The following is a 230,686-nucleotide window of genomic DNA, read 5'->3' as shown; positions in this document are numbered from 1 at the left end:
GCTGCATCAGCTCTGCATGCTGCGGATGCAGCCGGTTGCGGGCAATCCACTCAAGACGCGGATCGCGGCGTACAGGGGTTTCCATCAGATCACCTCCACAGCAATTTGGCGCTCGCGCAGCTTCGCCGGCAGCGGTTTTTTCGGTTCGCTGAGGGCTTCCGCCACCAGTTCAGCGATATCTTTGACCTCCGGACGCGGCCCGACGACACCTTCCAGCATCGCGGTACACTGCTGGCAGCCAACGGCAATCAGCTCTGCGCCGGTCTGTTTTGCATCCTCCATCCGCATGTCAGCGATGCGCCGCTCCCCCGGAATATCCGTAATCGGCGCACCGCCACCGCCGCCGCAGCAGCGTGAGCGGAAACCGGAGCGGTCCATTTCGCTGAGTTTGATCCCCAGCTCCGCCAGCAGTTCACGCGGTGATGCATATTCACCGTTGTAGCGGCCGAGGTAGCAGGGATCGTGCCAGGTCACGCTGCCGCCTTTGTAATCTTTCAGATCCAGCAGCTGCGCCTTAACCAGCTCATTAATAAAGGTGGTGTGATGCAGCACCTCATAGTCAGGCTGAGTGTCTGCCGGGTAGAAATCGGGATACTCATTTTTCAGGCAGTGAAAGGCGTGCGGATCGGTGGTCACGATGCGGTTAAAACGATATTTTTGCAGCGTGGCGATATTGCTGCGCGCCAGCCGCTGAAACGTGGCGTCATCACCCAGGCGTCGCGCCACGTCTCCGCTATCGAGCTCCTCATCGCCCAGCACCGCAAATTTTACGCCGGCGGCCCTGAGCACTTTGACAAACGCGCGCAGAATACGCTGGCTGCGCATATCAAACGCCCCGTCGGAGACCCAGAACAGCACGTCGGCCTGCCCGACATCCCGCATCAGCGGCAGGTTCTGATCGGCTGACCAGTGCGTGCGGCTGCGCGGGTTAAAGCCGCCAGGATTATCTGTCTGGCTGAGGTTATCCAGCACCTCTGCGCCTTTGCCGGGCGTTTGCCCCTTCTCCAGCGTCATAAAGCGGCGCATGTCCACAATCGCGTCAACATGCTCAATCATCATCGGACACTCCTCCACGCAGGCGCGGCAGGTGGTGCAGGACCAGAGCGTCTCTTCTTTGATCAGCCCTCCGACAATCGGCTGATGCGGCGCTCCGCACGCTTCGCCCACCGGCACGCCCGGATAGGGGCTGCCGGCAAAGCGCGCGTCGCTGCCGCCCGCCATCCCGATAACCATATCCTGAATCAGCTTTTTGGGATTGAGCGGCTGACCCGCCGCAAACGCCGGGCACATCGCTTCACACTTGCCGCACTGCACGCAGGCGTCAAAGCCCAGCAGCTGGTTCCATTTGAAATCGGCCGGTTTTTCAACGCCGAGCGTTGGGGCAGCCAGATCCACCGGCTTCAGGCCCACGGATCGGCCGCCGCCAAAGCGGGCGGGACGACGATGAAAGGCAAGATGCAGCGCACCGGCGAATGCGTGTTTCATCGGCCCGCCCCACGCCATGCCAAACAGCATCTCGCCTAGCCCCCAGCAGATGCCTGCCAGCAGCAGTGCCGCCATCACCCAGCGCCCCGCTTCACCAAACAGATCGGAGACCGGCAGCGTGGTGATAAAGAACGTTGCCGCAAACACCAGCAGGCTCTTTGGCAACCGCATCCACGGCCCGCGTGAAAGACGGGCTGGCGGATTGCGACGGCGATACCAGATAAACAGCGCGCCGCTGAACATCACCAGCAGCGCGCCCGCCAGCACGCCATCCACCAGCGTGCCGCTGACGCCCGCCAGATGAACCACGAGGATCAGCAGCATCGACAGCACAAAGCCGCCGGCGGTGGCCACATGGCTGCGCGACATATATTTATCACGCGCCACCACGTGATGCAGGTCAACCAGATAGCGGCGGGGCATCGCCATCAGGCCGCTCAGCAGCGCAACCTGTTCCGGTTGTCCGCGCCGCCAGAGCAGGACGCGCCTGACCATACCCACGATGGCCAGAATCACCGCGCCAAGAAGTAACCAGGGGAGTATCCGATCAAGTACCATGATGTGCCCTTTCCAGACAATTTCTGTTAGATGCGGCGTGCGGTACCGCTTCCGGATACCGCACGCTTTACGTCAGCGACGGCGAAGCTACAGATCCTTGCAGAGACGCAGCGCGTCGTAGATCGCGGCGTGAACGTTACGCTGCGAGACGCAGTCGCCGAGCCGCCACAGGATCATGCCGCTGCCCGCCTGCGCCAGCACCGGCTGCGGACGGATATCAAACAGCGCTTCCACGTCAATCTGCCCCTTGTTGCGCGATTCCGCTTTCAGCGCGTAGTAGAGTTCCTCATTAGGACGGGTACCGTTTTCCACCACAATCTGATCCACCACCCGCTCCTCTTTCTGCCCGGTGTATTCATTTTCCAGCACCGCCACCAGCTTCTCGCCTTCGCGATAGACCTTCTCCAGCGCCAGATCGGAGGTCATCACCACCGCTTTTTCATACAGGCTGCGATAGTAGGTCGGGAAGGTGGTGCCGCCAATGCCCACGCCGGGTTTGATATCACCGGTTACCAGCTCCACCAGCGCACCGCGCGCGGCGAGGAAATCGGAGACGGACATACCGGAGAACTCACAGATAGCGTCATACACCAGTACGTTTTTGCCGGGCTCCACCACGCCGTTCAGCACATCCCAGCTGGAGACCACCAGCCCTTCCGCCGCTCCCCACTCCGGGTTCTGCTCCAGGAAGGGCTCTCCGCCGGTAGCAAGGATGCAGACGTCGGGGGTGAGATCGCGGATCATCGCCATATCCGCCGTGGTATTAGTCAGCACCTTCACGCCGAGACGCTCAGTTTCCATCGCCAGCCAGCGCGTGATACCGGCCATCTGATCGCGCTGCGGCGCTTTTGCCGCAATCGTAACCTGCCCGCCCAGCTCGCTGGCGCGCTCAATCAGCGTGACCTTATGCCCGCGCTCTGCCGCCACGCGCGCTGCCTCCAGCCCGCCCGGACCGCCGCCAATCACTACGACGTTGCGCACCGGCCCTTCGGTTTTGGTGATGATATGCGGCAGCCCCATATATTCGCGCGAGGTGGCCGCGTTCTGAATGCACAGCACATCCAGCCCCATATATTGCCGGTCTATGCAGTAGTTGGCGCCGACGCACTGGCGGATCTGATCGACCTGATTCATTTTGATCTTGGCGATCAGGTGCGGATCGGCGATATGCGCCCGCGTCATCCCGACAAAATCGACGTAGCCCGCTTCGAGGATACGCTGCGCCTGATTGGGATCTTTAATATTCTGCGCGTGGATCACCGGCACCGTGACCACCTCTTTGATACCCGCCGCCAGATGCAGAAACGGCTCGGGCGGATAGCTCATATTCGGAATAACGTTCGCCAGCGTGTTATGGGTGTCGCAGCCGGAGCCGACCACGCCAAAATAATCGACCATGCCGGTTTTATCGTAGTACGCGGCGATCTGCCGCATATCTTCATGGCTGAGGCCGTCGGGATGAAACTCATCACCGGTAATGCGCATGCCGACGACAAAATCGGGGCCGACCGCGTCACGCACCGCTTTCAGCACCTCAATGCCAAAGCGCATCCGCTTTTCAAAACTGCCGCCCCACTCATCGGTACGCTTATTAACGCGCGGTGACCAGAACTGGTCGATCATATGCTGATGCACGGCGGAGAGCTCCACGCCGTCGAGGCCACCCGCTTTGGCGCGCTGCGCCGCTTTGGCGAAGTCGCCGATAACGCGCCAGATCTCCTCTTCCTCAATGGTTTTGCAGGTGGCGCGGTGCACCGGCTCGCGGATGCCGGAGGGTGACATCAGATTGGGCCAGTTCTCGCCATCCCAGCGCGAGCGCCGCCCCATGTGAGAGATCTGGATCATGATCTTGCCGCCGTGCTGGTGCACGGCATCGGCGAGATTCTGAAAGTGCGGAATAATCCGGTCGGTACTCAGGTTAACCGAACTCCACCAGCTCTGGGGGCTGTCGATCGAGACCACGCTTGAGCCGCCGCAGATACAGAGCCCGCAGCCGCCTTTGGCTTTCTCTTCGTAATAGCGCACATAGCGATCGGTGGTCATCCCGCCGTCAGTGGCATACACCTCGGCGTGGGCGGTGCTGACAATACGGTTGCGGATAGTCAGTTTATTTATCTTCAATGGCTCAAACAGCAGATCAAACTGTGACATAGCTTCACCTTAATTCCGTTCTGATATCCGGCCCGCCAGCCTGCGGTTCAGTTGTTGTGCGGGGTACGCAGCCGGCGCTGCGTACCCGGTTTTATACTGGCGAAACGGTAAAAATGCCGTAATCACATCCCTCTTCGGCCGCGCTCTGCGTCTGCACCGCCCGGGTTTTCACGCTGTAGCCGAGGCTCTGCGCAATCTGATCCATCGCGCCGGCAAACCAGCCGGTAAACATGTAGTCCACCTTGCGGTTGACCTTGCCGTACTGATAGACGAACGCAGAGTGATCGAGCCGGATCCGCGCCGTGCCCTGTTTCAGATCGAGCGCTTCGGTGGAAAAGAAGCCCCAGCCGCGCTGAGAAAGACGCTTCATGTAGTGCTCAAATACGGCGTCACCGGAGAGACCGTGCAGCGCAGCCTCTTTTTCGCACCAGTGCCAGGCCGATTTATAGCCCGCTTTGTAGAGAATGGCGGCGTAGCGTTCAGCGCCAATCTCCTCTTCAATGCCCATATGGTTGTTCACGAAGAAGTGCCGGGGCACGTACAACATCGGTAACGCATCGGTGGTCCAGACGCCGGTTTCATCATCGACGCTGATGGGCATTTCAGGCGCATGTGCCATGGTTTACCTCGCTTAGTGGTGTGAACAGGCCAGACGATCACTCATGCCAGACATTTGCCAGCAGGTTGAGCCAGTTCTCGCCCATAAATTTGCGCACCTGCTTCTCGGTAAAGCCGTGGCGCAGCAGTGCAGCCGTTAAGTTCGGGAATTCACCCAGCGTGCGAATGCCTTCCGGGTTGATGATTTTGCCGAAGTCGGTGAGCTGGCGGGCGTAGCCCTTGTCGTGCGTCAGCCACTCGAAAAATGCCTGACCGTGGCCCTGCGTGAAGTCGGTGCCGATGCCGATCTGATCTTCACCCACCAGGTTGAAGATGTAGTCGATCGCTTCCACGTAATCTTCAAGCGTGGAGTGAATGCCATTTTTCAGGAACGGGGTAAACATGGTGACGCCCACAAATCCGCCGTGGTCCGCAATAAATTTCAGCTCTTCATCAGATTTATTACGCGGGTGATCTTTCAGGCCAGAGGGAAGGCAGTGGGAGTAACAGACCGGTTTTTTCGACGCGAGGATCACCTCTTTTGAGGTCTGCGCGCCCACGTGCGAAAGGTCGCACAGCATGCCGACGCGGTTCATCTCCGCCACGACTTCATGACCATAACCGGAGAGGCCGCCATCACGCTCATAGCAGCCGGTGCCGACCAGATTCTGCGTGTTATAGGCCATCTGCACCACGCCCACGCCCAGCTCTTTGAACACCTGAATGTAGCCCAGCTGATCTTCAAACGCGTGCGCGTTCTGGAAGCCCATCAGGATGCCGGTTTTGCCTTCATCTTTGGCGCGCCGGATATCGCGGGTGTTGGTTACTTTGGTGACCAGATCGGCGTTCTGCGCAATCAGGTTATTCATTTCCACGATATTATTAACCGTGCCCTGAAACCCTTCCCAGACGGAGACCGTGCAGTTGGCAGCCGTCAGCCCGCCGCGGCGCATATCCTCAAACAGCTCTCTGTCCCATTTCGCAATTACCAGCCCATCGATGACAATCGCAGAATCGTGCAATTCAGTAGCGTTCATATCTTCCTCTCTGGTTTGATTCATAACCGGGTGCGGCCGAATGAAAACAGAATAGGGTTTACGCTGCGGATGAATTGTTCTGAAAACGTCACTTGCCTGACAGCTGGCGCAGCCCCGGAAAGTGAACGGATGGTTTAAACCGATGAGCGGACATAAAAAAGCTGCCCTGAAGGCAGCGTTTTCAGCCGGCGTGAATTACAGGCGGGATGCGTCAGACATCCGTTGATAAAGCCACTGAGCCAAAGGTTGGCTCAAAACGCGCTTCATTCAGGATGCGCAGAGAAGCCGATACCGTACTCTCCTGCTGCCAGTTGGTCAGACCGGGCAGTTCTGCCATAAAAAATTGCGTCAGCGTTTTGCCGCCTCCCTGGCTGTGTACGCCCCGCCGCTCTTCGCGTGGCGGCACGCCAAGATGTTCGCGATAGCATTTGCTGAAGTGCGGCGTAGAGACAAAGCCGCACGCCAGGGCGATTTCAATAATCGACATGGAGGTCTGCTTCAGCAGCTGGCGGGCGCGGAACAGCCGCAGCTTCAGATAGTAACGTGAGGGCGAGCAGCGCAGGTATTTCTGAAACAGCCGCTCCAGCTGACGGCGCGACAGGCCGACGTAACCTGCCAGCTCGTCAAGATCGATCGCCTCCTCAATATTGGCCTCCATCAGCGAGACCGCTTCAACCAGGCTTGGCTGCGCCGTACCGAGTACGTGGCGCAGCGGAATACGCTGGTAGTCTGATTCATTGCGTACGCGATCGCAGATAAACATCTCTGAGATCCCGGCGGTAAGCTGGTGACCAAAATGGCGCTGGATCATCGTCAGCATCATATCCATGGGCACGGTGCCGCCGCTGCTGGTCATGCGATCGTGCTCAATCACAAACAGCTGGTTGGTACAGATGACTTTGGGATACGCCTCCTGCATGGACGCAATGCACTCCCAGTGCGCGCTGCAGTGATACCCATCCAGCAGCCCGGCTTCCGCCAGCAGATAGGGTCCGGTACAGATGCCGCCAATCAGGATTTTGCGGCGCGCCATGCTCTGCAGCCAGCTCACCTGACGGCTGGTATAACTGCGGGTAATGTTGACACCCCCGACCACGATCAGCACATCCAGTGCTGCCACGTTAGCCATCGAATGATCGGGCGTAATTGAAATACCATCACTTGCCACAACGGGCGCACCCTCTTCACTGACGGTACACCAGCTATACAACTCTTTACCGCTTAGCTGGTTCGCCATGCGTAAAGGTTCAACTGCGGTTGCCAGAGCCATCATGGTGAAATTATTGACCAGTAAAAAGCCTACGCTGCGCTTTTTAATATCAGTAGAGGGACTTTTCAAAATTGCGTCTGTGTCGAACATGTGCGCTGACCTCTATTAGGCTAAACAGAAACATTACCCGGGGGCATCTCCCCCAATCGCTTTCCATCACCTATAGAGTAAGCAACAGACATGCCATTCGTCACCAGGATGGCCCTGCGGAAAATGACACACAGTTAACATAAGCGAAACAAATGTTTGTTCAGCTTCACAGATTTGATCATTGCTGCACGAACTGCTCCCTTTAGCCTCAAAACAGTGCAGACGCTGACCCGTTTTGGTTAAGTCAGCGCATTTTGCACTCTTTTACATCACTGTCCACTGCCTGTCCGTATGGCGATCCGCATAAGCTGTCGTAACCAATTAGTTACACAGAATTAACATTCAATCGCGTTGACTGCCAGACCCCCTTTCGACGTCTCTTTGTATTTATCCTGCATATCGCGGCCGGTATCGCGCATGGTACGGATCACTTTATCCAGCGAAATAAAGTGCTGACCATCGCCGCGCAGCGCCATCTGCGCGGCATTAATCGCTTTCATTGCCGCAATCGCGTTGCGTTCAATACAGGGCACCTGCACCAGCCCGCCCACCGGATCGCAGGTCAGGCCAAGATTGTGTTCCAGCGCAATTTCCGCCGCGTTCTCAACCTGTTCCGGCGTGCCGCCCAGCACGTCCGTGAGGCCAGCCGCCGCCATGGCACAGGCGGAGCCGACCTCGCCCTGACAGCCCACCTCAGCGCCGGATATAGATGCATTCTTTTTGCACAGCGCCCCGACCGCGGCCGCCGCCAGCAGAAAGTCCACCACATCCTCTTCGCGCGCGCGGGGTTCAAACTGCATGTAGTACATCAGCACGGCCGGGACAATGCCGGCGGCGCCGTTGGTCGGTGCCGTCATCATGCGCCCGCCCGCGGCATTCTCTTCATTGACCGCCAGCGCATAGAGATTGATCCAGTCCATAGCGGAGAGCGTCGAGCTGATGACATTCTCCGCTGAGGCGCGGCGCAGAGACTGATAGAGCGCTGGCGCACGGCGGCGCACCTGCAGGCCGCCCGGCAGGATACCCTCCTGGGCCAGCCCGTTAGCGATACACTGCTGCATCACCTGCCAGATCTGCGCCAGCCCGCTGCGGATCGCCGCTTCGTCACGCCATACCTTTTCATTTTCCAGCATCAGCGCGCTGATACGCAGCCCCTTTTCGCGGCAGTGGGCCAGCAGCTCCGCTCCGCTGTTAAAGTCATAGGGCAGCGTGCACTGCGGCACCAGATGTGCAGTGGCCGTGGCCTCCTCTTCATCCAGCACAAAGCCGCCGCCGATGGAGTAATAGACCACCGAGAGGCTGTCGCCGGTGCGGAAATAGGCGTTCAGCCGCATGGCGTTCGGGTGATAAGCGAGCACGTCATCCACAAACAGCAGATCCTGATGCCAGTCAAATTCAATGTTTTCCCCCCACGGCAGCGTCACTGAACCGGTTTCACAGATCGCCTGTACCGTGGCGTCAATGATGTGCGGATCGATGGTATCCGGTGAGGCCCCCATCAGCCCGAGCAGCACCGCTTTGTCCGTGCTGTGCCCGCGTCCGGTTGCGCTCAGCGAGCCAAACAGTTCAATTTTAATGCGGCAGAGCGCCTGCCGCCTGGCACTCTGGCTCAGCTGCTCAACAAAGCGCTGCGCCGCGCGCATGGGCCCGACGGTGTGCGAACTGGAGGGGCCAATTCCGACCTTAAATAAATCGAAGACGCTAATACTCATTCTGCTCTCCCGGGCTCACGGCCATGTAGTGTTTACCTGCCGCATTATCGATGGCGTAAAAAATCGATGGATGCCGGAGAACGACGCATTTCACTGTGAACTCGCCATTTTCCGCCCGGCGTAGCCGCCTTACCCTGCCGCACGGTGGCGGGCAGCGCCCTATGTCGCAAATTGACATAGCCCCGGCGTTACCAAACATCCTGGCCGCAGTGGCGCTGGGTATTATCAACTCACACTCAATTCATCGCTGCCCTGAATGGCTCAGTTCCGGAGCAGGCGCCGCGCGATTATCCGGGCAAGGAGAGAGCATGTTTGCGAAAAGCGACACCATTCAGAGCTTTGACAGTGAACTGTGGCAGGCGATAGAGCAGGAAGCAGTGCGTCAGGAAGAGCACATTGAGCTTATCGCTTCAGAGAACTACACCAGCCCGCGCGTTATGCAGGCGCAGGGCACGGTACTGACCAATAAATATGCGGAGGGCTATCCGGCCAAACGCTACTACGGCGGCTGCGAATATGTCGACATCGTGGAGAAACTGGCGATTGAACGCGCCTGTGCGCTGTTCGGCGCCGATTACGCCAACGTGCAGCCGCACTCCGGCTCGCAGGCTAACGCGGCGGTTTATATGGCACTGTGCCAGCCGGGTGACACTGTGCTGGGCATGAGTCTGGCGCACGGCGGCCATCTGACGCACGGCGCACACGTCAATTTCTCCGGCAAGATCTATCACGCCGTGCAGTATGGCCTGAACGAAGCAACGGGCGAGATCGACTACGACCAGGTGGAAGCGCTGGCGCTGGAGCATAAGCCAAAAATGATTGTGGCTGGCTTCTCCGCCTATTCACGCGTGGTTGACTGGGCACGCTTTCGCGCTATCGCCGATAAAACGGGCGCGTGGCTGTTTGTCGATATGGCACACGTCGCGGGCCTCGTCGCCGCCGGTATCTATCCTAATCCGCTGCCGTTCGCTGACGTGGTCACCACCACCACGCATAAAACCCTGCGCGGTCCGCGCGGCGGTCTGATCCTGGCGAAAGCCAATCCGGAGCTGGAGAAGAAACTGAATGCCGCCGTATTCCCCGGCGGCCAGGGCGGTCCGCTGATGCATGTTATCGCCGCCAAAGCGGTAGCCTTTAAAGAGGCGATGCAGCCTGACTACGCAAACTATCAGCGCCAGGTAGTGAAAAATGCGCAGGCGATGGCGGAGGTCTTTATTGCGCGTCAGTACGATGTGGTCTCGGGCGGTACCGATAACCACCTGTTTCTGCTGAGCCTGATCAAACAGGGCCTGACCGGCAAAGCGGCGGACGCCGCGCTGGGCCGCGCCAATATCACCGTCAATAAAAATGCTGTACCGGGCGATCCGCAGTCGCCGTTTGTGACCTCCGGCCTGCGCATCGGTGCACCGGTGATCACCACGCGCGGCTTTAGCGAGGAGAACTGCCGCACGCTGGCAGGCTGGATCGCAGACATCCTCGACGTCATGCACAACGAGGAGCAGCTGGAAGTGAAAATTGCGCAGGTGAAGCAGCAGGTGCTGTCGCTGTGTGCAGATTTCCCGGTTTACCGCTAAGCCAGAACGCCCCCGGCCTGCCGCGGGGCGCCGTCTTACCCTCTGTCCATTCGCACACGCGGTATCGTTACGGGAGTAGATAAACATGCAACGCTATTCAGGATTTGGCCTGCTCAGACACAGTCTGAGCTTTCATGAGAACTGGCAGAAGGTCTGGCGCAACCCGACACCGCAGAAACGCTATGACGTGATTATTATCGGCGGCGGCGGTCACGGTCTGGCTACCGCTTACTATCTGGCAAAGGAGCACGGCATCACCAATGTGGCGGTGCTGGAAAAGGGCCACCTCGGCGGTGGCAACATCTGCCGCAACACCACCATTGTCCGCTCTAACTACCTGTGGGATGAGTCCGCCGCGCTCTATGAGCACTCCATGAAGCTGTGGGAAGGCCTGTCGCAGGAGTTGAACTACAACCAGATGTTCTCGCAGCGCGGCGTCTACCACACCTGCCACACGCTGCAGGATCTGCGCACCAATGAGCGGCTGGCGAACGCCAACCGCCTGCAGGGCGTCGATAACGAAATGGTCTATGGCGACCAGCTGCAGCGCGAGATCCCGGCGCTCGACTGCAGTAAAGATGCGCGCTATCCGGTGCTGGGCGCCTCGGTGCAGCGCCGCGGCGGCAACGCCCGCCACGATGCGGTGGCCTGGGGCTATGCCCGCGCCGCCGACAGCCTGGGCGTGGATCTGATCCAGAACTGTGAAGTGATCGATATGGAGATCAGCGACGGCAAGATCACCGGCGTGAAAACCCGCAACCACGGCGTGATCAAAGCCGATCGCGTGGGCTGCGTCACCGCCGGCAACTCCGGCGTGATGGCGAAAATGGCGGGCTTTGAACTGCCGGTGGAGTCGCATCCGCTGCAGGCGCTGGTCTCCGAGCCGATTAAACCCTTTCTCGATACGGTTGTGATGTCCAACCACGTACACGGCTACATGAGCCAGTCTGATAAAGGCGATCTGGTGATTGGCGCCGGCATCGACGGCTGGGTCGGCTATGGCCAGCGCGGATCCTACAGCGTGATTGAGCACACGATCCAGGCGATTGTTGAGCTCTTCCCCTGCACCAGCCGCGTACGCATGAACCGCCAGTGGGGCGGCATTGTTGATACCTGCCCTGACGCCAGCCCCATCCTTTCCGCGACCCCGGTACGCAACCTGTTTTTCAACTGCGGCTGGGGCACCGGCGGCTTCAAAGGCACCCCCGGCTCCGGCAACCTGTTTGCCCACCAGCTGGCGCACGGCACGCCGCATCCAATCGCTGAACCTTTTGCAATGTCCCGTTTTTACACCGGGGCCCTGGTTGATGAACATGGCGCTGCGGGCGTGGCCCACTAAGGACTTTTAGCATGCTGCACATTTACTGTCCTCACTGTGGTGAGTATCGCGAAGAAGAAGAGTTTCATCCGCGCGGTCAGGCGCATATCGCCCGGCCCGCTAATCCGGATGCCTGCAGCGACGAGGAGTGGGGAACCTTTCTCTATTTCCGCAAAAATCCGCGCGGTATGCATAACGAACTCTGGGTACATAGCGCCGGCTGCCGTAAATTTTTCAACCTGACGCGTGACACACAGACGTATGTAATCAAACGTGTTTATACACTCGATGAACAGCCTGAAGCCGGCGAGCAAGGGTAAGGAGCGCAGAGCATGAGCCAGAAAAATCGCCTGCCGTCCGGCGGCAGAATCAACCGTTCCACCCCGCTGAACTTTACCTGGAACGGCCGTCAGTATCAGGGCTACGAAGGCGATACCGTCGCCTCTGCCCTGCTCGCCAACGGTATCGATATTGTCGGACGCAGTTTTAAATACAGCCGCCCGCGCGGCATCGTTGCCGCGGGCGCGGAAGAGCCTAATGCGGTGCTGCAGCTGGGCGCCTCAGAGGCGACGCAGGTGCCCAACGTGCGCGCCACGCAGCAGACGCTCTATGAGGGGCTGGTCTGCTCGGCCACCAACGGCTGGCCCAATGTGGAATCTGACCTGATGGGGCTGGTGGGTAACCTCGGCGGCAAAGTGATGCCGCCCGGCTTTTACTACAAAACCTTTATGTATCCGCAGTCAATGTGGCCGACTTACGAGAAATTTATCCGTAAGGCCGCCGGGCTGGGACGCGCACCGCGCGAAAAAGATCCTGATATCTACGACGCCATGAATCAGCACTGCGATGTGATGATCGTCGGTGCCGGTCCGGCGGGCCTGATGGCGGCGCTGACCGCCGGCCGCAGCGGCGCACGCGTGATCCTCGCGGATGAGCAAAGCGAACCGGGCGGACACCTGCTCGCCAGCCGCGAACTGATCGAGGGCAAGCCGGCCGCCGACTGGGTGGCTGAGGTGGTGGCTGAGCTGGCCACCATGCCGGAAGTGACGCTGCTGATGCGCGCGACGGTGAACGGCTATCACGATCATAACTTCTTAACCATTAATGAGAACCGCACCGATTACCACGGCGACCGCGCGGCGGCCGGACAGGTACGCCAGCGCATGCACCGCGTGCGGGCGCACTGGGTGGTGCTTGCCACCGGCGCGCAGGAGCGCCCGCTGGTCTTCAGCCATAACGATGTGCCCGGCTGCATGATCCCCTCCGCCATCTCCGTCTATATCAACCGCTACGGCGTGGTGCCCGGCAATCAGCTGGTGCTGATGACCACGAACGACAGCGCCTATCAGACCGCGCTGGACTGGGCCGATGCCGGGCGCGAAGTGGTGGCCGTAGTGGATACCCGCGCCGCCACCAAAGGCGAGCTGGCCGCCGCCGTGCGCCGCCGCGGCATTCGGGTAATTAGCGGCAGCGCGGTGATCGACGTGCAGGGTAAAAAGCGCGTCAGCGGCGTCACTATTGCCGCCATCGATAAAAAAGGCGACGCCCTCACCGGTAAGCCCTTTACCCTCTCCTGCGATACCGTCGCCAGCTCCGGTGGCTGGAGCCCGGTGATCCACCTCGCCGGACATACCGGCAGCCGTCCGGTCTGGAACAATGAAGTGATTGGCTTTCTGCCCGGCCCGACCGCGCAGCAGCAGCTGACGGCGGGCGGCATCAACGGCCGCTACGCGCTCGACAATGTGCTGCAGGAAGGGATCAAAGCGGGTCAGGATGCCGTACTGCAACTCGGCCTGACGCCGGTTGAGGTCGCCCTGCCCGAAGTGAAAAAGTGGATTGAGCATCCGCCCGCCGCGCTGTTTCATATTCCGCACACCAAACCGATCAGCCGCGCGCCAAAGCAGTTTGTTGACTATCAGAATGATGTCACAGCGGCCGGCATTGCGCTGGCAACGCGCGAAGGATTTGAGGCGATTGAGCATATCAAGCGCTATACGGCGATGGGGTTTGGTACCGATCAGGGAAAGCTCGGCAACATCAACGGTATGGCGATTGCCGCCAAAGTAACGGGCAAAACCATTCCCGAGACCGGGACCACGGTGTTCCGTCCGAACTATACCCCGATCGCTTTTGGCGCTATCGCGGGGCGTAACTGCGGCGAGCTGTTCGATCCCAAACGCTTTACCGCGATGCATAAGTGGCACGTGCAGCAGGGGGCGAAATTTGAAGATGTTGGCCAGTGGAAGCGTCCGTGGTACTACCCGCGTCCGGGTGAAACCATGCAGCAGTCGCTGGATCGCGAATGCCGCGCGGTGCGCAGCGGCGTCGGCATCCTCGATGCCTCTACCCTCGGCAAAATTGATATTCAGGGCAAAGATGCGCGCGAATTCATCAGCCGCGTCTATACCAACGCCTGGGCTAAACTCGGCGTCGGCAAGTGCCGCTACGGCCTGATGTGCGGTGAAAGCGGCATGGTGTTTGATGACGGCGTAACCTCCTGCCTCGCGGAGAACCACTTTCTGATGACCACCACCACCGGCGGCGCGGCGCACGTTATGGAGTGGCTGGAACTCTACCACCAGACCGAGTGGCCGGAGCTGGAGGTGTTCTTCACCAGCGTAACCGATCACTGGGCGACCATGACCATTTCCGGTCCGGAGAGCCGCAACCTGCTGGCGGAACTCTGCAGCGATGTGTCGCTGGATAAAGAGACCTTTAAGTTCATGGACTGGCAGGAAGGCACGGTCGCTGGCGTACCGGCGCGTATCTTCCGCATCTCGTTTACCGGTGAGCTCTCGTTTGAGATCAACGTGCAGGCAAACTACGGCCTTGCGGTCTGGGAGAAGCTGTTTGAGCACGGCGCGAAATATGATCTGACGCCGTACGGCACGGAGACCATGCACATTCTGCGGGCGGAGAAAGGTTTTATTATTGCCGGTCAGGATACGGATGGCTCGGTGACGCCGCACGATCTCAATATGGGCTGGTGCGTCGCCGATTCAAAGCCGTTCAGCTATATCGGCAAGCGCGGTATGGCGCGGGCAGACTGCGTGCGCGAGCAGCGTAAACAGCTGGTCGGCCTGAAAACGCGCGATCCGCTGGTGGTCCTGCCGGAAGGCGCGCAGGCGGTAGCCAATCCGCAGCAGCCGGTGCCGATGGATCTGCTGGGCCACGTCAGCTCCAGCTACTGGAGCGCCAATCTGAACCGCAGTATCGCAATGGGCTTTATCAAAGGCGGACTGCAGCGTATGGGCGAAACCGTGTTTTATCCGCTGGCAGATGGCCGCGTGGTGGAAGCGGAAATCTGCAGCCCGGTCTTTATCGATCCGAAAGGAGAACGTCAACATGTCTGAAACCCTCTTACCTGAAACCAAACCCGCAGAGGCCGTCAGACAGGTCGCGGTAATGAACCAGAGTGCGCCGCAGGTACGCGCTGAATCGCCGCTGCACCATGCCGATCGCGGTAACGTCACTGCCAGCCAGTCGCAGCAGGCGGGCGTTGAACTGCGTGAGCTGGCGCTGCGCGGGCATCTGGTGCTGCGCGGTTCGCAAAACAGCGCGAGCTTTATGCAGGGCTGCCTGACGGTATTAGGCCTGCCGCTGCCCACCGCGCCGCTGACCTCCGCCGAAGATGGCGATATCTCCGTGCGCTGGCTCAGTCCCGATGAGTGGCTGGTGGTACTGCCGATGGATCAGCTGTTCCCGGTGGAGAAAGCGCTGCGCGCTGAAATTACTGGTCACTTTTCGGTGGTGAACGTCAGCGGCGGACAGACCATTCTGGCGCTCTCCGGTAAACACGCGGTCGATGTACTGAAAAAGAGCACGGTGCTTGACCTGCATCCGTCACAGTTTCCGGTCGGCAAAGTTGCCGGATCGGTGTTTGCGAAGAGCAGCGCGCTGATCCGCCGCACCGGTCCGGAAAGCTGGGAGCTGGTGATCCGCCGCAGCTTTGCAGAGTACATCTGGCTCTGGCTGCGGGATGCCAGCCGCGAATATGGGCTGAAGATCACCGCGTAATATCCGGCCGTGCCGGCTCTCTCTCCACCGGCACGCCTTTCCCTTATTATCAGGAGTCGCCCATGAGCGTGCTGCCCGATTCATGGATTTTTACCGCCAGCTGCCCGAGTAAATTAGGCACGGTGGATGTCGTGACCCGGTTTATGGCGGAATCGGGTCACTATATTAATGAGATCCATTCGTTCGACGACCGCGTCAGCCACCACTTTTTTATCCGCGTCGCTTTCTCACCAGCCGCGCACTTCAGTACCGATATATTTCGCGATAATTTTACGCCGCGCGTCACTCCGTTTGAGATGCAGTGGCAGCTTACCCCGCCGCAGCATCGTGAACGCGTGGCTATTCTGGTCTCTAAATTTGATCACTGCCTGAACGATCTGTTATTCCGGCATCGCACCGGACAATTATCTATTGATGTGCCGCTGATTATTTCCAACCATCCCGATCTCTGCTCCCTGGCGGAATGGCACGGCATCCCCTGGTACCACCTGCCGGTAAATAATGCGAATCGCGCAGAACAGGAAGCGCAGATTCTCGCTCTGCTGGAACAATATAATATCGACCTGGTGGTTCTGGCACGTTACATGCAAGTTCTTTCACCGCGGATGTGTGAAAAGCTCGACGGTAAAGCCATTAATATTCATCACTCTCTGCTGCCGGGATTTAAAGGCGCGCGTCCTTATCATCAGGCGTGGGAGAAAGGAGTCAAAATGGTCGGTGCCACGGCGCACTACGTTAATAATGATCTGGATGAGGGACCGATTATTACGCAGGGTATTCAGAGCGTGGATCACGCGCTCTATCCCGACGATCTTATCAGCCGCGGCCAGGATATTGAACGCGTCACGCTATTTAACGCGGTGCGTTATCACGTCGAGAAACGCGTATTTTTAAGCGGCAAGCGCACGGTGGTATTTAGTTAGCCGGTGCAGTGTTGAATATAAATGTGCAGCACATGCACCAGCAGGCTGCACGTTTTTATCTTTTTTCGGAAAACAGGGTAATCAGGGATTGATCACGACCTTCAGCGTTAAATAAAACAGAACCTGTCCTGACATCAGCGGCAGGTTTTTAACAACAACACGTAAGTCGCGAGGAAATCACTATGGCGGATTCCAGAGATCCGATGACGCCTGATGGCGAAGTATCACCCTATGATACTGACTATCAGGTAGGCCAGGATAATATTATCGTGAACGTCGGGCCATTTGGTCTGGATATTCACAACCGGGTATTTGCGATATCCGGCATTGCCGTAATCGTATTCGTTATATTAACGCTGGTGTTTCAGAGTGACGTTGCCCCGCTGTTCAAAGGCATGCTTAACTGGCTTACCAGCAAACTCGACTGGTTCTTTCTTTCTGCCGGTAATGTCTTCGTGATCATCTGCCTGGGTCTGGTTTTCTCCCCGCTGGGCAAGGTGCGTCTCGGCGGCACCCTCGCCCGCCCCGATTACAACTATGTCACCTGGTTTTCGATGCTGTTTGCCGCCGGTATGGGCATCGGCCTGATGTTTTACGGCGTCTCGGAGCCGCTGTCGCATTTCTCCAGCGCGATAGGCGGCACGGCCACTGAAAATGGCGTGCGTACCGACTGGGCGCCGCTGGGCGGTGCGAGTGGATCAGCAGAAGAGGCTACGCGGCTGGCCATGGCGGCTACGATTTTCCACTGGGCGCTCCATCCGTGGGCGATCTATGCGGTTCTTGCCCTGGGACTGGCCCTCTTCACCTTTAACAAAGGCCTGCCGCTGACTATCCGGTCACTCTTTTATCCGCTGCTGGGTGACGCCGTATGGGGCTGGCCCGGTCATCTGATCGATATCCTTGCCGTGCTGGCCACGCTGTTTGGCCTCGCTACCTCGCTCGGGCTGGGTGCCTCGCAGGCGGCGTCCGGACTGAATTTCCTGTTTGATGTACCGCTGGGACAAACCACGCAGATTGTACTGGTGATCGCGATTACCGCTATTGCCACCTTTTCTGTGGTCGCCGGGCTGGACGCCGGGGTGCGGCGCTTATCAGAAGCGAACATGATCCTCGCCGGTCTGCTGCTGCTGTTTATTATCGTGGTCGGCCCGACCATGCTGCTGTTTAGCGGCTTTTTCTCTAACCTCGTCTCCTATATTGAGTTCCTGCCCGCGCTCTCCAATCCGGTCTCCCGTCCAGACAGCAATTTTGCCGCCGGCTGGACCTCCTTCTACTGGGCGTGGTGGATCTCCTGGTCACCGTTTGTCGGCATGTTTATCGCGCGTATTTCACGTGGTCGCACGGTACGGGAGTTTATCATCTCCGTGCTGCTGGTCCCGTCACTGGCGTGTGTACTGTGGATGACGGTACTGGGCGGCACCACTATCCATCAATATTTTACTGAGGGATATCAGAGTATTGCTGATGCGATTCTGCCGCTGCAGCTCTTTACCATGCTCGACACGCTGCCGCTGGCCAAAATCACCTGCGTGGTCGCCATCATTCTGGTGGTGGTGTTCTTTGTCACCTCAGCTGACTCCGGCACGCTGGTGATCGATATCATCGCCTCCGGCGGTAAAATTGAATCCCCGACTGCGCAACGCGTATTCTGGTGCGTGTTTGAAGCGCTGGTCGCCATCGTACTGATCCTCGGCGGCGGGCTGGATGCCCTGCAGGCAATGGTGGTCTCCACCGGATTGCCTTTTGCACTGGTGCTGCTGGTCGCATCGGTCGCCGTTATAAAGGGATTGCTCTCTGAGCCGCGCCCGACGCGCCCGGCTCCCGCCGTGCGCAATCAATAGCACGCACGCAGGCGGATAGCCGGCCAGGCTATCCGCCGCTGCAGGTGCAGGAAGGGAGATCGCTATGCAGGCCGGACATCAGGAAATCATCGATTTTATTCAGCGCTACCCGCCGTTTAACACCCTGCCGCTGACGGCGCTGGCACGGATCGCAGCCACCCTTGAGGTGAGCTATTACAAAGCCGGCACGCCGATCCTCACCTTTGGTCAGCAGGTTGACGCCTGGTATCTCATCCGCAGCGGCGCAGTGGAGATCTATCGCCGCAACGGCGACCTCTATAATCGCCTCAGCGCCGGCGGCTATTTTGGTGAGTTCGGCTTATTGCGCGAGAACAGCGTGCGCTTTCCGGTTACCGCCCTGGAAGATACGCTGACCTATCTGATTCCCGCCCCGATTTTTAATGAGCTGTTCAGCAAATATGAAGAGTTTGCCGACCTGGTAGAGGTGGAAGATCGCACCCGGCTGCGGCAGACCGTGGCGCGTACCGAAGAGGCGAGCGACCTGATGACGTCGCGCATCGAGGCGCTAATCAGCCGGCCACCGGTGACCATCGACAGCCGCGCCACGGTGTGTGAAGCCGCACAGAAAATGAGTAAAGAGGGCGTCTCATCCCTGCTGATTGTGACCCCGGAGGCGGATGGGGAGCGTTCCCAAACGCTGGCTGGGATCGTCACGGATAAAGATCTGCGCGACCGGGTAATTGCCCGCGGCCTGAGCTTCGATACGCCAGTCGCGACAATTATGACCGGGCAGCTGACCCACGTCAGTCACCACCAGCTGGTGTTTGAAGCGATGCTCATCATGATGCAGCACAACATACATCATCTGCCGGTGCTGAAGCAGGATCTGCCGGTAGGAGTGATTTCCCAGTCAGATATTATCCGCTATGAGTCACAAAACAGCCTGTTTCTCGTCAGCCGCATTTTTCACTGCAACAGCATCAGTGAGCTGAGCACGCTGAAAAATGAGGTACGCGCCTGCTTTAGCCGCATCGTGCGTGAAGACGCCAATTCGCAGATGACGGGCCGCGCCATGGCGGTGATTGGACGCAGTTTTACGCAGCGGCTGCTGGCGCTGGCTGAAGCGGAGCTGGGGCCGCCGCCGGTGCCCTACTGCTTTATCACGCTGGGGTCGATGGCGCGCCAGGAGCAGCTGCTGGTCACCGACCAGGATAACGCACTGATCCTCGACAACCGGTATGATGCATCCCGCCATGAAGCCTATTTTATGGCGCTGGCGCGCCGCGTCTGTGACGGCCTGGCGGCGTGCGGCTATCACTACTGCAGCGGCAACATCATGGCCACTAACGGCCGCTGGCGGCAGCCGCTGGCCGTCTGGGAAGGATACTTTGATGAGTGGATCGACACCCCTTCCCCGCAGACATTGCTCGACAGCGCAATCTTCTTCGATCTTGATGCCGTCTGGGGCCAGCTGGCGTGGGGCGAGCAGCTGAATAAACGCATTACGCATAAAGTCCGGCACAACTCGCGCTTTCTCGCCTGCATGGCGCGCAACGCGCTGCTGCGCAAACCGCCGCTGGGGTTCTTTAAAAATTTTGTCATGGAGCCTTCCGGTCAGCATACGCAGTCTATCGATATGAAACGGCGCGGCACCGCGCCGCTGGCGGATCTGATCCGCGTGCACGCGCTGGCGGCCGGTTCAGCCGCTCGCAACTCGTTTGATCGGCTGCAGGATATTATGCAAACCGACCTGCTGCCGCACGGACGCGGTCAGGATCTGCGCGATGCGCTGGAGTTTATCTCGATGGTGCGTATCCGCCATCAGGCGCAGGACGTGGAGAGCGGTCAGGAGCCGGATAACCGCATTGAACCGCTTAATCTTTCTGAGTTCGAACGCAAAAATCTCAAAGATGCGTTTCAGATCCTGAGCAACGCACAAAAATTTCTCAAATACCGCTATCAGCCAGGCCGGAAAGTGTGAGGTAAACATGCTGCACATCAGTAAACAGCTGCTGCGTTCCGCCCCCGCGCCCGCGCCGCATGCGGGAGTCGCGCCCGCGTGGCCCGCGCTGCTGGCGCAGCAGGCCGCGACGGCACGCCATCCGGCGCTGCAGCACTACTACCGGGCGGGCGTACCGGACGCGGCGACGCCGATCGGCGAGGTGCCGCTGCTGGCAATGGATTTTGAAACCACCGGGCTGAATACCCGGCGCGACGATATTGTCAGTATCGGCCTTATCCCTTTCAGCCTGACGCGTATCCGGCTGAGTGAAAGCGCACACTGGATCCTCAACCCGCGGGCCGACTTGCGCCATGAATCAGTGGTGATCCACGGCATCACCCACGCGACGGTCGCGCAGGCGCCCGACCTGAGCGAGCGGCTGCTGAAGCTGCTGACGATGATGGCGGGTCGCGTCATGGTGGTGCACCATCGCGGCATTGAGCAGCATTTTCTGAACGCGGCGCTGCAGCGGCGCATCGGAGAGGGCATTATTTTCCCCTGTATCGACACGCTGGCGCTGGAGGGGCTGCTCTGTCAGCACGCGCCGCTCAGCCGGCTGAAGAGACTCTGGCGCGGCAGGTCACGCCCCTCGCTCTGCCTGCCGGAGAGCCGGGCGCGCTATCATCTGCCGCACTACCCGGCCCATAACGCGCTGACGGATGCGCTGGGCTGTGCCGAGCTGCTACAGGCGCAGTGTGCCCACCATTTTCCGCCGCAGACGCCTTTGCGTGAGTTATGGTGCTGAGCCAGCCGCTTTTGCCACCATACGCCGGTAGTTATGCAGCCACTTGCCGCTATTGAGCCGCCACCAGAAGCAGAGACCGCGCACCGTCCAGTCCAGGAACATGCCAAGCCACACGCCGATCACCCCCATGCCCAGTTCGATGCCCAGCAGGTAGCCTGCCACCACGCGAGCGCCCCACATGCTGAACATTGATACAAACATGGTATAGCGCGCATCGCGGGCGCCTTTCAGTCCGGCAGGCAGCACCCAGGAGGCGGTCCAGATCGGCATAAACGCGGCGTTGAGCCAGATCAGATGTTTCGTGACTTCAATCACTTCCGGGTCGCGGGTATAGAAGCGCGCCAGCGTACCCGCCAGCGGCACGGTGATCAGCGCCAGCGTACAGAGCCCGATCATCGCCAGCCAGAACACATGCCTGATCTGCCGCTCCGCCTGAAACACCTGATTCCGGCCCAGACGCTTGCCGGTAATAATGGTAGAGGCCGAACCCAGCGCGTTGCCCGGCAGGTTGATCAGCGTGGCGATAGAAAAGGCGATAAAGTTGCCGGCGATTTCATTGGTGCCCATACCGGCGACAAAGATCTGCGTCAGCAGCTTACCGCCGTTAAACAGCACGGACTCAATACTCGCCGGCACCCCGATGCCCAGCACCTCCATCAGAATGGCGCGATCCCAGCGGCGGAAGTAGCTGCTGAGCGTAAGCTTCAGCGCCGGGCTGATACCGCGCCAGAGCGCATAGAGCACCGCCAGCGCCCCGATATAGCGCGAAATCGTCAGCCCGAGGCCCGCCCCGACGAAGCCCATCCCTTCCCAGCCCAGCGCGCCATAAATCAGCACGCTACTGATCATGATGTTCAGGATATTCATGCCGCCGTTGATCAGCATCGGGATTTTGGTGTTGCCCGCCCCGCGCAGGGCGCCGCTGCCGATCAGCGCAATCGCCGCCGCCGGGTAGCTCCAGGCGGAGGTCTGCAGGTAGCTCAGCGCCAGCTGTTTGACCTGCGGATCGGCGCTGCCGGCGATGACGTCGATAATCAGGTGTCCCCAGAACTCTATCGCCAGCGCCAGTACCAGCGCCAGCACGGTCATCAGCCCCAGCGACTGCCGGGTGGCGGCGCGGGCGCGTTTACCGTTACGGCGCGCCAGGCTAAACGCCACCACCACCGTGGTGCCAAGATCGATAGCGGCAAAAAAGGAGATGATCACCATGTTGAAGCTGTCTGCCAGCCCGACACCCGCCATCGCCTCTTTGCCCAGCCAGCTGACCAGAAACGTGCTTAGCACGCCCATCAGCATCACGCAGAGGTTTTCAATAAAGATAGGGATCGCCAGCGGCGCGATCTCACGCCACAACAGCGTGCGGTACATCCGGCGCCGCGGATACCACGCCGTGTTACGCACCGCCCGCATTACTGCCACACCGGGATTTTGCAAGAGAGTACCAAATCACTTTGGATGAGAGAGGAGAGGTAATGATGATAGGCGGCCAGCGATTATGCAAAGTCTTTGCGGCGGCCATTTAATCATTATTACAAACTTTTTATTTCTGCCCGCTTTGCGCAGCCACGTTAATTTCTGTACGCAATAATTACGCTGGCATAGCGTCACAGATTCTTAATTATATCAGCCGGTTTATCCGCTATGCTCTGCTCAACCTGATCCATTTTCCTGAAGGAGAATCTATGCAAACACAACGGAACGGATTGACTGCCCATCAGGCACTGGATGAGCTGGAGCGCAGCTATGAAGCAGCAGTTGACGCACTGCGCAACGCCATTCGCGACTTCACTGAACGAGGCACGCTGCCTGACGCAGAGCAGCGGCAGCAGGGGCTGTTTGTCTATCCGGAGCTGCGCCTGACCTGGCAGGGAGAGGGTCCGCAGCAGAACCGCACCCGTGCCTGGGGCCGCTTTACCCATACCGGCCGCTACAGCACGACGATTACCCGCCCTGCGCTGCTGCGCCACTATCTCAGCGAGCAGCTGCAGATGATTGAGAAAGAGTATGAGGTGCTGATTGAAGTGGGGCCGTCGCAGCAGGAGATCCCCTACCCTTACGTGATTGACGGCTCGGATCTGTCGCTGGATCGCTCAATGAGCGCCAGTATTGCCCGCCACTTTCCGACTACCGAGCTGTCGCAGATTGGCGATGAAACCGCTGATGGCCTGTTCAACGCCGATGCCCGCTTCCCGCTCTCCCACTTTGACGCGCTGCGCACCGACTTCTCGCTGGCGCGTCTGCGCCACTACACCGGTACGGCAGTGGAACACTTCCAGCCTTTCGTGCTGTTTACCAACTACACCCGGTACGTCGATGAGTTTGTGCGCTGGGCGATAGAACAGGTGCAGGATCCCGCCACGCCGTATGACAGCCTCGCCTGCGCCGGCGATGTGGTGATCACGGCGGAAACGGCCGATCCGGCGGCGATGATGTCCGATCTGGCGTGGAAAAAGCACCAGATGCCCGCCTGGCATCTTACCTCGCCTAACCGACGCGGGATTACGCTGGTCAATATTGGTGTGGGCCCCTCCAATGCTAAAACGATCTGCGATCACCTGGCGGTCACGCGTCCGCACGCCTGGCTGATGATTGGCCACTGCGGCGGCCTGCGCGAAAGTCAGAATATCGGCGACTATGTGCTGGCGCACGCCTACCTGCGTGATGACCATGTGCTCGACAGCGTGCTGCCGCCGGATATTCCGGTACCCAGCATCGCCGAAGTGCAGCGTGCGCTCTATGACGCAACCAAGTCAGTGAGCGGTATGCCGGGTGAAGAGGTTAAACAGCGGCTGCGTACCGGTACGGTGGTGACCACGGACGATCGTAACTGGGAGCTGCGCTACGCCGCTTCCGCGCTGCGTTTTAACCTGAGCCGCGCCGTGGCGGTGGATATGGAGAGCGCGACCATCGCGGCGCAGGGCTACCGTTTCCGCGTGCCTTACGGCACGCTGCTGTGCGTATCGGATAAACCGCTGCACGGTGAGATCAAGCTGCCGGGTCAGGCGAATCGCTTTTATGAAGGGGCCATCTCTGAGCATCTGCAGATTGGCATCTGTGCGGTGGAGCTGCTGCGCGCCGAGGGCGATAAGCTGCACTCCCGCAAGCTGCGCACCTTTAATGAGCCGCCGTTCCGCTAACGCACCGGCCAGCCATTATCAGCAGGGAAGCCCGTCCGGGCTTCCCTTTTTTTCATCAGGCGCTGAGCCAGCCCAGCTTGATGACAAACAGCAGCGAGAGGATCACCAGTGCGCTATTCACTTCACGGGCGCGGCCGCTCAGCAGCTTAACAACGGTCCAGGTAATGAAACCAAAGGCGATGCCGTTCGCAATTGAGTAGGTCAGCGGCATGGTCAGCGCCGTTACCGTTACCGGTGCCGCCGTCGTCACATCTTTCCAGTCGATTTCCGCCAGGCCCGATGCCATCAGCACGGCGACGAACAGCAGCGCCGGGGCGGTGGCCCAGACCGGTACGCTACCCGCCAGCGGCGAGAAGAACAGGCTCAGCAGAAACAGCGCGGCCACCACAATGGCCGTCAGGCCGGTGCGTCCGCCGGCGCTGACGCCAGCCGCAGATTCCACATAGCTGGTGGTGGTTGAGGTGCCGAGCAGTGAGCCAAACAGCGCAGCCGCGCTGTCAGCAATCAGTGCACGTCCCATTTTTGGCACGTTGCCCTGCTCATCTGCCAGACCTGCGCGTTTGGTTACGCCCAGCAGGGTGCCGGTATTATCAAACACATCAACAAACAGAAAGGCAAAAATAACGCTTACCAGCCCCACATTAAAGGCGCCGGCAATATCGAGCTGCATAAAGGTAGGCGCGATTGAAGGCGGCGCGGAGAAGACGCCGCCAAACGGCGTCAGGCCGATGCCCATAGAGATAAAGGTCACCACCAGAATGCCAATCAGCACCGCGCCGGTCACGCGGCGCGCTTCCAGTACCACGATGATAAAAAAGCCGAGCAGCGCCAGCAGCGGCCCTGGTTTGGTCAGATCGCCCAGCCCGACCAGCGTCGCCGGGTTATCCACCACAATGCCGGCCCCTTCCAGCGCAATCAGCGCCAGGAACAGGCCGATACCGGCGGCGATGCCGGCGCGCAGCGGCAGCGGGATGCTGGCAATAATCCACTCGCGGATTTTAAAGATCGAGAGCGCAAAGAAGATCACCGCCGACAGAAACACCGCGCCCAGCGCAATCTGCCAGGTGTAGCCCATATGCAGCACCACGGTGTAGGTAAAGAACGCGTTCAGCCCCATGCCGGGTGCCAGCGCAATCGGATAGTTAGCAATCAGTCCCATCAGAATTGAGCCGATCGCCGCCGCCAGGCAGGTCGCCACAAACACCGCCCCTTTATCCATGCCGGTCGCGCCCAGAATAGAGGGGTTAACAAACAGGATATAGGCCATGGCGAGGAAAGTGGTGATCCCCGCCACGATCTCCGTGCGCACGGTGGTGTTGTGCGCTTTAAGCTTAAACAGTTTCTCTAACATCATTTTCTCTCATGAGCGGAGACGCAGCGGCTGCGCGTTCTCACTGGCCAAAGTGGTTAACAGCTGATCGTTGTTGCTGAAAGCGAGCCTGCCGGACGTGAGGTGTCCCCTCCGCTTTCCCCTGTCCTGATAGCAATTGCTGTGCCATCTCCTGCGCAATCGTTTACGTTTTCCGTTGCGCATCCGGTTAAGAAAAGTCTGAACCAGAAAGAGGCGCGATTATGGTGCATTGCCCCGCTGCTGCGCAATCGTTTTCCTTGCTGCCCTATAAAGCGCGATAATTTTGCGGTGCCGCACGCTTTCGCGTTCTGCCTGGCGATATCGCTCACGTTTCTGCTGCACGATTCAGCAGGCTAAAAACAGCAGGTTATAGTGCCTTTACTCTCTGCATGATAACGAGGCCGCGCCATGAAGCCCGCGATACTGATCGTTGACGATGATCGTGCCATCTGCGAACTGCTGCACGATGTCTTAAGTGAGCACGTTTCCGCCGTGTATCGCTGCCACCTCGGGCGCGATGTTCAGGCGCTGCTGACGCAGCATCCGGATATTTCGCTGGTGATGCTCGATATGATGCTGCCGGATACGAACGGGCTGCTGGTTCTGCAGCAGATCCAGCGTGAGCGGCCGGATGTGCTGGTGATCATGCTGACCGGAATGGGCTCGGAAGCGGAGATGGTGGTGGGCCTGGAAATGGGTGCCGATGACTATATCGCTAAACCCTTTAATCCGCGCGTGGTCGTGGCGCGCGCGCGCGCCGCACTGCGCCGCAGCGGCAGGCAGGATGAACCAGACGCTGTTATCCCTGCGGGCTGGCAGTTCAACGGCTGGCAGCTGGATGAGGTGCGCTGCCAGCTGCTGAATCCGCAGCGTGAAAGCGTGCCGCTGACGCAGGGGGAATATACGCTGCTGCGCGCGCTGGTCGCACACGCCCGCAAAGTGTTAACCCGCGACCAGCTGCTGGAGCTGACGCACAGCGAAACGCTGGATGTCTTTGACCGCACTATCGACGTGCTGATCATGCGGCTGCGGCGCAAAATCGAAGCTAATCCGCATCAGCCAAACCTTATCCGCACCATTCGCGGCCTCGGCTATGTATTTTCAGCTGACGTGGTGCGTCCGGCAGCGCGCGTATCGCAGATCGCCTGATCCATCCAGCGCTGCATCTCCGGCAGCGGCCGGATCCCATCCAGCGCGTTCGCCGCGCGCAGGTTAAAGCAGGCGCAGGTGTGCGCCAGCTGCAGCGTGGCTGACAGCGTAAAGCCCTCGTGGCTGGCGTACAGCACGCCGGCGCAGAAAGCGTCACCCGCTCCCACGCTGCCGACAATGTCGCTGGCATTCAGCTGCCACGCCGGCTGCCAGCACGCCTCTCCGCCCCTTTCTGTCCCCCACGCCCCTTCCGGCGCGTGGATCACCACGCGCTGACGCACCCCCTGCTGCAGCAGCCACGCGCCCGCGGCAGCAAACGTCTCCGGCGATGCCAGCCCGGCGCCGTGCCGCAGCGGGATACCGGTCAGCGCCGCCGCCTCCAGCTCATTAATGATTAAATAGTCGAGCCAGCGCAGCGCCGGCAGCACCAGGCTGCGGTGATCGCCGGCGCGCGAGACCAGATCGAGCGAGGTCAGATAGCCGCGCTGCTGCATCTGCGCCAGCAGCCGCGCGCTGCGCGTGCCGAACTGCGCGTCGGGCCGGTCAAGCTGGTCGAGCAGCAGCAGATAGCCGAGGTGAAAAATGCGGTGCGGAGTAGTAAGGTCGCGGAAATGCGCCACATCAAGCAGCGCGCTGGCGCCGCGCGCGTGAAAAAAGGTGCGCTGACCATCCGGCGCGGTCATTACCTGCGTCATGGCAGTGGCCGCCGCGCGGGTGCGCGTTACGCCGCGGCAATCCACCCCCTCCTCGCGCAGTCGCTGCAGCAGATAGTCACCGTCCGCATCCTCGCCCGTGATACCGGCAGCCGCCAGCGGTAAACCTGACTGCATGCGCGCCAGCGTCAGGAGCACATTCGGCACCGCGCCGCCGCTGCAGCGCTCGCGCGCCACGATTTCGGTCAGCCAGCCCTGATCCGGCCAGTGCGTAATGCGCTGGACATGATCGACCAGCAGAGTACCGGCGGCCAGAATGCCGCTGCGTGCCGTCATCTCAGGCGCGTCCGCTGCTGCCGAAAATCTGCATCTGCTGCGCGACCACGCGGCTGATATTGCGCTCCACCGCCATAAGCAGCTCAGCAAAGCTGTCATAGCGGGCGTCGCGCTGATCCATCTGCGTTTCTATTGCGTCCAGCGCCGCCTGGGACATGCCGGTGTAGAAGTTGATTTTATGAATGCCGAGCGTAATGGCGCGGCGAAAGTCGGCGTCGCTAATCCCTGAGCCGCCGTGCAGCACCAGCGGAATACCTGCCGCGCTGCGGATCGCCGCCAGCCGGTCAAAGTCGAGGCGCGGTTCGCCTTTATATTTACCGTGTGCGTTACCGATCGCCACCGCCAGGCAGTCGATGCCGGTACTCTGCACAAAGTCAGCCGCCAGCGCCGGATCGGTAAATTTTGCGCTGTCCGCTTCACCGGCCAGCGCCCCGCCCTCGTCGCCTCCCACCGCGCCTAGCTCCGCTTCGACCGAGACGCCCACCGCATGACAGAGTTTTACGACCTCCTGCGTTTGACGCACATTCTCGTCATAGCTCAGCCCGGAGCCGTCAAACATCACCGAGGTAAAGCCCAGGCGCACCGCCTGCACCACCGCCTCGAAATGCAGACCGTGATCGAGATTGAGCACCACCGGAATCGCGTGCCGCGCCGCCTCGCAGCGAATCGCCGCGACCAGGTGATCGAGGCTGACATACTTAAAGTGCACCTCTGCAAGGTTGATGATAAAGGGTGAACGCTGCTGCTCCGCTGCCTGAAACAGCGCGCGCAGAAAGTGGGTATCGAGGACGTTAAATGCGCCCAGCGCGTAGCCGTGCTGCTGCGCATGGGCCAGCCCCTGCGCCAGAGATATCAGTGCCATGAAGTGCTCCCGTCACGTGAGGGGTAATGGAGGCTGCGGCGGCCAGGCAACATACCTGCCGCCGCAGCCCTCTCCTGCAGGCAGGAAAGGGATGACGACCGGAAAATCTGCCGCGTTATTTCACTGTCCAGCCTTTGTAACTGCTCACGTTGTCGCGATCGATCATCGTCACCGGGATCAGCACCGGTTTGTCGGGAGCAGACTTGCCTTGCAGTATGTTGTAACCAATTTCCACCGCTTTCTCCGCCATCACCTGCGGGTCCTGCGCCGGGGTCGCCACAAACAGCGAGCCTTTACGCTTCAGCGCCTCTTCCCCGTCCGGTGAACCATCGACCCCTACAATAAAGAATTCGCTGCGCTGCGCCTGTTTGGCCGCCAGGTCAGCGCCGATTGCGGTCGGATCGTTGATAGCAAACACGCCGTCGATTTTCGGATTAGCGGAGAGCAGACCGGTCATCACCTCCAGCCCGCCTTCGCGGCTGCCTTTAGCGTTCTGGTTGTAAGAGAGCAGCTTAATATCGGGGTGCGTCTTCAGCTCGCTCATGCAGCCTTCGACACGGTTCTGCACCGCCGAAACCGGCGGTCCGTTGATGATCACCACGTTGCCCTTCGCCTTCAGCCGGTCAGAGATATATTTACACGCCATCGCGCCTGCCTGGGTGTTATCCGAGGTAATGGTGGCGTTAGCGCCATCTGCGGCCACGTCCACCGCCACCACGACGATGCCGGCGTCGCGCGCCCGCTTCACCGCTGGCGCAATGCCTTTGGAGTCGGCGGCGTTGAGAATGATCATATCGACTTTGGCGGCGATAAAGTTATCGATCTGTCCCACCTGCTGACCGAGATCGTAGCCGCTGGAGACCAGCGTCACGTTGACCTTGTCACCTGCCAGCTCGCGGGCTTTCAGCTCGGCACCTTTGGTGATCTGCACAAAGAACGGGTTGGCCAGATCGCCTACGGTCACCCCTATCGATTTCAGCTCTTTTGCCTGTACCAGCGGCGCGCTCAGCAGCGTGGCGGCCAGCAGTCCGGTTACAATCGGATTAAAACGCATAGTTGATGTTCTCCTGCTTTTTTTATTGTCAGCGGTCCGCGGGATCGCCACCTGGAAATGTTCTGCCGGCCTTCAGCTGACGTGATGACGGGTACGGTATTTATCGATTAACACGGCGACGATGATCACGCCGCCTTTGATCACCAGCTGCCAGAAGTAGGAGACGCCCATCAGCGTCATGCCGTTGTTGAGCGTGGCGATAATCAGTGCGCCAATCAGCGTGCCGGTGATGGTGCCGATACCGCCGACAAAGCTGGTGCCGCCGAGGATCACCGCAGCAATCGCATCCAGCTCATAGCCCACGCCAAGGTTGCCGTTGGCGCTGTAGAGTCGTGAGGCGCTCATCAGCCCTCCCAGCCCGGAGAGCAGGCCGCTCATGGCGTAGACAAAAATCAGCACCGCGCCGACTTTGATCCCGGTCAGACGGGCCGCCTGCATATTGCCGCCCACCGCATAGATATGGATGCCTAAAGTGGTACGGCGCAGAATGAACCAGCAGAGCGCGATAACCGCAAAGGCGATGATGATCAGCCACGGCACCGGCCCGAGATAGCCGTTGCCTATCCACTCAAAATTGATGCTGGAGTTAATGACCGTTGTGCCGTCAGCCAGCAGATAGGCGGCCCCGCGCAGGGCGGTATAGGTGCCAAGCGTGACGATAAACGGCGGCAGCCCGGCCCAGGCGACCAGGATGCCGTTGAACAGTCCCATGATCAGCCCGGCACCCAGTGCAGCAGGGATCGTCAGGCCGGCAAAGGCGGGATCGAGCGACACCACCATCGCGACCACTGCCGTGGTGCCGAGCATGGAGCCCACAGACAGATCGATACCGCCGGTCAGAATGACAAACGTCATCCCCGCCGCCAGCACGATATTGATAGAGGCCTGCCGGGTAATGTTCAGCAGGTTCGCCTCGGTGAAGAAGTTAGGTGCGATAAAGCCAAACACCGCCACAATCAGGATCAGAATCGGCAGGATCCCGATCGTCTGCAGCAGATCGCTCATTAACGCCCGTTTCAGCGTCGGGCTGGTTACGCGTGCGGTTTCGCTGGTCATTCCTTTCTCCTCAGGCTGTAACCGGCTGAGCGCCGGTGGCCAGTGTCATGATATTTTCCTGGCTGATGGCGTCACCGCTCAGCTCGCCGGCAATGGTGCCTTCACGCATGACGTAGACGCGATCGCTCATGCCCACCACCTCCGGCAGTTCGCTGGAGATCATCAGAATCGCCACGCCCTGCTGCGCCAGCTGATTCATCATGCGGTAAATTTCACTCTTCGCACCGACGTCCACACCGCGCGTCGGTTCGTCCAGAATCAGAATGCGCGGCGCAATAGATACCCAGCGGGAGATCAGCAGCTTCTGCTGGTTGCCGCCCGATAGCCCGCCCGCGCGAACCTGCGCATGCGGCACGCGAATATTGAGCGAGGCGATAGCGTCAGTGGCGATCTTCTGCCCCTTACGCCGGTTCAGCAGGCCGTAGCTGGCGTCGCGCTCCAGCGTCGCCATCACAATGTTTTCCCGGGCGGCCAGTTCCAGAAACAGCCCCTGCTCTTTGCGGTTTTCAGTGAGAAAGCCGATGCCGCGCGCGATCGCCTCGCGCGGGGAGCGGATGTGCACTTTTTCTCCGTCAATCCAGATTTCGCCGCCGGCGGGCTGCTGCACGCCAAATATCAGCTGCGCCAGCTCGCTGCGTCCGGCGCCCACCAGGCCGGCGAGGCCGACAATTTCGCCCGCGCGTACCGCCAGGCTGCTGGGGTGGACCTTGTTGCGGTCAGTCAGGTGATTGACCGCCAGGCGGATAGCACCAAACGGGATGTCGCGCGCTTTGTTAAACAGATCGCTGAGCGGACGCCCGACCATCATGCGCACCAGTTCGCTGGCGTTGAGCTGCTCACGCGTCAGGCTGCCGACATACTCACCGTCGCGCAGCACGCTGACGCGATCTGACAGCTCATACACTTCAGCCATGCGGTGACTGATGTAGATAATCGCCATGCCTTCGCTGCGCAGCCGCTTGATCAGCGCAAACAGCTGCTCTGTTTCCCGGCTGGAGAGCGCGGCGGTAGGTTCATCCATCACCAGAATGCGGCTGTTGCGGTGCAGCGCGCGGGCGATCTCCACCTGCTGCTGTTCGGCGATGCTCAGACGGCCGACCAGATCGGTGGCGCTGAAGCGCGCGCCAAGCCGCGCAATCACCTGCTGCGCCTCTTCCGCCATCTGCCGGCGTTTCACCAGCCCGCCGCGCGCAATCTCACTGCCGAGAAAAATGTTCTCTGCCACCGTGAGGTTGGGTGCCAGATTGATCTCCTGATAGATCAGCGTAATGCCCGCCGCCAGCGCCTCTTTAGGGCCGCGGATGGCGTACGGCTTGCCCTCAATCAGGATCTCCCCGCTGCTGGCGCTGTAGGCACCGGCCAGGATTTTCATCAGGGTGCTCTTACCGGCCCCGTTTTCGCCCATCAGCGCGTGTACTTCGCCCGGCCAGATAGTGAGATCCACGCCCTTCAGGGCGTAAAAGCTGCCGAAGCGCCGGGTAATACCGCGCATCTCCAGTATCGGTGCTGTCATTGCCGCGCTCCTGCTGCCGGATAGTGCTGAGCAGTGTCGCCGCGCAACATAAATGGAAAATGTCAGCGCCCGTTCATATTTGTCATATTGCCTCTGCGCGCCACTTTTATACTCGGCTGACGTTCCGCATTGCGAGGGGTGGCGCATGAGTCAGACTCTGCCGTGGTATGCCGGTGCCCGTGGACGCCTGCTGCTGTTTAATCTGCTGGTGGTCGGCGTGACGCTGGCGGTCAGCCTGGTGGCGATTACCGGATTCCGCCACGCCGGCACGATTCAGGAACAGGCGCAGGCGCAGACGCTGGCCGATATGAATGGCAGCCTGGCGCTGGCGCGTGATACGGCCAACGTGGCGACGGCGGCGGTACGCCTGTCGCAGGTGGTGGGTGCGCTGGAGTATCAGAGTGAGTCGGCCCGCCTGCAGCAGACGCAGCAGGCGCTGCAGCAGGCGCTGACGCAGCTGGCGGCGGCCCCCGTGGCCAGGCAGCAGCCCGCCCTGCTCAGCCGTATTCGTGAGCGCAGCCAGATGCTGGAGCAGAGCATCACGCTGCTGCTGCAGCGGGGGCATCAGCGCCACCTGCAGCGCAACACCATGCTAAGCGGGCTGTGGCAGGCGCAGCTGCTGCTGAACCGGATCTCAGCGCTTGCGAGCGACGCCGCTTTTCTGCCGCTGCGCCAGCAGAGCGAGAGCCTGCTGGCGGTAGCGATCCGCTCTGCCGCGCCGCAGGCTGCGGTGCAGCAGCTCTCATCCATTCTTCCGGTCTGGTCAGCCCTGCCGCTGGAAGGCGTGCTGGCGCTGCAGCGGGCGCGCTTTGTCCATGCCCTCCGTGCGCTGGAGCCGGTCGCCGCCGGGCTTGAGGAGAGCGATACCGGCATCGCCTACGCGACCTACCGTATCAAGGCGCTGGTGGCAATGCTCAATGAGGATATCACCCGCTATGTACAGCAGGTGGCGCAGCAGAGCGATGCGCGCAGCGCCAGCACCCACCGTGAACTCAACTCGGTCATTGGTTTTATCGCGCTGTTTATGCTGCTGGCGCTGCTGATCACCGGTTACGCCGGCTACTACATCTACCGCAATCTCGGCTCCGGCCTTACCGCTATCGCCCGCGCGATGACGCAGCTGGCGCAGGGGGAGAAAGGCGTCAGCGTACCCGGCCAGACGCGGCGCGACGAACTGGGCGATCTGGCGCGGGCGTTTAACGTTTTTGCCCGCAACACCGCCTCACTGGCGCACACCTCTTCACTGCTGAAAGAGAAAAGCACCCAGCTGGAGTCAACCTTTCTCGCCATGCGCGACGGCTTTGCGCTGTTTGATAACAGCGGTCAGCTGGTGGTCTGGAACGCGCAGTATGCGCAGCTGCTCGGTATTGCGCCGCATGAGCTGCAGCGTGGCCTGCACTATCAGCAGCTGCTGGCACGGCTGGATCTGCAGCTGCTCAGCCTGCAGGATGCGCAGGAAGTGCGGCTGCCGGACGGGCGGACGCTGGAGCTGCGCTTCAGTCCGGTGCCGCGTCGCGGCATGGTCAACACCGTGCTGGAGCGCACCTCGCGAAAAGCGCTGGAGGAGGCGCTGCTGCACAGCCAGAAAATGAAAGCGGTGGGCCAGCTGACCGGCGGACTGGCGCACGATTTTAATAATCTGCTGGCGGTGATCATCGGCAGCCTGGCGCTCACCGCCGATCAGCTGCCGGCTGGCACGCTGGCAACCCGTATCGAACGCGCCCGCCAGGCGGCGGACCGCGCCGCGCAGCTCACCCAGCGACTGCTCGCGTTTTCCCGTAAACAGGCGCTCTATCCACGGGCGGTCGCGGTCGTGGATCTGGTAGAGGATCTGCATTCGCTGCTGCAGCACGCCCTGCTGCCCGGTCAGCAGCTGGTAACAGAAGCAGCACGCCCGGGCTGGCCGGCATGGATCGATGCCGGTCAGCTTGAAAATGCGCTGATGAACCTGGTGGTTAACGCGCGCGACGCGCTGCAGCAGCAGCCCGGTGAGATAGTGCTGCGCGTCTGGAACCAGCGCAAAGCGTCCGCGGCGGGTAAACGCGAGTGGGTCGTGGTGGAGGTGATCGATCGCGGCTGCGGCATGTCAGCGGAGGTGCGTCAGCAGGTGTTTGAACCCTTCTTCACCACCAAGCCCACCGGCAGCGGCAGCGGTCTGGGGCTATCGATGGTGTATGGCTTTGTGCGGCAGTCGGGCGGTGAAATTGCGCTGGAGACCGCACCGGGCCAGGGTACCACGGTACGCCTGCTGCTGCCGCGCGCGGCGGAGGCGGTACAGCCGGTGGCGGCTCCTCCACCCGCGCAGCCCGGTGCGAGCCGCGATCGGCTGGTGCTGGTGCTGGATGATGAACCCGCCGTACGGCAGACGCTGTGTGACCATCTGCATCAGCTTGGCTATCTGACGCTGGAGTGCGCCGACGGTGCCAGCGCGCTGGCGCTGCTGCAGCAGACACCCGATATCGATCTGCTGATCAGCGATCTGATGCTGCCCGGTGCGCTCAACGGCGCCGATGTGATACGCCAGGCGCAGCAGCAGTGGCCGCAGCTCGCCACGCTGCTGGTCAGCGGGCAGGATCTGCGCCGGTCGCAGGTGACGTTACCGCTGTGTGAACGGCTGGCGAAGCCGTGGCAGCAGGCGCAGCTGGTTCAGGCGCTGGAGCGGGCCTGGCAGCGCAGCGCACGGCTTAACCGCGCGCGGCAGGCTGCTGCCACACCGCTTTCCCGCTGATAGCCTGCGCTCAGCACACCGCCACCCGGACAGTATGCGGCAGCGCCATGAGCGTTTCACCGCAGGTAAAAATGAGATCTGACCGCTGCCGGCCGGGATGCGGATGCTCACGCAGATAAGCGAGCACCGCCGGCGGCAGCTGCGGTGCAACCGCGCGCGTTTCACGCAGCCCGTCGCCGCTGAGACGCAGCGTCAGGCCGCCGTTCAGACCTGGCAGCTCAATAATCAGCGTGCGGTTATGCCCGGCGGCAGCCTGCCGGGCCATCAAAGTAGCGGGATCGGGATTCGCACGGGCGTGACTCAGGGCCAGCGAGGCGTTGCAGGCGGAGACAAGCGGCATGCCGGTACAAAAATGCAGCGTGCTGCGCAGCGCCGCACTGTCAATCTGCGGATCGAGCCACAGCGTATCTGCCCCCTCTTCCCGCGTCAGCAGCAGCGCGCTGGCAGCAGAGGAGAGTTCGCGCTGGCCTGGCATCAGCGGCAGCGACACGATAACACCTGGCTCGCTTATAGCTTTGTGTACGCGACGGGACGCCTGCTGAGCATCCGCGACGGAATAATGAAAACTGGCCAGTAAAGTCATGGGTCCTCTCCGGATACCGGAATAAACAATAAATAGCCGGGCGCTTTCAGCGCCGTGTCCGGCTGCCCCGCCCGTTTTAATGAACGCTCAGGATGCGCGCAGCAGATGACAGCGCGGTGACGATGGCGTGACGGCGCGATGAATCAGCCGCGGCCAATGAGCAGCTAACGCATCAGGATGATTAATAAGTGCATCTCGCGCCGCGCCGCTCTCCGCCAGGCACAAACCCGTCTTTCTGCTAACTTATTCAATACGGCCGCCTTTTTATATGAAGAAAAAATAATGAATTCAATCAGAACATCCCGTCAATTCCGGCACAGTTTTTTGCGTCAGGTGGTCGCGCCGCTGATCGCGATTCTGGTGCTGTCGTTTGCCGGGGCCGGCAGCGGACTTTACTGGGGGACATCCGTGACCAACAGTGAAGCGCGTGAGCAGCAGCAGCGGATGATTGCCGCCTCATTCGACCAGAGCCTCAGCGAGCATTTGCGCCAGCTGCGCAGCCTGACGCGCTGGTCGCCGCTCGCCAGCCACCTGACGCTGCGTGACGCCGACCGGGCGTGGCTGGATCAGAACGTCGGCAGCTGGCTTTATGAGATGTTTGCCCATCAGCTGATTCTGCTGCTGGACAGCAGGCAGCAGCCGGTTGCCGCCTGGCGCAACGGTGAGCCGGTCAGCCCACAGGCAGTCGGTCCGTGGCTGCGCGATCTGCTCGCCACGCCGCTGGTAGCCAGCGCGGCTGGCGCAGAAGATCGGGCCGATTTTGTGCGCATTGCCGGTCGCGCTGCCGCGCTGGCCGTGGGTGAAATTAGCGCGCCTGACATGACAAACCGGTTTAGCCTGGTGAGCGTCGCGTTTCTTGACGATGGCTATCTGCGTCACCTTTCCGATCGCAGCCAGCTGGCGCAGCTGCACTTTAGCAACGCGCCACCCACTGATAAGGAGATGGCTTTCTGGCCCCTCTCATCGCAGAGCGGCCAGCGGGTAGGCTATCTGAGCTGGCAACCCGATAAGCCCGGCGCGCAGATGCTGCGCACGATCGTGCCCTCAACGCTGCTGTCGGTGCTGATTATCACCCTGCTCTGCCTGTTTATGGTACGGCGCATCTGGACCTCCTCGCTCAGCCTGTCGCAGTCGCTGGTCCGGCTGGGTGCCAGCGAGGCGCAGGCGCAGCACCTTGCGTTTCATGACGTGCTGACCGGCCTGCCCAACCGCGCGCTGGTGGAAGATCGCCTGACCCAGGCGCTGGCCGCGGCGCTGCGGCACGATCGCCGCGTGGCGCTGCTGCTGCTCGATCTTGATCGGTTTAAAAATATCAATGACACCTGGGGCCATCACGCCGGCGATGAACTGATCCGCGAAGTGGCGCGGCGCCTGAGCGAGATTGTGCGCACCAGCGATACCGTGGGACGCATCGGCGGCGATGAGTTTATTATCGTGATGCCGGATACGGAGACTATCGGCCAGGTGCATACGCTGGCGCAGCGCATTATCAGCGCGCTCAGCGCTCCTTATCATCTGCTGGGCAATGAGCTGTGGGTTGGCGTCAGTATCGGCCTGGCGCTGGCACCGAAAGATGGCGTGGACCGGCTGGAGCTGATGCGTAAGGCGGATATCGCGCTGTATGACGCCAAAAATCACGGGCGCGGTCAGTTTCGCCAGTTCGAAAAAGCGATGGATGAGTCGCTGCGTACCCGGCAGGAGCTGGCGGCAGAGCTGCGTCAGGCGCTGGTTAATTTTACCGGGCTGGCCGTCTGGTATCAGCCGCTGATGGAGATTAACGGTGAACGCGTGGTTGGCGTTGAGGCGCTGCTGCGCTGGCACCATCCGACCCGTGGTGATATCTCACCGGCTGACTTTATCGCTATCGCCGAAGAGACCGGGCTGATCCTGCCGCTGGGCGAGTGGGTGCTGCGCGAAGCGTGTAAGACGTCGCTGAAGCTGCCGCAGGTGGTGGTGGCGGTGAACGTTTCACCGGTGCAGTTTCGCAGCAGCGGCTTTATCTCCCGGCTGCTGGAGATTGTTGCGAGCGAAGGCGCCGATCCGCAGCGCCTGGAGCTGGAGATCACCGAAGGCGTGCTGATTGAGGATGAGCATGCGGCCCGCAGCTCTATCATTGCGCTGCGCGAAGCGGGCTTCCGTATCGCGCTGGATGATTTTGGCACCGGCTACTCCAGCCTTAACTATCTGAGCAGTTTCCCGGTCGATAAGATAAAAATCGACCGTTCTTTTACCCAGTCGCTCGGCGTGGCAGATAACTCAACTGCGATTATTGAATCCGTCGTTCGGCTGGGGCACGCCATGGGCCTGACCGTCACCGCCGAAGGCGTAGAAACCGAAGGACAGATGCACGCCCTCGCCAACGCCGGCTGTAACCAGCTGCAGGGCTATCTGTTCAGCCACGCCGTCCCGCTGACCGAGATTGAAAAAATGGTATAGGAAACGACAGGATAAAACCCCGTAGGGGCGCCATTTATGGCGCCCTGGCAACAACCGGGCACGGCACATAAACGACGTTAGGTCCACATAAACGAATCCAGGGACGCATAAATGCGTCCCCTACCGGCACCGGGGATGCGTTATTTATCGCGCCCGAACACAACTTTGTAGGGGCGCCATTTATGGCGCCCTGGTAACAACCGGCACCGTTTTCTTTTTCGCGACATCTCGCATCGTTAACGTGGCTGACTCGCCTTTCTGCGCTGAAAAGAGAGAATAAAGGCGCAAGGAGGCACAATGCGAAACCGAAAAAATCCGCGCCTGACGCAATTTGATTATCGTACGCCCGGCGCTTATTTCGTTACCCTGGTCACCCGACAGCGTGCGCTGCTGCTGGGTGAGATCCTGTCCGGCAGTATGCACGCTTCGCCGTCCGGCCTTTGTGTTGCCGAAGAGTGGGAGCGCCTTTCTGCCCGTTATAACACGCTGGCAACCGATACATTTATTGTGATGCCCAATCACCTGCACGGCATCATCTGGCTTCAGCCGGGTAATATCTGTTGTTTATCAGCCATTATTAATCACTTTAAAGCGGGTATTTCCCGCCAGCTCGGAACGCCTGTCTGGCAGCGTGGCTTTTATGACCGCGTTATCCGCTCGGAACAGGAGCTGTCTGCAGTTCGCCGTTATATTGCAGAGAATCCATTGAAGTGGGAGCTGGACCGGTTGTTTGTACGAGGAGAGACGAGACATTTAAAGGATGCGGAGGTGAATAGATGATGTCAGGGGCGCATAAACGACGCCAGGGACGCATTAATGACGTCAGGGGCGCATGAATGCGCCCCCTACAGCGGCAACGGGGATGCGTTATTTATCGCGCCCGAACACAACTTTGTAGGGGCGCCATTTATGGCGCCCTGGCGACAGTCGGGCACAGCGCATAAACAACGCCAGGGACGCATTAATGCGTCCCCTACGGCGGCACCGGAGATGCGTTATTTATCGCATCTGCACATAACCCCGTAGGGGCGCCATTTATGGCGCCCTGGTAACAACCGGGCATGGCGCATAAACGATGCCAGGGACGCATTAATGACGTCAGGGGCGCATGAATGCGCCCCCTACAGCGGCAACGGGGATGCGTTATTTATCGTACCCTAATATAAATCTGTAGGGGCGCCATTTATGGCGCCCTGGTAACAATCGGGCACGGCGCATAAATGACGCCAGGGACGCATGAATGCGTCCCCTACGACGGAATCAGCGTTTGGGGCGGATAAGCTGACTGGCGGTGTCACCGATAATCTGTGCCACGCCGCGATCGCCTTTAACCATGGAGGCCATAAAGGATTTCGCCTGCTTAAAGGTGATATGCGGCGGCAGCGGTGCGACTTCCGGATCGGTTTTCACCTCCAGCACCACCGGGCGGTTTGCGCTCAGCGCCTGCTGCCACGCGGCGGCTAACTCATCCGGATTATCCACCACGATCCCCTGCAGGCCAAGACTCTCGGCAAAACGCGCGTAGGGTACATCGGGCAGCTGCTGTGACGCCTCGAAGCGCGGATTGCCTTCCATCACGCGCTGCTCCCAGGTCACCTGATTAAGATCCTGATTGTTAAACACGCAGACGATCAGCCGTGGATCGTCCCACTGCTGCCAGTATTTCTGAATAGTGATCAGCTCAGCCATATTATTCATCTGCATCGCCCCGTCTCCGACCAGCGCCACAACCGGTTTATCGGGATAAGCAAATTTAGCGGCGATAGCGAACGGTACGGCGGCACCCATACAGGCAAGACCGCCGGAGAGCGTGGCGCGCTGCCCCTGCTTCACGCGATAGTCGCGCGCAAACCAGTTGGCGCAGGAGCCGGAATCTGAGGTGACAATAGCGTTATCCGGCAGCTGCGGCGACATCTCCCATACTACCCGCTGTGGATTAACCGGATTAGCCGGCGCCAGCGCCCGCTCCTCCATCAGCTGCCACCAGTCGCGCACCTGCAGCGCAATCTGCTCCTGCCAGTGGCGATCGCTTTTGTGCTGCAGCAGCGGGATCAGCGCCCGCAGCGTTTCGGCGCTATCCCCGTGCAGGTTGACTTCACAGGGGTAGCGCAGGCCCAGCATCGCCGGATCAATATCAATCTGTACCGCCCGCACTTTGCCCTCGGCAGGTAAAAACTCGGTCCACGGGAAGCCGGTGCCGATCATCAGCAGCGTGTCGCACTCCTGCATCAGATCCCACGACGGTTTAGTGCCGAGCAGGCCGATTGATCCGGTGACAAACGGCGCATCGTCCGGCAGCACATCTTTACCCAGCAGCGCTTTGGCGACGCCCGCGCCGAGCAGGTTCGCGACCTGCACCACTTCCACTGCCGCGCCGCGCGCACCTGCGCCAATCAGGATCGCCACCTTGCTGCCGGCGTTGAGAACCTCTGCCGCACGCTGCAGATCTGCCTCATACGGCACGATTTTCGGACGCTGATAGCCAGGACCGGAGTGGGTAAAGCCGTGTGCGTGCTGCGGTGGCTGCCAGGTTTCATCCTGAATATCTTTTGGCAGGATCAGCACCGCTACGCCGTTCTGCGCTTTCGCAATGCGTACGCCGCGATCGACCAGATGCTGGATCTGCGCCGGTGCGGCCGCTTCCTGAACAAAATTAGCGACATCAGCAAACACGCGATCGAGGTTCATCTCCTGCTGATAGCTGGCGCCGCGCGCGGTCACTTCAGCCTGTCCGGCGATCGCCAGCACCGGTGCATGATCCATTTTGGCATCGTAAAGACCGGTCAGCAGGTGGGTGGCACCCGGCCCGCCGGTGGAGAGGCAGACGCCAAGCTCACCGGTAAATTTGGCGTGGCCGGCAGCCATAAATGCCGCCATCTCTTCATGCCGCACCTGGATAAACTCAATGCCGGCACCCGCTTTATTGGCGCGCTGGATAGCGCCCAGCACGCCGTTGATGCCATCGCCCGGATAGCCATAAATGCGCGTGACGCCCCACGCCTGCAGGCGCTCGACAAAAAAATCGCTGGTTTTTTTACTCATCCCGCTGCTCCCTTAAAGGCTGTTGTCAGCTTTTAAGGGTAGCTGACAGAAACGGGCGTGCAGAGGATCTGCCGGATTATGGCCTGACTGCGCCCGCTGGCTGCCTAACCCAGCGCCGGGGAGACCAGCGCAAAACAGTGCATCTCCTCTGTCGGGCGCCAGGGGGTGCCGTGCACCATAATGTGCGGCGCATCGACCTGCTGCAGACCCAGCGTTGCCAGCCACTCCGCCAGCCCGGCGTCGGGCGTATCCAGCCGGACAAACTGACCGGTCAGCGTCTGCAGCAGCGTGGCAACGAGCGCCTGCGCCACGCTGCCGTCCCGGGCGATAACCGGGCCGATGGTCCAGCCGCGACCAAAGCGACGCAGGCTGGCAAAACCCTGTATCCCCTGCGCATCGCGTGCCAGCACGCTACCGGGCAGCAACTGCTGCAGCAGACGCGCACGCTGCAGGCCGGTCGCCTGCCAGTCGGGCGTGCAGAGTTCCGCACAGGCTGCGCTGCATGCCGGCTCCAGGCTTAGCGCAGGCGGCAGCGCTATAGCGGGAGGCGCGGCTAATGCCGCCGTCTGGTACTGCCATACCTGACCGCACTCCCTGAATCCCAGCTGTGCATAAAGCCCTTTACCCATTTCCGTTGCATGCAGGCGCAGCGTGCAGCCGGCGAAGCGCGTAATCAGCGCCTGCATTAACTTGCGGCCGATACCGCGTCCGCGCGCCTGCTGATCCACCACCACCAGGCCGATGGTGGCTGCGCTGCTTCCCCAGCGCCAGCCAAGCGCGCAGCCGGAGAGTCGTCCCGCCTCCTCCATCACCACGCCTTCACCCAGCGCAATCAGCTGCTGCCAGTCCTCAGGACGGTGTGGCCAGCCCGCCTGCTGCGTCAGGGCATGGCCCGCCGCGGCATCGGCCGCCGTAATATCACGCAACGTCATGCTCATGCGGTTCTCCCTTAATGAATGCAAAAGAAGAGTGCCACACCGCTGCCGCGCCTGACAGCCTCAGATCTGAAAATCGAGCGCCGGCTCTTCTTCACTCTCATAGGAGAGCGCCTGTCGCTTGATCTCCTCCAGCGACAAATTAGCGTTGCAGAGCTCCAGAAACTGCCAGACATAGTTGCGCTGCAGCTGTCCGCGCTTCAGCCCAAGCCAGACGGTGTTAGCTTCAAACAGGTGACGGGCATCAATCTTGACCAGGTTTTCGCCCTGATAGATATCACACGCCTGATCGGCGAGTACGCCAACGCCCAGCCCCAGCTCAACATAGGTTTTCACCACGTCAGAATCCTGTGCGCTCAGCACAATATCGGGCCGCAGATTAGCCGTCTGAAACGCCCGATCCACGCGTGAACGACCGGTGATCCCCTGCCGGTAGGTGATCAACGGCCAGGCGCTCAGGCTTTCAAGCGACACCGGCTGCTGCTGCAGCAGCTCATGACCGGTCGGCACCAGCAGCGAGTGATGCCAGCTGAACCAGGGGAAAGCCGCCAGGCTGGCGTGGTTAACCAGCTGTTCGGAGGCGATACCGACATCCGCCTCGCCGGCCAGCAGCATGGCGACAATCTCCTGCGGCGAGCCCTGATTCAGCTCCAGCCGCACGTTGGGATAGAGCTGGCGGAACGCTTTGATGACGCGCGGCAGGCTGTAACGCGCCTGGGTATGGGTGGTGGCAATCGTCAGCACGCCGCTGGTCTCATTGGTAAACACATCGGCCAGACGCCGTACCTTGCCCGCCTCATCGAGAATGCGTTCGGCTATGGTCAGCAGCGCTTTGCCCGGCTCCGTCATGCCCAGCAAACGTTTTCCGCGCCGGATAAATATCTCTACGCCCAGCTCATCTTCCAGATCGCGGATATGCCGGCTGACCCCGGACTGCGAGGTAAACAGCGTGTTGGCGACTTCAGTCAGATTGAAGTCGCAGCGGGCGGCTTCCCGAATAATTTTAAGTTGCTGGAAATTCACACCCTCTCCCCCTTCTGGCACGGTTTTCGCCATGGTAGGGAGCGGGCGTCAATACAACAAATAATAAAAAACCGCCTGTTATGCGGTTTAGTAATAAGGAGCGTTATCGCGATGCTGTGGTTTTCAGCCCACCAGCATCAGCTCGCGATCGGCAACCGCTGGCTTATTCAGCAGCGACAGCAGTATGGTTTTGACCGCCTGCGCCGCAGGTGAGAGCGGCAGCTGCGCAGACATATTCAGCGACAGCGGCAGCGTCAGCGACGGTGAGGTAATGCGCGCCATCCAGGCGTGCGTTGAGCTGACCAGCGCCCGGGCCGCGGATTCAGGCAGCACGGTTACGCCCAGCCCGCTGGAGACCGCGGCGGTCAGGGTGGCGATCGATTCAATTTCGCCGATGATGCGCGCGCTCAGGCGGCGCAGTGAAAACGCTTCGTCTACCCGCTTGCGTACCGCGCTGTAGTCGCGCGGCAGGAACAGGTTCATCTGCGCCACGTCGGCCAGATCCACCGCCGATCCCGGACAGGCGGTGGCGCCGACCAGATAGAGCTCCTCTTTCAGCAGCGGCAGGCTGGTCACGCCAGCCGCAGGCGAGCGATCGTAGAGCACGGCCATATCGAGCTGACCGTTCAGCACTTTATCATTCAGCGAACTGCCGCTGTTTTCATGCAGATATACCAGCACGTCCGGATACTGCTCGCGCACGGTCTGCAGCAGCGGCATGGTCAGAGAAGAGGCGGCCGTGCCGGGTGCGAGACCAATAGAAACCTGTCCGCTCAGCGTCTGGCCCGCTTTGCTGACGGCGGCCTGCGCCTGTTCACACTGGCGCAATATGGTGCGGGCGTGCGCATAGAGGATTTTACCCGCGTCGGTGGGCGTTACGCCGCGCTTGGTGCGGATCAGCAGCTGCTGATCCAGCTCGCTCTCCAGCGTCGCCACCTGCTGACTGAGCGCCGGTTGCGCAATGTGCAGCACTTCGGCGGCGCGGGTCAGGCTGCCGATATCGACGATGTTCACAAAATATTTCAGCCGTCTTAAGTTCATGTTGCCTCCGTCAATCCGGTTAACCCCTGAAGGGCGCTTAGCCTGCTGGCCGATAAACAGAGTTTTGCAATAAGCAGGCCAGTTATTTCATCGCGGAAAAAAACGGCGGGCAGTGGTAATTAAGAGACTGGAAAATAAGCTTTTGTGATTACCTGAAAGGAAACAGAGCGTGCTGATGCCGCAGCGGGCGGGTAAAGCGGAGGATAGCATGCACTCTGCTGGTGCAAAACCTGCAAGGCAGACGTGCAAAAAAGTGATGACGGAGAGGTGGTAGCGTCCCGTGCCGCCTCCGGCCTGACCCCGGTTATGCCGGGGTCAGCCGTGTCGCAGAGCGAGGTGACTCAGCGTTTTTTGCGGTTGCGATGCATATCAATGGAAACCGCAGCCACAATGATCATGCCTTTGATGATGTCCTGTATATAGGCGTCCACGCCCACGAAGGTAAAGCCGCTTTTGATAAGTCCCAGGATCACGGCGCCGATCAGCGTGCCGGTGATACGCCCCACGCCACCCATCAGGCTGCTGCCGCCGATAACCGCTGCGGCGATAGCATCCAGCTCATACGCCATCCCCATGCTTGACTGGCCGCTGCTGACGCGTGCTGCCAGTACGACGCCTGCCAGGCCCGAGAGCGCGCCGGCGATGGTGTAGACAATGATCAGATACTTGTTAACGTTGATGCCGGACACTTTAGCTGACGTCATGTTGCCGCCAATCGCATAGACATATTTGCCGTAGCGGGTATGTTTCAGCGCGATGTGGAACAGGAACGCCACCACCAGGAAGATGATAACCGGCATGGCGCCCTGACCAATCGAGGTAAAGCTGTCTGACAGAAAGCTGATTGGATTACCCTGCGTATAGTACTGCGCCAGACCGCGCGCGGACACCATCATCCCCAGCGTGGCGATAAAGGGCGGAATACCGGTGCGGGTGATCAGCACGCCGTTGATGACGCCGCACAGCAGCCCGACGCCAATACCGGCGCCGATAGGGATAGCCGCAGGCAGGTTAACCAGCGAGGGAAACATCGGCGACAGGCTTTCTGAGGTTTGCGCCAGGCTTGCCGCCACCACCGCCGTCAGGGCGATAACGGAGCCGGAGGAGAGATCGATACCGGTGGTGATAATGACCTGCGTAACGCCGACCGCGATAATACCGATGATGGCGACCTGCAGCACAATCAGAACTAAACGGTTGGTGTTGAGCAGAAAAGACTGGTCGCGTACGTACCAGCCGGCAATTTCAAAAATCAGCGCAATGCCTAACATCACCACAAAAATGCCGGTATCTTTCGGCAGCTTGTGGCGCAGATTACTGAAGAAGGAGCTTTGTTCAGTGGCCTGCGGGGCCGTAGCTTTTACATTATTCATAGGGATCTCAAGCCTCACTCAGATGCCAGCGACAAAATGGTTTCCTGATCGGCCTCTTCTTTACTGAGGATGCCGGTTATGCGCCCGCCGTGCATCACCATGATGCGGTCACTCATGCCGAGAATTTCCGGCAGCTCAGAGGAGACCATGATGATAGCGACGCCGCGATTAGCGAGTTCGCTGATCAGGCGGTAGATCTCTGCTTTGGCTCCCACATCGATGCCGCGGGTCGGTTCGTCCAGAATCAGGATCTTCGGCTGTGCCAGCAGCCAGCGCGCAATCAGCACTTTCTGCTGGTTACCGCCGCTGAGGTTATTGATGATCTGATCCATGGTCGGGGTTTTGATATTGAGCTTGCGGATCTGCTCCATACAGTCCTGCGCCATTTTCACATGGCTGACAAAGCCGCTTTTGCCGGTGTAACCGGGCATGTTAACGATGCTCATGTTCTCCATTACTGAGAGAACCAAAAACAGCCCTGACTTCTTGCGATCCTCAGTCAGAAACGCCATGCCTTTCTCGATGGCCGTGGAGGGCGAATCGATGCTGACCGGCACGCCGTCAATCAGCACTTCACCGCTGTCGTAGCTCTCCATGCCAAACAGGCTCTCCATCACCTCACTGCGCCCTGCGCCCACCAGCCCGGCCACGCCCAGAATTTCTCCCCTGCGCACGCTGAAGCTGATATCGCTAAAGCGCTCTTTGCTGCTCAGGCCGCGCACCGTCAGCACATCGTCGCCGATGGTGCCGTTGAATTTAGGGAACAGCTGGGTCAGCTCACGCCCTACCATCTGGGTGATCAGCGATTGCCGCGTAAACGCGCTGGTATCGTTGCTGCCGACCCAGGTGCCGTCGCGGAAGATGCTGATCTCATCGGTAATGGTAAAAATCTCATCCATCTTATGGCTGATATAGATAATCGCCTTGCCCTGCGCCCGCAGGTCGCGAATGATAGTGAACAGGTGCGCCACTTCAGTTTCGGTCAGCGCGGAGGTGGGTTCATCCATGATCACCACGTCAGAGTTCCACGATACCGCTTTGGCAATCTCCACCATCTGCTGCGCCGCAATGCTCAGCTCGCCCACCATGCGATCCGCTTTGAGGCGAATATTGAGTTTGTTGAGCAACTCCTGCGTCTGGCGGTTTAGCAGGGCGTGATCGACGAAGCCAAACTTCATCGGTTCACGCCCGAGCCAGATGTTTTCCGCCACGGTCATATGCGGCACCAGGTTCAGCTCCTGATGGATCATCGAGATGCCGGAACGCAGCGCGTCCATGGTGTCCTGAAACTGCACGGGTTCCCCTTTGATGCGAATAGTGCCCTTATCGGGACGGTAGATCCCGATAAGGCATTTCATCAGCGTGGATTTGCCTGCGCCATTCTCGCCCATCAGGGCATGTACCGACCCCGGCCTGATTCGCAGTGAGACGTTATCGAGCGCCTTCACTCCGGGGAAGAACTTGCTGATGCCTTCGGCTTCAAGCGCAAAAGCGGTCATACATCACCTCCATACGGCTTAAGGGGAGAGCGGTTATTTCTGGTTGCGATTCTCAAACTGCGCCATGTTCTCTTTGGTGATCAGCTGGTAAGGGATGTTGATCACTTTCTCAACTTTCTCCCCTTTTGCGAGGCTCACCGCAGCCCGCACCGCGCCTGCACCCTGCCCGCTGGCATCCTGGAAAACCGTGGCGACCATTTTGCCGTTTTTCAGCATCTGCAGCGCATCCGGGGTGCCATCCACGCCGGCGATCAGGATATGGTTCGGGTTTTTACCCAGCGCCTGCAGTGCGCCAATCGCCATTTCATCGTTGTTAGAGGCGATAGCCTGGATGTCATCGCCGGCGGTCATCCAGTTGCTGACCACATCCACCGCGTCGTTACGGGTGAATTTTGCGGTCTGTTTCTGCACCACTTTGATATCGGGATATTTCGCGACCACCGCTTCCACCCCTTTGGTGCGGTCGCGCGTTGATTCGTTCGCTAAATCGCCCATCAGGATCGCCACGTTGCCTTTGCCGTTCATCGCTTTAGCCAGCGCTTCCATCTGCAGGCGACCCGCCAGCTCGGAGTCTGAGCCGACATACGCCATCTTGTCCGTGAGTTCACCGGCAGGTTTACGGTTAACGAAGATCAGCGGAATGTTGGCTTTTTTCGCCGCGTCCATAATCGGTTTCACGGCGTTGGTATCCACCGGGTTGACGATGATGGCGTCCACGCCCTGTCCGATAAAGTTCTGTACCTGCTGCAGCTGCTGTGACACATCCCCTTTGGCATCTTCCAGCTGGCCTTTTACGTTATCTTTCTGCATCTCTTTCTGCATGGCCGTGCGCAGAATGGTCAGGAAATTGTCGTCAAACAGCGCCATTGAGACGCCAACCTGCAGATCTTTCGCCATAACCGCAGCGGGCAACATGCAGGCCAACAGGGAAGTGACTAACGCTTTTTTAAATTTCATAGGGCACCTTCTACCTTCTTATTGTTGGTTAACGCACGCACAGCATGATGCATCAGGTAAATGAAAAAAATTTTTTGCCTTTGCGCACCGCGGCTGGCGTTATTTATGGGTACAGATTTTGGATAGTTGCACTTTTCGCGCTGAAGCCAGCTGATGTTGTTCTGAAGAACGCGCTCCTTATCAACAGGTTAATTTTGCTGTCACCGCCGCCGGGTAAAAAATAGTTTCCGGCGTGATGATAAGCAGTTCATTTGTTTCATACTTGCTTCATATGAAATTTTCATCATAAAAGCACTGAAACGGTTGTTTTAAAATCAGCAAACCGCAAAAATTTGACACGCCTCTAACATCTCAGCGGAAATGCCTCTGAAGTGAGATCCTGTTGGCAGTTTGCTTTGCCACCATATCAGGCAGAAAAGCAGCAGAATGGTGCTTTTGCGCGCACTTAAACCAGAAGTGTGCAGTACGGCTTTGACAAGCGGGATCGGGCTCGCTACTATTCGCCTCGTTCACACGATTCCTCTGTAGTTCAGTCGGTAGAACGGCGGACTGTTAATCCGTATGTCACTGGTTCGAGTCCAGTCAGAGGAGCCAGAATTAGAAAAGCCCGCTCAGGGAAACCTGAGCGGGCTTTTTGCTATGTTGCGTTTTGATGTGGTACTGGCTGGTAGTGTACCAGGCTGGCCTGAAGGGTCAGGCTTTGGTAGCAATGGAAGAGTTAACTCACTTTAATCGACATGTCTTTGCGGTTTCGCATATTGTGATAAAGAGTTGTATTGCTTTCGGTATCTCCTTCAAGCGTGGAATATTGACTCAACGTGTCGCTGTCTGAATATATACTCGAAGAATATCCTGTAGCAGGACCGAGATCAGACTCAGAATTTTTTCGAAATTCGATAAAAGAAACTATATCATTGCTTGTTATTCTTTTTTCTAAGGTATTTATCTTTGGTTCTGGTTCATTGCTAACAGAAGGTTTAGTATTATTATTCATTCCTGATAATTCATCATATTCACGTTTTAACCTATCTGTATTCTCTTCAGTTGTAATTAATTTTATCTGAGGAGGCACATTACTAAGAATCGAAAAAATATCCTTCGCATTCAAATTAGCTTCATGAATATCTGTAAGATTAATTTCTCCTGATGGCATAAGAAGATCATTATCCCTGCTGAGCCCTAATTTTTCTCTGAGCATGATCGATGAACAGAGAGCAGTAAAATTGCTGTCAGGTACAAAACCCTCTGCCTTTTCGCTTCCTCTGGATACGATAATCTGCATTGCGTTATACCGGCTATCAGGCCTTAACGTAATATCCATTTTATTGAGATGTAGCTCTATTTTTCCCATATTTTGCAGTGAATCTGGCGTAACTTTTCTATCACGAAGTTCGGTTCTGAGTTGAGCTATCACTGACTTATAGACTTCCTCCTTTTCTCTTCTGACTCCGCCAAATGTAAAAATATCAACAACACGCTCCAGCATACTTTTTGGCCGGGTAACATCTTTCATATTCAATTCACTGCCGATGCCCATCGCATAGGCGCTAAGCCGGGAAGCTTCTTTGGTACTGATTAAAGAGGGAACTGACATAATTTCTCCTGAACTGCGTCTAAAAAACAGCCCTATAGTAAAAATGATCTCCTCTGTGCGCGCTCTCTAAATTCGCTCCTTACGGCCTGAAATTCACCGCTGGCTTCGCGCCACACGTACTGCTGTCCGGGCTGGAGTATGCCTGTGTTATCATGGGGTTTTTAATCAACGCTGTGAGAACCATGTCTGAGACCCCCGGTAAACGCAAAAACGATCCGGAAGGATTAAAGCGCCGTATCATTGCGGCTGCGCTCTCTGTTTTCGCCGAATATGGCCTGCCGGGCGCGCGCATGGAGCAGATTGCAGCGCTGGCGCAGACCACGAAACGCATGGTGGTTTATCACTTCACCAGCAAAGAAGCGCTCTACATTGAGGTGCTGGAGCAGGTGTATCGCGCCATGCGCGAGCATGAAACCAGCCTGCAGCTTGCCACACTCGAACCGGAACAGGCGATGATCAAACTGGTTGAGGCGAGCTTTGATTATCATGTGGCGCACCCGGACTTTATGCGGCTGGTCTGCAGCGAGAACCTGCTGCGCGGGCGCTATATCATGCAGTCTGAGCGGATCAAAACGCTTAACCGCAGCGCGCTCGATCTGCTTGAAGCGATACTGACGCGTGGCCAGCAGCAGGGGCTGTTTTACCGCGACCTTAACAGCGTGGATGTGCACCGCCTGATCAGCAGTATCTGCGTGCATCATGTGTCGAACCGCTACACCTTTCATACGCTGTTCACGCCTGACGACAGCGAAGCGGAAACCATCCGCCGCAACCGCCAGCTGGCTGTGGCGGCAACGCTGCGTTACATTCGCCAGGCCCCGTCGTCTGCGGGTTCGCTGTGATGGTCTACGCTTGATCTCATCAACGGGACCGTCACAGACCTGAGACTAAGGAACACTGAAGTGAACAAAGATGCCCTTCTCTATCCGTTACGCAACACCCAGGATACTGAACATGATACGGCCCTGTGGAACTGGGCGCAGAACTCTGTCGTGGGCCAGCGTCAGCAGCTGCATCAGCCGCAAACGGAAGCTGAGCTACAGCAGCTGCTGCGCGATACGCGCGGAAAAGTGCGTCTGATCGGCAGCCGGCTGTCGCCAGGCCGGATGCTCTGCGTGCAGCCTGATGACCTGCTGCTCGACCTGAGCGCCTTTACCGGCGTGGTGGCTGAAGATGACAATTCCATCACTTTTGCAGCCGGTACGCTGCTGCAGGAAGTTTACGACACCTTAACCGCACGCGATCGCATGCTCGCCTCTTCGCCGGGCGTGATTGCCGTTCAGACGCTGGCCGGCGCGCTGGCGACCGGCACTCACGGTCAGGGTTTACAGCAGAGTTCACTGGCCGATGAAGCGCTGCGCATCCGTATGGTGCTGGCTGATGGCAGCATACGCGAGTTTACGCGCGGTGAGCCCGAGTTTCCGGCAGCGCAGGTTGCACTGGGTTCGCTTGGCGTCGTGACGGCGGTTACGCTGCGCACCCAGCCGTTTCGCTTATTTACCTGCTGCAAGTTTGCCGTCAGTGCCGATGGACTGGAGCAGGATCTGCTGAAGTGGAATAGCGACTATGAGCTGAGCAAAGCCTGGTGGTTTGTCGATGACAACCTGATGCACGTCTGGAACGCTGAACAGGCGAGCGATGAGGATACGCAGGCCTGGCACGCCAACGGACGTCAGGTGATTGAGCATGGCGATAACGCCGACAGCAGCCTGAACCATACGATCGATCAGACGCTGGCGCAAATGCACCGCGATACGCAAATCCACGGTAAAGGCGGTAAACAGTTCCGCACCGTCACCCGGTTCCGCGATTTCACCGATGTCAGCGGCGATATTTATCAGCTTTTTTGTCGCGGTATTGCGGTGCCGCAGATCAACGTAGAAATTGCCGTGCCGCTCGATAGAACGCCGCAGGTTATCAGCAAAATCAAAGCCTGGTACGCTGAGCATCAGCCGCATATGCACTACCCGATTATCCTGCGCTGCACCGGCGCCTCGGAGGGCTGGCTGAGCCCGTCACATCAGCAGCCCTCCTGCTTCTTTGGCTTTGTGGTCTACTACGCGGATGATGGCTCGCTGTCGCAGGAGGGCCTGCATTTTCTGACGGAGGTGGAGAAGCTGCTGGCTGCCGAAGGCGGACGTCCGCACTGGGGGAAATATTACGATCCGCAGCGCTATCAGTGGCGCGATATCTATCCACAGTGGGATGCGTTCCGCGCGGTGCGTGAGACGCTGGATCCTGCCCGTCGTTTCAGTAACGACTATACCACCGCGCTTTTTGACTGATGTTTGTACAGGGAGAGAGTATGTTCGCCTGGGTAACGCTGCTGACGCAGCCCGATTATGTTATTGGCGTGAAAGCGCTGCACCGTTCGCTTCAGCGCAGTGAAACCCGCTGGCCGCTGGTTGTGATGGTAACGGATGCAATCGATGCTGACACGCGCGCTGCGCTGCAGGCTGCGGGCTGCGTGATCCATCCGGTCGCACCGCTGATGCCTGATAGCGCGCTGGAGCAGCACTACGCCTCGGCACAGTTTGGCGAGGTGTGGAGTAAACTACGCGCGTGGGAGCTGACCGACTATGAGCGCGTGGTCTTTCTGGATGCCGATATGCTGGTCCTGCAGAATATGGATGAGCTGTTTACGCTGGATATGGGTAAGTATGCGCTGGCCGCCTGCCACGCCTGCCGCTGTAATCCAAACCAGATTGCGAGCTATCCGGCCAGCTGGCAGCCGGAAAACTGTCACTATACCTGGCATGACCGGGGTGAAACGGCGCCCGCCACGCTTGATGCTTATCTCAATGGCGGTTTCCTGGTGCTGAAACCGGATAACGCTGTGTTCAGCTGGCTGCAGCAGAAAGTGCAGGAGATTGACGATCTTAAGCGCTATCCCTTCTCCGAGCAGGATCTGCTGAATGAGGTGTTTGCCGGACGCTGGCTGCCGCTCTCTTATATCTATAACGCGCTGAAGACGCTGCCATTTCAGCACAGCGCTATGTGGCAGCAGGATAAGGTTAAAAACCTGCACTATATCCTCGCCAAGCCGTGGAAGCGCGATCTCAATCAGCCAGAAGAAGAGCGCGACCGCTATTATGCGCTGGACAAGCTGTGGTGGGAGCGCGGTACCGCATAGCGGCGCCGGTTTTCATCGGCGGCCAGGGCGCCATGAATGGCGCCCCTACAATGATGGTGTACCGTAGGGGCCGCATTTATGCGCCCTGGTTTTATACGCGGTCAGGGCGCCATGAATGGCGCCCCTGTAATGGCGGTAAGGGCCGCATTATTGCGGCCCTGATTTTACGCGGCCAGGGCGCCATGAATGATAATGCAACGTAGGGGCCGCATTTATGCGGCCCTGGTTTCAAACGGCCGGTTAACGCCAGCCGAGCGCCGGGGCGACGTGGGTGAGGATGCTGTCGATAACGTGCGCGCAGTAATCAACGCCGAGCTGATTTGGAATTGTCAGCAGCAGCGTATCTGCCTCTGCGATGCCTTCATCTTCTGCCAGCATCTTTATCAGGCGATCCGGCTCGGCTGCATAGCTGCGGCCGAAGATGGCGCGCGTCTTCTCATCCAGAAAACCGACTGAATCCTGATCCTGACCACCGCGGCCAAAATAGGCGCGATCGGTATCATTCATCAGCGCAAAAATACTGCGGCTCACCGACACGCGCGGCGTGCGCTGATGGCCTGCGGCAGCCCAGGCTGCACGGTAGGCACGGATCTGCTGCGCCTGCTGCACATGGAAGGGTTCGCCGGTTTCATCATCTTTCAGGGTAGAACTCTGCAGGTTCATCCCCTGCTCTGCGGCCCAGACGGCAGTGGCGTTTGAGCCGGAGCCCCACCAGATACGCTCGCGCAGCCCTTCAGAGAACGGCTCCAGGCGCAGCAGCCCTGGCGGGTTCGGGAACATCGGCTGCGGATTTGGCTTTGCAAACCCCTCACCGCGCAGCACGTCCAGCAGCGCCTCGGTATGCCGGCGTCCCATATCTGCATCGCTCTCGCCGGCGCGGGGATCAAAGCCAAAGTAACGATAACCCTCAATCACCTGCTCCGGTGAACCGCGGCTCAGTCCGAGCTGCAGACGGCCGTTAGAGATCAGATCGGCTGCGCCCGCATCTTCTGCCATATAGAGCGGATTTTCATAACGCATATCGATAACGCCAGTCCCGATTTCAATGCGGCGGGTTTTCGCCCCCACCGCCGCCAGCAGCGGAAACGGCGAACTCAGCTGACGGGCAAAATGGTGGACGCGGAAGTAGGCGCCGTCGGCCCCCAGCTCTTCTGCCGCCACCGCAAGGTCGATAGACTGCAGCAGCACATCCTGCGCCGAACGGGTGGCAGAATGGGGTGACGGCGTCCAGTGACCAAATGAGAGAAAGCCAATTTTTTTCATGTTTCAGTGCTCCCCGCCGGCGACAGGACCGCCTGGCGTTACGTGTGCATAAATCGATAAACAAAGGGTACGCCAGCGCGGCAGGCAGTGATAGCCAATAGTTTTCGTGCGCATCTTCAACTTTTTTGTACAACCGCAGCCACCCTCTCGCTTATCAATCTCAGCTATCCTTAAACACTGATTTGCCGAACAGGCTGATGCACTCAGGGATGCCCTATGCACCTTATCTCTTTACCTATGTATGACATCGACAGCGCGACGACGGCGGCGACAACCAGCGCGCTGCTGAAACTGCTGGCAAAACGCGATGTGACAGCAGAGGTGGTCGCCCCGGACGATCTGCTTACCCACTGGCGCGACGACAATCTGCTGCTGAGCCAGACCTGCGGCTATGCGCTGGTCAGTCAGCTGCCGGAGGTACAGCTGGTTGGTACGATGCAGTCGTGCGCAGCGGGCTGCCAGGATCTGCGTTATCGCAGCTGGCTGGTGGTGCGCCAGGCGGAGAACGCCCGCATGCTGGAAGATTTTCGCGGACGCCGTGCCGTATGCAACAGCGCTGACTCACACTCCGGTTACAACGCCCTGCGCTATGCGATCGCACCGCTTGCAGAGAACGGTAAATTTTTTGCCGAAACGCACTTCAGCGGCAGCCATCAGCAGTCGCTGGCGGCGCTGCGCCGCAATGAAGCGGATATCGCCGCCATTGACTGCATTACCTGGGCGCTGCTGCAGAAGTATCAGCCGCAGGCGCTGGCCGATGTGACAATTATTGGCGAGACGCCGCTCTGCCCGGCCCTGCCGCTTATTACCTCTTCCCGCACCGATAGCCTGCTGCTGGAAAAACTGCGCAGCGCCTTATTTGAACTGGCCAACGTTGAGGATTTTAAACCGCTGATGCAGGCTAACCTGCTGGCCGGTTTCTCCGTGCCCCGCCGCAGCTACTATGATGAGGTGCTCGCGTGGGAGCAGCAGGCGGCAGCCATGGGCGTTACCCGGCTCTGAACAACGCGGGAACAGGTGACTAACGGGAAAATTTGTTACACTCGCCGCAGTCAATTCAGGAGAATGTAATGACCGCGCGCTCTGTAACGCTGGATGATGTCGCCCGCCTGGCCGGCGTCTCTTATCAAACGGTTTCCCGGGTACTGAACCATTCGTCGCAGGTCTCGGCACGCACGCGCGCCCGGGTAGAGGCGGCGATGGCAGAACTCAGCTACGTACCCAACCGGGTGGCGCAGCAGCTGGCGGGAAAGGCAACGCGCACGCTGGGACTGGCCACCAGCGATCTGGCGCTGATGGCGCCGGCGCAGATCGCCTCTGCGATTCAGCAGCGGGCCGCGGCGGCGGGGTATCACCTGGTGATCGCCATGGCTAACGCGCAGAGCGCCGCATCCGATACGGTCAATGAGCTGCTGGCGCAGCGCGTTGATGCCCTGCTGATTAACCTGCCGCTGGATGCCGCACAGGCGGCGCAGATTCAGCAGCAGTGCGGCAGTAAACCCGCCCTGTTTCTTGATGTCGAAACCTGCGCGCCGGTGCCGCAGTGTCAGTATCAGAGTAGCTGCGGGGCGCGGCAGGCTGTGGATCATCTGGTGGCGCTGGGGCATCGTGAAATTGGCGTGCTGAACGGTCCGGCGCGCTCAGCCTCTGCCCGCGCACGTTTTGCGGACTGGCAGCGGGCGCTGGCACAGCATCAGCTGCAGCCTTATTGTGTTCTGGAGGGTGACTGGAGCGCGGCGTCCGGCTATCAGGCACTGCTCACCCTGCTGCCGGATCGGCTGCCGCAGGCGCTGTTGGTGGCTAACGATCAGATGGCGCTGGGTGCGATGCGCGCGCTACACCAGCACGGCGTGGCGATCCCGGCGGATATCTCGCTGATTGGTTACGATGACACCGCAGAGAGCGCCTGGTATCAGCCACCGCTGACCACCATCCGGCAGGATCTGCAGCAGCTTGGGCGTATCAGCGTGGACCGGATCCTGGCGCAGCTGGCCGGAGAGACGCTGCCTGCGCCGTTGCTCGAGACCGGGCTGATTCTGCGCGAAACCACGGCCGCTCCGCAGCAGGATGGCCTGGATAACAGCGAAATTGCCCGCCAGCTGCAGGTCCTGGCGCAGGCATTAAAAAGGTCGCCATAATGGCGACCTCGTCACAGTGAAACCTTACTGCCGCACTTAATGTCCTTTCGGCTCACCCATGCTTTTCAGTTTTTTCGACAGGTCGCGACGCTCTTTCGACAGATCGGCGTTTTTAATGATGTACTCATCCACGCGATCTTCATAGTCCACGCGCATAGAGGCGATAATCTCCTGGATCGCCTCCACGCTCATGCCGGGTTTGATATATTCACTCAGGTTATCCAGCAGCAACACACGTTTCTGGTTATCACGGATTTTCTTTTCGTTATCGTGAATTTCGCGCTGCAGTTTGTTTTTACGACGAAACATACGCACAAACTCCAGCACGTCCTGAAATGATTGCTTGGCATTTTCCATGTTGGCACCTTTCTTAAGGCCTGCAGCAGCAGGCGGAATAGTCATATAACGTCAAGAGTTGTAGCTTAGCGGCTGTTGAGCCGGGTTAGCAATTCTCACAGCAAATTTCAGACTGGCTCTTATCTTAGCGCAAAGAAAGGGCGATTCGCACTAAGTGGTTGCCGGAGAAAACTATTTACGCAGCGCCAGCCGGACCAGATCGGTCATGCGCTCCAGCTGCCGCGCCTGCTCCAGGCTCAGCCAGACGTAGCCGTAAATCGCCGTGGTTTCAAGCTGCGCGCTGCCGCTGGCGATCAGCGCCTCCAGCTCCTGCACTATCTCCTCCAGGGCGTGGCTGTTTGCGATAACCTGTTCCGTCTCGCCTTTTTGCAGCAGCAGCGCCAGCGCGTTCAGCGTCTCTTCAGTCATCTGCTGGGTACGCCGCAGCGCAGGTGCACTGAGCAGCAGCAGATGACTCTCGCGTGAGGCCCACCAGGCTTCAATCTGCATCTGCATGGTATTGACCATGTTACGGTTGATGGTCTGGATCGCTTCAAACACCGATTTTGGAATACGCGTCTCTTTACTGGCGGGCTCAAGCAGCGCGCGCATTCTGATCACGCTGCTGAGCAGCTTCTGAAAGCGCGTATTGAGACGCGGCTTCTCGACCAGATTAGGGGAAAAGCCGGCGTGATGAATCTTTGCCATGCTGACAAACGCATCTGAAAGCTGTATACGCCAGTGGATATAGGCGCGCTGCGCCCAGATGGCACTGAACAGCAGCGCCATCAGCGAGCCTAAAATCACATCGCCGCCGCGCCACAGCGCCACGGTGAAATCACCGGCTGGCGCCCCTACCACCACGCCGAGCGTGATGCCAATCAGCAGCGCCATGTAGGGATGTTTGCCCAGCGTCAGATAGCCACAGACAATCATTACCGCAAAGCACCAGACCAGCATCAGCGGCAGCGAGATCAGCTCCAGCTTCAGCGCAATCAGTCCGGAAATCAGCCCGGCAAAGGTTCCGCTGATGCGCTGAATCACGCGCGGCAGCACGTTTCCCCAGGTTGAGATAGGTCCCATTACCACCACCAGCGTAATCAGTGGCCAGGTACCTTCGGGAATATTTGTCAGCCTGACAAACAGAAAGCAGAGCACAAAGGCGATTGCGATACGCACGCCGTGTACGGCGCGGTAGTGGCGGTAGAACCAGAATTCAATCGACGAGACAGGCTTGTCAGCGCGTAACATGGTGATCCGGAAACGGGAAAAATTTGCGCGCTATGTTACCCTGGCATGGCAGCTGGCTTCAGCCCCTGCCGCCGCTTTTTCCCGCTTTTTTTCTATCCGTACGTATCAGGTAACCGTGGCGTTACATTCTGCTTTCAATAAAGAAACGCAGCGATAACGCCACGGTTAAACCTGTCAGAGTTTACGCTTCACGTAGTCGCTGATACGGGTAAGAATGCCCGCCTCTTCAACCGTCTGCAGCGCATAGAGCGGATAGCTCGCCAGCTGTTTGTCTTTATCCAGTACCTGAATCTCACCAATCTGCTCGCCCGCTTTCAGCGGCGCGGTAAGATCTTTGCGATCGATAACATATTTCGCCATCACGTTAGCCACTTCGCTGCGCGGCAGAGACAGATAGATATCCTGCGTGGTGCCTACCTCGACTTTATGCGGATTGCCGTACCAGACGTTTTCGTTGCCGATCTTCTTACCGGCATGGAACAGCTGCACGGTATCGAAGTTGCTCTGCCCCCACGTCAGCAGCTTGCGCGCCTGCTCTTCGCGTCCTTTGGAACTTTTGCCGCCCATGATCACCGCAATCAGCCGGTGACGCCCTTCAACACTGGAGGCGACGATATTGAACCCGGCGCTCTCGGTATGCCCGGTTTTCATGCCGTCGACGTGCAGATGCTGATCCCACAGCAGGCCGTTACGGTTGTTCTGCGTAATGCCGTTGTAGCTCAGGGTCTTTTCGCTGTACATGGCGTAAAAGTCCTGCTCGCCATTAATAATGGCGCGCGACAGCACCGCCAGATCGCGCGCTGTGGTGTGCTGACCCGGCGCATCGAGGCCGTGCACGGTTTCAAAATGGGTATGCGTCAGACCGAGCTTCTGTACATAGTGGTTCATCATGGTGACGAAACTTTCCTGGCTGCCGGCGACATAGTCTGCCAGCGCCACGCAGGCGTCGTTGCCGGAGTCGATAATGACCCCGCGCATCAGATCGCGTACCGTGACTTTATCGCCTGGCTTGAGGAACATCAGCGAAGAGCCTTTAAACACCGGGTTTCCGGCCGCCCAGGCATCTTTGCCTACGGTCACAACATCATCCCGGGTAATTTTTCCCTGATCGACGGCGCGATCAACCACATAGCCGGTCATCAGTTTAGTCAGGCTGGCGGGATTACGCTCCGCATCCGGATTGCCGGCAGTGAGGATCTGCCCGGTGGTAGCGTCCATTAATACCCATGATGCGGCATCAATACCCGGCGCCGTCACGGGAAACGCCAGGCTGTCCTCCGCCTGCGCTATTGATGCCACAAACACTAATCCAGAAAGAGTTACCCACACACGCCTTTTCAACACATCGTCCTCAGTTTAAAAATGAATTTACCGCCGCACGTTGTACGGCAAATAGCGCTTTGATATCTGAATAAATTGAAAAAAAGTATGTCCCGTACAGAAAAAACTCAGACCCGCCCGCAGCGCAATGGATGAGGGTTGTACTGACTGAAACGCCCGACTATTCTGTGGGTTGATTTTTCAATCCAGGATAACGCCGTGCCCGCCTCTGAGTTCACCTTTCTGTTCCATGATTATGAAACCTTCGGGAAGAGCCCGTCGCTGGATCGTCCGGCCCAGTTTGCCGGCCTGCGCACCGATGCCGACTTTAACCCGGTGGGTGAACCGCAGGTGTTCTACTGTCAGCCTGCAGATGACTATCTGCCGCAGCCGGAAGCGGTGATGATCACTGGCATTACGCCGCAGGTTGCGCGCGCGCGCGGCGTTACGGAAGCGGAGTTTGCTGCACTTATCCACGCGCTGTTTACCCAGCCCAATACCTGCGTGATCGGCTATAACAACGTGCGCTTTGACGACGAAGTCACGCGCAACATCTTCTACCGCAACTTTTTTGATCCCTACGGCTGGAGCTGGCAGAACGGCAATTCGCGCTGGGATCTGCTGGATGTGATGCGCGCCTGCTATGCGCTGCGCCCGGAAGGGATTGTCTGGCCGGAAAATGATGAGGGCTTTCCCAGCTTTAAGCTGGAGCATCTCACGCAAGCCAACGGCGTGGCGCACGAACAGGCGCACGATGCGATGTCGGATGTATGGGCGACGCTGGCGATGGCAAAACTGGTCAAAGAGAAGCAGCCAAAGCTGTATGCGTTTCTGTTTGCGCATCGTAATAAGCAGAAGCTGATGACCCTGATTGATATTCCGCAGATGAAGCCGCTGGTTCACGTCTCCGGTATGTTTGGCGCCGCGCGGGGCAATACCAGCTGGATCGTGCCGCTGGCGTGGCATCCTGATAATAAAAATGCGCTGATTGTGGCGGACCTGGCGGGTGATATGACGCCGCTGCTGGAACTGGAGCCGGACGCGCTGCGCGAGCGCCTCTATACGCGGCAGAGCGAACTGGGCGATGCGGCTCCGGTGCCGATCAAGCTGGTGCACATCAATAAGTGCCCGGTGCTGGCCCCGGCCAGTACGCTGCGCCCGGAGGATGCGGAGCGGCTCGGGATCGATCGCCAGCACTGTCTGGCGAACCTCGCCCTGCTGCGCCAGCACGTCGACGTACGCGAAAAAGTGGTGACGCTGTTTGCTGAAGCGGAGCCGTTTACGCCGTCGGAGGATGTTGATGCGCAGCTCTATGACGGCTTCTTCAGCGATGCCGATCGCGCCGGCATGAATATTCTGCGTCAGACGGCGCCGCAGAACCTGCCCGCGCTGGATCTTACGTTTAACGACGCGCGCGTCAATCCGCTGCTGTTCCGCTACCGGGCGCGTAATTTCCCCGGCACCCTCGACGATCGCGAGCAGCAGCGCTGGCTGCAGCATCGCCGCGAAGCGTTAAATCCAGAGCGGGTACAGGCGTTTCTGCTGGAGCTGGAGTCGCTCGCCAGCCTGCACGAAGAGGATGCGGATAAGATGGCGCAGCTGAAAGCGCTCTATCACTACGCTCAGGCGCTGGTCTCCTGAGGAGAGGCGCTGCGGCGGCAGGGTGTTGCCTGCCGCCGCAGGCCCGTATCAGGCCGCACAGGCTCAGAACCGGTAACTGATGCTTATCGCCGCCGCCGTATCCGACCAGCCTTTGTCGCCCACCTGCTGTCCGATGGTGCCTTTTACGCCCAAGCCGCCGCCCAGCGCCCCATCGATTCCGACGCGCGCCTCCGCGATGTTGCGGCTGCCGTTCTGCGAAACGCTGACGCAATCCATCCGCACCACGTACTCGCGCGTGTTGTGGATCCAGTTCACCTCCGCGAACAGCCCGAACTGGCGTCCGGTGTTGTCGTCCAGCTGCGAGTGACCTTTCATGAACGCCTTCATCCCCAGGCTGCTGCTTATGTTATCCTGGCCTGAACCCTGCACCAGCGTACCGTTGCGCTCGGTATGATCATCCGCCTTAATTCCTGACCAGCTCACCCGCGCCTGCGGCTGCAGAAAGAATGCCGTGCGCGCATTTGCGCCCAGCGGGATCACATAGCCGGTGGAGAGTGATGCGCTCAGCCCTTTTGAACTGTAGGATTCGCCCGCCTCGTCCTCACCATCCACGCTATTGTTAAACCAGCTGTACTGCAGCGTGCTGTCTGCCCACAGGCCCCTTTCGTCCGTGCCCTGCGCGAACCAGGTCCCGTAAAGGCCGGTAGTGTACCCGTTAACCTGCCCCCGGGCCCGGTAGCCGGTGATGGTTGATGCGGTGTTGCTTTTGCTGTTGCCGTAGCCCGCCATCAGACCAAAACGCGCCGTTTCCGTCGCCGCCACATCACCGCCCAGCATCGTCACGCTGCTGTTAGCGCGGGTTGAAAGCTGTCCGCCGCCCGCGTTCAGGCGGTTATGATCGCCCGATGTGCGCAGCCACAGCGAAGTATGCTTCTCTTCCCCCGTGACCGGATCAAGGTACCAGGTGCCCTGGCGGTCGTTCATGCGTGTGTCGAACAGCGTCGAAGCCGTGGCCAGGTTTGCCGCATAGGCGCCCCCCTCCGGACGCAGCACCATGACGCCTTTGCCGCTGCCGTCGCTACCGCTGCTGCCCCCGCTGCCACTGCCGTTATCACCACCGCTGTTATCACCGCTGCCGCTATCACCATCACCGCCACCATTATCGCCACCGCTGCCGTTGCCCTCTTCTTCATCCGGAATAATGGGAAGCCCGGTTTCAAGATCCGTACGGTTGGTGAGATACCAGTCCCGGTTCCCGCGCACCAGACGGTAGTCGTAGGCGCCCGCCACGATGCGGCCCTCTTGCGTAAAGGCGCTGCTGTCCGCGCTGCCCTCTACCTCAATCAACGTAATACCGTTCAGCGTCTCTGCGCCGCTACCGCCCAGATTATTCACCCGGACCCGGGTAGTGCCGGTTACATCACCGGTCACGACCAGCCGATCTGAAGTGGCGCTGTCGTCGCCCAGTTCAGTACCAAACAGCAGCAGGCCGTTATAGCCGGTGTAGTTGCCGTTTACGGTCAGCACCGCACCGGCGCTGCTCCCGGCAAGGTTGATGGTACCGGCGTTGATGATGTCGCCCAGCGTCCGGCTAAAGCCGTTAAGGTCAATAAGACCGGTGCTGTTGTTTGTCAGGGTGTCAGTGTGAAGCTGCGTACCACTGCCGGTAATCAGCACGGTGCCGTCGTTAACGAAAGTGCCTGACGTAAAGCCAGCACCCTCTTCAAGCTGCAGGATGCCGGCGTTGTCATACTGGCCGGAGAGACGCATGCTGCTGCCTGCGCCACTCAGCAGCATAGTGCCGCCGTTCGTCACGCGCCGGGTGGTAACTGCTGCGCCGCCAGTGACGCTGAAGTCAGCATTGCTGGTCAGCCCGTCTGCGAGCGTGAGCGTGGTCCCGGTATCTCTGAGCATGACCCGGCCATTATTAGTCAGCGCAGCTGCAGTGATTTTTGCGCCGGATGCCGCCTCAACAGCGCCCACATTTGTAAACGGTCCGGTAATATTAAGCGTTGTATTCTCGCCAGCCACTGACAGCCGTCCGCTGCCTGTATATCCTGCATTCATATTCACAACGGTTGGTGATACTGAACCGCTTACGATGACGGTGCCGTCGTTGGTTACCTGCCCCAGATCCTGGCTTAGGCCATTCAGGTCCAGCGTACCTGTGCCTGACAGGCGATAGCGGGAGTTTCTGCTTAAGGCGTTGGCCGCTCCCGCGCGCAGCACTCCGCCGGTTACAGAGGTGGTGCCTGAATAGCTGTTCTGATTAGCCAAAGTAGTGGTGCCGGATAACACGGCGACATCCCCGTTGCCTGTGAGAGCATGGGTAAAAACATAATCTGAACCGGTGTGATCAAATACCACGCCTGCACGCGATGATGACGTTGAAGCCAGGGCAATTGAACGGGTTAAACGGGTATTGATCACGCCTGGCCCATTTATTCCATTTGTGGCATCACCAATCTGGAGGGTTGCCGGGGCTGAGCCTGAGCCTCCGGTTAAGCTGAAGGTATTTGCCGTCAGAGTGCCGCCTCCGGCAAGCAGCAGGCGCCCCCCGGTCTGAACCATATTGCCCGTCAGATCGGCTAATCCACCGTTCAGAACCTGCAGGTTGGTTCCAGTGGCAATCAGGTCAGCCACCTGCAGAATTGAGTTCGCGCCGTTGACGCTTATTAAACTCCCGTTCGCTATTATATTTTTTGGAGGGGCATTACTACTGGTCCCCGCCCGTATATCGAGCAGGCCGCCATTGTCTATATTAATAGTACTGTTTGTTAACCGCTGGTCATCCACGAGTATGCTTGAATGCATCCTCAGGTATGAACCTTTACCAGAAACGTTAATTGTGCTGCCGTCACTGATTAAACCGTTTATTTGCGCAACATTGCCTGTTGCACCATCCAGTATATTGAGCACCGATCCCTTATCTAATGAATAATTATTATCGAAATTATACAAGTTAAAGTGTGAACCGCTGCCTCTGGCCGTCACGGTGCCATAGATCTCACTTCGCTGTAGATAGAGACGGCCGCCATTGCTCACCAGCACTGAACCTGCGCCCGGCGCGCTGCTGTCACCGAGGCTCATGTCAAAAGAAGTGAGATGAGTAGTCGCGCCAGTCAGCAAAAACGTGCCAAACCGGCCTACTCTGATAATGTCTGAAAGGCTGGAAAACGATCCATCAGAGAGGGTTGCCGTTCCCGTGGCTAAAATACCAATATTCCCTGAACAGCCTCCCGATGGCTGACAGGTGAGAGATGAATCGCCTGAGTTAGAAACCTGAGCCCGCGAGACAGGCACGCTGCAGAGAGCAGCCCCGAGGATGAATTGACAGCCTGTCGCTGTAACGAGCCTGAGAAGCGCCATTTAATATTCCTTTTAAAAGGACACAGAGAGTAATATTGATAATTATTCAATCCTGCTAAATAAAGCACAATCAATTTAGTCAAAAAATAAAGCAACTTTACATAAGTCAGCTTATGAATTAGCAGAAGCACGCGGGCAGATATTCTTATTGATATTTTTTTATTTTATTAAGTTGTGAATAAAATAAAAAACTGTGATTTATTCGCGAAAAGGTGTTAGCAGACTTCATTACGCGGCTCAGTGGCTTAATAAAGCTGTGTGGCGTGTTATCGACGATGTAGCAGTGAGCGTTAGGTTTCACCATCGCCCGGCCCGCCGGGATAGTGGCGTCATTATGCTGCTGCTGAGGGACGAGTAATGATGAACAAAGAGTTGGAAGCACAGAGAGGAAACGGCAGGCGCAGGTAACGGATATCAGGAGGCAGGTACTGCAGAGAGCAGACCGGGTGCGCATCGCTGCGCACCCGGTCACGAACATCACACTTCTTCGCTGAACTGCGGGACCGGATTACGGAAAGTACGGGTCACGAACGCCAGGTAGATGATACCAATTGCGCCCCATACCAGACCCAGCACCATGGAAGTCTCTTCGAGATTGATCCAGAGTGCACCCACCGTCAGCGCGCCCATCACAGGCAGCACCAGATAGTTGAGATGGTCTTTCAGCGTCTTGTTACGCTTCTCACGGATCCAGAACTGCGCGATCACAGAGAGGTTAACAAAGGTAAACGCGACCAGCGCACCAAAGTTGATCAGCGCCGTAGCGGTCACCAGATCAAAGTTGATAGCCAGCAGTGCCACCGCGCCGACCAGCAGTACGTTCAGTGACGGCGTGCGATATTTTGGATGCACGAAGCCAAAGATACGCTGCGGGAAGACGCCATCGCGGCCCATCACGTACATCAGACGTGAAACGCCTGCGTGTGCTGCCATGCCTGACGCCAGCACGGTCACCACGGAGAAGATCAGGATCCCGATCTGCAGCGCTTTACCGGCCACAAACAGCATGATTTCAGGCTGTGACGAGTCCGGATTCTGGAAACGCGAGATATCCGGGAAGTAGAGCTGCAGGAAATAGGAGACCGCGATAAAGATCACACCACCAATCAGCGCCGTCAGGAAAATGGCGCGCGGAATGGTGCGTTCAGCATCTTTGGTCTCTTCCGACAGCGAGCTGATGCCGTCAAAGCCGAGGAACGAGAAGCAGAGAATCGTCGCACCGGTGATCATCGGCACCACCTGAGCATGCTCAGACCAGAACGGCTTCGTGCTCACCAGCGTACCGGAGCCAATACCGTGCGCCACACCGTAAACCACCATACCGGTGATCACGGCCATGACTACAACCTGCAGCACCACAATGACGCTGTTAAAGTTGGCCACGGTTTTGATACCACGCAGGTTGGAGATGGTCATAAAGGCCACCAGCAGCACAACGAAAATCCACGACGGAATGCCCGGCACCAGCGACTCAAAGTAGCTTTTTGCCAGCAGGATGTTGATCATCGGCATGAACAGATAGTCCAGCAGCGATGACCAGCCCACCATAAAGCCGACGTGCGGACTGATGGCTTTCTGAGCGTAGGTATAAGCGGAGCCCGCAGATGGGAAGCGGCGTACCAGCTTACCGTAACTCACAGCCGTAAACAGAATCGCAATCAGGGCGAAAGCATAGGCGGTGGCGACGTGGCCGTCGGTTAAACCTGACACAATGCCGAAGGTATCAAACAGGGTCATTGGCTGCATATACGCCAGGCCCATCATGACGACCGGAAGCAGGGTCAGAGTTTTTTTCAGATGTGCACGCTGAGGTGCGGCAGAGGTATTAAGCGACATTGTTCAGACCCCCTACAGCAGCAACTGATGTCAGTTGTACCACAGGGATACTGCGCAACGTGCTGCAGTGAGAAGTGATATTAGTGTTTGCGATTGTCGCCGCGCCGTAATCATCACGAAAGCGAGAACCAGCCAGTGCTGGTGCAATTGTAAACAGTCCCATCTTTGTTCCTCAAATCTCACGCAGAAGCGTGTTTCGGTGTCTATCTATCCGGATACGTGTCCGGCCTCGGTTATGTATGTATTAAAAACATTATGCAAAAAAATAACCGACGCTCAATGCGTCGGCTATGTTCTGTCTTTTGCAGGGGGCATATTTTGCCCCAACTTATACCATCGACACAAGACGTTAACGCAATTCTTCTGTGCGTCAGGCGTTCTTTAGCATCCAGTCAATCTCTGTAGCGGTGATCAATCGCTCAAACTCGCGCAGCTCACACTGCTTGCAGCTATGCCACACGCGGCTGAAACGCTCTCCCAGCAGCTTCTGCAGCGGGTAGCTGCTCTCAAACTCATAGAGTGCGTCGCTCTGGCGAATCGGCAGTGCCAGCCCTTCCGCCGCATGTCCGTTTCCGGTCACCGCATGAGGTAAAGGTAGCTGATTATCCAGACCGTGCAAAATACCGGCAAGAATTGTTGACACGACCAGATAGGGATTTGCATCCGCACCCGCTACACGATACTCCACGCGATGGTTCTCTTTGTCGCCGCACGGAATGCGCAGCGCCACGGTGCGATTGTTATGTCCCCACGACGCCTGCAGCGGCACAAACGACTCTGGCGAGAAGCGCCGGTAAGCATTGACGTTGGGCGCCAGCAGCGCCATTGACGCCGGCATCAGGTCAATCATGCCCGCCAGCGCGCGCTTCAGCAGCGGCGAGTTGCTGCCATCATCGAGAGAGAAAGCGTTATGATCCGCCGCGTCGAGCATGCTGATATGTACGTGCATACCGCTGCCGGCATACTCTTCATAGGGCTTCGCCATAAACGTGGCGGTCATACCGTGATTTTCCGCCACCTGCCGCACCAGTCGCTTCAGCAGCACCGCGTCGTCGCACGCTTTAAGGATGTCCTGCGTGTGATGCAGGTTGATCTCAAACTGGCCCGGTGAGGCTTCTGCCAGGGCGCCATCTGCCGGGATACCCTGCCGCTGCGCCAGCACGTCGATATCGCGCAGCACGTCAGCAAAATTGTCGAGATTGTCCACGGAGTAAACCTGACAGTGCATGTTGCGCTCTGCGCTGCCCGGCGAGCACGGTGGCTGAATAAAGCCGCCGGCGTCACGTTGCTTATCAACCAGATAGAACTCCAGCTCTACCGCTACCACCGGAAACAGCCCGCGATTGCGCAGCTGCTGCCACAGCCGGTTCAGCACGTTTCGGGGTTCAACGTCAAAGGGAGTGCCATCTTGGTTGCACATCGTCAGCAGCAGCTGGGCAATGCGTTGCGGATCGGAAGCAGAAGGGATAAGCGTGCCAGGAACAGGAATACAGAGGTTGTCGGGTTCGCCAAGTGCCTGTCCGAGACCGGCTTCCTCAACGGTGTTGCCGAGAATATCCATGGCAAAAACAGAGGCGGGAAAGTAACACCCTTTTTCCAGCTTTGGCAGCGCGGCAACCGGAATGCGCTTACCGCGAAAAACACCATTTAAATCATTTAACAGGATATCGACATACTGCGTTTCGGGATGGCGTTCCAGCCAGGTTTTCACCTCCAGCTGGAACGCGCTTGTTCGCTTCTCTTCACTGTGCCGCGTGAAATCTTCTACTTCCACGATATTCGTCATATACCACCCGCCAGTTACCGTTAATGAGGTTTGCGCGATGCTTTAATTCCGAACTACAGCTCTAACATAGCGCCAACACAAATAGTGTGCAAATGTAACAATCTGGTTTGCAGTTCGGCGCGGGCAGATTAGATTGAGAATAACAGGCTCGCTTAAACGCCTGCCTGAATTTGCCGGCAGAGCGTCAGCACTCTCAGCGTGGTAACCCGATGATGACAGATGCTGTAAAACCGCTGATCGGAATAGTGATGTGCCAGAACATGGCCGGTCCCCACCCCGCTCAGACGCTGCACAATAAATATCCGGATGCGGTGGTTGCGGCCGGTGGCGTACCGCTGCCGCTGCCGCATCAGCTGCTGCAGGCACCAAAGCTGCTGGCGCAAAGCATGGCGCTGCTGGACGGCCTGCTGCTGCCCGGCAGCCCCAGCAATATTGAACCCTGGCACTATGGCGAAGCGGGCAGTGAAGCGCACAGCGATCCGGGGCGCGATCGCCTGGCCTTTGCGGCCATTACCTGGGCCACCAGCCGGCAGATGCCGCTGCTGGGTATCTGTCGTGGCCTGCAGGAGCTGGTGGTCGCCAATGGCGGCGCGCTCTATCGTCAGCTGCATCAGGTTGACGGGTTTCAGGATCACCGTGAAGACCCCGCCCGGCCGCTGTCGCAACAGTACGCTGCGGCGCATCTGGTCACGCCGGAACCGGGCGGGCTGCTGAGTCAGCTGCCTGACTGCCAGGCCCCCTTCGCCGTTAACTCACTGCATGCGCAGGGCGTACGCACGCCGGGTCCGCAGCTGCGCATAGAAGCACGCGCCGCAGATGGCGTGATTGAGGCGGTGAGCCTGCGTCATCACCCTTTTGCGCTGGCGGTACAGTGGCATCCGGAGTGGCAGTCTGAGCAGAACCCGGTTTCACGCCAGCTGTTTGCTGCTTTTATTCAGGCCGCCAGCGATTATCACCGGGCACGACCCTGAGGAGGATGTGATGCACCATGTGGAGAGCTATTACGCAGCCAGCGCTAACCCGCACGCCCCCTGGCCTGCGCTGCAGGAGAGTATTCAGTGCGACGTCTGTATTATCGGCGGCGGCTTTACCGGTCTCTCCTCGGCGCTGTTTCTGACCGAAGCGGGCTACGACGTGGTCGTGCTGGAGGCGGCCACCATCGGCTTTGGTGCCAGCGGACGTAACGGCGGTCAGGTAGTTAATTCCTATAGCCGCGACGTGGATGTGATCGAGCAGCGCTACGGTAAAGAAACCGCCGCGATGCTCGGCAGCATGATGTTTGAGGGTGCCGATATTATCCGCGACCGTATCGATCGCTACGCCATCAGCTGCGACTACCGGCCGGGCGGTATTTTCGCTGCCCTCAACCCGCGGCAGATGGGCCACCTGCATCGTCAGCAGGCGAGCTGGGCGCGCTACGGCAATCAGAGCCTGGAGCTGCTGGATGAGCGCGGCATCCGGCGGGAAATCGCTACCGATCGCTATGTCGGCGGTCTGCTGGATAAGCGCGGTGCGCATCTGCATCCGCTGAACCTGGCGCTGGGAGAAGCGGAGGCGATCCGCCGCCACGGCGGGCGTATTTATGAACACTCCGCCGCCCTCGCCGTGCACTACGGCGCACCGCACCGCATTACCACCGCGCACGGGGAGGTGCATGCTACCTTTGTGATCTTTGCCGGCAACGCCTATCTGCCGGCGCAGCTGGAGCCGCGCCTGAGCTGCAAAAGCATGCCGTGCGGCTCGCAGATTGTAACCACCGAACCGCTGAGCCGCGACCAGGCGCTCGGGCTGCTGCCTAACAACTACTGCGTGGAAGATTGTAACTATCTGCTCGATTACTTTCGTCTTACCGCGGATAACCGTCTGCTGTATGGCGGAGGCGTGGTATATGGCGCGCGCGAACCAGCTGACATTGACGCTCTGATCCTGCCCAAGCTGCAGCGCACATTTCCGCAGCTGCGCAATATCAAAATCAGCCACCGCTGGAGCGGTAATTTTCTGCTGACGCTGTCGCGGATGCCGCAGTTTGGTCAGCTGGAGCGGAACGCCTATTTTATGCAGGGCGACAGCGGCCATGGCGTAACCTGCACGCATCTCGCCGGCAGGCTGATTGCCGAGGTGCTGCGCGGTCAGGCGGAGCGGTTTGATGCCTTTGCCCGGCTGCCGCATCTGCCATTCCCTGGCGGACGCCGGTTTAAAGTTCCTCTGACGGCAATGGGCGCCGTATGGTATGCGCTGCGCGATCGGCTGGGCGTCTGAGCCGCAGCGGGAGACGCAGATCTCCCGCCGGGTTTATGCCAGCGGCATGCGTGCCGGATCGGGGTAGCGATACTCAAAGCCGAGCTCATCGCAGATTTTTGTGCCATCAATCAGTTTGCCGGTCGGGCGGCCGGACTGCGCACTGAACGTGGGCGGCACCAGGCCCAGCTTCTTTGTCACGTCAGGGTAAAACGTATCCCGCGACGGATGATGCGGCGCGCAGAGGTTGTAGGTGTGCCCGCCTTTTGGCCGCTGCAGCAGCAGCATAATCGCCTCTACCACATCATCCAGATGCACCAGGTTCACGCCGTGACTGCCCTGTTCCAGCCCGGTTTTCCCGGCCAGAAAGCGACCAGGATGGCGATCCGGCCCCACCAGACCGGCGAGCCGCAGAATATCCACGCTGGTGCCCGGCAGGCCGTGCAGCCAGTGCTCCAGCTCGACCAGTGTTTTGCCGGCGACTGTCTCCGGCTGGAGCGCGCTCTGCTCTTTCATGATCCCCTCACCTGCGCCGTAGACCGAGGTGGAGCTGGTGAAAATAATGCGCGGCACCCGGCTTGCCAGCGCCGTGTCCACCACGTTTTGTACCGCCTGCATATAGGCGTCAGCCCCCTGCACGGTGCGGCTGGCCGGCAGCGTAACCACCAGCGCATCCACCTGCATCAGCGCCTCAAGTTCGTCAGCATCACACTCAATTTCCGGCGTCAGTTTCAGCTGATACGCCTCAATGCCGCAGCGCCGCGCGGCTTCAACGCCATCCGGCGTGGTTTTTGTGCCGGTCACTTCCCAGCCCCGCGCCGTCAGCGCCATTGCCAGCGGCATCCCCAGCCAGCCCAGACCCGTAATCGCGACTCGTTTCATCTCTGCTCCTGCTGTTGCGCGCCATCGTTATCTCATCTTAGAGCGGCGCTGCCCGGCAAACCAGCGCAAAGTGTTGCGGAAGGTTCCGTAAACTGACGTTAAAAAAGGGTTGCCAAGCCGCGCCATCTTCGCTAGGTTAATCAGCACGCAAATGAATACTCATTCAGCAACGGAATTTATTATGACACGCGTTCAGTTCAACCATCATCACCACCATCACCCTGACTAGTCTTTCAGGCGATGTGTGCTGGGAGACGTTCAGGATCTTCCAGTGGTGCGAGCGCAAAGAGAGCCCCCGGAAGATCATCTTCCGGGGGTTTTTTTATGGGCGAACGCAAACGTAACACGTTCAGACAGGATCAAATAAGAGGACAGGAACCATGTTAGATAACACCCGTTTACGCATAGCTATGCAGAAATCTGGCCGTTTAAGTGATGAATCACGCGAACTGCTGGCGCGCTGCGGCATCAAAATCAACCTTCAGCAGCAGCGTCTGATTGCGTTTGCGGAGAACATGCCTATCGATATCCTGCGCGTGCGCGATGACGATATTCCCGGTCTGGTGATGGATGGCGTGGTCGATCTCGGCATTGTCGGTGAGAACGTGCTGGAAGAGGAGCTGCTGACCCGCCGCTCGCAGGGTGAGGATCCGCGCTACTTTACGCTGCGTCGTCTGGATTTCGGCGGCTGCCGCCTGTCGCTGGCGATGCCGGTAGATGCCGACTACACCGGTCCGCAGTGCCTGAACAACGCCCGTATCGCCACCTCCTATCCACATCTGCTGAAACAGTATCTCGACAAACAGGGTATCCCGTTTAAATCCTGCCTGCTGAATGGTTCAGTAGAAGTCGCGCCGCGCGCAGGCCTGGCTGATGCGATCTGCGATCTGGTCTCTACCGGCGCCACGCTGGAGGCCAACGGCCTGCGTGAGGTCGAGGTGATCTACCGCTCCAAAGCGGTACTGATCCAGCGCGACGGCGAGCTGCCGGCTGCCAAGCAGGCGCTGGTCGACACCATGATGACGCGTATCCAGGGCGTGATCAAAGCGCGCGAATCAAAATATATCATGCTGCACGCGCCGAGCGAGCGGCTGGAAGAGGTTATCGCCCTGCTGCCTGGCGCCGAGCGTCCTACCGTGCTGCCGCTGGCGGGCGAAGTGAGCCGCGTGGCGATGCACATGGTCAGCAGCGAGACGCTGTTCTGGGAAACCATGGAAAAACTGAAAGCGCTGGGCGCCAGCTCGATCCTGGTGCTGCCGATTGAAAAAATGCTGGAGTAACCGATGAGCACCCTGATGACCCCAATCAGCTGGCAGCAGTGCGACGCCGCACAGCAGCAGGCGCTGCTGCAGCGTCCGGCCATTGCCGCTTCTGCCACCGTCAGCGCCACCGTGCAGAACGTGCTGGCGGAAGTGAAATCGCGCGGCGACGCGGCACTGCGCGACTTCAGCGCGCAGTTTGATAAGGCGCAGATCAGCCAGCTGCGCGTCTCTGCGGCAGAGATGCAGGCCGCCAGCGCACGCCTGAGCGACGAGCTTAAACAGGCGATGGCGGTTGCCGTGCGCAATATTGAGACCTTCCACAACGCCCAGATTCTGGCCGCGGTGGATGTCGAAACGCAGCCCGGCGTGCGCTGTCAGCAGATTACGCGGCCGGTGCAGTCGGTAGGCCTCTATATTCCGGGCGGCTCTGCGCCTCTCTTTTCCACCGTGCTGATGCTGGCAACGCCGGCGCGCATCGCTGGCTGCGGCCGCGTAGTGCTCTGCTCGCCGCCACCGGTTGCCGATGAAATTCTCTATGCCGCACAGCTGTGCGGCGTGCAGGAGGTGTTTCAGGTCGGCGGCGCGCAGGCGATTGCTGCACTGGCTTTCGGCACCGAATCGGTGCCGAAAGTGGACAAAATCTTTGGCCCGGGCAACGCCTGGGTGACGGAGGCGAAGCGTCAGGTCAGCCAGCGGCTCGACGGCGCGGCTATCGATATGCCTGCCGGCCCCTCTGAAGTACTGGTGATCGCTGATGAAGGGGCGACGCCCGCGTTTGTCGCCTCTGACCTGCTGTCGCAGGCGGAACACGGTCCTGACTCTCAGGTGATCCTGCTGACGCCGTCGCAGAGGCTGGCCGAAGAGGTCGCGCAGGCCGTTGAGGCGCAGCTGGCCGCACTGCCGCGCGCCGCCACCGCGCGTCAGGCGCTGGCGAGCAGCCGCCTGATCGTGGCGCAGGATCTGGCGCAGTGCGTGGCGATTTCAAATCAGTATGGTCCGGAGCACCTGATCATTCAGACGCGCCAGCCGCGCGATCTGGTCGATGCTATCACCAGCGCCGGATCGGTATTTCTCGGCGACTGGTCACCGGAATCTGCCGGTGACTACGCCTCGGGCACTAACCACGTCCTGCCAACCTATGGCTATACCGCCACCAGTTCCAGCCTCGGACTGGCAGATTTCCAGAAGCGGATGACGGTGCAGGAACTGACGCCGCAGGGCTTTATGAACCTGGCCGCCACCATTGAAACCCTGGCCGCCGCCGAGCAGCTTGATGCGCACAAAAACGCCGTTACCCTGCGCGTTGCCGCCCTGAAGGAGCAAGCATGAGCACTGAAATTGAAACGTTAGCGCGTGCTAACGTCCGCGCCCTGACGCCCTACCAGTCAGCGCGTCGCCTGGGTGGCAACGGGGATGTCTGGCTGAACGCTAACGAATTTCCGCTGCCGGTGCCGTTTGAGCTGTCACAGCAGACGCTGAATCGCTATCCGGAGTGCCAGCCGCGGCTGGTGATTGAGCGCTATGCCGCCTACGCCGGTTTAACCCCGGAGCAGGTTCTGGTCAGCCGCGGCGCTGATGAGGGCATCGAGTTGCTGATGCGCGCGTTCTGCGAGCCGGGCAAAGATGCCATTCTGTTCTGTCCGCCGACATATGGTATGTACAGCGTCAGCGCCGAAACTATCGGTATTGAGTACCGTACCGTGCCGGCGCTGGACAACTGGCAGCTTAACCTGCCGGCCATTGCCGGTAAGCTCGATGGCGTAAAAGTGGTTTACCTCTGCAGCCCGAACAATCCGACCGGTAACCTGATCAATCAGGATGATATCCGGGCGCTGCTGGACATGACCGCCGGTAAAGCGCTGGTGGTAGCAGACGAGGCGTATATTGAGTTCTGCCCGGCCGCAACGCTTGCGGCGTGGCTGCAGGCGTATCCGCATCTGGTGATCCTGCGCACGCTCTCAAAGGCGTTCGCGCTGGCGGGTCTGCGCTGCGGTTTCACCCTGGCTAACAAGCCGGTTATCGATCTGCTGATGAAGGTGATCGCACCTTATCCGCTTGCCACGCCGGTCGCTGACGTTGCGGCGCAGGCGCTGAGCGAGGCGGGCATTGCGCTGATGCGTCAGCATGTCGCTGAACTCAACGCGAACCGCGCATGGCTGTATGAACAGCTTCCGCAGCTGCCCGTGGTGGAGCAGGTGTTTCCGAGCGAGACCAACTACATTCTCGCGCGCTTCACCGACTCGCCAGCCGTGTTTAAATCGCTGTGGGATCGGGGCATTATTCTGCGTGACCAGAACAAAAATCCCGGTCTTGCCGGATGCCTGCGCATCTCAATTGGTACCCGAACCGAGTGCGAGCGCCTGATCGCCGCGCTGCAAGCCTTTTCCGTGGAGCAAGCATGAGCCAGAAGATCCTTTTTATTGACCGTGACGGCACGCTGATTGCCGAGCCGCCGTCTGACTTTCAGGTAGATCGCCTGGATAAGCTGGCGCTGGAGAAAGATGTGATCCCCGCGCTGCTGGCGCTGCAGGAAGCGGGCTACCAGCTGGTGATGATCACCAATCAGGATGGTCTGGGTACCGAAAGCTTCCCGCAGGCCGATTTCGATGCGCCGCATACGCTGATGATGCAGATCTTTACCTCGCAGGGAATCAACTTCAGCGATGTGCTGATCTGCCCTCACCTGCCCGCCGATAACTGCGACTGCCGTAAACCCAAAACCCGGCTGGTTGAGGCGTGGCTGGCAGAGGGCGCGCTGGATAAAACCAGCAGCTATGTGATTGGCGACCGTCAGACCGATCTGCAGCTGGCGGAAAACATGGGCATTCAGGGCCTGCGCTACGGCGCCGAAGGCGAGAGCTGGGCCTCCATTCAGGCGCAGCTCACCAAACGCGACCGCTATGCGCTGGTCAACCGCAACACCAAAGAGACGCAGATCAAAGTGGAAGTGTGGCTCGACCGTGAAGGCGGCAGCAAAATCAACACCGGCGTCGGCTTTTTTGACCACATGCTGGACCAGATCGCGGTACACGGCGGCTTTCGCATGAATATCGACGTCAAAGGCGACCTCTATATTGACGATCACCACACGGTGGAGGATACCGGCCTGGCGCTGGGCGAAGCGCTGCTCAGGGCGCTGGGCGACAAGCGCGGCATTGGCCGTTTCGGCTTTGTGCTGCCGATGGATGAGTGTCTGGCGCGCTGCGCGCTCGATATCTCCGGCCGGCCGCATCTTGAATACAAAGCGGAGTTCAGCTACCAGCGCGTAGGCGATCTCAGCACTGAGATGGTCGAGCACTTCTTCCGCTCGCTCTCCTACGCCATGATGAGCACGCTGCACCTGAAAACCAAAGGCCGTAACGATCACCACCGCGTGGAGAGTTTGTTCAAAGCCTTTGGCCGCACGCTGCGCCAGGCGATCCGCGTCGAGGGGAATACCCTGCCGAGCTCAAAAGGAGTGCTGTGATGAACGTGGTCATTCTCGACACCGGCTGCGCCAATCTCTCGTCGGTCAGATGGGCGATTGAGCGCCTCGGCTATACGCCTGAAGTGAGCCGCGATGCCGATGTGGTACTGCGCGCCGATAAACTGCTGCTGCCGGGCGTCGGCACCGCACAGGCGGCGATGAACCAGCTGGCAGAGCGCGAGCTGATTGATCTGATCAAAGCCTGTACGCAGCCGGTGCTGGGGATCTGCCTCGGTATGCAGCTGCTGGGACGCGGCAGCGATGAGAATGGCGGCATCAGCACGCTGGGTATCGTTGATGAGCCGGTGGCGCTGATGGATACGCAGGGCCTGCCGCTGCCGCACATGGGCTGGAATCAGATCACCGCCAAAGCGGGACACCATCTGTTCCGCGATATTCCGGATGGCAGCTACTTCTACTTTGTGCACAGCTACGCGATGCCGGTTAACGCCGCCACGATTGCGCAGTGTGACTACGGCCTGCCTTTTACCGCCGCACTGCAGAAAGATAACTTCTTTGGCGTGCAGTTTCACCCCGAGCGCTCCGGCAAAGCGGGCGCGCAGCTGCTGAAAAACTTTCTGGAGATGTAATGATTATCCCCGCGTTAGATTTGATTGATGGCAAGGTGGTGCGCCTGCATCAGGGTGACTACGGTCAGCAGCGCGACTACGGCAGCGATCCGCTGCCGCGCCTGCAGGAGTATGAACGCCAGGGCGCCGGTGTGCTGCACCTGGTGGATTTGACCGGTGCAAAAGATCCGGCTAAGCGCCAGATCCCGCTGCTGACCACGCTGCTGCGCGGCGTCAGCGTACCGGTGCAGGTTGGCGGCGGCATTCGCCAGCGTGATGATGTGGCCGCCCTGCTTGCCGCCGGGGCCACGCGCGTGGTGGTCGGCTCAACGGCAGTCAAACAGCCGGAAGAAGTGAAAAGCTGGTTCAGCGAATTCGGTGCCGACGCCATCGTGCTGGCGCTGGATGTGCGCATCGACGCGGCTAACCGTAAAGAAGTGGCGATCAGCGGCTGGCAGGAAGCGGCGGGCGTTACGCTGGAAGAGGTGATTAGCTGGTATCAGCCGGTGGGCCTGAAGCATGTGCTCTGCACTGACATTTCACGCGACGGCACGCTGAGCGGCTCAAACGTGGCGCTGTATAAAGAGGTGTCTGCTGCTTTTCCGGACATCGCCTTTCAGAGTTCCGGCGGCATTGGCTCGCTGGCGGATATCGCCGCGCTGCGCGGCAGCGGTGCGCAGGGTGTGATCGTCGGTCGTGCCCTGCTGGAAGATAAATTTACGGTAGCGGAGGCGATTTCATGCTGGCAAAACGGATAATCCCCTGTCTGGACGTGCGTGACGGACAGGTTGTAAAAGGCGTGCAGTTCCGCAATCACGAAATCATCGGCGACATTGTGCCGCTGGCGCAGCGCTACGCGCAGGAAGGGGCCGACGAGCTGGTGTTTTATGACATCACCGCCTCATCGGATGGCCGCGTGGTCGACAAAAGCTGGGTCTCCCGCGTAGCGGAAGTGATCGACATTCCGTTCTGCGTCGCGGGCGGCATCAGAAGCGAGGAGGATGCCGCGCGCATTCTGCAGTTTGGCGCTGACAAAATCTCGGTCAACTCCCCGGCGCTGGCCGATCCGACGCTGATCACCCGTCTCGCCGACCGTTTTGGCGTGCAGTGCATAGTAGTAGGCATTGATACCTGGTTTGATGAGGCGAGCGGTAAATATCACGTCAACCAGTATACCGGTGATGAAGCGCGCACCCGGGTTACGCAGTGGGAAACCCTTGACTGGGTGCGGGAAGTGCAGAAGCTCGGCGCGGGCGAGATCGTGCTGAATATGATGAATCAGGATGGCGTACGTAACGGCTACGATCTGGTTCAGCTGCAGAAGGTCCGCGAAGTGTGCAGCGTGCCGCTAATCGCGTCCGGCGGTGCCGGCACCATGCCGCACTTCCTTGACGCCTTTACGCAGGCAAACGTTGATGGTGCCCTGGCGGCGTCGGTGTTTCATAAGCAGATTATTAATATCAGTGAGCTGAAAAACTTTCTGATCGACAACGGTGTGGAGATTCGCGCGTGTTAACAGCAGACCAACTGGCCCGCCTGGACTGGGTCAAAACCGCGGGCATGATGCCCGTTATCGTGCAGCACAACGTCTCCGGCGAAGTGCTGATGCACGGTTATATGAATGAGGCGGCGCTGGAAAAAACGCTGGCGGAAGGCAACGTCACCTTTTTCTCGCGCACCAAAGAGCGGCTCTGGACCAAAGGCGAATCCTCCGGCCACTTTCTGCAAGTGTTGAGCATTACGCCAGACTGTGATAACGATACGCTGCTGGTGCTGGCGAACCCGGTCGGGCCGACGTGCCATCTTGGCACCTCCAGCTGCTTCTCGCCTGCCGCCCCGGAGTGGACGTTCCTCTATCAACTGGAGCAGCTGCTGGCGTCGCGGAAAGATGCCGATCCCGCCAGCTCCTATACCGCCAGCCTCTACGCCAGCGGCACCAAGCGTATTGCGCAGAAGGTTGGCGAAGAGGGCGTGGAGACCGCGCTGGCGGCCACGGTGAACGATCGTCATGAACTGACCAACGAAGCCTCCGACCTGCTCTATCACCTGATGGTGCTGCTGCAGGACCAGGATCTGGATTTAAGCGCGATCGTTAACAATTTGCGCGTCCGTCATAAGTAACCAATTGTGCAACATGCTGCTCAAAATTAGTAACCAGGAATTATTTTGAGCAGCATTCTTCTCAACAGCCGTCGTTATTGGATCAGCCAACTGGGACTGCAGGGCAAATCCGCAGGTGAGCAGGATTACGCACTACTGAAAGCGGGTACCATCGCCCCCGTGGGTAATCTGCGTATTAAAGAGTCTCTGCCACAGCTTCCTGTGAATAGCACTCTGCCAACCCGGCGTTTTTCCGCAGAATGGGCTATTGAGCGCGACAGTGATTTTCTTGAATACGCACAGCAGATGGGCGCGGCCAGCGGCGGTGCAACGGGTGCAGGCGGGGAAGCGCCAAAATTATTGTTACGCCGGAATGCACAACAGGAAGTGTGGATAGATACCTGGCAAGACGATCCTTTGAATCAGGATACCTCTTATCTCGTTAAATATCCGCGTGGTGCTCGCAGCCCGATTGATTGCGATATTCTGCGCGCCGAGTATCACTTCTATCATGAACTTCAGGCACTGGGCATAGACACTATTGATACCAGGCAAATGCTGTTGTGCGAAGGCACACGTTACCCATCGCTATGGCTACCACGATTTGATATAGCGTTCGTTGAAAACAGAAAAGTCCTGTATGGACTGGAATCCGTCTACTCACTGGTGCAAAAAGCGCCGGGAAGCTATCTCAACCATTTCGACATCATTCACTGTCTGATAGAAAAGTTGAATTTGGCAGAGGCAGAACGCGAATTACTGGTTATTGAATGGGTTAAACGCGACATGCTGAACATTGCCTTTGGCAACTCCGATAATCATGGCCGTAACAGTGCTATTTTGAAAAAACCCAGCGGTATGTGGCTTGCCCCCGTTTACGACTTTGCGCCCATGAAAGCCGATCCTGAAGGTGTGGTTCGTACTACACAATGGGGCTCACCGTATGAAGAAGGCGGTCATTACAACTGGCATCTGATTGCACAACGTCTGAACTATCTGGTCTCTGAGAAAAGGTTACTGGAGGCGCTACGTATACTAGCGAAAAAGCTGACTGGTCTTAAGGTGCGCCTGGCGCAACGCGGTGTGCCTGCGTCAATTCTCGAAATGCCCGGCGTTGGCTTCAATTTTCTGGATGAGCGCATCGCAGGGTGGAAATTATGATGAAAACCATGACGCCGTTTGAACGTGAAGCGTTATTCCTGGCGTTATTACGTCAGTCGATTGAAGAAAAAGCCAGCCACGGCAAGTTACTTATGCAACTCCGCAAACAGGTGCTGGGATTTTCACAGGATCGCTATGCGGCGCTGGCTGGCATCAGCCGGCGTACCCTGTCAGATATCGAACAGGATAAAGAGAGCGTAACCCTGAATGTGCTGAATCGCGCTTTCAGGCCGCTGGGGCTGGAAATGGGTGTGTTGCCACAACAATCTCACATGCGGCAAACGCTGATTGCGCTGCTGGCTCAACAGGGCGCATCCCATGACCACCCATGAAAAACTTATCGCCCTGCTCGACCAGCACGGCGCTCAATATCGCCTGCTGGAGCATGCAGCGAACGGGAAGTGTGAAGCAGTGGCGGCTTTGCGAGGTACAGAGGTGGGCCAGGGTGCGAAAGCGCTGGTGTGCCATGTCAAAGGTAACGGTATCAAGCAATATGTACTGGCGGTGCTGCCGGCCGATCGGCAGGCGGACCTGAGTAAAGTGGCGGCTGCGGTGGGTGGACGTCGTGCCTCGCTGGCCTCCCCGGCAGAAGTGGATGCCCTGACCGCCTGTGTATTTGGGGCGATTCCACCGTTTAGCTTTCATGAAGATTTACGGCTGGTAGTCGATCCGCTGTTGTTTGAACGCTATGGCGAAATCGCGTTTAATGCCGGAGTGCTGGAGAGATCCGTAGTGCTGAATATTAACGATTACCAGCGGCTGCATAATGGTAACGTGATGAAAATAATCCTCTAATTGCCATCCGCCACCGCGGGGGGTACTCTCGGAATACCCGCTTTTACAACAGAAGAACCCGTTTATGGCACACTCCCGTTTTACCGCGCGTCTGCGCAATACCGCAGCGCTGGCGCTGCTGGCTGGCTGCGCTTTTGGCGCGCAGGCAAAGATTGATCAGGTGCGTTTCGCGGTTGATCCGACCTATCCGCCGTTTGAGTCCAAAACCCCGCAGGGCAAGCTGGTGGGGTTTGATATCGATCTGGGCAACGCGCTGTGCGCGCAGATGCAGGCCAAATGCATCTGGGTGGAAAGCCAGTTTGACGGCATGATCCCGGCGCTGAAGGCGCGCAAGTTTGACGCTATCCTCTCCGATATGGGCGTGACCGAAGAGCGCCTGAAGCAGATCGACTTTACCGAACCGATGTATGACACGCACGTGCAGCTGATAGCGCGTAAAGGCTCCGGCCTGCTGCCGATCGCAGAGTCGCTGAAGGGCAAAAGCGTGGGCGTGGAACAGGGTACGGTGCAGGAGCGTTATGCGCGCGCTAAATGGCAGCCGCACGGCGTCAATGTGGTGCCGTATGGCGACCAGGCTCAGGTGGAAAGCGACCTCATCTCCGGCCGTCTGGACGCGGTGTTTACCGACGCTGCGCAGGCGGCTATCGGTTTTCTGAAACATCCACAGGGGAAAGATTTTGCGCTGGCCGGCCCGATTGTGCAGGACCCGCTGATTGGCCCTGGCACCGCTATCGGCCTGCGTAAAGGCGACACTGAACTCAAAGCGGCGCTCAACGGCGCGTTTGATGAGCTGAAGAAAAACGGCACATTTGACACTATCCAGAAGCGCTACTTCGCGACAGATATCTCTGTCCAGCCGTGAATCTCCGGCGGCGCGTTTGCCGCCGCTTTTTTAACGGAACTATACTCTGTTCAGTCACCTTAACAGGCATGCGCGCTACTGCAGCCTCAGAAACAGGACACCGGCCGCCCTATGCAACAACAACATCATCCATTACTGAGCGCCTCGCTGGGCACCCAGCGAGAGATAGTCAGCTTTCATTTCGGTACCGACTCGCAAAAGCGCGTCTATATTCAGGCCGCCCTGCATGGCGATGAGCTGCCAGGTATGGCGGTTGCCTGGTATCTTAAACAGAAGCTGCTGGCGCTGGAGTCCGCCGGCAAGCTGAAAGCGAAAATCACGCTGGTCCCGGTCGCCAATCCGCTGGCGCTGGGTCAGCACTGGCACGGCACGCATCTGGGGCGTTTTCATACTCTCTCTGGCCAGGATTTTAACCGGCGCTTTCCGGCGCTGGGTGAGAAGCTGGCCGCTGAACTGGCGGGGTCTTTGACGCAGAGTGAATATGAAAACAGACGCCTGATCCGCGATGCCATCGACCTTTACTACCGCGATCAGATAGCCAGAACCGAGCTGGAGTCGCAGCGCTATACCCTGATGCGTATGGCAAGTCAGGCCGATCTGATGATCGACCTGCACTGCGACTGGGATGCGCTGCCGCATCTCTATACAACGCCTCACGCCTGGTCTGAAGTGGAACCGCTGGCGCGCTGGCTCGGCAGTGAGGTGCAGCTGCTGGCGCAGATTTCCGGCGGTGAGCCGTTCGACGAAGCGTGCTGCGAACCCTGGCTGACGCTGGCAAAACGCTTTGGCGATGACTACCCGATGCCGCGCGGTCTGCTGCCGGTGACGCTGGAGCTGCGCGGCGTCGCCGATGTCTCTGCGGAACAGGCGGAAAAAGATGCCGATGCAATCATTAATGCGCTCACCGAAAGCGGCTATATCAGCGGCGATCCGGGCGTCTCTCCTGCCCTGCGCCATCCGCCCACGCCGCTGGCGGGCTGTGAATATATTCATGCGCCCTACTCCGGCCTGCTGCTGAACCGGCGTAAGCTGGGTGAGTGGATTAAACCGGGGGAAGTGGTGGCAGAAGTGATCGATCCGGTCAGCGACCACATTACGCCGCTGGTTGCTGAGTATGGCGGCGTGCTCTACGCCAGAAACCTGACCAAATTTGTCACGTCCGGAATGCTGGCGGTGCGGCTGGCGGGGGAAAGTGCGGGACGCAGCGGTGAGCTGCTGGTGATGTGACGGCATAAAAAAACCGGCTCAGGGGCCGGTTTTTTTATTTTAGTGACGACTGCGGTAGTTGCTGACGATGCTGCGGCCAATCACGATAGCCGAACCCAGCACGCCGCCCAGGATCAGGGCTAACAATACGGTAAGGGTCTTTTTCGGACTGTCGCGGCGAATCGGCAGGTCAGCTTCAGCGATATAGCGGAACGACTGCAGGTTGTCTGCCTTGATGGTGACGTGCGTAATAGAGAGCAGCGCGCGCTCGGCACTGTAATAGTCATCATCAAAATCGAGCGGCTTGGTCGCTTCATTGGTTACCATCGCCCGTAACGGTTCACTGCCCAGCAGATAGAGCGTGTCATCAGAGAGATACTCTGCCTGACTCAGCTGTGATTTTGCGAGGCCGGCCGCTTCCGCCACCTTCAGCGCCTGATTAATCACATCAAGACGATGCTGTTTTTTGTTAATGGCGATCTGCTTGTGCGCATCCAGAATTTCTTTCAGCTCTTTGGCTTTTACGCCCAGGCTATGTTTTAGATCCTGACCATAATCGCTGACGACTTCATTATTTACAGTCGTAAGATACTTTTTCAGCTGCGCCTGCGCTTCTTTTGCGCTCTGCGCGACAAAAGAGATAGTCAGCGCATCATTACTACCTTTATTCACCTGGTTGATTTTTAATGTTTCAGGCTCTTCCTGATTTGCCAGGGCGCCAGCGAGCGCATTCATTGAGGCGCTAAAGCGGCCAAATAGCTGGTTTTGCAGATCGGTAACTGACGGTTTTTCCTGGATGTTTTGCGCATAAAGCACGCTCAGCGTGGCGTTATAGCTGGCAACCTGTCCCGCTGAAGGCTGCGTAACAATGGCCTCAGACGTCCATTTTTCCTTCGCCACGCTTAAATAGACAATGCTTAACAACATCGTCACTACCATCGTCACAATAATTATCCATTTGCCTTTCCACAGCTGGACAATTATGTCGAGCAAATCTATTTCATCATTATTGTTTGAAGCCAGAACGCCCGGATCGTTATTCAGTCCGGGCTTATTGTTTGCATTCATAAATTCATTACTCGCCAATCATTATCAGCATAAAAAAACACCTCCCGGACGGGAGGTGTTAAGGACAGTTACTCTAACCACTCGGTGTGGAATACACCTTCTTTATCGGTACGCTTGTAGGTATGCGCACCAAAGTAGTCGCGCTGCGCCTGAATCAGGTTAGCAGGCAGCACCGCTGAACGGTAGCTGTCATAGTACGCGATAGCTGCGGAGAAGGTCGGGGTCGGGATGCCGTTCTGTACTGCATAAGCCACTACATCGCGTAGCGCCTGCTGATACTGGTCAGCGATATCTTTGAAGTATGGCGCTAACAGCAGGTTGGCGATATTGGCATCGGCAGCATAGGCGTCAGTAATTTTCTGCAGGAACTGTGCACGAATGATGCAGCCGGCACGGAAAATTTTCGCGATTTCACCATACTGCAGATCCCAGCTGTACTGCTCTGATGCCGCACGCAGCTGTGAGAAGCCCTGCGCATAGGAGACAATTTTGCCCAGGTAGAGTGCGCGACGCACTTTCTCAACGAACTCCGCTTTATCACCGCTTACTGCCTGCGCCTGTGGACCGCTCAGGACTTTAGAGGCAGCAACGCGCTGCGTTTTCAGTGAAGAGAGGTAGCGGGCAAATACAGATTCAGTGATCAGCGACAGCGGCTCACCCAGATCCAGCGAGCTCTGACTGGTCCACTTACCGGTGCCTTTGTTTGCTGCTTCATCCAGAATCACATCAACCAGGTAGTTACCTTCTTCATCTTTCTTGGTGAAGATATCTTTGGTGATGTCAATCAGGTAGCTACTCAGCTCGCCGTTATTCCAGTCGGTGAAGGTTTCAGCCAGCTCTTCATTGCTCAGACCCAGCGCACCTTTCAGCAGCGCATAAGCTTCAGCAATCAGCTGCATATCGCCATATTCGATACCGTTATGCACCATCTTCACATAGTGACCCGCGCCGTTCGGGCCGATATACGCCACGCAGGCGTCGCCATCTTCTGCACGGGCAGCAATCTTATCAAAGATAGGAGCAACCAGTTCATAAGCTTCTTTCTGACCGCCAGGCATGATAGAAGGGCCTTTCAGCGCGCCCTCTTCACCGCCGGAGACGCCGGTACCGATGAAGTTAAAGCCCTGCTCGCTGAGCTCCTGATTACGACGGATGGTGTCTTTATAGAAGGTGTTACCGCCATCAATCAGAATGTCGCCTTTATCCAGATGCGGCGTCAGCGATGCGATAGTTTTATCTGTCGCTTCACCCGCCTGCACCATCAGCAGAATACGACGCGGTTTTTCCAGCGACTCAACAAACTCTTCTACGGTGTAAAACGGAGCAAGTTTCTTACCCGGATTCTCAGCAATGACTTCATCGGTCTTTTCGCGTGAGCGGTTGAAGATAGAAACGGTGTAACCACGGCTTTCGATATTGAGAGCCAGGTTACGGCCCATTACTGCCATCCCTACTACGCCGATCTGTTGCTTAGACATCGTTATCTCCTGTCATTTGGTATCGCTTATAAATGAACATGCAAGTGCATATCAAACTAGCAACAATATACTACAAAAATTTAAAAATTACTTGAATGCTAATAGGATATTATTTCCTAAATATTGCACGCCAAGCATAAAAAGTAAAACACTCGATAGCTCTATGCAAACTAAGTTTTTCAATATCCCTATAAATTTGCCACTGCCTTTTACACTTCTTAAGCTTATTCCTAGATATAGAATTTGGTAAGATTCTATAAAAAGTTAAGACCTCATTAATCAAATAAGCTCTGCTTCCGCCTTTGAGCAATTTAAGCCACAACGCATAATCCTGGCCCGTTCTAATAAGTGGCATGAAAAAATCATCAAATGATTCTTTTTTAAACATTACAGTGGAGCATCCGAGGGTTGCCTTTTTTTTCAACATATCCTGATAGCTGAAACTAATATTTTCACCTTGCAAATCCACAGTCTTACCTAAAGAGTGACCTGAAGAGTCAATTGTTGAAAAAGCAGTAAAAGAAAAAGATATTTTATTGTTTTTCATAAAAGCAATCTGTTTTTCAAGCTTGTCAGGCAACCACAAGTCATCACTATCCAAAAACGCTATAAATTCACCACTTGCTTTACCTATGGAGTTGTTTCTAGTTACAGCAGCACCTGAATTAAAATTATTTTTAAAACCTTTTATTCTCGAGTCTTTTTCTTGATAACTTTCTATGATATCAAATGTATTATCTGTAGAACAATCATCTGTTATAAGCAACTCCCAATCTGGATAACTTTGACTTAATATAGACTCAATTGATTGCACTAAGGTATCACTAGAATTAAAAGTGGGCATTATTATTGAAATAGTATCTTTCATTTACACATGCTCTTTTTGAAGATAATTTTTTGCAACCCAAAAAAGTTAACACTCTGAAGGAATTGTTTGTCATTAAGATCAGCTAAGACATTTAACTTTTCTAAACCTTTTGTAAGTGAGGTTATAACCAGTGGGTAATGATTGACCTTATCTTGAATCAAATATGAGTCATATCCATTTGCAAATGTAGTGAGTTTATACCAGATATCATCAGCAAAAGGGCATAAATTTGAGATAGCTTTAAAATCTGATATTCTTTTATCAAGTGAACGCAGAGGATAACATATACCAGATACACCTGTTGGCAAAATAGCATGCTCTTTGTTATCAGAAACTTTAGCTAAGGGCCATTTTTTATAAGAAAGAAGATCATTACTAAAATTATCGTAACTAATCACTCTTGCTCGATTGCATAAAACATGAGATAGAAATTTAGGGTGCTCTACAAAATTCTTCATCCAATTTTTAGGATATAAAACATCATCATCGGCAGTAACAACATGAGTATATTTAGCATTACTTTCATCAAGCATGAATGATAATTTTTTATATGATTTAACATCCTGCTTAACTCTTTTTATCACCAAGCCGCGCTTTTCCTGCTTCATTAATATCCAATTGGTTATCAAAGAACACTTATCGCCTTCGTATATCCAAAGATAAACCGCGGCTGGCTTTACAGATTGGGATAATAAAGTTTCAATAGTAATGAATACAAAATTGAATCGCCAACCATAAGTAGTTAAAGAAACCGCCAAATCATTTCTTTTCTCTTTTGATGATTCGTTTGAATATATGGCTCTCAAGGAAAATAAAAATGTCTTAGCTATTGAAACAAGTGCGAACCTGGTTTTTTGTAAAATTCGCATCAGTTAAAATCCTTCATTGAGTATTCGCTCAAATTCAAATTTATCTACACTATTTAACCTGATGGCATCCTTGAAAAGCTTAAAAGCAACAGATAAAGATTTATTAATGCCGATTTTGTTTATATAAATTAGGTTTATAACAATCTTTGATAAGGAGGGCAGCAACCAGATATACCAAATAAGACCTAGATGATCTTTCATGTTTACAAGCCTGTTAAGATAATGAATATATGCTTTACGTAATAACCGCTCAGGGCTCCCTGTGATACTTGAGCCTACTTTATGAAATATGATAGATTTCGTATTGCAAATCATCTTTGCTTTTAACTTAAGTAGTCTTAACGAAAGTTCTATATCTTCTTCACCAAAAAAAAACTTTTCACTAAAGCATCCTATCTTGGAAAAAAAACTTGTCTTAAACAGGATACAGCAACCAGTAGCAAAGCTTATTTCAAAAGATTCAGCAGGAAAAGAAACATGATTTACATCTTTCTTTGCAAAAAAATATTTCCTTTTCCCAAATTTATTTAATATCCCTCCGCAATTCCAAATAATATTTCTATCATAGTCATATCTGATTTGCGGGATGACTGCATCATGGTGAGTTAAAGAATCCAGCAACGGCTCAAGAAAATCATTTTCTACAATTGTATCATTATTCAAGAAGAGAATATTTTTATACCCCATCTTTTTTGCAAACATAGCGCCTATATTGCACCCACGAGCAAAGCCATGATTTACACTCGATCTCAAAAGCCTAACACCTTGGCCTCTATATGCTTTTAATGATATCAATGATAAGTTTTTGAAAAAATCATCATTGCAATTTAAGCTTTCACAGTCACCATAAACATCTGCAAAAGAATCTTCCAGATTTACATAGTCTGTGTAATTTGAATTATTATCAAGAACGAAAATGTCAGCTTTATTTTTCAATAAACCAATCGATAAATTTAAGCTCTTACAGCACTCGATGGTGTCATGAGAACCGTTCCAATTAAGTATAATGATAAGTGTTTTTTGTTTAATCATTAAATTATAAACCGATTAATTTGAGGTTAACTAGATAAAAATATAAAAATACCCATGATGAGAGTATTAAATGCGCAAGAAACTTTGGTTTAAAAAACGCAGCTATTCGTGGCAATGAAAAAATAAATGATACCGCATAAAGCTCAAAAGACCTTGAAGCTAATACTGGAACTGAAGAGCATAAATAAAACACAGTAAGCATAAAGCTAAATAACTTTAAGAATATAATATCTTTAGCTTCAAGCTCATCTTTTTTGTATGTGCAGAAAATGTATATAAGGAAAAAAGAAAAAGCTGATAATGTGAACTTACTGAATATATTTACATTATCGAATCGACCAAAATCCTGCGCTCCTAATGTATAAGTTATACCCTTTGTTGCTAAGGGTTCAGGTAAAAGCTTGAATACTTCGATTAATAATGAATTTACATCTCCAATAAGAAGCACAAAGCATAATGCAGCGAATGGACACAAAAAGACAAAAGCTTTGTTTATTTTTCTTGGAGAGAAAAGCATTAAAGGTATTAAGATTACTGCACTGAAATGGCAAAGCATGGCAAGTGCTATTTTTAAAATATACGATTTTTTATTAGATTTAACTAAATCAGGAATTGCAAGTAAATATAATGCAGCTGCCAAGCCCACTCTAATTTGCGTCATTTCATGCAATATATAAAACATGCCAGCATAAACAATGAAAGATAAGTATATATTATCTGAATGATTCTTTATAGCATATGCTTTTATTGTAATACTCAATAACGCATAAAATAAAAATATCACCTCGGGATTCTTGTTAAACAAATATTCAGAGGCATATGAAAATAATAAAAACACAGGCTCTTTTATGTTATATATGCCATTGTAAATATTCAGCACTTCACTATAATATGTTATCGAATCATTATCTAATCCTGGCGTTCTTAACCCAGCTATAAGAATTAAGGTGAACATAAATAAACAGAAAAAAAATAGACTTTTACTGACTATTAATGAGCATGTTTTTTTTTGTGTCATTTTTACTGGCTCGTCACGGTCAAATAAAAAAATCTTTTTCTAACTCTTCAAACGACAATCCATTTTTATCTTTTTCGGATAGAAAAAACTCTGCGCCTAGCGGCCATTCAATACCGATGCATTCATCATTCCATTTTAAACATCTATCGTTTTCAGGCGAGTAATAGTTTGTAGTTTTGTATACAAATTCCGCCGTTTCACTTTTAACAATGAATCCATGAGCAAAACCTTCAGGGATCCAGAGTTGCTTCATGTTTGTAGATGATAAGTAGACTCCAAACCATTGTTTAAAAGTAGGAGATTTTAGCCTTAAATCTACCACAACATCATATACTTCACCATTTATGCATCTAACTAACTTTCCTTGAGCCGCTGGTTTTTTTTGAAAATGTAATCCTCTTAATACACCTTTTTTAGATTTTGAATGGTTATCTTGCAAAAAAACAATGTCTTCTCCCACCGCTTCATTGAAATCTTTTGAGTTATAGCTTTCAAGAAAGAAACCTCTTTCATCTCCATATACTTTAGGTTCTAAAATTAATAAACCTGGGATATCTGTTTCTATAATATTCATTAAACACTCTTTAAATTCACATTCGGGTTAGATAAAAGGTCTATACTAATCAAAAAAAATCAATCATTTCTTCTGTGCATATTTTAACATTAAGAATAGACTTTTGATGTTCTTGATTAATATGTTCTAAAACTTTGTGTTTCGTTTTTTCTGCCCAAATTTCTTGCTCAGCACTAAATCCGTATGATATACCGAACCTGTCGGACTCATTTGGGTACCATGAAATCAATGATTTGTCTTCGCTGGGTACCACGTAGGACTTACAACCGCACATGATTGCAAATATAGAATAAGCGGTATAATCATCGTAACTTATAAATATTTTCGTCCTTTTAAGAATACTTGCAGTTTCATGATGAGAAAGACCATCGATTTGAACAGCATTGCGACTATGAACAAACTTTTTGTTCTTTCCTTTTCTAATCAAGTATGAACATTCGATGTCGCGAGTAATTGATGTTTGATTGACATCATTATAAACATCTATAGGGTAATAAATAACCTTAAGCTCATGACTTGAAAGCTTGGAATCCTTTAAAGTGAAATCATCAATAGCAGAGTTAAATTTGTAATACAATTCACCTTTTCCATATTTTATATATTTAGTATGAAACCCTGGTTGATGCAAAAACCAGCGCACAACATTATTTATTTTTAGTGGATTCCCGTTTATTATTTCTGGATAAATTACTATACAGTCATCCGGAAAATCCTCACTATTCCACACAGGAGTATCCCAAACATCATTAATTTTGTATGCTTTTTTATTTTTCAGTTCCCATTTTATTTTTGAAAGTATCTTTTTTAAGGAGAAGGCACCATAAGCTAATGGATCCATTTTTACTAAATACGCATTATGATTTGTATGCTTATTAATAATATGACAAAGTCTATGTAATACTATAGAGCCTCCACTATTATCGTTATAGGAGTTAGCATATATATAAAATTTCATTTCAGCGCTCTCTAAATCTATAATTTGGTAAAATATTACTTACAAATCTAACATATAGATAACTTACAGCTAATCCAAAAAGGCCAATGCATAGCAAAATAAAAAAATCAGCTACTCTTCCTTGACCTAATAATGAGAGCTTATTAATAGCACTCATAAGAAAGTACTGCATTATTGCTAACGGTAGCATAACCAAATATATAATCTTTGCACCGTAACTAAAGTATTTATTGAGATTGTAACCACCCCACAAAATGAAAAGCATCGTTGTGTTAATGGCAAAGAACTTTGAAGTTCCAGCACCTAAATAAATCTTTGCAATATAAACATTAGCAGGTATTACTAAAACCGCAAATAAAGCATAAATATATGTATGTGCTTTCAACCTTCCAATGCTATAAAGCAAAAGGAATATAAAGTTAGAAAATATCGCAGAAATGCCTCCAATAAACAACCATGGCAAGTACTGACTAACTTTTTCGGAAAGAGTCATACTATTACTCCAAAGCAAAACAATTTGCTTAGAGTATACAAAAAACATTGAACTTAAAGGGATAGTTATAATAATAATAAATGTTAGTGAATTAAAATAAAAGCGACTGAAATTTAAATAATCTTTTTCAAAGTAGCACTTGGTAAGTCTCGGTTGTAAATACTGATTAATTGGGTCGCTCAAAATCGCAAGAATACCTATAATTGAAAGCGCTACACTATAAATTCCATACTCGCCCAAATTCATATATTTAGAAAGCGTAAGTTTATCGGATTGATTAACTGCAACCCATAACAATGATAAACTTGATAATTGAAATGCAAAGTATAACATTTTGCGTAATGAAGTTTTTTTAACTGCACTCACACTGTTTTCGTTATCTAAAATAATTAATACTTTTTTATTGGCCCTTTTACTAAAAATATAGTAAAGCATGGTAGTTATTAGTGCGGCCAATAGTTGAATGGTAAAGAAAAAAACTATACCTTTATTCAATAAAATCAGCAAAATCAAAGAAACAGGCTGCGAAATTGTTGTGTATATTAAATTTAACGTTGTTATTGTTATTTGGCTTTCACATGATAGGAGTATACTTCTAAAAGGGCCTTGCATATATCTAAGTGAAAATATACAAAACATTATTGTTAAACAAGTAGAAACAGTTTCCTTGTCCAAACTTGAATTTAACCATGTATTGCCATATTCCCTACTAATGTAAAACCCTGATATAGAAACAATAATACTTATTACAAAGAAAAAAAGAATTAACTTCCTATATACCTTTAAAAAATTACAATAACCTTCAAAGCTTTTTTTTGATATTATTGATTCCCTGGTTAAAACTCCACCAATCCCTGCATCCAACACACTCAAACATGCGATTAGTACAGAAAAGAAGCCTACTAACCCGTATGCCTGTAAACCAACCGCATTGATTAGATGCGGTATTAGCACTATTGAAACAATAGATGTGTAGATCCTTACGCTATAAATATATGCTAACGATCTAATATCTTTGCTCATTTTTTATCATACCAAAATAAAATAAAATTAGTCCCGAAAAAAATTAATTATCAAACTCGTGATTTTTTCCACTTGTTTTGTTGTTAATTCATAAAACAAAGGCAATCTCAAAAGACAATCAGTATACATATCGCTTATCGGTAGCTCTTCTTTATCATTATCTTTAATGTAAAAATCACTTTTGTTTAGCGATAGATAATGAAAAACAGCATGTACGCCATTATCTTTTAAATGCTCAATAAGTGCGCTTCTTACAACCTCTGATTTGCATACAATATAAAACATATGGGCGTTGTTGGTTGCAAAGTCAGGCACGTTAGGTAATTTTATAAATCCCTCAGTACTTAATTCTTTCAAATTTTCGAAATATTTATTCCAAATATTTTTTCTTCTATCCTGAATGTCATCTATGTTTTCCAGTTGCGCATATAAATAAGCAGCAATCATATCTGAAGGTAAAAAAGAGGAACCGATATCAACCCAGCCATATTTATTAACTTCGCCTCTAAAAAAAGAGGATCGATTAGTTCCTTTTTCTCTTATTATTTCAGCACGCTGTATATATTTATCATCATTTATTACCAGCATGCCACCTTCACCAGAAATAATGTTTTTTGTTTCATGAAATGAAAATGTTCCGAATGTTCCTATACTACCAAGAGGCTTACCTTTATAATAAGAATCTATGGCTTGAGCTGCATCTTCAATGATAGGTATTTGCTTTGCATTAGCAATCTCAACTATCCTATCCATATCGCATGCTATTCCAGCATAATGTACTATTATTATTGCTTTAGTTTTATCAGTTATTTTATCGCGAATATCTTCTGCAGATATATTTGGGTTTATTTCACAACTATCTGCAAATATGATTTTTGCTCCTCTTAATGCAAACGCATTTACCGTTGAAACAAAGGTATATGAAGGAGCTATCACCTCATCCCCTGGCCCAATATTGAGTAAGATAGCAGCCATCTCTAATGCATCAGTGCAAGAAGTCGTGAGTAGTGCTTTTTTAAATTTATATCTATCTTCAAAAAAATCATGGCATTTTTTTGTAAACTCACCGTCGCCTGATATCTTACCTTTACTCACTGCTTGAGAAATGTAATAAAGTTCTTTACCATAAAGATATGGTTTATTAAAAGGGATCATTTTTTCCTCTAATTAATAAATAATTTAATTATTAATTGTTAACTTTTTAAGGTAAATACCATAATCATTTTTTTCTAAACTTTTTGCTAGTTCTAATAATTGTTCTTTGCTGATCAGTTTTTTTCTAAAAGCAATTTCTTCAGGACATGCCACTTTTAACCCCTGACGCTGTTCAATTGTCTGAATAAAATTACTCGCTTCTATCAGGCTGTGATGCGTGCCTGTATCCAGCCATGCAAAGCCCCGCCCCATCATCGCAACCGAAAGTTTACCTTGTTGCATATACAGATTATTGATGTCAGTAATTTCCAGCTCACCGCGAGGTGATGGTTTCAGGCTCTTAGCCAGCCTGACAACGTCGTTGTCGTAAAAATAGAGACCTGTTACTGCATAATTGCTTTTTGGCGTTTTCGGTTTTTCTTCAAGAGAAATAGCTTTACCATTCTCATCAAACTCAACAACGCCATAACGTTCCGGGTCGTTGACATGGTAAGCAAATACGGTTGCTCCTGAAGTTTGATCAACTGCTTTCATCAGCTCTTTTGGAAGGTCGTGTCCGTAAAATATGTTATCGCCCAGGACCAGCGCACAACTGTCATCGCCAATGAACTCTTCACCGATGATAAATGCCTGTGCAAGACCATCCGGGCTCTCCTGCACCTTATATTGAAGATTCAATCCCCATTGACTGCCATCGCCAAGTAGCTGTTCAAAGCGTGGTGTATCCTGCGGGGTGCTGATAATCAATATCTCTGTGATATCGGCCAGCATCAGTGTAGTTAGCGGATAGTAAATCATAGGCTTGTCATAGACAGGCAATAGCTGTTTACTTACGGCCATTGTTACAGGATACAAACGCGTGCCGGAGCCACCAGCGAGGATAATACCTTTGCGAGCCATATTTTTCTCTCAGGGAATTGATTATGAATATTTGATAGAAACTATATTATGCCAAAATTTCATTAATAGCATAGCGAACGCCATTCTGCCAATGTGGCAAAGTCAAATTAAAGCTTCTCTCAATCTTCGTTAAGTCTAAGCGCGAGTTGAGTGGCCTTTTCGCCGGAGTAATATATTCAGCAGTTTTGATAGGACTCAATTTTTTGATTTTCAGTCCGGTGCTATATTTTTCTGACTCTGTAAAAATTAAAGATGCATAATCAAACCAGGACGCTTCACCGGCTGCAGCGAGGTTATATATTCCTCTCAGTTCCGGATTAGCCTGAATCATGCGTAATGCATGAGCCGTAATATCAGCTATAAGCGCAGCGCCAGTAGGCGCACCAATCTGATCGTTGATGATACTAAGCGCTTCTTTTTCACTGCCCAGTCGCAACATCGTTTTAATAAAGTTATTGCTTCGTGACGCATATACCCAGCTGGTGCGAAAAATCAGGTATTGTATATCTGCTGCCGTTATAGCCTGCTCACCGGATAGTTTTGTTTTACCATATACATTACGTGGTTCAGGTTTGTCGCTCTCTCGCCACCGGTTATGCCCTTCTCCTGAATAGACATAATCAGTCGAGTAGTGAATCAGAATAGCATTAAGGTTTTTCGCTTCTTCAGCCATGACTTTAACACTGGTACTGTTGATCAGTTCAGCCAGATCGGGTTCAGATTCAGCTTTATCAACTGCAGTATAAGCAGCAGCATTGACAATGATATCGGGACGCAGGTTTTGTATGCTTTTGCGAATTTCTTCCGGTTGCGTCAAATCACCACACCACTCAGTTGAACGGGTGCTTAATGCAGTGATTTTTCCCAGTGGCGCAAGTGCACGTTGCAGCTCCCAGCCTACCTGTCCGGTTTTACCAAAGAGAAGGATGTGCATTAGTTGCGATCCTTATAGTTTTCCGACAGCCATTCGCGATAACTTCCGCTTTTAACGTTATCAACCCACTCGCTGTTCGCCAGATACCATGCCACCGTTTTCCTGATGCCACTCTCAAACGTCTCTGCCGGTATCCAGTGGAGCTCGCGGGTGATTTTACTGGCATCAATTGCATAGCGCCTGTCATGACCCGGACGATCGGTGACGTAGCTAATCTGATCTCTGTACGAGCCTGCTTTAGGCATCAGCTCATCCAGCAGCTGACAGATGGTCAATACCACATCGATATTTTTCTTTTCGTTATAACCACCGATGTTATAGGTTTCCCCCACTTTGCCCGCCGTTACTACGGTATAAAGCGCGCGCGCATGATCTTCTACATAGAGCCAGTCACGGATCTGATCGCCTTTGCCGTATACCGGGAGCGTTTTACCTTCAAGCGCATTGAGAATAACCAGCGGAATAAGCTTTTCCGGGAAGTGATAAGGGCCGTAATTGTTTGAGCAGTTGGTTACCAGTACCGGCAGGCCATAGGTGCGCTGCCAGGCGCGGACCAGATGGTCACTGGAGGCTTTAGACGCAGAGTAAGGACTGCTTGGCGCATACGGAGTGGTTTCAGTAAACAGCGGCAGCGGTGCATCCTGTTGCCATTCGTCCGGATGCGGCAGGTCCCCGTAGACTTCGTCAGTCGAAATATGGTGAAAGCGGAAAGCCGCTTTGCGTTCTGCGCTCAGCGCGTTCCAGTACTGACGCGCAGCTTCAAGCAGCGTGTAAGTTCCGACGACATTGGTTTCGATAAACGCTGCTGGACCAGTAATTGAGCGGTCAACATGACTTTCAGCCGCGAGGTGCATGACCGCATCTGGCTGATGTTTTGCAAAGATAGCTGCCATTGCCTGTGCATCACAGATATCGGCCTGCTCAAAAGCGTAACGCGCTGAATCTGCCACGGTGACCAGCGACTCCAGATTGCCGGCATAGGTCAGCTTGTCGACGTTGACGACAGAATCCTGCGTAGCATCAATGATGTGACGCACTACGGCAGAACCAATAAAGCCTGCACCGCCTGTAACTAATATTTTCACGCTTGTCGTCTCTCCTGGCAAATCCTGAAAAAAACCACGCTACCGCCCCTGGCTTACAGCTACCAGAATACTCATACGCTTTTGCTTTCAGCGCAGCCGGCAAAAGGCACAGAACATATTTAACAAATGTCGATTGTTAAGGCGCAGTTTAAAAAAAGTGATTCGATTTTCGTATGTTGATACACGAGTTACAAGCGTTAAAGAGTTAGTTTGTCAGGTGGCTGAATAAAAATTAGGCCAGAACGCGTTAACAGACTATTTATTAAACAGCTTTTTTACTGCATGCTAATAAAAATATGCACCGAGTCCAGCTTCAGGCTTTGAGCATCTCTGAAACGCAAAATGGGATAACCGCTGAGTTAGTCTGAACCAGCAGTTACCCCATTCATAAGTCTCTGTTAACTGTATATGCCTTACCGGCTTATAGAGTTATCTGAATCCATTCGGATTCTTCGACTGCCAGTTCCACGTATCGCGCATCATCGCGTCGATGCCGCGCGTGACGCGCCAGTCGAGTTCATTGTTCGCCAGCGTTGCATCTGCCCAGAAGGCGGGCAGGTCGCCGTCACGGCGCGGTTTGAACTCAAACGGGATCGCTTTACCGGAAGCCGCTTCAAACGCTTTGATCATCTCCAGCACGGAGAAGCCGACGCCGCCGCCGAGGTTGTAGGCTTTATAGCCCTCAACCTTGCTGAGGTGATCCAGCGCTTTCAGGTGCCCTTCTGCCAGATCGACAACATGAATATAGTCGCGCTGTGCAGTGCCGTCTGGCGTCTCATAGTCGTTACCGAATACGCCGAGCTTGTCGAGACGGCCAATCGCCACCTGCGCAATGTACGGCAGCAGGTTGTTCGGAATGCCGGTCGGGTCTTCGCCAATCTCGCCAGACTCATGCGCGCCTACCGGATTAAAGTAGCGCAGCGCGATAGCTTTGAATTTGGGTTCCGCTTTGGCGAAATCGCGCATCACAAACTCGGTCATCAGCTTGGAGGTGCCATAAGGACTGGTGGTGCCACCAATCGGCGTGGTTTCCACATAAGGAACCGGGGCGTCAGCACCATATACTGTGGCTGATGAACTGAAGATAAAGTTCCAGATGCCCGCGTCACGCATCTCTTCCAGCAGGACCACGGTGCCAGCTACGTTGTTTTCGTAGTATTCCAGCGGCTTACGCGTGGATTCCCCAACGGCTTTCAGCGCAGCGAAGTGGATCACAGCAGAGATGCTGTGGCTGGCAAACAGATCGCGCAGGCAGGCGCGGTCGCGGATATCGCCTTCAACGAATACCGCTTTTTTACCCGCCAGTTTTTCAACGCGGTTAATCGCTTCGCGTGATGCATTGCAAAGGTTATCCAGAACTACCACGTCGTCACCGCGCTCCAGCAGCGCCAGTACCGTATGGGATCCGATATACCCTGCCCCGCCCGTTACCAAAATAGCCATGTCTACTCCTTGGAAACCGCGCAGGCTGCGCGGTATGGGAATGCTTACTTATCCAGAATCTTATGAATCGCTTCGCGGAAGTCGCGGCCCTGTGCGTTGCTGCGCAGGCCATAGGAGACAAACGCCTGCATGTAGCCGAGTTTACGGCCGCAGTCGAAGCTGGTACCGGTCAGCAGCTGGGCATCAACCGGTTTGGTTTTGCTCAGCGACGCGATGGCGTCAGTCAGCTGGATACGGCCCCATGCGCCTGGCTCGGTTTTCTCAAGCTCAGCCCAGATGTCTGCAGACAGAACATAGCGACCCACTGCCGTCAGGTCAGAGTTCAGCTCAGCGGCATGCTCCGGCTTTTCAACGATGCTGGTGATCGTACTGATATCGCCCGGGTTGTCGATAGGCTGCTCGGTGGTCAGCACGCCATACTCAGAGAGATCTTCATTCGGCATATGTTTTGCCAGAACCTGGCTGCGACCGGTCTCTTCAAAACGCGCGACCATGGCGGCCAGGTTATAGCGCAGGTGATCGGCAGTAGAGTCATCCAGCAGTACGTCTGGCAGCACAACTACAAACGGGTTGTCGCCAATCATCGGACGCGCGCAGAGTACGGAGTGACCCAGACCCAGCGGATCGGCCTGACGAACGTTCATGATGGTAACGCCTGGCGGGCAGATAGACTGCACTTCGCTCAGCAGCTGACGCTTAACGCGCGCTTCCAGCAGGGCTTCCAGCTCGTAGGTTGTATCGAAGTGGTTTTCCACCGCATTTTTGGAAGCATGGGTGACCAGCACAATCTCCTTGATGCCTGCCGCCACGCACTCGTCAACGATATACTGGATCATTGGTTTGTCGACGATAGGCAGCATCTCTTTTGGAATGGCTTTAGTCGCAGGGAGCATATGCATACCGAGGCCCGCAACCGGGATTACTGCTTTAAGCTTGGTCATATTTGTTCCATTTTATGAAGTGTAGACATGCATCGATTATGCAGGAATGGCCGCTCGGGCAAGTATAATCTTTATCTGAAAAGCCGACACTAACTCTCTGTCACAGCATCAAAAATTAGTTATTTCAGGCGATGAGCAGCGGTAATTTTTCGGGCAAATTCAAGCGCTAAAGGCGGTCAAAAGCGTGACGTAAATAACATTCGGGCATGGGGTTGAGACCGTCGTTTTTCAGAATGATACGACGTGCATAGGATGGTCAGACAATAAACAGGGGCGCCGTGAAGAGCGCCCCTGCCGGTTGGATTCTGAGCCAGCGCGCAGGTGACCGGCATTGTCATGCAAATGACCCTGCCGATAGCCTGCCCGGACGTTCATTCTGCTTACACCATCTGCTCCAGAATTTTCGCCAGTTCCCCGTAGGCAATGTGCTGGTTAAACTCTGTTTCCACTTTATGACGCGCGGCAGCGACTACCGGTGCCACATCTATGTCCCCGCGTGACAGACGCAGCAGCGTGGCAGCCAGCTCATCAGCATCGTTCTCAGAGACCAGCCAGCCGCTGACGTTGTTCTGGATCAGCTCCGGAATGCCGCTGTGGTAGGTGGATACCACCGGCAGCCCTACCGCCATGGCTTCCATCAGCGCAACAGGGATCCCTTCCATATCACCGTCGGCGGCCGTTTTTGAGGGCAGGAGAAAAATGTCAGCGTCGTTGAGCGCCTGGCGGATCTCCTCCTGCGGCTTAAAGCCCGGCATGCTGACCATCTCTTTCAGGCCGGCACGGGCGATATGTTCGCGCATCATCCCTTCCTGCTCGCCATTGCCGATAATGGTGAATTCAAACTGGCCGCCTTTGTCGCGCAGAATTTCACTGGCTTTGACGGCAACGTCCAGCCCTTTTTTCTCGGTCAGGCGCGCCACAGAGACAATGCGCAGCGGCTGGTGAAACGCTTCGCGCGGCCGGAAGTTGAATTTCTCCGGTTCAATGCCCATGCGCGTCACGTGCACTTTTTCGCGCGGACAGCCCATCTCAATCAGCTTGTTCTCCCACAGGTGACTGATAGGCAGCATCAGCTCGCTCTGCTTAAACAGATTGACGTAATCCTGCTTGTGCTCTTCCAGAATATGGCGACGTGAGATATCAGCGCCGTGGAATACGGTTGCCTGCTTGCCTTTCAGCACGCCCAGTTCGCGCAGCTTGTTAGCCAGCGCGCCGGCGTAGCCAAAATGCACCAGAAAGACATCGGCGGTGAAGGTCTGTTTCGCATTAGCGACAATCGCCGGCAGTAGCAGCTTCTTCGCCTGTGCACCGTAGCGGCCCACGTTAAGCGATTTGATCAGCGCCGGTTTGGCAATCTTCGGCAGCATCAGGCCGATACGCTGCGTGAGCTTGTCGAGGTTCGATACCTTCTCTTCCGGCAGCAGATAGTGTGTTTTTGCCGCCAGGTTATAGTCGTCGAACGCGGCGTGACGGTTGATCATGTCACCCGGAAACACCGAGATGATTTCAACGTCATAGCCGGCATCAATAAAGTGAGTTACCTGGTTGAGGACAAACGTCTCAGAGGCAACCGGAAAACGCATGGTGAAAAAGGTTAACTTCATCACTTACCCCAGTACAGTCAGAAGTTTTTCGGTGATGCGGTTGCCTGTTTCACGCGCCTGCGCGACCGCGGTATTTACGTTAAGTTTTACATTGCCGTCGTCAGCCAGCACGTTCTTACGCTTTACGCGAGCCATCAGGCTCCGGGGCGTTTTCTGCTGCTGATAACAGCAGGCCGGATCGCTATCCTGCTCTGCGTACGCTGCCTGCAGTAAGTCAGTCATCCCGTGCAAAATTGCGCCATCACCGCCATTCCCGCAGGTATGATTACCCGCCAATAAAATCCTCATACAAACTCCAGATGTATTTTTGTAATTCTTACAAGCCGCCGCTTCTGTCCTGAGCAGCAAAGTGAACTCTGGCAAAAAAAACTGCAATGGGACAACGCCCGAAAAGTAATGCCAACTGCCTGTTATCTAACCTAAAGCTTCTTACGGGATTTCAGGGGCGCATAAATGTGACCCCTGTGTATCCCATTGGGGCGCATTAATGTGCCCCCTGCAGCGTTTATTTATCCCTTAAGGGCGAAATAAGGCATCGCAACCTGCTCGCCGTTGATCACTACCGACACAAATCCTTTTGGCTGACGCGTATCCACCTGCTCCGGTTTCAGCTCGCGTGACGCCATCAGCAGATCGCCCTGCTCATTGCCGCCGATGCCCGCTTTACCGTTATGCAGACTAAAGCGCTGCGGCGCCTGCTGGCTGCCGTTGCCTGGCGTGCCTTTGACCATCGTGGCGTCAACGCGCGCGCAGCGTCCGGTCATAAAGCGATCTTTGGCGGTGCTTTTTATCAGCACCACGGTGGCCGGCGTCCAGCCTGCCAGTCTGACCCAGACTTTGGTATCGGTGTCGGAACGTGCCACCAGCCGCACTTCCAGCACCGGGGAGCTGCCTTCGGCTGACCAGCTCGCCTCCGCTTTCTGCGTTTTGCGCTGCAGCTGGATCACCGCCCGTCCGCCGGTCTGCTTGCCGCCGGTCACCTCCATCATCGGCGCATTATCGGTGCCGGGGCTGAACTGTGACTGGCCAAACAGCTCAATCTCCCAGCTGTCGCCCACGTCCGGCGAGTAGAAGTTGCCCAGCTCAAACCAAGTCGCCTGGTTGGTGTTATTACTGAGGCGGAAGCGCGAGGTGATGTAGTTATATTTAAGGCTGCCGTCGATGGCGACGCCATAAGACTCCACGCGGGTGGAGCCCATCTCCCAGATGCTCAGCCAGCGCTCACCCTGCAGCGAGTTGTCGATCCAGCTGCCTGACTGCAGATTCGTCTGGCGCATATTGAGACGTGAGTTGCGCGCATTAAGCGGGTTTTTGCAATCTTCCAGGCTCAGCGCGTCGATGATCCACTGTCCGTTAGAGATATCGCCAGGATGCTCGCTGTGCTCAATCCAGCCGTTATGAATAATCGACTGACTGCAGCGCGGCAGGTTCAGCACCATCCCGCCGGTACAGCGCTGGGCGTTGAAGTTAGAGAGCTCTATCGCCGTGCTGTGATCCCAGGCGCCCGCTTTCTGACCTGACCAGCCCGCTTTGATAACATCACCGGTACAGGTATCGGCATACCACTGGTCAATTTTGCAGTCGAGCGTATCGAGCAGGCTGATTGAGGTGCCGCCCACGCGGTTAAAGCGCAGGCAGGCGCCGCGAAAGAACTGGCCGCCCGGACAGGTATTGCTGAACAGTCCCTGCCGGTTGGGCCGCTTGTCATTCTGGCCGTTGAAGTTGAGGTTGGAGATCTCAGTCCAGCGCGCTTTGACTTTAAACACAAAGTCGGAGCGGCCATCAGAGACCAGCGTGGTCGCCGGAAAATAGCCGAAGTTAACCATCGCGCCGGAGATGCGGAAAAAGCGTTGCTCCTCCTCGCCGAAGTCACAGCCGGTGACAAAGAACTTACCGGCCGGAAACTGCACGCAGATTGGCTGACTGTTATCGAGCGACCACTGATACATCGCTTTGATGGCCGGCGCCGCATCCGTTTTGCCGTCGGCGATAGCGCCAAACTCAAACAGAGTCAGGCGGTTAAAATCTTCCACCACGCGCCGCCAGTAAAAACCGCTGCCGCTGAAGATGACGCCATCATCATCGCGCGCGTCGCCGTACGTTCCGACAAATTCGCCGCCACCCACTTCCAGCCCTTCATGCCAGCTCTTGAGCTTGATCTTGGCACCGGCAAACAGCGGACGGGTTTTACGCAGCTCCTCAACGGAGGGGATCTCGCCAATCAGCTGATAGCCGTTTGGCTGGGCCAGACGCTGGCTGAAATTATTCTGGCCGGGGCGTGAGACATCGGTGATGGAGAAGAGCGTGTTTCCTTCGCTGTCTTCCACCGCCATGGAGTGCGCCGGATTGGCGATCAGCGCAGCATTATCATGGATAAACTGCGCAAAATTACCTTTGTTCAGCGCGATCGGCTGAGTGATTTGCGCCACTTTACCGCTGGCGTCGCGCAGATACACCGGTATCTGATTGCCTTTCTGGCTGGCGTCGCTGCCCGCTTTACCGATCCACAGCCTGCCTTCAAAGTTCTGCCAGAACTGCGGCGGCATGGTATAGACATTTTCCGGCGTAAGGATGGGCACATCGCCCTGCGGCACGCTGGCCGGATCGACCGGCTTCAGCGCGGGCTGGCCGCTTTTCGCCGCATAGCTGGAAAACGCGCTTACGGAAAGCGCGGTGACAATGGAGGAGGCGGCTGCCTGCAACACTTCTCTTCTTTTCATGCTGATAATCCCGTGGTCAAAGTCAGTGTGTCCCGGCAGGCATAAAAAGGCGTGACGCTTATACCAGCGCCAGCCAGCTCTGTTTGATCTGATTACCGTCAAACTTGAGTGCGGTCTCTTTTGTCTTATCGCTCATAGCAAAGAACAGGGCGTCATCGCTGGCAAGCTGCTCCATCCGCGCCAGAAAAGCGGCTTTATCGTTCATCGGCACCAGGAAACCATCTGCGCCGTGGTTGATGATCTCCTGCGGGCCGGTCGGGCAGTCATAGGCAACCACCGGCAGGGACCAGGATTTCGCCTCCAGCAGCACCAGCGGCAGCCCTTCATAGCGCGACGTCATCAGCGCCATATCGCTGTCGTGGTAGTAGTCATTGATGTTGCTGACCTTGCCGACAAAGTTCACGCTGTTGGTAATGCCGAGTGCGGCCGCCTGCTCATGCAGCTGCTGGCGCAGCTCGCCATCGCCGGCAATCGCCAGCGTCCACTCCGGATGCTTTTTGCTGAAATCTGCCCAGATATCCAGCAGCAGATCGAACCCTTTCTGGTGATCAAGCCGCCCGACCGCCAGCGCCTGGCGGCTGCGCTGACGCCGTTCAAAGCCTTTGTACACCACCGGATTGGGGATCTGCTGGCTGCGGATATGCCAGCGGCTGAAGACCTGCTGATCTTTATCCGTCAGGACAATCACGCGATCGTAGTAGCGCAGCAGCAGCCACTTCATGAGTTTGATCGGCTTACTGAAGGAGTTGATAGCGATATGCTCGCAGGCGTAGGCCTTGAAGGTTTTTTTCTTCAGCATCATCAGGTTCCAGAACGCAAACATAACGCTCAGACGGCCCATACTGATGAGGAAAACGCTGTCGAAGCCTTCCTGATGGATACGTGCTACGGCACTTTTGATCGGGTTGCTGTGGCCTTCAAAACTGACGATCTCTTTTACATGTGTAAAGGGGTAAAAGGTTTCGCCATGGCCCTCAAGGGAGTAAACAGTGACGGCGTGCTCTTCACCGAGGCACTCTGACATGAAGTTACAGATGTTCTCGGTGCCCGCATAGGAGTAGGCATCTTTGATCACCAAAACGACTTTTTTCATTTAACGCTTTCCACCTCAAAAATAGTGAACGTAAAACCCATACTGGCTGCATGACTGCACGCAAACATGCGGATTTCAGCGATGCTTCAGGGCAAAAAGGACGCCATTCACCATATACCAGGTGTAATAGTAATAGACTTTTAATGGGTTGTTTTTGTAGATAATTCTTAATAATTCCAGGTGCCATTTCGCCGCTTTATTTTTGTTGCGCGACAGCGAATCACCCAGCTCGTAATAGTTCACCAGCGTTTTGCGGATCACCCGCGCCTGTTTGTAGCGGGAGAAGAGCTCATACAGGAAAAGAAAGTCTTCATGCCCTTTGCGCTGGAAGAAGATCCCCTGCGGCGGACGACGGAAGCAGACGGATGAAAAGCAGACGCGATACTGCTTCTTCACGAAATTATCCTGCTGCAGGTACGGTTTGCCCCAGGTGATATCGTGTTCGGCGCTCTGCGTTTTATAGTGGTAGTGGGTAATAACGAAGTCATCACCGGCGGCAATGGCGGCAGCCTGCTCAGCCAGCTTCTCAGCGTGCCACTCATCATCGCTGTCGAGAAACGCGATAATCTCTTCGCTGGCAGCACGCAGTCCGACGTTGCGCGTTTCTGCTGCGCCCTGGTTAACCTCATTGCTGAGGATAGTAATGCGCGCATCCTGGCAGTGCTCACGCACCAGGGCCAGAGAGTCATCCGTGGAGGTGTCGTTAACCAGATAGAGATGCCAGTCGCTGTAGGTCTGTTTAACAATCGACTCTACCGCGCGCAGTACCGTTTTACGTGCGTTATACATCGGCATCACAATACCGATGGTGCCAACATGATTTGTCATTTTTATTGCCCGGAGTGTCAGGAACCAAAAAAATTGCTCCCGCGCAGGGAGCAAGTGAATGTGTGTCAGGAGACCGCTTTTCTGCCGCCAAACCGCGATTTCACCTTATCCTTCAGGCGATTCATAAAGTAGGCGCGGTTGTCGCGGTTGGTCAGGAAAAAGTAGCGGGCAAAGCTCAGGCTCGCCTGCAGCGATTTACCGTCCATCTTGTAGCGCAGCGGCAGTTTAAATGCCTTATAGGTATGGACGTCTCGCGTCGTCAGATGCGGCTTCATGCTATCCAGCCAGAAGTAGGAGTATTTCACCGACTCCCCTTTATGCTTAGAGCCAAATTTGGTCACCAGGTGATAGGTTGCCAGCGGTTTGGCAATCATCACAAACTCGTAGCCCATGCGATCGGCGCGGATGCAGAAATCGTAATCCTGATGGCGGATGTAGCGCGTATCGAACTGGATTTTCAGCGCATCCTCGCGCTTCAGCACGATGGTACTGGTCTGGATAAAGCCGTAGCAGCCAAACAGATATTCAGCGACGGTCTCATTTTTGCCCGGCGCCTGCATCGGCATCACTTTCAGAAAGTGGCCATCCTGGTGGATATTGACCTGGCTGAAAATGACGTAGCGTGACCGCCCCTGCGCTTCCAGACGCGCAATGGTGTCGCGTACCTCTGCAAGTTTGTTCGGGTGCCACTCATCATCCGCATCGAGGAAGCTGATAAAGTCGCCTTCAGCCAGTTCAATACCTTTGTTACGGGCGCCGGCGCCGTTGAGTTTGACCTCAGAGAGCTCCAGCTTAATTGTCAGCTCCTGATAGCGCTCACCCTGCACCACCTGCGCCAGCTCGGCCGCATCAGCTGATTTGTCATCCACAATGATGACTTCAAAATTACGATAGCTTTGCGCTTTAACGCAGTCGAGCGTGGTGATAATCGATTTCGACGCGTTATACGCCGGAATAACGATTGAGAAGCGAATGTCCTGCATTGCCAGCACCTCTTAAACAGCTGTTCCAGATCCAACGGTAGCGCGAGCAGGCCATGGAAAGAAATCGGTTTTATTCCGAAAAATCATACCGTTATTACTCTTTCTTCTGAGGATGCCGCATACCATTACGGAAATACCAAAGATTGTGCTGTGTGTCTGTTTTGCGGTGCAAAACGCACCAAAAAGGGGTGAGCCCGAAAAGCCCCTGCCCTGCGGTAAGCCGCTATTCTTCACCATAAAAACGGGGCGGATAAACCGCCCCGTGAAGGTGTTATTTAGCTTTTGGCTTCTTTGCCGTATTCGTAGTTGTAGTAGTCGTAGCCATAACCGTAGGCGTTTGACGCTTTGCGTACCACGGCGTTGAGGATCACGCCCTTGATCTCGATGCCGTTCTGCGCAAAGCGCTTGTAGCTGACATCCAGTTCTTTCGTGGTGTTGGTCTCAAAGCGTGCAACCATCAGCGACGTTCCAGCCAGCTTACCAATGATGGATGCATCGGTAACCGCCAGAATTGGTGGGGTATCGATCAGCACCAGATCATAGTTCTTGCTCGCCCACTCCAGCAGCTCACCCATACGACGATGCATCAGCAGTTCAGACGGGTTAGGTGGCACCTGACCGCGTGGCAGGAAATCAAAGCCGTAGACGCCGCGCTGAATCATCGCCGGAGAGAACTCAGTCTTGCCGGAAAGGACGTTAGAGAGGCCCTGCTTGTTATCCGCACCCAGCAGCTCATGGGTATAGCCGCGACGCATATCACCATCGATAAACAGTACGCGCTGACCCGCTTTGGCGACCAGGGTTGCCAGGTTGGCACAGACAAAGGTTTTACCAATGCCCGGGCTGGCGCCGGTGATCATCAGGATGTTGTTCTTCGCTTCCATCATCGCAAAGTGCAGGCTGGTACGCAGGCTGCGAATCGCTTCGATGGAGAGGTCAGTCGGGTTACCCAGCGCCAGCAGCGTATTGTGCGGATCGCTCTTCTCTTTGTGACCACGACGCGCCAGGGCTTCGGTATCTTTCTTGCGCTGCCACTCAGAGAGCGGGACGCTGGCGTAGACGTTCATGCCCAGCTCTTCCAGCTGCTCAGGATTGTCGATACCGTGATGGAACAGCGCTTTCAGCAGCACCAGACCAACCGAGAGCACCAGACCGAGAATCAGACCAGCCAGTACAATCAGCGTTTTCTTCGGTGCAACCGGGCTACCGGCCGTTTCAGCGTTATCGATGATACGCACATCACCTACGGTGCTCGCCTTGCTGATCCCCAGCTCCTGCTGACGGTTCAGCAGCTGCATGTAGATCTCCTGACCGGACTGTACGTCACGCGTCAGTCGCAGGATCTCCTGCTGCGTCTGCGGCATAGAGGAGATGCGCTTGTTCAGCTGAGCCTGCTCCGCTTCTAGCGTTTTGCGTTTATCCAGCAGCGCGCGGTAGGTCGGGTGATCTTTGGTGAACAGCTGCGATACTTCCGCTTCACGGAAGGTCAGCTCGTTCAGCTGGCTCTGCACGCTGACAGAGGTATCCAGAGCGGATTTGGCTTCCAGCGACATATCCACTGACGCGTTCTGACGACGGAAGGTGTTCAGCTTATCTTCCGCATCATCCAGCTTGGCGCGCACCTGAGGCAGCTGATTGCGCAGGAACTGCAGGCTCTTTTCCGCCTGTTCAGATTTACGCTCAACGTTCTGCAGCAGGTAGTTGTTGACGATCTGGTTCAGGACACGACTCGCCTGCTCCGGATCTTCATCACGATACTCAAGGCCCAGTACGCCGGTGCTTTTGCCTTTATCGGCTACGGTCAGCGCGCCCAGAACGGTTTTAATCGCCTGCAGGTCGGTCAGTTTCGTGACGCTGAAGGTCGTGCCTTCATCCGCCTGAATACCGCTGACCAGCATAGTGACTTCGCCATGCTGCTCCAGCTGACCCACGCGGCCCTTGAACAGCTCGTCGCCGTCGCTGCTTACGGTATAGGTATCTGCACCGGTTACTTCCAGCTCAACGGTACGCTTATCGATGCTGCGCGGGATTTCCAGGCGTGAGATAGCGATCTGGCCTGGCTTGTTACCCATCAGGCGCGACAGGCCTTTACCGATAACCGGGAAGTAGTGCTGCTGCACCACGCTGTCCAGGCCCAGGTCCTGAACGGTTTTACCGATAACCATACGGGATTCAAGGATCTGAATCTCGGTATCGGATGCCGGCATGGCTGGCAGAACGTCGGTCAGGTCGTTCAGCACCGAAGCGGTGTTCTTCTGCTCAACCTGAACCATGGCGTCTGCGCTATAGATTGGCGTCGCAAACAGTGTGTAGAGCGTTGCCACCAGCATAAAGAAGGCGGTAACGGCAACAATGATCCAGCGGTGATCAACCAGCTGTCCCACAAGATGCGCCAGATCCCATCCATTCGAATCTTCTTTTGGCGCGGTCATGACCTTGTTTTTAATATTCATGGATAATCCCAACTATCGGCTTAATACGTTGACCCATTTCTGGGTTGCGTTGTCCAGTAACCCGTACACAGCGTCGAAGGCCTCACGGCTCTTTCGGTACGGGTCCGCAATTTCCTGTTGATTAAGCCAGTGCCCCAGCAGCATCGTTTTTCCGCGCGCGGCGGGATCGATGCGGTTGACCTGCTCAATGTGGCGCTTCTCCATCACCAGAATCAGGTCGAAGTCACGGCACATCTCTGCCGTTAACTGCTGCGCCTGATGTCCGTCGAGCGAGAGGCCATGTTCAGCGGCAACCTCACTGGCCATCTTATCGGCCGGGTACCCTTCCAGGGCACCCAGGCCCGCCGAGGCCACGCGCGTTTGCGGCAGTGCACGCTTCAGCAGCCGCTCGGCGGTTGGCGAACGGCAGATGTTACCCACACAGACCACTAACACTGACTTAATCATGGTAAAACCTTAGTTCGACCAGTTGCGGAAGCGCAGCGCTGACGAGCTTGCATCGTCGATACCTACGATGGTCGGCAGCAGTCCGGAGATAACGCGGTTCCAGCGGGTAATCGGTGTCGCGGTGACGTAGACGATGTCATACGGTTCCAGCTGGAACTCCGTACCCATCACCATTGACGCCGCATCCTTGGTATTCAACTGATAGATGTTGGCGATTTTGGTGCGGTTCGCGCCGCGAATCGGACGGATAACGAACACGCCGGTTGCATCAGAGGTGGTCTGATCCATACCCTGCGCGTTGCCCAGTGCTTCTGCCAGCGTCATGCCGCTGCGATCCATCTTCAGCGTAGCCTGCTGACGCACTTCACCCATCACAAAGACTTTCAGGTCGTCATTACGCGGAACGTAAAGAATGTCGCCCGGATAGAGCAGATGGTTCTGGCTGAGGTCGCCATTTTGCATCAGCGCCTGCAGCGAAATACGCTGCTCGCGGCCGTTGTGCGTCAGCACGACGTTGCGCCAGTCAGCATCAGCAGCCAGGCCACCCGCGGCGTTAACCGCATCCAGCACGGTAAGCGGCACGTTGGTGATAGGCTGCTGACCGGAAGTGGTCACTGAACCGGTGATATACGCTTTCTGCGAGCGGAAAGCCGCCAGGTTAACATCTACCTGCGGGCTTTCAATGTACTGCGCCAGACGGCGCGCAATCTCAGCACGCACTTCCGTTACGGTGCGACCCGCAACGCGTACCTTGCCGATGTACGGATAGAAAATCGTACCGTCAGCCTGTACCCAGTTGCCGGTGTCGCTGGCGCTGCGATACTGGCCGGCCGGGGTCGTCAGCTCCGGGTGATCCCAGACGGTGACATTCAGCACGTCGCCCACGCCGATGCGGTATTCGTAGCTCTGAATCTCGTTCTGCAGCTGTGGGTTAGCCTGTGCAACCAGTGGCTTAGGACGCATCTGTTCAACCAGACGAGGAGTCATCGGGAAGACGTTTACGTATTTATCGATGTCAAAGTTGCTATCCTGTTGCTCAATGACATCTTTTCCGCTGGTCGTAAGGTGCGAACCTGGTTCAATGGTGCACCCGGAGAGAAAAGTTGCGGATACCAGTAAAGGTATCAATTTAGTTTTCATTATCATCTGGTTATTCGCTATCAGTTAATGATTGATAGAGGCGAAAACGCCGCTGTGTAAGCGTCTTACAAAAATTTAATTTAACGGGTTAAACACTGAAACTGTGGGTCATTATCATTGCTCCCTTGGTTTTTATGTTGTCACCGTGCCCCCGGACGACATCAATTAAAGCGGAATAGTGCAGCTCAACAACCTCTCCGCTTTAATCAGGCTCGATAATGGCAGTGTTCAGATAACAAGACTCCCAGCACCGGCAGTTATTCAGCGAGAGAGATACCCTCCCCCGCCTTCGCTGTCTATCAATATGCGCCGTCGCGCTTAAGCACTACGCCGACTGTCTTAAACAGAATCGCGATGTCATTCCACAGCGACCAGTTTTTGACATACCACGAGTCGAAATAGACGCGTGTTTCGTAGTCAACGTCGTTACGACCGCTGACCTGCCACAATCCCGTCATGCCTGGCTTCGCCATCAGGTAGTAATCTACATCCCCGGCATAACGGCAGAGTTCATCTTCAATCACCGGACGCGGCCCGACAAGGCTCATGTCACCACGCACCACGTTCCACAGCTGCGGCAGCTCATCCAGACTGGTTTTACGGATAAAATGGCCGACTTTGGTAATACGCGGGTCGTTTTTCAGTTTGAAATCTTTATCCCACTCCGCTCGCGCAACCGGATCGGTGCGCAGCACCTCCTCCAGCACTTCTTTGGAGTTAATCACCATTGAGCGGAACTTCAGGCATTTAAACTTACGTCCGTTCATACCGACGCGTTCGTGACCGTAAATCGGCGGTCCGCCATCGCGGCCAACCATAAAGCCGAGGACCAGCAGCGCCGGCGACAGCGCCACGATAATACCGAGCGCACCAACGATATCGAACGCGCGCTTGAGGAAGCGCGAGGTACGCTTCGCCAGGTTATTGTTTACACGCAGAATCATCACTTCGTGGCTGAAGATATAGGCCATATCCGTACCATAGAGCGGTACACCACGCAGCGTCGGAATAACGGAGACTGAACGGCAATTGTGCATAGCCAGGTTTTTCAGCCACAGATCGCGATGCTGACTCTGCTCAGACTCAACCGCAACGATAAACTGCGTTTCGCTGTTGGTTAACTGCCAGAGCTCAGCTTCGTTATGCAGCACAGGTACGCCGGAAATGCTGGCCTGCGGACAGCTGCCGTCGACATCAAAGAAGGCGATAACGTCAAAGCCCATCACCTCTTCACTCTGCAGCGCCTGCCAGGCTTCCTGTGCGTTACGGCTGCTGCCAATGATGATGGTCTGCTTTTTCCACATACCAAAATGGTTCAGTACCCGTTTGGAAACGGCACGCGCCACCGGGATCAGGATCAGCGCCAGAATCCAGGTGAGTACCCAGACAAAACGCGACATCTGCCACTGCGATAATGCAGAAATAGACAAATCGATAACCGAGAAAATAAACACGGTACGAAATATCTCTTTCAGCTCAAACCAGAAAGGTTTGCGGTAAGTGTAATGGCGCAGACGGACCCAGAACCAGCCCGTACAGATAATTGACAGACAGATGTGAGTAGCAATTTTTAAATTGAGATCTTTTTCAGAGATATCAGCCAGTGGCGAGTCAGATAATGAATTAATCAGGGCGAGTGCAATAAACAACGCCGCGTTAAAACAAATTAAATCTGAGCACGCCAGTAAAAATTTGGTCAGAAGACTTTTATATGTAAATTCGTTATCGCGCATATTTAACTCTTTTATTTTATTTCCCTAATCCCTAACGCTACAGGCCTGTGTAATAAATGAGCGATACTCAGTCGGAGCCTGTTGAGCAAACTGCGGCGAACTCCCCGGTATTTAGGTCAATTCTCTATTGCTTTTCGCCAGAAAATTGTGATAAATACCAACGGATTAGTCTGAGTTCCATTGCCGCTACACCAGACAGTTCATTTCCTGTTTAAGCCGGTTCAGGCACGCTACCGCCCCTGGCTGTCGCTGCCAATACCGCCTGCTCATCCTGTTTTGCGCTTTTTTAACCATTTTTCCAGGATAACTCCTGGCAGGATCGTGCAGGTTCACAATTCACAACTTTAAAATGCATTACCCTGCGCTATTAACCAGATTGGCGCAGACATTTACTGACACGTTGCTATACTAGTTATTACTGGCTTGTTTACAAGTAGGGCCCGTGCCCCCTGTGCTATTTTAGGAAAAAGACTACCAGCCATTAGTAATGACGCCACATCTGCCGCGCAATCAGCGGTGAAAATTCAGAATTATTCGGATATACGATTGGTAAAATGTACGCGGCAAACCTCACCACCTGGCATAACAATTAATTGTGCGCGACGCCCCTCCTCCTGCATTCTTAATCCATACATTTTGCTTATTTTGCCTGCTGCACTCTGAACATTTTCCCGATTGACACGTATAACCTTATACCAGCAGGGTCGGCAGGGTTTTGCCCTGTTTCCGGCCATTCACTATCATCAGATTAAACCCATTTTGAGACATTACGGTGACATGAGTATGTGGGAGTGGATCTTTGATCCGTCGCTCTGGGCGGGATTAGTAACGCTAATCATTCTGGAGCTGGTGCTGGGCATTGATAACCTGGTGTTTATTGCCATTCTGGTCGAAAAGCTGCCGCCGCTGCTGCGCGACCGGGCGCGCGTGATTGGCCTGATGCTGGCGCTGCTGACCCGCCTCGGGCTGCTGGCCTCGCTTTCATGGCTGGTCACGCTGACACAGCCTCTGCTCACCCTCTGGCAGCATAGCTTCAGCGCACGCGATCTGCTGCTGCTGCTGGGCGGTATTTTCCTGCTCTATAAAGCGACCACTGAGCTAAATGCGCGACTCGAAGGGGGTGACGATGAGGGTGGTCAGAATAAGAACGGCGCTAAATTCTGGCCGGTGGTGGCGCAGATCGTGGTGCTGGATGCTATTTTCTCCCTCGACGCCGTCATCACAGCAGTGGGCATGGTCAATGAGCTGCCGGTAATGATGGCCGCGGTCACCATTGCTATTCTGCTTATGCTGCTCGCCAGCAAGCCGCTGACACGTTTTGTGAATAGTCATCCCACGATTGTAATCCTCTGCCTGAGCTTTCTGCTGATGATTGGCTTCAGCCTGGTTGCAGAGGGGTTTGGCTTTGTTATTCCCAAAGGGTATCTCTACGCCGCTATCGGTTTCTCTATTCTGATTGAAATGCTCAATCAGCTGGCGAGCTTTAATCGCCGCCGCTTTTTGTCAGCCGGCCGTCCGCTACGCCAGCGCACGGCCGAAGCGGTCCTGCGCATTCTGCGCGGAGAGGCGCAGCGTGCTGAACTGGATGCGGATACGGCCTCGCTGCTGAGCCATAGCGATGAAGGCGCTCTGTTTAATCGTCAGGAGCGGCTGATGATCGCCCGGGTGCTGGGGCTGGCGCAGCGGCAGATCAACACCATTATGACCTCCCGGCACGATGTGGAATCGGTTGATTTAAGTGAAGCGCCTGAAGAGATTATGGCGAAGCTCGATCGCAATCAGCACACGCGTATTCTGGTGACGGAAAATGGCCGCGATCCGCTGGGGGTGGTGCACGTTATCGATCTGCTGCATCAGTCGCTGCACAGTGATTCCCTTGACCTGCGCGCGCTGATCCGTCAGCCGCTGGTGTTTCCGGAACGGGTAACGCTGCTGCAGGCGCTGGAGCAGTTTCGCCAGGCGCGCACGCATTTTGCCTTTATTGTCGATGAGTTTGGCTCCGTCGAAGGCGTCGTGACGCTGAGCGACGTGATGGAGACTATCGCCGGTAATCTGCCTAATGAAGGAGAGGAGCTGGATGCGCGCTACGATATTGAACCCGGCCCGCAGGGAGGCTGGATCGCAAACGGGCATATGCCGCTGGACGATCTGGCGCTCTATGTCGCGCTGCCGGTAAATGATAAACGCGATTATCACACGCTGGCCGGCCTGCTGATGGACACGCTGCAGCATGTCCCCGAAGAGGGTGAAGAGCTGCGGATAGGAGATTACCTGCTGCGCGCGCTGCAGGTGGACAATCATCGGGTGCAGAAAGTGGAAATTATGCCGCATCCTTTATCAGAAGCGCCGTAGCAGCGTCCCTGTAAACGTAGGGGGCGCATTAATGCGCCCCTGGTGAATCCACAATCCGACATTCGGGCGCCGTAAACGACGCCCCTACAAAACCGTAGGGGGCGCATTAAGGCGCCCCTGGCGTGTTTATGCGACCCAGCCGTGTTGATGCGCCCCTGGTGGTTAACGCGCACCTGCCGTATTAATGCGCTCCTGACGGGTGGCGATCGAGCCACTGATTAAGACGCGATTTCGCTTCGCTCTGCAGCTGCTGGCGCACAACATCATCTATCGGCAGCGAATATTGCAGTTTGTCCCAGCGACCATACATACGGAGCGGAATGGGCTGCTGATTCAGGACTTTTGCCAGACGCTCGTCCCCTTTCCAGCCGCGCAGCATCATATTGATGGTGACATCCAGCTGCTGTTGCACAACGTCAACGGTTCCGCGCGTCTGAAGCGCCAGCTGGCTGCTGCCGCCCTGCAGATCGGTAAACGCTACTTTTCCCTGCTGCAGGCTGATATGGCCCGCCAGCTGCTGTATGCCCTGGCTATCAGGCTGATCGTTGGTGACCTCACTACTGGCGCGCGCGACGGCGCGGCGTACCATCTGTTGCAGATTAAGCTGCGTAAGCTGCAGATTGGTGGCCTCAAGATCGGCACTGCCCTGCCAGTTCTGCTTCGCCTCTTCTACACTCAGCCCGGCTCCACTCACCTTACCCTGCAGCGATAGCGTCCCCTCAAGCGCAGCGGGCAGCGCCAGCGCTTTCAGCAGAGGGGCAATCGCAATATTCTCCAGTTCAGGCTGAAACGCAGCCCGGGTAACCGGCTGCCGGATATCAATCTGACCCGGCAGCGAGAAATGACCGTCACCCAGCCGGCCCTGTAACCGGCTGAGCGTCATCAGACCCTGCTGATTGCTGGCGTCGATCTGCAGGTTACTGAGCGTCAGCCCGCGCCACTGGCTCTGGTCCGCCTTCAGGGCAAGCTGCAGATCGAGCGTATTAAGCGGTGAATCGGCGTTATTGCGCAGTACCGGTTCCGCAATGACCGGCGGCTGCACCGGCGCGGCCTGCACGGTCCCGCTGCCGCTGCTGACCGGGGTACTGACGGCGAGGTTATCGATGTTCAGCGAGGTTGCATGCAGCGCCAGGCGCAGCTGCTGCGGCATCGCAATACGTCCTTCCGCGCTGCCCTGCAGCGTACTGTCATTGGCGGTAAGCTGCAAATCGGCCAGCGAGAACTGCTGTTTATCGGCGTTCCATATCGCTTTTCCGCTCAGCGCGCCTTTAATGCCCTGTACCGGCAGGTTCGCGCCATCCAGCGCATAATCAAGCTGCGCCAGCTCGCCGCTGACCTGATGCGGATAGCGTGAGACATCCATCTCGCCCTGCAGGGCAACGCTGAGGTTGCGCTGGTTACGCGACAGGCGCGTGCTCAGCTCAATGTGGTTCTGTTTGCGGCTGTCCTGATCCAGGCTCAGATTAAGATTGCGGAAGTTGTACTCTTCTCCGCCCGGCTGCTGCCAGATAAGCAGGCTGTCAGCCACGCGCAGTTTCGCAATGGCCAGGCTCCAGCTCTGTGAGGCGGCTAATGCCGGCTCGCTGTCGCCAGGGCCGATGGGGGCGCCGCCAGGCTTCTGCGGCGCGCTCTCCGGCGTGGCGCGGATAATCGCGTTTTTCAGCATTACCTGACTGACGCTGAGCTGATGCGTGAGCAGCGGCCAGAGGTCGACGTCCAGCCGCATATTTTCGGCGGTCACCAGCGGCTGGCTGGCACCGGGTGCGGTGAGGCTCATACGTCCGGAAAGAATGCTGAGCTGAGGCCAGACGTGCCAGCGCAAATCGCTGCCCGTGACCAGCTGATAACCACTGCGCTGCTCTACCTGTTTTACCATGTAGGCGCGAAAGTCATTGGGGTTAACCAGTAGTACCAGTGCGGCCATCCCTGCCACCACTACCACTAACAGGATGGCCAGCGTGGTTATCAATCTTCTCATTGCATCCTCAATGTGATGATCCGCGCCTCGTCAGCCCTGCCCGGGCGCGGGTACAGCGATTAATCTTTATCGATACGGCTGGCGTCAGCACCCTGCTGACCGCGATATTTTGCATCTTCACGCCGGTTATAGGGACGTGCGGCCGGGCCCGACAGCGGTTCAAAGCTCAGCGCTCCAATCAGCATACCGGGACGCAGCGCCAGCGGCAGCTTGCCGGAGTTGTAAAACTCCAGCACGATACGCCCCTGCCAGCCCGGATCGATGCGGTGTGCCGTAACGTGAACCATTAACCCTAGTCGTGCCAGGGAAGAACGTCCATCCAGCCAGCCAACCAGATCGTCCGGAATGGTCACCGACTCCAGCGTCACCGCCAGCGCCAGCTCACCCGGATGCAGGAAAAACGCTTCGCCATCCGGTAATACAATCTCGTCACTCATCACCCGATCCAGCGCGGCGCTTACCGCCTGCTTGGGTCCGCTCAGATCGATAAAGGCGGCAGTATGGCCGCTGAAGGTACGAAACCCATTACCCAGCCGCACATCCACCGTGGCGCCGTTAATGCGTTCCACCGGCGGACGCGGCTCAATGGCCAGCTTGCCGCTGTCGAGCCAGGCTTCAATATCGCGATCGCATAATCTCATCGCAGAAACTCCCTAATTAAAGTGTAGCGAAAGGCCGCCAGCACGGTGACAGCCCTGACGCATTCGATCCATGCCGAAACAGCGTATTAAAGATACTGATTAATTTTCGCTTTGAGAATATCGATAGCGATACGGTTCTTACCGCCGCGCGGCACAATAATGTCGGCGTACTGTTTGGAAGGCTCGATAAACTGCAGGAACATCGGACGGACCGTTTTCTGATACTGATTCATGACGGAATCCATAGAGCGACCGCGTTCATTCACGTCGCGCTTCATGCGGCGCATCAGACAGATATCCAGCGGGGTGTCGACAAAAATAGAGAAGTTCATCTCCTGACGCAGGCGCGCGTCAGTGAGCAGCAGAATGCCCTCAAGGATAATCACTTTTTTTGGCTTCAGATGAATGCTTTCGCTGGTGCGGGTATGTTCAACGTAGCTGTAAACCGGCAGATCGATATCCTGTCCTGACTTGATCGCACGCAGATGCTGCAGCAGCAGATCGTGATCCATTGCGCTCGGATGGTCATAGTTGGTTTTTACCCTCTCTTCCATGGTGAGGTGGCTTTGATCTTTATAGTAGGCATCTTCGGGGATCACACCGATATGCTCGTCACCGACCTGGTCACGGATTTCACGAAAGAGCGTGCTGGCAATAAGGCTTTTTCCGGATGCAGATGCACCTGCGATGCCAACGATCACGCACTGATGGGACTTGTCAGTCATACTTTTTTGAGACCTGATAACTGGGAGCACGCCTCTGCCGAAGCAGCAACGGGCCAAATGAGAGGGTTTGGTGGCGGCAATTATAGGTATTTCGCCGGTTTGACGCCAGAGTAAATGCGGCGGCGCCCTTTTTCAGAAAATCTCCTTTTGGCAGGCAGCCGCTGAACCGATAGACTGTCGGGCTGCCCGCGCCCGGTTTGTGCGGGTCGCCCGTTAGCCCTGCAAGGAAAAATATGAGCTGGAGAACACTGACCTATTTTGGCGACAGCATGCTGCTGATCCCCACCGCGGTGATCATCGCCCTGGTGCTGCCGTGGAAAAGCAGCAGTCAGCGTACCGTCTGGTACTGGCTGCTGGCGTTTGGTCTCGCCGGGCTGCTGGTCAGCCTGTCTAAAATTATGTTTCTTGGCTTTGGCATCGGCAGCGCACGCTTTAACTTCACCGGCTTCAGCGGCCACAGCGCGATGTCCTCCACGCTCTGGCCGGTAATGATGTGGCTGATCTCCGGGCGCTGGTCCACTTTCTGGCGCGCCGTGACGATCGCCATCGGGTATGCGATCCCGCTGATGGTGGGTTTCTCCCGCCTGGTTATTCATGCGCACTCCGTCAGTGAAGTGCTGGCGGGCCTGCTGCTCGGTTTTACCCTGAGCAGCGCGTTTCTCATCAGCCAGCGCCGCACGGTATTGAAAGGCTTTAGCGCCCTGCAGGTTGGCGTCGCCTTCCTGGTGCCGCTGCTGCTGATGGGTCACGGGCGCGTCGCCACCACGCAGCAGTTCCTGGAGCGTCTGTCGGTCAAGCTCGCCGGACTGGAAAAACCGTTTAAGCGTGCCGACCTTTTTCGCTGACAGCGCCATGACTTAAGCCAATTCAGCGTAAAGATCCTGTCTGAATGTGCTAGCATGCAGGGCAGAAACTGACTGGCGTATTTTCCCCATACCGGGTTGCGCGCTGCTGGACTGGTACATGATTGTTGAGATAGTCACCGCGCAGGATAAATCGCCAGGCCGCTGGCTGACTGCCGTTACGCTGAGCATACTGGCTTTTCTGCTTACGCTGTTTTGTCTGGAGCTGATTGTGGTCAGCGGTCGTATTTCGCCGCTGTGGTACTCAACGGCGCTGATGACCGGCGTCGTTTTCCGCGCGCCGCTAAAACATATTCCGCTGCTGCTGGCGGGCTGCGTCGCGGGCACCGCGCTGGCAAATCTGCTGGTTATTGGTCCCGCGCTCAGCAATGCTAAATTTGCCCTTCTGAATCTGATACAGGCGCTGCTGGCCGGCGGCATGCTGCGTCTGCTGCTGAACCGCCGCGCGCCGCTGAACGCCCTGCCCGACTGGATCCGCTTTGCGCTCTGCGCCGGCCTGCTGGCTCCTCTGCTGGGCGGGCTGATTGCGATCTGGCTGCTGCAGGTGGATCAGCAGGCGCTGCTTCCCTTCTTCTCCACCTGGGTGATTTCGGAAGTGATCGGCGTGCTGGCGTTTGGTCCGGTGGTACTGCTGTGGCCCGCTAAGCCGCTGCGTGAACTGATCGCGCCGGGCCGCCAGCTGGAGACCCTGCTGACGCTGCTGGTTACCCTGCTCGCCAGCTATCTCTCCCTGCGCTTTCTGCCGTGGCCGTTTACCTTTATCGTGGTGATCCTGTTCTGGTGTGCGGTCCGGCTGCCAAAATTTGAAGCGTTCCTGCTCTGCTTTATTAATGCCAGTTTCATTTCGCTGCTGCTGGCGCTGGACTGGGTCAACCCGGTACAGAGTGGCGCTTCGCCCGGTCTGGTCTCTGCCTGGCTGCCCTTTCTGCTGGTGCTGCTGCCTAGCCATGTCATGGCGCTGATCATGGACGCCTTCCGGCGCGAGAAAAACCATATCACCGAGAGTGAAGCGCGCTTCCGCAATGCGATGGAGTACTCTGCTATCGGTATGGCGCTGGTCGGCACCAACGGAAAGTGGCAGCAGGTGAACCAGTCACTTTGCCGTACGCTGGGTTATCGCGCCTATGAACTGACGCAGCTGACCTTCCAGGAGATCACCCATCCGGACGATCTGCACAGCGATCTGCAGCTGATGGAGCGTCTGCTGGCGGGCGACCTGATGTCCTATACCTTTGAAAAGCGCTATTTTCGCAAAGATGGCGAGATCGTCTGGTCGCGTCTGACCGTCTCTATGGTGCGCGACGCGCAGCAGCAGCCGCTCTATTTTATCGCGCAGATTGTCGATATCTCCGAGCTGCGGCAGAGCGAGCAGCGCAACCGCCAGCTGATGGAGCGCATTACGCTGGCCAATGAAGCGGGCGGCATCGGCGTCTGGGAGTGGAACCTGAAAACCGGGGAGATGCTCTGGGACAAGCGCATGTATGAGTTGTTTGCACTGGATCCGCAGCAGAAACCCACGTATGACCTCTGGCTGCATCTGGTCGATCCTGCCGAGCGCGAAAGCCTGGCGCTGATTGTGCAGCAGGCGATTGAGCGCCGCTCGGCCTTTCATCTTGAGTATCGTCTCAACCTGCCGCACGGCGTACAGTTTATTCGCTCAGAAGCGAACCGTATCCTGAGCCAGGATGGACAGATCGAGCGCATGCTCGGGATCTGCCAGGATATCACCTCACTGCGTACCCTTAATGACGCGCTGTTCCAGGAAAAAGAGCGTATGGCGATCACCCTGGATTCGATTGGCGAAGCGGTGATCAGCACCGACGATGAGATGTGCGTGACCTTTATGAACCCGGTTGCTGAAAGCCTGAGCGGCTGGCCGCAGGAGCAGGCGGCCGGCACGCCCCTTGGCGAGCTGCTGAATATCACGCGCGGCGCTGACGGCCCGCGCATCGACAATCTGCTGCTCTGTACGCTGCCGGATGAAAAAATCTCTCCGGCGCTGGATGAGGGGCTGGTGCTGCATACGCTGGCAGGCGCGCAGATAGAGATCCACTACAGTATTACGCCGCTGAAAACCCTGGCCGGCAGCACCATTGGGGTAGTGATGGTCATTCAGGATGTCAGCGAGTCGCGCCAGATCATGAAGCGTCTGAGCTATAGCGCGTCACACGACATGCTGACGCAGCTGCCTAACCGGCCCAGCTTTGAAGATCGGCTGAAACGGCTGGTGAATGATGCGGCCGTCACCGGCACGCCGCATGTGCTGGTGTTTATCGACCTGGATAAATTTAAAGCGGTCAACGATACCGCCGGCCATGCGGCGGGGGACGCGCTGCTGCGCGAGCTGGCGGTGCTGATGCAGCAGCAGCTGCGCAGCAGCGATATGCTGGCGCGCCTCGGCGGCGATGAGTTTGGCATCCTGCTGCCGCACTGCGAGGTCGATCAAATCCGCGATCTGGTGCAGGGCATCGTGAATGTCGTCAATAACTATACATTTTACTGGAAAACGCATCCTTACCAGGTGGGTGCCAGCGCCGGCATCACGCAGATTGATGCGCGCAACTGCCTCAGCAATGTGGTGATGTCGCAGGCCGATGTCGCCTGCTACAGCGCCAAACATGCCGGGCGCGGTCAGTATCAGGTTTATCAGGATGCGGAGAGATGAAGCACTGCATATTGCCAGCATGACCAGCCTGCGCTAAAGTCGCCCCCTTTTTTTCTGGCATGGGGCATAAGATGTATATCGGTTTTGACTACGGCACAGCGAACTGCGCTATTGCAGTAAGCGATAACGGCACGCCGCGGATGCTGGCGCTGGAAAATGACCAGCCGCTGCTGCCCTCGATGATCTGCGCCCCGGTGCGCGAGGCGATCAGCGAATGGCTGCATCGCCACCATCAGGTGCCCACGCCCGCGAGCGAAAACACCGCCCTGCTGCAGCGCGCGCTGCGCTACAACCGCGAAGAAGATATCGAGATAACCCCTGGCAGCGTGCAGTTTGGCCTGACCGCGCTGCAGCAATATATGACGGAGCCGGAAGATGTCTGGTTCGTCAAATCACCGAAATCCTTTTTGGGCGCCTCTGGCCTGAAGCCGCAGCAGATCGCATTTTTTGAAGATCTGGTGTGCGCCATGATGCTACATATCCGCCAGCAGGGTGAAGCGCAGCTCGGGCAGCAGATCAACCAGGCGGTTATCGGTCGCCCGGTCAACTTTCAGGGGCTGGGCGGTGACGATGCCAACCAGCAGGCGCAGGGGATCCTGCTGCGTGCGGCACAGCGCGCCGGCTTTCGTGACGTTGAGTTTCAGTTTGAGCCGGTGGCCGCCGGGCTGGACTTTGAAGCCACGCTGGACAAAGAGACGCGCGTGCTTGTGGTCGATATCGGCGGCGGCACCACCGACTGCTCCATGCTGCTGATGGGGCCGGAGTGGCGCCAGAAAGCTGACCGCCACGCCAGCCTGCTGGGGCACAGCGGCTGCCGCGTCGGCGGCAACGATCTCGATATCATGCTGGCGTTTAAAACGCTGATGCCGCTGCTGGGTCTGGGCGGCAGCACCCGCAAGGGCACGGCGCTCCCCGCCCTGCCGTGGTGGAACGCTGTCGCAATTAACGACGTTCCGGCACAGAGCGAGTTCTACTCCGCCGCCTGCGGTAAGCTGCTGCAGGATCTGGTGCGCGATGCAGAAGAGGGAAACCGCGTGGCGCATCTGCTCAAAGTATGGCAGCAGAAGCTAAGCTACCGGCTTGTACGCGCGGCTGAAGAGAGCAAAATTGCGCTCTCAGCGCAGGCGGAAACGGATGCGTCGCTGGCGTTTATTGCGCAGTCGCTGCAGGCGGAGATCAGCGCGACGCAGCTGGAAGAGGCGATCAGCCAGCCGCTGGAGCGGATGCTGGAGCAGGTACAGCTGGCGCTGACCACCAGCGAGACCCGACCGGACGTGATCTATCTTACTGGCGGCAGCGCACGCTCGCCGCTGCTGCGTGCGGCGCTGCAGCAGGCGCTGCCTGATACCCCGATTGCCGGCGGCGACGACTTTGGTTCGGTGACCGCCGGACTGGCGCGCTGGGCAGAGGTGATGTTCCGCTAGCGGATCGTAACAGGAGGCGCAGCCTGCGCCTCCTCCCTGCCCGTCAGAAGTTGATATTGGCTGAGATGCCGCCGACAAAGGCATCTTTTACCTCTCCGACCGCGCCCGGCGCCACGACATACTGCAGGTTAGGCCGCAGCTGCAGCCACTTCGCCAGCTGCGCATTGTAGTAAATCTCATAGTTGTATTCCGATCCCGCCTGCAGCGGCAGATAAGCCGGGCTGTCAAAGCGCGTTTCACCACTGGCTGCGTTCTGCTGGCGCAGGGCGCGGCTGTAGGCGCTGTTAACGTGAATACGCGCGGCACCAATACCGATTTCATCCTGCGGACGCGCATCAAGCGGCCCCTTCCAGGTAAAACTGATGGACTGATAATTATCGGTTTTCGACGTCTTACGATCGTTCATGACCGCCTGCACCGTTACCCCCAGTCCGCGGCTGGCGTCTCCGCCCTGCGCGGTCAGCTGCTGATGCAGCAGCAGGTAGCCGCCATAAGCGTGCTCCTGACGCTGATAGCCCCCATCCCGCCAGCTGCCGTAATTATCCCCGTTTACGGATGAGTAGTAATAGCCGAGTCGATAGTTGCCCGGCAGCCCCGCTGCGCCCAGGGTCGGTTTCCAGCCCAGCTCGACCGGCACCAGATTGCCTTCTGAATGACGGGTATCCAGGCGGAAACCGTCGCCGCGATCGTAGTTGGCGCGATTCTGGTTATAAAAGCCGACCTGGAAGAAGAGTTCGGGCGTGATATTCGCTTTCAGGCGTCCGCCCCACTGTGAAACCGGCCAGTTAAACCAGCGGTCGCCGCGCCAGTTGCCTGCCTGACCGCTGCCAAAGGCAAGGTTCTGAAACCTGCTGTCGAGGCTGTCAAAATCTTCACCCACGGTGACCCGTCCGGCCTTGAGATTAACCCGGTTGTCAAACAGCCCTTTGCTCAGCCAGAACTGTGTCAGACGCCACGTCTGGCCGCGGCCATAGACCTCCTGCACGGAGGAGAGCATGCCGGTGCGGCGATCGGCTACCTGATCGGAGATGTTACGCCCGTCGCGATTAGTGACGGTGACCTGGAACTGCGCATCCTGCCAGTCGAGCAGCTTTTGCAGATCGAGATTCGCGCCAAACGCCCACTGATCGCTGTAGCGCATTGAGGTGTGGCTGTCTGCTCCGCCGCCAAGATTGGCGGCGCTCTCCATGGTGTAATTTACGTCAAACTTCACGCCGGCACTCTCCAGCTGCGTGCGGCTGCCGTTCCAGTCACCCAGCATCCAGGGCGAATCGTAGCTGAACGCATCTGCCGCGACGGCGGCAGAACTGAACATAGCCAGCATCAGCGTGCCCGCAGCCAGCTGCGGCAGCGGGTGCAAAGCAAAAATTTTTTTCATCGTTGTTATCTTCTGCAAAGTTATAAGGAAAACCGCGCAGAGGATAGTGCCGGGCAGCAGCAGGGTTTTGCAATTTCGTGTGGATTTACGCCTGCTCAGTCAGTGGATTAGCGCATTTGTGATGAATATCTAAGATTTAAACATTCAAAGTGTGACAGTGACTATTGATTGCCCTGTATCAATATACGGGGTGCCGCAGCACCCCGGGCGGGATCAGAGGTGGCTGGCGCGCGCCAGCTCCTCAATTTCCTGTTTGCTCAGCTCCAGCTGGGTGGCTTTTACCAGTTCATCCAGCTGCGCCAGCGATGTTGCGCTGACAATCGGCGCGGTAATGCTGGGACGCGCAATCTGCCACGCCAGCGCCACCTGCGTGGCTGACGCATCGTGCGAGGCAGCGATATCCTCCAGCGCCTCAATAATGCGGCTGCCGCGCTCATTGAGATATTTTTCCACTATCGCCTGACCGCGCGGGCTTTTACCCGCATCCTGCGGCTTTTTATATTTGCCGCTGAGAAAGCCGCTCGCCAGCGAGTAGTAGTTGATCACGCCAAGACCGTTTTTCACCGCCACCTGCTCCAGGCCGTTCTCATACCCTTCGCGATCGTAAAGGTTATATTCCGGCTGCAGCGTTTCATAGCGCGCCAGCCCCTCTTTGCTGCTGACATCCAGCGCCTCCTGCAGACGCGCTGCGGAGTAATTTGAGGCGCCGATAGCGCGTACCTTGCCCTCTTTGATCAGGGAATCAAACGCTTTCAGGGTATCTGCCAGCGGCGTCTGCTCATCATCGCGATGCGCCTGATAGAGATCGATCACGTCCGTCTGCAGCCGGCGCAGGGAATCCTCTATCGCCTGGCGGATATACGCAGGCTTCAGCCCGGTTTTTTCCGGCGACAGCTCCATGCCGACTTTAGTCGCCAGCACGATGCGATCGCGTTTGCCGCTCTGCTTTAACCATTTGCCGATGATCGCTTCCGATTCACCTCCCTGATTGCCCGGCACCCAGCGGGAATAGACATCCGCGGTATCAATAAAAAACAGGCCATTTTCGACCAGCGCATCCAGCAGTGAAAAGGAGGTCTTCTCATCGACTGTCCAGCCAAAAACGTTACCACCAAAAGTCAGGCGCGGAACGGTAATACCGCTGTCGCCCAGCTGACGGGTTGCAGGTTGTTTCATTGCGCTCTCCCTGGTTAAACGAGATAGGTTTGTCTTTAAGCGTAGCAAATGAAAAAGTCGCACCGGGGTCTATTCATGCCAGAATAGTGTCAGAACCGGGAAATCCTTTACGCCGCGCTGAGCAGATATTCTTAATTCCTTCAATTTTCGCCTGGCGCAGGCGGCTACACTTATTTTCGTTTGCGCTGTCCGGATGTCGGGCAAGCGTATCAGGAAAGCGACATGGCTGGAGAGCACGCAGAGTAATGAAGAGTCGAACCAAAACAGGTCTGTTAATTCTTATCGCGCTGGCGGTAGCGGCTGGCGGTTATTACGCCTGGCACTTGCGCGCCACGCCAGCACAGCCGGCGCAGGCTAAAGAGAAGCGCGGTGGAGCAAACCGGCCAGCCGCGCCGGTACAGGCGGCAACGGCTGAACTGCAAAGCGTGCCCTACTATCTGAACGGCCTCGGCACCGTCACCGCTGCAAATACGGTTACGGTGCGCAGCCGCGTTGAGGGGCAGCTGATGGCGCTGCATTTTACGGAAGGCGAGCAGGTGGCTGCCGGCACGCTGCTGGCTGAGATCGACCCGCGCCCGTATCAGGTTGCTCTCACGCAGGCGCAGGGCCAGCTGGCCCGGGATCAGGCCACGCTGGCGAATGCCCGCCGCGATCTCAGCCGCTATGAGAAGCTGTCGAAAACGTCCCTGGTATCGCAGCAGGATCTCGACACCCAGCGCGCGCTGGTGAGCGAAACGCTGGGCACCATTAAAGCGGATGAGGGCAACGTTGCGAGCGCGCAGCTGAATCTGACCTACAGCCGCATCACCGCGCCGATTGCCGGACGTATCGGGTTACGCAAGGTCGACATCGGCAACTACATTACCACCGGCGACACCGATGGCCTGGTCGTGATCACCCAGACGCATCCGATTGATGTGGTATTCAGCGTGGCTGAGAGCTATATCAGCCAGATCCTGAAAGCGCAGAAAAGCGGTCAGCCGCTGGTGGTGGAGGCCTGGGATCGCAGCAACACCACGCTGCTGACGCAGGGCACGCTGCTGAGCCTGGACAACCAGATCGATACCACTACCGGCACCATTAAGCTGAAAGCACGCTTCAGCAATGAAGATGACACCCTGTTTCCCAACCAGTTTGTTAACGCACGTCTGAAAGCAGATACGCTGCAGAACGCCGTGACTATTCCGGCCGCCGCGCTGCAGATGAGCAATGAGGGCCACTTTGTCTGGGTAGTTAACAGCGAAAACAAGGTCAGCAAGAAACGCGTCACCGCCGGACTGCAGGATAGCCAGAAAGTGGTGATCAGTGCCGGACTGGAGGCGGGCGAGCGGGTCATCACCGACGGCATCGATCGCCTCACTGACGGCGCAACGGTTGACGTCGTGGCGCCACAGAGTACGGCAACAGAGACCACGCGTGCCGCGCAGCCAGCCCGGGGAGAGCGTCAATAATGCAGGTACTGCCTCCTGACGCTGGCGGCGGTCCGTCACGTCAGTTCATTTTACGCCCGGTCGCCACCACGCTGCTGATGATTGCGATTCTGCTGGCTGGCCTGCTGGGCTACCGCTTTCTGCCGGTCTCCGCCCTGCCGGAAGTGGACTACCCCACTATTCAGGTTGTCACGCTCTATCCCGGAGCCAGTCCGGATGTGGTCACCTCGTCGATTACCGCACCGCTGGAACGCCAGTTTGGCCAGATGTCCGGGCTGAAACAGATGGCATCGCAAAGTTCCGGCGGCGCCTCGGTGATCACGCTGCAGTTTCAGCTGTCGCTGGCGCTGGATGTGGCGGAGCAGGAGGTTCAGGCGGCGATAAACTCCGCCACTAACCTGCTGCCTGGCGATCTGCCTAATCCGCCCGCCTACAGCAAAGTCAACCCGGCCGATCCGCCTATCATGACGCTGGCGGTCACCACGACCAGCCTGCCGCTGACGCAGGTGCAGGATATGGTGGAAACGCGCGTGGCGCAGAAGATTGCGCAGGTCTCCGGCGTAGGCCTGGTTACCCTTTCCGGCGGACAGCGTCCGGCGGTGCGGGTCAAAATGAATGCGCAGGCGCTGGCAGCGTTAGGACTGACCAGCGAAGATGTGCGCACGGCTATCAGCAACGCCAACGTCAACTCAGCGAAAGGCAGCCTTGATGGCCCGGCGCGATCTATCACGCTGTCAGCAAACGATCAGATGACATCGGCTGAGGATTACCGTCGCCTGATTATCAGCTACAGCAACGGCGCGCCGGTGCGACTGGGCGACGTTGCGACCATCGAATCGGGCGCAGAGAACAGCTGGCTGGGCGCCTGGGCTAACCGCCAGCAGGCGATTGTGCTGAACGTCCAGCGTCAGCCCGGCGCCAATATTATCAACACCGCTGATAATATCCGGGCGCTGCTGCCATCGCTTACCGCCACGCTGCCCAAATCGGTCGACATGAAACTGCTGACCGATCGCACGACCAATATTCGCGCCTCGGTATCTGATACGCAGCATGAGCTGATGCTGGCCATGGCGCTCGTGGTCATGATCATCTACCTGTTTCTGCGCAACGTACCGGCTACGATCATTCCTGCCGTGGCGGTACCGCTTTCGCTGATTGGTACGTTTGCGGCCATCTATTTTATGGGCTTCTCGATCAACAACCTCACGCTGATGGCGCTGACTATCGCCACCGGCTTTGTGGTGGATGACGCCATTGTAGTGATCGAGAATATTTCACGCTATATCGAGAAAGGCGAGAAGCCGCTCACCGCCGCGCTGAAAGGGGCGGGAGAGATCGGTTTTACCATTATCTCGCTCACCTTTTCGCTGATTGCGGTGCTGATCCCGCTGCTGTTTATGGGCGATGTGATTGGCCGGCTGTTTCGTGAGTTCGCCGTCACGCTGGCTATCGCCATTCTGATCTCAGCCGTGGTGTCGCTGACGCTGACGCCGATGATGTGCGCGCGCATGCTGAGCGCGGAGTCGCTGCGCCGGCAGAACCGCTTCTCACGCGCCAGCGAGGCGCTGTTTGAGCGGGTCATTGCCGGTTACGGACGTGGACTGACGCGCGTGCTGCAGCATCCGTGGCTGACGCTCAGCGTGGCGATCGGCACGCTGCTGATGACGGTGCTGCTGTGGGTGGCGATCCCGAAAGGCTTCTTCCCGCAGCAGGATAACGGCATTATTCAGGGCACCCTGCAGGCGCCGCAGTCGGTCTCTTACGCCAGCATGGCGCAGCGCACGCGCGATGTTGCCTCAGCGGTGATGAAGGATCCGGCGGTTGAAAGCCTGACCTCTTTTGTCGGGGTAGATGGCACCAATCCTGCGCTTAACAGCGCCCGGCTGCAGATCAACCTCAAGCCGCTGGATGAGCGCGACGACCGCATTCCGGTGGTGCAGGCGCGGCTGCAGCAGGCGGTGGCGCAGATCCCGGGCGTCTCGCTCTGGCTGCAGCCGGTGCAGGATCTCACCATTGAGACGCAGAGCAGCCGTACCCCCTATCAGTTTACGCTGCAGTCTGGCTCGCTTGACGCCCTGAGCAGCTGGGTCCCGGCGCTGATCGGCCAGCTGGAAAAGGCACCGCAGCTGCGCAACGTCAGCAGCGACTGGCAGGATCAGGGGCTGGAAGCGTATGTGCGCGTCGACCGCGACAGCGCCAGCCGGCTCGGGATCACCATGGCTGACGTCGATAATGCGCTGTATAACGCGTTTGGTCAGCGGCTGATCTCAACGATTTACACGCAGGCAAACCAGTATCGCGTGGTGCTGGAGCAGCATAATGCGCAGACGCCGGGACTGGCGAGCCTGGAGGGGATCCGGCTTAAAAGCAGCGACGGCGGCAGCGTACCGCTCAGCGCTATCGCCAGCACAGAGGAGCGGCATACCGCTCTCAGTATTAATCATCTCGATCAGTTCCCGTCCGCAACCTTCTCTTTTGACGTGGCCGATGGCTATTCACTTGAGGAAGCGCTGCAGGCCATCACCGCCGCAGAAGGGGCGCTGGGTATGCCGGCGGATATCGTCACGCAGTTCCAGGGCAGTACGCTGGCGTTTGAAGCCGCGCTGAGCAGCACCGTCTGGCTGATTGTGGCGGCCGTGGTCGCAATGTATATCGTTCTTGGCGTGCTGTATGAGAGTTTTATTCATCCGATTACCATTCTCTCTACCCTGCCCACCGCGGGCGTCGGCGCGCTGCTGGCGCTGATGCTGAGCGGTAACGAACTCGATATCATCGCCATTATCGGCATCATTCTGCTGATCGGTATTGTAAAGAAAAACGCCATTATGATGATTGACTTTGCGCTGGCGGCGGAGCGTGAACAGGGCATGGCGCCGCGTGACGCTATCTATCAGGCCTGCCTGCTGCGCTTTCGCCCGATCCTGATGACCACGCTGGCGGCGCTGCTGGGCGCGCTGCCGCTGATGCTCAGCACCGGCGTCGGCGCTGAGCTGCGCCATCCGCTCGGCATCGCCATGGTGGGCGGCCTGATCCTCAGCCAGATCCTGACGCTGTTTACCACGCCGGTCATCTATCTGCTGTTTGATCGCCTGGCGCACGCTACCCGCAGGCGCTTCGGTCGTCCGGAGGCGCAGTCGTGAAGTTTTTTGCCCTCTTCATTCACCGCCCGGTCGCCACCATCCTGCTGACGCTGGCGATTGCGCTGGCGGGGATGCTTGGTTTTCGTCTGCTACCGGTCGCCCCGCTACCGCAGCTCGACTTTCCGGTGATTATGATTTCGGCCTCGCTGCCGGGTGCCTCACCGGAAACCATGGCCGCCTCGGTGGCCACGCCGCTGGAGCGCTCGCTGGGGCGCATTGCCGGCGTCAGTGAAATGACCTCGACGAACTCACTGGGCAGCACGCGCATCATTCTGGTGTTTGATTTTGACCGCGATATTAACGGTGCCGCGCGCGATGTGCAGGCCGCGATTAATGCGGCGCAGAGCCTGCTGCCGTCGGGCATGCCGAGCCGGCCTTCTTATCGAAAAGCGAACCCCTCGGATGCGCCGATTATGATCCTGACGGTGACCTCGGACGACTATAATCCGGGTCAGCTCTATGATTACGCTTCGACGCAGCTGGCGCAAAAACTGTCGCAGATTGAGGGCGTCGGCGACGTCACGGTAGGCGGCAGTTCGCTGCCCGCCGTGCGCGTCGATCTCAATCCGCAGGCGCTGTTTAATCAGGGCGTGTCGCTGGATGCGGTACGCAGCGCCATCAGCAACGCTAACCAGCGGCGACCGCAGGGCGCAATCGACGATCGCCAGCAGCGCTGGCAGCTGCGTACCAATGATGAACTGCAGAGCGCCAGCGCCTATCAGCCGCTGGTGGTGCACTATAACAACGGTGCGGCGGTTCGCCTGAGCGATGTCGCCAGCGTGCAGGATTCGGTGCAGGATGTGCGTAACGCCGGGATGACCAACGGCAAGCCGGCGGTGCTGCTGGTGATCCGTAAGTCGCCGGACGCCAATATCATCGATACCGTGGATCGCATTCGCGCTGAGCTGCCGGTGCTGCACGATTTCATTCCGGCGGCGATCGATCTGCAGATTGCCCAGGATCGCTCACCGACTATCCGCGCTTCGCTGCATGAAGTCGAGCAGTCGCTGGTGATTGCCGTGGTGCTGGTGATTCTGGTGGTGTTTCTGTTCCTGCGCGACGGCCGGGCCACGCTCATTCCTGCTGCGGCGGTGCCGGTCTCACTGATTGGCACCTTTGCTGCCATGTATCTGTGCGGCTTCAGTCTTAACAACCTGTCGCTGATGGCGCTAACCATCGCCACCGGGTTTGTGGTGGATGACGCGATTGTGGTGCTGGAGAATATTGCCCGCCACGTTGAGGCTGGCATGAAGCCGCTGCAGGCGGCGCTGACCGGCGTCCGCGAAGTGGGCTTTACCGTGCTGTCGATGAGCCTGTCGCTGATTGCGGTGTTTCTGCCGCTGCTGATGATTGGCGGCATTATCGGACGCTTCTTTTCGGAATTTGCCATTACGCTGTCAGTGGCGATCCTGATCTCGCTGTTTATCTCCGTCACGCTGACGCCGATGATGTGCGCGTATCTGCTGAAGCCGCAACCGGCACAGCCTGCCGCGCCCGGGCTGTTCAGCCGGCTGCTGCAGCGGACGCAGGATGGCTATGCCCGCTCGCTGCGCTGGGTGTTACGCCACGCCATCTGGGTACTGCTGCTGCTGGGCGGCACGGTAGCGATGACCGTCTGGCTGTTTATTACGATACCCAAAACCTTTATGCCGGAACAGGATACCGGTCGCCTGAGCGGTTTTCTGTCTGCCGATCAGAGCATCTCGTTTCAGGCGATGCGCGGCAAGCTGGAAGATTTTATGAATATCATCAAAATGGATCCGGCGGTGGATAATGTCACCGGCTTTACCGGCGGCCTCGGCACCAACAGCGGCCTGATGTTTGTGGCGCTGAAGCCTCTCTCTGAGCGCAGCGAAAGCGCCCAGCAGGTGATCGCCCGCCTGCGCACCAAACTGGCTAAGGAGCCGGGGGCCAGCCTCTATCTCAACGCCGTACAGGATATTCGCGTCGGCGGACGGGAGTCGAACGCCAGCTATCAGTACAGCCTGCTGTCGGATAACCTTGCCGATTTGCGTGAGTGGGAACCCAAAATCCGTAAGGCCTTCTCTGCCCTGCCGCAGCTCACTGACGTTAACTCCGACCAGCAGGATAAAGGCAGCGAAATGGCTATTACATACGATCGTGAAAGCATGGCGCGCCTCGGCATAGACGTTTCAGCCGCCAACGATCTGCTGAACAACGCCTTTGGCCAGCGTCAGATCTCAACCATTTATCAGCCGCTGAATCAGTACAAAGTGGTGATGGAGGTGGATCCGCGCTATACCCAGGATATCAGCGCGCTCGACCAGATGTTTGTGGTCAGCAGCGACGGCAAAGCGATTCCGCTGAGCGGTTTTGCCCACTGGCAGCCCGCTAACGCACCGCTCTCCGTCAACCATGAGGGGCTTTCTGCAGCGACAACCATTTCGTTTAATTTGCCGGAAGGCGTCTCTCTGTCGCAGGCCTCCGCGGCGATCGATCGCGCCATGACGGTGCTGGGGGTGCCCTCCAGCGTGCGCGGCAGCTTTGCCGGTACCGCGCAGGTGTTTCAGCAGTCGCAGTCCAGCCAGCTCTGGCTGATGCTGGCAGCCATCGCAGCGGTCTATATCGTGCTGGGCATTCTGTATGAGAGCTATGTGCATCCGCTCACGATTCTGTCGACGCTGCCGTCGGCCGGAACCGGCGCGCTGCTGGCGCTTAAACTGTTTGATACGCCGTTCAGCCTGATTGCGCTGATTGGCATTTTGCTGCTGATAGGGATTGTGAAAAAGAACGCCATCATGATGGTCGACTTTGCGCTGGAGGCGGAACGACAGCAGCAGCTGAGCCCGCGCGAGGCGATTTTCCAGGCGTGTCAGCTGCGTTTTCGCCCGATTCTGATGACCACGCTGGCCGCGCTGTTTGGCGCCCTGCCGCTGGTGCTGACCAGCGGCGACGGTGCTGAACTGCGGCAGCCGCTGGGCATCACCATCGCCGGCGGCCTGGTGGTAAGCCAGCTGCTGACGCTCTACACCACGCCGGTGGTCTATCTGCTGATGGATAAATTACGCCGCCGCAAAGCCGTCACAGAGCCAGCAACCACCCGAATTTCGTAGGGGGCGCATTAATGCGCCCCGGGAAAACAACGCACACGAAACCCGGGCGCCATTAATGGCGCCCCTACAGGGGGACGTGCCTTCTGGTTTCCGTAGGGGGCGCATTTATGCGCCCCTGGGCAATCAACACGTACGAAACCAGGGCACCATTAATGGCGCCCCTGCGGGGACAATTGCTGCATTAATGCACCCCGGGGTAAACAAACGCGCCTTATGCTGGAGGAGAGAAGATGAACAAACCTGCCACCACGGTACGCTGGCAGCTGTGGATTGTGGCGTTTGGCTTTTTTATGCAAACGCTGGATACCACCATTGTCAATACCGCGCTGCCTTCTATGGCGCGCGATCTCGGCGTCAGCCCGCTGCATATGCATTCCGTTATCGTCTCTTACGTTCTGACGGTTGCGGTGATGCTGCCGCTGAGCGGCTGGCTGGCTGACCGTTTTGGCGTGCGTAACATCTTTTTCAGCGCGATTGTGCTGTTCAGCGTCGGATCGCTGTTCTGCGCGCTGGCTGCCACGCTTAACCAGCTGGTAGTGGCGCGCGTGGTTCAGGGTATCGGTGGCGCAATGATGGTGCCGGTGGGCCGCTTAACGGTCATGAAAATTGTGCCGCGTGAGCAATATATGTCCGCCATGACCTTTGTTACCCTGCCGGGCCAGATTGGCCCGCTGCTCGGTCCGGCCCTCGGCGGCGTGCTGGTTGAGTACGCCAGCTGGCACTGGATTTTCCTTATCAATATTCCGGTCGGCATTATTGGCGCTGTCGCCACGCTGATGCTGATGCCGAACTACACCATGCAGACGCGCCGGTTTGATTTTGCCGGTTTTCTGCTGCTGGCGGCCGGCATGGCGGCGCTGACGCTGGCGCTGGATGGCGGCGGCAATGGCGCGCTGCTGCCCGGCTTCCTGATTCTGGCGGGCGTGCTGTCGCTGCTGTTTTATCTGATGCACGGCCGCCATAATGACAACGCGCTGTTCAGCCTGCGCCTGTTTGATAACCGCCTCTATTCGATTGGTCTGCTGGGCAGCTTTACCGGGCGCATCGGCAGCGGCATGCTGCCGTTTATGACGCCGGTATTTCTGCAGGTAGGTCTGGGTTTTACGCCGTTTCACGCCGGGTTAATGATGATCCCGATGGTGCTGGGAAATATGGGCATCAAGCGGGTGGTGGTGCGCATTGTTAACCTGTTTGGCTATCGCCGCGTACTGGTGGGAAGCACGCTCGCGCTGGCGCTGGTCGTGGCGCTGTTTGCCGTGGTCGCGCTGGCTGGCTGGATCTGGCTCCTGCCGCTGGTATTACTGCTGCTCGGCATGGTCAATGCCCTGCGTTTTTCCGCTATGAATACCCTGACGCTGAAAGATCTGCCGGACGATCTCGCCTCTGGCGGCAACAGCTTACTGTCGATGATTATGCAATTGTCGATGAGTATCGGCGTCACGCTGGCGGGTCTGCTGCTCGGCGCTTTTGGCCAGCAGGCTGCCGCGGGCAGCGACATGGCGCAGCAGACGTTTGCCTGGACCTGGCTCTGCATGGTGGTCGTCATCGCCCTGCCGGCGCTGGTGTTCTGGCGGGTACCGGAAGCACTCAGTAAAAATGTTGATCTCAGAACCAGGAGTAAAAAGTGATGGCGCGTTTCCGGCCCGGCATTGGCGCCAAACTCTTTATGGCGATTTTTGGCACCTGCATGCTGGTCATCATCACGATGCACTGGGGAGTACGGCTCAGCTTTGAGCATGGCTTTGTTGACTACATCAAAAAAGGCAACGAACAGCGGCTGACACTGCTGAGTGATGCGCTGGCAGATCAGTATGAGCAGCACGGCAGCTGGGATTTTCTGCGCCAGAACGATCGGCTGATCTTCACCATTCTGCGCTCGCTGGAGCAGAACCCAGGCAGCCACAATCCGCTGCCGCCGCACGGCTGGCGCACGCAGTTCTGGATCATCGATCAGCAATATAAGGTGCTGTCAGGCCCGCGCGCCCCGATTCCGCCAAAAGGGCCGCGGCGTAACATCACCACCAGCAGCGGTAAAATTGTCGGCTGGGTAATTGCCTCTCCGGCGGAAAACCTGACGCGCAGCACCGACATCAATTTTGACCGGCAGCAGCGCCAGACCAACTGGATGATCGTCACACTCTCCACTCTGCTGGCGGCGCTGGTCACCTGGCTGCTGGCACGCGGCCTGCTGGCGCCGGTTAAACGGCTGGTAGAGGGCACCCATCAGCTGGCTGCGGGAAAATTTGCTACCCGGGTTGAGGTGGATAGCGGTGATGAAATCGGTCAGCTGGCGCGCGACTTTAATCAGCTGGCGCAGTCGCTGGAGAAAAATGAGAGTAATCGCCGCGCGTTCATGGCGGATATCTCCCATGAGCTGCGCACGCCGCTGGCGATCCTGCGTGGTGAGCTGGAAGCGATTCAGGATGGCGTCCGGCAGGTCACGCCCGAGGCGATAAGTTCGCTGCAGAGTGAAGTGGTGGTACTGACCAAGCTGGTGGATGACCTGCATCAGCTTTCGCTCTCCGATGCAGGCGCCCTCGCCTATCGTAAACAGCCGCTGGATCTGGTTAACCTGCTGGAGGTGATCGCCGGCAGCTTTGCCGGACGCTATCGCACGCACCAGCTGACGCTGCAGCTGCAGCTGCCTGCTGAAGCCAGCAGCTTTGGCGATCCTGACCGCCTGATGCAGCTGTTTACGAATCTGCTGGAAAACAGCCTGCGCTATACCCATCCCGGCGGCGAGGTCCGCATCACCATGCGGCAGCAGGAGAATCAGTGGCTGCTCTGTATTGATGACAGCGCGCCCGGCGTAGCGGCGACGCAGCGGGCGCAGCTGTTTGAGCGCTTTTTCCGTGCGGAAAACTCCCGCAATCGCGCCAGCGGAGGGTCCGGCCTGGGACTGGCTATCTGTAAAAATATCGTCGAGGCGCACGGCGGCACGATTTCTGCGGAGCACTCTGATTTAGGTGGCGTGCAAATCAGGCTAAACTTGCCCTATGTTCCCCAGTAGAAAGCCCGTATGAGCCCGGAAAATAGCGATCCACTAATTCTTGTTGTTGAAGATGAACCCAAACTGGCGCAGCTGATGATCGATTATCTGCAGGCGTCAAACTACCGCACGCACCATATTGCCAATGGCGGCGAGGTACAGGCCTGGCTGCAGCACACTACGCCAGCGCTGATGCTGCTCGATCTGATGCTGCCAGGCTGCGACGGCATGACGCTGTGCCGCGAGATACGCCGCCACTCCGATCTGCCGATTATTATGGTCACCGCCCGTACCGAAGAGATTGATCGCCTGCTGGGGCTGGAAACCGGCGCGGATGACTATATCTGTAAGCCATTCAGCCCGCGCGAAGTGGTGGCGCGGGTGAAAACCATTCTGCGCCGCGCGCGTAAATCGCCGGAAGAGACGCAGCAGGCGTCGCTGCTGCTGATTGATGAGGGCCGCTTTCAGGCCAGCTGGCGTACTGCGCCGCTGGAGCTGACGCCGGCGGAGTTCCGCCTGCTGAAAACATTGTCGCTGGAGCCAGGCAAAGTCTTTTCCCGCGAGCAGCTGCTCAATCAGCTTTATGATGATTACCGCGTGGTAACTGACCGTACCATAGACAGCCATATCAAGAATCTGCGCCGCAAGCTTGAGGCGCTGGATGCCGATCAGCCGTTTATTCGTGCGGTATATGGCATCGGCTATCGCTGGGAAGCGGATATGTGCCGGCTGGCATAGCCTGTTATTGATCCCGATCAATTTACTTCACTCCGCACCCTGCCTACAATTTCCGCCTCTTTTGCAGAGCCGCACGCCGCGGCTTCTGCTATGGCCATCCGCGATGGTCAGCTGACCTGACATCAGTGAGTCTTCCATGTTTAAACCTGAACTGCTCTCCCCGGCGGGAACGCTGAAAAATATGCGCTACGCCTTTGCCTACGGCGCTGACGCCGTTTATGCCGGCCAGCCGCGCTATAGTCTGCGCGTCCGCAATAATGAATTTACGCATGACAATCTGGCGCAGGGGATCGCCGAAGCGCACGCGCTGGGTAAAAAATTCTATGTGGTGGTTAATATCGCGCCGCATAACGCCAAACTGAAAACCTTTATTCGCGACCTCACACCGGTGGTGGCGATGCAGCCCGACGCGCTGATCATGTCCGATCCGGGACTGATTATGCTGGTGCGCGAGGCGTTTCCGGCGATGCCGATCCACCTTTCCGTGCAGGCCAACGCCGTCAACTGGGCCACGGTGAAATTCTGGCAGCAGATGGGGCTGACGCGCGTCATTCTGTCACGCGAGCTGTCGCTGGAGGAGATTGCGGAGATCCGCACGCAGGTGCCGGAGATGGAGCTGGAGATTTTTGTCCACGGCGCGCTCTGCATGGCCTACTCCGGTCGCTGCCTGCTCTCCGGCTATCTCAACAAGCGCGATCCAAACCAGGGCACCTGTACCAACGCCTGCCGCTGGTCGTATAAGGTCTCAGAAGGCCAGCAGGATGAGGTCGGCAATATTACCGGTATCCATCAACCGGCAGAGCAGCAGGCTCCCGTGCCCGGCCACAACGCGCCAACCGACCGGTTGTTTCTGCTGGAAGAGAAGACGAAACCGGGCGAGGTGATGAGCGCGTTTGAAGATGAGCACGGTACCTACATCATGAACTCAAAAGATTTGCGTGCGGTGGCGCATGTGGAACGGCTGAGCGCAATGGGCATTCATTCGCTGAAAATTGAAGGGCGTACCAAATCTTTCTACTACTGCGCGCGCACCGCACAGGTCTATCGCCGCGCGATTGACGACGCCGCAGCGGGTAAACCTTTTGATACCTCACTGCTCGCCACGCTGGAAGGTCTGGCGCATCGTGGCTATACCGAGGGTTTCCTGCGGCGTCACACCCACGACAGCTACCAGAACTATGAGCAGGGCTTTTCCGTTTCTGAACGTCAGCAGTTTGTGGGCGAATTTACCGGCGAGCGGCGCGGCGACCGGGCGCAGATTGCGGTGAAAAACAAATTCCTGCAGGGCGATGTGGCAGAGATCATGACGCCGCAGGGCAACCTGACCTGCACGCTGGAGGCGATGGAAAACGATCGCGGCGAGGCGGTCACCGTCGCTCCTGGCGACGGTCATCGGGTCTGGATCCCGGTGCCGGCAGAGGTGGATCTCCGCTTTGCGCTGCTGCTGCGCAACCTCACTGAAGGCAATACCACCAGCGATCCGCACGGCAAAAATCGCACAAAATGAAAAAAAGGCGGCGAAGTTAGAACAGGATCACAGACGGTCACAGCGCCGCGCTTTAGAATCCCGCCTGCTGCTAATGAGTAACAATATCCAGCGTGCACGACCAGGAACCACCTCATTTACCCGCCCGGCTCCCCCGCGCGGGTTTTCTTTTTTCAGCGCCTGCCGATAAAGTTCCCGCCGCAGCTATGCTATAACCACATCCCTGTCTCACGTTTCAAGGAACTGAAGATGCACACTACACCGCTCACGCTGCTGATCCTGAATGGAAAAGGCGCCGGCAATGAAGATCTGCGCGCGGCCGTTAATACGCTGCGCGAAGAGGGCTTTAATCTGGCCGTGCGCGTCACCTGGGAAAAAGGTGATGGCGATCGCTATGTACAGGAAGCGGTTGCTCTGCAGGCGGAAACCGTTGTTGCAGGCGGCGGCGACGGCACCATAAATGAGATTGCCACCGCGCTGGCCGCTATACCCGAGGCCTCACGTCCGGTACTCGGCATTCTGCCGCTCGGCACCGCCAACGATTTTGCCACCAGCGTGGGCATTCCGGCGGAGATGGAGCCGGCGCTGCGCCTTGCCGTGGTGGGTAAAGCCACCGCTATCGATCTGGCGCGGGTGAATGGCGACCGCTACTTTATCAATATGGCGACCGGCGGCTTTGGTACGCGTATTACCACCGAAACGCCGGAGAAACTGAAATCCGCGCTGGGTGGCGTCTCCTACTTTATTCACGGCCTGATGCGCGTGGATGCGCTCAAACCTGACAGCTGTGAAATCAGCGGGCCTGGCTTCAGCTGGCAGGGTGATGCGCTGGTTATCGGTATCGGTAACGGTCGTCAGGCGGGTGGCGGGCAGCGCCTCTGCCCCGATGCGCTGATCAACGATGGTCAGCTTAACCTCAGCATTGTTACCGCGCAGGAGCTGCTGCCAACGCTGCTGCATTCGCTGACGCGCGATGATGAGAACCCCAATATTGTGTCGGCTCAGCTCGACTCGCTGACTATTCGTTCGCCGCATGAGATGACGTTTAATCTGGACGGTGAGCCGCTGAGCGGCAGCGAGTTTACTATCGACGTGCTGCCAGGCGCGCTCAGCTGTCGCCTGCCGCCACAGTGCGCGCTGCTGGCCTGACGCCGCACGCATCGCCGGGTGCGCATTGATGCGCACCCGGTGGTTTGCCGGGCAAAACGGCTTAACCTTCCGCGTTACACCTTCATCCAGCGCCGCTCAGCTGCCGAAACTGCGATGGCTTCCAGCACTTTCTGTACCTGTAACCCTTCGGCAAAGTCTGGCCACATGCGATCGCCTGCCGCAATGCCGTTGATCAGATCGCGGATCTCCACGGTTTTCTGATCGTTAAACCCGATACCGTGCCCGGCGGAGACGCAGAAGCTGGCGTAGTCGGGATGCGCCGGTCCGGTGAGCAGCGTTTTAAAGCCCTGCCGTCCGGCTGGTTCGTCGTGGATATAGAGCGCCAGCTCGGCCATACGCTCCTGGGTATAGCGCAGCGTACCCCGGGTGCCGGTGACCACATAGGTCAGCCCCATCTTGCTGCCACAGGCAATACGTGAAGTCTCAATCACGCCGTGCGCGCCATTGCTGAAGCGCAGCAGCGCGCTGGCCTGATCCTCATTCTCGACCGGCAGCAGACGCGCAGGATTTTTAGGGTCGGGGCGCTGCGCGATTACCGTCATCATGTCGCCACTGACCTCCTCAATGTCGCCCACCAGATAGTGCGCCATATTGACGATGTGCGCGGCCAGATCGCCGAGTGCGCCCAGCCCTGCCAGTTTTTTCTGACAGTGCCAGTCCAGCGGCGTCTGCGGGCTGGCGAGGTAATCTTCATTATGCGTGCCGTAAAAGTGCACCACTTCACCAATCTCGCCGCGCGCGATGATCTCCCGCGCCAGCTGGCTGGTCGGATTTTTCATGTAATTAAAACCCACCAGCGTTTTTACACCCGCCCGCTCTGCCGCCTGCACCATCTCCTCTGCATCCGCCACGCTCAGCGACAGCGGCTTTTCCGAGTAGACATGTTTGCCGTGGCGGATCGCCTCCAGCGCCATCTCTTTATGCAGGAAGTTGGGCGCGCAGATATCGACAACGTCGATCTGCGGATCGCTGACCAGCTCGCGCCAGTCGCCGGTGGAGCGGGCGAAGCCAAACGTGGCCGCCTGCTTTGCCGCCAGTGCCGGATCGACTTCAGCCAGCATCTCCCGCACGATCTCACCTTTCAGGGCAAACACCGTGGGCGCCTGCGCATAGGCGATAGCGTGACACCGCCCGATATATCCGCTGCCGATCATTCCTATTCTGACTCTGTTCATGCTACACCCGTGAAAAGTGGAGGAGGTTTCGCGGAATATATGTTTCATTTTTTGGCGCCACAATGGCGAAATGAAATATCTGTGATCATTGATGTGGAGCACACGACAAAATCAACAAATCCCGCTGTAATTTTGCAGTACTTTGGTGATATTCCTCACATTAAGTCAGGCAGTGGCGGTTTATTCAGCAGTCAGTAAAAATTTTGCAAAAGGGCTTTGACACGCAGCAGGCTGCCCGATATTATGCGCCCCGTTCCACACAATTCCTCTGTAGTTCAGTCGGTAGAACGGCGGACTGTTAATCCGTATGTCACTGGTTCGAGTCCAGTCAGAGGAGCCAGATTCTTAAAAAAAGCAGCCTGTAAGGCTGCTTTTTTTATGCCTGCGTGTTATCCGCCCTACCACCAGTGATGAAAGTGGTGCACCGGCCCGATGCCCTTTCCTGCCTCCAGCGAATCGGCCTGCAGCAGCGCCTGCTGCAGCCAGCCTTTTGCCGCCGTCACCGTATCAGCCCAGCTCTCATGACGCGGCCGCAGCGCTGCCAGCGCCGCCGAGAGGGTACAGCCGGTGCCGTGAGTATGGCGCGTCGCTACGCGCGGGGCCGTAAAGCGGAAACGTCCGCTGCGGGTAATCAGCCAGTCCGGGCTTTCCGCATCCTCCAGATGTCCCCCTTTCATCAGCACCGCGGCACAGCCGAGATCGAGCAGCCCCTCCCCCTGCTGCTGCATGGTGCGCTCATCGCGGGCAGGTGTTGTTTCCAGCAGCGCCGCGGCTTCCGGCAGATTAGGCGTGATCAGCGAAGCCTGCGGCAGCAGCCGCTCACGCATCGCCGCCACCGCCTCTGGCGCCAGCAGCGCATCGCCGCTTTTGGCAATCATTACCGTATCCAGCACTACAAACGGCAGCCGCGCGCGCGCCAGTTTCTCTGCCACCACCTCTACAATAGCGCTCTCTGCCAGCATGCCGATTTTTGCCGTATCGATACGAATATCGCTCAGCACCGAATCCAGCTGGGCGGCGACAAACGCCGGTGAAATGTAACAGACCGACTGTACGCCACAGGTGTTTTGCGCCACCAGCGCGGTAATAACGCTGGTGCCGTAGGCGCTGAGCGCAGAAAAGGTTTTGAGATCGGCCTGAATACCCGCGCCGCCGCTGGGATCGGTGCCGGCAATGGTCAGGGCATTTATACGGGGCAAGCCGCGCGGTAAAACAGAGGAAGGGTGGGTCATCATAGCGCTCCTGTCAGGCGTACAGGAAGGCGAATGCGCGCAGGCATCTGACTTCCCTACGCTGGCATTATCCAGATCAGGTAATACGGGTATTTCTCAGCCTTCACAAAGAAGGGCACCCCGAGTCATGGTGTCTGTTACGACACACCGGCAGCTTAGGGGAAGCGATCGCACGAAGCAAGCCGCAGAGAGCAGAAAGCTTGATCTGCGCGGTAGCAGAAGCAGACAGACCGCTGGAGTGACCGGTTTATTGATACAGCGCAAGCCGCGACAACGCGGCAGCATGCTTAATCTGCTGCCGGATCACCCTGCCGGATATCACCATGCTTAACCTGCTGCGCCATCTTATTCCGCACGCTCACCGCTGGCATCAGATTACCATCAGCCGCCACGGCGTCCTGAATCCTGCCGGACGTTACTGTCAGGCTACCTTTATCACCGCGCGCTGTCGCAGCTGTGGTGTGCAGCTGCATAAGCTCTACTACCGCGACCTCAGCGATAGCGAAGCGCGCCGCTGGCTCGGCTGATTTAGCGCAAAAAAAAGCCCCGCAGCAAGGTGCGGGGCGCGGGCCGGACAGCGAGATTTACTGTGCTGGCTGGGTGCGGATCAGATAATCAAAAGCGCTGAGTGACGCTTTAGCGCCCTCGCCGCTGGCGATGATAATCTGCTTATACGGCACCGTGGTGCAGTCGCCGGCGGCAAATACGCCTTTCAGGCTGGTTTCGCACTTCGCATCGATAATCACTTCACCCATGCGGTTGCGCTCTACCGCGCCTTCAAGGAAGCCGGTATTAGGCAGCAGACCAATCTGAACAAAGATGCCGCTCAGCGCCAGCTCGTGCGTAGTCTGGGTGGTGCGATCCAGATACGCCAGCCCGGTGACTTTGCTGCCGTCGCCTTTAACTTCGGTGGTCTGGGCGTTAAGGATCACGTCGACGTTTTTCAGGCTGCGCAGTTTATCCTGCAGCACTTTGTCAGCGCGCATTTCGCCGGCAAACTCCAGCAGCGTAACGTGCTCAACAATACCGGCCAGATCGATGGCCGCTTCCACGCCGGAGTTACCGCCGCCGATAACCGCGGTACGCTTGCCTTTAAACAGCGGGCCGTCGCAGTGCGGGCAATAGGTCACGCCTTTGGTGCGATACTGATCTTCGCCCGGTACGCCCATGTTGCGCCAGCGCGCGCCGGTGGCGATGATGATGCTGCGTGATTTCAGCACCGCGCCGGAAGCGGTTTCAATGGCGTGCAATCCCCCTTCCTGCGCGGCGGGAATCAGTTTAATGGCGCTCTGTGTGTCAATCACATCTACCGCGTAATCATCGACGTGCGCGCGCAGTGAACCCGCCAGCTTCGCCCCTTCTGTTTTTGGTACAGAGATGTAGTTTTCGATATCTACCGTATCCAGTACCTGACCACCAAAACGCTCGCCCATCAGGCCGGTGCGAATACCTTTACGCGCGGAGTAGATAGCCGCTGCGGCGCCTGCCGGACCGCTGCCGATAATCAGGACTTCATAAGCGTCACGCTTATTCAGCTCTTCTGCCGCACGCTTGTCAGCGTTGGTATCAACTTTTCCGACGATTTCAGCCAGGCTCATGCGGCCCTGTCCAAACTCTTTGCCGTTCAGATAGACGGCCGGCACGCCCATGACGTTGCGCTCGGTAATTTCATTCTGGAACACGCCACCATCAATGGCGGTGTGGCTGATACGCGGATTCAGTACCGCCATCAGGTTCAGCGCCTGCACCACATCCGGGCAGTTATGGCAGGAGAGCGAGTAGTAGGTTTCAAAGTGCAGATCGGTATCAAGTGACATCACCTGATCCAGCAGACTCTGCGCCTCTTTAGAGGGGTGTCCACCGGTCTGGAGTAGCGCCAGCACCAGTGACGTAAATTCATGACCCATCGGCGAGCCGGCAAAGCGCGGACCGCTCTGGCTGCCTGGGTTGGTGATCAGAAACGACGGTTTGCGTACCGGACGATCGTTCTCTTCACGGAAGCTGACTTTGTCAGAGAGCGCGGCAATATCTGCTAACAGCGTACGGATCTCAGCAGATTTGGTGCCCTCATCCAGGGTAGCAATCAACTCAACCGGTTTCGTTAGTTTCTCAAGGTAAGCCTTAAGCTGGGTTTTTAAATTGGTGTCGAGCATAGTGAGTTCCTGTGAAGAAAATCGGGTGCCGCAGCACCCGATAAAAAAGAGACCGAATGGCGTCAGGTAACTTAGATTTTACCGACCAGGTCCAGTGACGGAGCCAGCGTGGCGTCGCCCTCTTTCCATTTAGCCGGGCAAACTTCGCCTGGGTGAGAAGCCACGTACTGTGCAGCTTTCACTTTGCGCAGCAGGTCAGAGGCATCGCGGCCAATACCTTCAGCAGTGATTTCGATCGCCTGAATGATGCCTTCCGGGTCAACGATGAACGTACCGCGATCGGCCAGACCTTCTGCCTCACGCATAATTTCAAAGTTGCGGGTCAGCGCGCCGGTTGGATCGCCGATCATGGCATACTGAATCTTACCGATGGTCTCGGAAGAACCGTGCCAGGCTTTGTGGGTAAAGTGCGTGTCAGTAGAAACGGAGTAGATATCTACGCCCAGTTTCTGGAACTCTTCGTAGTGGTCTGCAACGTCACCCAGTTCGGTCGGGCATACGAAGGTGAAGTCAGCCGGGTAGAAGAAGAAAACACTCCATTTACCTTCAACGTCTTTCTCGGTTACGTCGATGAATTCGCCGTTTTTGAACGCTGCGTTTTTGAACGGTTTAATTTTGGTGTTAATGATTGACATAGTGACCTCCGTTAAAAAGATGTGATGCAGGCTACAGTTTTTTCAGGCCAGGTGCTAATACGCAGACGTTATCAATCAGATAAACAAAAGCTATCAATGCAGCGAGACCAGATCCGGTGCGGCTTGCCGCGGCATTCTACACAGAAAAGCGGCGGCGATAACAGGCTTTCTCAGAATGCGGCTAAACTGCTATTTTTTTTACAGGCTGGCACGCATGACCGCGTGCCATAAGCGATGCTTGCGATTCAGGAGACCCCGCACGTGAATATCCGACCTTTTCAGGAGAGCGATCGCCCGTTTCTGCGCACGCTGTTTCTCGCCGCGCGCCGGCACAGCTGGACGTGGCTTAACGGTGATGCGTGGCAGCTGGAGGATTTTGATGCGGTGATCCTGGGTGAAACGGTGCTGGTAGCGGAGATCGGCGGCGAACGCGCGGGTTTTGCCGGCATTCTCGATAACGACAATTTTCTGCACAGCCTCTATGTTGACCCGGCGTATCAGGGTCAGGGTGTGGGCAGCGCGCTGCTGCTGCAGGTTACAGCACGCTTTACCTCAACCGGCGCGCTGAAATGTCTGGCTGCGAACCGGGCCGCGCTGGCGTTCTACCAGCATCACGGCTGGCAGCGCGTCGCCAGCGGCGAAGGCGAACAGGGTACCTATGTGCTGATGCACTATCCGCTGGCGGGACGCGCCAGCGAAACGGCGTGAGCTACACCGCCCGGAAGGCGATATCGCCCGGGATCACCTCACCCTGCCAGTAAAGCTGAGCGGCTACGCGCCCCGCCAGCTGGCGATAGAGGGCGGTAAAGTCGCTCTCTGGCCGGCGGATCACCGTAGGCGTCCCGTCATCCAGATCCTCCCGCAGGTGAATATGCAGCGGCAGCTGTGCCAGCAGGCGGGTGTGGTAATCCTGCACCAGCCGCTCAGCCCCGCCGGTGCCGAAAACAGGCTCATGATGGCCACACTCACTGCAGATATGCATGCTCATGTTCTCCACCACTCCCAGCACCGGCACCGCTACTTTTTCAAACATCACGATGCCTTTGCGCGCGTCCAGCAGCGCGATATCCTGCGGGGTGGTCACCACCACGGCGCCGGTGACGGGTACGCTCTGCGCCAGCGTCAGCTGGATATCGCCGGTGCCGGGCGGCATATCGAGAACCAGATAGTCGAGGTCGGGCCACAGCGTCTCGTTGAGCAGCTGCAGCAGCGCCTTGCTCGCCATCGGTCCGCGCCACACCATCGCATTATCGTCCGTAACCAGATAGCCAATTGAGTTGGTCGCGAGCCCGTGCGCCATAATCGGTGCCATGTGCGTGCCGTCAGGCGATGTCGGACGCTCCGCTTCCGTTCCCAGCATATTCGGAATGGAGGGACCGTAAATATCCGCATCCAGCAGCCCCACGCGCGCCCCTTCGGCGGCCAGCGCCAGCGCCATGTTAACCGCCGTACTCGACTTGCCGACGCCGCCTTTGCCGGAGCTGACCGCAATGATATTTTTCACGCCGTTCACGCCCGGCTGATTTTTTACCCGCTTCAGGGTGGCGATATCGTGACGCAGACGCCAGTCGATGGCGCGCGCCTGCGTCAGCCGCAGCAGCTCCGCGCTGACCTGCGCTTTGAGATCCTCAAACGCGCTGCGCCAGATAAACGGCATAACCAGCTCGATATGCAGTTTTTCATCCAGCAGCGCCACGTGCCGCAGCGCTTTCAGCGTAGTGAGATTCTGCTGCAGCGTGGGGTGCGTAAATGCGCTCAGCACGCCGCTGACCACGGCACGCAACGCTTCAGGTGAATGATAATCCCGGGATTGTGTGCTCATCCCCTCTCCTTATTTCATCATGACGCCAGAATGTAGCGGTATAAGGTCAATCATATCAGAGCAGCGCGAAAAAGAGCGCGACGCGCCTCCTGTGTTTACGCCGGAGGGTGCTTCGGTTAACATCTAACCCCGATTTTTCATTAACGGAAAGCTACGCAAATCATGACTCAAGTCGCTAAAAAATTACTGGTAACGTGCGCCCTGCCGTACGCAAACGGCTCTATCCATCTTGGTCACATGCTGGAACACATCCAGGCTGATGTATGGGTCCGTTACCAGCGAATGCGTGGCAACCAGGTTTACTTCATCTGCGCAGACGATGCGCACGGCACGCCGATTATGCTGAAAGCACAGCAGCTGGGCATCACGCCGGAGCAGATGATCGCCGAGATGAAGCAGGAGCATGAAACTGACTTCGCCGGCTTCAATATCAGCTATGACAACTATCACTCAACGCATGCCGATGAGAATCGTCAGCTGGCTGAGGTGATCTACACGCGCCTGAATGAAAATGGCTTTATTAAGAAGCGCACCATTTCGCAGCTCTACGATCCGGAAAAAGGGATGTTCCTGCCCGATCGCTTTGTGAAAGGCACCTGCCCGAAATGTAAAGCGGCCGATCAGTATGGCGATAACTGCGAAGTGTGCAGCGCCACCTACAGCCCGACCGAGCTGATTGAGCCGAAGTCAGTGGTATCCGGCGCTACGCCGGTACTGCGTGACTCTGAGCACTTCTTCTTTGATCTGCCGGCGTTCAGCGAGATGCTGCAGGCGTGGACGCGTTCCGGCGCCCTGCAGGAGCAGGTCGCCAATAAGATGCAGGAGTGGTTTGAGTCGGGACTGCAGCAGTGGGATATCTCCCGCGATGCGCCCTACTTTGGCTTTGAGATCCCGGACGCGCCGGGCAAATATTTCTACGTCTGGCTGGATGCGCCAATCGGCTACATGGGCTCGTTCAAGAACCTGTGCGACAAGCGCGGCGATATCGACTTCAGCGAATTCTGGCAGAAAGATTCCGCGACCGAGCTTTATCACTTTATCGGTAAAGATATCGTCTATTTCCACAGCCTGTTCTGGCCGGCAATGCTGGAAGGCAGCGGTTTCCGCAAGCCGACCAACCTGTTTGTGCATGGCTATGTCACGGTAAACGGCGCGAAGATGTCAAAATCGCGCGGCACCTTTATCAAAGCCAGCACCTGGCTGAAGCATCTTGATGCCGACAGCCTGCGCTACTACTACGCGGCCAAGCTCTCTTCGCGCATTGATGATATTGACCTGAATCTGGAAGATTTCGTGCAGCGCGTTAACGCTGACGTAGTGAACAAAGTCGTTAACCTGGCTTCGCGCAACGCCGGTTTTATCACCAAACGCTTTAACGGCGAGCTGGCCGCTGAACTCGCCGATCCGGCGCTGTACCAGACCTTTGTGGCGGCATCAGAGAAGATCGGCGAAGCGTGGGCGAACCGTGAATATAACCGCGCTATCCGTGAGATCATGACGCTGGCCGATCTGGCGAACCGCTATGTTGATGAGCAGGCACCGTGGGTGGTGGCGAAACAGGAAGGCCGCGACGCTGACCTGCAGGCGATCTGCTCAATGGGCATCAACCTGTTCCGCGTGCTGATGACCTGGCTGAAGCCGGTACTGCCGTCGCTGAGCGAGCGCGCTGAGGCGTTTCTGCAGAGCGAACTGAGCTGGGATGGCATCGCGCAGCCGCTGCTGAATCACAGCGTGGCACCGTTTAAAGCGCTCTATGGCCGCATTGAGATGGCAAAAGTGGAGGCGCTGATTGAGGCATCGAAAGAGGATGCGGCGGCAGCCAGTCAGCCTGCGGTGAGCGGCCCGCTTGCTGACGCGCCGATTGGCGACACCATCACCATTGATGATTTCGCCAAAGTCGATATGCGCGTAGCGCTGATTGAGCAGGCGGAACTGGTTGAGGGTTCAGACAAGCTGCTGCGCCTGCAGCTCGATCTCGGCGGTGAGAAGCGTCAGATCTTCTCCGGCATTCGTGCTGCCTACCCCGATCCTTCGGTACTGGTGGGCAAGATGACCATTATCGTGGCCAACCTGGCACCGCGTAAGATGCGCTTTGGCGTATCGGAAGGGATGGTGCTCTCAGCCGGCTCTGGCGGCAGCGATCTGTTTGTGCTCTCGGTGGACAGCGGCGCACAGCCCGGCATGCCGGTTAAGTAATCGCTTTTCTTTTTTTACAGCCCTCTCCGCTGCGAAGAGGGCTGCTTTTCCGCTCCCGCCTCCTTCCTGAACGACCCTCTGCGCCAGTTCTGCCGCGCACGCAGGCCGGACTCTGGCACGCTAAGCGCGTAATGCGTATGATGTAAAACAGATGACCGAAGCCGGAGATGTCTGACGTGTTAACTGCCTGCTGGCGCTATCTGCGCGCCTTTATGATTATCTATGCCGCGCTCTATGCCGGTATCGCGCTCGCCGCCCTGCTTCCCTTTTCTATTCCCGGCAGTATTATCGGTATGCTGCTGCTGTTTTTACTACTGGGGCTGCAAATTCTGCCGGTCCGCTGGGTAAAGCCCGGCTGCCATCTGCTGATCCGCTATATGGCGCTGCTGTTTGTCCCGATAAGCGTCGGCGTCATCAGCTATACCGATGTACTTTCCGCGCAGTTTGGGCCGATCGTGGTCTCCTGCCTCACCAGTACGCTGATGGTGCTGGTGGTGGTGGGTTTTAGCGCTGAACGCCTGCAGCGCCCGAAACAGGAGCAGCCGCATGAGTGACGCCTGGTGGTCTCTGCCGCTGACGCTGGCTGCTTATTTTGTGGCGCGTCGGCTGGCGGCAAAGCTCAAAATCTCGCTGATTAATCCGCTGCTGGTAGCCATGGCCATCATTATTCCGGTGCTGCTGCTGACGCATACCCCCTATACGCGCTATTTTGCCGGCAGCGCACTGCTGAATCAGCTGCTGCAACCGGCGGTCGTGGCCTTAGCGCTGCCGCTTTATGAGCAGATGCATCAGATCCGCGCACGCTGGAAAACCATCATCAGCGTCTGCTTTATTGGCAGCCTGACCGCCATGGTATCCGGCACGGCGATGGCGCTGTGGCTGGGCGCCACACCGGAGATCGCCGCGACGCTCCTGCCCAAGTCAGTCACCACCCCGATTGCGATGGCGGTCTCTGCCTCACTGCACGGTATTCCGGCCATCAGCGCTATCTGCGTGCTGATCGCGGGCGTATTTGGTGCCGTATTCGGGCACATGCTGCTGAACCTGCTGCGCATTCGCAGCAAAGCATCGCGTGGCCTGGCGATTGGCAACGCGTCACACGCGCTGGGCACGGCGCGCGCGGCGGAAATCGACTATCAGGAAGGGGCGTTCAGTTCACTGGCGCTGGTGATCTGCGGCATCATTACCTCTTTACTGGCACCGTTTATCTTTCCGCTGCTGCTGGCGTGGTTTGGCTGAAAGTTTGCGAGAGATCTCGCAAAGTTGAAACAACTCAATCAGCTTGCATTGTCATAGCGACATGGATCACATATAACTCAGCAGGCGGCGCCCCGCCGCTGATGAGTTAATGAGGCCTGACACCATGCACCCACGATTCTCTTCCGCTTTCTCCGACCTGCCGGCTGCCCTGCAGCAGGCGCTGCAGCCGCTGCTGGACGCGCCCGATTTTCACGGCGTGCTCCGCCCTGACGAGTTGATACAGCTGCAGCAGGTCACCGGACTGGAAGAGGATGCGCTGGCGCTGGCGCTCCTGCCGCTCGCCGCCTGCTGTGCGGTTGCGCCGCTCTCGCGCTTTAACGTTGGCGCTATCGCGCGTGGCGTCAGCGGCCACTGGTATTTTGGGGCAAATATGGAGTTTCGCGGCGCCACGATGCAGCAGACGGTACACGCTGAGCAGAGCGCGATTACCCACGCCTGGCTGCGCGGTGAAACGGCGCTGGCGGCCATCACCGTAAACTACACGCCGTGTGGCCACTGCCGTCAGTTTATGAATGAGCTGAACAGCGGTACGGCGATCCGTATCAGTCTGCCGGGCCGTGACGTGAACACGCTGGCCCACTACCTGCCCGATGCATTTGGTCCTGCCGACCTCAATATTACCGAACGGCTGATGACGCCGGTTGACCATGCCTTTGCCCCTGCCGGCGATGCGCTGCAGCAGGCGGCAATCCGGGCTGCCAGCCAGAGCCACGCGCCTTATAGCTTCAGCTACAGCGGCGTGGCACTGGAGAGCCACAGCGGCGCCATTTACAGCGGCCGCTATGCGGAGAATGCCGCCTTCAACCCGAGCCTGCCGCCGCTGCAGGCCGCGCTGATCCTGATGAATATGCATCATGAACCGCTGGAAACTATTCGCCGCGCGGCGCTGGCCGAGTCTGCAGAGGGTACGCTGACGCAGGCGGACGCCACGCGGGCGACGCTGGCCGCGCTCGGCTGCCGTGAGCTGACGATTACTTTAGTTTCAAAAACATCCGTTTAGTGATCCTTTTACCGCTTTTGTGACCTGCTGTTAACAAAAGCTGTACATCTGCCGGAATTTTCATAGGATCGGGCGCCAGACCTTCACAATAATCAGATCTGGCGTGACCTTTTCGTAGCGATACGTCAGCAAACACTGCAACCGGAGCAAACATTGCATGGAACTCGAGTACGAAAGTAAACGCCCGCTCTATATCCCCTATGCGGGTCCGATTCTGCTGGAATTTCCGCTGCTGAATAAAGGCAGCGCCTTCTCTCTGGAAGAGCGAAACGAATTTAATCTTAATGGCCTGCTGCCGGATGCGGTTGAGACTATTGAAGAGCAGGCGGAACGCGCCTGGCGTCAGTTCCTGGATTTCAAAAACAACAACGACAAGCACGTCTATCTGCGCAATATCCAGGATACCAACGAAACCCTGTTCTACCGCCTGCTGGATAATCATCTTGAAGAGATGATGCCGATTATCTACACCCCGACCGTGGGCGCGGCATGCGAGCACTTCTCCGAAATTTACCGTCGCGCGCGCGGCGTATTTATCTCCTACAACAATCGCGATCGCATCGAAGACATGCTGCAGAACGCCACCAAGCAGAATGTGAAGGTTATTGTGGTCACGGATGGCGAGCGTATTCTGGGCCTGGGCGACCTCGGCATCGGCGGCATGGGTATTCCGATTGGTAAACTGTCGCTCTATACCGCCTGCGGCGGCATCAGTCCGGCTTATACCCTGCCGGTGGTGCTGGATGTCGGAACCAATAACCCGCAGCTGCTCAACGACCCGCTCTATATGGGCTGGCGTCATCCGCGCATTAGCGGCGAAGAGTATGAGTCGTTTGTGAATGAATTTATTCAGGCGGTGAAACGTCGCTGGCCAAACGTCCTGCTGCAGTTCGAAGATTTTGCACAGAAAAACGCTATGCCGCTGCTGCAGCGCTATCGCGATGAAATCTGCTGCTTCAACGACGATATTCAGGGCACCGCAGCCGTTACCGTTGGTACCCTGATTGCCGCCAGCCGCGCCGCAGGCAGCCGCCTGTGCGAGCAGAAAGTGGTCTTCCTCGGCGCCGGTTCTGCAGGCTGTGGTATCGCTGAACAGATCGTTGCGCAGATGAAATCTGAAGGACTGAGCGATGATGAAGCGCGTTCGCGCGTCATGATGGTTGACCGCTTTGGTCTGCTCACCGATAAGCTGCCAAACCTGCTCGACTTCCAGAGCAGGCTGGTGCAGAAAAGTGACAATCTGAAAGCCTGGGACGTCACCAGCGACACGATTTCGCTGCTGGATGTGGTGCGCAACGCGCAGCCCGATATTCTGATCGGCGTATCGGGCCAGCCAGGCCTGTTTACCGAAGAGATCATTCGCGAGATGCATAAGCACTGCAAACGCCCTATCGTGATGCCGCTCTCTAACCCGACGTCACGCGTGGAAGCGACGCCGGCGGATATCATCGCCTGGACCGACGGTGCCGCGCTGGTTGCCACCGGCAGCCCGTTCTCACCGGTGACCTGGAAAGGCAAAACCTATCCGATTGCCCAGTGCAACAACTCCTATATCTTCCCGGGCATCGGACTCGGCGTGATTGCCGCGGGCGCAACGCGCGTGACCGATTCCATGCTGATGACCGCCAGCCGCGCGCTGGCTGACTGCTCGCCGCTGGTTAACGACGGCGAAGGTCCGGTCCTGCCGGAGATCAAAGATATTCAGGGCGTCTCTAAACTGATTGCGATGGAAGTGGGCAAAGCGGCGCAGCTGGCTGGCGTTGCCGTGGTAACGTCGGAGGATGTGCTCTCTAAAGCGGTTCACAACAACTTCTGGCTGCCGCAGTATCGCCACTACCGCCGTACCTCTATCTGATCGCCTCAGCGCCGGATTTCGATCCGGCACTGCCGAAAAAAACATCAGCCAGCCGGGGTGAGCTTGCTTAGCCGCCCCGGCTCAAGTAGCCTTGAAGCACCCTGAATCCTGCCTGTTGAGTTGCCGCGCGCATGCTGAAACGCGTTTTCTTTGCTCTGATCATCATCATCTTAGCGATGGTGGCGACCGCGCTCGGCCTTGATCGCTGGATCAGCTGGAAAACCGCGCCGTTTATCTATGAAGATGTCGCCTCGCTGCCGCATCGTCAGGTTGGCGTGGTACTGGGCACCGCGAAATATTATCGTGCCGGCGTTATTAATCAGTATTACCTCTATCGCATGCAGGGCGCGCTTAACGCCTACAACAGCGGCAAAGTGAACTACCTGCTGCTGAGCGGCGACAACGCCCAGCAGAGCTATAACGAGCCTGCCACTATGCGACGCGATCTGATTAAAGCTGGCGTCGATCCGGCCGATATCGTGCTGGATTATGCCGGTTTTCGCACGCTCGACTCCATTGTGCGCACGCGCAAGGTGTTTGACACCAACGACTTCATTATTATCACCCAGCGCTTTCACTGCGAGCGGGCGCTCTACATTGCGCTGCACCTTGGCATTCAGGCACAGTGCTATGCCGTGCCCTCGCCGAAAAATATGCTGTCGGTGCGCGCACGCGAAGTCGGTGCCCGGCTGGGCGCGATGGCCGATCTCTATCTGATGAAGCGCGAGCCGCGTTTTCTCGGACCGCTGGTGCCGATTCCGGCAGTGCATACGGTGCCGGAAGATGCGCAGAGCTATCCGGCGGTCACGCCTGAACAGCTGCTGGAGCTGGAAGAGAAGCTGCGTAAGTAGCCTTTACTGAGGCCGGCAGCCATAAAAAAAAGGCTGCGCCAGCGCAGCCTTTTTCCGTTACTTCACGCTTATTTCTTGCGCGAGTATTTCAGTGAATCCAGCGCCACGGCGAAGATAATGATGCCGCCCTTGATGATGTACTGCCAGTAAGGGTTCACGCCGATGTAAGTCAGGCCGTAGTTGATTACGGTAAAGATAATTACCCCGGTCACGACGCCTGCGACCGTACCCACACCGCCGGCGAAGGAGACGCCGCCCACCACGCAGGCGGCAATCGCATCCAGCTCATACATAAAGCCGAGGTTGTTGGTGGCGCTGCCGATACGGCCCGCTTCCAGCAGACCGCCGAACGCATAGAACACACCTGACAGGGCATAGACCAGAATCAGGTTGAACGGCACGTTAACGCCTGAAACTTTTGCCGCTTCCGGGTTACCGCCAATCGCAAAAATGTTTTTACCGAAGCGGGTTTTGTTCCACAGGATCCAGACAAACACGATAGCGATAATGGCGTAAAAGGTGATAAACGAGAGCTTGAAGTCACCAAAGCGCAGGAAACCCTGGGTAAAGGCGGAGAAGCCCGCGTCGAAGCCGGCGATCGGCGAGGCACCGACAAAATCGTAGTAGAGGGAGTTAATACCATACACGATGATCATCGTACCCAGCGTGGTAATAAACGGCGTTACCTTGAGGTATGCGATGATCACGCCGTTTACCAGGCCAATCACGCCGCCGATAATGCACACTACCAGAATAACCAGCGGAATCGGCATGGTTTCCAGATGCGGGAAAACCTTGTTCGCGTTATCCATCGACTGCAGCAGCGTCGCCGCCACTACCGCCGCCAGGCCAACCTGCCGCCCGGCGGAGAGGTCAGTACCCTGAGTCACAATCAGCCCGGCCACGCCCAGCGCGATAATAATACGCACCGACGATTGCGTCAGGATGTTACTCAGGTTCATTAAACTTAAAAACGTCGGATCCTGAAAAATAATAATCGCCAGCAGAACAAACAGGACGACGTAAATACCGCCCTCTTTTAACCAGGTTAGCGCATTCTTTTTAGTAGTCGCTTTCATTTTAAAGCCCTTGCTTCATTAAAGGTGTAATGACGCTAAACGCAGGATTTCATTCTGCGAGGTCGTTTTTGTATCGACAATACCGGCTACCTGACCATTACTCATGACCAGAATACGATCGGTTATACCCAGCAGCTCTGGCATTTCTGAGGAGATAATAATAATGCCCTTCTCTTTTTTGGCCAGTTCTGAAATCAGCTGATAAATTTCAAATTTAGCCCCTACGTCAATACCGCGCGTAGGTTCATCAAGCATTAATATTTCCGGCTGGGTCAGCAGCCAGCGGCCAATAATGACCTTCTGCTGGTTACCGCCTGAAAGCGAGCCAATCTGCGTATGGTGACCTGGCGTTTTTACCCGCATCGAGTCAATAACCCACTGGGTATCGCTCTTCATACGCTTATTATCAAGCAGGCCGATACTGGATTTATATTTTTTAATATTGGAGATAAGCGAGTTAAAGCCGATATCGAGATAGGCGTAGATCCCGGTGGAGCGACGCTCTTCTGTCACCAGCGCAAAACCGTGGTTAATCGCCTCGTTTGCACTGTGGTTGTTGATCGCTTTGCCGTGCAGCCGGATAGTTCCGCCCGACTTCTCGCGAATGCCAAACAGCGTCTCAACGATATCGGTACGCTTGGCACCCACCAGTCCGGCGATACCGAGGATCTCTCCTTTATGCAGGTCAAATGAGATATCACGAATCGAGGGCTGACGCAGTGAAGTGAGGTTGCGGACTTCCAGAATCACCTCGCCCGGCACGTTGCTCTTATCCGGGAAGCGCTGATTGAGCGAACGACCCACCATCATGGCGATGATCTTATCCATATCCAGCCCTTCCAGCGACTGAGTGGCGATCCACTGTCCGTCGCGCAGAATGGTGATCTCGTCGCACAGCTGAAAGATCTCTTCCATCTTATGCGAGATATAGACAATACCGCAGCCGCGATCTTTTAGTTTACGAATAATAGTAAACAGGTGGTTAACTTCTTTTTCCGTCAGCGAAGAGGTCGGTTCATCCATAATGACAATTTTGGCATCATAGGAGAACGCTTTGGCAATTTCAATCATCTGCATCTGCGATACAGAAAGATTCGCCACTTTATCGCGCGGATCGATATCAATATCGAGTTCATCAAAGATCGCTTTGGTATCGCGATACATTTTGTCCTGATCGACAAATGGCCCTTTACGCGGGTAGCGACCCAGCCACATATTATCCATCACGCTGCGCTGCAGCACGAGGTTTAATTCCTGATGCACCATTGAGACGCCATTTTCCAGCGCTTCTTTGGAGCTTTTATAGTCAATCTCCTGGCCCTGAAAAAGAATACTCCCCGTATCTTTTTTATAGATGCCAAATAAGCACTTTAACAATGTCGATTTTCCGGCGCCGTTTTCACCCATTAAGGCATGGACGGAGTGCGGCCGCACTTTCAAATTCACATTATCTAAGGCTTTCACCCCTGGAAATGATTTCGAGACATTCGTCATCTCCAGCAGATATTCACGCTGTGTGGTCGGATTCTCACTGGCCATAATTTACCTGGCTAAAAAAAGCGTATGCAGATGCAATAAGGCGCGGCAAATTGCCGCGCCCGGAATAGATTACTTCGCAAACTGAGAGAGGTTCTCTTTATCTACGGCGACATAAGGCACGCGAACCACTTTATCTTCCATCTTGAAGTTAGTGCCCGCGGTTGGCTCTTTGCCATCTGCCAGGTTCTTCGCGATATCCAGCGTGGCTTTCGCCTGGTTTTCCGCATCGTTCAGCACGGTACCCGCCATCGCACCCGATTTCACCAGCGCCAGCGCTTCTGGCAGCGCATCAACACCAAACACCGGAATGCTTGATTTGTTGTGTGCTTTCAGCGCTTCAACCGCGCCCATTGCCATTGCATCGTTGTTGGCAATGATCACTTCAATTTTGTTAGCGTTCGGACCGGAGAGCCACGCATCGACTTTATCTTTCGCCTGAGCGGTATCCCACATTGCGGTATCCATCGCCAGCTGCTGCGTCTTGATGCCATCTTTGTTCAGGGTGTCGATAACATATTTGGTACGCGCTTCAGCATCCGGGTGCCCTGGCTCGCCTTTCAGCAGGACAAACTGAATCTGTCCATCTTTGTTCAGATCCCAGGCTGGCGTCGATTTCCAGTGCTTCTCAATCAGCTCGCCCTGTTTGATACCTGACTCTTTTGAGTCTGTACCGACATAATAGGCTTTCGGATAGCTGGCCAGCACTTTGGCGTTCGGCTCTTTGTTGAAGAACACAATTGGTACGTCATTGGCTTTTGCTTTGTCGATGACTACCGCTGCCGCTGCCGGATCTACCAGGTTAATTGCCAGCGCTTTCACGCCCTTGGCCATCAGCACGTCAATCTGATCGTTCTGTTTGGACTGGTCATTCTGCGAGTCATTCATCAGCAGCTGAATGCCGCCCAGCGTTTTCGCCTCTTTCTCGATATCCTTACGCACCATTGACATGAAGTTGTCATCATATTTGTAAATGGTCACGCCAATGCGGGTATCGGCGGCGTGTGCAGTTGCACCAAACATCATGCTGGCAACCAGTGCTGTGAGCGTGAAAACCTTCTTATTCATGGTATCTCCGGTTTTAATTATGCAGGGTATTTCATTGCGCCCTGCTGCCTGCGGGCAGCGAACGCAGTCGGTTGAAACGCTATCATTCTGGAGCAGGCGCAGGCATTGGCCGGACCGCTCTCCCTATCCTGACTTCCCTGTACGTAACCGCTTCCTGAAGAGTGTTGTGAACCATTTCAATCGGCTACTGAAACCTGTCCGGAGAGGCGTGACCCGGCGTTTCATGATGTTTCAGTCCGGTAAGACGCTGCCATCATAGTGAGCGGTCTGGTAATTAACTGTGAATGTAATCACATATTGGAAACGGTTACATGGCGCTATCGCCTGGATTAGTGATCGACTCCACAATTTGTCGCTGGGCCACTGAGTGACGCCGCACCAGCGTAGGCATGAAGCAGTGCGATGCCTGAGGATCCAGCTCACCGGCTGCGCCTTTTAGCGCCAGCTCTGTTGCCAGTTTTGCCATAGAAACAATGGGATAGCGTACGGTTGTCAGCTGGGGATCGGTGTAACGGGAAATAGGAATGTCATCAAAACCGATGACAGAAAAATGCTGCGGCACCTGAATGCCGTTATCTTTCAGCGCCGTCAGGGCGCCAGCCGCCATGCCATCGTTATAGGAAAACACGGCGGTCAGATGCAGATTGCGCCCGAGCAGCTCCACCATCGCGGCTTCACCGCCCTGCATATCGGGTTCAGCATGGGCGATCCACGCCTCTGCCGGCTGGATACCCTGCTCTGACAGCGCCTGCAGCCAGCCATCGCGGCGCTGGGCCACATCTTCAATCGGGTGGCTGGAGCTGAGATAGCCGATACGCTGATGCCCCTGCTGCAGCAGCATGCGGGTGGCAACCTGCGCACCGGTTACATTGTCGAGACAGACGCAGCGATGCTCGTAGCCGCGGATCACCCGGTTAACCAGCACCATTCCCGGCACCTGATCCATAAACTGCGTGAGTTCAGCGTCTGAAAGCGTTTTCGCATGTACCACCAGCGCATTGCAGCGCTGACGGATCAGCACCTCAATGGCGTGCCGCTCTTTATCTTCCTGATGCCAGGAATTACTGATGAGAACATGCTTATGCACCCGCTGCGCCACGGTATCCACCGCTTTCACCAGCGCGCCAAAAAAGGGATCGGAGACATCCATGACAACGACACCAATCGTGTCGCTGACCTGGGTGGCGAGCGCCTGTGCGTTGGCGTTCGGACGATAGCCCAGCGATTCCACCGCCTGCAGCACGGCGTCGCGGGTATCAGAGGTGACGGCACTGCTGTTATTGAGCACGCGCGACACGGTGGCAACAGAAACTCCCGCCAGTCGGGCGACATCACGAATCGTTATCATGCAGCGGTTCCACAAAGGCTGAAAGACGCGACGGGCGCGTAATAGCGCTATAGTGTCAGGCCGCAGACTTCAGCTACGTGAAACAGCTCACATCAATGAAAACGGTTACATTGCTTTATGCGATCTTTGTGATGCAGGTCATTATCTGACAGGCGGCACTGCGGTGCCGGTTGCAGAGAGACGCTGCGTCAGCCAGCGCCACAGCCATTCCAGCGGCCCCTGACGAAAATAGCGCAGCCAGAGCGCTGAGAAGAGAAGATTGACTACCCAGATAACGGGCACCAGCGCCAGCAGCTGTAACCGGTTAAAGTGCAGGAAGAGATCAAACCGGTAGAAAAGCGTGGTACAGATTAGCGTCTGTAACAGATAGTTGCTCAGCGCCATGCGCCCCACTCCCTGAATCAGGTTGCATAGCCGGTTACGCGCGAGCGCAGGCCAGAAGCCGAGACAGAGCGCCGCATAGCCGAGGCTGATAAAAGGCGAGGCGAGATCGCGCGGCACCTGCAGATAAAAGCTGGTCCAGCGCTGCGCCCACTGCAGCTGCCACTGCGCAACGATACCCGGCACCGCGATTAGCCAGCCGGTCAGCAGCAGCAGCAGTGCGGCGCGCCGGTAGTGCTGCAGGCTGAACTCACCGGTCAGCCAGCCGCAGCGCAGCAGCGCGGCACCCATCAGCATCAGCCCCGCCAGCTGCCAGCCATACTGGGATGCCAGCGCCATCAGGCCCGATGCGAGCAGATCGAGCCGGTTGCGTACCGCTTCCCAGCCGCCCACCAGCTTCCAGTAACTTTCATACTCCAGCACAGCGGCACCCGGCTGCCAGCCGCTGCTGCTCTGATTGCCGGAGATCGCTCCGAAGATAAGCAGCACCGCACAGCCGACCAGATAGAGCAGCACGCCGGTCTGAAACAGCGCACGCTCAGAGGGCACTTCACGCAGCAGACGCCAGATAATCAGGCCGATAAGCCCATAGTCGAGGAGAATATCCCCTTCCCAGAAGAAAACGCCGTGGATAAACCCGAGCAGCACCAGCAGCGTCAGGCGCGTACTGATCCAGCGCTTACCGCGGGGGATCTGCAGCGCCAGTCCGGCGCCAAACAGCAGTGCAAACAGCGTGAGGAATTTCAGCTGCGCCAGCCCGTCCAGTATCGCCCAGGTCCAGGCATCCTGCGGCGTAACGCTGCCCTGCCAGGCGGGATTAAGATAGGCGGCTGACGGCAGGCCAAAGCCGGTAATATTGAGCAGCAAAATGCCCAGAACCGCGCATCCGCGAATAAAATCCAGCGCCTGGTAGCGTTGCATTGCGGCCCTCAGCCATCAAAAAAGGCGGCACCGGGGCCGCCTGGGGATCAGATATGACGTACCGCGCGCAGGAACTCCTGACGCGTATTCTGGCTCGATTTAAACAGCCCGCCCAGCGACGTGGTCGTGGTTGCGCTGGTCGCATCTTTCACGCCGCGCGCTTTTACGCAGTAGTGAACTGCATCAATCGACACCGCCACGTTAGTGGTGCCAAGCAGCGTCTGCAGCGCGACCAGCACCTGCTGCGTCAGCCGCTCCTGCACCTGCGGGCGCTGGGCGAAAAACTGCACGATGCGGTTGATTTTCGACAGGCCAATCACTTTGTCTTTGGGAATGTAGGCCACCGTCGCCTTGCCATCGATGATCACAAAATGGTGTTCGCAGGTGCTGGTCAGCGTGATGTCACGCACCGTCACCATCTCGTCCACTTTCATTTTGTTTTCGATGACGGTGATTTTCGGGAAGTTGGCGTAATCGAGACCTGAGAAAATCTCATCCACATACATTTTTGCGATGCGATGCGGCGTCTCCATCAGGCTGTCATCTTCCAGGTCCAGATTCAGCAGCTGCATGATTTGCGTCATGTGACCGGCAATTTCACGCTTGCGCGTTTCGCTATCCATTTCGCGCACCGGGGCGCGTAACGGCGTTTCCAGACCGCGCGCCAGCAGCGCTTCATGAACCAGGGCGGCTTCCTGACTTAAGGTGCTCATCGTTCTCATTCTCCGGCAGGTGATGCGCCCGCGGAACATAGCCCGCGGGGGAAATTCTGAGCGCGTATTGTGAAACACAACGCAGGCTTAATCCAGTAATCAATCTGATTGGCAATCAGCACGTGCGCGTGCGCGGCACCAAAAGGCGCAAAAAAGCGGCTGTTGCTGTCGCTATCACTACACTTATCAGCAGCGCGCCTGGCTAAACTGCAAAAGCGGCAATAACGCACTTGCCAGCCGCCGGCGGGCAGTTTAGACTCACAAAATATGAATAACATTGCACTTGTTGTTTACGGGATGAGAAGATGGATTTAGTTCAGCTGCGAATGTTCTGTTGTGTAGCCGATACCGGTTCTCTGGCGCGTGCCGCTGAACAGCTGCATCGCGTGCCCTCTAATCTCACTACGCGCCTGCGCCAGCTGGAAGAGGAGATCGGGGTTGACCTGTTTATCCGCGAGAAGCAGCGCATGCGTCTGTCACCGATGGGGCATAATTTTCTCAACTACGCCCGCCGTATTCTGGCGCTGAGCGATGAAGCGCTGAATATCGCCCGCGCCGGTGAGCCAGGCGGCAATTTTGCTTTTGGTTCAATGGAGAGCACGGCAGCTACCCGCCTGCCGGCGCTGCTGGCCGCCTATCATCAGCGCTACCCGGCGGTGGCGCTCTCCCTGGTGACCGGCACATCGGGCGATATCATCGACAAAGTGCGCGCCGGCACGCTGGCGGCGGCGCTGGTTGATGGTCCGGCTCCCTATGATGACCTGAACGGCTGTATCGCCTTCAGCGAAGAGATGGTGCTGATCTCCAGCCCTGAACATCCGCCGATCCTCAGCGCACGCGATACCCAGCAGGATACGCTGTTTGCCTTTGGCAACAGCTGCTCCTACCGCACCCGGCTGGAGAGCTGGTACCGCGACAGCCAGAGCGCACCGCGCAACGTCATGGAGATCCAGTCCTATCACGCGATGGTTGCCTGCGTGGCGGGCGGCGGCGGCGTGGCAATGCTGCCCGCCTCCGTGCTGGCGCAGATGCCGGCGCGCGAGCGGGTACAGGAGCACGCGCTGCCGCCGCTCTATCGCGATACCGCTACCTGGCTGATGTGGCGACGCGATGCGTTTACACCAAACGTCGAGGCGCTGAAATACCTGATTATTGATATGTTTGATGACCGGCCACAGCACGACGGCCTGCTGCATCCGCTGCCGGACAGCGAGCAGACGCTGCTGAAATAAGTAATGACCACCAGGGCCACTGGCCCGCATCTACCGCAAGAGGGATTGCATGAACATGATTAAAACCCGTGCCGCCGTTGCCTGGGCACCTGGCGAGCCGCTGAAAATCGAAGAAGTGGATTTGATGCCGCCGCAGAAAGGCGAAGTGTTAGTACGCATCGTTGCTACCGGCGTTTGCCATACCGACGCCTATACGCTCTCCGGCAAAGATCCTGAAGGCGTTTTCCCGGCCATTCTCGGTCATGAAGGTGGCGGTGTAGTGGAAGCGGTAGGCGAAGGGGTTACCAGCGTGGCGGTGGGCGATCACGTTATCCCGCTCTACACCCCGGAGTGCGGCAAATGTAAGTTCTGTCTCTCCGGCAAAACCAACCTCTGCCAGGCGATCCGCGCCACCCAGGGCAAGGGACTGATGCCGGATGGCACTACGCGCTTCTTTAAAGATGGCCAGCCTATTTTCCACTATATGGGCACCTCTACTTTTTCCGAGTACACCGTTGTACCGGAAATCTCGCTGGCGAAAATCAGTAAAGAAGCTCCGCTGGAAGAGGTGTGCCTGCTGGGCTGCGGCGTGACCACCGGCATGGGCGCGGTGATGAATACCGCTAAAGTTAAAGCGGGCGACACCGTGGCAATTTTTGGTCTCGGCGGTATTGGCCTCTCGGCGATCATCGGTGCGCAGATGGCAAAAGCGGGCCGCATTATCGCTATTGATATCAATACCAGCAAATTTGATTTGGCGCGCAAGCTGGGTGCCACCGACCTGATCAACCCGAAAGATTACGATAAGCCTATTCAGGATGTCATCGTTGAGCTGACCGATGGCGGCGTCGATTTCTCATTTGAGTGTATCGGTAACGTCAACGTCATGCGTTCGGCGCTGGAGTGCTGTCATAAAGGCTGGGGTGAGTCGGTCATCATCGGCGTGGCCGGTGCCGGTGAAGAGATCTCCACCCGCCCGTTCCAGCTGGTCACGGGCCGCGTCTGGCGGGGTTCCGCGTTTGGCGGCGTGAAAGGCCGCAGCCAGCTGCCGGGTATCGTGCAGGATTATCTGGATGGCAAGTTTGCGCTGAACGATTTCATCACCCATACCATGGCGCTGGATGAGATCAACGACGCCTTTGATCTGATGCACGAAGGGAAATCGATTCGCTCTGTGGTGCACTTCAACAAATAACCGGAGGCGTTATGGCATCCACGCTGGAACTGCTGGAAGAACACCGCATCTTCGGCGGCTGGCAACAACGCTGGCGACATCAGTCATCGGTGCTGAACTGCCCGATGACGTTCAGCATTTTTTTACCGCCGCCCAAAGCTGATACGCCGCCGCCTGCGGTCTGGTTTCTCGCCGGACTGACCTGCAGCGACGAAAATTTCACCACCAAAGCGGGCGCGCAGCGCGTGGCCGCAGAGCTGGGTCTGGTGCTGATTATGCCGGACACCAGCCCGCGCGGGGACGCGGTGGCTAACGATGAGAGTTACGATCTCGGCCAGGGCGCCGGCTTCTATCTCAACGCAACGCAGCAGCCGTGGGCGGCGCACTATCGTATGTTTGACTACCTCAGCGAGGAGCTGCCGGCGCTGCTGGCGGATAACTTCAAGCTGAGCGATCGGCAGTCGATTATGGGCCACTCAATGGGAGGACACGGTGCGCTGGTACTGGCACTGCGCCTCGGCGGACGCTTTGCTTCCGCTTCAGCCTTTGCACCGATTGTGAATCCCTGCGACGTCCCCTGGGGGCAAAAGGCGTTTACTGCCTATCTCGGCGACGACCGCCAGGCGTGGCGGGAATGGGACAGTTGCCTGCTGATGCAGGAGGCGGAGCAGCGTCTGCCGCTGCTGATCGATCAGGGCGACGGCGATCAGTTTCTCGCGGACCAGCTGCGTCCGGAGCGCCTTGAGGCGATTGCGCGCGAACAGGGATTCCCGCTGGAGCTGCGCATTCAGCCGGGTTACGACCACAGCTACTTCTTTATCGCCACTTTTGTGGAAGATCACCTGCGCTTTCACGCGAAACATCTGCTGGTATAACCGCATCGCCCTGCAGGGCGATGCTGCACAGGGCGCGCAGCCTGCGCGCCCTGCCTTACATCAGCGACTCTGCCACCAGCCCGTCAATCATTACCTGCGGCATGCCCTGCGAGCAGTGCTCAATCCGGCCGCGCACGCCATACACCTGCGCCAGCGTCTGCGGCGTAATCACCTCTGCGGGTATGCCATCCGCCAGACGCCGGCCCTGCTTCAGCATTAGCGCGTGGTCAGCATGCCGCAGCGCAATATTGATATCGTGCACCACCACCACCGTGACCATATTGCGCAGCCGGGTTTCGCGTCGTACCAGATCCATCACGTGAAACTGATAGTTGAGATCCAGCGCGCTCAGCGGTTCATCCAGCAGCAGCAGCTCCGGCCGACGGATCAGCGACTGCGCCAGACCTACCAGCTGTTTCTGCCCGCCTGAGAGCTGATCGAGGTAGCGCATCGCCAGATGAGCGATACCCAGCTGCTCAAGCAGCGCCATAATTTCTGCTTCGCTGTCCGCACTATGGAGGCCGCCCGAGGCGCGCTGCGCCACGATAATCGATTCCAGTACGTGCAGATGAACCCCGGCCGGCAGCGTCTGCGGCAGGTAGACCACCCGCTTTGCTCGCTGCGTGAAGGGCTGCGCCATTAAATCAACGCCGTTCAGCCAGAGTGCGCCCTCGCCTTTACCCAGGCCCGCCAGCGCGCGCAGCAGCGTGGATTTACCGCAGCCGTTCGGGCCAAGCAGCACGGTGATTTTGCCGCGCGGCAGCGTGGCAACGTCCAGATTGTCGATCACCTGACGCTTAGGGTAACCGGCGCTGAACTGCTCAATACGTAAGCCTGAATCCATTACACGCTCCCCCGGTGACGCAGAATAATACTCAGAAAGAAGGGAACGCCGACCAGCGAGGTCACGATCCCCACCGGAATAATCACGCCCGGGATCAGGTTTTTCGACGCAACCGAGGCCAGCGACAGCACCAATGCGCCCACCAGCGCGCTGGCGGGCAGATAGTAACGATGATCTTCGCCAAACATCATGCGGGCGATATGCGGGGCGACGAGGCCGATAAAGCCAATCGGGCCGACAAAGGCTACTGCCAGCGCCGAGAGAATGCTGATGCGTAACAGCGTTGCCAGTCGCAGACGGCGCACGTCGATACCAAAACTAATGGCGCGATCTTCCCCCAGCCGCAGTGCGGTCAGCTTCCAGCTGCTGAGCATGGAAAACGGTACCAGCAGCGCAAACGCAGCGCTCAGCACGCCCAGCTTCTCCCACGATGCGCGCGCCAGGCTACCCATGGTCCAGAACACCAGTCCCTGCAGCGTATCTTCGCTGGCGATAAACTGCATCATGGAAACCAGGGCGTTGAAGGTAAATACCAGCGCAATACCAAACAGCACCACGCCGGAGGTCGAGACTTTGCTCCAGCGCGTAATGCCATCCAGCATCAGCGCGGCAAACAGCGCAAACACAAAGGCGTTAGCGGAGATAAACCACTGATCGGAGAGGCCGGGAAAACCGACGCCGAGGATAATTGCCAGCGCGGCACCAAAGGCTGCAGCGGAAGAGACGCCCAGCGTAAAGGGACTCGCCAGCGGATTGTTCAGAATGGTTTGCATCTCGGCACCCGCCAGTCCCAGCGCCAGCCCGACAACCACGGCCATCAGCGCATAGGGCAGACGGATATCCCAGACGATGACGCGGGTACCGGCATCCATCGCGGCCGGATGCAGCAAGGTCTGCCCGAGCGTTTCCAGCGTAAGCCCGGCCGGGCCAAGGGTGAAATCGAGAATAACCGAGGCGAGAATAGCAACAACCAGTACGCCAGTCAGCAGCAGTCGCTGACGCAGCACCTGACGATAACGTGTCAGGGTGTCAGCTTCAGGGGGGTGTTCCGCTATCAGCACGGAATCCGTCGTACGCATGAGTCTACCTGTATAGCCGTAATCATAACGGCTGACACAATAGAGCAGGTGATAATAATTATCAATTATATCTCTGTAACAAAGCTCAAACCGGCAGGGATGCATCAATATGCCAGGGACGCATAAATGCGTAGGGGCGGCATTGATGCCGCCCTGGGTTGGGTGAATCGCCTGAAACCAGGGGCGCAAAAATGCGCCCCCTACGTCTGGATTGGAATGCCGCCACGCCAGGTTTTACTGTTTAAAAACCGGGAACTCCATCTCGCTATATTTCACTACGCGGCTGCCGCGTGTCAGCCGGTAGCCCATCCAGATAATCAGAAATAGCGGGATACCGATATAAGTTGCCGCCACACCGTACCAGTCGATGGTGTCGGCGAGGAACGCCTGATAGTTCTGCCCCAGCGTAATAATCAGGCAAAGCACAAAGGCGAAGACAGGACCCAGTGGGAAAAAGCCGGAGCGGTAAGGTAAATCGGCCAGATCGCGCCCCTGCGCTTCATAGCCGCGACGAAAACGATAGTGGCTGATGGCAATGCCCAGCCAGGCGATAAAACCGGTCATACCTGAGGTATTAAGCAGCCACAGGTAAACTTCCTGATTACCAAACTTTGACGTCAGGAAGCAGAGACCAGCTACTACGGTCGTCGCAATCAGCGCATTGCGCGGCACGCCGCCTCTGGAGAGTTTTGCAAAGATGCGCGGCGCTTTGCCCTCACGGGCGAGATTAAACAGCATGCGCGTTGAGGCGTACATACCGGAGTTACCCGCTGAAAGCACCGACGTCAGGATGACTGCGTTCATGATCGCCGCCGCTGAGAGCAGACCGGCATTCTGGAACACCAGCGTAAACGGGCTGACGCTGATATCAGTCACGTCATTATGCAGCAACTGCGGATCGGTATAGGGCAGGATCAGGCTGATGATCAGAATCGCAAACACATAAAACAGCAGAATACGCCAGAAAACCTGCCGCACCGCGCGCGGAATATTTTTGGCCGGATCTTCAGATTCACCGGCGGCGATGCCGATAAGCTCGGTGCCCTGAAAGGAGAAACCGACAATCATCGCCACGCCGATCATTGCAGAAAACCCGCCGGCAAAAGGCGCATCGCCCACGGTCCAGTTGTGCCAGCCTGCATGTTCCGCACCGCGCATAATACCGGTGATCATCAGAATCCCCACCACGATAAAAATAACGACGGTGGCGACTTTAATCAGCGAGAACCAGTACTCTGTTTCGCCAAAACCTTTAACCGAGATGAAGTTAATCAGGAACATCAGGCAGAGAAAAGTGGCGCTCCAGATCCAGCCTGGCGTATCGGGGAACCAGTAGTTCATCACCAGCTGCGAGGCGACCAGATCAACAGCAATGGTCACCGCCCAGTTGTACCAGTAGTTCCAGCCCAGCGCGAAGCCAAAGCCCTCTTCAACATATTTTGCGCCATAGGTGGCAAAGGAGCCGGAAACCGGCATAAAGGCAGCCAGTTCGCCGAGGCTGGTCATCAGAAAGTAGACCATCAGCCCAATCAGGGCATAGGAGAGCAGCGCGCCGCCGGGTCCGGCCTGTGAAATGGTGGCGCCGGAAGCGACAAACAGGCCGGTACCAATGGAGCCGCCGATGGCGATCATGGTGAGGTGGCGCGCTTTTAATTCACGGCGCAGCCCAGGTTGTTGTGTTGTTTTTGAGTCATTATGCATGTGTAAACGCTATGCCGGATAAAAATAAGGCGCGATTGTAGCAGCTAACCCTGCGCTGTATAGCATTCACCTCGGGTTATTAGTTACCTTCATGATCGGCGGGCGATTATTAGCAGCACCCGCCGCCGCCGGCTATTCACAGCAGTAGGCAAGAAAGCGGTTGAGCGCGTTTGAGAGATGTTTTTGCCGGTGGTGAATGCTGTAGAGCGTGCGCGTCAGGCGCGGCAGCGGAACCGCCACTTCTGCCAGCGTGCCCGCTTCCAGCAGGTCGGCAATGACCCGGCGCGACAGGCAGCTGATGCCCATACCGTGCCGTACCGCATGCTTGATCGCTTCGGAGTTACCCAGTTCCATACCCAGCTGAAACTGCGGCAGATGCGACAGCAGCTGGTAATCAACAATTTCACGCGTGCCGGAGCCGCGCTCACGCAGGATCCACGGTGCCGCCGCCAGGCTTGCCAGCGTCACCGGCTGCTGCAGCAGCGCCGAGTCGGGTGCTGCAAACACCACCAGCTCATCTTCCAGCCACGGCGTGCTGATGATATCCGGCTCGTGACACGGTCCCTCGATCAGGCCGATATCCACGCGAAAATCTGCAACGGCCTGAATCGCATCCTGACTGTTGCCGACGCTCAGCTCCAGCGGAAGTGCGGGAAAATCGCGCCGGTAGGCGGCAATCATGCCCGGCAGCAAATAGTTACCGATGGTACTGCTGGCAAACAGCCGGATCGCCCCGCTATCTTCGCGGAAGAGCTGCTCAATTTCACCCGCCTGCTCCAGTAGTCCGACGGCGCGCGGATAGAGCAGCCGCCCATGCTCATTCAGCACCAGCCGCTTGCCTACGCGATCGAACAGCTGTACTCCCAGCTGGTTTTCGAGATCCGCCAGCGCCGCGCTCACCGCCGACTGCGACAGTGACAGCACCTGCGAGGCCTGGGTGGTGGAACCGCTCTTCAGCACCTCAGTAAACACTTCAATCTGGCGTAGCGTAATATGCATGCTTGCTCCTCAGGCCATATAGCGCTGTATCAGCCAGACGATAATGCCGATCCAGATCAGCAGGATCAGGCCAAATCCGGCGCGACTGACAATTTTTACTCCGCGCGCGCGCTGTACTTCCGCGCGTTCAGCGCTGCTGATACGAATATCGCGCGGCAGCAGGCGCAGCAGAATAATCACGCCAAGCGGTACAATGATGGCATCATCCAGCAGACCAATAATCGGGATGAAGTCCGGAATAAGGTCAATCGGGCTGAGCGCATAGGCTACCAGCCCAAACGCCATCAGTTTGAACCACCATGCCGTACGCGGGTCGCGACAGGCAAACCACAGCGTCAGGACATCCCGCTTAATCAGCTTTGCCCAGCGGCGCAGACGCACAAACATAGCCTTTCTCCTTATCACTTATTCCGGTCGATTATAAAGATATTATCAATTTCACTTTTATATCAGAGAGGCGCAGGCTATTGCCATACTCAGGAGGTGGTTAATGGCTGAATTTAGCATAATAAAACCGGTGCTCCCGCCCTGCCGGGTGGTGGCGGGTCTGGCACTAACGGCGGCGCTGGCAGGCTGCGCCGCCTGGCTTACCTCGCTGCCGTGGCTGTCTCACGCCGGTCTGGGCGCGCTGACGCTGGCGATCGTTGGCGGCATTATTGCCGGCAATACTTTCTACCCGCGTATCGCCAGCCACTGCGACAGCGGTGTGCTGCTGGCAAAACAGCGCCTGCTGCGCCTCGGCATTATTCTTTTTGGTTTTCGCATCACCGTTCAGCAGATAGCCGGCGTCGGCCTGCGCGGCGTGATTATCGATACGCTGATTATCGGCACAACGTTCCTGCTTACCTGCCTGGCTGGCATCCGGCTGCTAAAGATGGATCGCGAGACGGTGTGGCTGATTGGTGCCGGCAGCAGCATCTGCGGTGCGGCGGCGGTGCTGGCGACGGAACCCGTGGTCAAAGCTGACGCCTCGAAAGTGGCGGTGGCGGTGGCAACCGTGGTGCTGTTTGGTACCGCCGGCATCCTGCTTTATCCCGCGCTGTTTGCACTGCTGCCCGCTGTCAGTGCCGCGCAGTTTGGCATCTTTACCGGCTCCACGCTGCATGAGGTGGCGCAGGTAGTAGCCGCCGGGCACGCCATAGGCGCTGAAGCAGAGAATATGGCGGTGATCACCAAGATGCTGCGCGTCATGATGCTGGCCCCTTTCCTGCTGCTGCTGGGCAGCTGGCTCCGGCAGCGCGGCCCGCGCACGGCAACGTCTGCACGCAGCTTTCCGTGGTTTGCACTGCTGTTTATCGCGGTCGCGCTGGTTAATTCACTGCAGCTGCTGCCAGCCGGAGTGGTTAGCGCGCTGAACCAGCTGGCCAACCTGCTGCTGGCGATGGCGATGGCAGCGCTGGGTCTGACCACGCGCTTCTCCGCGCTGAAACAGGCGGGCGCAAAACCGCTGCTGCTGGGGCTGATGATGTTCTGCTGGCTCATCGTCGGCGGCGGCGCGCTGAATTTGCTGGTGCAACATTTCATGGCATAGCCGCTTCCGCTATCATGTGCGCCTTGCTTTAGTTAACGCCCATACAGGAGAGCGGCATGAAATATATCGGTGCACACGTCAGCGCATCCGGCGGCGTGGATCAGGCAGTGATCCGCGCCCATGAGCTGGAGGCCACCGCCTTTGCGCTCTTTACAAAAAATCAGCGTCAGTGGAAAGCCGCACCGCTCTCTGCGCAGACCATTGACGCGTTCAAAAGCGCCTGCGCGCGGTATAACTACTCTTCCGCGCAAATCCTGCCGCACGACAGCTTTCTGATCAACCTGGGTCACCCGGAGGCCGAAGCGCTGGAGAAATCACGCGCCGCGTTTCTGGATGAGATGCAGCGCGCTGACCAGCTTGGCCTGACGCTGCTGAACTTCCACCCCGGCAGCCATCTGCAGCAGCTTGATGAAGAGACGTGCCTGAAGCGCATCGCCGAATCGATCAACATCACGCTGGATAAAACGCAAAATGTCGTCGCGGTGATTGAAAATACCGCCGGCCAGGGCAGTAACCTCGGCTATCGCTTTGAGCATCTTGCGACCATTATTGCGCACGTCGAGGATAAATCGCGCGTGGGGGTCTGTCTTGATACCTGTCACACCTTCGCCGGCGGATACGATCTGCGCACCGAAGCTGACTGTGTCGCTACCTTTGCCGAATTTGAGCGCGTGGTGGGCTTTAACTATCTGCGCGGTATGCATCTGAACGATGCCAAAAGTGCCCTTGGCAGCCGCGTCGATCGCCATCACAGTCTGGGTGAAGGCAACATCGGCAAAACCGTGTTCAGCTGGCTGATGAAAGATGCGCGCTTTGATAACATTCCGCTGATCCTGGAAACCATCAATCCCGATATCTGGAAAGATGAGATCGCCTGGCTTAAAGCTGAGCAGCACGCCGGATAGCGGACAATAAAAAAGGGAGCCTTAGCTCCCTTTTTTTATGTCCGTCGGGTTACGCAGCTTTCGCCAGCTCCTCTTCCGGACGCTTCAGCACGGCGTAACCGAGACCGGCAATCGCGGTACCGATGATAATCGCCAGCAGATAGCCCAGCACCGGCGTAATCGCACCCGGGATCAGCAGCACAAACAGACCGCCGTGAGGTGCCATCAGCTTCGCGCCAATCGCCATTGAGATGGCGCCGGTCACGGCTCCGCCAATGATGCAGCATGGCAGCACGCGCATCGGATCGCGCGCCGCAAACGGAATGGCCCCTTCAGAGATAAAGCAGAGACCCAGCACCAGCGCCGCTTTGCCGCCCTCCTGCTGCCCTTTATTGAACTTGCGGCGTGCAACCAGCGTCGCCAAACCCATCGCCAGCGGTGGCACCATGCCCGCAGCCATAATCGCGGCCATCGGCGCATAGGTTTGCGAACTCAGCAGCCCGACGCCAAACGCGTAGGCCACTTTGTTGACCGGACCGCCCATATCGGTACACATCATACCGCCAAGAATGGCGCCCAGCAGCACGGCGTTTGCGGTGCCCATGTTGGCCAGCCAGCTGGTCAGGCCGCTCATGATACCGGCAACCGGTTTACCCACCACGTAGATCATCAGCAGGCCGGTGATCAGGCTCGCAACCAGCGGAATAATGAGAATGGGCTTCAGGGCTTCCATACTCTGTGGCAGCTTCACTTTGCTGCTCAGGAACTTCGCCGCATAACCGGCGATAAAGCCGGCGATAATACCCCCCAGGAAACCGGCATTGATGCTGGTGGCAATCATGCCGCCAATCAGGCCAGGCGTCAGGCCAGGACGATCGGCGATGGAGAATGCAATAAAGCCTGCCAGTACCGGCACCATCAGCGCAAATGCGCTGCCGCCGCCGATCTGCATCAGCGCTGCTGCCAGCGTGCCCGGCTCTTTAAACGCGGTGATCCCGAACGCAAACGACAGCGCAATGCTCAGGCCGCCTGCAACCACCATCGGCAGCATGTAGGAGACACCGGTCAGCAGGTGACGGTAGGCGCCCGCTTTCTCTTTGCTGTCGCCCTGTGCGCTGGCGCTCTGGCTGCCGGAAGGCTGATAAACTTTCGCCTCCGCCTGCGCTTTATCCAGCTCCTGCGCCGTTTTCTTCAGCGCCAGGCCGGTGGAGGTGCGGTACATCGGCTTACCGGCAAATTTCGCCAGGTCCACATCGATATCCGCTGCCACGATCACCAGATCGGCGGCGGCCACCTCTTCCGGAGTGATCGGGTTGCCCGCGCCAACGGAACCACGGGTTTCGACTTTTACCCACCAGCCGCGTTTTTTCGCTTCCGCGTCAATCGCTTCTGCCGCCATAAAGGTGTGTGCGACGCCAGTCGGACAGGCGGTAACGGCGACAATGCGCTTTTGCGCGCTGGCCGTAACCGGTGCTGCGGCAGCCCCGGCTGCCGGTGCGGTTGCGGGCTGCCAGCGCTGCGCGTTTGCCTGCGCCTGTGCTATCGCCGCCTGAGGATCGCGCAGCGCCTGCTGCACATCAACGCGCGCTACGGATTTGCCCGTCAGCTGCGTATCTTCCGGAATATTGTCGCCGGCAACCAGAATCAGTTCGGCTTCAGCGGCAGCGCTGACCAGCTCCAGTCCGGCCTGTGCTGCTGCAGCACGCAGACGTTCGATAGCCAGATGTGCGGAGGCCAGTCCCAGTGAAGAATCTTTTATCAGCAGCGTTTTCATTATCATCGCTCTCCTGCTGTTAGTTAACGGGTTGTAAGTCGACGCGCGCCATCATCGCGGCCAACCGGGTACGATCGGCTACGCCGACGTTGCTCTGGCTGACAGCCATTGCCGCCACGGCGGTAGCCAGTCGCAGCGTATGTTCGCTGGATTCACGCATCAGCAGGCCATAAATCAGGCCGCCGACCATGGAGTCACCGGCACCGACCGTGCTGACAACCTCACAGACCGGCGGTTTTGCCAGCCATTCGCCAGATGCGTTGACCCAGAGTGCACCTTCTGCGCCGAGCGAGATCACCACGTGAGCAATGCCCTGCTCGCGCAGTTCATGCGCCGCGTTAATCACATCCTGCAATTCAGGCAGCTTGCGGTTAGCCCAGATCTCCAGCTCGCGCCGGTTTGGTTTAACCAGCCACGGGGCGGCTTTCAGACCCGCAACCAGCGCATCACGGCTACTGTCAAAAATGATGCACGGACAGAGCGTACGCAGATCGCTCATCCAGCGGGTAAACGCCTCTGGCGTCACGCCGCCCGGCAGGCTGCCGCTGACGCAGACCATATCGAACTGGCCGAGCCAGGTGAGTGAATCTGCGGTAAAGCGCTCCCAGTCCTGCGCGGTTACTTCAAAGCCGGAGAAGTTGAGGTCGGTTACCTCGCCATCTTTCTCTGTAAGCTTTACGTTGATGCGGGTACGCCCCTGCACGACCTGAAAGCGATTGGCTATTCCCAGCTCGCTGAACAGCTGCTGGAAGCCATCCTGATTTTCCCGGCCAAGAAAGCCGCCGACGGTGACGTCGATGCCGAGATCTTTGAGTACTTTAGCAACGTTGATCCCTTTGCCTGCTGCATGCAGGCCGGTGGTTTTGACCAGATTGACTTCACCGCGCTCTATCTCCGGCGTAAAGCCAACCAGGTCATACGCCGGGTTCAGCGTAATGGTGGCGACGCGACGGCTCATGCTGCCCCCTCGCCCAGACCGGAATTAATGGCCTCTTCGATAGCCTGCATCGCCTGCGGCGCATCATCACCGCTGGCGGTAAAGCGCAGGCGATGGCCTTTCTTCACGCCCAGCGCCACCACTTTCATCAGGCTGCGGCCGTTAGCGGGCTTACCGCTGCCGTCAAGGTTGGTAACCGTGACATCACTGTTAAACTGCTTGATAACGCTGACCAGCGCAGTGCCCGGACGCGCATGCAGGCCATGCTCATTGCGAATGGTAAATTCTGCGGTCAGCACTTCAGCGGCTTCATCCACTTCGCTGGTGAGCAGCGCCAGTACGCCGGCTGCATCCGCTTTCAGCAGACGTTCAGCTTTATTGTTCTGCAGCAGGTTACTCAGGTAGCCCAGCACCTCCAGCGGACGCTCATCCACTGCGGCAACCGTCAGCAGCAGCGCCACGCGCTCGCCCTGCCGGTCAAACGGCACCGCCGGGCGGCTTACCGCGACAGCGCTGCCCAGGTTACCCTGCGCGCTGTCGTTCAGCCAGATCCCCTGCCCCAGACTCAGCGGCGTGCGGGAGATAACGTCGGTGATAAATGCGGCGTCAACCGCGCCTGCCGCCTGCAGACGACCGGCATTCAGCGCCTGCAGCGTGATCAGATCGCTCGCCGCGACATCCACCGCAATCAGCGAGGTATCAAAGGTAAATTCAGCTCCCTGCTTCTCACCCATCAGCAGCGCACGCAGATCCTCAGCAGAGGCCGTTTTTAGCTGCTCTGCCACGCTGTCATCGCTTAACACATGCGTCAGCTGACGCAGCAGCGCCAGGTGCTCATCTGATTTAGCGGCGATGCCGATAGCCACATAGGCAATCTGCCCTTCGCCCCACTCTACGCCCTGGGGAAACTGAAAAACCTGTACGCCGGTTTTCAGCACCAGGTCACGGGTGTCGGTGGTGCCGTGTGGAATAGCGATGCCGTTGCCGAGAAAGGTGCTGGTCTGCTGTTCGCGAGCCAGCATGCCGCTGACATAGCCTTCAGCAACGTTGCCTGCTGCGGTCAGCGCGGCGGCAACCTGACGAATAGCGTCTTCTTTTGTCTGTGCCGTGGCGCCGGTATGGATGGCCTGAACTTCGAGCTGGAACATATCTCTCCTCGCTTGCTGAATTGAATCGTTTCAGCTTAATGGCGAAAAAACACGCTGCATCACAGCCACTTAGCCGCAACTACAACGCTGAAACGTTTCAGGGAATATGGTACAGGCGGCTCTTCGAGGCAAGCAAATGCGTAAACCAAAGAACAGATCTTTGACGCTACGCACACTTCATCGGGAAATTAAGATTTTTCGCACGCCTCAGCTGATGAGTTTGCTGAAAGTAAAGGCGGCGGTTGGGGCAGATTTTCAGCAGGCTTACAGCTTTTCAGGGTGCCGTCTCTGCCTCAAGCTGCAGCAGATAGATCATTGCGTCATTCCGGCTGCTGCCACACATTTCCGGTCCAGGCTGCAGGCCAGCACAGACGGCCGGACGCAGCGGCGAACCAAACAGCTGGCAGCGCTGCTGCGCATCCAGCTGAACGCAGGGCGTATTGGCGGGCTTGCCATGAGGCATACCCGGAATAGGCGAAGAAATTGAGGGCGCGGTGCAGCAGGCACCGCACTGGTCGCGGCATAACATGAAGCGCTCCGGCAGAGATTTCGCGGCGACAATAGCAGCCCCGCCTGCTGAAAGCTATGTGCAGATAACAATTTTACAGGGCCTTACTTGCCTGTTTCCGGTCGCGCGCGTAACGTGACGCGCACCTCTCTTTTCTGAGTAAATAACATCATGCCTAAGGCAAACGAAATCAAAAAAGGAATGGCCGTGACCTGGAACGGCAAGCTGTTGCTGGTGAAGGATATTGATGTGCAGAGTCCCAGCGCACGCGGTGCAGCCACGCTCTATAAAATGCGGTTTACCGATGTGCGTACCGGCCTCAAGGTCGAAGAGCGGTTTAAAGGCGACGATATTATCGATGCCATTCAGCTGAGCCGTCGCCCGGTGACCTTCTCTTATATCGACGGCGGCGAATATGTCTTTATGGATGATGAAGATTACACGCCCTACAACTTTAAGCAGGAGCAGATTGCCGAAGAGCTGCTGTTTATCCCGGAGGGCGGTATTCCCGGTATGCAGGTGCTGACGATGGAGGGCCAGGTACTGGCGCTGGAGCTGCCGCAGACGGTGGATATGGTGATTGCTGATACCACGCCCGGCATCAAAGGCGCCTCTGCCAGCGCGCGCACCAAACCCGCGGTGATGAGTACCGGCCTCTCGGTGCAGGTGCCTGAATACCTCAGCAACGGCGACCGTATTCGCATTCACGTAGCTGAACGACGCTATATGAGCCGCGCTGACTGATCGCTGCGTTGTCCGCGCCCGGCAGGTTGTTATACTATAACAACATCCGGCGCGGCCCGCGTTACCGGCCGCGCGCTCAGTTCACTGCCTGCCAGACAGCAGCAGGCCACAGGGAGAAACTATGACGCGCGTCAACCTCATTACCGGCTTTCTCGGCAGCGGTAAAACCACCACGCTGCTGCATCTGCTTGCGCATAAACCGGCCGATGAAAAATGGGCTATTCTGGTCAATGAGTTTGGCGAAGTCGGTATAGACGGCGCCCTGCTGGCCAACCGCGGCGCTGAACTAAAAGAGATCCCCGGCGGCTGCATGTGCTGCGTTAACGGTCTGCCGCTGCAGGTCGGGCTTAATATGCTGCTGAAACAGGCGAGACCCGATCGTCTGATTATCGAACCCACCGGCCTTGGCCATCCCAAACAGTTACTTAATATGCTGCGCGCCGCCGTCTATCAGCCATGGATAACGGTGGATGCGACGCTGACGCTGCTCGATCCGCGTCAGCTTGCTGATGCGCGCGTGGCCGCAAACGAAAATTTTCGCGATCAGCTCACTGCCGCTGACATTATCGTCGCCAGTAAAAGCGATCGCTGGCAGCCGGAAGATCGCCAGCGTCTGGCGGACTGGCAGCGGGACAATCTGGGCGATCGCCTGCTGACAGAGACAGCCTGGGGGAAAATAGACCCGGCGCTGCTGACACACCCCGCACAACACGATCGCCCGGTTCCGGACGCACTCCACCACGCTCACAGCACCCGCCCGCAGGGCCTGGCGGCGCTGAAACTGGAGGGTCAGGCGCGCTGGCGGCGTGCGTTAAATGAAGGTCAGGGCTATGCTTCGTGTGGCTGGATTTTCGATGAAGAGACGCAGTTTGATACCATTCCACTGCTGGAATGGGCGCGACGTGCGCCGGTCGATCGGGTAAAAGGCGTGCTGCGTACGCCAGATGGCCTGGTGAACGTTAACCGACAGGGGGACGATCTGTTTATTGAAACCCGTCCGGTCGCGCCTCCCGACAGCCGTATTGAACTGATCCATCATCAGCCAGCCGACTGGAATGCTCTGCAGACCTCGCTGTTGAAGATTCGTTTAAATTAATTGCGATAGGTTTGCCCGTTATTTCACTTTTTGGGTGTTACTTTTTATGCGCGCAACACGTCTTGTCACCATCCTGCTGCTTAATGCGCTGGGTGTGATGCTATTTCTCTCGTGGTATCTGCCAGCCAATCACGGTTTCTGGTTCACTATCGATAAAGGGATCTTTTTCAGCTTCAACGATCTGATGGTCGATCACCACGCATTTGCCGTCCTGGTGGCGATTACCAACTATCGCGGTTTTGATGCGGTTTCACTGCTGGCGATGGGGCTGCTCTACCTCGCCTTCTGGCGACGCGAAACGCCTGAAGGCCGTCGTCGTATGCTGGCTATCGGGATAACTATGCTGCTGACGGCAGTTTTACTTAACCAGCTGGGACATCTGCTGCCGGTGAAACACGCCAGCCCGACGCTGTTTTTTGATAACGTCCATCGCGTCAGTGAACTCACCGGTATTCCGGCAAAGGATGCCTCGCGCGACAGTTTTCCTGGCGACCACGGCATGATGCTGATTATTTTTGCCTGCTTTATGTGGCGCTATTTCGGCTTCCGGGCATTTTTAACCGGCGTGCTGATTGTGGTGCTGTTTGCCCTGCCGCGCATAATGGCCGGCGCCCACTGGTTTACCGATATTGCCGTGGGTTCGCTGTCGGTAATATTAGTTGGACTGAGCTGGTGGTTATTAACGCCGGCCAGCGACAAACTGGTGGCGTGGCTATATCGCACGCTGCCTGGCAAATATAAGCCACGCGGGTAATTGTTTAGCGCAGGTAACCGGAGAGCAAAAAGTGACCCGCCTGCGCTTATTGAATGTTTAAAAAAACTATTAGCAACCTAACAGTTTGCCATCAAAAGAAAACATGATGGCAAACAAGCCTTAACATTTTCTCTTGTTATCCCCTGTCCAGTCAGAACCCGCTGAAAATCAGCGCTAACGCCGGAATTACCTGCTTAAGCCGCCGCTTATTTGCGCATTAATTACGCCCGATTGGTGATAAAGTAGCCGTTCAGTGAATGTTTTAATTTACATCAAAAAAACCTATAGAAATTTATATAAAACCACTCGCCATGGGGTCTGTAATCAGTTAACCTCAAGCTCGATTACCCTGGTGCAGCATAAAATGTGGTGGCAAACTGAGCGAAAAATGTGTGCATTAACACATTTTAGTAATTAAGGATTTGTCTTAGACCGCTGTACTTATTAATCTCAACCCGTTTTGTCATCTGGCTGGCGACATTCTGTCGTAAGGACATCGAAGGAACACACGTATAATGGTCAAGTCTCAACCAATTCTGAGATACCTCAGGCGGATCATTCCCGCGGTAGCATTAGCAACACTTTTATCAGCATGTAGCAGCAGCCATAATGGCCAGAATGCGAAAAACGAGAATCATGAAGTTAACAACCACAATGGTTTTTTACTTCAGGCGTCTCAGGACGAATTTGAACAAATGGTGCAGAATGTGGACATCAAGTCCCGCATCATGGAACAGTACAGCGACTGGAAAGGTGTTCGCTATCGCTTAGGCGGTGACACCAAACGTGGCATCGACTGTTCTGCTTTTGTTCAGCGCACCTTTCGCGACCAGTTTGGTCTGGAACTGCCCCGCTCAACCTATGAGCAGCAGGATACGGGCAAAGGCATTTCACGCGGTAAACTGCGTCCGGGTGATTTAGTGCTGTTCCGCGCCGGCTCAACCGGGCGACACGTCGGCATTTATCTGGGCAATGATAACTTTGTCCACGCTTCTACCAGCAGCGGCGTCATGATTTCAAATCTCAATGACAGCTACTGGAAGACGCGCTACCGCGAAGCACGACGGGTTCTGGCTAAAAATCAAAGCTAACCCCTCTCTCCGATGATTCTCTCAGCCAGAGAAAACAGAAACGCTGCCCCGGCAGCGTTTTTTTATTGCGGATATCTACTCCGCTGAAATCCAGTTGGTAATCAGAAATATAACAAGACTTTCCTGGCATCCTCGTTATATTCTCACAGCCTCTCCGGTGCAGCCTCAGACGGTTTACTCACATGGCAATATCAGGAACATTGACACAATGCCACTGTCGCGGACGCTGAAACCGCACGCTACGCACATGCGCCGTCTGTTCCGGAAGAGTGCGCTGGCAGGTATGGTTTCATTTACTCTTTTTATCACCATACTGCTTACGCTGACCTGGCATAAACGCCAGCAGCAGCATGAACTGCTGCTGCAGCACAGCGCGGACGACCTGCAGCAGATGCTCGCAACGCTGACCGACACGCTGCGTCCGCTGCAGCAGTATACGATGCTGGATTGCAACAGCGTCAGCCGTGAACTCACCTCGCGTGCCGCCTTTGCAGATAATATCCGCGCGATTCTGCTGGTGCGGGACGGCCTCGCCTGGTGCTCATCGGCCACCGGCGCCTTCAGGCTGCCTGTTAGTGAGATTTCACCCGCCACCGAGCTGGAGAGCGATCGCGATATACGGCTGCTGCCGGGCACCCCGCTGCTGCCGTCGCGTCCGGCGCTGGCGCTGTGGCTCAAGTATCCCGGCGGCGCAGAGAGCGGCATCCTGACAACGGTAAATCTCTCTCTTGCGCCCTACCAGCTGCTCGCCTCTTATCACCCTGAAATCACCGGCATGGCGCTGGTTATTGGCAACAATGCGCTGAAGAGCGACGTCAGCCACGCTATTCCGCGCCGCGACCTGCCAGCCGGACTGACCGCCCTTACGCTGCCGCAGAGTGATATCCGCTTTGTTCTCTATGGCAGCACGCTGGCAACGCGCGACTATCAAATGACGCTGCTGACCGGCGTCCTGTTTGCGCTGATGATCGGCTGTCTGACCGGCGTGCTGCTTAACCGCCACCAGCGCCCGGCGCGCGAGATCATGCTGGCAATCCGGCGCGGGCAGTTCTACGTTGAATATCAGCCGTTAATCATGGCGCATAACGGTCAACCCTACGGCGTGGAAGCGCTGCTGCGCTGGGCGCATCCCATAGAGGGCACGATCCCGCCCGATGTGTTCATCAGCTATGCCGAAGCGCAGAACCTGATTATTCCGCTCACCCGGCATCTGTTTTGCCTGGTCGCGCGCGATGCGCATAGCCTGAGCCAGCAGCTGCCGCGCGGTACGCGTCTGAGCCTGAACCTCTCCCCGCTGCACCTTGCCGCCGACAGCTTTCGTCACGACGTTCAGACGTGGATTGCCGCAATGCCTGCGGACCACTTCAGCTATGTGTTTGAGATCACCGAGCGCACCATGGTGAAAGAAGCCAACGCCGGAGAGGTGTTTGCCTGGCTGCGCGCTAACCAGTTCAGCATTGCCATCGATGATTTCGGCACCGGACACAGCGCGCTGATCTATCTGGAAAAGTATCCGTTTGATTATCTGAAGATAGATCGGGGATTTGTTCAGAGTATCGGCACCGAGACGCTCACCTCGCCGGTGCTGGACGCCGTGCTGCTGCTGGCTAAGAAGCTCAATCTCAAAACGGTGGCGGAGGGCGTGGAGACGCGCGAACAGGCCAGCTGGCTGGTCAGCCGCGGCGTGACGCATTTGCAGGGCTACCTGTTCAGCCGGCCGCTGCGGCCGGAAAAGTTGATCAGCTACTATCAAAACTTTCCGCGTTTCGGGTAAGGTGGCTTAACACGCTTACCGGCCGATCTGAAGCACAGACTATTCGGGAGAGTATTTCACTTATGCTGCGTCTGATAACTCTGCTGCTCTGCTGCGTGCTGACGCCGCTGCGCGCTGAGCCGGTACGTGAAGGCTATGCGTTTGCAAAGCTGGGGGTGCCGCGCTACGCGGTCAACTTTACCCACTACGCTTATGCCGATCCCGCTGCCCCGAAAGGAGGCAGCATGACGCTGGCGGTGGTCGGTACGTTTGATAACTTCAACCGCTTTGCTTCACGCGGAAATCCGGCCGCCGGCACAGAGACACTCTACGATTCGCTGTTTACCACCTCAGATGATGAGCCCGCCAGCTACTATCCGCTGATTGCTGAAGTGGCACGCTATCCTCAGGATTACCGCTGGATGGAGGTTACCCTCAATCCACACGCCCGCTTTCAGGATGGCACGCCTATCACCGCCCGCGATGTGGCCTTTACTTTTCAGAAGCTGATGCGCGAAGGCGTTCCGCAGTTTCGCGTCGCGTTCCGCGGCACGGAAGTCACCGCACTCAATCGCCTTACGGTGCGCATCACGCCACCGCGACCGGATAAAGATCGCATCCTGAGCTGGCTGACGCTGCCCGTGCTGCCGCAAGCGTTCTGGCAGAGCCGCAAATTTAATGAGCCGCTTGGCTACCCGCCGCTCTCCAGCGGACCCTACCGGATCTCTGCCTATAAGGCGGGCCAGTTTGTGCAGTACAGTCGGGTAAAGGATTACTGGGCCGCCGATCTGCCGGTCAATCGCGGACGCTTTAATCTGGATACGCTGCGCTACGACTACTATCTCGATGACAACGTCGCTTTTGAAGCTTTCAGGGCGGGCGCTTACGATTTGCGCGAAGAGCTGTCGGGAAAAAAGTGGGCGACGCAGTATAAGGGCGGGCCATTTGCAGAACAGACAATCGTAAAACTGACCACGCCTCAGGACGCCGCTACGGATACCCGCTGGCTCGCCTTTAATAATCAAAAAACGCTGTTTGCCGATCGCCGGGTACGCGCGGCGTTAACGCTGGCCTTTGATTTTGAGTGGATGAATAAGGCGTTGTTTTACCACGCGTGGCGCCGCCCCGGCAGCTATTTTCAGAACACAGAATATGCGGCTGCCGGCTATCCCGACGCGGCACAGCTGCAGCTGCTGGCGCCGTGGAAAGCGCAGCTGCCGCCTGCCCTCTTCAGTGAAATCTATACGCCACCGCGCTCGGATGGCAGCGGCTATAACCGGGCTAATTTGCTGCGGGCGATGCAGCTGCTGGAAGAGGCGGGCTGGGAGATCCGCAACCGGAAGCTGGTCAATCGCCAGAGCGGTGAACCGTTCCGGTTTGAGATCCTGCTGCGCAGCGGCGCGCAGAATGAGTGGGCGCTGCCCTGGCAGCACAGTCTGGCCCGGCTGGGCATCACGGCCACCCTGCGCCAGGTCGACAACTCACAGTTTCTGCGCCGGCTGCGCGAAGGCGACTACGATATGATTCAGACGCTCTATCCGGCTGCGCCGTGGCCTGCTGCCAGCCTGCGCGTGAACTGGCAGTCAGAGTATATCGACTCATCGTGGAACAGCGCGCGCGTTAAAGATCCCGTGGTCGATCACTTTATCAAAGAGATTGTGGCGCACCAGGGCGATGAGCAGGCGCTGCTGCCGCTGGGTCAGGCGCTGGATCGCATTTTGCTCTGGCAGGCGTATATGATACCGATGTGGTTTAGCGCTGAGCAGCGCCTGGCTTACTGGAATAAATATGCTTATCCCGCCGTCCGGCCCGCTTTCGCAACCGGGCTGGAAAACTGGTGGTACGATGTCAATAAAGCCGGGCGGCTGCCGGCCGATCGACGTTAAGGAGGCTGGCTTGGGTGCTTATCTGCTGCGCAGAGTATTGCTGGTGATCCCGACCCTCTGGGCGATTATCACGCTGAATTTTTTTATTGTGCAGTTAGCACCTGGCGGCCCGGTCGATCAGGCGCTGGCCACTATTCAGTTTGGCTATACCACCGGGCTGCCGGGCAGCAGCGACAGCAGCGCGCGCGGTGCGTCGCTGCGCGACAATCCGGGTGACAATCAGTATCGCGGTGCACGCGGCCTCGATCCGGAAGTGATTGCTGAGATCACCCGGCGATACGGTTTTGATAAGCCGCTGCTGCAGCGCTATGGCGAGATGCTGTGGAACTATCTGCGCTTTGACTTTGGCGATAGCCTGTTTCGCAGCGCCCCGGTGCTGCAGCTGATCAAAGAGAGCCTGCCGGTTTCTGTCAGCCTGGGACTCTGGAGCACGCTGATTATCTATCTGGTCTCCATTCCGCTCGGGATCCGGAAAGCGGTGCATCACGGCAGCCGTTTCGACGGCCTGAGCAGCCTGCTGATTATTATTGGCTACGCTATTCCGGCCTTTATTTTTGCCATCATGCTGATCGTGCTGTTTGCCGGCGGCAGCTATTTCAACTGGTTTCCGCTGCGCGGTCTTACCTCTCCGCAGTTTGCCTCGCTGCCGTGGTATGGCAAAGTCCTCGACTACTTCTGGCACATTGCGCTGCCGGTGCTGGCCACGGTTATCGGCGGATTTGCCACGCTTACCATGCTGACAAAAAATGCGTTTCTGGATGAAATCCGCAAGCAGTATGTCATGACCGCGCGCGCCAAAGGCCTGGATGAAAAACGTATCCTTTATGGTCACGTGTTTCGTAACGCCATGCTGCTGGTGATCGCCGGCTTTCCGGCCACGTTCATCAGCCTGTTTTTTACCAGTTCGGTGCTAATCGAAGTTATGTTTTCTCTGAATGGCCTCGGGCTGCTGGGCTATGATGCCACTATCCAGCGTGACTATCCGGTGATGTTTGGCACGCTCTACATCTTTACGCTGATTGGCCTGCTGATGAATATTGTGAGCGATTTAACCTACACGCTGGTCGATCCGCGCATCGATTTTGAGGCGCGCTGATGGCTCTCTCTGCGGTGCATCGCCAGCGCTGGCAGCGTTTCTGTCACAACCGCCGGGGTTACTGGTCGCTGTGGCTTTTTCTGCTGATTTTCCTGTTGTCACTGGCCGCTGAGCTGCTGGCGAATGAAAAACCGCTGCTGGTGCGCTACCAGCAGCGCTGGTATGTGCCGCTGCTGGTTGATTACAGTGAACAGGATTACGGCGGCGTATTTGCTACCGCCGCCGACTATCAGGATCCGTGGCTGCAGCAGCGGATTGCGCAGCAGGGCTGGGCACTCTGGGCCCCGATTCGCTTTAGCGACAGCACAATCAACTTTGCGACCCGTTCGCCCTTCCCTTCGCCTCCGTCGGCGCAAAACTGGCTGGGCACCGATGCCAGCGGGGGCGATGTGCTGGCGCGCCTGCTCTATGGCACCCGCGTCTCTCTGCTATTTGGCCTGCTGCTGACGCTCTTCTCCAGCGTTATCGGTATTATTACCGGGGCGCTGCAGGGCTATTTTGGCGGCCGCATCGACTTAGCCGGCCAGCGGCTGATTGAAGTCTGGTCTGGCATGCCAACGCTGTTTATGCTGATCCTGCTTTCCAGCGTGATCCAGCCTGGCTTCTGGTGGCTGCTGCTGCTGACGGTGCTGTTTGGCTGGATGAGTCTGGCCGGCGTGGTGCGGGCCGAGTTTCTGCGCACGCGTAATTTTGATTATGTGCGTGCCGCCCGTGCGCTTGGCGTCAGCGACAGCCGTATTATGCTGCGCCACATTCTGCCCAATGCGCTGGTAGCGACCCTGACCTATCTGCCCTTTATTTTGTGCGGCGCCATTACCACCCTGACCTCGCTCGATTTTCTCGGTTTCGGTTTGCCGGTGGGTGCGCCTTCACTGGGCGAGCTGCTGCTGCAGGGCAAAAATAATCTGCAGGCACCGTGGCTCGGGCTGTCCGGTTTTATTGCGCTGGCGCTGCTGCTGTCGCTGCTGATTTTTATCGGCGAGGCGGTACGCGATGCATTTGATCCGGCGCGGGGAGGCTGAGTGGATCTGTTAACCATTAATCATCTTGCGGTGGCTTTTCAGCAACAGCGGGTCGTACATGATGTTTCACTGCGCCTTGCGGCGGGCGAGACGCTGGCGCTGGTCGGAGAGTCGGGCTGCGGGAAAAGCGTGACCGCTCAGTCGGTGATGCGCCTGCTGCCGCAGCCCGCGGTAAGTTATCCGCAGGGCGAAATTCTGTTTCAGGGTCAGGATCTGCTGCAGGCCAGCGAACGCACGCTGCGCGGCCTGCGTGGCAACCGTATGGCGATGATTTTTCAGGAGCCGATGGTGTCGCTCAATCCGCTGCATACGATTGAAAAACAGCTGAACGAAGTGCTGGCGCTGCACCGGGGCATGCGGCGTGAAGCGGCACGCGGCGAGATCGTTGCCTGCCTCGATCGCGTCGGTATCCGGCAGCCGGTGAGCCGCCTGCGCGATTTTCCTCATCAGCTCTCCGGAGGCGAGCGCCAGCGCGTCATGATCGCCATGGCGCTGCTGACGCAGCCGCAGCTGCTGATTGCCGATGAGCCCACCACGGCACTGGATGTGACCGTGCAGCAGCAGATTTTACAGCTGCTGCGCGAACTGCAGCGCGAGCTGAATATGGGCATGCTTTTTATTACCCATAACCTCGCTATCGTGCGTCAGCTGGCACACAGCGTTACCGTGATGCGTGCCGGACGCGTGATGGAGCAGAATCGCTGCGCCGCGCTGTTCCGGCAGCCCCGGCACCCCTATACGCGCGAACTGCTTGCCGCTGAACCCACCGGTGAACCGGTACCGCTGAAAGCGACACCGCTGCTGCTTCAGGTCCGCAATCTGCAGGTAAGTTTTCCGCTGCGACGCGGCTGGTTCAGGCGCAAAACAGAGGAGAAGCAGATACTTAAGCAGCTGAGTTTTTCGCTGCATCAGGGCGAGAGCCTGGGTCTGGTAGGTGAATCAGGCTCCGGCAAAAGCAGCACGGGGCTGGCCCTGCTGCGTCTTATCGCCGCACGCGGTGAGATCTGGTTTGCCGGCCAGCCGCTGCATCAGCTGACGGCCAGAGAGCTGCTGCCGCTGCGCCAGCGCATTCAGGTCGTTTTTCAGGATCCCCACTCCTCGCTCAATCCGCGCATGACGGTGCAGCAGATTATTGCTGAAGGTCTGGCGGTACACCGGCCGGAGCTTAGCGCAGCGCAGCAGGATGCCCGCGTTATTGCCGTTATGCAGGAAACCGGGCTCGATCCCGACAGCCGCAGCCGCTATCCGGCAGCATTTTCCGGCGGGCAGCGGCAGCGTATTGCGATTGCACGTGCGCTGATCCTTGAGCCACAGCTGCTGATACTTGATGAGCCGACCTCCTCACTGGATCGTCCGGTTCAGCAGCAGATCCTGACGCTGCTGCGACGCCTGCAGGCGGATCGTCAGCTGACCTATATTTTTATCAGCCATGATATGCAGGTAGTGCGCGCGCTCTGTCATCAGCTGGTGGTTCTGCGGCAGGGAGAGGTGGTTGAACAGGGAAAAAGCGCGGTGCTGTTCACTGCGCCAGCGGCAGCTTATACACGCCAGCTGCTGGCCTCGGCGCAAATGAGCAAATGAGGGGCGGGGATCAGCGTCCGTTAAAATCTTCTGCAATGGCCACGCCCTGATTTTTCAGGCAGCAGCTTGCAGCACTTTCGTTAATTCGCTGGATCAACAGGCAGGGGTGCCCTTCACAACGGGCAATTTTGCACTCCACCTGAATCTGCGCCAGCGTTTCGCGCAGCTGCTGCAGAATATCCAGCGCCAGCGTGCCTTCATGGCTCAGTAATCTCAACGCAACCAGATCTTCATCGTTAATGCCGCTGGTGGTTTCCAGAAGTTCAATTTCGCCTAACTGATCTGCAGACCAGCGATAAAGCTGTGGCAGACGATGCACAACAGAGAGCTGCAGCATGGTGTTCCCCAAAGATGTTAATCCTGTTTCCGGCCTGAACCCTGTGCCCGCAGCCGGAAATCCCACCTCAAATCAAAAAACGGATGTCAGTGATGACCTTCTCGTTTTAAATACAAAATCATAGAAAAAATACATTATTTGCGAGCATTCTCGCAGTTAAGCTTATGTGTACCGCGATCGCCAGATGCAGACAACCAGTTTATACGCATTAGCGTTACTTTTTTGTCTAAAAATTTTCACATCACGGAAACATTAAGCATAACGAATAGCTGGCGTTTAGCGAGCATGGTTCTCTTTTTTTGCCTGAGAGGAGAAATATGCCGGGCGCGCATGAATACGCCAGGGCCGCATGAATGCGGCCCCTGCGGGATTAGGTGGTTTTACGTGGGCGGGCAGCGTAGCTGAACAGGATAATAGAAAGGGTGGCGCACAGCGCGATGGTTGCTACCATTGGCCATGCGCTGTTCATACTGACCAGCGACAGCAGCGCGCCCACCAGACCACCGACGCCAAAGCGCAGCGTGCCTGCCAGCGACGAGGCGGTCCCCGCCATGTGCGGAAACTCATCGAGTACAATTGCCATGGCGTTAGAGGAGACAATAGAAACGCAGCCGATAAACATCGCCACGCCCAGCACCAGCGGCAGAAAGCCGAGCTGCAGCGCGCTGACAATCAGCAGCCAGATGCCCATAGCAAACTGAATGGTCAGCCCCAGGCGAAACATCTTCAGCGGACCAAAACGGCGCACCGCGCGGCTGTTAATCAGCGTCATCACAAAAAGAAAGATGATATTCAGGCCGAAGTAGTAGCCAAAATCCTGCGGCGATACGTGGTTGACCTCGATATAAACAAAGGGACCAGCGTTGAGAAACGCAAATAAGCCGGCAAACGAGAAGCCGCTGGCCAGCATATAGCCGAACACCCGCTTATGCCGTACCAGCGCCACAAAATTGCCCAGCATCGTACGCAGATGAAAGCGCTGACGCTGCTCCGGCTTCAGGGTTTCACGCACCTGCGTCACCACCAGCACGGTCGTGATCAGTGCCGCAATCGCCAGCGCCCAGAAAATAGCGTGCCAGCTCCAGATAAGCAGCAGCCAGCCGCCCAGCACCGGGGCCACCAGCGGCGCGATTGTGGTGATCAGTAGCACAAAGGACATCATGCGCGAGAAGTCCTCTTTTGAATAACTGTCGCGCATCAGGGCGTTGATCACCACGCTGGCGGCAGCGGCAGAGAGACCGTGCAAAAAGCGCATCAGGATCAGCTGATCGATAGAGCCGGAGAGTGCGCAGGCGGCGGCGGCACAGGCGAAAATCAGCGTACCCAGCACGATGACCGGCTTGCGGCCATAGCTGTCCGCCAGCGGACCATACACCAGCTGCCCGATAGCGAAGCCCAGGATGTAGAGGTTCAGCGTCATCTGCACGCTGCCTGCGGAGACGGCAAATTCGCGGGCAATCTGCGGCATAGCGGGCAGATACATATCAATGGAGAGCGGCATCAGCATCGCCAGCAATCCCAGAATCACCACTAATCCTGCCGGGGAGTTTTTCTCCTTGCGCACCTTGTACTCCGTTATTTGTGCTGTTTCAGTTCGTCTGGCAGACCGATGCTGTCAACCTCTTCAGGGGTCAGTTCGCGATATTCCCCCTCTTCCAGCGCCTCATCCAGCACAATCGAGCCGATACTTTCACGATGGAGCGCAACCACATGGTTCCCCATCGCGGCAAACATGCGCTTAACCTGATGATAGCGCCCTTCGCCGATTGTCAGTCGCGCCGCTTTTTCATCGAGGATCTCCAGCCGGGCTGGCCTGGTCAGCGTCTTCTCATTGTGCAGCTGGATACCGGCAGCAAACGTCTCCACCAGTGCCGGATCGAGCGGCGCTTCCACCTCAACCAGATAGGTTTTTTCTAAATGGTGACGTGGTGAAGTGATGCGATGCGACCACTGGCCATCATCCGTCAGCAGCACCAGACCGGTAGTATCGATATCGAGTCGGCCGGCGGCGTGCAGCTTATAGGCTGACGGCTCCTCAATAAAATAGAGGATAGTGGGATGATCGGGATCGTCTGTGGAGCAGACATAGCCCTGCGGCTTGTTCAGCATAAAGTAGCGTGGCCCCTGCTGTACCACCAGCGGGTTGCCATCGTAGGCAATATCATCTTCCGGCATCACTTTGTACGCGGTATCGCGCACAATTTCGCCATTGATGGTGATCTTTCTGGCGCGAATTTCGCGGCCAGCGATAGCACGGCTAACTTCCAGTTGCTGAGATATGAATTTGTCGAGTCGCATGAATTCGCTTTTGCCTGTTACTGCGGGGGAAAAACTGAAACGGTGCCAGTGCGCAGAATACGTCCGCCAGGATAACCGTTAAAAAAGTGCGGGCAGTATAGCCTGAAGCTTTGCCTGCTAATAGTGCCGATCCTGCGTTTCATCCGCTTACATGGCATAATACGCCTCTGATCCAGAAAAAAGTTTATGCTGATGGCCTTTACACTTCGTCCCTATCAACAGGAAGCGGTTGATGCAACCGTTGCCCACTTCCGGCGCCATACCACGCCGGCGATGATTGTGCTGCCCACCGGTGCCGGTAAGAGCCTGGTCATTGCTGAACTGGCGCGGCTGGCGCGTGGCCGGGTGCTGGTGCTGGCGCACGTCAAAGAGCTGGTCGAGCAGAACCACAGCAAGTATCAGGCTTACGGGCTGGAAGCGGATATTTTTGCGGCCGGGCTGCAGCGCAGGCAGAGCGAAGGCAAAGTGGTATTTGGCAGCGTACAGTCCGTGGCGCGCAACCTTGACCGCTTCGACAGCGCCTTTTCACTGGTAATTGTCGATGAGTGTCATCGCATCAGCGACAATGAGGAGAGCCAGTATCAGCAGCTCTTCAGCCACCTGCGCCAGCATAATCCACAGCTGCGCCTGCTGGGACTGACCGCCACGCCGTTCCGGCTGGGCAAAGGCTGGATCTATCAATTCCACTATCACGGCATGGTACGCGGCGATGAAAAAGCGCTGTTTCGCGACTGCATCTACGAGCTGCCGCTACGCTACATGATCAAACACGGTTTTCTGGTGCCGCCGGAACGTCTTGATATGCCGGTGGTGCAGTATGACTTCAGCCGGCTGGTGCCGCAGAACAGCGGCCTCTTCAGCGAAGCGGATCTTAACCGTGAGCTGAAACAGCAGCAGCGCGTCACGCCACAGATTATCCGCCAGATCGTTGAGTTTGCCGACGATCGGCGCGGCGTAATGATCTTCGCCGCCACGGTTGAACATGCGCGCGAAATTCTGTCGCTGCTGCCGGAGAACAGCGCGCTGGTCTCGGCAGAAACCGCGGTGAAAGAGCGTGACCGGCTAATTCAGCAGTTCAAAGCGCAGCAGCTGAAGTTTCTGGTTAACGTGGCGGTACTGACCACCGGCTTCGACGCACCGCACGTGGATTTAATCGCGATTCTGCGCCCGACTGAATCCGTCAGCCTCTATCAGCAGATAGTCGGACGCGGACTGCGCCTGGCTCCGGATAAACGCGACTGCCTGATCCTCGACTACGCCGGTAACCCGCACGATCTCTTTACGCCGGAAGTGGGTGCGCCAAAAGGCGCCAGTGACAACCAGCCGGTGCAGGTGTTCTGCCCTGCCTGCGGCTTTGCGAATACCTTCTGGGGAAAAGCCACCGAAGACGGGCATGTGATTGAGCACTTTGGTCGTCGCTGTCAGGGTATCCTGGAGGATGATGAGGGCGGTCGTGAGCAGTGCGATTTCCGCTTTCGCTTTAAAAGCTGCCCTGACTGCGGCGCTGAAAATGATATCGCCGCACGGCGCTGCCAGCAGTGCGACAAAATTCTGGTCGACCCCGATGATATGCTGAAAGCGGCGCTGAAGCTGAAAGATGCGCGGGTGCTGCGCTGCAGCGGCATGACGCTGGCGCATGGCCGTGATGACAAGGGCGAATGGCTGAAAGCGACCTATTACGATGAAGATGGCAGCGACGTCAGCGAACGCTTCCGGCTGCAGACGCCCGCGCAGCGAAAAGCATTTGAGCAGCTGTTTATGCGCCCGCACCAGCGCGCGCCTGGCGTAGAGCTGGGCTGGCAGCAGGCGGCCGACGTGGTCGCGCTGCAGCCGCTGCTGCGGCATCCTGACTTTGTGGTGGCGCGTGCCCGGGGACAGTTCTGGCAGGTGCGGGAGAAAGTGTTTGATTACCAGGGGCGCTTCCGCCGCGCCAATGAGCTGCGCTAGATGGCAGAATCATTTGCCCCCCTGCCCCGATCCGGCTATAATCCCGCCCGCTTTTGCATCCGCACAAGCGTTTGAATAACCGTCCTGTTGCTGGGTCGCCTGTAGCAGGAATTATTGAAGAGAAATAATGATGTTCACTATCAACGCAGAAGTACGTAAAGAGCAGGGTAAGGGTGCGAGCCGCCGCCTGCGCACAGCTAACAAGTTCCCGGCTATCATCTATGGCGGAAATGAAGCTGCAGTTTCTATCGAACTGGATCACGACGCCGTGATGAACATGCAGGTTAAGCCTGAGTTCTACACCGATGTGCTGACGCTGGTTGTTGACGGTAAAGAAACGAAAGTTAAAGTTCAGGCTGTTCAGCGTCACCCGTTCAAGCCAAAACTGCACCACATCGACTTCGTTCGCGCGTAATCGCAGACGAAATCGGAAAAAACGCCGCCTCTGCGGCGTTTTTTTATGCCTGTAATTTACTTCCCGCCGGTGCGGCGCTGTAGCTGATCGCGCAGGTTGGGCGGCGTGCCTTTGATGGTCAGGGTATCGGTTGCCGGATCCCAGAAGATACGCTCGCCAAGCAGCAGTGCGTCAAAATTAAGCGTTAATCCGCCACCGCTGCCGGAGAATTTTGTCAGCTGGCGCAGCGTGCTGCGGTCGGCCGGAAAGTGCTCCTCCAGCTCATAGCCCTGCTCCTGCGTAAACGCCTGAAAGCTTTTCTCCCCCAGCGGTGGCAGCTCCTGCGAAAGATCGTCCAGCGCAATCTCCTCCCCCGCCTGCAGCTGTTCGTTACAGTAGCTGTAGACCTGCTGACGGTAGTTCTGCCGCTCGTTCTTATCCAGATTTGACTCAGCACAGTAATCATCGACCGCCTGCAGCAGGCCGCGGTTCTGCGCTTTGGTGTCGAGACCGACGCTGGCCCCGAGGAAATCCATGAAGAAGTCAGCTACTTTACGTCCGACGCGACCCCGCAGAAAAGTCAGATAGCGCGTTGACTCCGGGCTGGTTTCCCACTCGGTCAGATCGATACGCGCGACGATATCGGCGTGATTGATATCGAGATAGTGCGTACTGCTGATATCCAGCTGTTCGTTAACGCGCATGCTCGACTGGCTGTTCAGCACCGCAACCAGCAGATACTCTACCGCCAGATAGCGGTAGTGCATAAACAGCACCACGCCACCGTCAGCAAACGGATATTTGCTCAGCTCATCGCGCAGGCGTCCGGTGGCAGCCCGGCTGAACGCCAGGAAGTCATCCTGCCCGCGACGACAGTTGCGCAGCGCGTCGGCCAGCTCGCTATCTTCATTGAACAGGCCATAGGCTTTGCTTTTGGCGCTGTACACGCGATGCAGCTCTTCGGCCATACTGCTTACCGCCTGCGTTACCGGCAGCAGCGTATCCCGCAGTACCAGCTCCAGCTGATTCTCGTCGCGTTTGATTAACTGATGCAGGGCAATCTGGTCAATATCCAGACTCATGATAGACTCTCCTTTAAACTCAGGCGCGTATTCAATCACTGCCCGCCGTCGCTTTCAACTGCGTACGCAAACCGATCGCTTTGCTTGCGATAAAAGTGCGGAAAAAATCGCATGGTTACGGTACTATACCGCCTTTTCACACTTGATTAGTCGACGATATGCCACAATCATCCCGTTATAGCGACGAGCGCGTTGAGCAGCTTCTCGCACAGCTGGCGCAGATTCTTGAAAAAGATAAAGCGCCTCTCGATCTTTCCCTGATGGTTCTGGGAAACATGGTCACCAATTTGATTAACACAGACATCGCACCAGCCCAGCGCCGTAGCCTGGCCCGGTCATTCGCGGAAGCGTTGCAGTCTTCCGTGCGCGATGATAACGCTCATTAATTTGCAGATCTGACTCCTATATATGGTAACCAACCGGCAGCGCTACCGTGAAAAAGTCTCCCAGATGATTAGCTGGGGGCACTGGTTCGCGCTGTTTAATATTCTGTTTGCGCTGGCTCTCGGCAGCCGCTACCTGTTGGTCGCTGACTGGCCCTCCTCACTGGCGGGCCGGATTTACGCCTTTACCAGCTGGATTGGCCATTTCAGCTTTATCGTTTTTGCCGCCTATCTGCTGATTATTTTCCCGCTTACCTTTGTGGTGATGTCGCAGCGTCTGCTGCGGGTACTCTCCGCGATTGTTGCCACCGCCGGGCTGACGCTCATTATGGTGGATGGCGCCGTGTTTAACCGCTTCCACCTGCACCTTAATCCGGTGGTCTGGGAGCTGGTGGTTAACCCCGATCAAAGCGAGATGGCGCGTGACTGGCAGCTGATGTTTATCAGCGTGCCGGGCATTTTTCTGGTGGAGATGCTGTTTGCCACCTGGAGCTGGCAGAAGCTGCGCAGTCTTAACCGACGCTCATTTGGCAAGCCGCTCGCCGCGCTATTTATCAGCGCCTTTTTTGCCAGTCATCTGCTCTATATCTGGGCCGATGCCAATTTCTATCGTCCTGTCACCATGCAGCGCGCCAACCTGCCGCTCTCCTATCCGATGACCGCGCGCCGCTTCCTGGAGCGTCACGGGCTGCTGGATGCGCAGGAGTATCAGCGCCGTCTGGTGCAGCAGGGCGATCCTGAAGCGCTGTCGGTCCAGTATCCGTTAAGCGATATCACCTTCCGTGACGGCGGAACAGGTCATAACCTGCTGGTGCTGACGGTCGATGGCGTAAATAACGCCACGCTCGACAGCGCACTGCCGTCGCTGAAGCAGTTTGCCGCTGAGAACGTGCGCTTTACCCGGCACTACAGCGCCGGGGTGCAGCCTGAAAAAGGGGTGTTTGGCCTGTTTTACGGCATCTCTTCCAGCTATATGGATGGCGTGCTGGCATCGCGCACGCCGTCGGCGCTGCTGAACGCGCTGAACGCGCAGGGCTACCAGTTTGGCCTGTTCTCTTCTGATGGGTTTAATCAGCCGCTCTACCGGCAGGCGCTGCTGGCGGACTATACGCTGCCGGAAGCGACCTCGCAGCCTAACAGCCAGACCGTCACGCAGTGGCAGAACTGGCTCAATGGTCAGAAAAACAGCCGCTCTCCGTGGTTCTCCTGGGTCGCGCTGAACGGGATAAGCGCCAGCGGCGACAGCACGAAGGCGCGTCAGCGCAGCTATCTGCGCCAGGCGGGCAGCGTGGATGAGCAGATCGCTGCGGTACTGACCACGCTGCAGCAGCGCGACCTGCTGAAAAATACGGTGGTGGTGATCACTGCTCAGCGTGCGGTGACCTTTAATAACAGCGATAACCCGGGCAACCGCGCGATGCTGCAGATCCCGCTGGTGGTGCACTGGCCTAATACGCCAGCGCAGACTATCGATCGCCTGACCGATCAACAGGATGTGATGACAACGCTCATGCAGCGTCTGCTGCACGTGCGCACCAGCCCGGTCAGCTATTCGCAGGGTGAAGATCTGTTCGCCGCCCAGCGCAGCCATAACTGGGTAGCCAGCAGTGAAGATGGCAAACTGGTGATCACCACGCCATCGGTGACGCTGGTGCTGAATAACAGCGGCAGTTATACCGCGTGGGACGCCAGCGGTCGTGAGCTGAAGGATCATAAGCCGCAGCTGGCGCTGCTGCTGCAGGTGCTGACGGAAGAGAAGCGCTTCACGGCAAACTGATTAAATATGAGGCAGTTAACGCTGACGCATCTTGCAATCGGCTGGGGAATCAGTAGTATGGTTTTCCACGTTCGGCACGTAGCGCAGCCTGGTAGCGCACTGTCATGGGGTGTCAGGGGTCGGAGGTTCAAATCCTCTCGTGCCGACCAAATTATCCCGAAAAAAGCAGCCTTTATGGCTGCTTTTTTTATGCCTGTCAGGGCTGGCATGCCTGTTTATCGCGCAGTACCGGCCGATACCGTTATTCCGGAAATTCTCAGGCTTTCAGCGCGTTGCTGCTGCACCCGATCGCGATCACACTTTGCCTCTTCCGGAACAGGCTTTCATCAAAGCGCAACAAAAGTGTCATGAAGATCCCCTACTCTGATGCTCTCATTTATTTGATGGGAAATCGATTATGGTCATCAAAGCAAAAAGCCTGCAGGATGCAGAGGAGCTTCTGCATTCAGGCATCAGCAAAGTAGAGCTGGCCTATGATATCGGCAGCGACGACTTCTTTCATCTGGCGACTCACTGGTGCGATCGTGGCGCCCGCATCACCCGCGGCCATCAGCACTTTGTTGTTCAGCTGAAAAGCTTTGCCATCCCGCCCAATCACTGACGCTGCCGCATGCCGCCTGTGTGCCATGACCGGCCTGATGGCCGGTTTTGATGAGTGTTACCCGCTGACGTTAACGACCGGTATCCGTTCGCTCCACCGCATCGAGCGTGGCCAGATCGCGCTCGCGGCCGCTGAGTTCCACCAGCTGTCCGTTGCGCATCTCCAGCAGCCTGTCGGCATGGGTAAAGTAGTGATCGTCATGGCTGATAGCAAACACCGTCTTGCCTGACGCCTGCAGCCAGGGCAGCAGCTCGCGGTAGAAAATCCGGCGGAAATGAGGGTCCTGGTCGGCGGCCCATTCATCCAGCAGCAAAATATCCCGCTCTTCCGCGGCCGCCAGCAGCAGCGCCAGGCGCTTGCTCTGCCCTTTCGACAGCTGCAGATTCAGCACCCGGTTGCCATCCAGCTGCAGTTTCTCGCTCATTTTCAGCCGCTCCAGCCAGCGCTGAACCAGTGCCGGATCGGCCGGTTCGCCGCCGCGGCCAATCAGGCGGTCAAACAGGTGCACGTCGGTAAATACCGCTGAAAAGTGCTGCCGCCACAGATCGGATTGCTGACTGCTTATCTCTTTACCATCCAGCAGCAGGCTGCCGGCGTGCGGCTGATAGAGGCCGGTCAGCAGCATCGCCAGCGTGGATTTCCCGCTGCCGTTGCCGCCAATAAGGAACAGCAGTTCGCCGCGTCGCAGCGTCAGATTGATCGGCCCCACCGCAAAGCCCTGTTCGCCATAGTGAAAGCAGACGTCGCGCAGCTCCAGCGTCTGCCATGCGCTGGCCGGTGCCGGGGCGCTGAAGGCAGGCTCATAAGGCGCCAGATCGAAGCGGTTGAGTTTGCGAAACGCGACCTGCGCGCTGAGCAGCGTGGGCAGCGCGCCGACGGCTGAGATCAGCGGCGTGCGCAGGAACAGCAGCGTCAGCGAATAGGTGGCCGCTACGGCCGTGTTGGCCCAGCCGAGACCGTTTGCCATAAAGAATACGATACCGATGCCGCCCAGCATCATGATGTTAGACCAGTTAACGGCGCTGAGATGGAAGGTGTCGGCGCGCACAATATGATGGCGATAGCGACCCGCATTCGTCTGATAAACCGTATCGTAGATCAGACGCGCCCGATCGCGGTTAAGCTGCAGCTCTTTGCGCCCCTCAATAATGGTCTGGAAATCGCGATAGAGATCATCTTCGATATCGCGCAGCTTTGCCATATGCTGGTAGACGCGCGAAACCAGCAGCCAGCCGCCCACCAGCGTGATCACCAGCCACAGCATAGTGACCAGCAGCATTTCCGGCGAGAGCCAGGCAAGGTAAATCGCCGATCCCAGCGTGATGATAATGCCCTGAATCAGCTCCGGCAGCCGGACAAAAGCGATGGTAATGGCCCGCACGTCGCTGGTCAGTCCGGCCAGCAGCTGAGCGCTGCCCAGCTGTTCGATGCGCTCAACGTTAGTATCGAGGATACGCTTGATGAACTCGCCCCGCAGCCGCCAGACAAAATGGTGCCCCAGCTGCGTCAGCGCCAGCTGCGAAGCGAGCGTGACCGCCATCAGCAGAAACAGCTGACCGAGAAACGCCGGCAGCACCGTTGCGTCGCTATTGATCGCCACAATCAGCTCATTATTGATATAAGCGATCAGGCCGATACCGAGTGCGGCACTCAGCAGGGTAAGAAAAAGAACGCCGGTAAACGGCCAGCAATACTGACGAAAAACCACCTGAAGCAATGCCATCAATCTGTTCCAAAGGTCAAAAAATGCTGCCTGCAGTTTAATGGCCCGTCAGATGATAGCAAGAATAATTCTCATTCCCTGTTACGTTAGTTTGCCCGGCGGAAAGTGAGATTATAGCGGACGGCCCCCGCCGCGGGATGCACGCCTGGTTTAAGCGGTAGAATACCGTGATAGCGCAGCCGCGACGGTCCGCCCCACACCACGATATCACCATGCTCCAGCAGCACGCGCCGGGTGGCGTCGCCGCGCGCAAAACCGCCAAACTGAAATATCGCCGGCAGCCCCAGCGAGACGGAGACGATCGGCTGACGCAGATCGCGCTCATCTTTGTCCTGATGCAGCGACATTTTTGCCCCGGGCGTATAGCGGTTGATCAGGCAGGCGTCTGGCGTAAAGTGACTAAACCCCGCTTCCTGCGCGCACTGCTGCGCCAGCTGACGAAACAGCGGCGGCATTGCGGGCCAGCGCTGGCCATTGCTGACATCCTGTTCGCTGTAGCGATAGCCGCGCGCGTCGCTGAACCAGCCAACATCGCCGCAGTTGGTCATCGCCACGGACATACGATAGCCTCCCGGCGTGATGCGGTGCGTAAAAGGATGCTGCGCCGCAACGGTTTCAATCGCTGCCAGCAGCGCAGGTGCATCATCGCGGGCGCGGCGGCGCAGAATGACCGCGCCTTCTGCCAGTGGCTCCTGCCACGGCGCTTCATCGCTAAACAGATCCAGCATCACGGCCTCCGGTTACGATTTATCGATAAGAAATGTTTTAAAGCCGGGCGACATCCAGTGGCTGAAGCCGTCGCCCTCTTTGGTGATTAGATAAACGGCCAGATGCTCTTTCAGCGCCAGCGCTTTTGCGCGCGCGGTGCCCAGCACCATCAGGCCGGTATCCCAGCCATCCGCTTCCAGCGCCGTAGTGGCGATCACCGTGGCAGAAACCAGTTTATGCTGAACGGGCCGTCCGGTTGCGGGATCGATGACGTGTGAAATGCGTTTCCCGTCCAGTTCATAATAGTTGCGATAGCTGCCGGAGGTGCTGATGCCGTGCCCCTGCAGGTCAACGCGCGCCTCGACCGCGTTTTCTCGATCGGTGGGTTTCTGAACCGCCACCCGCCACGGCTGCTGGCTGGCATTACGACCGCGGCTGAGCACGGCTCCGCCGACCGACACCAGATAGTTGGTTATTCCCTGCTGCTCCATCAGCCGCGCCAGATGATCGGTGGCGTAGCCCTCGCCCACGGTTGAGAGATCCACATACAGCCCCGGCAGATCTTTCTGCAGCCACTGCCCGCTTACGCTCTGGATCACCCGCAGATGCGAGAGGCCGGTTTCAGCTCTGGCCGCCGCGATCGCTGCCACATCGGGCTGATGCGCCGGCTGCCCGACGGGTCCGAACCCCCATAAGTTCACCAGTCTGCCTGCCGTGATATCCATGGCACCTGCGGTTTTGGCACCAATGCGCAGTGAGAGAGTCACAATATCCGCCATATCCGCGCTAACGGGCTGCGGCTCTGTCCCCTGATACTGGTTGAAGCGCGACAGCACTGAGGTGGTTTTCCAGGTAGAGATTTCACCGTCGTCGCGATCGAGCTGCTGCTGAATCGCCTGCTGCAGCGCCTCTTTACGCTGCGGATCAACGCCGGCGAGCGTAACCCGCCATACGGTGCCCATGGTTTTTCCCTGCAGGACCAGGGGTTCACGTTGCGGTGCGCGGTCGCAGGCCGTCAGCCCGGTCACGATCAGAGCAGTCAACAAAATATTCCGGAAATGCATCGGTTCCTCATCTGTTACACGGAAATACAGCGTATTACAAAGCATAAACTGCGGGTAATTTACGCTAAATCTCATTGAATTAACGCCGGTCATGCTGCAGGCTTTACCACCAGGCATACCACCTTTAAGGAGCACAGATGATGTATGTATTAATCGCCGCCCTCTCCGCCGCGCTGTTCCTGTACGGCAGTTATCGCAGCTGGCAGCACGCGCGTCAGCGTTCACTGGAGAGCTATAGCGCACGTCGACGTTAAGTACTGCACCATTATTACCCACTCTGCACTGCTTCAGGGCTGACGCAGTGTAACAAACCCCGCCCGAAGCGTGTGACGCTGAGAGCGGCAGCATGGCATAAATGCTGCATTGTTGAGAGCAGGTTTATTCTCAGCGAGGTGCAGCATGGCGATGTCAAAAACGCAGAGTGAAAAGTGGCAGCGGTGGCTGAGCTTTTCTGCTTTCACCCTGGCAGGTATTGCGCTGGAGGGCAGCCAGCCGGCTGCGGCAGTGCAGGCTGAACCGCGTCCGGCGGCAAAAGCCCGGCGCTGGCGCAGTGTGCAGTAGTTCAGATGCTGTGCCTGCCTGAGGCGGGTGCTGCAGATAAGAAGCGGGCAGGAAAGGTGGCGCGCAGCCCGCCGGGCCGCGCGCCAGAGGCTCAGAACTGGTAAACCAGGCCCAGCGCCACAATGTCATCGGTGTTGATACCGGCATTGTTGGTAAAGTTGTTGTCATCCAGCAGATTGATCTGGTAATCCACATAGGTCGACATGTTTTTATTGAAGTAATAGGTCGCGCCCACGTCGATATATTTTTTCAGGTTCTGGCTGCCATAACCTTCAATATCTTTACCGCGTGAATTGACGTAAGCCAGCGACGGACGCAGACCGAAGTCAAACTGATACTGCGCAACCACTTCCCAGTTGTCCGCTTTGTTCGCATAACCGAAAGCGTCAGAATCAACTGAGCCAAAACGCGTCGCGTTGTAAGAGCGGGTATACATCGCAGCCAGATAGATATTGTTTGCGTCATATTTCAGGCCGCCGGTATAGGCTTCCGCTTTATCGCCCTGGCCCAGTACGCCTGCGGCATTCTGGTTATTGGTGCGATCGGACTGGAACATAGCACCGCCCAGTGCCAGACCATTACCCAGATCATAGGTGGTGCTCAGACCCCAGCCGTCGCCGTTTTCGCCCAGCACATCACGGCCAGAGGTGGATTCAGTCGGGTTATCATTTTTGCCCTGGTACTGAACGGCCACGTTCCAGCCATCCACCAGACCAAAGAAATTATTATTGCGGTAGGTTGCCATACCGTTACCGCGCTGGAACATAAAGTTGTCCGCGCCATAGGTATCGCCACCAAACTCCGGCAGAACGTCAGTCCATGCGCCAATATCATACGCAACGCCGTAGTTGCGACCGTAATCGAAAGAGCCAGCGTCACCAAAACGCAGACCGGCAAAGCCGACACGGGTATAGCTGTCTTTAGTGCCTTCGCTTTCAGCCGTGTTCAGCGCGGCCTGGTATTCCCACTGACCGTAACCCGTCAGCTGATCGGTCACCTGAGTTTCACCTTTAAAACCAAAGCGCAGGTAAGACTGGTCACCGTCTGAGCCATCGTTGTCAGAGAAGTAGTGCAGACCATCTACTTTGCCGTAGAGGTCGAGTTTGTTGCCATCTTTATTATAGATTTCGGCTGCGCTTGCTGAACCCGCCACCAGCAGCGCCGGGATCATCAGGGAGAGAACGCGACGATTCATTTATTTACCCTCGGTTATGTGCCTTTATAGTTATGCCACTGCAAACTGAATGTTAAAAATTCAGCCGGCAATTCATTGTTGTTTTATAGCGGGCAATAATCTATCACGAAAATGATACTAAATTTCCGAAAGTGTTTCATTTGATTACAAATTTATTGCCAGATGTAAATATCGTGGAACTAATAATCAGCACATATTGACAAAAAATAAAGCACGAATAAACAAACCGGATTAAATTCCTTTGTATTCAGATAGCTACATTAATTTAATGCCGCACTGAATGATAAAACTTTGTTGCTGCCAGCCTCTACAATTATCCACGCTATCATCATTTATTTTATTATTATCTTCATTCATCCCGAATGAGTGTTTTACCCTGATTCCCGCCGGACATATTTGTCCGGCATTTTTTTATCTGCGCTATTTCCCCGCCAATATAATAACGCATTCAGCGCTCGCGCAGCGCTTCGGCCGCTTTATTCAGCGGCTTGAGCAGATAATCCAGCACCGATTTTTGTCCGGTTTTTATCTCCACATCTGCCAGCATACCCGGCAGCACAGGAAAGCGCTGACCGCGCCGGCTGGTAAGCGTTGCCGTCTGTGTCCGCACATAGACCCGAAAATAGGGTGGCTCGCGCAGGTCGCTATCCTGCAGCGTATCCGGAGAAACGCTCTCGACGATGCCCGGCAGATCGCCATAAATCGCGGTATCGTACGCGGTAATTTTGACCGTTGCGGGCAACCCGGCCCGAATCCAGGCGATATCGCGTGGCGCAACGCGTGTCTCGATCAGCAGCCGATCCTCCAGCGGGACAATCTCCATCAGTTTACCGCCCGGCTCTACCACACCGCCCGGCGTGGTAATAGCGATAGCTTTGACGATGCCATACACCGGTGACAGCAGCGCGGTGCGCGTCAGCTGATCTTCTCTGCCTGCCGCAACCTGCAGCTGCGCATCCAGCTCTGCGCTGTTTTTGACCTGCTCCTCATGCGTTCGCACAGTGTAGTCATTATGCACCTCGTCGATTTTTCCCTGCAGATCGCTGACCTGGCGCCGCAGCCGCAGCGCTTCAACTTTACCTGCCGCACCGCGCGCCACCAGCGGTTCAGTCAGATTGAGTTCCGCCTGTACGAGCTTTAGCGACTGCTGAAGGTTTTGCAGCGTTGTCGTCAGGTTTTGCCGGCGCGACTCATAGAGCTGAGTTTCACGGGCGACCAGCTGCGGGTAACGGCGAATATCCGCGCTGAACTGCAGGGGACGATCGCTGAGCTCAGCATCCAGCCGCTCTGCTGTCGCCCGCAGTGTCCGCACCCTGGCGCTCGCTTCCCCGTAGCTGGACTGGTAGCGGGCGGGATCGAGCGTGGCCAGCAGCTCCCCCTTACGGACAATATCGCCTTCGCGCACGCTGAGCTGTTTGAGGATCCCGCCATCCAGATTATCGATAATCTGCGCCCGGCTGGAGGGCGTGACCTTGCCGCTGCCTGTTGTCACCTCATCCAGCACGGCAACGTGCGCCCAGATCAGCAGCAGCAATAGCGTGAGCGCGCAGAGCCAGATAATGCGCGACGACGCCGCCTCGTTATCTCTGTTCATCTGCTACCTCCGTCCGTGAAGCGCTGCGCTGCAGAATGGCATCGCGCGGGCCATCAGCCACAATCTCGCCGTTCTTCATCACAATGATGCGGTCGACCAGCCCCAGCAGCGCCGGACGATGCGTGACCAGCACCAGGGTACGCCCCGGCAGCCACTGCGCCAGCTGACGGATCACCTGCGCCTCCAGCGGTTCATCAAGCGCCGCCGTCGGCTCATCCAGCAGCACGATCTGTGGCTGACGCAGCACCATTCTGCTGAGCAGAATCATCTGTCGCTGGCCGCCAGACAGCCCGCGCCCTCCTTCATGAATGAGGCGGTCAAGCGCGGCAGCATCCTGCTGCAGCAGCGATAACGCGCCGCTTATGCGCAGCGCCTGCAGCATCTCCTGTTCAGTGGCGTGCGGATTGCCCAGCAGCAGGTTCTGCCGCAGCGTACCGAAAAACAGGCGCGAATCCTGCGACAGCCAGCCGAGCTGCCGCCGCAAATCTGCCGGATCGAGCTGCTGCATGCTGACGCCATCGATTATGATGCGCCCGCTTTCGGGCAGCGCCTGCCCGGCCAGGATTTTCAGCAGGGTCGATTTACCGGCTCCCGCTCCGCCGACAATCGCGATGCGCTCACCGGGACGGATTGTCAGGCTCCCGATAGCAACCGCACGCAGGCTGCTTTCATCATAGTGATAGCGCACCTGCTGCAGCTCATAGTGTCCGCGGAGCACCGCCGCATAAGCGGGCACGCCGCTCTGCGGCTGATCAACCGGCTTTTTAAGCAGTTCATTAAGTCCGGTCATGGCGCTGCGCGCATGCTGCCAGCGCGAAAATACCAGCGTCAGCTGCATCAGGGGAGCGAGCGTACGCGCGGAGAGCAGGCTGCTGGCCACCAGCGTACCGGTAGTGATCTGATTGTTCAGGATCAGATAGACCCCGGCGACCAGCATCCCCGCGTAGGTCAGCTGCTGCACGCTGCCCGCCCAGCCGGTAAGACGCGCGCCCCACAGCCGCTGCTGGCTGGCGAGCGTGGCGCTGACTTCGTGGGTCTGTTCCCACTGCCGCTGAAACCCGGCCTCAGCCTGCAGCGCCTTGATATCCTCTACCCCTTCCAGCGTCTCCACCAGCAGCGCCTGCCGCAGAGCACTTTCGCGCTGGCCCTCTTTAGCCAGCCGCGCCATCGGGATCTGTACCAGCAGCCCCGGGATCACGATCAGCGGGATCGCCAGCAGCGGCACCAGCACCAGCCAGCCGCCAATCGCGGATAAAATCACCAGAAACAGCACCACAAAAGGGATATCCGCTGCGGCACTTACCGTCGTAGAGGTCAGTAATTCACGTACCTGCTCAACCTCACGCAGCTGAGCAATAAAAGCCCCGGTGGAGCGCGGCCGCGCCTCATTGCGGATGCGCAGTGCGCGGGCAAAGAGTTGCGCAGAGAGAGCCAGATCGATCCGCTTTCCCATGCCGTCAGCAACCCGGGTACGCGCCAGCCGGATCAGATATTCCATCAGCGCCGCCAGCATCACTCCGCCAAACAGCACCCATAGCGTGGGTTGTGACCGGGCTGGTATCACCCGATCGTACACCTGCATTGAGAACAGGATCCCCGCCAGCGCCAGCATATTGCTGACCAGCGAGGCGAGACTGATTTCCACCAGGCGTCGCTTCATTGGCCGAAAATGCTGCCATAACCAGTGTGGCTGCCAGGGACGAACAAACTCATCCATGCGCGCATCCCGTGCGCGGGTCGCCAGCGTAATCACGCCTACTTCCGGCTGCGCCTGTGCCAGCAGGTCACTCAGCGGAGCTGAGCGCAGGCCGTCACCGCCTGCGCTCAGCCAGTAATGCACCCTCCCCTCATCATCTGCCGCTTCTGCAAGCGCCAGCGTGCCGTCGTTAAGGCGCAGCAGCAGCGGCATTACGGCCTGCCGCCAGCGCAGCCTGCGGGCGCTGACAAACTGCAGCGTCAGTCCCATATGCTGCGCCAGATCTGTCAGCTGCGCCTGCGGTGACGCCGCGGCCAGCCACTGAAGCTGCAGGCGACGGCGATCGGTGGCGATCCCCAGCGCGGCCGCAGCCCGGTTTAGCGCGGCAATCGCTTCGTCGCGCGTATGCAAGGGTGAACGCATCCCTGGGTCGCCTTTTAGAAAAGAGTGATGTCCTGCGTGTGGCGCAGATAATTTATATCAGTGCCGCTACCGGCTGCTGCTGCAGATGATCGGCCAGCGTCCAGGCAGCATCGCTGCTGCCGTAGTGGTGGTAAGGCTCACTCCCCGCCGCTGCGGCATCCGGTATGGCCTCTCCGGCACCGTAGTGCGCCAGCAGAGAATCGATAGTGGTCGCGCTGAAATCTGTGCTGCCGGCGTCCTCTACCGTTACCGTCCGGACAGCGCTGGCCAGATTGCCCGCTTTATCCTGCGCGCTGACGCTCATCTGATAGCTGCCCGACTCCAGCGTCGCCAGCTGACCCGCCAGAATGGTCAGCGACCACTCTCCGCTCTCATCCACTGCGGCGCTGTAGTGCCGATCGCCCAGCGTGACGGTGACCAGGCTTCCCTGCGTCAGATGGTCAGAGCTACCCTGAATAAGGTGCCAGTGATCCATGTCGCCGGGCGCGATGACGCCATCGCCAAACGGCTGCTGCAGGGTCAGCGATGGCAGCTGGTGAACCGCCACGGTGAACAGATCGCTGAGCGTCTGGCTGTCGTGATTACCATAGCTGTCCCAGCGTTCGGCCATAGCGCTGACCGGTCCATCCGGCAGCGCCTGCAGGTCGGCCACGCTGAGCGTTACCATGCCATTGACTGGCGTATAGGCCTTACCGTTGAGCGTAAGCTGGTTGACACCCTCAAGATAAAAGCTCAGCGGCTGCTGCGCTTCCTGTGCGTTAAGGAAGGTATCGCCGCCAATATTCATTTCACAGTAGATGTCCGGCAACGTCGTCACGACATTCAGCTCCAGCGTGGTGTCGGTGCTGTTGCCGGCGGCGTCGAGCGCGTAAACGCGGACTTCACCGAGCGAAATAAAGCTGCTGACCTCGCCGGCAGGAACGATCGCCTGCCAGTGACCCTGTGCATCAATCGCGGCGTGATAAACGTTATCCCCGACGCAGAGCTCCAGCTTCTGGCCCGGAGTCAGCGCCGAGAGCGTACCGCTCAGCATCAGATCCTGCTGGCTCTCAGCAAAGTTAATGACGTTGTCAGCGGTAACGCTGTCAAAGCTGATATGCGGCAGGCTCTCCGGATGGGTTACCAGCGTCAGCTCATGCTGTACCGTGCTGGTTTTGCCATTCGGATCGCGGGCGCTGACCTGCAGCTGATAAACGCCATCCGGCAGCGCGTGCAGATCCTCCGGCGTAAACGTTGCCTGCCATGCGCCGTGCTCATCAACGAGAGCAGTGGTGCTTCTGTTTCCCAGCGTCAGCGTGACATGGCTGTTAAGCGGCATATGCGTCACCAGTCCGCTCACCTCCACGCCGTAAATGCCCTCCGCTACGCTAATCGCGTTATCACCACTCACGGGCGCCACGCTGATCTCCGGACGGAGCGTTTTATCCACATAGACGCCAAACCCGACTTCGGTGGCGGTGCTGTTACCCGCTTTATCGCTGATGGTCAGCGTCAGGCTGTAGTTGCCATCCGCAAGACCCTGTAATATCGAAGGCGGCATGGTTGCATGCCAGTAGCCCCAGTGGTTGACCGTGCTGTGCCAGCTTTCGCCATTAAAGCTGAGCGTGACCGTTGCGCCCGGCTCCTGCTCCGCGCGTCCGCGCAGGTGAATAGCGCGGTTACTCTCCCAGGCGGCGATCACGCCATCCTGCGCCAGCGGTTCATAGGGATGTAGCGCGGCCGGTGGCGTGGTATCGCTGTGCTGCCGGCTGGCCATTATCGGGCTGACACGTTCAGTGCCAGAGGTAAATAACGACGCGAACGGTGAAGTGGATTGGCCTGAAAACATAGGTAACCTCGTTACGGAGTATGCATTGCACCAGTGATTACCTGTATTAATGTTTCAGGCAGATCGGTGCGCCATACAGGCCATAACAGCATGGCCCGTTTCACCTGATGAAAACGGGTTACCCGCAGGTAACAAGGTTAAAGGTATGACGTTAAATGCGCGCTCCCGGCCGGGCTGGCGCGCGTGGCGATCTTGCTATAAGCGGCCCCTTCAGCGGTGGCCTGCTTTATCTTAGCGCGCTTTACCGGCTGCTGTCTGGTGGCAAAAATCCGGAAAATGGCCGTAAACCGCGCAACCAGCGAAAACCATAGTCAGCCAGTGACTTCTCGCTGATTGCATCAGTATATGTCATCAATTACCTGACTTAATTTGCGTTAAGTCACTTAATGCCTGTCAGGCAGTACCAGGAAATATCTGGAAAAAATTCAGGCCCGATCAAATATCGGTAAGATGTCCGATTCCTGTGCAGCAGCAGGCAACGCAAATTGCGCGTTAATTCCGCTGCACCGCCTGCTTTGATGCTAAACTTCGACGCTTTAACAGCGGATCAAAATAACGACTATGACTGCACTGGACGCCGCACAGCCAGCCAAACTGCATCAGCGTGTTAATTTCGGCACGCGTACTGTTTTCCTTATCGCCGGGTTGAGTATGTCTGCCTGGGCGCCGCTTGTGCCTTACGCCAGCCAGCGTCTGCAGCTGAGCGGAGCCTCCCTCGGCGGGCTTTTACTGTGCCTGGGCATCGGTTCGCTGGCCGCTATGCCGGTGACGGGGGCGCTGATTGGTCGTTTTGGCTGCCGCCGGATTATGACCTGCTCTGCGCTGCTGATTCTGGCGGTGTTGCCGCTGCTTGCCACGCTGGACCATCTCTGGACGATGGCGTTTACGCTGATGCTATTCGGCGCCGGACTCGGCATGCTGGATGTGGCGATGAACGTGCAGGCGGTGCACGTGGAAAAGGCGGCGGGCAAGCCGATGATGTCTGGCTTTCACGGCTTCTTCAGCCTCGGCGGCATTATCGGCGCCGGTGCGGTGAGTCTGCTGCTGGGTGCCGGGCTGACGCCGCTGCAGGCCATCGCGATTATGATGGTGCTGATCGCCGTGCTGCTCTGCTGCAGTCTGCCAACCCTGATGAGCGAGCGGCTGCGTCAGGCTGATGAACCCTGGCTGGTGATCCCGCGTGGCTGGGTCGCTTTTCTCGGCTGCCTCTGCTTTATTCTCTTCCTCGCCGAGGGTGCCGTGCTCGACTGGAGCGCCCTGCTCCTGCTGCAGAGTCCGGGCCTCAGCGTAGCCTATGCCGGACTGGGCTATGCGGTGTTTTCAGTTGCCATGACGATTGGCCGGCTGACCGGCGACAAAATCATTCAGCGCTTTGGCCGCTATCACGTCATGCTTACCGGCGCGCTGGCAGCCAGTGCAGGTATGACGCTGGCCGTGCTGGTCCCCTGGCCGCAAACCGCACTGCTGGCGTTTCTGCTGGTCGGATTCGGGCTGGCGAATACAGTGCCGATGCTGTTTAATGCCGCCGGTAACCAGCAGGCCATGCCTGTCAACCTGGCGATATCGGCCATGACAACGTTAGGCTATGCGGGTATTCTCTCAGGCCCGGCGTTAATCGGCTTTATTTCCCAGTGGCTCACACTAAGCGGTGCATTCCTGCTGATTGCTCTGATGCTGCTGGCTGTCGCCGCCAGCGCACGCCGGGTTACGCGTTGATTGCAGGATCCTGAGACTCACTATGCTTTATAAATTTCCACTGACTTCCGGTAACGTTACGCGTTTTGTTGTCGTGTTTAACCTGGTGCTGCTGCTGGCGCTGGGCGCCGTGGTGCACAATAGCGTCAGCGCCTGGATTGCCGAAAAGCGTTATGCCATGGCTGACCTGGCGCGTGATATGCAAAAACGCATCGACGCTTACCGCTTCGCCACCTGGCAGATTTACGAAAATCTTGCCACCAGTGCGGCCGGCTCTGCGCCAAACAGCACGCTGCAGGAGACCCGGCTGCGCCCGGATGTTTACTATCTGGAAAAAACGCGCCGCAAAACGGAAGCGCTGATTTTCGGTTCGCACGACGGCAGCACGCTGGATATGACTATGCGTATGTCCGGCTATCTCGATACTTTATGGGGTGCGGAAAACCCGGCGTGGTCGATGTATTTTCTGAACGGTCAGGATAATAGCCTGATCATGATCTCTACCCTGCCGCTGAAAGATATGGCAACGCGCTACAAAGAGAGCGCGCTAAATACGCTGGTCGACAGCCGCCGGGCTGAGATGCTGCAGCAGGCTAACGCCCTGGATGAGCGCGAGAGCTTCTCTCCACTGCGTCATTTTACCTGGCAGAACGATCACTACTTTACGCTGCGCACCACCTTTAACCAGCCGGGTCATCTGGCAACGGTGGTAGCTTTCGATCTGCCGGTTAACGATCTGGTGCCGCAGAACCTGCCGCTGGAGAATTTCCAGCTGCGTCAGGATGCGACCCCGGGCAGCAGCACTGATGACGGCAGCGACGGCACAACCAGCGTTACGCTGGTTAACCCGGATCTGGAGATCGCTGCCTCGCTGCCCAGCACGCCGCTGCAGCTGGTTTATCGCGTACCGCTGGTTAGCCTTGCGCTTGATATGCTGCATAACCTGATGTGGCCGCTGCTTATCAACCTGTTGCTCTTCCTGCTTTCGATTGCCGGCGTGACCCTGCTGCGTCAGCAGGCGCTGCGCCCGAATGAGAATCAGAGCGCAGAGCTCGATTCGCTGCGTATGCTGAACGAAGAGATCGTCGCCAGCCTGCCGGTCGGGCTGCTGGTGTATGACTTCGCCACTAACCGCACCCTGCTAAGTAATAAGATTGCCGATCACCTGCTGCCGCACCTGAACCTGCAGAAGATTATCAATATGTCCGATCAGCATCAGGGCGTGCTGCAGGCGACTATCAATAACGAAGTCTATGAGATCCGTCACGCACGCAGCGTGCTGTCGCCGCACACGCAGCTGTTTATGATGCGCGATCAGGATCGCGAACTGCTGGTTAACAAGAAGCTGCAGAAAGCACAGCAGGTACTGGACCGCAATCACCAGATGCGCCAGCAGCTGATGCAGCAGCTTGGCCATGCGCTGAACCGCCCGCTGCAGGATATGGTGACGCGGCTGGTGCAGCTCAGCCAGCGCAGTGACGATGAGAGCGTGCTGGATCTGCTGGATGAGAGCCAGCGGCTGGCCCGCCTGGTCGATGATATCGTGCTGCTGAACCGGCTGGAAGCGCATGACTGGTCGCCGGAAACCAGCCCGTTTAATCTGCAGGATCTGCTGGATGAGATTGCGCTGGAGAGCCTGCCGCTGCTGCGACGCAAGGGCCTGACGCTGGTGGTAAACAACCAGCTGGCGAATGATGAAATGCGCAGCGGCGATCGCCGCGCGCTGCGTAAGGTGCTGACCACCCTGATGCATTATGCGCTCACCACCACGCAATGGGGAAAAATCACGCTGGAAGTGAAAACGCCAGCGAACAAGCCTGATGTGCTGCAGCTGCAGCTGGTCGATACCGGTTCCGGGCTAACGGCGGATGAACTGACCAACGCCGATTTCCCCTATCTTGGTGAGACGTCGCAGGATCGTTTTGGTCAGGCCTCCGGAATGGCCTTTTTCCTCTGTAAACAGCTCTGCAAGCAGATGGGCGGCCAGTTAGACATTATCGCTAAACCCGATATCGGCACGCGCTATAACATCCAGCTGCCGCTGACGCTGCAGCTGCTGCTGGAGGAGCAGGAAGAAAAATTACTGGAGGGCGTGACCGCTCTGGTCGATATAGCAGTGGAGGATGTACAGAAAATCGTCTGTCGTCATCTGGAGAACTGGGGCGCTAAGTGCCTGACCTCAGATGAACGGCTCTCGGGTCAGGAGCATGACGTCCTGATCACGGACGACCCTGAACGTCTCAGCGGCTGGGCATTACTGCTGGCGGGCGATGAGCTGGGGCATCACGCCCTGAACGACAGACAGTATCGCGTGAATTATAACCTCAGCAACGCCCTGCTTGACGCACTGCTGGCCCTGATTGAAAAGCAGCTGGCCAGTGATTTGATGGAGGAGAGTGAAGAAAATGAGGCTGGCACACCGCTGTTAAGCGGCGGCTATTTCCAGCTGTTTACCGAGACAGTACCGCCTGATGTCAGGAGACTGTATACTGAAGCGTCGGATAGCGACTATCCTTCTCTTGCTCAGACAGCGCATCGCCTGAAAGGCGTTTTTGCCATGCTCAATTTGCTGCCGGGTAAACAGCTTTGTGAAGCGTTAGAACAGCACATTAAAATGTGCGACGATTTAACCATTAAAAATACCACCAGTGAAATTGACGCCTATGTCAATCAACTGCTGCAGCAAGGTAACCAATAAGATGAATAACCTGAACGTAATTATTGCCGACGACCATCCCATTGTTCTGTTTGGTATCCGTAAGTCTCTGGAACAGATTGAATGGGTTAACGTAGTAGGTGAGTTTGAAGACTCCACAGCACTGATCAACAGCCTCTCCAAGCTGGACGCGAATGTTCTGATCACCGATCTCTCAATGCCTGGCGAGAAGTATGGCGACGGCATTACCCTGATCAAATACATCAAGCGTCACTATCCCGATCTTTCGATCATTGTTCTGACCATGAATAACAATCCGGCGATCCTGAGCGCCGTTCTGGATCTCGATATTGAAGGGATTGTGCTGAAACAGGGCGCTCCGACCGATCTGCCAAAAGCGCTGGCCGCACTGCAGAAAGGCAAAAAATATACGCCGGAAAGCGTTGCCAAACTGCTGGAGAAGATCAGCGCAGGTGGTTACGGTGACAAGCGTCTGTCGCCGAAAGAGAGTGAAGTACTGCGTCTCTTTGCTGAAGGTTTCCTCGTCACTGAGATTGCCAAGAAGCTGAACCGCAGTATCAAAACCATCAGCAGCCAGAAGAAATCAGCCATGATGAAGCTGGGTGTGGATAACGATATCGCACTGCTGAACTACCTCTCCTCGGTCAGCGCCACGCAGATCGACAAAGATTAATCTTTGCAGGCGGCCTGCAGGCCGCCCGTTCGTTTAATCCCCTGCCCTACGCCTGACGACCGGTACGCACGCGGGCAGCGTAGCGCGCCAGAGTGACTTTCAGCTCATCCAGCGTCACCGGTTTCGACAGGCAGTTATCCATACCGGCATCCATACAGCGCTGCTTCTCTTCCGCCAGCGCGTTCGCCGTTACGCCAATCACCGGGAACACGTGCCCCAGCTGGCGCAGCCGCTGCGTCAGGCGATAACCATCCATATTCGGCATGTTTACGTCGCTCAGTACGATGTCGATATGATTGCGACTCAGCACGTTAAGCGCATCAACGCCATCCTGCGCCGTTTTGGTCTGATAGCCCAGCGTACCGAGCTGCTCCGACAGCAGCATACGGTTGATGGGATGATCATCCACAATCAGAATCGTAATATCTTCATTGCTGCTCGCATTCTCTGCCGCAGGCGGCGGCAGCGGCGTGGTGGTATCACTGTCAATCGTGATGCGATAGATACGACCCAGCAGCAGCGGCAGGTCGTGCAGCGTTGCGCTGCTCTGCACCCAGACGCCCGGCGAGCGCTCCTGCGGCATATCGATATGCTCACCGCAGATCAGAATGCGCGCGCGCACCGCCTGCGCCAGTGAATCGTCGTGATCGCTTATCACCACATCATCGCTTTCTGCCTGTCCCTGCCAGGCTGCCGCTTTCAGTCCCTGCTGCTGCAGCAGGCGCAGCAGAAACGCAGCGAGATAGTCGTTGCGCAGGTCAAGCCAGATCGCTTTCTCCTGCAGGCCATCCAGCAGCGGCGGCGCCGGCTGCTGCCCGGCGTAGATCGGAATACGCACGATAAACTGGCTGCCCATTCCCGGTTCAGAATCGACCTCAATATCGCCATCCATCATGTTGATCAGTTTTTCGCAGATTGCGAGTCCCAGCCCGGTGCCCTGGAAGTTGCGCTGCACGCCGGAGCCAACCTGGAAGAAAGGATCGAACAGCCGCGTCACCTCTCTGGCAGGAATGCCGACCCCGGTATCGCGCACGCGGAAGGCAAGATAGCCCTCTTTAACGTAGGCGTGCAGAATAATGCAGCCGGTATGGGTAAATTTGATGGCGTTATTAAGCAGGTTGGAGATCACCTGCTGCAGCCGCAGCGGATCGCCATCCAGCGCCAGCGGCACGTTGTTTTCCATAAAGACATAGAGCGTAAGACGCTTGCGCACCACCAGCGATAAATAGTTGCTGGTGATATGGTTAATCACCTCGCGCGGTGAGAAAGGACGCGGCTCAATTTTCAGCTGCTCTGACTCTATCTTCGAGAAGTCGAGAATGTCGCTGATAATTTTCAGCAGCAGGCTGGAGGAGTTGTTCATGGCGGTGACCAGCGACTCCACCCCTTTGGGCAGGCTTTTGGTCTGCAGCAGATCGAGGTTACCGATGATGCCGTAGAGTGGCGTACGCAGTTCATGACTGACGGTTGCGAGGAACATCGATTTCGACTGGCTCGCCTGTTCAGCGGCGTGCGCCATCTCCTGCAGCGACTGCTCCATACGTACGCGGGATGAGACATCAACCAGCACGCAGATGGCCACATTTTCATTGCGGTAGCGCGAATGCACAAAGCTGATCTGCAGGTTGGTATTGCTGCCGGTCAGCACATCAACAAAATTCACCTGCTGGCCGCTGATAATTTCATTAAGCCGCTGGCGATCCTCCTGCGTCAGCAGCGTAAGGTAGTTGTGCGCCAGTTCGTTGCTCAGAATATTGGTGCCATCGCTGGTGCGCAGAATGCAAATCCCTACCGGTGCCGACGCGACAATTTTCCGGTTGAACTGCTCATGCTCCTCCAGCCGGTGCGCGTTATCTTCCGCCGGCAGGAACATGCGGCGCTCAAATATCCACGCCAGAGTAAAAAGCACAATCGCACTGAAGATGTTAAGCAGCAGCGCGTTAAGCAGCAGCAGCCGCAGCTGATCCACCATTACCGACGTGGGCAGAGACCAGATGATATTCAGATCTGACGGCGGCAGCGGCTTTTTCAGCACCAGCTGGCGGTAGCTGTCGAGGTAGCCAAACCAGGTGCTCTCATCGGGCAGATCGTCCAGCGCGTAACCGGGTCCGCTGCGGCGGCTGCTTAGCAGCGGGCGGTAATTTTCATCGGTAATGGTCGCCACCAGCGGCAGTCCGCCGGGCTGAACAAATTCATCCAGCCGGATATTCTGCTCAACGCCCAGCAGCGCCTGAAGTTTGTTGGCGACGTAAACCGGGACGACCATATAGAAGTTGCCGCTTCCGGGCTGCGTGCTGTCGGTGATCCAGTACATCGGATTGCGCCGATCTTCCTCATTGCTGTTGCGATAGTGCAGCACATGTTCGCGCAGCGCCTTCATGCTGCGTTCCCGGTCTAACGGATTGCTGCTGCCGATGGTAAAATCAGCCAGGCACTGGCTCTCACCGCCGATAAAAAACACGCGATTCAGCTCATAGGCCGCAGCAAAATTGCTTTTCCAGTAGTTGATATAGTAGCTGAGCGAGTCGAGCGAGTTGCGCCAGGTGTTGCTCATTGAGGTGCAGTCACCGTCGGAAAAGAGCGGCGTAAACTGCGGCAGCGTGCTTTTACCGGCGGGCATGGCGTTGAGCATGTCCAGCCCGTTAGCGCTGCTGCTAAGACGATTTTCCGTGATGTACTTCAGTTCCCGCATGACGTCAGCCGAGTGCCGGACGTACCACTCTGCTTTACCATAATTCGTCGCGAACTCCTGGCGTATTCCGTTCTCTTTTTCATGCAGCACATTGATGATGTAGAAGGTGGTCAGCAATGCACCCAGCGACCAGAGCAGCAGCGCCAGCGCCCGGAAAAGATAGCGCGAGATACGAAGCGTGGTGCGAAAGGAGACGAGATATTTCAAGAGAGGCTCACTGGCGGTAACGGTTAACAGGACCCAAAAAGGTGCACATACACTAGCTTTATCGCTGCGAAAAAGCCAGTTGGTGCAGAGGTGTGGGGCGAAAACTCAGATAATAAAACGGCAGGTCGGTTGCCCTGACCTGCCGCTGATAAGGTGCATCAGACGATTATGCGTCGTCTTCTGCGTCCGGTGCCTCGTCATCGCTGTCGACTTCCGGCGCGATATCCTCTTCGCCTTCCGCCACGCTGCCGTCGATGGCATCCAGCTCCTCTTCTTCAACCGGCTCCGCCACGCGCTGCAGGCCAACCACGTTCTCATCTTCCGCGGTGCGGATCAGGATCACGCCCTGCGTGTTACGGCCGACCACGCTGACTTCCGATACGCGGGTGCGTACCAGCGTGCCGGCATCGGTGATCATCATAATCTGATCGCCGTCTACCACCTGTACCGCACCGATAACCGGTCCGTTACGCTCGGTAACTTTGATCGAGATAACGCCCTGAGTGGCACGCGATTTCGTCGGATACTCGCTGTTAGCCGTACGCTTACCGTAACCATTCTGCGTAACGGTGAGGATCGCGCCCTCTTCGCGCGGCACAATCAGCGACACCACTTTATCGTTCTCTGCCAGCCTGATACCGCGCACGCCTGAGGCTGAACGCCCCATGGCACGCACTGCACTCTCAGCAAAGCGCACAACTTTACCGCCAGCGGAGAAGAGCATCGCTTCATCATTGCCGTTGGTCAGCGCTACGCCAATCAGCTCATCATCTTCACGCAGGTTGATGGCGATAATGCCGGCGCTGCGCGGACGACTGAACTCCTGCAGCGCGGTTTTCTTCACCGTGCCGCTGGCCGTCGCCATAAAGATATTGAAGCCTTCGGTATACTCACGCACCGGCAGAATAGCGGTAATGCGCTCGTTAGCTTCCAGCGGCAGCAGGTTGACGATAGGACGCCCGCGTGCGCCACGGCTCGCTTCCGGCAGCTGATAAACCTTCATCCAGTAGAGACGACCCCGGCTGGAGAAGCAGAGAATCGTGTCGTGGGTATTAGCTACCAGCAGGCGATCAATGAAGTCCTCTTCTTTGATACGTGCGGCTGATTTACCCTTGCCGCCGCGGCGCTGCGCTTCATAATCTGACAGCGGCTGATACTTAACGTAGCCCTGGTGCGACAGGGTGACGACCACATCTTCCTGGTTGATCAGATCTTCGATATTGATATCCGCGCTGTTGGCGGTGATCTCAGTACGGCGCGCATCGCCAAACTGATCGCGCATCGCTTCCAGCTCTTCGCGGATCACTTCCATCAGGCGGTCAGCACTCTGCAGAATGTGAATCAGCCCGGCAATCTGCTCCAGCAGCTCTTTATACTCATCAAGCAGTTTCTCATGCTCAAGGCCGGTCAGTTTCTGCAGACGCAGATCAAGAATCGCCTGAGCCTGCTGCTCGGTAAGATAGTAGCGGCCATCGCGAATACCAAATTCAGGCTCCAGCCACTCCGGCCGCGCAGCGTCATCGCCGGCACGCTCAAGCATGGCGGCAACATTGCCGAGATCCCACGCCTGTGCCAGCAGAGCGCCCTTCGCTTCTGCTGGCGTCGGCGCGCGACGGATCTGCTCGATAATCGGATCGATATTCGCCAGCGCAATCGCCAGACCTTCAAGGATATGGGCACGATCGCGCGCTTTGCGCAGTTCGAAGATGGTGCGACGCGTCACCACTTCGCGACGGTGGCGCACAAAGGCTTCGATGATATCTTTCAGCGGCATGATCTTCGGCTGACCCTGATGCAGAGCCACCATGTTGATACCGAAAGAGACCTGCAGCTGCGTCAGCGAATAGAGGTTGTTCAGAACCACTTCACCCACGGCGTCGCGTTTGACTTCAATGACAATGCGCATACCGTCTTTATCAGACTCATCGCGCAGCCCGCTGATCCCTTCAACGCGCTTCTCTTTAACCAGCTCGGCAATTTTTTCAATCAGGCGCGCTTTGTTAACCTGATACGGGATCTCATTGACAATAATGGTTTCGCGACCGGTTTTGGCATCGGTTTCGATTTCGCCACGCGCGCGAATGTAGATTTTACCGCGCCCGGTACGATAGGCCTCTTCAATACCACGACGGCCATTGATAAAGGCTGCGGTCGGGAAGTCCGGACCGGTGATGTGCTCCATCAGCCCTTCTACGCTGATGTTTTCATCATCGATAAAGGCGAGGCAGCCGTTGATCACTTCAGTCAGGTTATGCGGCGGAATGTTCGTTGCCATTCCCACGGCGATACCGGAGGAGCCGTTTACCAGCAGGTTAGGAATTTTGGTTGGCAGCACTTCCGGGATCTGCTCGGTGCCGTCGTAGTTTGGCACAAAGTCGACCGTCTCTTTTTCCAGATCGGCCAGAAGCTCAGAGGAGATCTTCGCCATACGGACTTCGGTATAACGCATCGCTGCGGCGGAGTCGCCATCAACGGAACCGAAGTTACCCTGACCGTCAACCAACATATAGCGCAGGGAGAACGGCTGGGCCATACGGACAATACTTTCGTATACAGCAGAGTCACCGTGCGGGTGATACTTACCGATAACGTCACCTACCACACGGGCAGATTTCTTATAGGCTTTATTCCAGTCGTTACCCAGTTCGCTCATGGCGTAAAGCACGCGGCGATGCACCGGCTTCAGGCCATCACGGACATCGGGTAAGGCTCGGCCAACAATGACCGACATGGCGTAATCGAGGTAGGAGTTTTTCAGCTCTTCTTCGATATTGACCGGTGTAATTTCTCTCGCAAGGTCGCTCATGGAGCCGCTATCCCTCTACTTAATCCCGGATTTTAAAGGTGCGAAAGTATATCACATTGCTTACGTACGGTGAACGTAAAGCGGGGTTTTCTGGCGCTTTTCGTTCACGCTGAGAGATGCCACCTGACGTTTAAGCGTTTATACTCAGAAGATATTTTGCCAGGAGTCGTTATTCAATGAGTGAACAACCGCAGGAAAGCCGTCAGAACGTCGATCACAGCGAGATTGCCAAGTTTGAAGCGGTCGCTTCGCGCTGGTGGGATCTGGAGGGTGAATTTAAGCCGCTGCACCGTATTAACCCGCTGCGTCTGGGCTGGATTGCGCAGCACAGCAACGGCCTGTTTGGTAAAAAAGTGCTCGATGTCGGCTGCGGCGGCGGCATTCTGGCAGAGAGCATGGCGCGTGAAGGCGCAGACGTAACCGGGCTGGATATGGGCGCGGAACCGCTGGCAGTCGCGCGTCTGCATGCTGAAGAGAACGGCGTCAGCGTCGATTATATTCAGCAGACGGTAGAGGATCATGCGAACAGCCATGCTGGCCAGTATGACGTAGTGACCTGCATGGAGATGCTGGAGCACGTACCCGATCCGCGCTCGGTTGTTATGGCCTGCGCCCGTCTGGTAAAACCAGGTGGTGAGGTCTTTTTCTCCACGATAAACCGCAATCCTAAAGCCTGGCTGCTGGCAATCTTCGGCGCCGAATATGTGCTGCGCATGCTGCCGCGCGGTACGCATGACGCCAAAAAGTTTATCCGCCCGGCTGAATTACTGGACTGGGTAGACGAAACCACACTGCGCGAACGCCACATGATTGGCCTGCACTATAATCCGCTGACCAACAAGTTCCGTCTCGGACCGGGTGTGGACGTGAACTATATGATTCATACCCACGCTCAGGCTGATGCCGCAGGCGAAACACGCTGATAACAGAGGCCCGCTCTGCGGAGCGCGCCTCTCTTCTTCATCCCCGCTAGCCGATCTTCTCCGTTTCGTCTCTGCCTTAATGACGGGTTCCGCGCCTTTGATTGAGATTTACGCGCTCAGTCATACTATTAAAAAAAAGTATGAAGCCGTTGACAGCTAACCCAGGCCTTATGCCACGCGGATCCAGGATTTTTCCCGGCTACCAGGACTGATTCTTTGCCAAAAATCAACTCTTGTTAAGCAAAGAATGCTGACTAAAATACTCACCATATAGTTAGTAAAACTTCCCGAACCCCCTATATATAGTGTTTATCCACAGGCTTACTCACAGCGAGCGGCTTGTGCATAGACCTTGTGAATAGTTAGGGGATAATTTCCTATTTCATGGACAGGTAAACACGCGACATGAACCAAAGTCTGCTCGTCACCAAACGCGATGGCCGTCAGGAACGCATTGATCTCGATAAAATTCACCGTGTACTCGACTGGGCGGCTGAAGGGCTGAACAATGTTTCAGTTTCTCAGGTTGAACTGCGCTCCCACATTCAGTTTTATGATGGCATCAGAACCTCTGATATCCATGAAACCATCATCAAAGCCGCAGCCGATCTGATTTCGCGCGATGCGCCAGATTACCAGTATCTGGCAGCACGTCTGGCTATCTTCCATCTGCGTAAAAAAGCCTATGGCCAGTTTGAGCCACCGAAGCTTTACGATCAGGTCGTGAAAATGGTGGAGCTGGGCAAATATGACCGCCACCTGCTGGAAGATTACAGCACCGAAGAGTTTGAGCTGATGGACAGCTACATCGATCACTGGCGCGATATGAACTTCTCTTACGCTGCGGTTAAGCAGCTGGAAGGAAAATATCTGGTGCAGAACCGCGTCAGCGGTGAGATCTATGAGAGCGCGCAGTTCCTGTATATCCTGGTCGCAGCCTGCCTGTTCTCAAACTATCCACGCGATACGCGCATGAGCTACATCAAGCGCTTTTATGACGCGATCTCCACCTTCAAGATCTCGCTGCCAACGCCAATCATGTCTGGCGTGCGCACCCCGACCCGTCAGTTCAGCTCCTGCGTTCTGATTGAGTGCGGCGACAGCCTGGACTCTATCAACGCCACCTCCAGCGCTATCGTGAAATATGTGTCACAGCGCGCCGGCATCGGTATTAACGCAGGCCGTATTCGTGCGCTGGGCAGCCCGATCCGCGGCGGCGAAGCGTTTCATACCGGCTGTATCCCGTTCTATAAGCATTTCCAGACGGCGGTGAAATCGTGCTCTCAGGGCGGCGTGCGCGGCGGTGCAGCGACGCTGTTCTACCCGATGTGGCATCTGGAAGTGGAAAGCCTGCTGGTGCTGAAAAACAACCGTGGCGTGGAAGGTAACCGCGTGCGCCACATGGACTACGGCGTTCAGATCAACAAGCTGATGTATACCCGCCTGCTGAAAGGCGAAGATATCACCCTGTTCAGCCCGTCAGATGTCCCGGGCCTGTATGATGCGTTCTTCGCCGATCAGGAGGAGTTTGAACGTCTCTACACCAAATATGAGAAAGATGAGAGCATCCGTAAGCAGCGCGTAAAAGCGGTCGATCTCTTCTCGCTGATGATGCAGGAGCGCGCCTCAACCGGTCGTATCTACATCCAGAACGTCGATCACTGCAATACCCATAGCCCGTTTGACCCGGCGATTGCGCCAGTGCGTCAGTCCAACCTCTGCCTTGAGATTGCGCTGCCAACCAAGCCGCTTGAAGATGTGAATGATGAGAACGGCGAAATTGCGCTCTGTACGCTTTCCGCCTTCAACCTCGGTGCCATCAACAGCCTCGACGACCTCGAAGAGCTGGCGGTGCTGGCGGTTCGCGCGCTCGATGCGCTGCTTGATTATCAGGACTATCCGATTCCGGCAGCACAGCGTGGTGCCATGGGTCGCCGTACGCTGGGTATTGGCGTCATTAACTACGCTTACTACCTGGCGAAGCACGGCGTACGCTACTCTGACGGCAGCGCTAACAATCTGACGCACAAAACCTTTGAGGCTATTCAGTACTATCTGCTGAAAGCATCAAATGAGCTGGCAAAAGAGCAAGGCGCCTGCCCGTGGTTTAAAGAGACGACCTATTCACAGGGTATTCTGCCGATTGATACCTATAAAAAGGATCTGGACGCCGTCTGCAATGAGCCGCTGCATCTCGACTGGGAAGCGCTGCGTGAATCGATCACCACGCACGGCCTGCGTAACTCCACGCTCTCTGCCCTGATGCCGTCAGAGACCTCTTCGCAGATCTCTAACGCCACTAACGGTATTGAACCGCCGCGCGGCCACATCAGTATTAAAGCGTCTAAAGATGGCATCCTGCGTCAGGTGGTACCGGAGTATGAGCGTCTGAAAGATCAGTATGAGCTGCTGTGGGAAATGCCTTCTAACGATGGTTATCTGCAGCTGGTTGGCGTGATGCAGAAGTTTATCGATCAGGCGATCTCCTCAAACACGAACTACGATCCGGGCCGCTTTGCCAACGGTAAAGTACCGATGAAACAGCTGCTGAAAGATCTGCTTACCGCCTATAAGTTTGGTGTGAAGACGCTCTACTATCAAAACACCCGCGACGGCGCAGAAGATGCACAGGACGATCTGGCCCCGTCGATTCAGGATGATGGCTGCGAAAGCGGCGCCTGCAAAATCTGACCGGCGACGCGTAATTATGTCAGGGCTGGCGCTGCCAGCCCGCTTCACTTTTTGGACTTAGTCATGGCTTATACTACTTTTTCACAGAATAAAAACGATCAGCTGAAAGAGCCGATGTTCTTCGGCCAGTCCGTGAACGTGGCGCGTTTCGATCAGCAGAAATATGACATTTTTGAAAAGCTGATTGAGAAGCAGCTCTCTTTCTTCTGGCGTCCGGAAGAGGTCGACGTCTCACGCGATCGCATCGACTACCAGGCACTGCCGGATCACGAAAAGCATATCTTCATCAGCAACCTGAAGTATCAGACGCTGCTCGATTCTATCCAGGGCCGCAGCCCGAACGTCGCGCTGCTGCCGCTGATCTCTATCCCGGAGCTGGAAACCTGGATTGAGACCTGGGCGTTTTCTGAGACCATTCACTCACGCTCTTACACCCATATTATCCGCAACATCGTCAACGATCCGTCGCTGGTGTTTGATGATATCGTCACCAACGAGCAGATTCTGGCGCGCGCGCAGGATATCTCAAAGTACTACGACGATCTGATTGAGATGACCAACTACTGGCATCTGCTGGGCGAAGGCACGCATCAGGTTGCCGGTAAATCAGTCACCGTCAGCCTGCGTGCGCTGAAAAAGCAGCTCTATATCTGTCTGATGAGCGTTAACGCGCTGGAAGCGATTCGCTTTTACGTCAGCTTCGCCTGCTCATTCGCTTTTGCCGAACGTGAACTGATGGAAGGCAACGCCAAAATCATCAAGCTGATCGCGCGCGATGAAGCGCTGCACCTGACCGGCACCCAGCATATGCTGAACCTGCTGCGCAGCGGTGAAGACGATCCGGAGATGAAAGAGATTGCTGCGGAGTGCCGTGAAGAGTGCTTCGAGCTGTTTAAGAAGGCGGCACTGCAGGAGAAAGAGTGGGCAGAGTATCTGTTCAGCGGCGGCTCGATGATTGGTCTGAATAAAGATATTCTGTGCCAGTACATTGAGTACATCACCAATATCCGTATGCAGGCGGTGGGTCTCGATCTGCCCTTCCAGACCCGCTCCAACCCGATTCCATGGATCAACTCCTGGCTGGTGTCTGATAACGTGCAGGTAGCACCGCAGGAAGTAGAAGTCAGCTCCTATCTGGTGGGTCAGATTGACTCTGAAGTAGGCGAAGACGACTTCAACGATTTCCAGCTCTGAGCATGAGCCGCGCTGTTGTTATCCTGCGCAGTTCAGGCTCCCGCCTGGAGTGCGCAGATGAACATCCTAATCTGCTGACCACGCTTGAGGCACATAATCTCTGCGTGGAGTTTCAGTGCCGTGAAGGCTACTGCGGCTCCTGCCGTATGCGCCTGGTACGGGGCGAAGTCGATTACGCTGAAACCCCGCTGGCTTTTATTCAGCAGGGTGAAATCCTGCCCTGCTGCTGTAAAGCTCGCGGCGAGATTGAGATTGAGCTGTAACCGCCATTTCTGCTGATAGATCTCCCCGCTATTAGCTTCAGGTAAGTCGTCAGAGACGTTACCCCTTGCTGCACCGGCATGAATCCATCCCTGGAGCCTGCCGCCGCGCCGTCCTGGCGCGGAGGCTGCTGCAAGCGGCAACGTCTCTCACGCCCCTGAGGCATATCTACTGCTGCCAGCAAACTTCAGCTTACCGCAGCACCAGCGCTGAGGGGCAGAGGGGATGTCAAGCTAAGCCGGACGTCACGCGGCATGGATGCCGCGTGCCGAGGCCCGCAGGGATGCGGGTTTTGCCGATCCGGGCGTGCTTAACATCCCCTCTGCCCATGCTGATGCTTGCTGCATAAAATATTTAATGCTTTACCGTCTCCAGGATGTCGAGCCAGCCGTGTCCGGTTGAAACTTCACTGCCGTGCAGCCAGCGACGCAGCATGTTCATTGCCATCATCGCCACCACTTTCTGCCGGGTTTCCTGATTATGCCGACCGTGTGAAAACTTCACCCGCTGTCCCCAGCCCGCTTCCGGCGTCTGCAGCGCAATCGCGATCTCTCCTTCGGCCAGTTCACCGACAGAGAGCGCCAGAGCGCTGCCCTGCTCTGCCGCCAGCGCGCGTGTCCGCTCAACCTGTGCTTCAAGTGTTTCTGCCTGCGGCGCCAGGATTTCGCCAGCGCTTAGCGGCACGTCCGCAGCGGCCAGCTGCCAGTGCAGAAAGCCGGCGGTATACTGCTCACTGGTGGCGAGGCGGAACTCACGCTGCTGCAGCTCACGCGCCAGCAGCGCGGGCAGCCCTTCAGTGCCTTCGAAAATCGTACATTCGGCCAGCAGCAGCTTTACCTGCTGCCAGACCTGCTCCATCGCCACGCGCGCACTGGCAGGCCCGGTAAGCTTGATTTCGATAATCGGCATTGAAGAGCGGTAACCCATTACCACCCCTTCGGGCAGCGCCAGCGGCTCCAGCTCAGCCGCAATATCACTCTCGCCGCGACCAAAGGTCGTCAGGCGCAGGCAGAGCGGGGGTTCAGGCAGGGTAAAACGTGCTTTCAGGCGCGGAATAATCTCCTGCTCCACCATCACTTTGAATTCTGACGGCACGCCCGGCGTAAAGAAAATCCAGCAGCGGTTGAGCTGGAGTGCGAAACCACAGGCGGTACCCACCGGGTTATCGATAAGCGTGGCGTTAGCCGGGATTTCAGCCTGTTTGCGATTGCTGGCGGCCATCACGCGACCGCGACTGGCAAACCAGGCTTCCATTTTTGCCAGCCATTCTGTCTGCAGCACCAGCTCGCAACCGCTGGCGGCCGCGGCGGCCTGCGCGCTCAAATCATCAGAGGTCGGCCCCAGTCCCCCGTTAACAATCAGCACATCTGCCACCTGGCTACGGCTCTGTAATGCATCAATCAGCGACGGCAGTGCATCACCCACGGTCATGCGGCTGGTCATCGGCAGGCCATGCTGAAACAGCACGTCCGCCAGCCAGGCGGCGTTGGTATCCACAATTTGTCCATGCAGCACTTCATCGCCCGTGGCGAGCATCTCAACACGTATCACGTTGCATTCTCCTTGTCCTGGTTACGCTTTACTGTAGAAAGCAGGCGAGGTAAACACAATCATCAGGAAGGGAAATCGGGAAAGAGATCGTAAATAGCGAAGAAAGTATGGCAGGCGAAGCCGGGCGCAGCGTTGCGCGCGCCCGGCAGCGTATTAACGACGGGCCAGCAGTAAACCTACAAACAGGCCTGCAGCAGCGCCAATACCCACGCCCTGCCACGGTTTTTCATGCACGTAATCATCGGCACGATAGGCCGCCTGTTTGGCACGATAGTAGTAGCTGTCCGAAGCCTGACTGACGCGGCTCTTCACATCTTCCAGCGCCTGCTCAGCTTTTTGTTTGAGTTCAATATACTTCTGATCGGCCGGATCGCCGGACGCGCGCAGCACTTCTTCAAGCGTTTCAGTTAACAGCGCCAGATCGTCGTCAATACCTGATTCATAACGGTTATCAAATTGGTCTGAAGATGACATTATGCGGTTCCTCCGTGTTCATAACGTGTCGATTAACTATAGCCATAAATCATAACTTTGCTGGCCGAAATTGCGTCTGTGCGCTCCGTAAAAACGTGACGGCTTTGTAAAAACAGGCCGGATACCCCTGAGCGACAGAGAATCTGCTTCGTTTATTTGATTAATCTGATAAATTTTCCGGCGAGTGAATTTTTTGATTGCGCCACTGTCGTAACCCCCTGTAGCCCGACGCTAACCGTCTGGAAACAGACACAATACACCCGAGCAGCTAAGGATTAGAATTCCGGCATGAATCGTAGAAAATTTGTGAAAGCGTCCGTCGCTCTGTCAGCCCTGAGTGGCATGACCGGGCTCTCCTCGCTGTTTGCGCAATCTGCATGGGCCGATGACGGCATCGCCGACGGCAAAGCCGTGCGCTTCGATTTTGATGTATTGAAACAGAAAGCCGCCGCGCTGGCGAAAAAGCCCTGGGGCGGTGCGCCCGGTGCGCTGCCTGACACGCTGGCGACCCTTACGCCGCAAGCGTACAACGAAATTCAGTATGACGCTCAGCACTCGCTGTGGAACAACGTCGCCGATCGCGAGCTGGACGTGCAGTTTTTCCACGTCGGCATGGGATTTAAACGGCGTATCCGCATGTTCTCTGTTGATGCGGCCAGCCGCGAAGCACGGGAAATCCACTTTCGCCCGGAGCTGTTTAAGTATCATGACGCCGGCGTCGACATGCAGCAGCTGGCGGGTAAAAACGATCTCGGCTTTGCCGGTTTCCGCGCGTTTAAAAAGCCGGAGCTGGCGCGGCGTGATATCGTCTCTTTCCTCGGGGCCAGCTACTTCCGCGCCGTGGATGAAACCTATCAGTATGGCCTCTCCGCCCGCGGCGTTGCTGTTAACACGTTCAGCAACGGTCAGGAGGAGTTTCCTGATTTCACCGCGTTCTGGTTTGAAACGCCAAAAGCAGACGACACTACCTTTGTCGTGTATGCCCTGCTGGATGGTGCCAGCCTGACCGGTGCCTACAAATTCACCATTCACTGTGAAGAGAAACGCGTGGTGATGGAAGTGGAAAACCACCTCTATACACGTAAAGCGATTCGTCAGCTCGGCATTGCGCCGATGACCAGTATGTTCAGCTGCGGTACCAACGAACGCCGCATGTGCAACACCTACCATCCGCAGATCCATGACTCCGATCGCCTGGCGATGTGGAGCGGCAGCGGTGAATGGATCGCCCGTCCGCTTAATAACCCGCAGCGCCTGCAGTTCAACGCCTATAAAGATGAAAACCCGCGCGGCTTTGGTCTGCTGCAGCTGGATCACGACTTTAAAAATTATCAGGATGTGATTGGCTGGTACGACAAACGCCCGAGCCTGTGGGTCGAGCCAACCGGCAAATGGGGTAAAGGCGCGATTAATCTGATGGAGATCCCTACCACCGGGGAAACGCTGGATAACGTGGTCTGCTTCTGGCAGCCAGAGGAGCCGATTCAGGCGGGCAGCGAGCTGAACTTTGGCTATAAGCTCTACTGGAGCCAGCTGCCGCCGGTGCGCAGCGATCTGGCGCGCGTGGATGCGACCCGTACCGGCATTGGCGGTTTTCCCGAAGGCTGGGCGCCGGGTGAACATTTCCCGGAGACCTGGTGCCGCCGCTTTGCCGTAGATTTCATTGATGGCGACCTGAAAGCAGCCGCTGCCAGGGGCATTGAGCCGGTCATTACCGTTTCATCAGGCACGTTTAAACAGGTAGAGATCCTCTACGTTGAACCGATTAACGGTTATCGCATTCTGTTTGACTGGTATCCGAACAGCGATGCGACCACGCCTGTGGAGATGCGCCTGTTCCTGCGCACCAAAGATGAGACGCTGAGCGAAACCTGGCTCTACCAGTATTTTCCGCCACCGCCCGATCAGCGTAAATATACCGATGACCGGCAGATGACGCCGGGCTGATAACGATAACGGCGAGGCTTCCCTCGCCGTTATATTTTCTGCATGCCGATATGCGGAATCTCATCTTCAAGGTAAACAGCAGTGACCGCCTGAAAACCGAGCCGGCCATAAAACCCCTCAAGGTGCGCCTGCGCCGACAGATAAATTGCCTGCCCGGGCCAGTGCGTTTCACAGCTGTTCAGCACCTGTTCCATCAGCCGGTAGCCCAGCTTCAGCCCGCGCGCCTCTTCAGAGACAATCACCCGCCCCACAACGACTGCCTTATCCGGCTGCGCGGGTGTCAGTATGCGCGCGCAGGCCAGCAGCTTCCCTTCAAGAAAACCGAGGATATGACGATTTTCTGCAGCCAGATCCTGGCCATCCAGATCCTGATAGGGGCACTGCTGCTCCACAATAAAAACCCGGTTACGCAGCGCCAGCAGCGTATAGAGTTGCTGTGCCGTCAGTTCCTGGTGGTGGCAATCAAGCCATGCTATTTCCACAGATATCCTCCTCTTCAAATGACAATATTCTGAGACTACTCCGCCGGCCGAAGTCACACCATGATGGTAGCGGCCATCGATACAGATAAAAAAAATCAGGCCCGGAGGCCTGATTTTCGTCAGCAGAATGCATCGTTACATCAGCGGTTGCGCCATCTGCACCAGCCTGATGAGCGGCTGCGGATAAACACCCAGCAGCAGCACCAGAATGGCGGAGATCAGGACAACCACACCACCCGCGGTAAACGCCCAGTTAGCAGGCGTATCACGCGTATGCAGCTCTGGCGGGGTGAGATAGAGGCTCACCGTTACGCGCAGATAGTAGTACAGGCCGATGGCGCTGCCGGCAACGACTGCAGCAGTCAGCCACCAGAGATGCGCATTCACACCGGATGCGATAACGTAAAACTTACCGATAAAGCCAAGCGTCATCGGAATACCCGCCAGCGACAGCATCATCACCGTCATGACCGCTGAGAGTACCGGACGATGCCAGAACAGGCCGCGATAGGAATAGAGCGAGTCAGCATCCGGACCGCGATACGGGCTGGACATCAGGCTGACCACGCCAAACGCACCCAGGCTACTGAACAGATAACCCGCCAGGTAGACGCCAGCCGTTTCCAGCGACAGCTGATGCGTTTTCACCGCAATCAGCGCGACCAGCAGATAGCCGAGATGAGCGATAGAGGAGTAGCCGAGCAGACGCTTAATGTTGCTCTGCGAAATCGCCATCAGGTTACCCACCAGGATAGAGACAAAGGCGATAATCCCCAGCACGGTGCGTACCGCTTCGCTGTCGGTCAGCGGCGCGTACATAAACAGGCGCATAATGACACCAAAGATAGCGATCTTGCTGGCGGTTGCCAGGAAGGTCGATACCGGTGCAGGCGCGCCCTGGTAAACGTCCGGCGTCCAGAGGTGAAACGGCACCAGCGACAGCTTAAAGCCCAGGCCGATAATCATCATTCCCAGTCCCACCAGCAGCAGCGGCTGCTGGATCATGCTGTCGGTCAGGCTGTTACCCAGCTGAACAAAGCTCAGGCTGCCGGAATCGGCGTAGACCAGCGCAATACCAAACAGCAGAAACGACGAGGCGGCCGCAGAAAGAATGGTGTATTTCAGCGCCGCTTCCAGCGAACGTTTCTGCCGGAAGGCGTAGCCAATCAGGCCAAACAGCGGCAGGGAGAGCAGCTCAATACCGATAAACAGCGCGGCGAGATGGTTGGCACTTGCCAGCACCACGCCACCCAGCGCGGCAATCAGCACCAGCAGGTAAAACTCATCCTTGTTATCCGGGAAGCCCGCCAGCCAGGGATAGGCGAACGTACAGGTCGCCAGACTCGCCAGCATCACCAGCGCGGTATAAAACATGGAGTAGCCGTCAACGCGCAGCAGCGGCGTGACATCCATTGCGCCCGCCTGACCAACAAACCACAGCGACACCAGCGCAAGGTTCAGGCCAATAACGGTCAGCGTGGCATTAACGAAGTGGTTGCGTCGCCACGCAATGGACAGCATCACCACCACCACCGTCAGTCCGACGATCAACAGCGGCAGTAGCGCGATCAATTGTTGAGGAGTTATTGTCATGGCGAATTACGGCCTTGTAGTTGAAATTGAAGCGGTAAACCACTGCTGAATATTACTCATCGCAGCATGGGACGTATCGAGAATCGGCTGCGGGTAGACACCCAGCAGCACCAGCAGCACGACCAGCACGCCGATGGTGGCAAATTCGCGTACTGACATGCCCGGCAGCGGCTCTTTCGATTTCGCTTCGCCATAGTAAGCACGCTGCATCATGATCAGCGAGTAGACCGAGGCGAACACCAGCCCAAAGGTGGCAATCACGATAATCACAGGCACGACCTGGAAGCTGCCGGTCAGGATCATGAATTCGCCCACAAAGTTGCCGGTCCCCGGCATGCCGAGATTCGCTACCGCAAAAAAGAGTGACAGACCCGGGATCCATTTGATTCGCGACCACAGACCGCCCATCTGACGCATATCGCGGGTATGCAGACGTTCATACAGCTGGCCGCACAGAATAAACAGTGCCGCGGCTGAAAGACCGTGAGCAATCATCTGGATAACCGCGCCCTGGAAGGCCAGCTGGCTGCCGGTATAGATCGCGATCAGCACAAAGCCCATGTGCGAAATCGAGGTATAGGCGATCAGACGTTTAATATCGGTCTGCGAGAACGCCATCCAGGCACCATAGAAGATGCCGATAATGCCAAGCCACATCGCAATCGGTGCAAATTCAGCTGAAGCGTTCGGAAACAGCGGCAGGCTAAAGCGCAGCAGACCATAGGCTGCGGTTTTCAGCAGAATACCGGCCAGATCGACGGAGCCGGCAGTCGGCGCCTGACTGTGTGCATCGGGCAGCCAGCCATGAAGCGGCACCACCGGCATTTTCACCGCAAAGGCGATGAAGAAGCCCAGCATCAGCAGCCATTCGACATTGCGTGACATCGGCGTTTTCAGCAGTTCTTCATAGCTGAAGGTCCAGACGCCGGTCGCATTGTAGTGCACAAACACCAGCGCCAGAATCGCAATCAGCATCACCAGACCAGACGCCTGGGTGTAAATAAAGAACTTGGTCGCCGCCGTGATACGGGTTTTACCATCCGACGCTTTATGTCCCCAGAGCGCGATGAGGAAATACATCGGCACCAGCATCATCTCCCAGAAGAAGAAGAACAGGAACATGTCGATGGCAAGGAATACGCCGATAACGCCGCCCAGAATCCACATCAGGTTGAGGTGGAAAAAGCCCTGATACTTCTCAATCTCATTCCATGAGCAGAGGACTGCCATCAGGCCCAGCAGACCGGTCAGTACCACCATCAGCAGTGACAAACCATCAATTGCCAGGTGGAAGCGAATACCAAAGCGCGGGATCCACGCAACATCAAAGCTTGATTGCCACTGCGGCAGACCGCTGGCCTGCGTCAGCGAATAGCCCCCCTGCAGCCACAGCTGCAGGCCAAGCGCCAGCGTGAGCCCCATGGTGATCAGGGCGATCCAGCGTGGTACTTTTGCGCCAAGCCGTTCAGCCAGCCAGCAGAGCAGGCCCCCGACGAAAGGTATTATTATTAGCCAAGGTAATAGCACGGCATACTTCCCTTTTTTTAACCTGGTTTCGAGCTATCCTGCTTGCCCGTTTCGTTTCCGGCAGTGCCTGCAATCCTTACGTACATCAGTACGCTCCGGTTGCTGTGCGCTGGCGATAACGAAACGGGCTGCGCCGATTACGCTTCGTCATTCAGGCAATTTTCACATTCGCTATCAGGAAGAGAAGCAGTTTCTGTCATCTTCTCTTCCAAGCCCATCAATCTTTACATCACCAGCATCAGGGCAAGCACCACAACGGCACCCACACTCATGGAGGCAACATACCAGCGCAGATACCCGTTCTCGCTGACAACCAGACCTTTATTACCAATACGCGACAGCAGCGCAGGCAGGTTCATCAGTGAGTTCAGCGGATCGCGCTGCAGCAGCCAGGCGATACCGAGATAGGGTTTGACAAAGACTTTGTCATACAGCCAGTCAAAGCCCCACGCGGCAAACCACCAGGTGCCGAAGAAGCGGCCCGGTGCGCTGTTGGCTACGCGGGTCACCAGCTGACGCTTGCCCAGCCAGAGTGCAGCAGCAATCAGAATACCGCTGACAGCGACCAAGCCTGAGGCGATCTCCAGTGCCATTTTGCCGTTTTCACCAAATTCATTTTCCGGCAGTACGCCTGCCAGCGGAGGCGTTATCAGCGCGCCAATGAAGGTGGAGAGAATCAGCAGCACAATCAGCGGCAGATGATGGGTAATGCCTTTACCGGCATGCGCGTGGATCTTCTCTTCGCCGTGGAACACGATAAAGATCATGCGGAAGGTATAGATAGAGGTAAGGAATGCCCCGACCAGACCGGCAACCATCAGATTGATGTGACCATTAGCCAGCGCACCAAACAGGATCTCATCTTTACTGTAGAAGCCTGCGGTAATAAGCGGCAGCGCAGCCAGCGCGGCACCGCCCACCAGGAAGCAGGCATAAACCAGCGGAATACTCTTGCGCAGGCCACCCATTTTGAAGATGTTCTGCTCATGATGGCACGCCAGAATAACGGAGCCAGACGAGAGGAACAGCAGCGCTTTAAAGAATGCGTGCGTCATCAGATGGAAAATCGCCGCATCCCACGCCTGCACGCCCAGCGCCAGAAACATGTAGCCAATCTGACTCATGGTTGAGTAAGCCAGGACGCGCTTGATATCGGTCTGAACCAGCGCAGCAAAGCCCGCCAGTACCAGCGTGATAGCCCCGACAATGCCCACCAGGTGCAGAACGTCAGGCGTCAGCAGGAACAGGCCGTGGGTACGGGCGATCAGATAGACGCCCGCCGTTACCATGGTTGCCGCATGGATCAGCGCTGAAACCGGCGTCGGACCCGCCATCGCATCCGCCAGCCAGGTCTGCAGCGGCAGCTGAGCCGATTTACCTACCGCGCCACCCAGCAGCATCAGGGTCGCCCACTGCAGCATGCTGTTGTCGGCGGCAAAGTGTGCCGGTGCCAGCGCCATCAGCTCGCGGAAGTTCAGCGTGCCGAGTTCGTTGTAGAGAATAAACAGCGCAAAGGCCAGGAACACATCGCCCACGCGGGTGATGATAAAGGCTTTCATGGCCGCTTTGCCGTTGTCCGGATTGCTGTAGTAGAAGCCGATCAGCAGATAGGAGCAGAGCCCTACCCCTTCCCAGCCGAGGTACATCAGCATCAGGTTATCAGCCAGAACCAGTACTACCATGCTGGCGATAAACAGGTTGGTATAGGCGAAGAAGCGCGAATAGCCCTCTTCACCACGCATATACCAGGAGGCGAACATATGGATAAAGAAGCCGACGCCGGTGACGACAGAGAGCATGGTCAGCGACAGGCCATCCAGCACCAGGTTCACTTTAATGTCAAAGTTGCCAACCTGCATCCAGGTCCACAATGCCTGCGTAAACGGCTGTTGCCCCTGACTGAAAAACTCCATGCCCGCATAGAGCGTGGTCAGGGCTGAAAGACCGACCGACCCCATTCCGACAGCGGCTGACAGGTTCTCCGACCAGCGGCCCCGGGAAAACGCTAACAGCAAAAAGCCAATTAGCGGAAACAGTACAGTTAAATAGAGAAGATTCATCCGCGCATCTCGCTCACTGTGTCAATGTTCAGCGTCTGACGACGACGATAGAGCTGCAGCAGCAGAGCCAGGCCAATACTCGCTTCCGCTGCCGCAAGGCTGATTGCCAGGATATACATCACCTGCCCATCTGCCTGTCCCCAATAGCTGCCCGCTACCACCAGCGCCAGCGCTGCGGCGTTGATCATGATCTCCAGACCAATCAGCATAAAGAGCAGATTACGGCGCAGCACCAGCGAGGTCAGGCCGAGAACAAAGAGCACCGCAGCCAGAATCAGGCCATGTTGTAATGGGATCATGCCTGTCCCTCCTTATTGGATGCCGCATCCGTGACGCGATGGCTCATCACTTCAGCGTGACGATCGTCGCGACCGATATGGAAGGCCACCACCAGGCCTGCCAGCAGCAGCATTGAAGCCAGCTCAACTGCCAGAACATACGGGCCAAACAGGCTGATACCGA

Annotated in this window: 186 protein-coding genes, 3 tRNA genes, 1 riboswitch and 1 other annotated feature (2 of these 191 only partly in view); of the genes, 87 read left to right on the top strand and 102 right to left on the bottom strand. The window is 56.8% G+C overall.

The genetic code is table 11. The features are described from left to right. From FS690_RS01495 to FS690_RS01465, 7 genes are all read right to left on the bottom strand, one after another. Positions 1-85, bottom strand: partial view of an electron transfer flavoprotein subunit alpha/FixB family protein gene (locus FS690_RS01495; RefSeq protein ID WP_104085147.1) — the start only. 1,154 nt of this gene lie to the left of the window's left edge; 85 of the gene's 1,239 nt are visible here — the first part of the coding sequence; the start codon lies at positions 83-85; its stop codon lies off the left edge, out of view. Then, a complete protein-coding gene (locus FS690_RS01490; protein ID WP_145338981.1) occupies positions 85-2,043 on the bottom strand; it encodes a (Fe-S)-binding protein in 1,959 nt (652 codons plus the stop codon). Before FS690_RS01490 ends, FS690_RS01495 begins: the two co-directional genes overlap by 1 nt. 87 nt (positions 2,044-2,130) lie before the next feature. Then, the gene (gene dgcA / locus FS690_RS01485) at positions 2,131-4,194 is read right to left on the bottom strand and encodes a dimethylglycine demethylation protein DgcA (protein ID WP_071667967.1); all 2,064 of its coding nucleotides are present in this window, start codon (positions 4,192-4,194) and stop codon (positions 2,131-2,133) included. A 91-nt stretch (positions 4,195-4,285) separates the two neighbouring features. Next, positions 4,286-4,813 carry a 4-vinyl reductase gene (locus tag FS690_RS01480; protein ID WP_145338980.1) on the bottom strand — a complete coding sequence of 176 codons (528 nt, stop codon included), beginning with the start codon at positions 4,811-4,813 and terminating at the stop codon, positions 4,286-4,288. A gap of 37 nt (positions 4,814-4,850) precedes the next feature. Next, the gene (locus FS690_RS01475) at positions 4,851-5,828 is read right to left on the bottom strand and encodes a dipeptidase (RefSeq protein WP_145338979.1); all 978 of its coding nucleotides are present in this window, start codon (positions 5,826-5,828) and stop codon (positions 4,851-4,853) included. Positions 5,829-6,039: 211 nt separating this feature from the next. Continuing rightward, positions 6,040-7,188, bottom strand: coding sequence for a GlxA family transcriptional regulator (locus FS690_RS01470; RefSeq protein ID WP_145338978.1), 1,149 nt, complete (start codon positions 7,186-7,188; stop codon positions 6,040-6,042). A 335-nt stretch (positions 7,189-7,523) separates the two neighbouring features. Then, entirely contained in the window at positions 7,524-8,900 is a 1,377-nt protein-coding gene (locus tag FS690_RS01465) for an L-serine ammonia-lyase (RefSeq protein ID WP_145338977.1), read from the bottom strand. A gap of 308 nt (positions 8,901-9,208) precedes the next feature. Here FS690_RS01465 and glyA point away from each other — a divergent pair, with 308 nt between their 5' ends. The 9 genes from glyA (at position 9,209) to FS690_RS01420 (ending at position 21,281) form a co-directional block, all read left to right on the top strand. Further along, positions 9,209-10,474, top strand: coding sequence for a serine hydroxymethyltransferase (gene glyA, locus FS690_RS01460; RefSeq protein WP_104085149.1), 1,266 nt, complete (start codon positions 9,209-9,211; stop codon positions 10,472-10,474). Between the two features lie 85 nt (positions 10,475-10,559). Further along, complete coding sequence (locus FS690_RS01455; RefSeq protein ID WP_104085150.1) at positions 10,560-11,813, top strand: sarcosine oxidase subunit beta family protein; 1,254 nt, start codon at positions 10,560-10,562, stop codon at positions 11,811-11,813. An 11-nt stretch (positions 11,814-11,824) separates the two neighbouring features. Then, on the top strand, positions 11,825-12,112 hold the full coding sequence (locus tag FS690_RS01450; protein ID WP_145338976.1) for a sarcosine oxidase subunit delta: 288 nt from the start codon (positions 11,825-11,827) through the stop codon (positions 12,110-12,112). A 12-nt stretch (positions 12,113-12,124) separates the two neighbouring features. Further along, positions 12,125-15,145: a sarcosine oxidase subunit alpha gene (locus FS690_RS01445; RefSeq protein WP_145338975.1), complete on the top strand. Its 3,021-nt coding sequence runs from the start codon at positions 12,125-12,127 to the stop codon at positions 15,143-15,145. Continuing rightward, complete coding sequence (locus FS690_RS01440; RefSeq protein WP_082032665.1) at positions 15,138-15,809, top strand: sarcosine oxidase subunit gamma; 672 nt, start codon at positions 15,138-15,140, stop codon at positions 15,807-15,809. Before FS690_RS01445 ends, FS690_RS01440 begins: the two co-directional genes overlap by 8 nt. Before the next feature lie 62 nt (positions 15,810-15,871). Then, positions 15,872-16,732: a formyltetrahydrofolate deformylase gene (gene purU / locus FS690_RS01435; protein WP_039385228.1), complete on the top strand. Its 861-nt coding sequence runs from the start codon at positions 15,872-15,874 to the stop codon at positions 16,730-16,732. Positions 16,733-16,914: 182 nt separating this feature from the next. Further along, positions 16,915-18,573 (top strand): BCCT family transporter, encoded by a 1,659-nt coding sequence (locus FS690_RS01430; RefSeq protein WP_145338974.1) that lies wholly within the window; start codon positions 16,915-16,917, stop codon positions 18,571-18,573. Between the two features lie 64 nt (positions 18,574-18,637). Next, on the top strand, positions 18,638-20,515 hold the full coding sequence (locus tag FS690_RS01425) for a DUF294 nucleotidyltransferase-like domain-containing protein (protein WP_145338973.1): 1,878 nt from the start codon (positions 18,638-18,640) through the stop codon (positions 20,513-20,515). A 7-nt stretch (positions 20,516-20,522) separates the two neighbouring features. After that, entirely contained in the window at positions 20,523-21,281 is a 759-nt protein-coding gene (locus tag FS690_RS01420) for a 3'-5' exonuclease (RefSeq protein ID WP_039385234.1), read from the top strand. Here the strand turns inward: FS690_RS01420 and FS690_RS01415 are convergent. Continuing rightward, on the bottom strand, positions 21,270-22,691 hold the full coding sequence (locus FS690_RS01415; RefSeq protein WP_145338972.1) for an EmmdR/YeeO family multidrug/toxin efflux MATE transporter: 1,422 nt from the start codon (positions 22,689-22,691) through the stop codon (positions 21,270-21,272). The two genes, FS690_RS01420 and FS690_RS01415, sit on opposite strands and share 12 nt — an antisense overlap. A 272-nt stretch (positions 22,692-22,963) precedes the next feature. On the opposite strand from FS690_RS01415, the gene FS690_RS01410 reads away from it, so the two are divergent. After that, positions 22,964-24,418, top strand: a complete 1,455-nt coding sequence (locus FS690_RS01410) for an AMP nucleosidase (protein WP_145338971.1) — start codon at positions 22,964-22,966, stop codon at positions 24,416-24,418. Positions 24,419-24,473: 55 nt separating this feature from the next. Here FS690_RS01410 and FS690_RS01405 read toward each other — a convergent pair whose 3' ends face one another. Continuing rightward, a complete protein-coding gene (locus FS690_RS01405) occupies positions 24,474-25,772 on the bottom strand; it encodes an NCS2 family permease (protein WP_217647492.1) in 1,299 nt (432 codons plus the stop codon). Positions 25,773-26,177: 405 nt separating this feature from the next. On the opposite strand from FS690_RS01405, the gene FS690_RS01400 reads away from it, so the two are divergent. After that, a complete protein-coding gene (locus FS690_RS01400; RefSeq protein ID WP_039385241.1) occupies positions 26,178-26,918 on the top strand; it encodes a response regulator in 741 nt (246 codons plus the stop codon). Here the strand turns inward: FS690_RS01400 and FS690_RS01395 are convergent. From FS690_RS01395 to FS690_RS01375, 5 genes are all read right to left on the bottom strand, one after another. Next, a complete protein-coding gene (locus FS690_RS01395; protein WP_145338970.1) occupies positions 26,861-27,907 on the bottom strand; it encodes a carbohydrate kinase family protein in 1,047 nt (348 codons plus the stop codon). The two genes, FS690_RS01400 and FS690_RS01395, sit on opposite strands and share 58 nt — an antisense overlap. 1 nt (position 27,908) lies before the next feature. Next, a complete protein-coding gene (locus FS690_RS01390) occupies positions 27,909-28,769 on the bottom strand; it encodes a ketose 1,6-bisphosphate aldolase (RefSeq protein WP_145338969.1) in 861 nt (286 codons plus the stop codon). Between the two features lie 115 nt (positions 28,770-28,884). Further along, entirely contained in the window at positions 28,885-29,823 is a 939-nt protein-coding gene (locus FS690_RS01385) for an ABC transporter substrate-binding protein (protein ID WP_145338968.1), read from the bottom strand. 72 nt (positions 29,824-29,895) lie between these two features. Then, positions 29,896-30,879: a ribose ABC transporter permease gene (locus FS690_RS01380; protein ID WP_108569559.1), complete on the bottom strand. Its 984-nt coding sequence runs from the start codon at positions 30,877-30,879 to the stop codon at positions 29,896-29,898. Between the two features lie 10 nt (positions 30,880-30,889). Continuing rightward, positions 30,890-32,392 (bottom strand): sugar ABC transporter ATP-binding protein, encoded by a 1,503-nt coding sequence (locus tag FS690_RS01375; protein ID WP_039385247.1) that lies wholly within the window; start codon positions 32,390-32,392, stop codon positions 30,890-30,892. Between the two features lie 145 nt (positions 32,393-32,537). Here FS690_RS01375 and FS690_RS01370 point away from each other — a divergent pair, with 145 nt between their 5' ends. Then, positions 32,538-35,120, top strand: a complete 2,583-nt coding sequence (locus FS690_RS01370) for an ATP-binding protein (RefSeq protein ID WP_145338967.1) — start codon at positions 32,538-32,540, stop codon at positions 35,118-35,120. Between the two features lie 10 nt (positions 35,121-35,130). On the opposite strand, the gene FS690_RS01365 is transcribed toward FS690_RS01370, so the two are convergent. Continuing rightward, entirely contained in the window at positions 35,131-35,703 is a 573-nt protein-coding gene (locus FS690_RS01365; protein WP_039385249.1) for a phosphonate C-P lyase system protein PhnH, read from the bottom strand. A gap of 282 nt (positions 35,704-35,985) precedes the next feature. Between FS690_RS01365 and FS690_RS01360 the strand changes: the two genes are divergently transcribed. After that, on the top strand, positions 35,986-38,139 hold the full coding sequence (locus tag FS690_RS01360; protein ID WP_370512299.1) for a putative bifunctional diguanylate cyclase/phosphodiesterase: 2,154 nt from the start codon (positions 35,986-35,988) through the stop codon (positions 38,137-38,139). Positions 38,140-38,436: 297 nt separating this feature from the next. Next, positions 38,437-38,919: a transposase gene (locus FS690_RS01355; RefSeq protein WP_145338966.1), complete on the top strand. Its 483-nt coding sequence runs from the start codon at positions 38,437-38,439 to the stop codon at positions 38,917-38,919. A 480-nt stretch (positions 38,920-39,399) separates the two neighbouring features. Here the strand turns inward: FS690_RS01355 and FS690_RS01350 are convergent, their stop codons facing one another. From FS690_RS01350 to FS690_RS01320, 7 genes are all read right to left on the bottom strand, one after another. Beyond that, positions 39,400-41,181 carry a thiamine pyrophosphate-requiring protein gene (locus tag FS690_RS01350; RefSeq protein WP_039385251.1) on the bottom strand — a complete coding sequence of 594 codons (1,782 nt, stop codon included), beginning with the start codon at positions 41,179-41,181 and terminating at the stop codon, positions 39,400-39,402. Between the two features lie 104 nt (positions 41,182-41,285). Beyond that, on the bottom strand, positions 41,286-42,119 hold the full coding sequence (locus tag FS690_RS01345) for a GNAT family N-acetyltransferase (protein ID WP_104085163.1): 834 nt from the start codon (positions 42,117-42,119) through the stop codon (positions 41,286-41,288). Between the two features lie 60 nt (positions 42,120-42,179). Next, positions 42,180-43,139 carry an HTH-type transcriptional regulator Cbl gene (gene cbl, locus FS690_RS01340; protein ID WP_145338965.1) on the bottom strand — a complete coding sequence of 320 codons (960 nt, stop codon included), beginning with the start codon at positions 43,137-43,139 and terminating at the stop codon, positions 42,180-42,182. 123 nt (positions 43,140-43,262) lie between these two features. After that, on the bottom strand, positions 43,263-44,180 hold the full coding sequence (nac, locus tag FS690_RS01335) for a nitrogen assimilation transcriptional regulator NAC (protein WP_108569555.1): 918 nt from the start codon (positions 44,178-44,180) through the stop codon (positions 43,263-43,265). A gap of 341 nt (positions 44,181-44,521) precedes the next feature. After that, positions 44,522-45,553 carry an ABC transporter permease gene (locus FS690_RS01330; protein WP_104085164.1) on the bottom strand — a complete coding sequence of 344 codons (1,032 nt, stop codon included), beginning with the start codon at positions 45,551-45,553 and terminating at the stop codon, positions 44,522-44,524. A 14-nt stretch (positions 45,554-45,567) separates the two neighbouring features. Further along, complete coding sequence (locus FS690_RS01325; protein WP_039385263.1) at positions 45,568-47,052, bottom strand: sugar ABC transporter ATP-binding protein; 1,485 nt, start codon at positions 47,050-47,052, stop codon at positions 45,568-45,570. A gap of 33 nt (positions 47,053-47,085) precedes the next feature. After that, positions 47,086-48,009, bottom strand: a complete 924-nt coding sequence (locus FS690_RS01320) for a sugar ABC transporter substrate-binding protein (RefSeq protein WP_039385265.1) — start codon at positions 48,007-48,009, stop codon at positions 47,086-47,088. Positions 48,010-48,527: 518 nt separating this feature from the next. Here FS690_RS01320 and FS690_RS01315 point away from each other — a divergent pair. After that, a tRNA-Asn gene (locus FS690_RS01315) sits at positions 48,528-48,603 on the top strand. Between the two features lie 124 nt (positions 48,604-48,727). Here the strand turns inward: FS690_RS01315 and FS690_RS01310 are convergent. Beyond that, entirely contained in the window at positions 48,728-49,603 is an 876-nt protein-coding gene (locus tag FS690_RS01310; protein ID WP_145338964.1) for a hypothetical protein, read from the bottom strand. 182 nt (positions 49,604-49,785) lie between these two features. Here FS690_RS01310 and FS690_RS01305 point away from each other — a divergent pair, with 182 nt between their 5' ends. Genes FS690_RS01305 through FS690_RS01295 form a run of 3 tightly spaced genes read left to right on the top strand, consistent with a single transcriptional unit; the run spans position 49,786 to position 52,736 of the window. Continuing rightward, positions 49,786-50,445, top strand: a complete 660-nt coding sequence (locus FS690_RS01305; RefSeq protein WP_104085360.1) for a TetR family transcriptional regulator — start codon at positions 49,786-49,788, stop codon at positions 50,443-50,445. A gap of 60 nt (positions 50,446-50,505) precedes the next feature. Further along, on the top strand, positions 50,506-51,888 hold the full coding sequence (locus FS690_RS01300) for a D-arabinono-1,4-lactone oxidase (RefSeq protein ID WP_145338963.1): 1,383 nt from the start codon (positions 50,506-50,508) through the stop codon (positions 51,886-51,888). 20 nt (positions 51,889-51,908) lie between these two features. Next, the gene (locus tag FS690_RS01295) at positions 51,909-52,736 is read left to right on the top strand and encodes a glycosyltransferase family 8 protein (RefSeq protein ID WP_104085166.1); all 828 of its coding nucleotides are present in this window, start codon (positions 51,909-51,911) and stop codon (positions 52,734-52,736) included. A gap of 240 nt (positions 52,737-52,976) precedes the next feature. Here FS690_RS01295 and FS690_RS01290 read toward each other — a convergent pair whose 3' ends face one another. After that, positions 52,977-53,999, bottom strand: coding sequence for an LLM class flavin-dependent oxidoreductase (locus FS690_RS01290; RefSeq protein WP_039385272.1), 1,023 nt, complete (start codon positions 53,997-53,999; stop codon positions 52,977-52,979). Positions 54,000-54,215: 216 nt separating this feature from the next. On the opposite strand from FS690_RS01290, the gene FS690_RS01285 reads away from it, so the two are divergent. Both FS690_RS01285 and FS690_RS01280 read left to right on the top strand, forming a co-directional pair. Next, positions 54,216-55,001, top strand: coding sequence for a phosphate/phosphite/phosphonate ABC transporter substrate-binding protein (locus FS690_RS01285; protein ID WP_039385276.1), 786 nt, complete (start codon positions 54,216-54,218; stop codon positions 54,999-55,001). 68 nt (positions 55,002-55,069) lie between these two features. Beyond that, a complete protein-coding gene (locus FS690_RS01280; RefSeq protein ID WP_039385279.1) occupies positions 55,070-56,137 on the top strand; it encodes a LacI family DNA-binding transcriptional regulator in 1,068 nt (355 codons plus the stop codon). Positions 56,138-56,173: 36 nt separating this feature from the next. Here the strand turns inward: FS690_RS01280 and FS690_RS01275 are convergent, their stop codons facing one another. The 3 genes from FS690_RS01275 to dacD form a co-directional block, all read right to left on the bottom strand. Next, complete coding sequence (locus tag FS690_RS01275; protein ID WP_039385998.1) at positions 56,174-56,494, bottom strand: DUF496 family protein; 321 nt, start codon at positions 56,492-56,494, stop codon at positions 56,174-56,176. 171 nt (positions 56,495-56,665) lie between these two features. Beyond that, positions 56,666-57,724 carry an FUSC family protein gene (locus FS690_RS01270; protein ID WP_039385281.1) on the bottom strand — a complete coding sequence of 353 codons (1,059 nt, stop codon included), beginning with the start codon at positions 57,722-57,724 and terminating at the stop codon, positions 56,666-56,668. 174 nt (positions 57,725-57,898) lie between these two features. Further along, a complete protein-coding gene (gene dacD / locus FS690_RS01265; protein ID WP_094112140.1) occupies positions 57,899-59,068 on the bottom strand; it encodes a serine-type D-Ala-D-Ala carboxypeptidase DacD in 1,170 nt (389 codons plus the stop codon). A gap of 195 nt (positions 59,069-59,263) precedes the next feature. On the opposite strand from dacD, the gene sbcB reads away from it, so the two are divergent. Next, the gene (gene sbcB, locus FS690_RS01260) at positions 59,264-60,685 is read left to right on the top strand and encodes an exodeoxyribonuclease I (protein WP_145338962.1); all 1,422 of its coding nucleotides are present in this window, start codon (positions 59,264-59,266) and stop codon (positions 60,683-60,685) included. Positions 60,686-60,748: 63 nt separating this feature from the next. On the opposite strand, the gene FS690_RS01255 is transcribed toward sbcB, so the two are convergent. From FS690_RS01255 to FS690_RS01245, 3 genes are all read right to left on the bottom strand, one after another. Further along, a complete protein-coding gene (locus FS690_RS01255; RefSeq protein ID WP_186368968.1) occupies positions 60,749-63,289 on the bottom strand; it encodes an autotransporter outer membrane beta-barrel domain-containing protein in 2,541 nt (846 codons plus the stop codon). Positions 63,290-64,492: 1,203 nt separating this feature from the next. Continuing rightward, complete coding sequence (locus FS690_RS01250) at positions 64,493-65,851, bottom strand: APC family permease (protein WP_104085170.1); 1,359 nt, start codon at positions 65,849-65,851, stop codon at positions 64,493-64,495. 370 nt (positions 65,852-66,221) lie between these two features. Continuing rightward, positions 66,222-67,637: a glutamine synthetase family protein gene (locus tag FS690_RS01245; protein WP_145338960.1), complete on the bottom strand. Its 1,416-nt coding sequence runs from the start codon at positions 67,635-67,637 to the stop codon at positions 66,222-66,224. A 209-nt stretch (positions 67,638-67,846) separates the two neighbouring features. Here FS690_RS01245 and puuD point away from each other — a divergent pair, with 209 nt between their 5' ends. Both puuD and FS690_RS01235 read left to right on the top strand, forming a co-directional pair. After that, a complete protein-coding gene (gene puuD, locus FS690_RS01240) occupies positions 67,847-68,608 on the top strand; it encodes a gamma-glutamyl-gamma-aminobutyrate hydrolase (RefSeq protein WP_071668093.1) in 762 nt (253 codons plus the stop codon). 10 nt (positions 68,609-68,618) lie between these two features. Beyond that, the gene (locus tag FS690_RS01235; protein WP_145338959.1) at positions 68,619-69,896 is read left to right on the top strand and encodes an FAD-binding oxidoreductase; all 1,278 of its coding nucleotides are present in this window, start codon (positions 68,619-68,621) and stop codon (positions 69,894-69,896) included. A gap of 33 nt (positions 69,897-69,929) precedes the next feature. Here FS690_RS01235 and FS690_RS01230 read toward each other — a convergent pair whose 3' ends face one another. Continuing rightward, positions 69,930-70,757 carry an SDR family oxidoreductase gene (locus FS690_RS01230; RefSeq protein WP_039385302.1) on the bottom strand — a complete coding sequence of 276 codons (828 nt, stop codon included), beginning with the start codon at positions 70,755-70,757 and terminating at the stop codon, positions 69,930-69,932. Positions 70,758-70,938: 181 nt separating this feature from the next. Here FS690_RS01230 and hisL point away from each other — a divergent pair, with 181 nt between their 5' ends. The 14 genes from hisL to FS690_RS01160 all read left to right on the top strand — a co-directional run bounded on the left by hisL (position 70,939) and on the right by FS690_RS01160 (position 82,199). Continuing rightward, entirely contained in the window at positions 70,939-70,986 is a 48-nt protein-coding gene (hisL, locus tag FS690_RS01225) for a his operon leader peptide (RefSeq protein ID WP_100396937.1), read from the top strand. Next, positions 70,962-71,083 (top strand) — a sequence feature (His leader region). (Overlaps the previous gene by 25 nt.) Before the next feature lie 54 nt (positions 71,084-71,137). Continuing rightward, entirely contained in the window at positions 71,138-72,037 is a 900-nt protein-coding gene (hisG, locus tag FS690_RS01220) for an ATP phosphoribosyltransferase (RefSeq protein ID WP_039385304.1), read from the top strand. A 3-nt stretch (positions 72,038-72,040) separates the two neighbouring features. Next, on the top strand, positions 72,041-73,348 hold the full coding sequence (gene hisD, locus FS690_RS01215) for a histidinol dehydrogenase (RefSeq protein ID WP_145338958.1): 1,308 nt from the start codon (positions 72,041-72,043) through the stop codon (positions 73,346-73,348). Beyond that, positions 73,345-74,421, top strand: a complete 1,077-nt coding sequence (gene hisC / locus FS690_RS01210; RefSeq protein ID WP_108569548.1) for a histidinol-phosphate transaminase — start codon at positions 73,345-73,347, stop codon at positions 74,419-74,421. The genes hisD and hisC overlap by 4 nt, the downstream gene beginning before the upstream one ends. Continuing rightward, positions 74,418-75,485, top strand: a complete 1,068-nt coding sequence (gene hisB / locus FS690_RS01205) for a bifunctional histidinol-phosphatase/imidazoleglycerol-phosphate dehydratase HisB (RefSeq protein ID WP_039385309.1) — start codon at positions 74,418-74,420, stop codon at positions 75,483-75,485. The genes hisC and hisB overlap by 4 nt, the downstream gene beginning before the upstream one ends. Then, the gene (gene hisH / locus FS690_RS01200; RefSeq protein WP_039385312.1) at positions 75,485-76,075 is read left to right on the top strand and encodes an imidazole glycerol phosphate synthase subunit HisH; all 591 of its coding nucleotides are present in this window, start codon (positions 75,485-75,487) and stop codon (positions 76,073-76,075) included. Before hisB ends, hisH begins: the two co-directional genes overlap by 1 nt. Continuing rightward, positions 76,075-76,812 (top strand): 1-(5-phosphoribosyl)-5-[(5-phosphoribosylamino)methylideneamino]imidazole-4-carboxamide isomerase, encoded by a 738-nt coding sequence (gene hisA, locus FS690_RS01195; RefSeq protein WP_039385314.1) that lies wholly within the window; start codon positions 76,075-76,077, stop codon positions 76,810-76,812. Before hisH ends, hisA begins: the two co-directional genes overlap by 1 nt. Then, positions 76,794-77,570 (top strand): imidazole glycerol phosphate synthase subunit HisF, encoded by a 777-nt coding sequence (gene hisF / locus FS690_RS01190; RefSeq protein WP_039385316.1) that lies wholly within the window; start codon positions 76,794-76,796, stop codon positions 77,568-77,570. The genes hisA and hisF overlap by 19 nt, the downstream gene beginning before the upstream one ends. After that, positions 77,564-78,175 (top strand): bifunctional phosphoribosyl-AMP cyclohydrolase/phosphoribosyl-ATP diphosphatase HisIE, encoded by a 612-nt coding sequence (hisIE, locus tag FS690_RS01185; RefSeq protein WP_145338957.1) that lies wholly within the window; start codon positions 77,564-77,566, stop codon positions 78,173-78,175. The genes hisF and hisIE overlap by 7 nt, the downstream gene beginning before the upstream one ends. A gap of 45 nt (positions 78,176-78,220) precedes the next feature. Next, the gene (locus tag FS690_RS01180) at positions 78,221-79,315 is read left to right on the top strand and encodes a type II toxin-antitoxin system HipA family toxin (RefSeq protein WP_255471469.1); all 1,095 of its coding nucleotides are present in this window, start codon (positions 78,221-78,223) and stop codon (positions 79,313-79,315) included. Continuing rightward, positions 79,312-79,647, top strand: coding sequence for a helix-turn-helix domain-containing protein (locus tag FS690_RS01175; RefSeq protein ID WP_145338955.1), 336 nt, complete (start codon positions 79,312-79,314; stop codon positions 79,645-79,647). Before FS690_RS01180 ends, FS690_RS01175 begins: the two co-directional genes overlap by 4 nt. Continuing rightward, positions 79,634-80,110 (top strand): YbaK/prolyl-tRNA synthetase associated domain-containing protein, encoded by a 477-nt coding sequence (locus tag FS690_RS01170; RefSeq protein WP_039385330.1) that lies wholly within the window; start codon positions 79,634-79,636, stop codon positions 80,108-80,110. Before FS690_RS01175 ends, FS690_RS01170 begins: the two co-directional genes overlap by 14 nt. A 64-nt stretch (positions 80,111-80,174) precedes the next feature. After that, positions 80,175-80,972, top strand: coding sequence for an ABC transporter substrate-binding protein (locus FS690_RS01165; RefSeq protein WP_145338954.1), 798 nt, complete (start codon positions 80,175-80,177; stop codon positions 80,970-80,972). 111 nt (positions 80,973-81,083) lie between these two features. Next, entirely contained in the window at positions 81,084-82,199 is a 1,116-nt protein-coding gene (locus FS690_RS01160) for a succinylglutamate desuccinylase/aspartoacylase family protein (protein ID WP_039385336.1), read from the top strand. 39 nt (positions 82,200-82,238) lie between these two features. Here the strand turns inward: FS690_RS01160 and wzzB are convergent, their stop codons facing one another. The 25 genes from wzzB to wbaP form a co-directional block, all read right to left on the bottom strand. Next, positions 82,239-83,246, bottom strand: coding sequence for an LPS O-antigen chain length determinant protein WzzB (gene wzzB, locus FS690_RS01155; RefSeq protein WP_104085176.1), 1,008 nt, complete (start codon positions 83,244-83,246; stop codon positions 82,239-82,241). A 68-nt stretch (positions 83,247-83,314) separates the two neighbouring features. After that, entirely contained in the window at positions 83,315-84,724 is a 1,410-nt protein-coding gene (gndA, locus tag FS690_RS01150) for an NADP-dependent phosphogluconate dehydrogenase (RefSeq protein WP_039385340.1), read from the bottom strand. 109 nt (positions 84,725-84,833) lie between these two features. Further along, on the bottom strand, positions 84,834-85,592 hold the full coding sequence (locus FS690_RS01145; RefSeq protein ID WP_145338953.1) for a glycosyltransferase: 759 nt from the start codon (positions 85,590-85,592) through the stop codon (positions 84,834-84,836). Continuing rightward, a complete protein-coding gene (locus tag FS690_RS01140) occupies positions 85,589-86,461 on the bottom strand; it encodes a hypothetical protein (protein ID WP_094111765.1) in 873 nt (290 codons plus the stop codon). Before FS690_RS01140 ends, FS690_RS01145 begins: the two co-directional genes overlap by 4 nt. A gap of 3 nt (positions 86,462-86,464) precedes the next feature. Beyond that, positions 86,465-87,493: a glycosyltransferase family 2 protein gene (locus FS690_RS01135; RefSeq protein ID WP_145338952.1), complete on the bottom strand. Its 1,029-nt coding sequence runs from the start codon at positions 87,491-87,493 to the stop codon at positions 86,465-86,467. 4 nt (positions 87,494-87,497) lie between these two features. After that, complete coding sequence (locus FS690_RS01130) at positions 87,498-88,511, bottom strand: EpsG family protein (protein WP_145338951.1); 1,014 nt, start codon at positions 88,509-88,511, stop codon at positions 87,498-87,500. Between the two features lie 19 nt (positions 88,512-88,530). Beyond that, the gene (gene rfbC / locus FS690_RS01125; RefSeq protein ID WP_094111762.1) at positions 88,531-89,085 is read right to left on the bottom strand and encodes a dTDP-4-dehydrorhamnose 3,5-epimerase; all 555 of its coding nucleotides are present in this window, start codon (positions 89,083-89,085) and stop codon (positions 88,531-88,533) included. A 49-nt stretch (positions 89,086-89,134) separates the two neighbouring features. Next, complete coding sequence (locus FS690_RS01120) at positions 89,135-90,040, bottom strand: WavQ (RefSeq protein WP_094111761.1); 906 nt, start codon at positions 90,038-90,040, stop codon at positions 89,135-89,137. 1 nt (position 90,041) lies between these two features. Further along, positions 90,042-91,556: a lipopolysaccharide biosynthesis protein gene (locus FS690_RS01115; protein WP_145338950.1), complete on the bottom strand. Its 1,515-nt coding sequence runs from the start codon at positions 91,554-91,556 to the stop codon at positions 90,042-90,044. 27 nt (positions 91,557-91,583) lie between these two features. Then, positions 91,584-92,711 (bottom strand): dTDP-4-amino-4,6-dideoxygalactose transaminase, encoded by a 1,128-nt coding sequence (gene rffA, locus FS690_RS01110; protein WP_145338949.1) that lies wholly within the window; start codon positions 92,709-92,711, stop codon positions 91,584-91,586. Positions 92,712-92,735: 24 nt separating this feature from the next. Further along, positions 92,736-93,611, bottom strand: a complete 876-nt coding sequence (rfbA, locus tag FS690_RS01105; protein WP_145338948.1) for a glucose-1-phosphate thymidylyltransferase RfbA — start codon at positions 93,609-93,611, stop codon at positions 92,736-92,738. 46 nt (positions 93,612-93,657) lie between these two features. Further along, positions 93,658-94,545: a dTDP-4-dehydrorhamnose reductase gene (gene rfbD, locus FS690_RS01100; protein ID WP_145338947.1), complete on the bottom strand. Its 888-nt coding sequence runs from the start codon at positions 94,543-94,545 to the stop codon at positions 93,658-93,660. Next, positions 94,545-95,630 (bottom strand): dTDP-glucose 4,6-dehydratase, encoded by a 1,086-nt coding sequence (gene rfbB, locus FS690_RS01095; protein WP_145338946.1) that lies wholly within the window; start codon positions 95,628-95,630, stop codon positions 94,545-94,547. Before rfbB ends, rfbD begins: the two co-directional genes overlap by 1 nt. A gap of 429 nt (positions 95,631-96,059) precedes the next feature. Beyond that, positions 96,060-97,073 (bottom strand): UDP-glucose 4-epimerase GalE, encoded by a 1,014-nt coding sequence (gene galE / locus FS690_RS01090; protein ID WP_145338945.1) that lies wholly within the window; start codon positions 97,071-97,073, stop codon positions 96,060-96,062. A 44-nt stretch (positions 97,074-97,117) separates the two neighbouring features. Further along, positions 97,118-98,014 (bottom strand): UTP--glucose-1-phosphate uridylyltransferase GalF, encoded by an 897-nt coding sequence (galF, locus tag FS690_RS01085; protein ID WP_065648921.1) that lies wholly within the window; start codon positions 98,012-98,014, stop codon positions 97,118-97,120. A 380-nt stretch (positions 98,015-98,394) separates the two neighbouring features. Then, positions 98,395-99,618, bottom strand: a complete 1,224-nt coding sequence (locus FS690_RS01080) for a glycosyltransferase (protein ID WP_039385372.1) — start codon at positions 99,616-99,618, stop codon at positions 98,395-98,397. Between the two features lie 3 nt (positions 99,619-99,621). Then, on the bottom strand, positions 99,622-99,906 hold the full coding sequence (locus FS690_RS01075) for a hypothetical protein (protein ID WP_145338944.1): 285 nt from the start codon (positions 99,904-99,906) through the stop codon (positions 99,622-99,624). Positions 99,907-100,127: 221 nt separating this feature from the next. After that, positions 100,128-102,338 carry a phage tailspike protein gene (locus FS690_RS01070; protein WP_145338943.1) on the bottom strand — a complete coding sequence of 737 codons (2,211 nt, stop codon included), beginning with the start codon at positions 102,336-102,338 and terminating at the stop codon, positions 100,128-100,130. Positions 102,339-102,396: 58 nt separating this feature from the next. Continuing rightward, on the bottom strand, positions 102,397-103,431 hold the full coding sequence (locus FS690_RS01065; protein ID WP_145338942.1) for a glycosyltransferase: 1,035 nt from the start codon (positions 103,429-103,431) through the stop codon (positions 102,397-102,399). A gap of 75 nt (positions 103,432-103,506) precedes the next feature. Then, on the bottom strand, positions 103,507-104,259 hold the full coding sequence (locus tag FS690_RS01060; RefSeq protein ID WP_104085192.1) for a glycosyltransferase family 2 protein: 753 nt from the start codon (positions 104,257-104,259) through the stop codon (positions 103,507-103,509). 65 nt (positions 104,260-104,324) lie between these two features. After that, positions 104,325-105,242, bottom strand: a complete 918-nt coding sequence (locus FS690_RS01055) for a glycosyltransferase family 2 protein (RefSeq protein ID WP_094111749.1) — start codon at positions 105,240-105,242, stop codon at positions 104,325-104,327. Positions 105,243-105,517: 275 nt separating this feature from the next. Further along, positions 105,518-107,695: a tyrosine-protein kinase Wzc gene (wzc, locus tag FS690_RS01050; protein ID WP_039385383.1), complete on the bottom strand. Its 2,178-nt coding sequence runs from the start codon at positions 107,693-107,695 to the stop codon at positions 105,518-105,520. Positions 107,696-107,707: 12 nt separating this feature from the next. Next, positions 107,708-108,142: a protein-tyrosine-phosphatase gene (locus FS690_RS01045; protein ID WP_039385385.1), complete on the bottom strand. Its 435-nt coding sequence runs from the start codon at positions 108,140-108,142 to the stop codon at positions 107,708-107,710. A gap of 9 nt (positions 108,143-108,151) precedes the next feature. Continuing rightward, complete coding sequence (locus FS690_RS01040; RefSeq protein WP_175540437.1) at positions 108,152-109,282, bottom strand: polysaccharide export protein; 1,131 nt, start codon at positions 109,280-109,282, stop codon at positions 108,152-108,154. Positions 109,283-109,581: 299 nt separating this feature from the next. Further along, positions 109,582-111,015 carry an undecaprenyl-phosphate galactose phosphotransferase WbaP gene (gene wbaP / locus FS690_RS01035; protein ID WP_039385388.1) on the bottom strand — a complete coding sequence of 478 codons (1,434 nt, stop codon included), beginning with the start codon at positions 111,013-111,015 and terminating at the stop codon, positions 109,582-109,584. Positions 111,016-111,798: 783 nt separating this feature from the next. On the opposite strand from wbaP, the gene FS690_RS01030 reads away from it, so the two are divergent. Further along, a complete protein-coding gene (locus tag FS690_RS01030; RefSeq protein ID WP_145338941.1) occupies positions 111,799-113,367 on the top strand; it encodes a TerC family protein in 1,569 nt (522 codons plus the stop codon). 181 nt (positions 113,368-113,548) lie between these two features. Here the strand turns inward: FS690_RS01030 and asmA are convergent, their stop codons facing one another. The 3 genes from asmA to udk all read right to left on the bottom strand — a co-directional run bounded on the left by asmA (position 113,549) and on the right by udk (position 116,711). Then, on the bottom strand, positions 113,549-115,345 hold the full coding sequence (asmA, locus tag FS690_RS01025; RefSeq protein WP_145338940.1) for an outer membrane assembly protein AsmA: 1,797 nt from the start codon (positions 115,343-115,345) through the stop codon (positions 113,549-113,551). Positions 115,346-115,404: 59 nt separating this feature from the next. After that, on the bottom strand, positions 115,405-115,986 hold the full coding sequence (dcd, locus tag FS690_RS01020) for a dCTP deaminase (RefSeq protein WP_039385394.1): 582 nt from the start codon (positions 115,984-115,986) through the stop codon (positions 115,405-115,407). Positions 115,987-116,072: 86 nt separating this feature from the next. After that, the gene (udk, locus tag FS690_RS01015; RefSeq protein ID WP_039385396.1) at positions 116,073-116,711 is read right to left on the bottom strand and encodes a uridine kinase; all 639 of its coding nucleotides are present in this window, start codon (positions 116,709-116,711) and stop codon (positions 116,073-116,075) included. Positions 116,712-116,944: 233 nt separating this feature from the next. On the opposite strand from udk, the gene FS690_RS01010 reads away from it, so the two are divergent. The 3 genes from FS690_RS01010 to yegD all read left to right on the top strand — a co-directional run bounded on the left by FS690_RS01010 (position 116,945) and on the right by yegD (position 121,663). Continuing rightward, on the top strand, positions 116,945-117,556 hold the full coding sequence (locus tag FS690_RS01010; protein ID WP_039385398.1) for a phosphatase PAP2 family protein: 612 nt from the start codon (positions 116,945-116,947) through the stop codon (positions 117,554-117,556). A 118-nt stretch (positions 117,557-117,674) separates the two neighbouring features. After that, positions 117,675-120,239, top strand: a complete 2,565-nt coding sequence (locus FS690_RS01005; protein WP_104085195.1) for a diguanylate cyclase — start codon at positions 117,675-117,677, stop codon at positions 120,237-120,239. Positions 120,240-120,310: 71 nt separating this feature from the next. Continuing rightward, positions 120,311-121,663: a molecular chaperone gene (gene yegD / locus FS690_RS01000; RefSeq protein ID WP_104085196.1), complete on the top strand. Its 1,353-nt coding sequence runs from the start codon at positions 120,311-120,313 to the stop codon at positions 121,661-121,663. Between the two features lie 43 nt (positions 121,664-121,706). Here yegD and FS690_RS00995 read toward each other — a convergent pair whose 3' ends face one another. Both FS690_RS00995 and FS690_RS00990 read right to left on the bottom strand, forming a co-directional pair. Further along, the gene (locus FS690_RS00995) at positions 121,707-123,041 is read right to left on the bottom strand and encodes a carbohydrate porin (protein ID WP_145338939.1); all 1,335 of its coding nucleotides are present in this window, start codon (positions 123,039-123,041) and stop codon (positions 121,707-121,709) included. A gap of 213 nt (positions 123,042-123,254) precedes the next feature. Then, positions 123,255-124,217 (bottom strand): aldo/keto reductase, encoded by a 963-nt coding sequence (locus FS690_RS00990; protein ID WP_039385402.1) that lies wholly within the window; start codon positions 124,215-124,217, stop codon positions 123,255-123,257. Between the two features lie 245 nt (positions 124,218-124,462). On the opposite strand from FS690_RS00990, the gene FS690_RS00985 reads away from it, so the two are divergent. The 8 genes from FS690_RS00985 (at position 124,463) to yegS (ending at position 138,226) form a co-directional block, all read left to right on the top strand. Then, positions 124,463-125,668 carry an MdtA/MuxA family multidrug efflux RND transporter periplasmic adaptor subunit gene (locus FS690_RS00985; RefSeq protein ID WP_145338938.1) on the top strand — a complete coding sequence of 402 codons (1,206 nt, stop codon included), beginning with the start codon at positions 124,463-124,465 and terminating at the stop codon, positions 125,666-125,668. Continuing rightward, positions 125,668-128,790 (top strand): MdtB/MuxB family multidrug efflux RND transporter permease subunit, encoded by a 3,123-nt coding sequence (locus tag FS690_RS00980; protein WP_145338937.1) that lies wholly within the window; start codon positions 125,668-125,670, stop codon positions 128,788-128,790. The genes FS690_RS00985 and FS690_RS00980 overlap by 1 nt, the downstream gene beginning before the upstream one ends. Continuing rightward, the gene (gene mdtC, locus FS690_RS00975; RefSeq protein WP_039385407.1) at positions 128,787-131,864 is read left to right on the top strand and encodes a multidrug efflux RND transporter permease subunit MdtC; all 3,078 of its coding nucleotides are present in this window, start codon (positions 128,787-128,789) and stop codon (positions 131,862-131,864) included. The genes FS690_RS00980 and mdtC overlap by 4 nt, the downstream gene beginning before the upstream one ends. Positions 131,865-132,094: 230 nt before the next feature. Next, on the top strand, positions 132,095-133,492 hold the full coding sequence (mdtD, locus tag FS690_RS00970; protein ID WP_039385408.1) for a multidrug transporter subunit MdtD: 1,398 nt from the start codon (positions 132,095-132,097) through the stop codon (positions 133,490-133,492). After that, positions 133,492-134,874 carry a two-component system sensor histidine kinase BaeS gene (baeS, locus tag FS690_RS00965; protein ID WP_104085200.1) on the top strand — a complete coding sequence of 461 codons (1,383 nt, stop codon included), beginning with the start codon at positions 133,492-133,494 and terminating at the stop codon, positions 134,872-134,874. Before mdtD ends, baeS begins: the two co-directional genes overlap by 1 nt. Before the next feature lie 9 nt (positions 134,875-134,883). Continuing rightward, complete coding sequence (gene baeR, locus FS690_RS00960) at positions 134,884-135,591, top strand: two-component system response regulator BaeR (RefSeq protein ID WP_039385412.1); 708 nt, start codon at positions 134,884-134,886, stop codon at positions 135,589-135,591. Positions 135,592-135,727: 136 nt separating this feature from the next. After that, the gene (yegQ, locus tag FS690_RS00955; RefSeq protein ID WP_145338936.1) at positions 135,728-137,098 is read left to right on the top strand and encodes a tRNA 5-hydroxyuridine modification protein YegQ; all 1,371 of its coding nucleotides are present in this window, start codon (positions 135,728-135,730) and stop codon (positions 137,096-137,098) included. A gap of 228 nt (positions 137,099-137,326) precedes the next feature. Continuing rightward, positions 137,327-138,226, top strand: a complete 900-nt coding sequence (yegS, locus tag FS690_RS00950) for a lipid kinase YegS (RefSeq protein ID WP_094111873.1) — start codon at positions 137,327-137,329, stop codon at positions 138,224-138,226. Positions 138,227-138,300: 74 nt separating this feature from the next. On the opposite strand, the gene FS690_RS00945 is transcribed toward yegS, so the two are convergent. Beyond that, positions 138,301-139,422, bottom strand: coding sequence for a Gfo/Idh/MocA family protein (locus tag FS690_RS00945; RefSeq protein WP_039385417.1), 1,122 nt, complete (start codon positions 139,420-139,422; stop codon positions 138,301-138,303). A 264-nt stretch (positions 139,423-139,686) separates the two neighbouring features. Between FS690_RS00945 and FS690_RS00940 the strand changes: the two genes are divergently transcribed. Then, a tRNA-Asn gene (locus FS690_RS00940) sits at positions 139,687-139,762 on the top strand. A 58-nt stretch (positions 139,763-139,820) separates the two neighbouring features. Here the strand turns inward: FS690_RS00940 and thiD are convergent. Further along, positions 139,821-140,621 (bottom strand): bifunctional hydroxymethylpyrimidine kinase/phosphomethylpyrimidine kinase, encoded by an 801-nt coding sequence (thiD, locus tag FS690_RS00935; protein WP_145339315.1) that lies wholly within the window; start codon positions 140,619-140,621, stop codon positions 139,821-139,823. Positions 140,622-140,690: 69 nt separating this feature from the next. After that, positions 140,691-140,787, bottom strand: a riboswitch (TPP riboswitch). 190 nt (positions 140,788-140,977) lie between these two features. On the opposite strand from thiD, the gene FS690_RS00930 reads away from it, so the two are divergent. Then, positions 140,978-141,181 carry a hypothetical protein gene (locus tag FS690_RS00930; protein WP_104085202.1) on the top strand — a complete coding sequence of 68 codons (204 nt, stop codon included), beginning with the start codon at positions 140,978-140,980 and terminating at the stop codon, positions 141,179-141,181. Between the two features lie 57 nt (positions 141,182-141,238). On the opposite strand, the gene ahpF is transcribed toward FS690_RS00930, so the two are convergent. Together ahpF and ahpC are read right to left on the bottom strand one after the other, a co-directional pair. After that, on the bottom strand, positions 141,239-142,807 hold the full coding sequence (gene ahpF / locus FS690_RS00925; protein WP_071668018.1) for an alkyl hydroperoxide reductase subunit F: 1,569 nt from the start codon (positions 142,805-142,807) through the stop codon (positions 141,239-141,241). Positions 142,808-142,878: 71 nt separating this feature from the next. Then, positions 142,879-143,442, bottom strand: coding sequence for an alkyl hydroperoxide reductase subunit C (gene ahpC, locus FS690_RS00920; protein ID WP_039385421.1), 564 nt, complete (start codon positions 143,440-143,442; stop codon positions 142,879-142,881). 261 nt (positions 143,443-143,703) lie between these two features. Here ahpC and FS690_RS00915 point away from each other — a divergent pair, with 261 nt between their 5' ends. Further along, positions 143,704-144,150, top strand: coding sequence for a GNAT family N-acetyltransferase (locus tag FS690_RS00915; RefSeq protein WP_145338935.1), 447 nt, complete (start codon positions 143,704-143,706; stop codon positions 144,148-144,150). A gap of 1 nt (position 144,151) precedes the next feature. Here the strand turns inward: FS690_RS00915 and apbC are convergent, their stop codons facing one another. After that, positions 144,152-145,264: an iron-sulfur cluster carrier protein ApbC gene (apbC, locus tag FS690_RS00910; protein WP_039385423.1), complete on the bottom strand. Its 1,113-nt coding sequence runs from the start codon at positions 145,262-145,264 to the stop codon at positions 144,152-144,154. A 162-nt stretch (positions 145,265-145,426) separates the two neighbouring features. Between apbC and metG the strand changes: the two genes are divergently transcribed. The 6 genes from metG (at position 145,427) to sanA (ending at position 152,426) form a co-directional block, all read left to right on the top strand. Then, complete coding sequence (metG, locus tag FS690_RS00905; protein ID WP_108569528.1) at positions 145,427-147,460, top strand: methionine--tRNA ligase; 2,034 nt, start codon at positions 145,427-145,429, stop codon at positions 147,458-147,460. 167 nt (positions 147,461-147,627) lie between these two features. Beyond that, on the top strand, positions 147,628-148,014 hold the full coding sequence (locus FS690_RS00900; protein WP_145338934.1) for a CidA/LrgA family protein: 387 nt from the start codon (positions 147,628-147,630) through the stop codon (positions 148,012-148,014). Then, positions 148,007-148,699, top strand: coding sequence for a CidB/LrgB family autolysis modulator (locus FS690_RS00895; RefSeq protein WP_108569527.1), 693 nt, complete (start codon positions 148,007-148,009; stop codon positions 148,697-148,699). Before FS690_RS00900 ends, FS690_RS00895 begins: the two co-directional genes overlap by 8 nt. 124 nt (positions 148,700-148,823) lie before the next feature. After that, complete coding sequence (gene cdd, locus FS690_RS00890) at positions 148,824-149,720, top strand: cytidine deaminase (protein ID WP_039386013.1); 897 nt, start codon at positions 148,824-148,826, stop codon at positions 149,718-149,720. 157 nt (positions 149,721-149,877) lie between these two features. Continuing rightward, positions 149,878-151,575 (top strand): NAD-dependent malic enzyme, encoded by a 1,698-nt coding sequence (locus FS690_RS00885; RefSeq protein ID WP_039385428.1) that lies wholly within the window; start codon positions 149,878-149,880, stop codon positions 151,573-151,575. Between the two features lie 131 nt (positions 151,576-151,706). After that, the gene (gene sanA / locus FS690_RS00880; protein WP_094111868.1) at positions 151,707-152,426 is read left to right on the top strand and encodes an outer membrane permeability protein SanA; all 720 of its coding nucleotides are present in this window, start codon (positions 151,707-151,709) and stop codon (positions 152,424-152,426) included. 68 nt (positions 152,427-152,494) lie between these two features. Here the strand turns inward: sanA and mglC are convergent, their stop codons facing one another. The 6 genes from mglC to folE all read right to left on the bottom strand — a co-directional run bounded on the left by mglC (position 152,495) and on the right by folE (position 159,472). Next, the gene (gene mglC / locus FS690_RS00875; protein ID WP_145338933.1) at positions 152,495-153,505 is read right to left on the bottom strand and encodes a galactose/methyl galactoside ABC transporter permease MglC; all 1,011 of its coding nucleotides are present in this window, start codon (positions 153,503-153,505) and stop codon (positions 152,495-152,497) included. An 18-nt stretch (positions 153,506-153,523) separates the two neighbouring features. Further along, on the bottom strand, positions 153,524-155,044 hold the full coding sequence (gene mglA, locus FS690_RS00870) for a galactose/methyl galactoside ABC transporter ATP-binding protein MglA (RefSeq protein ID WP_071668024.1): 1,521 nt from the start codon (positions 155,042-155,044) through the stop codon (positions 153,524-153,526). Between the two features lie 69 nt (positions 155,045-155,113). Further along, a complete protein-coding gene (gene mglB / locus FS690_RS00865) occupies positions 155,114-156,109 on the bottom strand; it encodes a galactose/glucose ABC transporter substrate-binding protein MglB (RefSeq protein WP_071668025.1) in 996 nt (331 codons plus the stop codon). Between the two features lie 307 nt (positions 156,110-156,416). Then, positions 156,417-157,457 carry an HTH-type transcriptional regulator GalS gene (gene galS / locus FS690_RS00860; protein WP_039385437.1) on the bottom strand — a complete coding sequence of 347 codons (1,041 nt, stop codon included), beginning with the start codon at positions 157,455-157,457 and terminating at the stop codon, positions 156,417-156,419. A 141-nt stretch (positions 157,458-157,598) separates the two neighbouring features. Beyond that, on the bottom strand, positions 157,599-158,759 hold the full coding sequence (gene yeiB / locus FS690_RS00855; RefSeq protein WP_145338932.1) for a DUF418 domain-containing protein YeiB: 1,161 nt from the start codon (positions 158,757-158,759) through the stop codon (positions 157,599-157,601). Between the two features lie 47 nt (positions 158,760-158,806). Beyond that, a complete protein-coding gene (gene folE, locus FS690_RS00850; RefSeq protein ID WP_039385439.1) occupies positions 158,807-159,472 on the bottom strand; it encodes a GTP cyclohydrolase I FolE in 666 nt (221 codons plus the stop codon). A gap of 305 nt (positions 159,473-159,777) precedes the next feature. Here folE and FS690_RS00845 point away from each other — a divergent pair, with 305 nt between their 5' ends. The 3 genes from FS690_RS00845 to fghA are packed head-to-tail and all read left to right on the top strand — an operon-like array spanning position 159,778 to position 162,732. Then, positions 159,778-160,704, top strand: a complete 927-nt coding sequence (locus FS690_RS00845) for a LysR family transcriptional regulator (RefSeq protein WP_039385440.1) — start codon at positions 159,778-159,780, stop codon at positions 160,702-160,704. 49 nt (positions 160,705-160,753) lie between these two features. Then, positions 160,754-161,878, top strand: coding sequence for an S-(hydroxymethyl)glutathione dehydrogenase/class III alcohol dehydrogenase (locus tag FS690_RS00840; protein WP_039385441.1), 1,125 nt, complete (start codon positions 160,754-160,756; stop codon positions 161,876-161,878). A gap of 11 nt (positions 161,879-161,889) precedes the next feature. Beyond that, entirely contained in the window at positions 161,890-162,732 is an 843-nt protein-coding gene (gene fghA / locus FS690_RS00835; RefSeq protein ID WP_104085208.1) for an S-formylglutathione hydrolase, read from the top strand. Positions 162,733-162,787: 55 nt separating this feature from the next. On the opposite strand, the gene FS690_RS00830 is transcribed toward fghA, so the two are convergent. The 5 genes from FS690_RS00830 to FS690_RS00810 form a co-directional block, all read right to left on the bottom strand. Beyond that, positions 162,788-163,576, bottom strand: a complete 789-nt coding sequence (locus FS690_RS00830) for an ABC transporter ATP-binding protein (RefSeq protein WP_094111860.1) — start codon at positions 163,574-163,576, stop codon at positions 162,788-162,790. Next, entirely contained in the window at positions 163,576-164,655 is a 1,080-nt protein-coding gene (locus tag FS690_RS00825) for an iron ABC transporter permease (protein ID WP_039385458.1), read from the bottom strand. The genes FS690_RS00830 and FS690_RS00825 overlap by 1 nt, the downstream gene beginning before the upstream one ends. A gap of 234 nt (positions 164,656-164,889) precedes the next feature. Beyond that, complete coding sequence (locus FS690_RS00820) at positions 164,890-166,356, bottom strand: amino acid permease (protein WP_071668031.1); 1,467 nt, start codon at positions 166,354-166,356, stop codon at positions 164,890-164,892. Positions 166,357-166,488: 132 nt separating this feature from the next. Next, the gene (yieE, locus tag FS690_RS00815) at positions 166,489-167,355 is read right to left on the bottom strand and encodes a DNA-binding transcriptional regulator YeiE (protein WP_145338931.1); all 867 of its coding nucleotides are present in this window, start codon (positions 167,353-167,355) and stop codon (positions 166,489-166,491) included. Between the two features lie 9 nt (positions 167,356-167,364). Then, on the bottom strand, positions 167,365-167,742 hold the full coding sequence (locus FS690_RS00810) for a YkvA family protein (RefSeq protein WP_039385465.1): 378 nt from the start codon (positions 167,740-167,742) through the stop codon (positions 167,365-167,367). A gap of 103 nt (positions 167,743-167,845) precedes the next feature. On the opposite strand from FS690_RS00810, the gene FS690_RS00805 reads away from it, so the two are divergent. Together FS690_RS00805 and nfo are read left to right on the top strand one after the other, a co-directional pair. Beyond that, positions 167,846-168,886 (top strand): YeiH family putative sulfate export transporter, encoded by a 1,041-nt coding sequence (locus tag FS690_RS00805; RefSeq protein ID WP_145338930.1) that lies wholly within the window; start codon positions 167,846-167,848, stop codon positions 168,884-168,886. Positions 168,887-168,942: 56 nt separating this feature from the next. Next, complete coding sequence (gene nfo, locus FS690_RS00800; RefSeq protein ID WP_071668034.1) at positions 168,943-169,791, top strand: deoxyribonuclease IV; 849 nt, start codon at positions 168,943-168,945, stop codon at positions 169,789-169,791. Positions 169,792-169,840: 49 nt separating this feature from the next. On the opposite strand, the gene fruA is transcribed toward nfo, so the two are convergent. The 4 genes from fruA to FS690_RS00780 all read right to left on the bottom strand — a co-directional run bounded on the left by fruA (position 169,841) and on the right by FS690_RS00780 (position 174,158). After that, positions 169,841-171,544: a PTS fructose transporter subunit IIBC gene (fruA, locus tag FS690_RS00795; RefSeq protein WP_071668035.1), complete on the bottom strand. Its 1,704-nt coding sequence runs from the start codon at positions 171,542-171,544 to the stop codon at positions 169,841-169,843. 19 nt (positions 171,545-171,563) lie between these two features. Further along, the gene (gene fruK / locus FS690_RS00790; RefSeq protein ID WP_039385473.1) at positions 171,564-172,502 is read right to left on the bottom strand and encodes a 1-phosphofructokinase; all 939 of its coding nucleotides are present in this window, start codon (positions 172,500-172,502) and stop codon (positions 171,564-171,566) included. Beyond that, on the bottom strand, positions 172,499-173,629 hold the full coding sequence (gene fruB, locus FS690_RS00785) for a fused PTS fructose transporter subunit IIA/HPr protein (protein ID WP_094111138.1): 1,131 nt from the start codon (positions 173,627-173,629) through the stop codon (positions 172,499-172,501). Before fruB ends, fruK begins: the two co-directional genes overlap by 4 nt. 274 nt (positions 173,630-173,903) lie before the next feature. Next, positions 173,904-174,158 (bottom strand): YkgJ family cysteine cluster protein, encoded by a 255-nt coding sequence (locus FS690_RS00780; RefSeq protein WP_145338929.1) that lies wholly within the window; start codon positions 174,156-174,158, stop codon positions 173,904-173,906. Between the two features lie 150 nt (positions 174,159-174,308). On the opposite strand from FS690_RS00780, the gene yeiP reads away from it, so the two are divergent. The 9 genes from yeiP (at position 174,309) to yejF (ending at position 185,160) form a co-directional block, all read left to right on the top strand. Continuing rightward, on the top strand, positions 174,309-174,881 hold the full coding sequence (gene yeiP / locus FS690_RS00775) for an elongation factor P-like protein YeiP (protein ID WP_145338928.1): 573 nt from the start codon (positions 174,309-174,311) through the stop codon (positions 174,879-174,881). Positions 174,882-175,002: 121 nt separating this feature from the next. Then, positions 175,003-175,977 (top strand): GTP-binding protein, encoded by a 975-nt coding sequence (locus tag FS690_RS00770; RefSeq protein ID WP_071668038.1) that lies wholly within the window; start codon positions 175,003-175,005, stop codon positions 175,975-175,977. Positions 175,978-176,023: 46 nt separating this feature from the next. Further along, positions 176,024-176,731 carry a phosphatase PAP2 family protein gene (locus FS690_RS00765; protein ID WP_071668039.1) on the top strand — a complete coding sequence of 236 codons (708 nt, stop codon included), beginning with the start codon at positions 176,024-176,026 and terminating at the stop codon, positions 176,729-176,731. A 515-nt stretch (positions 176,732-177,246) separates the two neighbouring features. Further along, a complete protein-coding gene (mepS, locus tag FS690_RS00760; RefSeq protein ID WP_071668040.1) occupies positions 177,247-177,822 on the top strand; it encodes a bifunctional murein DD-endopeptidase/murein LD-carboxypeptidase in 576 nt (191 codons plus the stop codon). Positions 177,823-178,030: 208 nt separating this feature from the next. Beyond that, positions 178,031-179,596, top strand: a complete 1,566-nt coding sequence (locus FS690_RS00755; RefSeq protein ID WP_145338927.1) for a cyclic di-GMP phosphodiesterase — start codon at positions 178,031-178,033, stop codon at positions 179,594-179,596. A gap of 62 nt (positions 179,597-179,658) precedes the next feature. Continuing rightward, the gene (locus tag FS690_RS00750; RefSeq protein ID WP_071668042.1) at positions 179,659-181,461 is read left to right on the top strand and encodes an extracellular solute-binding protein; all 1,803 of its coding nucleotides are present in this window, start codon (positions 179,659-179,661) and stop codon (positions 181,459-181,461) included. Positions 181,462-181,471: 10 nt separating this feature from the next. Next, complete coding sequence (locus FS690_RS00745; RefSeq protein WP_145338926.1) at positions 181,472-182,557, top strand: microcin C ABC transporter permease YejB; 1,086 nt, start codon at positions 181,472-181,474, stop codon at positions 182,555-182,557. Beyond that, positions 182,557-183,579 carry an ABC transporter permease gene (locus FS690_RS00740; protein WP_104085215.1) on the top strand — a complete coding sequence of 341 codons (1,023 nt, stop codon included), beginning with the start codon at positions 182,557-182,559 and terminating at the stop codon, positions 183,577-183,579. Before FS690_RS00745 ends, FS690_RS00740 begins: the two co-directional genes overlap by 1 nt. Next, a complete protein-coding gene (yejF, locus tag FS690_RS00735) occupies positions 183,580-185,160 on the top strand; it encodes a microcin C ABC transporter ATP-binding protein YejF (protein ID WP_104085216.1) in 1,581 nt (526 codons plus the stop codon). A gap of 10 nt (positions 185,161-185,170) precedes the next feature. On the opposite strand, the gene FS690_RS00730 is transcribed toward yejF, so the two are convergent. From FS690_RS00730 to rsuA, 3 genes are all read right to left on the bottom strand, one after another. After that, positions 185,171-185,497, bottom strand: a complete 327-nt coding sequence (locus FS690_RS00730; RefSeq protein WP_071668046.1) for a hypothetical protein — start codon at positions 185,495-185,497, stop codon at positions 185,171-185,173. Positions 185,498-185,867: 370 nt separating this feature from the next. Next, positions 185,868-187,061: a Bcr/CflA family multidrug efflux MFS transporter gene (locus tag FS690_RS00725; protein ID WP_039385496.1), complete on the bottom strand. Its 1,194-nt coding sequence runs from the start codon at positions 187,059-187,061 to the stop codon at positions 185,868-185,870. An 11-nt stretch (positions 187,062-187,072) separates the two neighbouring features. Next, the gene (rsuA, locus tag FS690_RS00720; protein ID WP_039385498.1) at positions 187,073-187,795 is read right to left on the bottom strand and encodes a 16S rRNA pseudouridine(516) synthase RsuA; all 723 of its coding nucleotides are present in this window, start codon (positions 187,793-187,795) and stop codon (positions 187,073-187,075) included. Positions 187,796-187,987: 192 nt separating this feature from the next. Between rsuA and FS690_RS00715 the strand changes: the two genes are divergently transcribed. Continuing rightward, positions 187,988-189,742 carry a DEAD/DEAH box helicase gene (locus FS690_RS00715; protein ID WP_108569606.1) on the top strand — a complete coding sequence of 585 codons (1,755 nt, stop codon included), beginning with the start codon at positions 187,988-187,990 and terminating at the stop codon, positions 189,740-189,742. A 130-nt stretch (positions 189,743-189,872) separates the two neighbouring features. After that, complete coding sequence (gene rplY / locus FS690_RS00710; protein WP_039386023.1) at positions 189,873-190,157, top strand: 50S ribosomal protein L25; 285 nt, start codon at positions 189,873-189,875, stop codon at positions 190,155-190,157. A gap of 56 nt (positions 190,158-190,213) precedes the next feature. Here rplY and yejK read toward each other — a convergent pair whose 3' ends face one another. Next, positions 190,214-191,218, bottom strand: coding sequence for a nucleoid-associated protein YejK (gene yejK / locus FS690_RS00705; protein ID WP_039385500.1), 1,005 nt, complete (start codon positions 191,216-191,218; stop codon positions 190,214-190,216). Between the two features lie 158 nt (positions 191,219-191,376). Between yejK and FS690_RS00695 the strand changes: the two genes are divergently transcribed. From FS690_RS00695 to FS690_RS00680, 4 genes are all read left to right on the top strand, one after another. After that, entirely contained in the window at positions 191,377-191,604 is a 228-nt protein-coding gene (locus FS690_RS00695) for a YejL family protein (RefSeq protein ID WP_039385503.1), read from the top strand. 22 nt (positions 191,605-191,626) lie between these two features. Continuing rightward, positions 191,627-193,378 carry an LPS biosynthesis-modulating metalloenzyme YejM gene (gene yejM / locus FS690_RS00690; protein WP_071668047.1) on the top strand — a complete coding sequence of 584 codons (1,752 nt, stop codon included), beginning with the start codon at positions 191,627-191,629 and terminating at the stop codon, positions 193,376-193,378. 72 nt (positions 193,379-193,450) lie between these two features. Continuing rightward, positions 193,451-193,527 (top strand) — tRNA-Pro (locus FS690_RS00685). Positions 193,528-193,775: 248 nt separating this feature from the next. After that, the gene (locus tag FS690_RS00680; RefSeq protein WP_145338925.1) at positions 193,776-193,979 is read left to right on the top strand and encodes a hypothetical protein; all 204 of its coding nucleotides are present in this window, start codon (positions 193,776-193,778) and stop codon (positions 193,977-193,979) included. A gap of 70 nt (positions 193,980-194,049) precedes the next feature. On the opposite strand, the gene FS690_RS00675 is transcribed toward FS690_RS00680, so the two are convergent. The 3 genes from FS690_RS00675 to apbE all read right to left on the bottom strand — a co-directional run bounded on the left by FS690_RS00675 (position 194,050) and on the right by apbE (position 197,474). Next, a complete protein-coding gene (locus tag FS690_RS00675; RefSeq protein WP_071668048.1) occupies positions 194,050-195,702 on the bottom strand; it encodes a multidrug ABC transporter permease/ATP-binding protein in 1,653 nt (550 codons plus the stop codon). 86 nt (positions 195,703-195,788) lie between these two features. Beyond that, positions 195,789-196,430 carry a DNA oxidative demethylase AlkB gene (gene alkB / locus FS690_RS00670; protein WP_039385509.1) on the bottom strand — a complete coding sequence of 214 codons (642 nt, stop codon included), beginning with the start codon at positions 196,428-196,430 and terminating at the stop codon, positions 195,789-195,791. 12 nt (positions 196,431-196,442) lie between these two features. Then, entirely contained in the window at positions 196,443-197,474 is a 1,032-nt protein-coding gene (gene apbE, locus FS690_RS00665; protein WP_104085362.1) for an FAD:protein FMN transferase ApbE, read from the bottom strand. A 399-nt stretch (positions 197,475-197,873) separates the two neighbouring features. Here apbE and FS690_RS18285 point away from each other — a divergent pair, with 399 nt between their 5' ends. Then, entirely contained in the window at positions 197,874-198,035 is a 162-nt protein-coding gene (locus tag FS690_RS18285; protein WP_166714014.1) for a hypothetical protein, read from the top strand. Between the two features lie 91 nt (positions 198,036-198,126). Here the strand turns inward: FS690_RS18285 and ompC are convergent, their stop codons facing one another. The 4 genes from ompC to FS690_RS00645 form a co-directional block, all read right to left on the bottom strand. Beyond that, positions 198,127-199,230: a porin OmpC gene (gene ompC / locus FS690_RS00660; RefSeq protein ID WP_145338924.1), complete on the bottom strand. Its 1,104-nt coding sequence runs from the start codon at positions 199,228-199,230 to the stop codon at positions 198,127-198,129. A 448-nt stretch (positions 199,231-199,678) separates the two neighbouring features. Beyond that, a complete protein-coding gene (locus FS690_RS00655; RefSeq protein ID WP_104085221.1) occupies positions 199,679-200,824 on the bottom strand; it encodes an HlyD family efflux transporter periplasmic adaptor subunit in 1,146 nt (381 codons plus the stop codon). Continuing rightward, positions 200,811-202,943 (bottom strand): type I secretion system permease/ATPase, encoded by a 2,133-nt coding sequence (locus FS690_RS00650; RefSeq protein ID WP_145338923.1) that lies wholly within the window; start codon positions 202,941-202,943, stop codon positions 200,811-200,813. The genes FS690_RS00655 and FS690_RS00650 overlap by 14 nt, the downstream gene beginning before the upstream one ends. 52 nt (positions 202,944-202,995) lie before the next feature. Further along, on the bottom strand, positions 202,996-204,771 hold the full coding sequence (locus FS690_RS00645) for an Ig-like domain-containing protein (protein WP_145338922.1): 1,776 nt from the start codon (positions 204,769-204,771) through the stop codon (positions 202,996-202,998). Between the two features lie 561 nt (positions 204,772-205,332). Here FS690_RS00645 and FS690_RS00640 point away from each other — a divergent pair. Genes FS690_RS00640 through rcsB form a run of 3 tightly spaced genes read left to right on the top strand, consistent with a single transcriptional unit; the run spans position 205,333 to position 209,816 of the window. Then, entirely contained in the window at positions 205,333-206,487 is a 1,155-nt protein-coding gene (locus FS690_RS00640; RefSeq protein WP_145338921.1) for an MFS transporter, read from the top strand. Positions 206,488-206,509: 22 nt separating this feature from the next. After that, a complete protein-coding gene (gene rcsD / locus FS690_RS00635) occupies positions 206,510-209,164 on the top strand; it encodes a phosphotransferase RcsD (RefSeq protein ID WP_094111128.1) in 2,655 nt (884 codons plus the stop codon). A gap of 1 nt (position 209,165) precedes the next feature. Further along, entirely contained in the window at positions 209,166-209,816 is a 651-nt protein-coding gene (gene rcsB, locus FS690_RS00630; RefSeq protein WP_033750421.1) for a response regulator transcription factor RcsB, read from the top strand. Positions 209,817-209,862: 46 nt separating this feature from the next. Here rcsB and rcsC read toward each other — a convergent pair whose 3' ends face one another. Further along, complete coding sequence (gene rcsC / locus FS690_RS00625; RefSeq protein WP_113655374.1) at positions 209,863-212,715, bottom strand: two-component system sensor histidine kinase RcsC; 2,853 nt, start codon at positions 212,713-212,715, stop codon at positions 209,863-209,865. A 166-nt stretch (positions 212,716-212,881) separates the two neighbouring features. Then, positions 212,882-215,521, bottom strand: a complete 2,640-nt coding sequence (gene gyrA, locus FS690_RS00620) for a DNA topoisomerase (ATP-hydrolyzing) subunit A (RefSeq protein WP_039385529.1) — start codon at positions 215,519-215,521, stop codon at positions 212,882-212,884. Between the two features lie 176 nt (positions 215,522-215,697). Between gyrA and ubiG the strand changes: the two genes are divergently transcribed. From ubiG to yfaE, 4 genes are all read left to right on the top strand, one after another. After that, positions 215,698-216,444 (top strand): bifunctional 2-polyprenyl-6-hydroxyphenol methylase/3-demethylubiquinol 3-O-methyltransferase UbiG, encoded by a 747-nt coding sequence (ubiG, locus tag FS690_RS00615; RefSeq protein ID WP_039385530.1) that lies wholly within the window; start codon positions 215,698-215,700, stop codon positions 216,442-216,444. 405 nt (positions 216,445-216,849) lie between these two features. Further along, positions 216,850-219,135, top strand: a complete 2,286-nt coding sequence (nrdA, locus tag FS690_RS00610) for a class 1a ribonucleoside-diphosphate reductase subunit alpha (protein WP_039385532.1) — start codon at positions 216,850-216,852, stop codon at positions 219,133-219,135. Between the two features lie 63 nt (positions 219,136-219,198). Next, on the top strand, positions 219,199-220,329 hold the full coding sequence (nrdB, locus tag FS690_RS00605) for a class Ia ribonucleoside-diphosphate reductase subunit beta (RefSeq protein ID WP_039385534.1): 1,131 nt from the start codon (positions 219,199-219,201) through the stop codon (positions 220,327-220,329). A gap of 2 nt (positions 220,330-220,331) precedes the next feature. Next, positions 220,332-220,592, top strand: coding sequence for a class I ribonucleotide reductase maintenance protein YfaE (gene yfaE / locus FS690_RS00600; protein ID WP_039385536.1), 261 nt, complete (start codon positions 220,332-220,334; stop codon positions 220,590-220,592). 352 nt (positions 220,593-220,944) lie between these two features. Here the strand turns inward: yfaE and FS690_RS00595 are convergent, their stop codons facing one another. Further along, entirely contained in the window at positions 220,945-222,141 is a 1,197-nt protein-coding gene (locus FS690_RS00595) for a nicotinamide mononucleotide deamidase-related protein YfaY (RefSeq protein WP_108569510.1), read from the bottom strand. 153 nt (positions 222,142-222,294) lie between these two features. After that, positions 222,295-222,615, bottom strand: a complete 321-nt coding sequence (elaB, locus tag FS690_RS00590) for a stress response protein ElaB (protein ID WP_039385541.1) — start codon at positions 222,613-222,615, stop codon at positions 222,295-222,297. Between the two features lie 288 nt (positions 222,616-222,903). Between elaB and FS690_RS00585 the strand changes: the two genes are divergently transcribed. After that, positions 222,904-224,562: a glucan biosynthesis protein D gene (locus FS690_RS00585; RefSeq protein ID WP_145338920.1), complete on the top strand. Its 1,659-nt coding sequence runs from the start codon at positions 222,904-222,906 to the stop codon at positions 224,560-224,562. A gap of 29 nt (positions 224,563-224,591) precedes the next feature. Here FS690_RS00585 and FS690_RS00580 read toward each other — a convergent pair whose 3' ends face one another. From FS690_RS00580 to nuoJ, 6 genes are all read right to left on the bottom strand, one after another. After that, positions 224,592-225,044 carry a GNAT family N-acetyltransferase gene (locus tag FS690_RS00580; protein WP_039385547.1) on the bottom strand — a complete coding sequence of 151 codons (453 nt, stop codon included), beginning with the start codon at positions 225,042-225,044 and terminating at the stop codon, positions 224,592-224,594. A 135-nt stretch (positions 225,045-225,179) separates the two neighbouring features. Continuing rightward, positions 225,180-226,637, bottom strand: coding sequence for an NADH-quinone oxidoreductase subunit NuoN (gene nuoN / locus FS690_RS00575; RefSeq protein WP_039385550.1), 1,458 nt, complete (start codon positions 226,635-226,637; stop codon positions 225,180-225,182). Between the two features lie 6 nt (positions 226,638-226,643). Next, a complete protein-coding gene (nuoM, locus tag FS690_RS00570) occupies positions 226,644-228,164 on the bottom strand; it encodes an NADH-quinone oxidoreductase subunit M (RefSeq protein WP_039385553.1) in 1,521 nt (506 codons plus the stop codon). Between the two features lie 224 nt (positions 228,165-228,388). Then, positions 228,389-230,224: an NADH-quinone oxidoreductase subunit L gene (nuoL, locus tag FS690_RS00565; protein WP_094111123.1), complete on the bottom strand. Its 1,836-nt coding sequence runs from the start codon at positions 230,222-230,224 to the stop codon at positions 228,389-228,391. Beyond that, positions 230,221-230,523 carry an NADH-quinone oxidoreductase subunit NuoK gene (nuoK, locus tag FS690_RS00560; protein WP_013509877.1) on the bottom strand — a complete coding sequence of 101 codons (303 nt, stop codon included), beginning with the start codon at positions 230,521-230,523 and terminating at the stop codon, positions 230,221-230,223. The genes nuoL and nuoK overlap by 4 nt, the downstream gene beginning before the upstream one ends. Then, positions 230,520-230,686: the final stretch of an NADH-quinone oxidoreductase subunit J gene (nuoJ, locus tag FS690_RS00555; RefSeq protein WP_039385563.1), read on the bottom strand. Its footprint extends 385 nt past the window's final position; the window shows 167 of its 552 coding nt (coding positions 386-552); the start codon falls outside the window, past its right edge — the gene reads right to left on this strand; it ends in the stop codon at positions 230,520-230,522. Before nuoJ ends, nuoK begins: the two co-directional genes overlap by 4 nt.

The organism is Pantoea sp. PSNIH1, assembly GCF_007680655.1.
Taxonomy (GTDB): Bacteria; Pseudomonadota; Gammaproteobacteria; order Enterobacterales; family Enterobacteriaceae; genus Pantoea; species Pantoea eucrina.
Note: the sequence above shows the minus strand (reverse complement) of the source record. Positions and strands in the feature narration are given on the sequence as shown.

What these genes read in the sequence shown, in the direction of transcription:
- FS690_RS00740 (WP_104085215.1), top strand. Translation starts at nt 182,557, where the DNA reads ATGGCTCTCTCTGCGGTGCATCGCCAGCGCTGGCAGCGTTTCTGTCAC.
- fruB (WP_094111138.1), bottom strand. Translation starts at nt 173,629, where the DNA reads ATGTTCCAGCTCGAAGTTCAGGCCATCCATACCGGCGCCACGGCACAG.
- purU (WP_039385228.1), top strand. Translation starts at nt 15,872, where the DNA reads ATGAGCGTGCTGCCCGATTCATGGATTTTTACCGCCAGCTGCCCGAGT.
- fruA (WP_071668035.1), bottom strand. Translation starts at nt 171,544, where the DNA reads ATGAAAACGCTGCTGATAAAAGATTCTTCACTGGGACTGGCCTCCGCA.
- FS690_RS01480 (WP_145338980.1), bottom strand. Translation starts at nt 4,813, where the DNA reads ATGGCACATGCGCCTGAAATGCCCATCAGCGTCGATGATGAAACCGGC.
- FS690_RS01470 (WP_145338978.1), bottom strand. Translation starts at nt 7,188, where the DNA reads ATGTTCGACACAGACGCAATTTTGAAAAGTCCCTCTACTGATATTAAA.
- FS690_RS00755 (WP_145338927.1), top strand. Translation starts at nt 178,031, where the DNA reads ATGCCACTGTCGCGGACGCTGAAACCGCACGCTACGCACATGCGCCGT.
- fruK (WP_039385473.1), bottom strand. Translation starts at nt 172,502, where the DNA reads ATGAGCCGTCGCGTCGCCACCATTACGCTGAACCCGGCGTATGACCTG.
- galF (WP_065648921.1), bottom strand. Translation starts at nt 98,014, where the DNA reads ATGACCAAGCTTAAAGCAGTAATCCCGGTTGCGGGCCTCGGTATGCAT.
- FS690_RS01420 (WP_039385234.1), top strand. Translation starts at nt 20,523, where the DNA reads ATGCTGCACATCAGTAAACAGCTGCTGCGTTCCGCCCCCGCGCCCGCG.
- FS690_RS01355 (WP_145338966.1), top strand. Translation starts at nt 38,437, where the DNA reads ATGCGAAACCGAAAAAATCCGCGCCTGACGCAATTTGATTATCGTACG.
- asmA (WP_145338940.1), bottom strand. Translation starts at nt 115,345, where the DNA reads ATGAGAAGATTGATAACCACGCTGGCCATCCTGTTAGTGGTAGTGGTG.
- yegD (WP_104085196.1), top strand. Translation starts at nt 120,311, where the DNA reads ATGTATATCGGTTTTGACTACGGCACAGCGAACTGCGCTATTGCAGTA.
- rfbA (WP_145338948.1), bottom strand. Translation starts at nt 93,611, where the DNA reads ATGGCTCGCAAAGGTATTATCCTCGCTGGTGGCTCCGGCACGCGTTTG.
- FS690_RS00770 (WP_071668038.1), top strand. Translation starts at nt 175,003, where the DNA reads ATGACGCGCGTCAACCTCATTACCGGCTTTCTCGGCAGCGGTAAAACC.
- dcd (WP_039385394.1), bottom strand. Translation starts at nt 115,986, where the DNA reads ATGAGATTATGCGATCGCGATATTGAAGCCTGGCTCGACAGCGGCAAG.
- FS690_RS01330 (WP_104085164.1), bottom strand. Translation starts at nt 45,553, where the DNA reads ATGAATAATGTAAAAGCTACGGCCCCGCAGGCCACTGAACAAAGCTCC.
- mdtD (WP_039385408.1), top strand. Translation starts at nt 132,095, where the DNA reads ATGAACAAACCTGCCACCACGGTACGCTGGCAGCTGTGGATTGTGGCG.
- FS690_RS01045 (WP_039385385.1), bottom strand. Translation starts at nt 108,142, where the DNA reads ATGATTAAGTCAGTGTTAGTGGTCTGTGTGGGTAACATCTGCCGTTCG.
- FS690_RS00990 (WP_039385402.1), bottom strand. Translation starts at nt 124,217, where the DNA reads ATGAAACAACCTGCAACCCGTCAGCTGGGCGACAGCGGTATTACCGTT.
- nrdB (WP_039385534.1), top strand. Translation starts at nt 219,199, where the DNA reads ATGGCTTATACTACTTTTTCACAGAATAAAAACGATCAGCTGAAAGAG.
- FS690_RS01130 (WP_145338951.1), bottom strand. Translation starts at nt 88,511, where the DNA reads ATGACACAAAAAAAAACATGCTCATTAATAGTCAGTAAAAGTCTATTT.
- nfo (WP_071668034.1), top strand. Translation starts at nt 168,943, where the DNA reads ATGAAATATATCGGTGCACACGTCAGCGCATCCGGCGGCGTGGATCAG.
- FS690_RS01325 (WP_039385263.1), bottom strand. Translation starts at nt 47,052, where the DNA reads ATGACCGCTTTTGCGCTTGAAGCCGAAGGCATCAGCAAGTTCTTCCCC.
- mglB (WP_071668025.1), bottom strand. Translation starts at nt 156,109, where the DNA reads ATGAATAAGAAGGTTTTCACGCTCACAGCACTGGTTGCCAGCATGATG.
- yeiP (WP_145338928.1), top strand. Translation starts at nt 174,309, where the DNA reads ATGCCTAAGGCAAACGAAATCAAAAAAGGAATGGCCGTGACCTGGAAC.
- FS690_RS01285 (WP_039385276.1), top strand. Translation starts at nt 54,216, where the DNA reads ATGCACCTTATCTCTTTACCTATGTATGACATCGACAGCGCGACGACG.
- FS690_RS00750 (WP_071668042.1), top strand. Translation starts at nt 179,659, where the DNA reads ATGCTGCGTCTGATAACTCTGCTGCTCTGCTGCGTGCTGACGCCGCTG.
- FS690_RS01440 (WP_082032665.1), top strand. Translation starts at nt 15,138, where the DNA reads ATGTCTGAAACCCTCTTACCTGAAACCAAACCCGCAGAGGCCGTCAGA.
- FS690_RS00640 (WP_145338921.1), top strand. Translation starts at nt 205,333, where the DNA reads ATGACTGCACTGGACGCCGCACAGCCAGCCAAACTGCATCAGCGTGTT.
- rfbC (WP_094111762.1), bottom strand. Translation starts at nt 89,085, where the DNA reads ATGAATATTATAGAAACAGATATCCCAGGTTTATTAATTTTAGAACCT.
- FS690_RS01290 (WP_039385272.1), bottom strand. Translation starts at nt 53,999, where the DNA reads ATGAAAAAAATTGGCTTTCTCTCATTTGGTCACTGGACGCCGTCACCC.
- rcsB (WP_033750421.1), top strand. Translation starts at nt 209,166, where the DNA reads ATGAATAACCTGAACGTAATTATTGCCGACGACCATCCCATTGTTCTG.
- FS690_RS00840 (WP_039385441.1), top strand. Translation starts at nt 160,754, where the DNA reads ATGAACATGATTAAAACCCGTGCCGCCGTTGCCTGGGCACCTGGCGAG.
- rfbD (WP_145338947.1), bottom strand. Translation starts at nt 94,545, where the DNA reads ATGCACATCCTTCTCTTTGGTAAAACCGGACAGGTAGGCTGGGAGCTG.
- FS690_RS00945 (WP_039385417.1), bottom strand. Translation starts at nt 139,422, where the DNA reads ATGAACAGAGTCAGAATAGGAATGATCGGCAGCGGATATATCGGGCGG.
- hisC (WP_108569548.1), top strand. Translation starts at nt 73,345, where the DNA reads ATGAGCACTGAAATTGAAACGTTAGCGCGTGCTAACGTCCGCGCCCTG.
- FS690_RS01380 (WP_108569559.1), bottom strand. Translation starts at nt 30,879, where the DNA reads ATGACCAGCGAAACCGCACGCGTAACCAGCCCGACGCTGAAACGGGCG.
- yejM (WP_071668047.1), top strand. Translation starts at nt 191,627, where the DNA reads ATGGTAACCAACCGGCAGCGCTACCGTGAAAAAGTCTCCCAGATGATT.
- FS690_RS01430 (WP_145338974.1), top strand. Translation starts at nt 16,915, where the DNA reads ATGGCGGATTCCAGAGATCCGATGACGCCTGATGGCGAAGTATCACCC.
- FS690_RS00845 (WP_039385440.1), top strand. Translation starts at nt 159,778, where the DNA reads ATGGATTTAGTTCAGCTGCGAATGTTCTGTTGTGTAGCCGATACCGGT.
- FS690_RS01370 (WP_145338967.1), top strand. Translation starts at nt 32,538, where the DNA reads ATGAGTCAGACTCTGCCGTGGTATGCCGGTGCCCGTGGACGCCTGCTG.
- FS690_RS01385 (WP_145338968.1), bottom strand. Translation starts at nt 29,823, where the DNA reads ATGCGTTTTAATCCGATTGTAACCGGACTGCTGGCCGCCACGCTGCTG.
- hisA (WP_039385314.1), top strand. Translation starts at nt 76,075, where the DNA reads ATGATTATCCCCGCGTTAGATTTGATTGATGGCAAGGTGGTGCGCCTG.
- FS690_RS01310 (WP_145338964.1), bottom strand. Translation starts at nt 49,603, where the DNA reads ATGTCAGTTCCCTCTTTAATCAGTACCAAAGAAGCTTCCCGGCTTAGC.
- nrdA (WP_039385532.1), top strand. Translation starts at nt 216,850, where the DNA reads ATGAACCAAAGTCTGCTCGTCACCAAACGCGATGGCCGTCAGGAACGC.
- nuoK (WP_013509877.1), bottom strand. Translation starts at nt 230,523, where the DNA reads ATGATCCCATTACAACATGGCCTGATTCTGGCTGCGGTGCTCTTTGTT.
- FS690_RS00675 (WP_071668048.1), bottom strand. Translation starts at nt 195,702, where the DNA reads ATGGCATTGCTTCAGGTGGTTTTTCGTCAGTATTGCTGGCCGTTTACC.
- FS690_RS01350 (WP_039385251.1), bottom strand. Translation starts at nt 41,181, where the DNA reads ATGAGTAAAAAAACCAGCGATTTTTTTGTCGAGCGCCTGCAGGCGTGG.
- FS690_RS01060 (WP_104085192.1), bottom strand. Translation starts at nt 104,259, where the DNA reads ATGACAAATCATGTTGGCACCATCGGTATTGTGATGCCGATGTATAAC.
- FS690_RS00900 (WP_145338934.1), top strand. Translation starts at nt 147,628, where the DNA reads ATGTCTGACGTGTTAACTGCCTGCTGGCGCTATCTGCGCGCCTTTATG.
- alkB (WP_039385509.1), bottom strand. Translation starts at nt 196,430, where the DNA reads ATGCTGGATCTGTTTAGCGATGAAGCGCCGTGGCAGGAGCCACTGGCA.
- rplY (WP_039386023.1), top strand. Translation starts at nt 189,873, where the DNA reads ATGTTCACTATCAACGCAGAAGTACGTAAAGAGCAGGGTAAGGGTGCG.
- FS690_RS01425 (WP_145338973.1), top strand. Translation starts at nt 18,638, where the DNA reads ATGCAGGCCGGACATCAGGAAATCATCGATTTTATTCAGCGCTACCCG.
- ahpC (WP_039385421.1), bottom strand. Translation starts at nt 143,442, where the DNA reads ATGTCAATCATTAACACCAAAATTAAACCGTTCAAAAACGCAGCGTTC.
- FS690_RS01230 (WP_039385302.1), bottom strand. Translation starts at nt 70,757, where the DNA reads ATGAAACGAGTCGCGATTACGGGTCTGGGCTGGCTGGGGATGCCGCTG.
- FS690_RS00650 (WP_145338923.1), bottom strand. Translation starts at nt 202,943, where the DNA reads ATGCGTTCACCCTTGCATACGCGCGACGAAGCGATTGCCGCGCTAAAC.
- hisB (WP_039385309.1), top strand. Translation starts at nt 74,418, where the DNA reads ATGAGCCAGAAGATCCTTTTTATTGACCGTGACGGCACGCTGATTGCC.
- FS690_RS00655 (WP_104085221.1), bottom strand. Translation starts at nt 200,824, where the DNA reads ATGAACAGAGATAACGAGGCGGCGTCGTCGCGCATTATCTGGCTCTGC.
- FS690_RS01250 (WP_104085170.1), bottom strand. Translation starts at nt 65,851, where the DNA reads ATGTCGCTTAATACCTCTGCCGCACCTCAGCGTGCACATCTGAAAAAA.
- FS690_RS00980 (WP_145338937.1), top strand. Translation starts at nt 125,668, where the DNA reads ATGCAGGTACTGCCTCCTGACGCTGGCGGCGGTCCGTCACGTCAGTTC.
- rsuA (WP_039385498.1), bottom strand. Translation starts at nt 187,795, where the DNA reads ATGCGACTCGACAAATTCATATCTCAGCAACTGGAAGTTAGCCGTGCT.
- wbaP (WP_039385388.1), bottom strand. Translation starts at nt 111,015, where the DNA reads ATGCGCGATAACGAATTTACATATAAAAGTCTTCTGACCAAATTTTTA.
- yeiB (WP_145338932.1), bottom strand. Translation starts at nt 158,759, where the DNA reads ATGCAACGCTACCAGGCGCTGGATTTTATTCGCGGATGCGCGGTTCTG.
- yejK (WP_039385500.1), bottom strand. Translation starts at nt 191,218, where the DNA reads ATGAGTCTGGATATTGACCAGATTGCCCTGCATCAGTTAATCAAACGC.
- mepS (WP_071668040.1), top strand. Translation starts at nt 177,247, where the DNA reads ATGGTCAAGTCTCAACCAATTCTGAGATACCTCAGGCGGATCATTCCC.
- FS690_RS00715 (WP_108569606.1), top strand. Translation starts at nt 187,988, where the DNA reads ATGGCCTTTACACTTCGTCCCTATCAACAGGAAGCGGTTGATGCAACC.
- sanA (WP_094111868.1), top strand. Translation starts at nt 151,707, where the DNA reads ATGCTGAAACGCGTTTTCTTTGCTCTGATCATCATCATCTTAGCGATG.
- FS690_RS00645 (WP_145338922.1), bottom strand. Translation starts at nt 204,771, where the DNA reads ATGTTTTCAGGCCAATCCACTTCACCGTTCGCGTCGTTATTTACCTCT.
- FS690_RS01395 (WP_145338970.1), bottom strand. Translation starts at nt 27,907, where the DNA reads ATGACGGCACGCAGCGGCATTCTGGCCGCCGGTACTCTGCTGGTCGAT.
- gyrA (WP_039385529.1), bottom strand. Translation starts at nt 215,521, where the DNA reads ATGAGCGACCTTGCGAGAGAAATTACACCGGTCAATATCGAAGAAGAG.
- FS690_RS00820 (WP_071668031.1), bottom strand. Translation starts at nt 166,356, where the DNA reads ATGCATAATGACTCAAAAACAACACAACAACCTGGGCTGCGCCGTGAA.
- fghA (WP_104085208.1), top strand. Translation starts at nt 161,890, where the DNA reads ATGGCATCCACGCTGGAACTGCTGGAAGAACACCGCATCTTCGGCGGC.
- wzzB (WP_104085176.1), bottom strand. Translation starts at nt 83,246, where the DNA reads ATGAATGCAAACAATAAGCCCGGACTGAATAACGATCCGGGCGTTCTG.
- FS690_RS00810 (WP_039385465.1), bottom strand. Translation starts at nt 167,742, where the DNA reads ATGTTTGTGCGTCTGCGCCGCTGGGCAAAGCTGATTAAGCGGGATGTC.
- FS690_RS01390 (WP_145338969.1), bottom strand. Translation starts at nt 28,769, where the DNA reads ATGGCACTGATATCTCTGGCGCAGGGGCTGGCCCATGCGCAGCAGCAC.
- FS690_RS00985 (WP_145338938.1), top strand. Translation starts at nt 124,463, where the DNA reads ATGAAGAGTCGAACCAAAACAGGTCTGTTAATTCTTATCGCGCTGGCG.
- FS690_RS01170 (WP_039385330.1), top strand. Translation starts at nt 79,634, where the DNA reads ATGACCACCCATGAAAAACTTATCGCCCTGCTCGACCAGCACGGCGCT.
- hisG (WP_039385304.1), top strand. Translation starts at nt 71,138, where the DNA reads ATGTTAGATAACACCCGTTTACGCATAGCTATGCAGAAATCTGGCCGT.
- yegS (WP_094111873.1), top strand. Translation starts at nt 137,327, where the DNA reads ATGCACACTACACCGCTCACGCTGCTGATCCTGAATGGAAAAGGCGCC.
- FS690_RS01345 (WP_104085163.1), bottom strand. Translation starts at nt 42,119, where the DNA reads ATGAGCATGACGTTGCGTGATATTACGGCGGCCGATGCCGCGGCGGGC.
- dgcA (WP_071667967.1), bottom strand. Translation starts at nt 4,194, where the DNA reads ATGTCACAGTTTGATCTGCTGTTTGAGCCATTGAAGATAAATAAACTG.
- wzc (WP_039385383.1), bottom strand. Translation starts at nt 107,695, where the DNA reads ATGAATATTAAAAACAAGGTCATGACCGCGCCAAAAGAAGATTCGAAT.
- FS690_RS01365 (WP_039385249.1), bottom strand. Translation starts at nt 35,703, where the DNA reads ATGACTTTACTGGCCAGTTTTCATTATTCCGTCGCGGATGCTCAGCAG.
- FS690_RS01165 (WP_145338954.1), top strand. Translation starts at nt 80,175, where the DNA reads ATGGCACACTCCCGTTTTACCGCGCGTCTGCGCAATACCGCAGCGCTG.
- rcsD (WP_094111128.1), top strand. Translation starts at nt 206,510, where the DNA reads ATGCTTTATAAATTTCCACTGACTTCCGGTAACGTTACGCGTTTTGTT.
- nuoL (WP_094111123.1), bottom strand. Translation starts at nt 230,224, where the DNA reads ATGAATCTTCTCTATTTAACTGTACTGTTTCCGCTAATTGGCTTTTTG.
- ubiG (WP_039385530.1), top strand. Translation starts at nt 215,698, where the DNA reads ATGAGTGAACAACCGCAGGAAAGCCGTCAGAACGTCGATCACAGCGAG.
- ahpF (WP_071668018.1), bottom strand. Translation starts at nt 142,807, where the DNA reads ATGCTCGACACCAATTTAAAAACCCAGCTTAAGGCTTACCTTGAGAAA.
- FS690_RS01005 (WP_104085195.1), top strand. Translation starts at nt 117,675, where the DNA reads ATGATTGTTGAGATAGTCACCGCGCAGGATAAATCGCCAGGCCGCTGG.
- hisF (WP_039385316.1), top strand. Translation starts at nt 76,794, where the DNA reads ATGCTGGCAAAACGGATAATCCCCTGTCTGGACGTGCGTGACGGACAG.
- FS690_RS01070 (WP_145338943.1), bottom strand. Translation starts at nt 102,338, where the DNA reads ATGAAAAGAAGAGAAGTGTTGCAGGCAGCCGCCTCCTCCATTGTCACC.
- FS690_RS18285 (WP_166714014.1), top strand. Translation starts at nt 197,874, where the DNA reads ATGGCGATGTCAAAAACGCAGAGTGAAAAGTGGCAGCGGTGGCTGAGC.
- FS690_RS01145 (WP_145338953.1), bottom strand. Translation starts at nt 85,592, where the DNA reads ATGAAAGATACTATTTCAATAATAATGCCCACTTTTAATTCTAGTGAT.
- FS690_RS01450 (WP_145338976.1), top strand. Translation starts at nt 11,825, where the DNA reads ATGCTGCACATTTACTGTCCTCACTGTGGTGAGTATCGCGAAGAAGAA.
- FS690_RS01270 (WP_039385281.1), bottom strand. Translation starts at nt 57,724, where the DNA reads ATGTTACGCGCTGACAAGCCTGTCTCGTCGATTGAATTCTGGTTCTAC.
- FS690_RS01360 (WP_370512299.1), top strand. Translation starts at nt 35,986, where the DNA reads ATGAATTCAATCAGAACATCCCGTCAATTCCGGCACAGTTTTTTGCGT.
- FS690_RS01245 (WP_145338960.1), bottom strand. Translation starts at nt 67,637, where the DNA reads ATGACGAATATCGTGGAAGTAGAAGATTTCACGCGGCACAGTGAAGAG.
- FS690_RS01375 (WP_039385247.1), bottom strand. Translation starts at nt 32,392, where the DNA reads ATGACAGCACCGATACTGGAGATGCGCGGTATTACCCGGCGCTTCGGC.
- FS690_RS00805 (WP_145338930.1), top strand. Translation starts at nt 167,846, where the DNA reads ATGGCTGAATTTAGCATAATAAAACCGGTGCTCCCGCCCTGCCGGGTG.
- FS690_RS01115 (WP_145338950.1), bottom strand. Translation starts at nt 91,556, where the DNA reads ATGAGCAAAGATATTAGATCGTTAGCATATATTTATAGCGTAAGGATC.
- FS690_RS00830 (WP_094111860.1), bottom strand. Translation starts at nt 163,576, where the DNA reads ATGGATTCAGGCTTACGTATTGAGCAGTTCAGCGCCGGTTACCCTAAG.
- FS690_RS00930 (WP_104085202.1), top strand. Translation starts at nt 140,978, where the DNA reads ATGCTTAACCTGCTGCGCCATCTTATTCCGCACGCTCACCGCTGGCAT.
- FS690_RS00585 (WP_145338920.1), top strand. Translation starts at nt 222,904, where the DNA reads ATGAATCGTAGAAAATTTGTGAAAGCGTCCGTCGCTCTGTCAGCCCTG.
- FS690_RS01455 (WP_104085150.1), top strand. Translation starts at nt 10,560, where the DNA reads ATGCAACGCTATTCAGGATTTGGCCTGCTCAGACACAGTCTGAGCTTT.
- FS690_RS01040 (WP_175540437.1), bottom strand. Translation starts at nt 109,282, where the DNA reads ATGAAAACTAAATTGATACCTTTACTGGTATCCGCAACTTTTCTCTCC.
- galS (WP_039385437.1), bottom strand. Translation starts at nt 157,457, where the DNA reads ATGATAACGATTCGTGATGTCGCCCGACTGGCGGGAGTTTCTGTTGCC.
- FS690_RS01275 (WP_039385998.1), bottom strand. Translation starts at nt 56,494, where the DNA reads ATGGAAAATGCCAAGCAATCATTTCAGGACGTGCTGGAGTTTGTGCGT.
- gndA (WP_039385340.1), bottom strand. Translation starts at nt 84,724, where the DNA reads ATGTCTAAGCAACAGATCGGCGTAGTAGGGATGGCAGTAATGGGCCGT.
- apbE (WP_104085362.1), bottom strand. Translation starts at nt 197,474, where the DNA reads ATGCATTTCCGGAATATTTTGTTGACTGCTCTGATCGTGACCGGGCTG.
- FS690_RS01030 (WP_145338941.1), top strand. Translation starts at nt 111,799, where the DNA reads ATGTGGGAGTGGATCTTTGATCCGTCGCTCTGGGCGGGATTAGTAACG.
- FS690_RS01175 (WP_145338955.1), top strand. Translation starts at nt 79,312, where the DNA reads ATGATGAAAACCATGACGCCGTTTGAACGTGAAGCGTTATTCCTGGCG.
- FS690_RS01075 (WP_145338944.1), bottom strand. Translation starts at nt 99,906, where the DNA reads ATGAGGATTTTATTGGCGGGTAATCATACCTGCGGGAATGGCGGTGAT.
- FS690_RS01295 (WP_104085166.1), top strand. Translation starts at nt 51,909, where the DNA reads ATGTTCGCCTGGGTAACGCTGCTGACGCAGCCCGATTATGTTATTGGC.
- FS690_RS00825 (WP_039385458.1), bottom strand. Translation starts at nt 164,655, where the DNA reads ATGCGTACGACGGATTCCGTGCTGATAGCGGAACACCCCCCTGAAGCT.
- FS690_RS01160 (WP_039385336.1), top strand. Translation starts at nt 81,084, where the DNA reads ATGCAACAACAACATCATCCATTACTGAGCGCCTCGCTGGGCACCCAG.
- FS690_RS01140 (WP_094111765.1), bottom strand. Translation starts at nt 86,461, where the DNA reads ATGCGAATTTTACAAAAAACCAGGTTCGCACTTGTTTCAATAGCTAAG.
- FS690_RS00695 (WP_039385503.1), top strand. Translation starts at nt 191,377, where the DNA reads ATGCCACAATCATCCCGTTATAGCGACGAGCGCGTTGAGCAGCTTCTC.
- nac (WP_108569555.1), bottom strand. Translation starts at nt 44,180, where the DNA reads ATGAACTTAAGACGGCTGAAATATTTTGTGAACATCGTCGATATCGGC.
- FS690_RS01445 (WP_145338975.1), top strand. Translation starts at nt 12,125, where the DNA reads ATGAGCCAGAAAAATCGCCTGCCGTCCGGCGGCAGAATCAACCGTTCC.
- FS690_RS01080 (WP_039385372.1), bottom strand. Translation starts at nt 99,618, where the DNA reads ATGAAGTTAACCTTTTTCACCATGCGTTTTCCGGTTGCCTCTGAGACG.
- FS690_RS01490 (WP_145338981.1), bottom strand. Translation starts at nt 2,043, where the DNA reads ATGGTACTTGATCGGATACTCCCCTGGTTACTTCTTGGCGCGGTGATT.
- FS690_RS00680 (WP_145338925.1), top strand. Translation starts at nt 193,776, where the DNA reads ATGGTCATCAAAGCAAAAAGCCTGCAGGATGCAGAGGAGCTTCTGCAT.
- FS690_RS01280 (WP_039385279.1), top strand. Translation starts at nt 55,070, where the DNA reads ATGACCGCGCGCTCTGTAACGCTGGATGATGTCGCCCGCCTGGCCGGC.
- puuD (WP_071668093.1), top strand. Translation starts at nt 67,847, where the DNA reads ATGATGACAGATGCTGTAAAACCGCTGATCGGAATAGTGATGTGCCAG.
- FS690_RS01120 (WP_094111761.1), bottom strand. Translation starts at nt 90,040, where the DNA reads ATGAAATTTTATATATATGCTAACTCCTATAACGATAATAGTGGAGGC.
- folE (WP_039385439.1), bottom strand. Translation starts at nt 159,472, where the DNA reads ATGAGCACCTTAAGTCAGGAAGCCGCCCTGGTTCATGAAGCGCTGCTG.
- FS690_RS00765 (WP_071668039.1), top strand. Translation starts at nt 176,024, where the DNA reads ATGCGCGCAACACGTCTTGTCACCATCCTGCTGCTTAATGCGCTGGGT.
- hisH (WP_039385312.1), top strand. Translation starts at nt 75,485, where the DNA reads ATGAACGTGGTCATTCTCGACACCGGCTGCGCCAATCTCTCGTCGGTC.
- nuoN (WP_039385550.1), bottom strand. Translation starts at nt 226,637, where the DNA reads ATGACAATAACTCCTCAACAATTGATCGCGCTACTGCCGCTGTTGATC.
- FS690_RS01320 (WP_039385265.1), bottom strand. Translation starts at nt 48,009, where the DNA reads ATGAAATTTAAAAAAGCGTTAGTCACTTCCCTGTTGGCCTGCATGTTG.
- baeR (WP_039385412.1), top strand. Translation starts at nt 134,884, where the DNA reads ATGAGCCCGGAAAATAGCGATCCACTAATTCTTGTTGTTGAAGATGAA.
- mglC (WP_145338933.1), bottom strand. Translation starts at nt 153,505, where the DNA reads ATGAAAGCGACTACTAAAAAGAATGCGCTAACCTGGTTAAAAGAGGGC.
- hisD (WP_145338958.1), top strand. Translation starts at nt 72,041, where the DNA reads ATGAGCACCCTGATGACCCCAATCAGCTGGCAGCAGTGCGACGCCGCA.
- rffA (WP_145338949.1), bottom strand. Translation starts at nt 92,711, where the DNA reads ATGATCCCTTTTAATAAACCATATCTTTATGGTAAAGAACTTTATTAC.
- apbC (WP_039385423.1), bottom strand. Translation starts at nt 145,264, where the DNA reads ATGAGCACACAATCCCGGGATTATCATTCACCTGAAGCGTTGCGTGCC.
- yfaE (WP_039385536.1), top strand. Translation starts at nt 220,332, where the DNA reads ATGAGCCGCGCTGTTGTTATCCTGCGCAGTTCAGGCTCCCGCCTGGAG.
- FS690_RS01055 (WP_094111749.1), bottom strand. Translation starts at nt 105,242, where the DNA reads ATGCAGGACATTCGCTTCTCAATCGTTATTCCGGCGTATAACGCGTCG.
- FS690_RS01305 (WP_104085360.1), top strand. Translation starts at nt 49,786, where the DNA reads ATGTCTGAGACCCCCGGTAAACGCAAAAACGATCCGGAAGGATTAAAG.
- FS690_RS01465 (WP_145338977.1), bottom strand. Translation starts at nt 8,900, where the DNA reads ATGAGTATTAGCGTCTTCGATTTATTTAAGGTCGGAATTGGCCCCTCC.
- FS690_RS01400 (WP_039385241.1), top strand. Translation starts at nt 26,178, where the DNA reads ATGAAGCCCGCGATACTGATCGTTGACGATGATCGTGCCATCTGCGAA.
- udk (WP_039385396.1), bottom strand. Translation starts at nt 116,711, where the DNA reads ATGACTGACAAGTCCCATCAGTGCGTGATCGTTGGCATCGCAGGTGCA.
- FS690_RS01410 (WP_145338971.1), top strand. Translation starts at nt 22,964, where the DNA reads ATGCAAACACAACGGAACGGATTGACTGCCCATCAGGCACTGGATGAG.
- yieE (WP_145338931.1), bottom strand. Translation starts at nt 167,355, where the DNA reads ATGCATATTACGCTACGCCAGATTGAAGTGTTTACTGAGGTGCTGAAG.
- elaB (WP_039385541.1), bottom strand. Translation starts at nt 222,615, where the DNA reads ATGTCATCTTCAGACCAATTTGATAACCGTTATGAATCAGGTATTGAC.
- FS690_RS00730 (WP_071668046.1), bottom strand. Translation starts at nt 185,497, where the DNA reads ATGCTGCAGCTCTCTGTTGTGCATCGTCTGCCACAGCTTTATCGCTGG.
- FS690_RS00885 (WP_039385428.1), top strand. Translation starts at nt 149,878, where the DNA reads ATGGAACTCGAGTACGAAAGTAAACGCCCGCTCTATATCCCCTATGCG.
- FS690_RS00780 (WP_145338929.1), bottom strand. Translation starts at nt 174,158, where the DNA reads ATGTTATGCCGCGACCAGTGCGGTGCCTGCTGCACCGCGCCCTCAATT.
- FS690_RS01135 (WP_145338952.1), bottom strand. Translation starts at nt 87,493, where the DNA reads ATGATTAAACAAAAAACACTTATCATTATACTTAATTGGAACGGTTCT.
- baeS (WP_104085200.1), top strand. Translation starts at nt 133,492, where the DNA reads ATGGCGCGTTTCCGGCCCGGCATTGGCGCCAAACTCTTTATGGCGATT.
- FS690_RS01415 (WP_145338972.1), bottom strand. Translation starts at nt 22,691, where the DNA reads ATGCGGGCGGTGCGTAACACGGCGTGGTATCCGCGGCGCCGGATGTAC.
- galE (WP_145338945.1), bottom strand. Translation starts at nt 97,073, where the DNA reads ATGGCTATTTTGGTAACGGGCGGGGCAGGGTATATCGGATCCCATACG.
- FS690_RS01405 (WP_217647492.1), bottom strand. Translation starts at nt 25,772, where the DNA reads ATGATGTTAGAGAAACTGTTTAAGCTTAAAGCGCACAACACCACCGTG.
- cdd (WP_039386013.1), top strand. Translation starts at nt 148,824, where the DNA reads ATGCACCCACGATTCTCTTCCGCTTTCTCCGACCTGCCGGCTGCCCTG.
- metG (WP_108569528.1), top strand. Translation starts at nt 145,427, where the DNA reads ATGACTCAAGTCGCTAAAAAATTACTGGTAACGTGCGCCCTGCCGTAC.
- FS690_RS01065 (WP_145338942.1), bottom strand. Translation starts at nt 103,431, where the DNA reads ATGAAAAAAGTCGTTTTGGTGATCAAAGATGCCTACTCCTATGCGGGC.
- FS690_RS00895 (WP_108569527.1), top strand. Translation starts at nt 148,007, where the DNA reads ATGAGTGACGCCTGGTGGTCTCTGCCGCTGACGCTGGCTGCTTATTTT.
- ompC (WP_145338924.1), bottom strand. Translation starts at nt 199,230, where the DNA reads ATGAATCGTCGCGTTCTCTCCCTGATGATCCCGGCGCTGCTGGTGGCG.
- FS690_RS01475 (WP_145338979.1), bottom strand. Translation starts at nt 5,828, where the DNA reads ATGAACGCTACTGAATTGCACGATTCTGCGATTGTCATCGATGGGCTG.
- FS690_RS01235 (WP_145338959.1), top strand. Translation starts at nt 68,619, where the DNA reads ATGCACCATGTGGAGAGCTATTACGCAGCCAGCGCTAACCCGCACGCC.
- yegQ (WP_145338936.1), top strand. Translation starts at nt 135,728, where the DNA reads ATGTTTAAACCTGAACTGCTCTCCCCGGCGGGAACGCTGAAAAATATG.
- mglA (WP_071668024.1), bottom strand. Translation starts at nt 155,044, where the DNA reads ATGGCCAGTGAGAATCCGACCACACAGCGTGAATATCTGCTGGAGATG.
- FS690_RS00995 (WP_145338939.1), bottom strand. Translation starts at nt 123,041, where the DNA reads ATGAAAAAAATTTTTGCTTTGCACCCGCTGCCGCAGCTGGCTGCGGGC.
- glyA (WP_104085149.1), top strand. Translation starts at nt 9,209, where the DNA reads ATGTTTGCGAAAAGCGACACCATTCAGAGCTTTGACAGTGAACTGTGG.
- FS690_RS01010 (WP_039385398.1), top strand. Translation starts at nt 116,945, where the DNA reads ATGAGCTGGAGAACACTGACCTATTTTGGCGACAGCATGCTGCTGATC.